The sequence below is a fragment of the Alteraurantiacibacter buctensis genome (assembly GCF_009827655.1).
Lineage (GTDB): Bacteria > Pseudomonadota > Alphaproteobacteria > Sphingomonadales > Sphingomonadaceae > Alteraurantiacibacter > Alteraurantiacibacter buctensis.
The window spans coordinates 168,298-398,983 of sequence record NZ_WTYV01000001.1 but is presented as its reverse complement, the minus strand read 5'-3'; the positions used below and the strand labels follow the sequence as shown (position 1 = coordinate 398,983).

Below are 230,686 nucleotides of genomic sequence, written 5' to 3'. Positions count from 1 at the left end.
CGACCATCGGTGAAGCACACGGCGGCCGGGCCGTCCCACGGCTCCATCAGCGCGGCATGATATTCGTAGAAGGCCCGCCGCTTGGGGTCCATTTGCGGATGACCGGCCCAGGCTTCCGGGATCAGCATCATCATCGCATGGGCCAGCGAGTAGCCGCCCAGCAGCAGCAGCTCCAGCGCGTTGTCGAGGCTGGCGGTATCACTCTGCCCGTGCGGCACAATCGGCCACAGCTTGTCGAGGTCCGCGCCCAGCAGCTCGCTTTCCATGGTGCGGCGGCGGGCGTTCATCCAGTTGGTGTTGCCGCGCACAGTGTTGATCTCGCCGTTATGGGCGATGAAGCGGAACGGGTGCGCCAGCTTCCAGCTGGGGAAGGTGTTGGTGGAGAAGCGCTGGTGGACAAGGCCCAGCGCGCTCACGCAATCGGGATCGCGCAGGTCATCGTAGAAGGCCCCCACCTGGGTTGCCAGCAGCAGGCCCTTGTAGACGATGGTGCGGCTGGAAAAGCTGGGCATGTAGAGCTGGGTCAGCCCCGGCAGGTCATGCTTTTCAGCCAGCGCCTTCAGCGGGTTCTGGGTCTGCTTGCGGATCACGATCAGCTTGCGCTCGAACGCGTCCTGGTCCTCGCAGTTGGCCCCGCGGGCGATGAAGGCCTGGCGGATCACCGGCATCGATTCCAGCACGGTCTTGCCCAGGCCTTCGGTGGTGACGGGCACATCGCGCCAGCCGATCAGCCGCTGGCCTTCCTTGGCCACGAACTTTTCGAACTGGGTGGTGATGAAATCGCGCGCGGCTTCATCCTGCGGCATGAAGCACATGGCCACGGCATAGTCGCCCGGCTGCGGCAGGTCATGGCCCTGCGCCACGGCCCACTTGCGGAACAGCTGGTCGGGCAACTGAATCAGGATGCCCGCGCCATCGCCCAGCAGCGGATCGGCGCCCACCGCGCCACGATGGTCGAGATTGTGCAGAATCTCCAGCGCCTGGGTCACGATGGCGTGCGATTTCGCGCCTTTGATGTGGGCGACAAGGCCCACGCCACAGGCGTCATGTTCGTTGCGCGGATCGTAAAGCCCCTGGGCGGCTGGCAGTTCTGTCAACTCGAGTGTTCCTGTCTCTCGCCGATAAGTTGACGCGCTCCGTTGCCCCGACGGAATCCGGGCAGCGAAACGCGACTCACCCTTGAGGGTGCTTATCGAAAATGTCGCGAGGGTCCCCCATGGCGACAGGAACGTGTTTTGGCAAGGATGCTGGCGCGGCAAAATGCCGCACCGCCGCATAAGTTCCTCGGATCACCCGAAAACCGGTTGTCCCACTGGACTTTTTACCGTGGTTCAGGCGGCCCCGCTCATGCGCTGGAGGCTCAGCAGGGCTTCGCGCAGCGCCCGTTCGTTCTCCTCGGCGCTGGCGCGCGAGGAGGTGGCGGCGTCCTCGCGCCCGGCACCGGGGAAGACCACGGCCGGCTCGATCGCGCCCTCCTCGGGCTGCGGCTCGTCCTCGATGCGGACGAACGACTGCGCGGGGCGCTGCTGGAACGGGTTGGCGAAGGGGGCGGGAGCCGGTGCCGGAACAACGATTTCCTCGGCCTCGTCTTCCACCTGGATCGGCGGGGCTACTGCCGCAGCCGGACCAACCAGCGGCAGCGAGAAGCTGGCGGTGAGGTGGGCGATGTCCTCGTCCTCTTCATCCTCGCCCAGGTCGATATGGGCAAGGTTCGCCAGCGACGCGGGCTGCGGGGCAACCGGGGCCGGCGCAACCGGCTGGAACACCTGGCGCGCGGCGGGCAGTGTGGCGGCTGCCGGGCTGGGCGGAACCAGCGGGGTCACCACGGCGGGTTCATCCATCGCTTCCGGTTCGTCAGCAGGCTGCGGGGCGGGCGCGGCAGCGGTGCCGGCAGAGCCGAAATAGGCAGCCATTGCCTGCGCGGCCTCGGCCGCCTCGGCCGCGTCGAAATCCTCGGCCAGCATGGCAGGCGCCGGAGCCGGGACGGGAGCCAGCTTCGCGGCGGCCGCAGCAGCTGCGGCGGCGGCAGCGCGTTGCTCGCGGCGGCGGGCGATCGACGAGCCGAGCCGCTGGGCCAGTTGCACCAGCGCCAGGTCTTCCGGCTCGGCCTGTTCCCACCCGGTGGCCGGTTGGGCAGGGGCGTTCGGAACCGCAGCGTGCGGGGCTTGCTCGGCAAAATCGTCCATGTCTGCGTCCTCGATTTCTGCGGCGGTTTCGGCGGGGGGCTCGGCAGGGCTGAAGGCGGGTTGGGCAAAGGGCCGCGCCAGCGAGGGCGGCGAGAAATGCAGGTCGGCTTCGGGTTCGGGGGTGGCGTCGACCTCCTCCGGCATCGGCTCCTGGGTTTCGGCCGGGGCCGCGGGGTCAAGCACGAACTGCTGGCGCGGCTGGATCGGCGCGCCAACGGTCTGGCCGAAGGTGTCGAGCTTGAAGTGCCGGCGGTCGGCCATCGAGAACACGTCATTCTGCGCGGACTCGGCCAGAGTGGTGAAGCCGGGTGCGGGCAGGTCCCCAGGCTCGTCGGTGACCGCCTCGGCCGTTTCGTCCGCCAGGTCGAAGGCGTCGGCCTCGGCCAGCTCCAGCGCCTCTGCCTCATCAAGGTCGAGTGCGCTCAGCGGCAGGTGCTTGCCCGGCAGGGGAGCCAGTTCGAACACCTCGCTGGGAGCTTCCTCGTCAACGATGGCCAGCGCCCGGCGACCGCGCGGGGCATTGCCGTCAAAGCCTTCCTCGCCCAGCTCGTCGTGGGCGGAGATCGGCCGGCGGGCGGCAGCCTGGCCGCGATCCTTTCGCGGCGCGGGAGCGCGGTGGGCCTGGGCCACCTTGCGCGCCAGCAGCAGGCCGAAAAGGCCGCCGCCAGCGGTGCAGGCAAGGGCGATCAGGGCGCGGGCGGTAAAGCCAAGGGGCGGCGCGGTCTGCGGGACGACGGACGAAAGGCCGGTCAGTTCCACCAGGCGTTCGATCACCGGCACCGGCACCACCAGGCTGCCGATGCCCAGCAGCGCGGCAAACCACAGCGCCACGATGAACGGGAAGGCAGGGTGCGCGCTGAGCGGCGTTCTGGCCGCCTTGCCGGGACCTGCGGGGCCCGAAATCCTGTCCTGTGCGAGACTTGCCACTGTGTCTTGCCGTCCTGTTGTTGTCCGTGTCGCGCTCTTGGCCGTCAGGCAGCGCGGTGCTGTCTGCGGCCCGAGGGGCCTAACAGGCTTTGGTAAACAGCTTCATAACGCTGGACATTGCGGGCCCAGTCGTGCGCCTGTTCCACGTGCGTGCGGGCGGCCCGGCGCATGCTGTCCCAGCCGGCGCGGGCGTCGATCAGGCCGGCCAGCGCGGTGGCGCAGGCGGCGGGATCGTCGGGAGCAAACAGGGTGCCGGTTTCCCCGTGCGTCATCAGTTCGCGGTGCCCGCCCACGTCGCTCGCGGCGACCAGCTTGCCCTGCGCCATCGCCTCAAGGGGTTTCAGCGGCGTGACCAGATCGGTCAGGCGGCTGTGCTTGCGCGGATAGGCCATGATGTCGGCGAGGGCATAATAGCGCTCTACCTGGTCATGCGGCACGCGGCCGACGAAGCGGATCGCGTGGGCGGCAGGGCAGGCCTGGGCCTGCGCCTGCAGCGCCTCCGCCACCGGCCCGCCGCCCACCAGCAGCAGCCGTGCCTGCGGCTGAAGGTCCAGCAGCAGCGGCATGGCGGCGATCAGGTCATCCAGCCCTTCATAGTCATAGAAGCTGCCGATGAAGCCAATGACGGGGCCGTCTCCCAGCTCCAGCTCTGCCCGCAGGGTGGGATCGGGCGCGGCGGGCGTGCCGAACAGCGCCAGGTCCACCCCGTTGGGCATCAGGGTTATGCGATCGGCGGTATAGCCGCGCGCCACCAGGTCATCCTTCAGGCCCTGGCAGATGGTCACCACGTGGCCGGCGCTGCGCACCACCTCGTCCTCCAGCGCGCGGGTGAGGTTGTATTTCAGGGAGCCTTCGCGCCCCGTGCCGTTGCCCACGGCGGCATCTTCCCAGAAAGCGCGGATTTCGTAGACCACCGGCAGGCCCAGCCGTTTGCCTGCCTGCACTGCGGCCAGCCCGTCCAGCGCGGGGGAATGGGCGTGGAGCACGTCCGGCTGCCACTCGCGCGCCACGTCTACGATCCGGTCGGCCAGCAACGCCACCTCGCGCCACTCGCGGACCAGCGGCGGGCCGCCGGCAGTGCCACGCGTGCGATGGAAGGTGAGGCCCTCGGCCTGCTCCACATCCGGCCCTTGCGCCGTGTGGCGCAACCCGGTGACCCCGCGCACCTGCCAGCCCAGCGCACCTTGCGCCTTCAGGATCGCCCGGGTGCGGAAGGTATAGCCCGAGTGCATCGGCAGCGAGTGGTCGAGGACGTGGAGGATGCGCATGTCGCTGCAAGATATGGCCGACACATGTTTAACGCCGCGTCAACGCCTGCTGCGCTAGGCCCGCACGCGTGATCGATCTTGCCACCCTTGCCCTGACCCACGGCCTCATGGCGCTGGCGGCGCTGATCCTTGTCATGCGCGATGACCTGGACGACGAGGATGCGGCCGGGCGACCCGGCCCGCGCTGGCAGCCCCGGGCACCGGGCGACGGACCGCAGGACTAGGGGGTCATGCTCGACCTCGCCCTCCTCGGCTTCATCGCCCTGATGCTGGTGCTGGGCCTCAAACGCCCGTTCCTGTGGGTGCTGACCTATATCTACATCGACCTGGTGATGCCGCAGAAGATCGGCTGGGGCATCATCACCAGCCCAAGCCTGAAGCTGTCGCTGATCGCCTTCGTAGCCGCCTTTGCTGGCTGGCTGCTGCTGGACAGCAAGAAGGGGTCGCGCTTCACCGCGCGCCAGGGCATGATCGTGGTGCTGCTGCTGTGGTGCCTGATGACCACCTTCGGCGCGCAGTTCCAGGAAGAGGCATGGTTGAAGTGGGACTGGGTGTGGAAGGCGCTGGTCTTCGCCGCCTTCCTGCCGCTGACCCTGCGCACCCGCCTGCGGATCGAGGCCGCCGTGCTGTTCATCGTGCTGGCGGTGGGCACCATCGCCATCAATGGCGGCCTGAAAACCGTGGGCGGCGGTGGCGGCTATGGCACGCTGCGGCTGCTCGTGAACGAGAATTCGGGGATCTACGAAGGCTCGATCATCTCCACCGTGGCCATCGCCATCATCCCGCTGGCCCTGTGGCTGGCGCGGCACGGCACGATCTTCAAGCCCGACTGGCGGGTGTGGACCTTTACCGCCGGCCTGATTTTCGCCTGCCTGCTTATCCCGGTGGGCACATCGGCGCGCACGGGGCTGGTCTGCGCCGCGGTGCTGGGGGTGATCATGATGCGCTCGGTCCGCTACCGCTTCGTCTATGCCGGTGCGGCCAGCCTGGCGCTGCTGGCGGCGATCCCCTTCCTGCCGGCCAGCTTTACCGAGCGGATGGGCACGATTACCGAGCACGAAGGCGACCAGTCCGCCTCTACCCGCGTGGCGGTGTGGAAGTGGACCATCGATTTCGCGAAGGAACACCCGCTGGGCGGGGGCTTCGATGCCTATCGCTCCAACAGCTTCACCTACCAGACACGGGCCGTCACCGGCACCGGGGCCAGCCAAACCGTGGAATACCAGACGGTGACCGAAAGCGGCCGCGCCTATCACTCCAGCTATTTCGAGCTGCTGGGCGAGCAGGGCTATTTCGGCCTCGGCCTGTGGCTGGTGCTGAACCTGCTGGGCCTGTGGCACATGGAGCGGCTGCGCTGGCGCTTTGGCAAGCGCTCCGGGAGAGACGGACGCAAGAGCTGGCAGTGGGGGCTGGCAACGGCCCTGCAGCAGGGGCACGTGGTCTACCTGGTGGGGGCGGCCTTCGTGGGCATTGCCTACCAGCCGTTCCTGTTCATGCTGATCGGCCTGCAGTGTGCGCTGTGGTCCTACGTGAAACGCACCGAGGCACCGCAGAACCGCGCCTGTTCGCGGCCCAGGGGGGCCGGGCAAGCCCTGCCGCAACCGGCCGAATAGGCACCGCTCGACACACCCTGCCATCCGGGCATATGCTGCCCCGCATGGATGCACCCGCTACCCTGGGGATCGTGGAGATCCTGGGCATCGCCACCAGCGTCAGCCTGCTATCCGGCTGGCGGTTCTACCTGGTGGTGCTGGCCACGGGCATTGCCATGCGCAGCGGCTATGTGCCCCTGCCCGAACATCTGGAAAGCCTGGCAATCCTGGCCAACCCCTGGGTGATGGGCATTGCCGCCGTGGGCACACTGGCCGAGTTCTTCGCCGACAAGATCATGTGGCTGGATAGCGCATGGGACACGGTGCACACGTTGGTGCGGCCCATCGGCGGCGCGCTGCTGACGCTGGCAGTCGTCGACCCGTCAGACCCGGCCACGCAGGTGATCGCCTTCCTGCTGGGCGGCGGCGGGGCGCTGCTGGCGCATGGCGGCAAGGCCAGCGCGCGGGCCGTGGTCAACACCAGCCCGGAACCGTTCAGCAACGTGGCCCTGTCCGGCGTGGAGGATATTGCCACCGTGGGCCTGCTGTGGCTGGCCTATGAATACCCGGTGGCGGCGGTGGCCGTGGCGCTGGCGCTGCTGGCGCTGTGCGTGGCCCTGCTGCTGCTGGCGCGGCGCTTACTCAAGCGGCTGTTCTTCCGCACTGGCGAACAGACGCAGCACCCGCTGCCTCCGCCACCGTTGCCCTGAACGCTCAGCGCGCGTTGGCGCGCAGCCAGTCTTCCACCACGGGGGCGATGTTCTCCCGCCAGCGGCTGCCGTTGAAGATGCCATAGTGGCCCACTTCGGGTGCCATGAAGTACTGCTTCTTCGCTTCAGGCAGGTCCGCCGCCAGGTCCAGTGCCGCCTTCGTCTGGCCCAGGCCGGAGATATCGTCGCGCTCGCCCTCGATCGCCAGCAGCGCGGTGTCGCGGATGGCGCCGGGGTCGATCGCCTTGCCGCGATGGACAAACAGGCCGCGCGGCAGGCTGTGCTGCTGGAACACGTGCTCGATCGTCTGCAAATAGAACTCGGCGGTCATGTCGCAGACGCTCAGGTACTCGTCATAGAACCGGCGCGTTGCCTCCGCACTCTCGTGGTCGCCCACGGTCAGGTGCTGGAACATCTGGTAGTGGCTTTGCATGTGGCTGTCGATGTTCATGCTGATGAACCCCGCCAGTTGCAGGAAGCCGGGATAGACCTTGCGGCCCGCGCCGGCATAGGTCAGCGGCACGGTGGCGATCACGTTGTTGCGGAACCAGCTCAGCGGGCGCTGCATGGCCACGTCGTTCACGCTGGTGGGGCTGGCGCGGGTGTCCACCGGGCCGCCCATCATGGTAAGGGTGGCGGGACGGAACGGGTCCTTGTCCGCCGCCATCACTGCGGTAGCGGCAAAGGCAGGCACGGAAGGCTGGCACACGGCCAGCACGTGGGTGCCTTCCCCGATGAAGTGCAGGTATTCGATCAGGTAGTCGATGTAATCGTCCAGGTCGAAGGTGCCGGCAGACAGCGGCACCAGCTTGGCATCGGCCCAGTCGGTAATCCACACCTCCTGGTTCTGCACCAGCCGCTCCACGGTGCCGCGCAGCAGGGTGGCGTAGTGGCCGCTCATCGGCGCGACCAGCAGCAGCTTTGGCGCATCCTTGGGCAGGCCCTTGCGCTTGAAGTGGCGCAGGCTGCCGAAAGGCTTTTCCAGCACCACGCTCTCGGTAACGGGCCAGCTCTTGCCGTCCACCTTTACCTCGGCAATGCCGAACTCGGGCTTGCCGCGCTCCTCGTAGATATGGGCGAACACCTTCAGCGCGCTCGCCATCGCCGGGCCCATGCCGAAATAGCCGATCGGCAGCGCCGGATTGCTGAGGATTTGAGCGCCCACGGCGGCCCAGTTGCTGGCCGCATTCATGAAGCTGCGGTGCATCTCGTAGGCGGAATAGAGCATGGGCTGTCCTTAGATCCCGGCGCGACCGACCCGTTTTCTAGCCGCAGCGTGGCATCCCATCTAGGCGATGTTGCGCCGCAGCAAAAGGTTAATGCACCGATTTGTCTTATCGATGATGCAAATTAATTGACCGCCCGCGCTTCAATCCCCCCGGCATATGGGCTAGGCGCGTGCGCCATATGGCCCGCCGTCCCGTGAAAGAAACCGTAGAGCCCGCCGATAACCTGGGGCCGCTGGCGATGATCTTCAGCGCCGCGGCGCGCTATCCGGTGCTGATCGCGCTGGCAGGCACGGCGCTGGCGGTGACGGCTTCGGCCACCCTGGCCATCCCCGCCTACTTCCGCGGCGTGATCGACAGCGGCTTTGCCGCCGGGGCCGATCCGGCACAAATCAACGTGTGGTTCCGCCGCCTGGGCCTGGTCGCCCTGGTGCTGGCGCTGGGCACGGCCTGCCGGTTCTATTTCGTCTCGATCCTGGGCGAGCGGGTGGTGGCCGATATCCGGCTGGCGGTGCAGACCAACCTGATGCGCCTGTCGCCCGGCTTCTTCGAGGAAAACAGCCCCAGCGAGATTTCCAGCCGGATGACGGCGGACACCGCGCAGATCGAGAACGTGGTGGGCACCACCATGTCCGTCGCGCTGAGGAACGCGATCACCGCCGTGGGGGGCCTCGCCTACATGGTCTACCTCGCCCCAACTCTCGCCATGCTGATGGTGGTGGCAATCCCGCTGGTGATTGCCCCTATCGCCATCTTCGGCCGCCGGGTCAGGAAGGCCAGCCGCGACAGCCAGGACCGTATCGCCACGGTCGGCAGCCGGGTGACCGAGGTGCTGGGGGCGATGAAGATCGTCCAGGCCTTCAACCAGGAGAAGCGCGAGGAGCAGCGCTTTGCCGCCAGCGTGGAGGACACCTTCCAGGCCGCGCGCACCCGCATCATGATCCGCGCGATCCTGACCGCCACGGCCATTGCCCTGATCTTCGGCGCGCTGACCTTCATCATGTGGCGCGGGGCCATGCTGGTGGCGCAGGGCACGCTGACCGGCGGCACGATTGCCGCCTTCGTCTTTACCGGCCTGATCGCGGCGGGCTCGTTCGGCTCGCTGACCGAGGTTTATGGCGAGCTGCTGCGCGGTGCCGGTGCGGCCAGCCGCCTCAGCGAACTGCTGGCCCAGCAGCCCACCGTTGCGCCCCCGGCGCGGCCCGTGGCCCTGCCGATCCCGCCGCGTGGTGCCCTGGCCTTCCAGAACGTCAGCTTCAGCTATCCCACCCGCCCCACCGATACCGCGATCAAGGACTTCACCCTGACGGTGGAGCCGGGCGAGACCGTGGCCATCGTGGGGCCCAGCGGCGCAGGCAAGAGTACGATCTTCCAGCTGGCCGAGCGGTTCTATGACCCGCAATCGGGCACGGTGAAGCTGGACGGGGTGCCGCTGACCCAGGCCGATCCGGCCGAGGTCCGCCGCCGCATGGCGCTGGTACCGCAGGAAGGCGTGCTGTTTGCCGCCAACGCGCGTGACAACCTGCGCTATGGCGCGTGGGACGCCGATGACGAGGCGATCTGGGAAGCGGCCCGCGCCGCCAATGCCGAGAAGTTTCTGCGCGACCTGCCCGAGGGCCTCGATACGTACCTGGGCGAGGGCGGTGCGCGCCTGTCCGGCGGCCAGCGCCAGCGCGTCGCCATTGCCCGCGCTGTGCTGCGCGATGCCCCGATCCTGCTGCTGGACGAGGCAACCAGCGCGCTCGATGCCGAGAGCGAGCGGCTGGTGCAGCAGGCGCTGGAACGGCTGATGATGGGCCGCACCACACTGGTCATCGCCCACCGCCTGGCCACCGTGCGCGCGGCCAACCGCATCGTGGTGATGGATGAAGGGCGCATTGTGGAACAGGGCGATCATGCCGCGCTGGTGGCCAGGGGCGGGCTCTATGCGCGCCTCGCCGCCCTCCAGTTCGACGATGGCAAACTGGCCGTTTGACCCGGTTGAGGCTGTCGCCAAGGCCCGCTATTCGACGAAGTAACAAGTGTAACCGACCAGCGGCTTCGCTCTGCCGGGCGAAGCGCTATGGCGGAATGTACGCATTTTCCGCGCGCCGGGCATTTTCCCGGTGGGCGCACACGCAAGGGACCCGAATGATCCGCCACCTGCTTGCTACTAGCATTTCCGCCATCGCCCTCGCCGCCGCTGCGGCCCCCGCCTTTGCCCAGGACACCGCCCAACCGGCCCCGCCCAGCTTCGGCACCTGGGGAGTGGACACCACCCAGCTTGATCCTTCGGTCGATCCGGGGGCTGACTTCAATGCCTATGTCAACGGCCGCTGGATCGCGCGGACCGAGATCCCGGCGGACCGCACCCGCTTCGGCAGCTTCGACATCCTGCGTGAGGATGCCACGCACGACGTGGAAGCGCTGGTGGCCGAACTCGCCGCCGCCAACCCCGCGCCCGGCACCACCGAGCGGCGGGTGATCGATACCTATAACGCCTTCCTCGACCAGCAGGCGATCGATGCCGCGGGTCTGGCCCCGGCCTATCCCTACCTGACGCGCATCTATTCCGCGCCGGACCTGGCCTCGCTCGTCTCGCTGTTCGGCGAGCCGGGCTTCCCGGGCCTCGTCAACGCCGGGGTGACTATCGACGATGTCGATCCCAACAGGCACGCCATCGCCGTGGGCTTCACCGGCATGGGCCTACCCGACCGTAAGTATTACCTGGAAGACAGCCCGCGCAATCTGGAGATCCGCGCCGCCTACATGGATTACCTGGCGTTCATGCTGGGCAAGGCCGGATACGAGGACCCCGCCGCCGCGGCACAGATCGTCTACGATTTCGAGCACCAGGTGGCCGCGCTGGAGTGGGACCAGCAGGTCATGCGCATTCCGGAGCTGACCTACAACGAGCTGACGGGTGCCGAACTGCGCGCCTTCGCGCCCGATTTCCCGGTCGATGCCCTGCTCGCGTCCAGCGGCTTTGCCGGGCGTGACCGGTTCCTTGCCGCGCAGATCCTGCCCACAGCCGAGGAAGTTGGCGAACTGGGCCTGACGCCGGAACAGATGGCGCTGATGGGCGGCGGCCTGCCGGCGATGATGCAGCTCGTCTCGCAGACCCCGCTTGCCAACCTCAAGGCGTGGATGGCGGTGCGCTTCCTGGCGGCCAATTCCGCCGTGCTGCCGCAGGAGATCGACGATGCGCAGTTCGCTTTCTTCGGCACCAAGCTGAACGGGCAGACCGCCCAGCGCGACCGCTGGAAGCGCGCCATCAGCGAGGTGGAGGGCATCCTAGGCGAGCAACTGGGCGCGCTCTACGTGTCGCGCTATTTCCCGCCGGACAGCAAGGCGCAGATGGATGAACTGGTCACCAACCTGCGCCGCGCGATGCGCCAGGATATCACCGAGAACGGCTGGATGACCCCCGCCACGCAGGCCGAGGCGCTGGCCAAGATCGACAGCTTCGATACCCAGATCGGCTATCCGGGCGAGTTCGAGACCTATGCCGGCCTCGCCATCACCCCCGGCCAGCCGCTGGCCAACCGCGTTGCCGCCGCCGCATGGGCCAAGGCTGATTGGCTGGCCCGGCTGGACCAGCCGGTCGACCGGCAGGAATGGCAGATGCTGCCGCAGACGGTGAACGCCTATTACATGCCGCCGTTCAACCAGATCGTGTTCCCCGCCGCGATCCTGCAGCCGCCCTTCTTCAACCCCGATGCCGATCCGGCGGTCAACTATGGCGCTATCGGCGCGGTGATCGGGCACGAGATCGGCCACGGCTTCGATGACAGCGGCTCGCGCTATGACGGCACGGGCGCGCTGCGCAACTGGTGGCAGCCGCAGGACGAGGCCGGCTTCCGCGAGCAGACCGGCCGCCTGGTCAACCTGCTGGGCCAGTATTGTATCGAGGATGGTGAGGTGTGCCTGACAAGCCGCGGCGTGGGCGAAACGCTGGGCGACGTGGTGGGCCTGCAGATGGCCTGGCACGCCTACCAGCTCTCGCTGAACGGCCAGCCGGCCCCGGTGATCGACGGGTTGACGGGCGACCAGCGCTTCTTCCTGGGCTTTGCCCAGATCTGGCGCGGCAAGTGGCGGCCCGAAGCCAGGCGCGCGCAAATGGTGGGCGGCAGCCCGCACCCGCCGGAAGACTTCCGCCTGAACAATGCCGTGCGCCATATCGATGCCTGGTACACCGCGTTCAACATCACGCCGGACGATCCGCTGTACCTGCCGCCCGAGCAGCGCGTGCAGATCTGGTAATTGTGCAGTGCTGGCGGCGGGCGCGCTTGACTTGCGCCCGTCGCATGCTGCACCTGCACAATCATGGATAGCACGCTTACCGCGATCATCCTCGGCATCGTCGAGGGCCTGACCGAGTTCCTGCCGGTCTCCTCCACGGGGCACCTGATCCTTGCCACCGAGCTGCTGGGCTATGACGCGGATGCCTGGGCAGTGTTCAATATCGCCATCCAGCCGGGCGCGATCCTGGCCGTGGTGGTGCTCTACTGGCGCACTTTCTGGGATGCCTTCATCGGCCTGTTCCGGTGGGATCCGCAGGCGGTTGCCTTCACCCGCAACCTGCTGGTGGCCTTCTTCCCCGCCGTGCTGCTGGGCCTGGCCTTCGGCGACCAGATCGAGGCGCTGCTGGAAAGCGCCGAGGTGGTCGCCTGGGCGCTGCTGCTGGGAGGCATTGCCATCCTGCTGGTGGAGCGGCACGCCAACCCTTCCGAAAGCGGCGGCGTGGCGGCCATGTCTCTGCGCCAGTCTGCCGGCGTGGGGCTGGTGCAATGCCTGGCGATGATACCCGGCGTCAGCCGTTCGGGGGCAACCATCCTGGGCGCAATGGCCCTGGGGGTAGACCGCAAGACGGCAGCGGAATTCAGCTTCTTCCTGGCGCTCCCCACGCTGACCGGGGCCACCGTGCTTCAGCTCTACAGGCACCAGGACCAGCTCGACGGCGGCATGATGGGGCTGATCGGGATCGGCTTCGTGGTCTCGTTCGTGGTGGCGCTGGCGGTGATCAAGGCCTTCGTCGCCTATGTCAGCCGCCACGGCTTCGCGCCCTTCGGCTGGTACCGGATCGTCATCGGGGCTGCCGCAATCGCCTGGCTGGCGCTGCGCTAAGGCTACCGAATCAACGCTTTTCCGCCCCTTTCAGGCGAATTTGGGCAGGATAATCACGTTTGGGCCACATTGGTGTCAGCCCTTATCCAGCCTGCCCTGACAAATAGAAATGTATGAATTCCAATGGTTTTTTCGCTTTTTGCGAAAGTGCGCAGGGGGTGCCCGTTGGGGCATTGTGGCAAAATCTTGGCGAAAAGTGCACTTTCTGTTTTGCACTGCCGCAAGATGCGCTAAATGGACCCGCGAAGGGGCGCTTCGCCCATTCATCGACAGGCGGCAACAGCCGCCTTCGGTTCTCTTGAAGGGGAATTATCATGAAGAAGATCATCGCTGTCGCCGTTCTGGCCCTGGGCCTGGCTGCTTGCTCGTCGGAAGAAGCTCCCGCCGAAGATTCGGCCATGGAATCGGCCGCTCCGGTTGATTCGGCTGCTTCGGCTGTGGACTCGGCCGCTTCGGCTGTGGACTCGGCTGCTTCGGCCACCGACTCGGCCGCTTCGGCTGTGGAATCGGCTGCCGCTTCGGAGTAATCCGCAGCCGGCCGGAACCCCAGGGTTCCGAACCGAACAAAGAAGGGTCGGTCCTCATGGGACCGGCCCTTTCTTTTTGCCCGTGATCGGGGCTGCCGAAGTTAGGGCGCAGCGCTATCGGCGGCCGCGGGGGCCAATTCCGTGCCGGGCGCTCCTGCGGCATCGTCCAGCGCCTCGGGCGGCAGGCGCTGCGAATCGAGCATCTCCGCCGCCTGGTCCAGCGCCTCCGCCTCGTCCACGCTAACACCGCCCGGGCCCGCCTCCGTCCCGCTGCCGCAGGCGGCCAGCAGGCCGGGGGCCAGAAGCAGCAGCGGGCGCAGGGTCATTCCCCTTCTGCCTCCGGGGCTGCGGGGGCGGGAGTGGCAGGCGCCGCAGCGGCGGGTGCCGCCGCACTGTCGGCCGCGCTGTACACCGCGCTTTCCGCCGCTTCCACCTGCGCCGAAGGATCGGCCACCGGCGGCGGGGTGTTGGCCATTGCTTCGTCAGCCGGCATCTCCACCGTGTCCGCCACGGCATCTTCCGAGGCATCGGTGGACGAGCCGCAGGCAGCCAGCGCAAACGGCGCAGCCAGGGCCAGGGCCAGGGTCATCTTGGTCTTCATCGCACAACTCTCCGCATGAACAGGGGTTGGCGGGGAAACTAGCCCAGCGGGCCAGCGATTTAAATGGGGCGATTAAAACGGGGCAAAGCAGCGCCGGGCGGTTCCTCCGGGCCGGCCCTTGTGGCAGGCAGCGCGCGATGCGATCCCCCTTCGACCAGACCCTGCAGGCCCCGCCAGAGGCGCACGAGGCGCTGCGCTGCCTGTTCGGCTTCCCCGGTTTTCGCGGGGTGCAGGAACAGGTGGTGGCGCGCGTGCTGGCGGGTGGCAGCACGCTGGCGATCATGCCCACGGGTGCGGGCAAGTCGCTCACCTACCAGCTTCCCGCCACGCTGCTGCCGGGCACCTGCGTGGTCATTTCTCCGCTGATCGCGCTGATGCACGACCAGCTTCGCAGCGCCGCCGCCAACGGCATCGCCGCCGCCACGCTGACCAGCGTCGACGCAGACTGGCGCGAGACGATCAACCGCTTTCGCGCCGGCGAACTTGACCTGCTCTATGTCGCGCCCGAACGCGCCAGCCAGCCGCAGTTTCGCGAACTGCTGGAGGCAGGCCGCGTGGCCCTGTTCGCGGTGGACGAGGCACACTGCGTGTCCGAATGGGGGCACGACTTCCGGCCTGACTATCGCCTGCTGCGCCCGCTGATGGATGCTTTTGCGGCTGTGCCCCGGCTGGCCCTGACCGCCACGGCCGATCATCGCACGCGGGCGGACATCGTGCAGCAGCTTGGCATTCCGGCCGAGGGGATGATCGTGGCCGGGTTCGACCGGCCCAACATCCGCTATGCCGCGCGCCATCGCGACAGCGCGGTGCGCCAGATCGCCGCACTGATGGCCGAGCAACCGGGTCCGGGTATCGTCTATGCCCCCACGCGCAAGAAGGTGGAGGACCTGGCGCAGAAGCTGGCCCAGACCACGGGGCGCAAGGTGCTGCCCTATCACGCCGGGCTGGACCCGGCGGTGCGGGCGGACAACCAGGCACGCTTTGTTGCCAGCGAGGACATGGTGATCGTGGCCACGATCGCTTTTGGCATGGGCATCGACAAGCCGGACGTGCGCTTCGTGGCCCATGCGGGCGTGCCCAAGTCGATCGAGGCCTATTACCAGGAAACCGGCCGCGCGGGCCGCGACGGTGACCCTGCAACGGCGCTGATGCTGTGGGCGGCGGAGGATTTCGCCCGCGCCCGCCACCGCCTGGGCGAGGTCGATCCCGCTCGGCGCGAGGGCGAGCGGCAGCGGATCGAGGCGATGGCCGCGCTGATCGAAAGCGGCACCTGCCGCCGCGCGATCCTGCTAAGGCATTTTGGCGAAGACCCGCCGGCCACCTGCGGCAACTGCGACAACTGCCTCGACGCGCCTGCGCTGACCGATGCGACGGAACTGGCCCGCAAGCTGCTGAGCGCCGTCTATCGCACCGGCCAGTCGTTCGGCTTCGGCCACGTGGAAAAGGTGCTGACCGGCGTGGCGGATGACCGGGTGGTGCAGCGCGGGCATGACCGGTTGAGCGTGTTCGCCATCGTGCCGGGCGCTGAAGCGCCCCTGCTCAAGCCGCTTGCCCGCCTGTTGCAGGCGCGCGGCAGCCTGGTGCCCACCGAGCACGGCGGCCTGGCGCTGGGCGGCGATGCGCGGGAAATCCTGCAAGGCAGCATTCCGGTGATGCTGGCCCTGCCTCCCCGCAGCGAGCGCAAGGCGCGCCGGTCACGCGGGGAGGGTGGCGCGGCGGTCAATCCGGTAGCCGATCCGCTGTTCGATGCCCTGCGTGCCTTGCGGCGCGAACTGGCGCAGGATGCGGGCGTGCCGCCCTATGTGGTGTTCCACGATGCCGTGCTGCGCGACATGGCCGCGCGCCGCCCCGCAAGCCTGGCCGAACTGGGCGCCCTGCCCGGGGTGGGGGCCAGGAAACTGGAAGCTTACGGAGGGGCATTCCTGGCGGTGATTCGCCAGCATTAGCCGCGTGTTTACAGCAGCTTGCCGATTCCGCTTGCGGAGCCGCCCTCTTATCGTAAATTTGATATCATATTTATATCAGACAGGAGGGTTTCCCATGGTCGGATTTGCAGCGGATATGACCATCAGCAAGGAACGGCCGGCGGCCACCTACAACGGCTACCTGCTGTTGCTGGCGGCCCTGGTGCTGGCCGGCTGGGTTATTTCGCGTTTCATTTCGTTTGCCGCCAGCGGCCCCTCGCTGCTGGGGGTGATCTCGCTGCCGGTATCGGCCCTCCTGCTCCTGCTGATCGCCTTCGGCTTCTTCATGATCCAGCCCAACCAGGGGCGGGTGATAACCCTGTTCGGCGAATACTGCGGGACCGAGCGGCAGGCGGGCCTGCGCTGGGTGTGGCCGTGGATGGGCAAGACCCGCGTGTCGCTGCGGGCCAACAACATCCATTCCGAACGGGTCAAGATCAACGACCTGCGCGGCAACCCGGTGGAGATTGCCTGCAACGTGGTGTGGCGCGTGGCCGATACCGCGCAGGCGGTGTTCGACGTGGACGACTATCGCAGCTTCGTGAACATCCAGATCGAAGCCGCGCTGCGCACCGTGGGGGCGCGCCATCCCTATGACGACATGAGCGAGGAGGACGAAACCACGCTGCGCGGCAGCGCCGACGTGATCAACGCCGAACTTCAGGCCGAGCTGAACGACCGCCTGAAGGTGGCCGGCATCGTGGTCGACGAGGCAGGCCTGACCCACCTGGCCTATGCGCCGGAGATCGCCGGGGCCATGTTGCGCCGCCAGCAGGCCGAGGCGGTGATCGCTGCCCGCCGCAAGCTGGTGGAAGGCGCGGTGACCATGGTGGAGATGGCGCTCAACCAGCTTTCCGCCAAGGACGTGGTGCACCTGGATGACGAACGCCGCGCGGCGATGGTCAGCAACCTGATGGTGGTGCTGTGCGGCGAGCGGGATACCCAGCCGGTGGTCAACGCAGGCTCGCTGTACCAGTAAGCCTGCACGATGCCCGCCAGCCCCAAGAAAAGCTTCCCCCTGCGGCTTGATCCGGCGCTTTATGCGGCCCTGGAACGGGTCGCAGCGGCGGACTTCCGCTCGGTCAATGCCGAGGTGGAGGTGCTGCTGCGCGAGGCGATGGCCCGGCGCGGCATCAAGGTGGGGCAAAGCGAGGCGCCCCGGCGCGGGCGGCCCAGGAAGGATGCGGAATGATGCCCGATGAGGACAAGCCCTTTGTCTGCCACCGCCGCGGGTGGGCGTTCAACATCCGGCCCCGCAGCCTCTATGGCTGGTGGCTGATGGCGCTGTGGGTTGCTCCGCTGCTTGCCGGAGCGGCCTTGCATGGCTGGCTGGTGCAGCGCTGGCCCGATCAGGCCGTTGCCCTGTCGATCACCCTGTCGCTTGTCCTGCTGGCGATCGGCTGGCTGATCGCCATGGTGCGCTGGATGCTGGCGCGATCGGTTATCCTTGATAAGGATTGATCGCAGAGAAGCGAACCGGGGGAGAGGCATGAAGTTCGGCATTTTCGATCACGTGGACGATTCCGGCCTGCCGCCGGCGGAGCACATGGCAGCACGGCTGGAAATGGTGGAGGCGTTCGAGGCGGCAGGCTTCCACGCCTATCACGTGGCCGAGCATCACGGCACCCCGCTGGGCCATGCGCCCAGCCCGGCGGTCTACCTGGCGGCGGTGAGCCAGCGGACCACGCGCCTCAGGTTCGGCCCGCTGGTGTTCCTGCTGCCGCTGTACCACCCGCTGCGCCTGATCGAGGAAGTGGGGATGCTGGATGCGCTGTCGGGCGGACGGCTGGAACTGGGCTATGGTCGCGGTGTCTCGCCGGTCGAAATGGGCTTCTATGGCGTGGACAGGGACGAACAGGCCGAGCGCATGATCGAGACCTTCGACGTGTTGATGCAGGGCATGACCAGTGACCGGCTGACCCACCAGGGCCGCTTCTTCCGCTTCGACGATGTGCCCATGCTGCAACGCCCGGTGCAGCAGCCGCACCCGCCGCTGTGGTACGGCACCAATACGCCAGGATCGGCCGCCAGGTGCGCCCAGCAGCGGCTGAACATGCTGACGCTGCTGTCGGGAGAAGTGCCGCGCACCATGATGCAGGACTATCGCGATGCCTATCGCGCCAGCGGCGGCGAGGAGGCCGAGATGCCGTTCATCGGCGTGGGCAGGCATATCGTGGTGGCCGACAGCGACGAGGAAGCACTGGCCATCGCCCGCCCGGCCTTTGCCCGCTGGCGGGCCAGCTTCGTGCAACTGTGGGAAGCGCGCGGAGCGATGAACCCTTTCGTCGCGGCCACACCGCAAGACTGGGATGCCCTGGAAGCCCGGGGAGCGGCCTGTGCCGGCTCGCCCGATACGGTGCGCGCCTTCATCGCGCGCGAGGCGGAAACGGTCTCGTTCAACTACTACACGGCGCAACTGGCCTTTGGTGACATGACCGTGGCGCAGGTGCGCCGATCGGCCGAGCTGTTCGGGGCCGAGGTGATGCCCGCCTTTGCCGCTCAGGGCTGACGGAGGTGGCGGGCTCCTACCCCGGCAACGGCGTGCGCCGCAGCGGCACGTTCCTGGGCCTGCTGTGCGCGGCGGGGCTGGTGGGCGTGGCCTCGCTGGCCCTCGCGCCGCTGGAGCTGGCCTTGCCCGACGGGATCGAAGCCCCGCGCGCCGCGCTGCTGCTGCAACCCGCGCTGCTGGTGGTGCTGCTCGCCGTGCTGGGCTGGGTGGCCGCGCCGCGCACCGGGCTGGATGCACCCGTGCTGGGCGCGCTGGCTGACGGGGGAGACTGGCGGCGGCCGCTGAAAGCCGCGCTGGCCCCGGCGCTGCTGGCGGGTGCGCTGTCGGCGGCGGTCATGCTGGTCTATGCCCTGCTGGCCGATGCCGACCTGCAGGGGGTGGACCGGGCCTTCGACGTGCCGCTCGTTTCCCGCGTGCTATATGGCGGGCTGACCGAGGAAGTGCTGCTGCGCTGGGGCGTGATGGGCGGCCTTGCCTGGCTGCTGCTGCGTTTCGGCCGGCCACTGGGCCTTATGGGTGAGCGGGCCCTGTGGGTGGCCAACGCCTGGGCCGCTCTGCTGTTCGGCCTGGGCCACCTGCCCACGCTCTATGGCCTGCTGCCGGATCCTTCGACCTGGCTGGTCATGCTGGTGGTGGGGGCCAACGCGCTGATCGGCATGGTCTTCGGCTGGCTGTTCATCCGGCGGGGTCTGGAAGCGGCGATGATCGCCCATGCCCTCGCCCACGTGATCGCGCTGAGCCTGGCACCGCTGCTTTAGCTCCGGTTTAACCCGGCCGGGCTATGCTGGCGGCATGACCAGAACCCTGATGCTCGCCCTTTCCGCGCTTGCCGCCCTGCCGCTGGCTGCTGTCGCCGTGGCCCAAGGCTCGCCGTCGTCCTTCACCGTGGTGGAAACCGGCCAGTCCTTTGCCAGCCTGCAGGCGGCGGTGGATACCATCGGTGATGCCGACGGCACCATCGCCATCGCGCCTGGCACCTATCGCCAGTGCGCGGTGCAGAGTGCGGGGCGCGTGGCCTACCTCGCCACCCAGCCGGGCCAGGTGGTGTTCGATGCCGTCACCTGCGAGGGCAAGGCCGCGCTGGTGTTGCGCGGGCGCGGGGCGGAAGTGTCGGGCGTGGTGTTCCAGAACATGCGCGTGGCCGATTACAACGGTGCCGGTATCCGGCTGGAGCGGGGCGACCTGACCGTGGCGCAAAGCTGGTTCCGCGACAGCCAGCAGGGAATCCTGACTGCGGGTGACCCTTCGGCCATGCTGGTGGTCGACCACTCCACCTTCACGCGCCTTGGCACCTGCGACGGGGCGGGCGGCTGCGCGCATTCGATCTACGCGGGTGACCTGGGGCTGGTGCGGGTGAGCAACAGCCGGTTCGAGCAGGGGCGCGGCGGCCATTACCTGAAGGCACGCAGCCGCCAGGTGCAGATCGCCAGCAACAGCTTTGATGACGCGCAGGGCCGCGCCACCAACTACATGATCGACCTGCCGGCCGGGGCCAGCGGGCAGATCACCAACAACTGGTTCGTCCAGGGGCGCGACAAGGAGAACTACTCCGCCTTCATCGCCGTGGCCGCCGAAAGCCGCGACTATGCCAGCGCCGGTCTGGTGGTGGCGGGGAACACCGCACGGTTTGCGCCGGGAGTGGACCGCAACAGCGTGTTCGTGGCCGACTGGTCGGGCGAAGTGCAGCAGATCGCCGACAACCGGCTGGGTGCGGGGCTGGAGCGGTACGAGATCAGGTAGGGTCTGACTTCCCGTTGCCCGTCATCCTGAACTTGTTTCAGGATCCATTTCGCCGTTCACACGGCAGGTCGATTCGGCAGGGGAAGTCCTCGCGGTTAGCGCCCCGACGCACCCTCCAGATTGCCTGCATGATGGACCCTGAAACAAGTTCAGGGTGACGATCTCTGAAGGCTGGGCGTCACAGCAAATGCCCCGACCGGTCGCGCTTGGTCGCCAGATAGCGCTCGTTGTGCGGGTTGGCCGGCAACTGGTGCGCCACGCGTTCGGTCACCAGCACACCTGCACCCTCCAGCGCCGCCACCTTGGCCGGGTTGTTGGTCAGCAGGCGAATCGCGGTGATGCCCAGCAGGTCCAGCATCCGCGCCGCCGTGGGGAAGTCGCGCGCTTCCACTGGCAGGCCCAGCCTTGCGTTGGCGTCCACCGTATCGAACCCGGCATCCTGCAGGCGATAGGCGCGCAGCTTGTTGATGAGGCCAATGCCCCTGCCTTCCTGCCGCAGGTAGAGCAGCACGCCCCAGCCACCATTGCGGGCTTCCTCGGCCATCCGCTCCAGCGCGCCATCAAGCTGTGGGCCGCAATCGCATTTCAGGCTGCCGAAGATATCGCCGGTCAGGCATTCGGAATGCAGCCGCACCAGCGGCGGGCGGTCGAAATCGGGGTTGCCGATCACCAGTGCCACGTGCTCGCGCATGTCATCGGGTTTGCGGAAGGCGATGATCTCGGCCTCCTCGCTGCACGAAATGGGCAGGCGCGCGCGGGTGGCGATGGCGAGAGACTGCGGATCGGCCCAGGCGGCAAGATCACTGGCCTTCAGCCGCAGGGGTTCGCCAGCACCTTCGGGGCCGAACAGGAACGCGGGCAGGATGCCGGCAATCCGCGCCAGTTCCATCGCCGCTTCGGCCTCGGGCAGGCAGGCAATGGCTTCCACCGCGAACGGGCCTTTCAGCGGATGCACCAGGTCCAGCGCCGGGTCGGCAATCGGGCGGGCGTCGGCCAGCGTCAGCGGATCGGCCGCGCGGATCAGCACCGGCCTGTGCCCGTCTGCCGCCTCGGCCCGGTTGCTCAGCTTCAGGGTGGCGGCACGCGCTGCACTGATCAGCGCACGGGTGCTGGTGGCACCTGTGTCGGCGGCGGTTTCCACCGGCACCAGTACGGGCGCTTCGCCCACCCTGATCGGCCAGCCATGGCGCAGGGCATCGACCGCCTGGGCCACCCGGCGGCTGGCTGACGGGTCGGGAGCGTTCCCGCTCAGCTGGCGAACTCCGTGATCAGCGGCACGTGGTCGCTCGGCTGTTCCCAGCGGCGGGTTTCCTCCACGAAGCGGTGGCTGAGGGTTTCCTTCGCAAGATCGGGGCTGGCCCACATGTGATCGAGCCGCCGGCCGCGGTCCTTCTCCTGCCAGTAGGTGCGATAGGACCACCAGGTCCAGTTGCGTTCCGGCGCGGGGATGTGCTTGCGGCCCAGGTCCACCCAGCCGTGCGCGTCGGCGAACTTGCCCAGCGTTTCGACTTCGATCGGGGTGTGGCTGACCACTTTCAGCAGCGCCTTGTGGTCGTAAACGTCCTCCGGCAGCGGGGCGATGTTGAAGTCGCCCACGATCAGCGTGGGGCGGTCCAGCTTGTCGGCCCAGTGGGTCATCCGCTCGAGAAAATCGAGCTTCTGGCCGAACTTGAAGTTTACTTCACGGTCCGGCTCGTCGCCCCCGGCGGGGATATAGACGTTCTCGATGATGGTGCCTGCCAGCGCGCCGGCCTGCGGACCCAGCAATTCCACCCCCACGTGGCGCGCCTCGCCGTTATCCTGCCAGTCATAGCGGGAGATCTCGCGGAAGGGCACGCGGCTGACGGTGGCCACGCCGTGGTAGCCCTTCTGCCCGTGGATCGCCTGGTGGACATAGCCAAGATCGGCCAGCGCCTTGGCCGGGAACTGCTGTTCCTGGCACTTGATCTCCTGCAGGCACAGCACATCGGGCGCCTGCTCGGCGAGAAACCGCTCGACCAGCCCCATGCGCAGGCGAACCGAATTGATGTTCCAGGTGGCGACAGAGATCATGGCGCCGTGCTTAGGTGGAACCCGCGAGACGCGCAACGCCCGGACAGCAGATAGAAAAACCCCCGTCCCGGGGGCATTGGGGACGGGGGTTCGTTCTAGCGTTCGTCACGCTTGCAGCCGGGCCTTGGTGCGGAGCGGGCAACAGGGGGGAAACCCGAAATCCGCAGCGCGTCTGCAAGACCATTTATAGGGATTGCTGGCTGTCGCTTGAATGAATGACCGGTCTCAATTTGTCGCAATTTTACAACCGGTGGACCGCCAGCCGATGGTCAGGGCCGACGGGACGTTGGCCGCGGATCGCGGAACGTAAACGTGCTGTCGGGCACGGCCACGCCATAGCGGTGGTTGCGCAGGCGCACCGTGGTGCGGTTGTTCTGCGCGTCCAGCGCCACCCAGCTGTTCAGTTCCATGCCGCCGGGCGCGCCGGCCTTCTCGACGAAAATCAGGGTGATCTGGGGGATTTCCGGCCGGTCGGGATCATCCACCCGGATAGATATGACGCCCGGCGTATTGGTGGGCACCACCCGGCCATAACGCGAGATGTCCCGATTGGGATCGAGCAGCGCACCCAGCGGCGAGTTGCGGATCGGCCAGCGCTCGACCTGCTGCACTTCGTAATCGATCACGCTCAGCGTGCTGCCGTTGGAGACGACCAGCATATTGGCATCGCTGTACTGGAAGCGGATGCGGCCCGGATTGCGCAGCGCCAGGGTGCCGGCCATCGTCTGGCCGTTGCGGTCGGTCTGCGTGAAATCGGCGCGCAGCGTGGTGATAGCGCGCAGCGCGCTGGCCGCGCGGTTGAGCTGCGCGTTGCTGGCCGTGCTCTGCGCCTGGGCCGGTGCGGCGGGGGCCAGCAGGGCAGGCGCAGCCACGCCGGTGGTCACAAGCAAACCCGCCAGCGCGGCGGCGCGCAGGCGGGCTCGGAAAGGGGCGATGGTCTTGGTCAAGTCAGTCATGCTCCGGCCATTAGCGGGGGAGCATTGAACTGTCACTGAATGCGGGAGTTCCCCCGCCGTTCATGTGACGGGTCAGCTTACTTGATCTTGCCTTCCTTGTACTCGACGTGCTTCTTCACGACCGGATCGTACTTGCGGAAGCTCATCTTCTCGGTCGTGTTGCGCGGGTTCTTCTTGGTCACGTAGAAGTGGCCCGACTCGGTCGAGTTGAGGCGGATCTTGATGGTTGCGGGCTTCGCCATGTCACAATTCCCAAAGGTCTGCTTGAGGGCACGCTAGGCCCGAAAAACGACGGGCGACGCTAGGCGCCGCCCCTTGGGCGCGGCCAATGGGAGAGAATCGGGGAAAAGTCAAGCGAGCCGGGCGGGGCCTACCAGTCCACCTTGCCGCGGTTGGCCTTCACTGTGCTGCGGACCTTCTTGGCTGCCAGCCGCTGGACCTTGCCGGGCCGGTTGACCGTGGTCTTCTTGCGCGCCTTGGGTTCCTTCAGCGCGGCCTCGATCATCTCCGCCAGGCGTTCGCGGGCATCGGCGCGGTTGGCTTCCTGGGTGCGGAAACGCCGCGCATCCAGCACGATGTCGCCCGCGTTACTGAGGCGGCTGCCCGCCAGCGCCTTCAGCCGTTGGAACACCGCCGGGGTCAGCCCCAGGGCATAGATGTTGACGCGCAGCTGCACGGCGGTCGCCACCTTGTTGACGTTCTGCCCGCCGGGGCCGCTGGCGGTGACGAAGCTTTCCTCGGCCAGGCTGAGTGCGCGCTGGACGACAGCGTGCATCAGAACCCCAGGTGCAGGAAATCCGCCGGCATGGGCGCCTCGGCCTCGATCGGCGGCTTGCCTTCGCGCGGCACGGTGATGGCGGCGGCGTGCAGCATGGTGCGGGCGAACCCCGCCTTCTCGCCATAGACCGGATCGCCCAGCAGGGGAACGCCGATGCCACTGGCACAGTGGACGCGGATCTGGTGGGTACGGCCGGTTTCCGGCGTGAAGCGCACCAGCGTCCGGCCGTTCACCTCGGCCACCACCTGCCAGTGGGTCACCGATGGCTTGCCCTTCTTCGCCGGGATCATCCGCCAGCCCTTTTCGGCGCTGCTGATCTTGGTCAGCGCCAGTTCCACCGTGCCTTCGGTCTGCGCCGGAACGCCCGCCAGGATGCCAAGGTAGGTCTTGCCGACCAGCTTGTCCTCGAACGCCTTGTTATAGCGCTTCAACGCCTTCGGGTTGCGCGCCAGCAGCAGGCAGCCGCTAGTGTCGGTGTCCAGCCGGTGGACCGGCACCGGCTGCATCTGGAAGCCCAGCTTCAGCTCGTCCAGCCGGTCTTCCAGGCTGGGGCCGCCCTTGCGCGGCCGCTCGATCGGCAGGCCGCCGGGCTTGTCGATGACAAGCGCCTCGGCATCCTCGTAAAGGATCGGGATACGGCTCATGCTAATGCGGCCTTGATGCGGGAAAGCGCTTCGGTGAGCTGCGCTTCGCTGGTGGCGAAGGAAATGCGGAAGCCGTCACGCCCGCCAAAGGCGCTGGCCGATACCACCGCCACGCCATGTTCCAGCAGGTGCAGCGCCAGCTTGTTATCGTCGCCACCAAAACGGCCCATCAAGGGCGTGGCATCAACGAAGACATAGAAGGCGCCATCGGGCACCGGGGTGGAAAGGCCGGGAATGGCGTTGATTCCCGCCACCACAAGATCGCGCCGCCGGCGGAAACTCTCGCGCCAGTCGGCAAGGAAGTCCTGCGGCCCTTCCAGCGCGGCCACGGCAGCGGCCTGCGAAACAGCGGCCGGATTGCCGGTGGAATTGCTCTGCAGCACCTCCATCGCCTGGATCAGCCATTTGGGCCCGGAGGCAAGGCCAATGCGGAACCCGGTCATCGCGTGGCTCTTCGACACGCCCGAAACGGTCAGGATGCGATTGGCCAGGTCCGGGCACAGGTTGGCCAGCGTGGCGTGCGGGCCATCGGTGAAGTTCAGCGGGGCATAGATGTCATCCGACAGCACCAGCACCTGCGGGTGGCGGCGCAGCACGTCGGCAATCCGCAGCAGCATGTCCGCCGGATAGACCGCGCCGGTGGGGTTGCCGGGGCTGTTGAGCATCAGCCACTGGGTGCGCGGGCCGATCAGCGCCTCCACATCGGCGGCATCGAAGCGGAAGTTGTCCTTCGCATGGGTGCGCAGCGGGACCACGCGCCCCCCGGCAAAGCGGACCATCTGCGGATAGCTGACCCACCAGGGCGAAGGGACGATCACCTCGTCCCCCTCGCTCACTGTCGCCATCAGCGCCTCGAAGATCGCCTGCTTGCCACCCACGGTCACGATCACGTGGTCGGTATCGGTGGCAATCCCCAGGTCACGCTGGAAGTGCAGCACGGCGGCCTTCTTCAGCGCCATGGTGCCGGTAACGGGGGTGTACTTGGTGGCCCCGGCATCCATTGCCGCCTTGGCTGCCTCGATCACGTGCGGCGGGGTGGCAAAGTCCGGCTCACCCACCGACAGCGAGATGATATCGCGCCCCGCCTCCCGCAGCGCGGTAGCGCGGTCGGTCATCGCGTTGGTGGGCGATCCCTCGATCCGCTGGAGCATGGTGGAAAGACAGGTCATGCGAGGTGGGCCTTCATCAATCCGCGCACCGAGTTGCCGAGCAGGAAGCCGTCCGCCAGATCATCCAGCGTCAGGTCTGCCTCCACCGCGCGGCCTTCGTCCAGCAGCTTGCGGCGCAGCACGCCCGGCAGCAGGCCCAGCGCCAGCGGCGGGGTGAGGAGCTTGCCGTCCCGCTCCACGAACAGGTTTGCATGGCTCGCCTCGGTCACCAGGCCGTCATCGCGCACGAAGATTGCCTCGGCACCGCCGGCTTCCTGCGCGGCGCGGCGGGCATCGTCATAGAAGGCGCGGTCGGTGCTCTTGTGGCGCAGCCGCCAATCACCCGGCACCACCGGCAAGGGCATGACCTTGCACAGCACGGGTTCCGCCAGAACACCACCCGCCAGAGGTTGCGCCTGCAAGGTCACCTCGCCACCGCGCGCCAGCAGCAGGCGCAGCTTGGCCGGTTCATCCAGTTCGAAGCACAGCGCCTGGATACGGTTGCGCACGTCATGCCGGTCAAAGGCATAGCCCAGTTTGAGCGCGCTCGCCTTCAGCCGTTCCAGGTGCAGCTCCAGCAGGGGGATGCCATCGGCGGGATCGAAGCGCATCGATTCGATCAGGTCCGCGCCCGATGCCTCGCGGCGCAGGAACCCGCCCTTGACCAGCGCCTCGCGCCATTCCGACATGCCCTGGCTATCGGCCACGATGGCCCCGCCAACGCCCGCCTGCACCTTGTGCCGGTTGTTCTCGCCCGGGGTCAGCCGCACGGTGCGGATGGCCACGTTGAAGGCGGCATCGGCCGAGCCGTCAGGGGCGGTGCCGATCCGGCCGATCGCCCCGCAATATGGCCCGCGTGGATCGCGCTCCACCTGGTTGATCAGCTCCATAGCCCGGATCTTGGGCGCGCCGGTGATCGACCCGCAGGGGAACAGCGCGCGCAGCATGTCGAGCGCGCCCTTGCCCTCCTGCAGGGTGGCACGGACCGTGGATACCATGGTGTGCACGGTGGGATAGGTTTCCACGGTAAAGGCATGGTCCACCCGCACGCTGCCCGCCTCGGCCACGCGGGACAGGTCATTGCGCATAAGGTCCACGATCATCAGGTTCTCGGCCTTGTCCTTGACCGAGGCGGACAGTTCGGCGGACAGCGCGGAGTCTTCTGCAGGCGTGGCCCCGCGCGGGCGGGTGCCCTTCATCGGCTTCACCTTGGCCTCGCGCCCCTTCAGGGTGAAGAACAGCTCCGGGCTGAAGCTGAGCAGCCAGTGCGACCCGTCGAAGATCACCCCGCCATAGCCGGCCGCGGCAGCGGGCCGCACCTTGCGGTAGATTGCCAACGGTTCGCCCGTGGCGCTGCCTGCCAGCATCATGGTGAAGTTGGCCTGATAGATATCGCCCGCCCGGATCGCTTCCTGCAGCGTATCGAACCCTGCCAGATAGCCGCCTGGTGTGAGGGCCGGGTCCATCGGGCCGATGCTCGCGCTCCCGTCCCCGCCGCGTTCCAGCAGCCATTGTGGCACATCCGCGGCGGGAATGGTGGTTAAGGAATCGAACAGCCCGAACCACAGCAGCGGCCCGGCAGAGCCGCTGCGCGCGGCAGCCAGCGGCTGCAGGCGCGGCTCCAGCGCCAGGCCGGCCTCATAGGCCAGGTAGCCCGCCAGCGTGCCGCCGATGGCGAGGCGCGCGGCCTCTGCCTCGTCCAGCACGCGGGCCACGTCTTCCGGGCGGTGCGCGGCGAAGATCTGCCGGGGATGTTCGAACAGTTGTGCCGCACTTGCCCCTTCGGCGCGCGCGTCATCCAGCAGGACAAAAGGTTGGGACATGGGTTCCGGACCGGCCATCCGCTTCGCTCTAGCCGGAAATTGGGCCATGTCTATCGCTTGACCGCTGGCGATGCGCTGCGCCAAGCTTGGCACAGACGATTCAGAGGGACAGGGTGGCAATGGGCGAAATCTTCATCGGCAAGAATGCGGCAGGCGAAGCCCAGGTGCTCAACCTGAGCCGGGCCAACCGCCACGGGCTGATCGCGGGCGCCACCGGCACCGGCAAGACGGTGACCCTGCAGGGCCTTGCCGAAAGCTTCAGTGCCGAAGGCGTGCCGGTATTCCTGGCCGACGTGAAGGGTGACCTGTCGGGCATCAGCATGGCCGGATCGCCCCAGTTCAAGCACGCCGACAAGCTGGAAAGCCGCGCTGCGGAACTGGGCATGACGGACTATGCCTACTCCGACAATCCGGCCGTGTTCTGGGACCTGTACGGCCAGCAGGGCCACCCCATCCGCACCACCATTTCCGAAATGGGCCCGCTGTTGCTGGCCCGCCTGCTGGACCTGAACGAGACCCAGGAAGGCGTGCTGAACATCGTGTTTCGCTATGCCGACGAGCAGGGGATGCTGCTGCTGGACCTGGAAGACCTCCAGTCCATGCTGGCCTTTGCCGCCGAGAATGCGGGCGAGCTGACGGCGAAATACGGCAACGTCACCAAGGCCAGCGTGGGCGCCATCCAGCGCCAGGTGCTGACGCTGGACAGCCAGGGCGCCGCGCAGTTCTTTGGCGAGCCGGCGCTGGAGATCAACGACTTCATCAAGTGCGACGACAAGGGCCGGGGGATCATCAACATCCTGGCCGCCGACAGGCTGATGCAGAGCCCCAAGCTCTATTCCACCTTCCTGCTGTGGCTGCTGGCCGAACTGTTCGAGGCGCTGCCCGAGGTGGGTGACCCGGAAAAGCCCAAGCTGGTGTTTTTCTTCGACGAGGCGCACCTGCTGTTCGACGATGCGCCCAAGGCCTTGCAAGACACCATCGAGCGGGTGGTGCGGCTGATCCGCAGCAAGGGCGTGGGCGTCTATTTCATCACCCAGAACCCGATCGACATCCCTGACGAGGTGGCGGGCCAGCTTGGCAACCGCGTGCAGCACGCCCTGCGCGCCTTCACCCCGCGTGACCAGAGGGCGATCAAGGCGGCGGCCGAAACCTTCCGTATCAACCCCGAGCTGGACGTGGAAACGGTGATCACCGAACTGCGCACGGGTGAGGCGCTGGTTTCCACCCTGATGGAGGATGGCGCGCCCGGCGTGGTGCAGCGCACCCTGGTCAAGCCGCCGCGCAGCCGGCTGGGTCCGGTCGAGCCGAAGGAGCGGGCGATCATCCAGTCGATCAGCCCGTGGGATGGCAAGTACGATACCCCCGTCGACCGCGAGAGCGCGTCCGAAGTTCTGGCCAGGAAGGCCGCCGATGCTGCCGCCACCGCTGCCGAAGTGGCGGAGAAAGGCACCGAAGAGGTGCAGAAGCGCGCCCGCACCACCCCTTCGATCTGGGCCAAGGCAGGCAAGGCGGCGGCCACCGCTGCCGCGGGATCGCTCACTTCGATCGCCGTCGCCAGTGTCACCGGTCGCCGCTCCAGCGCCAACCCGCTGCAGACCGGGATGAGCGCTTTCGTGCGGAACCTGATCGGGGGATTGATGCGTTAGGGTGCCCGGGTTTGCAATCGGGGGGTCTGTTTCCTAGCTTGTAGGCCAACGGGACGACAGGCAGGACAATTCGGCATGGCAGAGGCTGACACCGCAGACATCGAGGCGGGCACCATCAGGTTGCAGGTGGCAGCCGCGCGGCAGGAGGAATCCGGCCGCGGCGTGGCGCGCATTCCACGCAAGGCCTTCCAGGCGCTGGGCATTACCGAGGGCGATCCGGTGGAGATCCGCGGCAAGCGCGTCTCCAGCGCCATTGCGCTCCCCGCCTACGAGGAGGACGAGGCGCTGGAGCTGATCCGGCTGGACGGCCTGCAGCGCGCCAATGCCGGCACCGCCAGCGGCGAGCACGTGGTGGTCAGGAAGGCCAATCCCAAGCCAGCCGCGCGCGTGGTCTTTGCCCCCGCCAAGCCGGAAATGCGCCTGCAGGGCCCCACCGAGGCACTGAAGCGGGTGTTTTTCGGCCATGCTCTGACGGCGGGTGACCTGGTGGCCACCCACGGCCAGCAGCCGGTACAGAACATGCCGCCCGAAGTGCGCCGCATGTTCAACGCCCCCGCCTATGCGCTGACGCAGATCCGCCTGCAGGTGGTGTCCACCGTGCCCAAGGGCCTGGTGCAGATCACCGAGGATACGCTGATCGAGCTGCGCGCCGAGTTCGAGGAGCCGCGCGACGGGCGCGGCATGGTCAACTATGACGACGTGGGCGGGATGGACGATACCATCCGCGCCTTGCGCGAGATGGTCGAACTGCCGCTGCGCTATCCCGAGCTGTTTACCCGCCTGGGTGTCGATCCGCCCAAGGGCGTGCTGCTGCACGGCCCGCCCGGCACCGGCAAGACCCGGCTGGCCCAGGCGGTCGCCAACGAGAGCGAGGCCGAGTTTTTCACCATCAACGGCCCCGAGATCATGGGCAGCGCCTATGGCGAGAGCGAGAAGCGGCTGCGCGAGGTGTTCGAGGAAGCCGAGCGCAATTCGCCCGCCATCGTCTTCATTGACGAGATCGATTCCATCGCGCCCAAGCGGCAGAACGTGCAGGGCGAGGCGGAAAAGCGGCTGGTGGCGCAACTGCTGACGCTGATGGATGGCCTGTCCAAGTCTTCCATCGTGGTCATCGCCGCCACCAACCGGCCCGATGCGATCGACGAGGCGCTCCGCCGCCCCGGCCGGTTCGACCGCGAGATCGTGGTCGGCGTGCCCGACGAGACGGGCCGCCGCGAAATCCTGGGCATCCACACCCGCGGCATGCCGCTGGGCGAAGGCGTGGACCTGGGCGAGCTGGCGCGCAGCACCCATGGCTTCGTGGGCGCCGACCTGGCCGCGCTGGCCCGCGAGGCGGCGATCGAGGCAGTGCGCCGGATCATGCCGCAGATCGACTTCGAAGCGCGCGAGATCCCGGCGCACGTGCTCGAACAGCTCAGCGTGGAGAAGGACGATTTCCGCGAGGCGCTGAAGCGCGTCCAGCCCAGCGCCATGCGCGAGGTGATGGTGCAGACCCCCAACATCGGCTGGGCCGACGTGGGCGGTGTGGACGAGGCGCAGGAGAAGCTGAAGGAAGGCGTGGAGCTGCCGCTGAAGAACCCCAAGGCGTTCGAGCGGCTGGGCATCCGCCCCGCCAAGGGCTTCCTGCTCTATGGCCCGCCGGGCACCGGCAAGACCCTGCTGGCCAAGGCCGTTGCCAAGGAAGCCGAGGCCAACTTCATCTCGATGAAGAGCAGCGACCTGCTGTCCAAGTGGTACGGCGAAAGCGAACAGCAGATTGCCCGCATGTTCGCCCGTGCCCGTGCCGTAGCCCCGTGCGTGATCTTCATCGACGAGATCGATTCGCTGGTGCCGGCGCGGGGCAGCGGCGGGGGCGAACCACAGGTGACGGCGCGCGTGGTCAACACCATCCTGGCCGAGATGGACGGGATGGAGGAACTGAACTCCATCGTCGTCATCGGCGCGACCAACCGGCCCACGCTGGTCGATCCCGCGCTGTTGCGGCCAGGCCGGTTCGACGAGCTGGTCTATGTCGGCCCGCCCGATGCCAAGGGGCGCGAGCATATCCTGAAGATCCACACGGCGAACATGCCGCTGGCGGATGACGTAAACCTGGGCGCGCTGGCCGGCAAGACTGAGCGTTATACCGGGGCGGACCTGGAGGACATCGTCCGCCGCGCCGGCCTCAACGCCATCCGCCGTGCGAATGGCGATCCGGAGAACGTCACCGCTGCCGACTTCGAGGAAGCGCTGGCCGACAGCCGCCCGACCGTGACCGAGGCGATGGAAGCTGAATATATGCGGATGAAGGGCGAGCTGAAAAGGAAGGCCCTGGAAGTGCGTCCGATCGGCTTCCTGACCGACGACATGGTGGAATCGACCCGCAAGTCGAAGCACTAGGGCCCAGCTTGCCCTAGGCCTGTCCCGTCGTGCGCGTGGCGCGCGGCGGGAACTGCGCGGCGAAGGTGGTGCCGTCCAGCCGCAGGTGGCGGGCGATCTCTTCCGTGCGCGTCCACAGGTCATCGTAGTCGATCACCAGCACCCGGTCGCTGGGGCAGCTTTCCCAGCGGGTCATCTGCCGCACCGCCGCGCGCGCCGCGCGATGCTCGCCGCGATTGTGACCGCCTCGCCCTTCACGAACAATACGCGGGAGTCCGCCTGGTCCAGCCGGCGCGCGGGCGGGGCGGGCCAGTGCTTCAGGCCATCTTTGTCATGCCGCTCGTTGGTCGGGACGTAGCGCGAAACGTGCTCGATCAGCATGGTCGTGGCCACCCCGCCAGGAGAGATGATCCATACCGCGCAATGCTCGAAACGGGGTGCGCGGGCGAGCAGGCGACGATGCGCCATGAGATAGCCCGTGCGGCGGCGGATGCCGGTGCCCCTGATGCCGAACAAAGCCGCTCCCCCTTGCTGCTTCGCTTAGGCCAGCCCGCTATCCGGCTCCTCTGTCTGGCCGGGCGGCAGCGGTGCGGGACTCAGCGGCGCGTGGCTCAGCGGCATGTGGCGGTGCAGCCAGGCCAGCATCGCCTCGCGCATGTCGCAGCGCAGGGTGAAGCCATCAGCCGGGCTGGCTGCGGTCATCACCAGTCGCAGCTCGACCGTGTCGATCGTCGAATTGGTCACCTGCAACCGCGCCTCGCGGCCATCCCACAGGGGATGCGCCCTGACGTGGTCGATAAAGGCGGCACGGATCGCTGCCACGTCCGCATCGGGCCTGACATAGAGCAGTACCGTGCCGGTCGCTTCCGATCCATAGCGCGTGGCCGAGGTGAACGTGACATCGAGGAAGCGCGCGGAAGGAACGATCATGCGCCGCTGGTCCCATATGCGCACCACGACATAGGACGCGCGGATATCTTCCACCCGGCCCGTCTCGCCGTCGATGGTGACGATGTCGCCGATGCGGATCGGCTCGGTCAGGGCCATCTGGAGGCCCGCAATCAGCGACTTGAGCGCCGGTTGCGCAGCTGCACCCACGGCCAGCGTGGCGAGGCCCGCCGAGGCCATCAGCGTGACCCCGATCTGGCGCACGCCGGGGATCGACAGCAGCATCAGCCCCACGGTGACGAAGACGATGATGAAGGTCGCCAGGCGGCTGAAGATGGTCAGCCGGGTGCGCTTGCGGCGCATCCGCAGGTCGTCCTCGGATATCCCTTCGGCCGGCAGGCAGCCTGCTTCCAGGAAGCCGCGCACGATGGCCAGGGCTATCCAGCCGAGCAGCGCGGGCATGACGAAGCCGGTGACCTTCTGCCACACATCGGCGACCAGCGGCGTTTCGCGCGCCACCAGCACGATGGCCAGCGCCGCCAGCGCCCAGCGCGCGGGCCGCTTCAGGTGGGCCAGCAGCAGGTCGTCGGCCTGGCCCTCGCTGGCCCGCGCCAGGCGTTCCATGATGGCGAAGAGCACCCGGTGGGCGATCACGGCGATAACCACGGCAATCGCTGCGTAGAGTGCGGCCGAGGCTACGGCCTCAAGCTGGCCCTGGCCGCCGAAGAGGTTGGGACGCAGGGTCATCAGTGCGCCGCGTCCCAGGTGGTGCCAGTGCCGATTTCGACGCCCAGCGGCACCGTCAGCCGGACTGCCGGCAGGGCGGCCTCGGCCATCGTGCGGGCGATCACCGGGGCCGCAGCTTCAGCGTCGTCGGCGGGCAGTTCGAACACCAGTTCGTCATGCACCTGCAGCAGCATCCTGACATGCGCCAGGCCCGCCTCGGCCAGTGCCGGACCCATGCGGACCATCGCCCGCTTGATGATATCGGCGCTGGTGCCCTGGATCGGCGCGTTGATCGCCGCGCGCTCGCTGCCCTGGCGTTCCGCCTGCTGGCTGCTGCGGATGCGCGGGAACCACGTCTTGCGGCCGAACAGCGTCTCCGAATAGCCACGCTCGCGCACTCCCTCCAGCGTGGAATGGATGTAGTTGCGGATGCCGGGGAAGCGGTCGAAATAGGTGTCGATGATGGCCTGCGCCTCGTCCGCCTCGATCCCTAGCCGGCCGGCCAGGCCCCAGCGGCTGATGCCGTAGAGGATGGCGAAGTTGACCGTCTTGGCCCGCGCGCGGGTATCGCGGTCCACCGTGCCGAACATCTCCAGCGCGGTGCGGGCGTGGATGTCCTCGCCGGCGGCAAAGGCGTCGCGCAGTTGCGGGACATCGGCCATGTGGGCGGCCAGCCGCAGCTCGATCTGCGAATAGTCGGCAGCCAGCAGCACGTTGCCCTCGTCCGCGACGAAGGCCTTGCGGATCTCGCGCCCGATCTCGGTGCGGATCGGGATGTTCTGCAGGTTGGGATCGGTGGAACTCAGCCGCCCCGTCTGCGCGCCGACCAGCGAATAGCTGGTGTGGACACGCCCCGTCTCCGGGTTGATCGCATCCTGCAGGGCATCGGTATAGGTGCTTTTAAGCTTGGTGAGCTGGCGCCATTCCAGCACCTTGTTGGCAATGGGGGCGCCCTGCGCGGCGAGGCCCTCCAGGATCGCCTGGTCGGTCGAATACTGGCCGCTCTTGCCCTTGCGCCCGCCCTTGTAGCCCAGCTTGTCGAACAGCACGTCGCCCAGTTGTTTGGGGCTGCCGATGGTGAACGGCTCTCCGGCGATCTGGTGGATTTCCGCTTCGATCCCGGCGGTGGTCTTGGCGAACTGCTCGGACAGGCGGGCCAGCGCGGCGCGGTCCACCTTGATGCCGTGGCGCTCCATTGCGGCGACCACCGGCACCAGCGGCCGGTCCACCCGCTGGTAGACCCGCGTGCCGCCTTCCAGCGCCAGGCGGGGTTTCAGGATCTGGTGCAGCCTCCAGGTAACCTCGGCATCCTCGGCGGCATAGGCGGTGGCGCGGTCCAGTGGCACTTCGCCGAAGGGGATGGCCTTCTTGCCGGTGCCGCAGATGTCCTTGAAGGCCAGCGTGGTGTGGCCCAGGTGGCGGGTGGACAGCTCGTCCATGCCGTGCCCGCCGCCGATGCCGTCCTCGCCGCGGCCTGCATCCAGGTCGAAGCTGATGATCATGGTATCGTCAATGGGGGCAACGGCGATCCCGCCGCAACGCGCCAGGATGGTCAGGTCATACTTGATGTTCTGCCCCACCTTCAGCACTGCATCGCTTTCCAGCAGGGGTTTCAGCGCGGCCAGCGCCTGGGCCATCGGCACCTGCTGCGGTTTTTCGGCAAACATGTCGCTGCCGCCGTGGGCTAGGGGAATGTAGCAGGCATCACCGGGCCCCAGCGCCAGGCTGATCCCGGCAAGCTGGGCGCGCATGGCATCAAGGCTGCTGGTCTCGGTATCGATGGCCACCAGGCGCGCGGCAAAGGCGCGGTCGATCCAGTGCTGCAGCCGCTCCATCGTCTGCACGCATTCGTACAGCGAGCGGTCGATCACAGGCCATTCGGGCAGGGGCTGGCGGTTGCCCTCGGCACTGGCGGCGGCCCCGGCGGTTTGCGGCTTGGCGGGGTTGAGCTGGGTGGGCCGGTCGGGGCTGCCGCGCCCGTCACCCAGCCGCTTCAGCAGGCTGGTGAAGCCGTGCCTTTCCAGGAAAGCGGCCAGCGGTTCGGGCGGAACCCCGTCCAGCCGGAACTCGTCGAGCGGCTGGGGCAGCGGGGCATCGTCCTTCAGGGTCACCAGGACTTTGCTGATCTCGGCATCGGCGCGGTGTTCGATCAGCCGCTCGCGCAGCTTGGACGGCTTCATGTCGTGCGCGGCATCCAGCGCGGCGGTGAGGCTGCCGTAATCCTGGATCAGCTTGGTGGCGGTCTTGGGCCCCACGCCGAAGATGCCGGGCACGTTGTCCACGCTGTCACCCATCAGGGCCAGTACGTCGCCCACCAGCTCCGGTCCCACGCCGAACTTCTCGATCACCTCGGGAATGCCGATGCGCTGGTTCTTCATCGTGTCGAGCATGTCGATGCAGCCGCCTTCATGCCCGTCATCGGGCTCGGCGCACTGGCCGACGAGTTGCATCAGGTCCTTGTCGCTGGACACGATGGTGACATCCCACCCGCGCCGGGTGGCGGCCCTGGCATAGCTGGCGATCAGGTCATCCGCTTCCAGCCCCTGCTCCTCGATGCAGGGCAGGCTGAAGGCGCGGGTGGCATCGCGGATCAGCGGGAACTGCGGCACCAGGTCCTCCGGCGGAGGCGGGCGGTTGGCCTTGTACTTGTCGTAGATGTCGTTGCGGAACGACTGGCTGCTGGCGTCCAGGATCACCGCCAGGTGGGTGGGGCCATCGGCCTTGTCCAGGTCCTCCGCCAGCTTCCACAACATGGTGGTGTAGCCATAGACCGCACCCACCGGCGTGCCTTGCGGATCGGTCAGCGGGGGCAGCCGGTGATAGGCGCGGAAAATATATGAGGAACCATCCACCAGGTAGAGGTGTTGTTTAGGATGCACGCTGTCGCTCATGCCACGGTGCTAGCAGCCTATCGCGTGCCGGTCATGGGCCTTGCAGTGCCAAAAGCGACCAATTCCGCCTCAATTATGCCACATTTGGGCTTGAATTGACCCAATTATGGCGATATTAAGGCAAATAGGATGGCCCGGTGGCTGTCTCTGGAGTTCTGGCAAGCCGGTGCTCCACCCTGCTGTGTAAGGACAACAACCATGCGCAAGATCATTCTCGCCGCCGCTTCCGTCGCACTGGCCGTCGGCCTGTCGGCCTGCTCGGAATCGACCGAAGACGCTGCTGAAGCCACTGCCGACAACGCGATGGCCGATGCCGAAGCCAACGTCGACGCCGCCGGCGATGCCGTTGAAGGCGCCGTGGCCGGTGCCGAATCGGCTGCCGACGAAGCTGGCGATGCGGTGGCAGCCGGAGCGGCCGGCGTGGAAGCCGAAGTGCAGGACGAAAGCGTCAGCGAAGCCGCTGTCGACTAATCCTCGCCTCGCGAACAACGAAAAGAGGGGCGCGGCCTGCCGGTCGCGCCCCTTTCTCTTTGCCGGAATGCCGGGTTAGCGCGAGCCGCCCGCTGCCGAATAGCCGGCATTGGCATAGACCCGGCCGCTGCCCGGCTGGCTGCTGCCGGTGTATCCGTCATAGATGGCGCGCGCGATGCTGGCGATGCGCGCCTCACGGTTGGCGCGGGTGCCCTGACCGGTCACATAGATCGCCACAGCGATCGAGCGGCCATCCGGCGCGGTGATGATGCCGATATCGCTGGACGTGTTGTTGAGCGAACCGGTCTTATGCGCCACCAGCGCGCCGGCGGGCAGCAGCGCGGGAATCCGACGGGTGCCGGTGCGGCAGTTCTCCATCGCGCGAACGATCACGGCGCGGCTCTCCGGCCGGAGCCAGCGGCCCTGATAGATGCCGGCCACCAGTTCCACCATCGCTTCGGGGGTGGAGCTGTCACGCAAGTCGATCTGCGTGGCGGGGTTCACCCGGCCATCCTCGCGCACCAGGGTGGCGATGTCGCGGGTGAGGTTGAATTCCTCGATCCCCGCGCGGCGCGCCCAGGCATTGACTGCTGAAACGCCGCCTACCGCCGCCAGCAGGGCATCGGTTGCCGGGTTCGAACTGCGGGTGATGGCGAGATCGATCAGTTCGGACGCAGGCAGGTAGCGGCCCGAGGAAATCGGGAACTCGCTGGTCAGGCTGACGCGGCCCTGCTCGACCATTTCCATGTAGGTGGCGACCACAGCGATCTTGCTGGTGCTGGCCATCGGGAAGGCCTGGTCACCCAGGATCGACACGCGCTCGCCCGTGGAAAGGTCCACCGCAGCCACGCCAATGCGGCCCTGGCTGCCTTCGGCCAGCAGGGCCACCTGCTGTTCCAGCGGCGTGCGATAGCTGGCCGCCATCGGCTGTGCCGGCACCGGCAGCAGCGTAACCGGCTGCACCGTGGCGGCCTGCTGGATCACCGGCTGCTGCACCGTTGACTGCGCCACGCGCGCGGCGATGGCTGCCTGTGCGGGTACCGTGGTGCCGAAAGCGGCATCGAAGGCCGCCTCGAACCCCTGCTCTTCAGCCTGCGCGGCAACCGGCATGGCAACAAGCAGCGCGGCGGCGATCAGGCGGGGGAAGGGACGCTTCATCATGGGGGCAAGCTACTCAAGGTATGGTTGTGGAAAACTTAACGAAGCGACGAAGCGCGGCAAACCTTGCGCGACGAAGGGACTCTTTGCAGCGGCAAGCCGTGGAACAATCGCGATATAAGGGCATTTGCGGAGCTATTGCGCCGCTGCCGGCTTGCGCAACCGCCAGGCAAACTGGTCGCTAGACCCGCGAATCCCCTCGTCAAACACGTTGGCGGTGCGCGGGTCGGTGGGGCGGGAATAGAGGTCGCTCTCCTGCTCCAGCACGAAACCGGCGGCGGTCAGCCTGTTCAGCGCCAGGTCCGGATCCATCCGGTGCAGCGAATCGGCGGTGGCCGCGCCGCTGCCCTCTTCCGCCAGGTGGTCAATCACGATCAGCGACCCGCCCGGCTTCAGCGCATCGTACAGCGCTGCGATGGCCTGGTCGGCCGTGCCTTCCGGCATCGGGCCGATGAACAGGTCGTGGAGATTCATCACCGTGATGATGGTGTCTAGCTTTTCGGGGAACGGCGGGGCGGCAATCGGGCCGCGCAGGGGAAACACCCGCGTGGGCTTGCCGTCATTGTCCGAATAGGGGCGCACCGCCTCGTCCTGCTCGGTGGCGTATTCGGGGCGGAACTGGATGAACTCGTCGGGCTGGAAGGCATAGACCTTGCCCTCTGCCCCCACGGCGGTGGCAAGCAGGCGGGTGACGTAGCCGCCGCCCATGATGTAGTCACCCACCACATCCCCGGCATCGATCTCGGCAAAGGCCAGCAACTCGCCTGGCTTGCGCGTGGCATCGCGCTCACGATCGGCGGCGGGGCGGGCGATGTCGTTGATCGCGGCAGAATAGCTGGCAGGATCGTAGCGTGCGGGCTGTTCCGCTGCCGGTGTGTCAGCGCCTGAACATCCGGCCAGCAGTGCGGCAACGACGGCGGCGAATACTGTCTTGCGGACCATGCGTTCCTCCCCCTCTTTTGATGAGTCTCCCCGAAGGAAAGGCTACCGCAATCCACGCGCGTTGCAACGGCAAGGGCGCGCTTGCTCGTTTACGCGATGGCAAGGCCCCGCCCCTAACGTGGCAGCATGGTTGGAGTGGTTCAGCGGGCGCTCGCGGCGCTGGTGCTGGCTGTCCTGCTTGGTCTGACGCTGTCAGCGCCGGCCCGGGCGGCGCAGCCGGTGAGCCGCTGTGTGCTGGCCAGCGACCAGGCCCTGACGCTGGACCAGGCGCGCGGCACCCCCGGCTGGAACTGCCAGCCGCGTGCGCGCGACTTCGCCCACGAGCACCTGTGGGTGCGGCTTGGCCTGCCGCCGGGCCGGGCCAGCGAGCCGCAGGTACTGACCAGCGATGCCCTGGCATTTTCCGCGATCGACGTGGTGGTCAGCCTGGCCGACGGACGCGAGCGGCGCGCCCACTATACCGCCGACGAGGTGGCGCGGCATTGGACGCTGGGCACCAATTTTGCCCTGCCGCTGCTGGCCAAGGGTGAGCAGGCAACCGCCGTGTGGCTGCGCGTGACCGGCGCGATCGATCGCAACAACACCCTGATGGCAACCGTGGTGCCCGAACGGGTGGACGACGCGGCGCGCGAACAGGGCCTGGTGCTGTTCGCCCTGTTCTGCGGCATGCTGCTGATCGTGGCCGTCTATGCCCTGGCGCTGTCGGTGGCGCTGAAAAGCCCGTTCTCGCTGTGGCACGGGGCGATGGTGGCTTTCCTGCTGCTCTACACGCTGTCGTCCAGTTCGCTGCTGCACATGGCGCTGCCCGGGCTGGGCATGTGGGGGCGCAGCGCCACCAGCTATCTGTCGCTCAGCTTCTCGATGGCGATGATGGGGCCGCTGCTGGTGACCTTCCTCGAACACACTGCCCTGCCGCGCTGGGCCGTGCGCCAGGCCTATGGCGCCAGCATCATCGCCGGTATGGCGGGCGTGCTGTTCGTGGCCGTGGGTCCGCTGTTCCCGTTTGTCAGTCGCCCGCTCTATCACGTGGCCTTCATTCCGGCGGTGCCGTGCTTCGCCATGCTGTGCGTGATGGCCTGGCGGCGCGGCAGCCGCGCGATCCGGGTGGTGGCGCTGGCCTGGATCCCGCCCGTGGCGGTTGGGCTGGACCGGGTGATGCGTGGCCTGAACCTCTACGTTGCCCCGGCCGAGTGGGACTATGCCTTCTACTTGGCCATGGCGCTGCAATCGGTAGTGATGGCCGCCGGCATCACATGGCGCATCGGTATCCTGCGGCAGGAGCGCGACCTGGCCCGTGCCAAGGAACGGGCCCAGGAACTGCTGGCCCAGACCGACATGCTGACCGGCCTGCCCAACCGCCGCGCTTTCGACCAGCGAACCTGGCGACGGGGGGAATACCTGGCAATTCTGGATGCCGACCACTTCAAGCGGATCAACGACCGGCAGGGCCACCGCACGGGCGACGAGGTGCTGGTCGCCATCGGGGCCGAGCTGGCCCGCTGCACGACCGAAGCGGGCATGACGCTGACCGCGTTCCGCCTGGGGGGCGAGGAATTCGCCGTGGCCGTCACCGCCCGCTCGGCCAGCCTGGCGGCCCTGCAGGTCAACGTGCTGCGCCATCGCCTGTCGTCTGCCGTGGCCGTCGCCGTGCCGCACCTGCGCTATCCATTGACGGTAAGCGCAGGGCTGGCGGTGGTTGGCGATGGCGGCATGACCGATGCCTATCACGCGGCGGACCTGGCGCTGTACAAGGCCAAGAACGCCGGGCGCGACCGGTTGTGCTATGAACTGGACCAGACCGGTACCGCGCTGATCTTCCCGCGGCCCAAGGCGGCCTAGGCCTTTTTCGTGCGGCCACGCTGGCGGGCCAGCAGATAGACCAGCGAGCCCGCCAGCAGCACGCCCAGCGTGGGCAGCAGGGCCTCCACCGGGGCCTGCGCCTCCATCCACAGCTCGAATGCCACGGCCGCTGCGATCACCGCGCCCCAGGCCCAGGCGCGCCAGCCGGTGATGGTGAAGTGCCTGCGCCGCCACAGCACCGGCAGGGCCAGCACGGCGGCCAGCAGCACCAGCGCCTCCAGCGCCACCATGAAGGTCGCCAGCGTGGCAAAGGTGCCGGATAGGGCCAGCACCAGGACCAGCGCGGCATAGGCCAGGATCGCGTTGGCGGGTGTCAGGAAGCGCGGGTGCACGCGGCCCAGCCCGGCGGGCAGAAGCCCGCGCTCGGCCATGCCGAACAGCACGCGCGGCATCGACACGAAATAGCTGAGCTGGTTGGTCCCGGTGGAGAAGATCGCCGCCACGCTGATTGCCGCCAGCCCGAATGTGCCCAGCACGGCCTGCCCCGCGCTGGCCAGAGGGCGATCGGCATTCACGTCTGGCGGATCGATGGCAGCATAGGCCCAGACCACGAAGGCATAGAACAACGCGATCACCGCCAGGTTGAGCAGGATGGCGCGGAACACTGTGCGCCGCGCATCGGCCACCTCGCCCGCTGCCACAGTCACCAGGTGCCCGCCCGAATAGGCATAAGCCAGCAGCAGCGCGATTGCCTCCACGTCGCTGAAAACCGGCAGGCGCACCGTCTGCGGCACGCCGTTGGTCAGCAGGCCCGCAACGCAGACCAGCAGGATCGGCCCCAGCTTGAACAGGGTTCCCACCCACAGTCCGCCCACCGAAGCGCGGGTGCCAACCATGCTCAATGCGGTGAAGCAGCCGATCAGGCCCGCCACGGTAAGGCTGCGGACCAGCGGCTGGTCGAACACCGGGAACAGCGCGGCGAGGTAAGCCACCAGCACCAGGAAGTTGGCCGCCCTTGCCGCCAGGTTCTGCCCCAGCAGCCCCCAGCCGGCCAGGAACCCGGCCAGCGGGCCAAAGGCGCGCTCCACGTAAAGCTGCGGGCCGCCGGACTGGTCGAACCCGGTGGAAAGCTTGCCCAGCACCAGCATCGGAGGCAGCACCAGCACGGCAAAGGCCAGCACTACCAGCGGGGCAATGGTGCCCACGCCCGCCAGGATCAGTGCGGGCAGGGCAAAGATGCCCGATCCGATCACCCCGTTGAGGTTGATCAGCACGGCCCCGGCAAGGCCGATGGCGCGCGGTGGTGACGGTTGTTCGGCCATGCTGCGCCCCCCTTCGACAGGGCAGGCTACACCAACGGCGGCCAAAGCAAAGGGGCCGGAAGGATTGCTCCCTCCGGCCCCTGCTGTTGGTCTGGCTTGGCCGCCGCGGGCAAAGCCCGCGTCGTCAGTCGAAGCTTCGCTCCGCTGGCCGGACCGGCGCGAGCACTGGCTGGCAGAACCAGCCGGGCCGCTATCCGGTCAGAAACCCATGCCGCCCATGCCACCCATGTCCGGCATGGCCGGGGCGGGCTTGTCTTCGGGCATTTCGCTGATCGCCGCTTCGGTGGTGATCAGCAGGCCGGCGACCGAAGCTGCATCCTGCAGCGCGGTGCGCACCACCTTGGTCGGGTCGATCACGCCGGCCGCGACCAGGTTTTCATAGGTATCGGTAGCAGCGTTGAAGCCCTGGGTCTCATCGCCTTCACGCAGCAGGTTGCCCGACACCACGGCGCCATCGTGGCCCGCGTTGGTGGCGATCTGCTTCACCGGGGCGGTGATCGCCCGGCGCACGATGTCGATGCCCTTGGTCTGGTCGTCGTTGGCGCCCTTCAGGCCTTCCAGGGCCTTGGTGGCATAGAGCAGCGCGGTGCCGCCGCCGGGGACGATGCCTTCTTCCACCGCAGCGCGGGTGGCGTGCAGCGCATCGTCAACGCGGTCCTTGCGCTCCTTCACCTCGACTTCCGATGCGCCGCCGACCTTGATCACGGCCACGCCGCCAGCCAGCTTGGCCAGACGTTCCTGCAGCTTCTCGCGGTCGTAGTCCGAAGTGGTCACTTCGATCTGCGCCCGGATCTGCTCCACGCGGGCCTTGATGTCGTCGGCATTGCCGGCGCCATCGACGATGGTGGTGTTGTCCTTGTCGATGGTGACGCGCTTGGCCTGGCCCAGCATGTTCAGCGTCACGTTTTCCAGCTTGATGCCCAGGTCTTCGCTGATCATCTCGCCGGCCGAGAGGATGGCGATATCCTGCAGCATGGCCTTGCGGCGGTCACCGAAGCCCGGTGCCTTCACGGCGGCGATCTTCAGGCCACCGCGCAGCTTGTTGACCACCAGGGTGGCCAGCGCCTCGCCCTCGATATCCTCGGCGATGATGAGGAGCGGACGGCCGCTCTGCACCACGGCTTCCAGGATCGGCAGCATCGCCTGCAGCGACGACAGCTTCTTCTCGTGGATCAGGATGTAGGGGTTGTCGAGCTCGACGGTCATCTTCTCGGCATTGGTCACGAAGTAAGGCGACAGGTAGCCGCGATCGAACTGCATGCCTTCCACGACATCCAGCTCGAATTCGAGGCCCTTGGCCTCTTCCACGGTGATCACGCCTTCCTTGCCGACCTTCTCCATCGCTTCCGCGATCTTGTTGCCGACTTCGGTGTCGCCGTTAGCCGAGATAATGCCGACCTGGGCGATTTCGCTGGAGCCGGAAACCGGCTTCGAGCGGGCGACGAGATCCTCGACCACCTTGGTCACGGCGAGGTCGATGCCGCGCTTCAGGTCCATCGGATTCATGCCGGCGGCAACAGCGGTCATGCCTTCGCGCACGATCGCCTGGGCCAGCACGGTGGCGGTGGTGGTGCCGTCACCGGCCTGGTCGTTGGTCTTCGACGCCACTTCGCGCAGCATCTGCGCGCCCATGTTCTCGAACTTGTCCTTCAGTTCGATTTCCTTGGCGACGGAGACGCCGTCCTTGGTGATGCGCGGAGCGCCGAAGCTCTTGTCGATCACCACGTTGCGGCCCTTGGGGCCCAGGGTCACCTTCACGGCGTTGGCGAGGGTGTCCACGCCCTTGAGGATGCGCTCGCGCGCGTCACGGCCGAACTTTACGTCCTTGGCAGCCATTGTCTTGTTCCTTCTTGCGAATATTCTGGTTGGAAAAGCGGTTCAGGCATGGTGGGCAATCAGCCCAGCACGCCCATGATGTCGCTTTCCTTCATGATGATCAGGTCTTCGCCGTTCACCTTCACCTCGGTGCCGGACCACTTGCCGAACAGCACGCGGTCACCCACCTTCACGTCGAGCGGCGTGACGGTGCCGTTCTCGGCGCGGGCGCCGTTGCCCACGGCCACGATCTCGCCCTCGGAGGGCTTTTCCTTGGCGCTGTCGGGGATGATGATGCCGCCGGCGGTCTTTTCCTCGGCTTCGATGCGACGGACCAGCACGCGGTCGTGCAGCGGACGGAATGCCATGATATGGACCTCTTCCTGTTTGCTATCTAAAGATTCTGGCACTCCCCCCATGAGAGTGCCAACGGGCGGCCATATGGGTGGACGGCTCGGGGCCGTCAAGGATTCTCCGCTACAAAAAATCGCGCGCGGTCAGCGCGGGACCAGCCCCAGCCGTTCCCGGCGGTGCCAGCGGCTGAGCAGCAGCGCCGAGGCAAAGACCAGGCCCACGGCCAGGCCGATCCACACGCCCAGGCCCTTCAGCGCGGTGAAAAAGCCCAGCCCCACGGCCAGACCGAAACCCGGCACCCAGTAGGCGAACAGGGCAAACCACATCGGCACGCGGGTATCCTGCAGGCCGCGCAGCGCGCCTGCGCCCACTACCTGCATGCCATCGAACAACTGGAAGGCTGCGCCGACCATCAGGTAGGTCGAGGCCATGGCGACCAGTCCGGCGTTGGCCGGGTCCCAGGGGTCGATGTAAAGGGCCAGCAGGTGTTGCGGGGCCAGCAGCATGGCTAGCGCCGTCAGCAGCATGAAGGCCGTTCCCATCACGATCCCCGCCCAGCCTGCCCGTGCCAGGCCCACCGGCTCGCGGGCACCGAAGTAATAGCCCACCCGGATTGCGGTGGCCTGGGCAACCCCTTGGGGCACCTGGAAGGCGAAGCTGGCAATGTTGAGCGCCAGCGTATGCGCCGCAAGTTCGTCCGCCCCGATCCGGCCCATCAGGAACGCTGCCGCACCAAAAACGCTCGCTTCGGCCAGGATGGTGGCGGAGATCGGCAGGCCGATGCGCAAAAGCTGCCACAGCCGCTGCCAGTCCGGTCGCCAGAAGCGACCGAACACCCGGTAGCGGGCCAGCCGCGGATCAAGCCGGATCGCCACGATATAGGCTGCCAGGACAAACAAGGCGGAGATGATCGTGGCAAGGGCCGCCCCTTCAAGCCCCATGGCGGGCGCACCCCAGTTGCCGAACACAAGCATGTAATTGCCCGTGGCGTTCACCAGCACCGATAGCCCGGTGATGATGGTGGCAAGGACCGGCCGCCCCAGGGCAGAAACGAAATTGCGGAGCACGCTGGCCATGACCATCGGCACCACGCACCAAAGCAGGACCATGTTGTAGCGCTGGGCAAGCTCGATCAGCGCCGGGTCCTGCCCGGTCAGCCGCATGAGGGCAGGCCCCTGCGACAGCAAGCCCATCACCACCAGGCCGCTGATGACGGCCAGCCACAGCGCCATGCGGACCGATCGGCGCACCGCCCGCAAGGCCGGGGCGCGTGCGCCCAGTTCTGCCGCGATGACAGGGGCCACCGCGCCGCCAAGCCCGTGCAGCGACCACACCAGCGTGCCCAGGATCGAGATGACCAGCGAGCTTGCCGCCAGTTCGGCCGTGCCCAGGCGGGCGATGAAGATCACGTCCACCGCATAGGTCAGCATCTGCAGAACGTTGGCCAGCGCCAGCGGCCCTGCGATCTGCAGGGTCTGGGCGCATTCGGCTTTCCAGCCGAGCGGACGAGGGTGGGCCACGGGGTGCATACAGGTCTGCCTGCCGTCTCGGGCAGCCGGTCCGGTTAGCCCCAAGTGCCAGGTGGCGAAAGGGCGAAGGTGCCATCACGCCGCTTGCCCGGAGAGTGCGGCTCCCGTGCCACAAGGTGCGTGCCGCGTTGCACCATACGCCAAAAGCCTACTCGCCAAGGGTGCGGGCGGGCGCTAACAGCGCAGGGAATCGTCACCATGACTTTGTCCGGGCCACGGGCAAGGCCAGCTTAGGGAACCGCCAGTCCATGCGTAGCCGTTACAGTGTCGTTGCCGTCTCCGCCCTCGCTCTTGCCCTTGCCGCCTGCGGCCCGTCGGAAGAACCGGCCCCTGAAGCTTCGGCTGCGCCCTCGGCGGCTGCTGCCCCTTCGGCTGCGGCCAGCGCCACGCCGGCGCCCTCGGCTTCGGCTTCGGCCAGCCCGGCTGCTGCGGCCAGCGCCACGCCTTCGCCCAGCGCCTCGCCCACGCAGGTTGCCGCTGCCGCACCCGCCGCGCCGGTAACCGCCCCGGCCTCGTTCGCCCAGTGCGGCGTGTGCCACTCGATCCAGCCGGGCCAGAACGGCATCGGCCCCTCGCTGGCGGGCGTGGCCGGCCGCCGCGCCGGCAGCGTTGCCGGGTTCAGCTATACCAACGGCATGAAGGACCTGGGCGTGAGCTGGACCGACGCCAACCTCGACCGCTACCTGACCAACCCGCAGGCGATGGTGCCGGGCACCACGATGGCGATCGGACCGCTGAGCGCCGGTGACCGCCGGGCGATCATCGCCTACCTCAAGACGCTGTAAGCGCGCGGCCCCCATAGGGGCATACGAAAAAGGCGGCGCCTCCACCCGGAGACGCCGCCTTTTTCGTGGCCAGCGGAGGCGGACCGTGGCGGCCCGCCCCCGACAGGACTTACTTCAGCTCGACAGTACCGCCGGCAGCTTCGATCTTGGCCTTGATTTCCTCGGCCTCGGTCTTGTTCACGCCTTCCTTGATCGCCTTCGGAGCCGATTCGACCAGCGCCTTGGCTTCGGTCAGGCCCAGCGAGGTGATGGCGCGGACTTCCTTGATGACGGCGATCTTGTTGCCGCCGTCGCCGGTCAGGATGACGTCGAATTCGGTCTTCTCTTCGACGGCTTCGGCAGCGGCAGCAGCCGGAGCAGCCACGGCCACGGCAGCAGCGGCGGAAACGCCCCATGCTTCTTCCAGGGCCTTGGCGAGGTCAGCGGCTTCCAGGACGGTCAGCTTCGACAGTTCTTCAACGAGCTTGGCGATATCAGCCATGATAATTCACTCCATTCAAAATGTTGCACACCCCGCAAGGGCGCGGGGCAGAATCGGATAAACAGTCTTACGCGGCTTCCTTGGCGTAGGCGCCAAAGACGCGGGCCAGCTTGCCTGCCGGAGCCACGACCACCTGGGCGATCTTGGTTGCCGGGGCCTGCACCAGACCGATGAGCTTGGCGCGCATCTCGTCCAGCGACGGCATGGTGGCGAGCGACCGGACACCGGCCTCATCAAGCACCACGGAACCCAGCGAACCGCCCACGATCTCGAGCTTGTCGTTGGTCTTGGCGAACTCGACGATCACCTTGGCCGCAGCCACGGGATCCACCGAAGTGCCCAGAGCCACCGGCCCGGTGAGCATATCGCCGATACCGGCATAGTCGGTGTCGGCGATGGCCAGCTTGGCAAGACTGTTCTTGGAAACCTTGAACGAGGCTCCGGCCTCCCGCATCTTCACGCGCAGGGCGGTGGACTGCTCCACCGACATGCCCAGGTTGCGGGTGACAACCACCACGCCAACCTCGTTGAAGGTTGCGGCAAGCTGGGCGACCGCGTCGGCTTTCTGCGAACGATCCATGCTTACTCCTTCTTGCTTCCGCATGGACAAGCCATGCGTTGGCACAAATGTCCGCCACGGCGAAGAGGGACGGACGGCTACGTTTGTCCATGCTGCCTGGGCAACACGGGCGAGTCCGTTTGAGGGGGAAGGAGGTGCGCGCCATGAATGGAGCGCCAGCGGGCAGCAGGCTGCCCGGAAAATCTCTGTCCCCGTCTAGGCTGGGAATTAAGCCGGGAACCGGCACCAACTGTCTCGGACGGATGACCACCGAAATGGTCGGGGCGGGCAATTAGCCCAAACGGGCGCAGAGTCAAGCGCGGGCAGCGGCCGCTCAGTCTGCCCAGACCACCATTGCGTGGCGATGGAAGAAGCCGTGCACCTCCACCAGTTCACCCGGGGAGAGGTCGCGCGGGTTGTCGAACGGGTGGTAGAACAGCTCCCAGTGCGGGGTGCGGTCCGGGCCGGGCGCGTTCTCGTAGACCAGCCCGTCACCAAAATCGATCCGCAGCCATTGCAGCACGCCGGTTACCCGGCCGCCGCGTGCCGCCAGACGGACCGAGGCGCGGCCGGTCTGTGCGATGGGCTCCCCGGCGCGATAGGCGAAGGAAAACAGGTCGGCCGGCTCGCTGCACAGAACGAGATCGGGGTCCCAGGCCTTGACCCGGCGCATCGGCTCGAGATGGCCATTGAGGGCAGAGAGGTCGAAGCCTTCCACTTCGCCCAGGGGCCCCGGCTCGTGCGGGTCGCAGGCCAGGACCACCACCGCCTGGCCGGCCGGGGGCACGAACAGGGCATCGGGGCGGCAGAGATGGGTGCGCGCGTGTTCCAGGCTTGGCTGCATGCTCTCGCCCACCACGTCGGACGCGAAAATCTCGGACACCACCAGGTCGGCCCCGCCAGCCAGGTCGCGGTCACGGTCCAGCCTGTTCGAATGGCAATCGTGGACGGTGATCCGGTCAGCAAGGCCGTTGGCGGCGATGATCGCCCGCGCCGTGGCGGCCATCGTCGGCGTGAACTCGCAGGTCACCACCCGCTCGGCCCCGGCGCGCGCGGCGATCATCGAAAGCAGGCCGGACCCGGTGCCGATATCGAGCACCACCCGGCCCGGGGCGACCTTTTCGATGGCCTGGCGATAGAGCGCGTTGCGACGGCTGTCCTGCAACATGCCCAGGTGAAAATCGTCCATGCCGTGCGACAGGATCAGGCGACCCAGTTCGCGGTGCAACTTGCTGCCGGGGTTGGCCGCCAGGCCATCCATCACCCAGGCACGCGCGGCTTCCCCCTTGCCCCGCGCAGCCAGGCCATGGCCCACGGTCAGGAACTGCTCGGGCGAATCGAAGAATGGCGACCCCTGGCCGGCAACAGTCATGGAACCTGTGTCCTTTGCTTGCAGGAATGCGGCCTTGTGTCGTTATCGGAAGAGCGCGTGCCGCTCCAACGGAATTCACCGGGGCTGCATTCCGGCACCTGGTGCGGGGTGGCGTGGTCGGGAAAGGCAGTATGGGCGGCGCTGCCGGACAGCGCCGCCCACCACCGGTAACCTGTATCGCAGTATCAGTCGGCAGCCGGAGCATAGCCCAGCAGGTCACCCGGCTGGCAATCCAGTTCGCGGCAGATTGCCTCCAGGGTGGAAAAGCGGATCGCCTTGGCCTTGCCGGTCTTCAGGATCGACAGGTTGGCGAGGGTGAGGCCGATCCGTTCGGAAAGCTCTGTCAGCGTCATGCGGCGGGCGTGGAGCAGGTCGTCCAGCTTGACCACGATGGCGGTTCCTTCTGTTTCGCTGTCGGCGCCCATCACACGGTCCCTTCCAGCTCGGCGCGCATCTCGGCCCCCTTGCGGAACACGCGGGCCAGGATGAACAGGATGAGGGCGAGGATGAAGCCCGAGAGCGAGATGCTGAATTCCAGGTCGAACTCGGCAGCGCCGTCTGTCGCCTCGATCCAGGTGCCGATCGCTCCGGCGATGATGGTCAGCACCTGACCGATTACGATCAGCCAGGCCATCCGCGTCAGCCGGCGGGCGTTATCGGCCACAAAGGGGTCGCCCTCGCCCACGGTGTCGATGATCTGGCGCAGGCGGACCACGAACTGGGTTGCCATGCCCAGCGCCGCCAGCACCAGCGCCATCGCAAGCGCGGCTGCCCACAGGGCGGCAGGCTGCAAGTGGTCGATGCCCGAGACGGTGGCATTGTCCGGCAGGTAACCGAGCGCGGCGATGACCACGGCGGCAATGGCCACGCCCAGCGCCACCTGGGCAATGAGCAGCATGACCTGCACCACCCATGTCGCCACGCGGGCCACGGTCAGCAGGGGATCGTTGAGAGCGGTCTTCATGGCTGGTCTCCCCGAGGCGCCGTTCAGGCCAGGTAAGCGCTGATCGGCGCGGTTTGCCGGGCGGGAACGCGCATGGCTTCGGCGAAAGTGGCGGTGGTGATGAGCAGGGCGGTCATCAGGGCGATGGTGTTGGAAAAGATGCGGGTCATGGTCGGGTCCTTGGTTCGTTTATCGAAGCACGATGCTTCCGATATCGATATTCAATAATCTGATTCGCGCTTATCGTCAATCAATATTATCGAAAAACAATGTGCGCCATATCGTTTCGCGAAAATCCCCGAGTTTTCAGGTGCGTCCAGCAGGCACAGAGCGCGGCCAAGTGCAGCCTGGAACCGGTGCAGCGCGTTTGACTCGCGCGCACCCCCCGCCTATATGCCGCCCCAGCCGATCGCTTCGAGCAAGGCGCACCTTATCGCGGGGGTGTGCCACAGGAAGGAAGCCCGGCTCCCGTGAGATGACGAATCAAGGCTGCCGGTCGGGTGCTTGCACCGCGACACGTGCGGCCTTTTCTCGCGTCTCCCGGCCCCTCCGCCGATCCGGTTTTTCCCGCCGGCGCGAGTCCTTCGTGTCGGCCCAATGCAAGAGGCACGGTCCTTCATATGGCGAGCAAGGCGAAAGCCCCCGAACACACGGGCACCAAGAGCAAGCGCATCCGCAAGATCTTCGGCGACATCCACGAAGTGGTGCAGATGCCGAACCTGATCGAGGTGCAGCGCGAAAGCTATGAGCAGTTCCTGCGGTCCGACAAGGCCACCGGCTATGTCTCGGGCCTGGAAAAGACCCTGCGTTCGGTGTTCCCGATCCGCGACTTCGCCGGCACCAGCGAGCTGGACTTCGTCCATTACGAGCTGGAAGACCCCAAGTACGACGTAACCGAATGCCGCCAGCGCGGCATCACCTATGCTGCCCCGATGAAGGTGACCCTGCGCCTGATCGTGTTCGAGGTGGACAACGAAACCGAGACCCGCAGCGTCCTCGATATCAAGGAGCAGGACGTCTACATGGGCGATATGCCCCTGATGACGGAGAACGGCACCTTCTTCATCAACGGCACCGAGCGCGTGATCGTGTCGCAGATGCACCGTTCGCCGGGTGTGCTGTTCGACCATGACCGCGGCAAGACCCACTCCAGCGGCAAGTTCCTTTTCGCCGCCCGCGTGATCCCGTACCGCGGCTCGTGGCTGGACTTCGAGTTCGACGCCAAGGACATCGTGAACGTGCGTATCGACCGCAAGCGCAAGCTGCCGGTCACCTCGCTGCTCTATGCCCTGGGCCTGGATGGCGAGCAGATCCTCAACTACTTCTACGAAACCGTCACCTGGAAGCGCGGCAAGGGCGGCTGGGAAATCCCCTTCGTGGCCGAGCAGTGGCGCAACGCCAAGCCGGGCTTCGCCCTGGTTGATGCCAAGACCGGCGAGGAAGTGTTCCCCGCCGGCCAGAAGGTTTCGCCCCGCGCCGCCAACAAGGCCGCCAAGGACGGGCTGGAGCGCCTGCTGATCCCGACCGAGGAAATCTTCGGCCGCTATTCGGCGCGTGACCTGATCGACGAGAAGACCGGCCGCATCTACATCGAGGCGGGCGACGAAGTTTCCCCTGAGAACCTCGACAAGATCGATGCCGCCGGGATCGACCAGATCGACCTGCTGGACATCGACCACGTCAACACCGGCCCGTGGATCCGCAACACGCTGGAAGTCGACAAGGCCGAGAACCGCGACGAGGGCCTGGAGGCGATCTACAAGGTCATGCGTCCGGGTGAGCCGCCGACGAAGGAAACCGCCGAGGCGCTGTTCGAAGGCCTGTTCTTCGATGCCGAGCGCTATGACCTGTCGGCCGTGGGCCGCGTGAAGCTGAACATGCGCCTGGGTCTTGACGCCGAGGACACCGTGACGACACTGCGCAAGGAAGACATCCTGGCCGTGGTCAAGGAACTGGTGAACCTGAAGGACGGTAAGGGCGAGGTCGATGATATCGACAACCTCGGCAACCGCCGCGTCCGTTCGGTGGGCGAACTGCTGGAAAACCAGTACCGCGTGGGCCTGCTGCGCATGGAACGCGCCGTGAAGGAGCGCATGTCGTCGGTCGACGTGTCCACCGTGATGCCGAACGACCTGATCAACGCCAAGCCGGCTGTGGCCGCGGTGCGCGAGTTCTTCGGCTCCAGCCAGCTCTCGCAGTTCATGGACCAGACCAACCCGCTGTCGGAAGTGACGCACAAGCGCCGCGTTTCGGCCCTGGGTCCGGGTGGTCTCACCCGCGAGCGCGCCGGCTTCGAAGTGCGCGACGTTCACCCCACGCACTATGGCCGCATCTGCCCGATCGAAACGCCGGAAGGCCCGAACATCGGCCTGATCAACTCGCTGAGCACCTTCGCGCGCGTCAACAAGTACGGCTTCATCGAAACCCCGTACCGCAAGGTGATCGACGGCAAGGTGACCGGCGAGGTGCAATACCTCTCCGCCATGGAAGAGCAGAAGCACACCGTGGCCCAGGCCTCGGCCGAAACCACGGCTGACGGCACCTTCGTGGAAGACCTGATCTCGGCCCGCCAGAACGGCGAATTCGTGATGGCACCCAACCAGCAGGTCACCCTGATGGACGTGTCGCCCAAGCAGCTCGTCTCGGTTGCCGCCTCGCTGATTCCGTTCCTGGAAAACGACGACGCCAACCGCGCGCTGATGGGCTCGAACATGCAGCGCCAGGCGGTGCCGCTGGTCAAGGCCGAGGCCCCGTGGGTGGGCACCGGCATGGAAGAGACCGTGGCGCGCGATTCGGGCGCGGCGATCTCGGCCCTGCGCTCGGGCGTGGTGGACCAGGTGGACGCGGCCCGCATCGTGGTGCGCGCATCGGGCGATGTCGATGCCGGCAACCCCGGCGTGGACATCTACACGCTGCAGAAGTTCCAGCGCTCCAACCAGAACACCTGCGTCAACCAGCGTCCGCTGGTGAAGGTGGGCGACGTGGTGGAGAAGGGCGACATCATCGCCGATGGCCCCTCCACCGACCTGGGCGAACTGGCGCTGGGCCGCAACAGCCTGGTCGCGTTCATGCCGTGGAACGGCTACAACTACGAGGACTCGATCCTCATCTCCGAACGCATCGTGAAGGATGACGTGTTCACCTCGATCCACATCGAGGAGTTCGAGGTGATGGCCCGCGATACCAAGCTGGGGCCGGAAGACATCACCCGCGACATCCCCAACGTGGGCGAGGAAGCGCTGCGCAACCTCGACGAGGCGGGCATCGTCTACATCGGCGCGGAAGTGCATCCGGGCGACATCCTGGTGGGCAAGATCACCCCCAAGGGCGAAAGCCCGATGACGCCGGAAGAAAAGCTGCTGCGCGCCATCTTCGGTGAAAAGGCCAGCGACGTGCGCGACACCTCGCTCCGTCTGCCGCCGGGCGTGGCCGGCACGATCGTGGAAGTGCGCGTGTTCAACCGCCACGGCATCGAAATCGACGACCGTACCCGCGCCATCCAGAACGAGGAGATCGAACGCCTCAAGAAGGACAGCGAGGACGAGCGCAACATCCTCAACCGCGCCACCTACAACCGGGTGCGCGACATGCTGCTGGGCCAGACCGCTTCGGCCGCGCCCAAGGGCATCAAGAAGGGTGAAGTGATCACCGAAGCCATGCTGGACGAGGTGGACCGCCACGAGTGGTTCAAGTTCGCCGTGGCCGACGACCACATGCAGGGCCAGCTGGAAGCCGTGAAGGCCCAGTACGATGATGCCGTGAAGGCCATCAAGGACAAGTTCGAGGACCGCAAGGAGAAGCTCGAACGCGGTGACGAACTGGCCCCCGGCGTGCTCAAGATGGTCAAGGTGTTCGTGGCGGTGAAGCGCAAGCTGCAGCCGGGCGACAAGATGGCCGGCCGCCACGGCAACAAGGGTGTGATTTCGCGCATCCTGCCGGTGGAGGACATGCCTTTCCTGGAAGATGGCACCCCGGTTGACCTGGTGCTGAACCCGCTTGGTGTGCCTTCGCGCATGAACGTGGGCCAGATCTTCGAAACCCACCTGGGCTTTGCCGCCCGTGCGCTGGGCCACCAGGTTGGCGAGCTGCTGAACGAATGGCGGGCCGCCAACCCCAATCCGGAGGCCGCCGCGCCCCCGGCTGCGGTGGTGGAGAAGCTGAAGGATATCTACGGCGAGCAGTACCACGGGGACATCGACAGCCGCACGACCGAGGAAGTGGTCGAACTGGCGCACAACCTGCGCTTCGGCGTGCCGATGGGTACCCCGGTGTTCGACGGCGCGCGCGAAAGCGACGTGTCCGACATGCTGGTCAAGGCCGGTATCGACAGCTCCGGCCAGTCGACGCTGTACGATGGCCGCACCGGTGAAGCCTTCGACCGCAAGGTCACCGTGGGCATCATCTACATGCTGAAGCTGCACCACCTGGTGGACGACAAGATCCACGCCCGTTCGATTGGGCCGTACTCGCTCGTTACCCAGCAGCCGCTGGGCGGCAAGGCCCAGTTCGGTGGCCAGCGGTTCGGCGAAATGGAAGTGTGGGCCCTGCAGGCCTACGGCGCTGCCTATACCCTGCAGGAAATGCTGACGGTGAAGTCCGACGACGTGGTCGGCCGCACCAAGGTCTACGAAGCGATCGTCAAGGGTGACGACACCTTCGAGGCGGGCATTCCCGAGAGCTTCAACGTGCTGGTCAAGGAAATGCGCTCGCTGGGTCTCAACGTCGAACTGTCGTCGCTGACCGATGACAGCGAGGACGACGACGGCCTGTCGATCGCGGCGGAATAATGGCGGGCGGGGCTTCGGCCCCTCCCCAACCGCCCCAGGAATTCACCCGTAAGGGAACAAAGACATGAACGAACTGAGCAAATTCACCAACCAGATTGCGAAGCCGGAAACCTTCGACCAGATCCAGATCGGCATTGCCTCGCCCGAGCGCATCCGCAGCTGGTCGTTCGGCGAGATCAAGAAGCCCGAAACGATCAACTACCGCACCTTCAAGCCGGAGCGTGACGGCCTGTTCTGCGCCCGCATCTTCGGTCCGGTGAAGGACTACGAGTGCCTGTGCGGCAAGTACAAGCGCATGAAGTACAAGGGCGTCGTCTGCGAGAAGTGCGGCGTCGAGGTCACCGTGACCAAGGTGCGCCGCGAGCGCATGGGCCACATCGAGCTGGCCGCGCCCGTCGCGCACATCTGGTTCCTGAAGAGCCTGCCTTCGCGCATCGGCCTGCTGCTGGACATGCAGCTCAAGAACCTTGAGCGCATCCTGTACTTCGAAGCCTATGTGGTGATCGAGCCGGGCCTGACCCCGCTGGAGAAGTACCAGCTCCTCACCGAGGACGAGCTGCTCGACTACCAGGACGAATATGGCGAGGACGCCTTCAGCGCCGGCATCGGCGCCGAAGCGGTCAAGACCATGCTGATGGACCTCGACCTCGTGCAGGAGCGCGAGGACCTGATGGAGGAACTGGCCACCACCAAGTCCGCCCTCAAGCCCAAGAAGATCATCAAGCGCCTGAAGGTCGTTGAAAGCTTCATCGATTCGGGCAACAAGCCGGAATGGATGATCCTGGACGTGGTGCCGGTCATCCCGCCCGAACTGCGCCCGCTGGTGCCGCTGGACGGCGGCCGCTTCGCCACCTCGGACCTGAACGACCTCTACCGCCGCGTGATCAACCGTAACAACCGCCTCAAGCGGCTGATGGAACTGCGCGCGCCGGACATCATCGTGCGCAACGAAAAGCGCATGCTGCAGGAAGCCGTTGACGCGCTGTTCGACAACGGCCGCCGCGGCCGCGTGATCACCGGTGCCAACAAGCGTCCGCTGAAGTCGCTGTCCGACATGCTCAAGGGCAAGCAGGGCCGCTTCCGCCAGAACCTGCTCGGCAAGCGCGTCGACTATTCGGGCCGTTCGGTGATCGTGACCGGTCCGGAACTCAAGCTGCACCAGTGCGGCCTGCCGAAGAAGATGGCGCTCGAGCTGTTCAAGCCGTTCATCTACGCCCGCCTCGATGCCAAGGGTCTGTCGATGACCCTGAAGCAGGCCAAGAAGTGGGTCGAGAAGGAACGCAAGGAAGTCTGGGACATCCTGGACGAGGTGATCCGCGAGCACCCCGTGCTGCTCAACCGCGCGCCCACGCTGCACCGCCTGGGCATCCAGGCGTTCGAGCCCGTGCTGATCGAAGGCAAGGCGATCCAGCTGCACCCGCTGGTCTGCTCGGCCTTCAACGCCGACTTCGACGGTGACCAGATGGCCGTCCACGTGCCGCTCTCGCTGGAAGCCCAGCTCGAAGCGCGCGTGCTGATGATGTCGACCAACAACATCCTCAGCCCCGCCAACGGCAAGCCGATCATCGTGCCTTCGCAGGACATGGTGCTGGGCCTGTACTACCTGTCGATGGACCGTTCGGGCGAGCCGGGCGAGGGCAAGATCCTGGCCAACATCGACGAGGTGCACCAGGCGCTGTTCGTGGGGGCGGTGACGCTGCACTCCAAGATCACCACCCGCGTTCCGCAGACGGACGAGCAGGGCAACACCTACATGAAGCGGGTGGACACCACGCCCGGCCGCATGCTGATCGGCGAGTGCCTGCCCAAGAGCCACAAGGTGCCGTTCGAAACGATCAACCGCCTGCTCACCAAGAAGGACATCGGCGACGTGATCGACGAGGTCTATCGCCACACCGGCCAGAAGGACACCGTGCTGTTTGCCGACGCCATCATGGCGCTGGGCTTCCGTCACGCGTTCAAGGCCGGCATCTCCTTCGGCAAGGATGACATGATCATCCCGGAAGAGAAGGATGGCCTGATCGCCGAGACCAAGGCGCTGGTTGCCGATTACGAGCAGCAGTACCAGGACGGCTTCATCACCCAGCAGGAAAAGTACAACAAGGTGATCGACGCCTGGAGCCGTTGCGGCGACCAGGTGGCCAACGCCATGATGGACAAGATCCGCGCCACCCCGATCGACGAGCACGGCCGCCAGAAGCCGATCAACTCGATCTACATGATGAGCCACTCCGGCGCCCGTGGTAGCCCGGCCCAGATGAAGCAGCTGGCCGGTATGCGCGGCCTGATGGCCAAGCCTTCGGGCGAGATCATCGAAACGCCGATCATCTCGAACTTCAAGGAAGGCCTGACCGTTCTTGAATACTTCAACTCCACCCACGGCGCCCGCAAGGGCCTGGCGGACACGGCGCTGAAGACGGCGAACTCGGGTTACCTGACCCGTCGCCTGGTCGACGTGTCGCAGGACTGCGTTATCGTGCAGGAGGATTGCGGTACCCAGAACGCGCTGGACATGCGCGCCATCATCCAGGGCGGCAGCGTGATCGCCTCGCTGGGCGAGCGTATCCTGGGCCGTACCCTGGCCGAGGATATCGTCAACGCCGCCACCGGCGAAGTGATCGCCCCGGCCGGCACGCTGGTTGACGAACCGCTGGTCAAGGCCATCGAGGATGCCGAAACCCAGGTTGCCAAGATCCGTTCGCCGCTGGTCTGCGAAGCGGAGCAGGGCGTCTGTGCCACTTGCTATGGCCGCGACCTGGCCCGTGGTACCCCGGTGAACATTGGTGAGGCTGTGGGCGTTATCGCCGCGCAGTCGATCGGTGAGCCGGGCACCCAGCTGACCATGCGTACCTTCCACATCGGCGGTGCCGCGCAGATCAACGAAACCAGCCACCTGGAAGCGATTTCGGATGGCAAGGTGGTCTATCGCGACATGCCGACCATCACCGACAAGCGCGGCCGCCGGCTGTCGCTGGCCCGTTCGGGCGAGCTGGTTGTGGTTGACGCGGAAGGGCGCGAGCGCGCCATCCACCGCGTGCCCTACGGCACCATGATCATGCACGAGGACGGTGCCAAGGTTAAGGAAGGCGATCGCCTGGCTGAATGGGATCCGTTCACCCTGCCGATCATCACCGAACAGGCCGGCATCGTGCGCTACCAGGACCTGGTCGAAGGCAAGACGCTGGAAGAGCGGGTGGACGATGCCACCGGCATCGCCCAGCGCGTGGTGATCGAATACCGCGCCGCCGGCCGTTCAAAGAAGGAAGACCTGCGTCCGCGCCTGACCCTGCTGGGTGAGGAAGGCGGCAAGGGCGATACCGAAGCGGCCCGCTACATGCTGGCGCCCGGCACCACCCTCTCGGTCGAGGACGGACAGGAAGTGGCCGCCGGCGACATCCTGGCCCGCGCCAGCCGCGAAGCCGCCAAGACGCGCGACATCACCGGCGGTCTGCCGCGGGTGGCCGAGCTGTTCGAGGCGCGCCTGCCGAAGGACAATTCGGTGATCGCCAAGATCAGCGGCCGGGTGGAATTCGTCCGCGACTACAAGGCCAAGCGCAAGATCGCGATCATCCCGGAAGAGGGGGATCCCGTGGAATACCTGGTCCCCAAGACCAAGGTGATCGACGTGCAGGAAGGCGACTTTGTGAAGAAGGGTGATACCCTGATTTCAGGCTCGCCCAACCCGCATGACATCCTCGAGGTGCTGGGCGTCGAGGCACTGGCCGAATACCTGTGCACCGAGATCCAGGAGGTCTATCGCCTGCAGGGCGTGAAGATCAACGACAAGCACATCGAGGTGATCGTTCGCCAGATGCTGCAGAAGGTCGAGATCACTGACGGCGGCGATACCACGCTGCTGCCGGGCGAGCAGGTCGACCGCGCGGAAATGGACGAATACAACAGCAAGCTGGCCAAGGGCCAGCAGCCGGCGGTGGGCACACCCGTGCTGCTTGGCATCACCAAGGCAAGCCTGCAGACCCGTTCGTTCATCTCGGCCGCTTCGTTCCAGGAAACCACCCGCGTGCTGACGCAGGCGGCGGTCGAAGGGAAGAAGGACACGCTGATCGGCCTGAAGGAAAACGTCATCGTGGGCCGCCTCATCCCCGCCGGTACCGGCGCGGGTATGAACCGCATCCGCGTGACCGCCTCCAGCCGCGACGCCGCCCTGCGCGCTTCGTACCGCAAGCTGCAGGAGCACCTGATCGCGCCGGAAACGGCAGCCGAAGAGCACGCGGCCGAGCTGGCCCAGGGCCCGGAAGCAGCGGTCGGTGACGATCCGCTGGCCATGGTGGAAGGTGAAACCCACGGCCTTGACGCCGATGCGGGCGATTACCTGAACCCCGAAGCCGCCGATCACGACGGTTCGGTTGAGGGCGAAGAGCAGGCGTAAGCCATCTCTCGCACCCGCAAGGTGACAGCATTGACCCCGCCGGAAGCGATTCCGGCGGGGTTTCTGCTGGAGGTGCGGGCGCCATGGAACCGGAAGGCGTGGCTGGGCGTAACCAGGGTATGCGCGCCTTCCCTTGCCTTCTGCTCCTGCTGCTGGCGGCCTGTTCGCAAAGCGCCCCGGCGCCGCCCGCCGATGCGCCTGGCTCCGATGCGCCGCCTGCCGACGCGCCTACCGCCGACCAACGGCCTTCTGCTGCCCCGCTGGCGGCGATTGCCACGCTTGCGGGCGAATGGCGGGTGGCGGGGATCGACGGTCGGCCGCTCGATCAGCCTGTCGGCCTGACCCTCAGCGCCACCGGACAGGAAATCTGGTGGGATCCGCGCTGCGCCGGGCTGACTCGCAGCTACTCCATCGATGGCCTGCGCATTTCTACCGGGCCGGCGCTCGACGCTTCGCCGCCGACACCGCCGGGCGCGCCGCCTGCACCGGTCTGCGCGATTGGCTTGCCGCCGCACATCGTCAATGTCTTTCGGGCGCTGGATGAGGCTGACACCGTGGGCCGTACGCTGGAAAACGGCGTGGCCATCAGTGGTCCGCGCCATAGCGTGCTAATGTTCCGGCAATAGGCCAGCGCTTTTTCTACCAATAGGTATAGAATGGCTGCATCGACATGACTGCGGCCCGTTCTACATGAGGGGGGCAACATCCAGACGGAGCACCACTCATGGCTTCCACCGACATCCTGTTCCAGCCCTTCACCTCGCCCAAGCTGACCCTCAAGAACCGCATCGTGATGGCGCCGATGACGCGCAACATGGCCCCGGGCGGCGTGCCGGGCGCGGCCAACGCGGCCTATTACGCTCGCCGCGCCGCGGGCGAGGTGGGGCTGATCCTGTCCGAAGGTACGGTGGTTGACCGCCCCGCCAGCCGCAACCTGCCCAACATCCCGTTCTTCCACGGTCAGGCCGCGCTGGCCGGCTGGGGCGGGGTGATCGAGGCGGTCCACGCCACCGGCGGCAAGATGGGCCCGCAGATCTGGCACACCGGCGGCACCACGGCCGACCCGTCGTTCGAACGCCCCGCGCTCGACACCCCAAGCGGGCTCAACAAGCCCGACGAGGTCGTGGGTGAGCCGATGAGCGAGGAGGCGATTGCCGATTCCGTCGCCGCATTCGCCAAGTCGGCCCTCGCTGCGCGCGACCTGGGCTTCGACACGCTGGAGCTGCACGGCGCGCACGGCTACCTGATCGACCAGTTCTTCTGGCCCGCCACCAACCAGCGCACCGACCGCTGGGGTGGGGCCACCATTGGCGAGCGGAGCCGCTTTGCTGCCGAGGTGGTGGCCGCCGTGCGCGAAGCCGTGGGGCCGGACTTTCCCATCCTGCTGCGCCTCAGCCAGTGGAAGCAGCAGGACTATGCCGCGCGTCTCGCCACCACGCCGGCCGAGATGGAAGCCTGGTTGCAGCCGCTGGCGGATGCCGGGGTGGACATCTTCCACGCGTCCCAGCGCCGCTTCTGGGAGCCGGAATTTCCCGAAGTGGACGGTGAGCAGGGCCTGAACTTCGCCGGCTGGGCCAAGAAGATCACCGGCCTGCCTTCCATCAGCGTGGGTTCCGTCGGCCTGTCGAGCGACTTCTTCAGCGCCTTCGGCGGCCAGTCCTCCGCCGTATCCGGGCTTGAGCCCTTGATCGAGCGGATGGAGCGCGGCGAGTTCGACCTGATTGCCGTGGGCCGTGTGCTATTGTCCGATCCCCAGTGGGCCGCCAAGGTGAAGGCGGGCCGGATTGGCGAGCTGGAGGAGTTCAACCCTTCGGCGATGGCCGAACTGGTCTAGGCCTTACGCCTTTCTGCGAGTTGTTCGCATTTGCATTTACATGCGCCCGCCTCTGCGCTTAAATGCGAATGATTCGCAAGAAGGTGCCCATGACCAATCCAGCCAGCCCGTCCAATCGTCCTTCTGGCCGCCCCTGCCACCCCCTGCCACAAACGGCCCGCCAGGCGGTGATCGATGCCCTGCGCGAATCGCCGCGCCGCAGCGCACTGGGCTTCACCGGCCAGGCCACTCTCGCCGCATTTCGCCTGCTGGCGGTGTCCGGCAGGGCGGGGCGCGATCCGATGGTGGAACTTGCCCGCCACTTCGGATGCCTGGAGACGACCCGTGCTTTCCTGGCGTTTGCCGACCGCGCAGGGACATGCTGGCCGGAGCGGGTGCTGGTGCTGCGCCCCTGCTGCATCGGCCTCAGCCCGGACGAGCAGACGCTGGTGGGCATGGCCGAACTGGCGCTCGCGGGGGACCGCGAAGGCTTCGGCGATCTGCTGTGCGGCTTCATCCGCGCCGACCGGCACGATGGACTTTACACCCATGCCGCACACATGGCGGCGCTGTTGCACCAGTCTGCCGCCGCCCGGGGTCTGTAGGTGGCGGCAGGGGACTGGCAGCGGGGGCCGCTTGCGCTATAGCGCTGGCCCATGGCCACCGTCACCCGCTTCGCCCCGTCGCCCACCGGCAACCTGCACGTGGGCAACATCCGCACAGCGCTGCACAACTGGATGCTGGCGAAGAAGGCGGGCGGGCGCTTCCTGCTGCGGATCGACGATACCGATGCCGAGCGCAGCCGCGAGGAATACGTGGACGGCATCCGTGCCGATCTCGCCTGGCTGGGACTCAACCCCGACGGGGAGGAGCGCCAATCCGTTCGGCTGGCGATCTACCAGGAGGCGTTCGATCGGCTGGAAGCGGCGGGCCGCGTCTATCCGTGCTGGGAGACGGCGCAGGAACTGGATCTGAAGCGCAAGGTGGCGCTGGGCCGCGGCCTGCCGCCGATCTATGACCGTGCCGCGCTGGCCCTTACCGAAGCGGAAAAGGGCGCGAAACTTGCCGCAGGCGAACAGCCGCACTGGCGTTTCCTGCTTGACCGCGAGGAACCGATCGCCTGGGTGGATGGCGTGCGCGGGCCGCAGAAGTTCGACCCCGCCACGATGAGCGACCCCGTGGTCCGGCGCGCCGATGGCTCGTGGCTCTATATGCTCCCCAGCGTGATCGATGACGTGGCCATGGGCGTGACCCAGGTGCTGCGCGGCGAGGACCACGTGTCCAACACCGCCACGCAGATCCAGATGTTCACCGCGCTGGGCGCCACCCCACCGGCTTTCGCGCACGAGGCGCTGCTGGTGGGCAGCGAAGGGAAGCTGTCGAAGCGCCTGGGATCGCTGGGCTGCGCGGCCTTCCGCGAACAGGGCATCGAGCCCGAAGCGCTGGTGGCGCTGCTGGCGCGGTTGGGCACTTCGCAGCCGGTGGAGCCCGTGGCGGATCGCGATGCGCTGGTGGCAGGCTTCGACCTCGGCACGTTCGGCCGGGCTCCGGCGCGCTTCGACGACGAGGAACTGGCGCGGCTGAACAGCGCGATCATTCACCAGTTGCCGTTTGCCCGCGTGGCGGAAAGCCTGCCGGCAGGCATGGACGAGGCCGCCTGGCTGGCCCTGCGGCCCAACCTGTCCGTGCTCACTGACGCGGCGGACTGGTGGCAGGTGGTTACCGGGCCGGTGTCCGTGCCGTCGCTGGAGGCCGATGATCGGGCTTATCTGGCACAGGCGGCGGCTGCGATTGCCGAGGCGGGGACAGACTGGTCTGCGCTCACCACCCGCCTCAAGGCAAGCACCGGGCGCAAGGGCAAGCCCTTGTTCATGCCGCTGCGGCTGGCGCTGACGGGGCGCGAGCATGGCCCCGAAATGGCGGCCCTCTTGCCGCTCATCGGTGCGGACGAAGCCCGCGCGCGCCTGCAGCGCGCCGCCGGCTGAGCCTTCCCCCCGCGCGGCAGCGGTTCGTCGCCGCGTGCCGTCTGTTCGTCGATGGCGATAAAAACCCCCTTGCTTGTGCGGCGCAGCATGGCCATAGGCAAGCGCGATATGTAATTACATAACATAGTCGCACCCGCACCATCTGTATAACGGACCCGCCATGCACTGCTTCTCGCGCTCGCTGCTTGCTGCCACCGCCCTGCTGCCCTCCATGGTGCAGGCCCAAAGCGGCGCGAGCCCGGCCACCAGCGCCGACGACCTGCACGATGCTGATGATTACATCGTGGTCACCGCCGCCGGCATCGAGCGGCTGGATGTGGTGGCCGGCACCTCGGTACTCGATGGCGAGGAACTGCTGCGCAACCAGGCGGGCCAGATCGGCGAGGTGCTGGCCGACCTGCCGGGCGTCACCTCCAGCGGCTTTGCCCCCGGCGTCTCGCGCCCCGTGCTGCGCGGCTTCGGCGGCGAGCGGGTGCGCGTGCTGACCGACGGGGTGGGGGCAATCGATGCCTCCAGCACCAGCGACGACCATGCCGTGTCCATCGACCCGCTGATCGCCAGCCGCATCGAGGTGCTGCGCGGCCCGGCCGTGCTGCTTTACGGCAGCCAGGCCATCGGCGGCGCGGTGAACGTGATCACCAAGCGCATCCCGCCCTCCGTTCCCGACGAGGCGGTGCACGTGGACGCGCTGGCTGCGGTGGATTCGGCCAGCAACCTGGCGGAGGGGGGCCTGTCGGTCGACGTGCCGCTGTCCGGCAACGTGGCTTTCCACATCGACGGTTCGTACCGCAACACCGATGACCTGCGCATCCCTGGTTTCGCCGCCAGCCCGGCCCTGCGGGCACAACTGCTGGCTGCCGCCGAGGAAGAAGCCGAGGAAGGCCATGACGAGGAAGCGGAAGAACTGATCGAGGGCGCCAACGTGTCCGGTCGCCTGCCCAATTCGTGGACCGAGACCAAGACCTTCGGCGCTGGCATCGCCGCCTTCTCCGGCGGCAATAGCTTCGGCATGTCGTTCGACTACTACGATACTGCCTACGGCATCCCCGGCCTGCCCGGCGTGGGACACGTGCATGAGGCCGAGCACGAGGATGGCGAGGAGCACGAGGAGGAAGAGGGCGGCCACGGCGACGAGGCTGTATCCATCGGCATGAAGCGTTATCGCGTGGACCTGCGCGTCGTGGTGGACCTGGGTGACGGCTTCTTCGACGAGGTGCAGGTGCGCGGCGGCGTGTCCGACTATACCCACACTGAGTTCGAGGGTGACGAGACCGGCACCGTGTTCGACGTGGAAGGGTATGAAGGGCGGCTGGAACTGGTCCAGTCGCTAAGGGGCAACTGGCGGGGTTCGCTGGGTGCCCAGGCCAGCCACACCAATTTCTCTGCTCTTGGAGACGAGGCCTTAGTGCCCAGCAACAGCACCGACAACGTGGCGGTGTTCGCGCTGCAGGAGATCGACCTCGCTCCCATCGAGATCGAGTTCGGCGGCCGTTACGAGCACGTGGCGGTGGATGCCACCCGCTCGGTGGGGGTGAAGCGGACTTTCGATACCGTGTCGGGCGCGGTCGGCGCGTCCTATGGCCTGGTACAGACCAGCAGCGACGACCTGCGGCTGGGCTTCAACCTCAGCCATGCCGAGCGCGCCCCCACTGCGCAGGAACTGTTTGCCGATGGGCCGCATATCGCCACCCAGCAGTACGAGGTGGGCAGCGCCACCCTGGGCACCGAACGATCGTGGGGTGCGGAAGGGTACCTGCGCGGCAACCTGGGTGACTTTACCCTGACCGCCAGCGTCTACCGCAACTGGTTCAGCGGCTTCATCTACCTGGCCGAAACCGCGGCCGAGGAAGACGGCCTGCCCGTGTTCCAGTTCCGCCAGCAGGATGCCGACCAGTTCGGCCTTGAAGGCGAGATCAGCGTGCCGCTGGTGGACAGCGATGCGTTCCGCCTGACCGCCGATGTGCGCGGCGACTATGTGCGGGCAACGCTCGCCAACGGCGATCCCGTGCCGCGCATCCCCCCGCTCAGCCTGGCCGCCGCGCTGGAAGCCAGCATGGGCCACTTCGATGCCCGGGCAGAAGTGCAATGGGCCAGTGCGCAGAACCGCGTGGCGCAGTTCGAGACGCCGACCGATGACTATACGATGGTCAACCTGTCACTCGGCTGGCACCCGCTCGAAGGGTCGGACAACGTGACCCTGCTGCTGCAGGCCGACAACGTGTTCGATGTGGAGGCGCGCAACCACGCCAGCTTCACCAAGGAATTCGTGCCCATGGCCGGGCGCAATGTGAAGCTGACCGCGCGTGCCAGCTTCTAGAGTAACCTCTAGAGCCTGGGCAGGGTGACCCCGCGCTGGCCCATGTATTTGCCGGCGCGGTCGGCATAGGTCACCTCGGGCCGTTCGTTCCCCTGCAGGAACAGGAACTGGCACGCGCCTTCATTGGCGTAGATCTTGGCCGGCAGCGGCGTGGTGTTGGAAAACTCCAGCGTCACGTGGCCTTCCCAGCCCGGTTCCAGCGGGGTTACGTTGACGATGATCCCGCAGCGGGCATAGGTGCTCTTGCCCAGGCAGATCACCAGCACGTCATCAGGAATGCGGAAGTATTCCACCGTGCGCGCCAGCGCGAAGGAGTTTGGCGGGATGATGCAAACGTCGGTCTCGCGATCGACCAGGCTGGCACCATCGAAATTCTTGGGATCGACCACCGCCGAATTGACGTTGGTGAAGATCTTGAACTCCGGTGCGACCCGCGCGTCATAGCCATAGCTCGACAGGCCATAGGAAATGCACCCGTCGCGCCGCTGGGCTTCCACGAAGGGTTCGATCATCCCCTTGTTCAGTGCCTGCTCGCGAATCCACTTGTCGGAAAGAATTGCCATGGCTGCAGGGGATTCCCGATTGGCGGCGGCGCGGCAAGCGCGCTGGCGGTTTATCCCCTACTCCGCCACCCATTCGTAGCGATAGGCGTCCCCGTCGCGCAGCACCTTGCCGGCGCTGGTCTTGCGGAAGTGGGCGGGAAAGCACAGCAGGTCTTCCTCGGCCGCCTTTCGCATCACCCGCTGGCGGGTCTGACTGGCCATCACCGGATCGGCATCGAAGGCGAACGGCAGGTCGGGGCGGATCATCTGCACCGGGTGGTGGATCACGTCGCCCCAGAAGATCGCTTCCGGCCCTTCCGCCCGCCCGTGGATGGTGCAGCAGCCGGGAGAGTGGCCGAAGGCCGGTTCCAGCCACACGCCATTGCCGATTTCGCGATGGGCCACGTGGTCCTCGTCCACGATGATTCCCTGGCCCGCCTCCATCACCGGCACGATCGAATCGAGGAAGCTGGCGTGGTGCACTTCCTCGCCCGCCGGCTCGCTTTGAAAGTAGGCATAGTCGCGCCGGCCGAAGTGATACTTTGCGTTGGGGAAGGTGGGCACCCAGCGGCCATTGTCCAGCATGGTGTTCCAGCCGATGTGGTCGAAGTGCAGGTGGGTGCACATCACCAGGTCGATATCGCCCCGCTCGAACCCGGCCCGCCTGAGGTTGCCGAGATAGTCGGTGTTGAGCTGGTGCACCGGCGGCACCAGCCGGTCCTTGTGATTGCCGTCGCAGGTGTCGATCAGGATAGTCTGCCCGTCCACCTCGATAATGAAGGAATGGACCGAGAAGGTCATCTGCGCGGTGTCCGGGTCCAGCGTGATCTCGTCGTCGCCCGGATCGTACCAGCGCCGCAGCCGCTCCAGGTCCAGCGCGGTCACGCCGGGCAGGTTCATGCTCATCGGCGTGGGCGAGTCCATCTCGTGGACCTTGTGGATCCTCATCCGCCCCAGCGTGATCGGCTGCATCTGTCTCTCTCCCGATTATAACGGCAGAGACTATCGGCCCTCAGGCGTTGAGGCAATTGATAGCCTGATGGACACGCGCCTCGATCTCCGCACGGGGCAGGCCGGGGGGAATCGGTTCGCCGAAATGGATGGTGATCGTGCCGCGCTGCTTCCATCGGCGATGGTACAGCGGCCCGCTGTTGACCGCCACCGGCACCACCGGCAAGCCAAGCAGCTTGTAGAGCGCGGCAAAACCCGCCTGCAGTTCCGGCCGGGTGCCGTGGGGTACGCGGGTGCCTTCGGGGAAGATCACGATCGGCCGCCCCGCCGCCAGCACCGGGCGGACGGCCTTCATCATCTGGCGCAGCGCTGCCGCCCCCTGGTCTCGCGCCACGTGGATATTGCCATAGACTGCGCTGGCATGGCCCCACAGCGGCAGGTCCGCCAGTTCCTGCTTGGCGAAAGTGGACGGGAAATCGAACAGCCAGGGCATGGCGATCGCCTCGAAGAAGCTCTCGTGCTTGATGGCATAGAAGGCCTGGGCAGCGGGCCGCGTGCCGGTGATGCGGATGTCGATCCCCAGGATATGACGCACGCACCAGGTGTGCCAGGCCGACCACATGTCACAGAACCAGCGCATCGCGCGCGGCGCGACATAGGCCGAGATCACCGCCCCCAGCACCCAGAACACGGTGCCGCCGTAGAAGGCGATGTAGAACAGCAGGCTGCGGATCACGGACATGGGGAAAGGGTACTCTCGTCAGACCAGGCTCAGCAGCCAGGCCGCCAGCAGCTTGTGGTATTCGCGCACCAGCGTGATGAAGCTGGGCTGGGTGGGCACGGCATCGCGCAGCACCGTGACAGTGGCGGGCAGGCGGCTGGCCAGCTCCACGGCGGTGCGCCGCATGTGCCAGTCGCTCGTCACCAGCCGCAGGGAGGTGAAGCGGTTCTGCGCCATCCAGTCGGCCGTTTCGCGGGCATTGCCGCGGGTGTCGAGGGCGGAGAAGCCCAGCGTGATGCAGCAGTCCATAAGCTGCCGCTCCACCCCGTATTCCGCCATGAATTCCGCCGGGCGCACCTCGATGTCCACGCCGGTCACCAGCATCCGCTCGGCCCGGCCGGCGCGCAGCAGCGCCAGGCCGTGGGGAATGCGCCCTTCGGCACCAGTGGGGACCACGATGGCATCGGTATGCTCGTCCCCCGCCGGCTGCGGCAGGGCCACGGCAAACCACACGAAGCCCAGCGCCCAGGCAATCACCAGCAGCGAGAGGAGGCGGTTGATCATCCTGCCCGCCCCTACAGGATGCGCTTCAGCGCCGCCAGCACGGTCAGTCGCGCGGTCAGGGTGGCCAGCAGTACGCCCACCACGGGCACGGCCACGATCAGCAGCCAGTCGGTCACACCCAGCCCGCCACCGGCAACCAGGCCCGAGCCGAGCGCGGAAAACTGCCGGCCCAGCAGCATGATCGCGGCCAGCCCCGCCAGCAGGCCGGCCAGCCCGCCCGAAACGGCATCGAGTGCGATCGAGCGCTGGAACATGCCGGCGATCTGCCCGTCGGTGCCGCCCAAGTGGTGGATCACCTCGATCGTATCGCGGTTCGCGCCCAGCGCGCTTCTTGCCGCCAGCCACACCGCCGCCGCACTGGTGGCAGCCAGCAGCAGCACCAGCCCCAACGCCAGCAGGCGGAGCGAGGCGATGGTATCGAACACCGGCCCCAGCCAGCCGGCCTGGGCGTCGACCCGCGCCGACGGGGCAACCGGGGCCAGCGCCGCGCGCAGCGAGGCAAGGCGCTGCGTGGTCACCTCGCCACGCAGGCGCACGTCGATCAGGGCCGGGGTGGGGATCGCGCCCGATGCGCCCGCGCCTTCGCCCAGCCAGGGCTCCAGCAGGGCGGCCAGTTCGGCATCGCCGACGCGGCGCACGCTAGCCACGTCATCGCGATTGCCCAGCACGGCCAGGGCGCTTTCCGCCTGCCGGTCGCGTGCGGCGGGGATCGCTTCCACCACCTGCACCGTAACCCCGCCGGCAATCTCGGCCCGGGCATTGGCCGCCAGGTTGGCCAGAGCCAGACCGGCGGCGACCGCGATCACGGTGAGGGCGATCATGATGGCGATCACCCACGGCATGGGGCCGCCCATCCGCGCCTGCGGCAGGATGCGCGCGGCGGCGGCCCCCAGGGTGCGGGACCTGTTCATTGGGCGGGCACCACGGTGCGACGCGGGGGATAGCGCAGCGCGCCGGTGGGATCGGCCAGGCGCCCCTTGTCCAGCCGCATGATCAGCGATTCGGGCACTTTCCTCAGCAGGTGCACGTCGTGCGTGGCCACCACCACCGTGGTGCCCAGCCGGTTGAGCGATTCGAACAGGCGCAGCAGCCGCAGGGCCATGTCCGGGTCGACGTTGCCGGTCGGCTCGTCCGCTACCAGGATTTCGGGCCGGGCGATCACCGCGCGGGCAATGGCCACGCGTTGCTGCTCCCCGCCGGAGAGGGTTTCCGGCCGTGCCTCGGCCCGGTGGTCCAGCCCCACCCATTCCAGCATGTCGTGCACGTGGGTGCGGATTTCCTCCTCACCCACCAGTCCGGCGATGCGCAGCGGCAGGGCCACGTTGTCGAAGGCGGACAGGTGCGGCACCAGGCGGAAATCCTGGAACACGGTGCCGATGCGGCGGCGGAATTCCGGCAGGCGCGCGCGCGGCGTGGTGATCACGTCGTTGCCGAACATGCTGATGATGCCCCGGCTGGGCCGCTGCGCCAGATAGAGCAGCTTGAGCAGGCTGGTTTTCCCCGCGCCGCTGGCCCCGGTCAGGAAATAGAAGCTGCCGGGATAAAGCGTGAATGACACGTCGCTCAGCACCTCGCGGTCCGAGCCATAGCGCAGGCCCACGTTGTCGAACCGGACGATGCCGTCCGCCGCTGCGCTGGCGTCGCTGCTCATGCCGCGGCGTCGGCGTCTTGATGCGGGCAGGGAGCGGTGATCATGCGCGGGGCTATAGCCGTTGTTCGATGTGGAAAAAAGCCACGGACCGACGCATCGCGCTTGCTCCACAGCTTGTTGCATGGCGGCGCGCCGCGTAGGGTCGGCCACAAGAACATGATAATCCAGTGCCCTGCCTGCGCCACGCGATATGCAGTGCCCGATAGCGCCATCGGAGCCGAAGGCCGCACCGTGCGCTGCGCCAAGTGCCGCCATTCGTGGTTCCAGGACGGGCCGACGCTGGCAGAGGAAGCGCCGGTTGTGGCAGAACCGGTGCCCGCGCCGGTTGCCGCGCCCCCGCCCCCGCCGCCGCCGCCCCCTCCTCCTCCTCCTCCGCCGCCGCCTGCACCGGTAGCCGACGCTCAGGCAGAGCCGGACCTGCCGGCCATGCCGCCGCGCGCGAGCCTGCGGGTGCCGCCGCCACAGGACGATGACGGACCTTCAGCCTTCGACGCCGGCCCGCCGTTCCGCCCGCGGCGCAACTGGCTGAAGGTGTGGACCTATGCCGCGGTGATCTTTGCCCTGTTCGCCAGCGGCATCGTCTTCGCCGTATCCTATTGGGGCCTGCCCGACTGGGTGCCCGTCTCGCGCCCCGATTTCGCCGTGGCCGAGCCGGACCTGCAGCTCGATTTCCCGATCGACCAGCAGGCCAAGCGGCAGATCGCCGGGATCGAGATCTTCGAGGTGAACGGCACGATCACCAATATCGGCAGCACGGCGCACACCGTGCCGCCGATCCTGGTGGTGCTGCGCGATGCGCGCGGGCGCAACGTGTGGAGCAAGGAAATCATGCCCGCAAAGGCCAGCCTGGGCCCGGGCGAAAGCCTCAACGTCAACCAGGTCTTCACAGACCAGGTGCCGCGCGCCGCCCGGATGGCCGAGTTCGGCTGGAAGCAACAGTAATCCATGGCATCAGCGCGCTTGCAGGGCAGGGGCGTTGTTGCTAGTGGCCCGCTCCTACCTGCCGGGGGCTGCACTGTCCGCCCTTTGCGATGTGCGGTCGTGGCGGAACTGGTAGACGCGCAACGTTGAGGTCGTTGTGGGCGAAAGCCCGTGGAAGTTCGAGTCTTCTCGACCGCACCAGACAGTCAGCCTAGGGAACCCACATTCGCCCTCGGGCGACCTGCGCCCGGGAAATGGCGCAGTACTGCGGGGTTTCGCGGGCGTTCGGAATCACGGTGAAGCCAGAGACGCTTTCCGAAGCCAACATTCGGGCCAGAAGAATGCCGGATTCTCTGTCCGCGAGAACCCGGCTTCACCTCGATTTGCCGGATTGTTTGGTCGCCTAGGCGGCGATGCCGAACTGGCGCTCCTGGTCGGCCCAGGCAATGGGCAGGTCACAAAGCAGCAGGGCGCGGCGGGTCAGCCCGATGGGCTGGGAGCCATCGAAGATGGCATCGACGATGCGCGGGCTGAGCCATGACAGGCGAAGCAGTCGTGTGAGTTGGGTGCGACAGCGACCCTCGCGCTTGGCCAGTTGGGCCAGGCATATTGCGGGCGAGGCGAGGACAAGCCGCTGGGCAGTCATGGCCTCGGCGATCAGGCCTAGCAGGTCACCTGATGCGTGGTTAGCATTTGCATCACTGTCGATCCGAAGTCGGACTTCGCGGAAAGGTCGGCGTGCAGGTAGGGGGATGCTCCAGTTGAGCAGGCCGCTGGCTGCACTGGCCAGCGCCTCGGCGTTGAGCACAACATCGATCCGTTCAGATTGAACCTCAAGGGAAACGACGAGACTTCTGAGCGCAGCTTCGCGCATGGATTGAAGCGCGAGCTGACTGGCGAGCAATCGACCAGTGGCAAACAAGGTTCGCAAGTGCCCTGCTTCCTCGAAGGCAGTGAGATGACGCAGGGCGTGCTCATCTTCGAGCAGTGCGGTGAGATGCACAATCAGGTGCCGTTCAAACTGACCGCGTTGGAACCGGATGCCCGGGGCGTCGCCAGGTCGGGCAAGATCTTTGCGGGTCTCGTAATAGGCATAGCGCTTGGTCTTGCTCGAGCCGTAGGTCGGCACCATTGGTCGACCCTGCGGATCGGTAACGAGGCCGCGCAGCATGGCCTGCTGTGGTTCGTTGTTATGTCGCTTCCTCGGCGGCGCCTTGGCAGCAAGCTGCGCCTGAACTGCATCCCACAGGCCCTGGTCAACGATGGCCTCGTGTTCACCATCATAGACCTTGCCCTTGTGGACGATCTTGCCGCGATAGACCGGGTTCTTGAGCAGGTGGAAAAGGCTGCCTCGGGCGAATGGGATGCCTCCGCGATGTGGGCCGCTGACCCGCTGCTGGATCTTGGTGACCATGCCCTTGGCGCGCAGGATCTCGATCAGCGCGGGAACATTCCGAACTTCAAGGTAGTGTTGCATGATTGTGCGCACCCGCTCGGCCTCCTCGGGCACGGGCAACAGCTTGCGCTCGATTACCTGGTAGCCGAGCGGAACTGGCCCGCCCATCCACAGGCCCTTCCTCTTGGACGCCGCGATCTTGTCGCGGATGCGTTCGCCGGTGACCTCGCGCTCGAACTGGGCGAACGAGAGCAGCACGTTGAGGGTGAGGCGTCCCATACTGGTTGTGGTGTTGAATGCTTGCGTCACCGACACGAAGCTGGCCTGTTTCGCATCAAGCCGCTCGACGATCTTGGCAAAGTCTGCGAGGCTGCGGGTCAGCCGGTCGACCTTGTAGACCACGATGACATCGACCAGTCCGGCATCGATGCCAGCAAGCAGGGCCTTGAGGCCAGGGCGTTCTATATTGCCGCCCGAGTACCCGCCATCGTCGTACCGATCGGGCACCAGTGTCCAGCCCTCGTGGCGTTGGCTGAGGATGTAAGCCTCGCAGGCCTCGCGCTGGGCGTCGAGGCTGTTGAACTCTTGCTCCAGACCATCCTCGGTCGACTTGCGAGTGTAGACCGCGCAGCGCAGCGTCCTCATGGCTTCTTACCTCGCTTGGTCAGGCCGAAGAATAGCGGGCCGTTCCAGTGGTTGCCAGTGATTGCCTTGGCGATGGCTGTAAGCGACTTCCAGTGCTTGCCATCGAACTCGAAGCCATCTTCCAGCACGACCACGGTGTGGCCAACCCCGTGCCAATCGCGGACCAGGCGGGTGCCGGGGGTAAGTTTGCGCGGCAGGGGCCTGCCAGGCCCACCTCTTTCTCCTTGGGTAACCACTTGGCGCAGCAAGGTCCGGGTGGAGCGGTTCACCCCTCCTAGCCGCTGCTCCTGCATCTTGTAGCCAAGACCCAATCGTAGCAGTTCGGACGATAAGTTGGGTGCGGGTGCGTCATAGCGCCGCGTCCACTCCGCCTTCAGCTCGCCCAGCGGCATCGCTGCCAGCCGTTCGAGGGTGATGTAGCTCCGCTCGGTCATTCTGCCGCTGCCGCGCGGTAGACCCGCTCTTCGCCGGTTATCTTTTCGCTCGTCACCACGTGACCCTTCTTTTTCAAGCCAGTCAAAGCCGCACGTGTCGTATGCGGCAGCCAACCTGTCGCAGTCACCATCTGGGCAATCGTTGCGCCCTCGGGCCGCATCAGCAACTGGAGGACCTGGTTGGCCTTGCTGGAGGTCTTGATTGCGTTTGCGACAGCCGGTTCGGCAATCGCGTGCATCTCGGCAGCTTGCTTTGGCTCGCGCGCCATACGCCGCACGCGCTTCGCCGGCTTCGAGGTATCAATTAAATCGGTCATGGGTGGTCTCCGGTGCGGAGCGGCGACCTTCGCCGCTCCCACCACGCAAGGCCCCGCCGATCGCGTCGGTCAGGGCGGCGGCCATCTGGCGGGGCCGGCAGTCAGTGACAGCACCAATGCTTGGGGCGACAGGGAAGTCCAATGGAATGTGGCCTGCCCGGACAACTTAGGCGCAGGCCTTCCCCCCCCTGGCTGTAAGGGAACGGCCTTGAGATCGGGCTAGGGATATTCAGGCGCTACGGGTGGCGAAAGACGCGCCTTGAAATCGGCGAGGTAGGCGGCCGCAAGCGTCGAATACGGCATATCGGGAGCCGCTAACCCCCGCATCTCCGACAGAATGTTTCCCTGAAGCAATTTTAAACTGCGGATGGCGTCGCTGACGACGGGTTCATCAACGAGCCCGGCTTGTTCAAGCGTGTTTGCGATATCGCCGAGGTTGATGGCTAGAATCTCCAGAAAGCGCATTCGCTGAATCAGTCGGGCACGATCTTGAACCAGCCGCATGCGATTGAGACCGTAAACCTGTATCGATACAGCGCCGCGGACACTTAGGTTGGAGTGCTCAGCCTCCGCCGCAATCGCTGCTGGAGTTCCGACTGCTGCCAGCTCGATAGGATTGGATGGCGAATCATCCACGCGCTTCGGCAGAATAAGGCCCCCGGCGGCATCGTTGCCAAGCCAGTAGGTCAGATGTGCAGACGGATCGTCTCGCGTCGGATCGAGAAGAAGTGCATGCTCGGCCGCCAATTCCGCATTCTCACTATCAGCGCGCACGCCCGCAACCGGAAAGCTATCTTTCTTACCCGATTGGGTCGCTTTGTAGAGGACGTTTAGGTCGCCGATGCCATCAGGCGCGCGCTGCTTTCGACGGCGATTGCAGTCGAGACAGCTTGGCAACAGATTGGACCACTCCATGCCTAGCCACCAATAGCCTGGATGGTCGGGGGCTCCCTCGACGGCACCCTTCGGCCTGTAGTGCTCAACATCAACCGGCGCTTGCGAGGCATAGAAGGTTTCGCAGTAAGCACATTTGCCGTGAAATAGCTCTTCCAAGCGTCGTTTGACTTCGTCGGCCTTGTACGCCTTGAACGGGAACGCCGACCGCTTGGTGTCAAGCGCTAATTCCTCTGTCATGTGCGCTCGTGCCGCATCCAATTCCGTTCGCTTCGGATTACCCGACAGGACGCTCAAGGCGGAAGGGGCCGGCTTCGTGCCGCGGTTTACCGCTCGCATTTAGAAGCCCTCGAGAGCATTGATGATGCGGTCGCGCGCTGCCCCATGCAGACGCACAAGTTGCGCCGCCGACGCGCCGCGCCGTCGCTGCAAATATTCCGCCACGGCCGCTTGCACCAATCGTTGCACCTCGGAGGACCCCAAGGGGAGTGAATCCATCACTTCGCGCTCGAGCAGGTTTAACGCGCGATCTTCATCTCCCGTCAGTTGCCCCCCTGCCGCGCGCTTTGCGAGCAAATTTCCCAGCTCAGCGAGCTTACGCTCTGCGTCGGGAGAGTCCGTGCTAAACATCGCAAAGAAGTCCGAAGTGAGCAGCTGCTCTACGGTCAAATTCTCCACATTCGGAAGTTCGGCGAGCGTTTCAACCACTACAGGAACCTGATCCGGCCCCACCGCCTCGCGGCGTGCGCGGCTGAGCACGAGCACTTCACGGTCGTGCATTCCCCGAAGACATAAGGGATCGTGCGTGGTCGCTATGATCGTTGCTTGCGGGAAGACCCGGCGAAACGCCGTCATGATCTGCATTTTCCAGCGGGGATGGAGATGAGCTTCGATCTCGTCGATCAAAATGATGGCATCGGCGCTGCCAAACCCGCGCTCACGCACATCTTTGTCGCGCAGCAAGCCCTGGAAAATGTCGCAAACCATAGCGAGAACTGACCGGAAGCCCGAAGAAACCACTGCTAACGGGGTGCGAACCTCCTCGGCGTCATCGCCCGACCCAACTTTTGTGACGACCAGGCACCGCGAATTGGCGCGGTCGGGAAGGATAACGTTAAACTCACCCTCGATCGTGAAAAGACGCCGCAGCGCACGCGCGACCATCGCGAATTCGGCGTCGCCAAGGCTGAGCAACCACGCTTCCGGATTGGGCAAGATCATCGTCGATTTGAACAGCGTGCCGACTTTGCCGAACTTGCGCGTCGGCGCGGTGTCGGACGCATATTGGCGAAATGCGCCGTAAGCGAAGACTGGTGGCAGTGCTCTATTATCCGAACCTTCAAACTGGTCCCCGATCGACAAGGTAAATGGCGCTTCGTCGTGGAGATCGAGAGTGACCGTGGCGTGCTGAGGGCCGGGTGCGCCAAGGCGGCCCATCATGTCAGGGCTCAGCACAAAGCTGCTTGGCGCTTTGCCCAGTCGTTGTCGGATGGTCGTGTCGCACAGCGCCAATGCCAGAGCCTCGAGGATCGAGCTTTTGCCTGCGGCATTTTCACCGAGGATAAGCAGAGCCGAAGCCTCGCTTTCAAGACCGGCGGCGGCATCCGGCGCAATTGGCTTGGGAATGAGCAGCTCGAGCGACTCAAGCGCCTTGAAGTTTTTAAGCCTTACGGCCGCCAGCCTCGATTTAACGCGCGTGCGGCGAACGGCCGGTCGAGCCGGCTTCGAAATCGGGTGGCTTATGTCGGCGAGAGACGCATCAAATGCGGCCTTCCCGATCTGTGTCGCAAGAATTCGGTCCCATGCGGCCGATAGCCGAGTGCGCTCTAAAGGTAGCTCGATTTCGAGCCGCTGCGCGATCCGCGCAGTCAATCGGCGTAGCAGGAGAAACCAGGCTCCGCCGTATTGCAGTGCGCCGAAGTCGAAAGCCTCTGACACCCCACTCGTACGCTTGTCATCGCGCAGAACGTACAGATAGTCTTCGAAAGCCTGAGCTCGAGATACTTTGAGCTCATCCCGGTCGAGACGAAAGACTGCGATCGTCTCGGCGCCAGCACGAGATTGCGGTTGTATGCCACCTCTGAGGTCGAACCCGAGATGTGTCGTGAAGGATCGCGTCGCGCAAGGATCCAGCAGCCAGCCAATATCTTTATGTGGCCAGCGCCACACACCGTAGTTCTCATTCGCGAAGTGCTCTAGCTCTTGGAATTCGGGAAGGGCGCCCCGCCGACCGTTTCGAACCGGAAATTGCCGGCCCGCGTTTACCGCGCAAGTTTCACAAGCCGCATAGGTGTTATTCCAATCGGTGCGGAGCCAAGTGTAATAGAGATGAGCGAACTCGGATTTTTCAAAAGGCTCTGCTTCTTCGGACGGTCGGAAATGATGGATATTCACCGGGCGCTTCGCTTCGCAGAACGCACACTTCCCGCTGAACAGCTGCTCAAGAGCCCGCAGCGTGTCCTCTCCAAAGCCTAACTCGCTGTCGAGACTCAGCTGCGACCTGCGATCTGAGGACTGACCAAACAGGTCGAGCAGCTTGTGCCGCTCTGATCGCGCTGCTTCGCCGCGAAATGACTGGGGCGGCGGAACCTTGGATCGATCGAAATACTGCATTGTCCTCCCCAGACTTTCTCTTGCCAAGCAAGTTCCGAATATTGTGCTTGGCCCCCGATGATCCCGCCTTAGATTGGGAGCCGGGAGGGCACGATGAAGAAGCAGGTTGGAAAACTCAACGCCGTACCGTCGAAGCGGCTCTTTCTGTCCATCATTGCAGACTATGATTTGAATAAATCCATCTGCGAATTGATCGACAATGCCTTCGACATGTGGACGCGTAACGGACGCACCGTGCCCATCACGGTCGAGGTTGCCCTAGATCGCGAAGAGAACCGCATCGTCGTCTCGGACAATGCCGGAGGGGTGGCACGAGACGACCTGACGTTCATCGTAGGTCCCGGCCAGTCGGGTTCGGATTCCACGGACGATACGATTGGCATATTCGGGGTAGGAACCAAGCGTGCAGTCGTTGCGCTCGCCAAGGATATCCGCATTATTACGCGGATTCCCAAGTCGGATACGTATCAGGTCGAATTCGACGATGGCTGGCTTGATGACGAAGACTGGGAGCTTCCGCTGTTCCAGGTTGCAGAAGCTTCGGAAGGAACCACACGGGTCGAACTTGCCAGGCTGCGCGTAGCTATCGACGTTGAGGCTGAGAGATTGCTGCGCAGTCATCTTAGCGCAACCTATGCCAAGTTCCTCGTGATGCCCAACGTCGTACTCAGTTTGAATGGCGAGCCGATTGAACCGCGCTTTTTCGATCAGTGGTCCTACCCTCCTGACTACGGACCTCGCCGCTATTCCGGCAACCTCCGCACGCCGCTGGGACGGGAAGTTGCCCTCGAGGTCCTGGCGGGTCTCAGCAACGAGTCGAGCCCAGCTTCAGGCGAGTACGGGGTCTATTTCTACTGCAACGACCGTCTCGTCGCGCCCGCGATGAAAAGTATCGACGTTGGATTTGCTAAGGGACTCGCCGGCCTACCCCACCCGAAAATTTCGCTTACCAAGGTCATCGTCTCGATAAAGGGCGATGCCGGCGAGATGCCGTGGAACAGTAGTAAATCCGAGATCAGCACCAACCATCACACCTTTCTTGCCCTGCACAAATGGCTGGTGAATGTGGTGAGCGACTACGCTCGCATTTCTAGGATCTGGATGGGGTCTTGGCCGGAAAAGGTATTTGCTCACCAGCAGGGCACCATCACCGAACTCCCGATCAGCGAAGCCATCGAGGCAAATCGCTCATTTCTGCCCGATGCGCCTGCCTCCAGGCTAAGGCTTCCGGAGCGTGTCGCCAAGACCAACCAGAAGATCGCGAAGCGCAAGCCGTGGGTCGTCGGCTTGTACGAAGGCGTCGTGGCTGCCGTCGGCGTTGCCAAGCAACCGCTCGACCATGCGAATTGGCTGGCCCTGAACTTGTTGGAAGTCACGCTGACCGGTACTTTCAAGGCGTGGCTGGTCAACGAATGCGAGGAGAGTTTCTCCAATGCGCAGCTCCGGACGATGCTTCGTGATCCGGTTCCCAGCGCTAAGTTGCAGAAGATCATCCCCTTATCTTCCGAGCGTTGGGCTGAGATAGCGGCGCTTCGTCGTCACATAGATCGGCTGACTTACGGCGCGACGGCTCCGGTAGTGCGTGATGAGGAGTTGGCTTCCGCAGAGCGGCTGATTAAGGGTGTCCTCAAGACGCTGTTCAAGGTTGAGACCGACGCCTGATTTTTGCCGAACAACCCTGTATCGGCGAGGGCTGTCCATAGCGCGGTTGATGCCGAGCCTCAGCTTACTGCTTTCCCGCCACCAGAAGCCGATGGTCCGCTCGTGGGCCAATAACTACCCCTCATATTGGCGATGGGGTTTGACGGGTGAAACTTCAGCTGGTGGGCCGCTTCTAGATAGTCCGCGCTCGGCAAGTGGAAAGCCACAATCCCTTAGTCGGCGGTGCTCGCGAGATCAGGACAGCAACTCATATACCAGGTCGTCGATTTCGGCGGCGTCCGGGTTTTCGACCAATCTTTCGCGGATCCGCCGACGAGACGTAGCGAAGTGCAAGTCGGGATCGACCTCGACCTGCCCGGCCAGTTGCTCCGCGAGAGCACCTAATTCCGCTAGCCGGGCTAATGTGCGATTCGCCGGATCGAACTCGGGGATGGGCAACTTCCAAACATGCTTGTGAATGTCACGCTCGTCTTTGCCGTAGGACATGAGCGGCCGCACAAACTCCGTCGTGACCGGGCTATTAAGCAGCGCGCAAAGATAGTCGGCCTCTTCCTCCGATCGCGCCGCGCACCAGTAAAGCTTGTTATTTAGAACTCCGCGGGGGTCGCGGAGCTTGGCGGCCGCGACGTGCATGCCCGAAGAATTGTAGATAACGCGGAGCCGTGGTGTCGGAAATTGCGCCGCCATTTTGCCGACCCAATCCAATTGTTCGATTAGGGTAAGGCCTTCGCTTTTTCGATTATCGTTCCAAAGGCCCTCCGCCCGACGCCACCAATCGGCGAGACCAGGATAGAGCGCGATTTGTTCTTCGGTTCGGAGAAGTCGGCCGTCGACGGCCGGCACAAGGGCTAGTAGCGGATCGGCGACACGATAGGGAAGGAGGCTCTCGCCGGAATACATCGGTCGGAGGAAGGCATCTTCGACCACGCCCTCGATCGACGGCAGCTCTTTCCAGGGCTTCTTTTCGTTTACGCTCCGCGACGAAATGATCGGCGTTCGGCCGGCTACTGCGCCCAGCGGGCCAGCCGCCCGTCGCTCTACGAAAAAACATACGCGCGGCGAGAAGATCGCACCTTGGCGGAACCGCGACTGATATGGCGAGTTCGCGCCCGTCGCGATCGTTACCGTGCCCGGGCGCCGCTCAAGGTGCGGCTCGACTTGGGAAATCGAAGTCTGCCCTCGAGGAATCCGGCCGGAGAAGATCGTCGCATCAAGCGGCATTTCGATCGGTTCGACTTCGGCTCGATGCCCAAAGACGACGCTCGAGCCCCGGGGGAAGAAGTGCGGCCGAATTCTCCGCAAATCCCAGGACGGCCTGAAGGCGATCGAAATGCTGCTAGTGCGTGACGCATAGTGCCCAGTTCGAAAGCCGGCGTAGTGTTCCCGATCGACGACGGCGTTCGGCATGACGAAGCCGAATTGGCCGCTTGGGGCGAGGTAAAGCTCGACCGCGCGCGCGACAAATAGCGCCGAAAGGTCTTGATGCGTCGCGACCTCCGCACCGGCCCAAAGCCCACGCTGTTCGCTCATCTCGCGGAATGTCTGTTGCATCCTCTCGGGCATGTGACGGAAGGCGAGCCAGGGCGGGTTACCGACCAGGGCCGTAACGCGGTTCGCCGCTCGAGCGAGCCATACCGGCCGCGCCAGGTTACGAACGTAGTAACTCCAAATGTGATTTCGGCCGGCATCTTGAAGATCGCACATTGTCCTAAATGTCGCACGCACTACGTCTTGGGCTTGCTCAGGCACGCCGAGCCGCTGAAACAACGGATTGAGCGACGGGACCCTTGACCCAGAATCCCGCCTGGCCGCCATATCAGCCATTGCTTCGACCAGGTCGTCGAACATTTCCGCGTCGTTGAGAAGTATGTCGGGGAAGCGTAACTCAGAAGTGAATAGCTCCGCCTGATCTTCGACGGGAACAACCAGGCTTTCCGCATTCCAAAGGTTCGACGCTTGGTCGTCCCATTGAACGGAGTCGCCCAGGTACACTGGAATGAAGAGCGCGCCGCGTCCGTTTGCAGTGAGGCGATCCCGGCCGATTGCCAGGAGATAAGTGACGCGCGCCAGGGTGACGGCGACCGGGTGCAAATCCATGCCTTGAACGTGCCGCGACACGGCGCGAAGTGTTTCCGCAAGTGTGCGGCCCGCTGCCTCCGATGCCACAACGAAGCGACGCACCGCATGGAAGAGGAACGTCCCCGATCCGCATGCCGGATCGAGCAGGCGCATTTCGAGCGCGTCGGGTGCGACCGCGTCGACGACTAGCTCCGCCAGCCAGTCAGGTGTGTAATATTCACCCAAGCGCTTGCGCGTGTCAGTGCCAATCACGCTTTCATAGAGTACCTTTAGTACGTCCTGGTCGACGGAGGCCCAATCGAAGCGAGCGAGCCGTCGGGCCAAGGCCCGCACAAATCGCGGGCCGTCTTCGACTTCGACGACCCAATCGAAAAAATCTTGTTCTACAACTCCGTAGATGCCGCTCTCTTCGAATACATTGCCTGCAAGCAACGCGGCCGGGTCGATGCTTTCGGGGTCAATGCCAAGCAGCGAATGTGCGATGATTTCTGCCGAGTTCACCAAAAGTGTGTGCTCGACGAAAAGGTCGTCGGTGTCTTCGAATTGGGTGCCCAGCGTCGAAGTGAGCAGGCGTGACCAGAGACCGCGTTTCATGCGGATCGACGGATTGTCCCGGTTCGCGGCATAAAGCGACGCAATGGTCGCCCGATCAAGGTCGTGCGAGCTGCTTCTGGCGCCCAGCCTGGCCGCAATTTCGCGCGGTGACGGAGTGATATCGCGGGCGGTCGCGAGCACACCTTCGAGCCACACGATGAGCGCGTCAGCTTGATCTACCGACTTGACGGTGATCGTCGTAACCTCATGAAGTTCGCCCTCGCGGAGATCGTAACAAACCCACTCAGCGCCATCACTCAAGATGCCCACGAAGCGCCGGCCGAACGCTTCGGCACGTGCCTCGACATAGCCGCCGAGCTGCTGGCGCGCTTCTTCCTTCACCCCGCCTCGCCGAAGGTCGCGCTTCACTTCGATTAGGGCAGAGCCAACTTCGACGTCGATACGCCGGCGATCGCCAACCTGCGCTTCGAGCAAAACGTTCTCGAGGTCGCCGTCGTGCAGTTGGAGCGGGGTGGAAAGAAGGAGCGACCGAATGTCGGCCTGAATTTCGGCCTCGGTGCGCGGGGAATCCCGGGCGATCAGTCGTTTTATGATTTCGATCACGAGTCCTCCTCCCTGCGCCTCTGCATAGAGCGATGAAGGCGCATTTGTCACCAGGGCGAAGACACCGTTATGTACCCTTTGTCTGGCACCACGCGGACGGCAAGATGTGGGCCGATAGCGGTCTTTCTGCTCGGCGCCTGTCCAGCTCGAAAAGCGGACAGTCTGTTATTGAGCCAAAAATTCATCAGCCAGAGTGTTCACCAGACTGAATCTTGGTGAGGAGTCCGTGCCGAGCCTTGCAACGATAGCTACTCGTTCGCATAACGTTCCGTCCGAAAGGTTTGCAAGGGAGGCAAAATTGAAGCGTCTTGTTTTTTGTTTCGACGGCACTTGGAACAAGTTGCTTCCCGATGTGGCGACCAACGTCGTGCTAACCGCCGCGAGCATTAGCAGGGTTGACCGCGAAGGTGTCCCCCAGGTAATCCACTATGACGAGGGTGTCGGCACTGGTGACCTCGACGAGCTCCGCGGCGGCATGTTCGGCCACGGGCTCATGGATAATGTGCGCGAGGCATACCGCTTCCTGGTGTTCAATTATGATCCCGGAGACGAGATCTACGTCTTCGGCTTCTCTCGCGGCGCGTTCAGCGCTCGCACGTTCATCGGCTTCATACGCCATGTGGGCCCTTTGCACCGCCTTCACGCAGGTCGGATCGACGAGGCGATCAAACTCTATCGGGATCGCCTCGAGGGTAAGGATGGCTCCGCAGATGCTATGCGGCGTTTTAGGGCGATGTATTCCGACAAGGTCTGCATCGGTCAATCCGACGAGGATTGGCGCTGTGCCAACAAACCCGGGTATCAGGCGGGCGCATCGCCGGTGATGACGATCAAGTTTCTAGGTGCCTGGGACACGGTCGGCGCGATGGGGATTCCTGAAGTTATTCCTGGAAGCGACTGGTTCAACCGCGAATACGACTATCACGATCCGTCGCTCGACGCCTTCGTCGACTCCGCGCGGCACGCCGTCGCCATTGACGAGCAGCGAGAGTTCTTTCCGGTGATCTTGTTCGACGATGTCGAACAGCTTAATTCTGACCGTGGTTTCACTAGTGATGATCCTCAGGCCCCTTACCAAGAGCGTTGGTTCCCCGGAACGCATGGCGCGGTAGGTGGCGGCGGAGATATCCGCGGCCTGTCGGACGATGCGCTGGCGTGGGTGCTCGCTGGTGCAAAGCGCGCCGGCCTTAATCTTGATACCGCAGCCGGGACGCGCATCCACGGTTTTCGCCCTGATCCCTTCGCTCCCTTGGTGAATGAGGCCGATCCAGATTGGAGCTTCACTCAATTACTGAAAGAGGACCGGGGAGGGCCCGAGCATATGTGGCAGCTTTCGCATAGCGCGATCCGCCGATGGCGCACTCCTGCGGAAAGGCTTGGAGGGGAGCTGTATCGTCCCGCGACCCTCGACAACGTGAGGGATGAGCTGGACGCACTGGGTCCTTGGGTTTTCGATCCGCCGACTGATTTGATCGCTACGGAAAAGGTGCGAGTTGGCGACACGCTGAGTGCCTACGCCAAGAAGCACTATGGCGATGCCGAACTGTGGTCGGAAATCTACTACGCCAATCTCGATACCATTGCGGATGCGGACGAGATCTTCCCCGGACAAGAGGTCCGAATTCCTCGACTTAGTATTTCTAGCTGAGTCGCTTGCGGTCGCTAAACGGCGGTCGATCGGGCCGATAGTAGACTGACTGCTTTCGGTGTATTATAATTAGCAAAATTTATCTAAGACGTAAATATTTTGGTGTTGCGAATAGAAATATCCATAAGTCAGGGATTAGACGCGGCGCAACCGGGGAAGTGTTAGATAAATCGAAGGGAGCTGGCCGAATTCCATGGCACAATTCGATTTTTTCGAAGAAGCAGCGGTAGAGGTCTTCTCTCTTCCAGCCCTGAACTATGGGCCGGTCAAAATGGCCATCGGCCAAATCCGAGCGCAACTTAGACCCGTCGCGGAAGTCGCACTCGTCCCTGATGGCCAAATCAGGATTTCGCCACGCACATTTGCGCCCGTCTACAAGCACCCGGAGGGCGAACGTTACGCTATCGTGCGTCGACGAAATCTCACGCGGCCCGATGACATCGACGGACTGCTTCTGCGCGATAGCTCAGGAAAGCTCAGCTGGCTGAGCCACCGGCTGATTGACGAACTTGAAAGCGCAGGAAATGCGGATGGATGGGACGCTGCGCTTGCTGCCTACGCCGCTGCCGCCTGGGACGGCATGTTCCGCTTCCGCACCGAGTCCCCCAATGATGACGGCTCGGTCGATTCCGGCAATGAAGGCCTGCGGCCGCCGCAAATCGGCGCGCTGCACGCGATCGGGGCGCACTGGAGCTTGTACAGCCAGCCCGCGACGATCGTTATGCCGACCGGCACCGGTAAGACCGAAACCATGTTGTCCGTGCTGGCCGCCTTTGTGCGGAAGCCTCTGTTGGTCGTGGTCCCGTCGGACGCACTGCGCGCGCAGACTGTCAGAAAATTCCTCACGCTTGGATTGCTGCGGAAGCTTGGCGTGCTGGCGCAGGACGCAGGAAATCCGATTGTTGGCATTGTCACCAAGGTTCCAAAATCGATATCCGATCTCGAGATATTTGAGCGATGTAACGTGATCGTTGGCACCATGAGTTCATTGGCAGGCCCGGGCGCTGAAAGGCTCGGGCCCGAGATCGCGCAGCGGGTAGGTGCGCTCATTGTCGATGAAGCGCATCACATCGGCGCCGATACGTGGTCGGCGTTCAGAGATGCCTTTGCCGGTAAGCCGGTCCTGCAGTTCACGGCAACCCCGTTCCGCCGGGACACCAAATTGGTCGACGGGCAGGTCATCTATAATTACCCGCTCAAGCGCGCGCAGCAGGATGGCTATTTTAAGCCCATCACCTTCGAGCCCGTTTACGAACCCAACCCCGAACAGGCCGATTTGGCCATCGCCGAGACGGCCCTTGCTCAGCTGCGTGAAGATCTCGACAATAAGCTCAACCATCTAATGATGGCACGCTGTTCGACGATCGAACGCGCGAGTGCCGTTTTCGAGGTATATCGCAAACTCGCACCCGACCTAAACCCGCTCTTGGTTCACTCGCGGCAGTCGGACATCGCCAAGCGTATCGAGAGTTTGCGAGCCGGCACAAACCGGATCGCGGTGTGCGTCAATATGCTCGGCGAAGGGTTCGACCTGCCCGAGCTCAAAGTTGCAGCCATTCACGACCTCCACAAGAGTCTCGCCGTGTTGCTCCAGTTCACGGGGCGCTTCACGCGCAGCAGTGGCGAGAGGATAGGGGATGCGAGCGTCATCGCCAACATCGCCGAGCCAAACGTATCGATCGCGCTGGAGCGGCTTTACAGCGAAGATGCCGACTGGAACGAGCTTTTAAGTGAAATGAGCTCGGCGGCAGCAAAGGCTCATGCCCGCCTCGTCGCGTTTCTCGATGAAGCGCAGCGTATCGATAAGGGACCGGATGATGATGACGCCGCAATCTCGCACCAGCTGCTGCGACCTGGACTCAGCACCCTAACATATGAGGCTAAGGCTTTCGCGCCCAAGCGGTTCATCGACGGCCTACCCAAGGGTTATGTTCCCTATCGTGTATGGCTGCACTCGTCGTCGAACACGCTGTTTTTCGTGACGCGTAACGAGCCCTACATCAAATGGACTCGATCTAAATCGGTGCGAGATTTGGAATGGGCGATTTTCGTGCTCCACTATGATCACGCGAACGGTCTGCTCTACCTCTCGACCAGCGACAAGACTTCGATCTTCGAAGGCTTGGCGCAAGCGGTCGGCGCGACGAAACTCATCCACGGCGACACGATCTTTCGCTGTCTCGGGCGGATCAGTCGCTTGCAATTCCAGAATGTCGGGGTGAAGAAGCACGGAAGACGCAACCTATCTTACGCGATGTATACCGGCGCTGACGTAGCCGCAGCGCTTGGCCTCACCGAGAAGGGCAGTTCGGTAAAGGCCAACTTGAGCGGAATGGGCTGGGAGGGGGGGCGTCAGGTTCTGATCGGATGCTCACTAAAAGGCCGGATCTGGTCGCGGGATTATGTACCCATTCCGCAGCTCAACGACTGGTGCGAACACGTCGGCGCGAAGCTTGTGGATCGAAGCATCGACACGTCGAAGCTCATCGATAACGTGCTGATCCCAAGCGAAATAGTCACGCTTCCGCCCGCAGAAATACTGGCGATTGACTGGCCGTTCGAAATTCTTAGGCAAACCGAAGAGCGTGTGGTTTTCACCGGCGTTACAGCCGAGCACAGTATGACAACAACGGAGCTTACACTTCTCAACGTCGATAGGGCGGCGAACGCGATTGACTTCGCAATCGATGAGGCACTTGCAGGCAGGCTCGGTGAATTTCGTTTTACCGTCGATGCCGCACGGGGATTTCGCGTCGCGCAGACCAGCGGCGGGCTCAAGATCGGCGTGACGATCGGTAAGCTCTCCTGCCCGCTGGAGGAATATTTTTCGAGCTACCCTCCGATCTTTCGGCTCGTCGATTTGACCGATCTCGACGGAAATCTCCATATCGCACCGCAATCGCCGCAGGATTTGGTGATCTCGGAGGACCGCTTCGAGGCGTGGGATTGGAGCGGCGTGGACCGAACCAAGGAATCTTATTGGAAAGGCGGCGCGGGTCGCCAGGATTCGGTGCAATGGCACGTAGCTAAGCAATATGTTGAGGCTGGGTTCGATATTGTCTTCGATGACGACGATGCCGGCGAGGCGGCCGATTTGGTTTGCATGAAGCTGGAAGACGAGATCATTCGAGTCGCATTCGTGCATTGCAAGTATTCCGGTGGCCAGAATGCCGGCGAGCGCGTCAAGGATGTTGTCGAAGTAAGCAGCCAGGCCATTCGCTGCGCTAAATGGAACGCGAAACTCCCGCAGCTGAGCCAGCATCTGAAGTTGCGTAACGAACGGCTGAAGGGCGGGAGATCAAGCCGGTTCATTGCGGGCACGCCGGCCGATCTCAACAAGCTCGTCAAACTCAACCGGTTCAAGCCGATGCAAAGCGAGATATTGATCGTACAACCCGGCCTTTCGCAGTCGAAACGCACTAAGGAACAATCCACCGTGCTCGCGGCAGCACTGACTTATCTGAAAGAAACGATCGGCGTCGACGTCACGATCATTTGCGACGCCTAACAGCAGCCTGTAAGCGGCAAGATCCAGGATCGCCTGCCGATCTTCTGAATGGCCGGTTTGAAGGCGCTATGCGGAAGGTCGGGAGTTGGGCCGGTAGCTGACTGGCAGCTTCAGGTCATTGGATATAGCGAAGCGGACACTCAGTAGTCCAAGCGCCATCAGTGCAAAGCTCTCATGCAGTCGCTCACAGTCTATTGCCTCTCAAAGGCGGACGGAGCTGTTCATTTGGCCATGTGGTTTTTCGGAGAATCCTTCTGGACGTCTGGAAGTAGCATCGGCTCGAGCATATCGAGATGGGCACGCAATTTGGCGATGGTCTTGCCGACATCCTGTTCAAGCTTTATGACCGCTTCCGCGTCGGATGGCTCGGTCTCGCGGTACAGGGATCCTTCCCGCATACGAATGTCGCGTAGGACCCTTTGGGATAGCTCCGCCCATTGTCTGCGGTTTTCACGTTCTTCGTCGGTCAGCGGCAAGTCAGGATCTTCAGGGCCGAGCTCAATCGCTTCACGCTTGTACATCAGCACGGCCGCCACTGAGAGAAGATAGGCCCAATGATCGCGGAGGCTACCGAGCACTTCAACGGCGTTTCGGGGTGTGTCCGGCCGGTTCCACACGCTCGGATCGTCGACAAGCTGCTGGATGATGCGTGTGGCGAGCCCGGTGCGGCGATCGACGCCGAGCGGCTCGGGGAGCGAACTCCGCTGATTCCACAAGGCCATAATCAGCGAATCATGTTCGGCCAGGGCACTCTTGCGCGCTTCGGCCGTCGCCGCTTCGTCGACGGTAGCGCGCACCTCAGCGAGGCGGAAGGCCATCCAGCGTGTCAGCACATCGGCGCCATGCCCCAATCCGAGCGCCGCTTCGATCTCACGCCCAACGGCCGAGACCGCGCGTGCTCGCTTCGATTTTGCCATCGTGCCGGTAGAGGATGATCCGGTCATATTCGCGCTCGCGCTTTTTGTCTTTTTTGAGGGCATAGCTCGCTTCGCCAATCCGTCGGTTGAAATTAATTTTGGTGATGAGATCGAGTCCGTACGTCTCGAGAATTTGCGCAATCGCCGACCGACGAAACAACAGCTCTTCACCCTGGGCAAAATGCCGGGAAGCGCGCTCATCGGGCTGTTTCGGGTCGCTCCAGGCAACTCGTTGAACAGTGACAACACCGTTCGAATCGCACCAGACCGGCAGCCCGGATGGATCGCGCACTAACCCAAGCAAGGCGATGATCCGTGGATGGGGCAATTGCCCCGAGGCGGACACCTCGCCGCGCAAGGGGTCATGGATATCGAGTTCGGTATCACCGTGGTGGTCGGCGAGGAGCGACTTCAATACAAAGTGTCCCGACGCGATCTCAAGACTGTCATCGTCATTTACCGCTAGTCGATAGTCGTGACTACTATCGCTGGCCTCAAGAGCCAGCCGCAGCGAAGTCGCCATTACGCGCGACACTAATGCGCTTTCGACACGGGTCGATCCCGAGGCTTCGCCGTAGTGCAGCCAACGATGCCCACTGACGACCAACCAGTCCGGGCGATCCAGCCCGAGCGAACCGCGAAACGCGTCGGCGTCTGGCGTGTTCAGCCAACCGTCCAGCGGCGGTGCCTGCCAGGCAATGGCTTCGAGCGGCTTTGGTCCGCGGAGATCGCCGAGCCAGGCGGGCGCTAGCGTTGGCCCCTGACGTGAAAGCCAATGGTCAAAATTGTCCCACGCGTCCTCTTCGGCATCGGCCGTCAGCGGCCACGTCGCCAAGGCTTCGCCCCCTGCGAGATAGAGCGCGTGCCATTCCAGATGCGTACGATAGCGCTCGATTGCAGGAAGGGAACCGTGGCTGTTCGAACTATCCCGACCCCGCCGATTGAAACGGTGATTGCCGCGCAGCTTATCATAGCTCCAGATGTCGCCGGTAATGCCGAGGTTATCTACGATCCAGAGTTCGGCCCATTCCAAAAAGGCACCGGGATCGGGCTCGGCAAAACATCGCATAAGCGGTGAATACCAGTACGGTAACGAATCCAGGCTGTCGAACCGAAATCTGCGTCCTTCCTCGCCAAGCGGACGATGGCTGTCGAACCCCTTGTGCCAGCTTTGCTTTGTCGATTGTTGGGTGACAAGCTTGCTACTGTTGATCGCCGCGATGCGCGCGCAATCGGCTTTGCTGAAGCTGTTCGGATTGGCATGGGCCAGCCCCTGCAGGGCCTGTTTTGCCGACGCGCGCACCAACAAATGCGGAAATGCGGCGCTTTCAGCCTGTTCGAATAACCAGTCCCGACACCCTTGAATGCGGTTGGGGGTCTCCCAAGCGATACGCGCGAGCGCCATCATGAACCAGAGCTTTGCCGCCCAGACGTAGAACGGCGCTTCGGGGTGGCTAAAGGCAGGTTCTGCTCGATGGTCATACCGTTGACGCACCTGCTCGAGCATATCGCCGTTCCCGAGGCGCGCGAGAATGCGCAGGCCATAGCCGGCCCGCCACCGCGGTGCCTGCGCAATATGACCGAGTTCGGCATAGAGATAGCGTGCGACCGATGACGCGGTATCGCCAATGCTATCGAAGCCCGGCAAACTACGGTCCGCGACGTCGAGCCGCAGATGCAGCGCGCTCGTATGCCGATCTACAATTCCTTGGGCCTGCTCATGGGTGAGATAACCGCTCAGCAAGCTGATCAATCGAAAGATGCCCAGGGAATTCAGCGATGTGATATGCTGCTCGATTGCCGAGAGCAGCCGGCTGACGATCACGGACGAGTCCGCTTCGGTCCGCTTGAGCAACGCCGCAAGGTCAGGCGCACGATAGCCGATATACCATAGGAATTCGGGCAATCGCGCTTCGATCACCGATAGCAACCGATCTCTTGCCCATTGCTTTGCAGCGGGTTTGTCGTGCCAGCGGTCAAGCTGCTCCCGCAGGAAATTAGCAATGTCGTAGACGGCGTCGTCCTCTTCCGGCACCGACATCAGCAAGTCGAGGAACTCGCCGATACGGTGTGAGGGGACATTGGCCAGTAACCGGTTCGCGACCGTGCTACGCGATGCATATGGGCTGTCTTCAGCGGCGATAATGGCGTCGATCCGTGCCCTAAACGACGCGATGCCATCGATACCGGCAATCGACAGAAGTGCCGGATCGATCGGCTTCGGTGCAGCCGCTGGGCTGGCTGGCGAATCGTAGCGTGAATAGTCCGGCCGATGCTGCGGAAGTGTCGCCTCGAAATTCGCAGCGGCGATAAGATCGCGCACGGCCGAACCAGGCTCGGCCAGCAGCACGGCCGCAGCGAGCTGTTTCCCACGGTCGCCACAAGGTTCGCGCAACAGATGGCCCGCGACGACCTCGGCAAGCAGGTGGTCATTGGCTGTTCCGGCATGCTCGAGCAGCAGCGTCGCAAGGCGCCCGCCATCCTCGCCGAGGATCGGTAGAAAGGCCGCCAGACTTCTATCGTCGAGCGTCCTGTCGGCCGCGAATTGCATGAGCGTCCTATCGAGCATCGCCGACCCGCTTGTCAGATCGAGTTCGGCAAAGCGTGCTACCGCCGCAAGCGCAATATTCGGTGCAAGTGCGGCCAGCGAAACCGCCACGTCGTTCCAGGGGAATTGGTCAGCGTTACCGAGACGGATCGCAGCGTCCTGATGGACGGCGGCGAGGTGTAGCGCCAGACGCTCGGCGTCGGCATCGAGCATCGCCGGTCGTGCGCGCTTTGCCAGCGCCGCAGTCACAGACAGGGCGTGCAACGTGTCATAGTCGACATCGCCGGCCACGCTCATCGCAGCGTCGAAACAATAGCGGGCAGCTGACGCATCAAGCGGAAGCACCAACTTGGCTAGCTCGACGAGATAGTCGATTTTCTCGTCGGCAGAGATTTTGATGCCGCGTACATGATCGCAGGTCTCGACCGCCAGTTCGATGATCCCAGGCCGAAAGCCCGGTACGATCGAGGCATGTTGGAGAAAGTCGAGCGTACCGAACCGCATCAGCGAGCCGACTTCGCCCAAAGCGCCCCGGATCGCCGCGAACAGTGCGCCTGCGTCGATGTCGGCGATCAGACCTACTGGGAGCAACGCACGGATCGCGGTATCATCGCGCGTACGCCATTCATCCTCCCGCGCATAATAGCGACGAGCGGAGCCTAGCTTCTTCAGTGCCTCAACCAAGGCTGGGAGTGCATCACCCGGTGTGATGGTACCGACAAGCGCCATGGCGCGCGTGGCGTGTAGCTGCAGGATCGGCTCGTAGAGTTCCTTCGCCTTACGCAGATCCGACTCGCGATCGCGCGAAGGCCGCTGCTGGGGTGCTTTCTTACCACGAGTCTTCTTGGGCGGTGGCGGCGGCGGCGGTGGTTCGACCACAAATTTGTCGAACGTGACAGGCTCGCCCTTCAGCACATTTGCCAATGCAAAGACCCGCGCCGCGACATCGCTGCTCCTGGGGCCATAGCTCGCCAGCGCGCTGGGCGTTCTAGCGCTTGTGGCCATCGCGGGTGCAAGTGTCACTGCAAGGCGCGCGGGATCGCCACCCTGCAACGCGACCAGATCGCACGCGTCGAGACCAAAGCGCAGTGCTTCGCTCGTCGAATTGTCCGGCATATGGTCGGTGCCGACATTGCGTTCGCCAAACCCGCCACCGGCCGCCATGATCTCAAGCCGGCGCAACATCGGCTCGGCCGCGAAATCTCCGCCGCACAAACCGACGGCCAGCTCGACCATCGGGCGGCCTGGATGCCGGCGCGGTAACGCATCACGCATTCGCGTCAGCAAAGCGAGATCGCCGCGACGTGCCAGGCGCATCACCAGGCAACGTAGTACTTCCAGCCTGAACCGGGCCGGTCGCGGGCGCCGGATCAGTGCCAGAACTTCGCCCGCGCCGTCAGCATGCAGTCGTCCTGTCAGAAATGCGGCGACGTCGTCCGCTTCGAGTTTCCAGTCTCGCTCGAAATCTTCTCTGGAGATATCGCGCTTGCGACGCCGCGTATCGGCATCAGGATCATCCTCGTCCGCCGCAGCGGCGTCATCCTCATCTTCAAAGGCTTTCCGGACATCCTGGCGCCCGTCCTGCCAGGCCAGAAAGCTTCGGAAATGGGACTTCATACCGATGCGATCGCCGGCAACGCCATCAATCCCGGCAAGCTGGAGGAGCAAGGCGCCATGCCCTGGACGCTTGTCGCGGTTTCGCAGCAACAGCGTGAAGATCGCGTCTCGAGAGAAATTCGCGGCAAGTTCGATGTGCTTGAACAACATATCTTGCACCGCATCGTCGGTCTTGAGCGCTTGTGCACCTTCGAGCAGCAGCGCGGCGGCATCGATGACATTGCCGGTTTCGCGGCAGACATGCATTGCCGCCCGCAATCTTCGGCGATGGACTTCTCCGCGTTCGGCCGGATCGGCAATCGGGTAGTCGGCTACCGGCTCCCGAACTAGAGAAATGACGTCTTCACGCCGCCCGGCGAGCAAAGCCAGATTGGCGACATGGCTCGCCGCATAGGGATCGGCCATGCGCCATGCCATCAAATGGTCGGCGGCGCTCCCCTCAATGGCGGGCATCGCCGACGCGCCGGCTTCACGAAGGAAATGCTCGAAATCCTCGTCGGCGAAGCTCACCAGCTCGCCTTCGAGAACCAGGCCCGGCGCAAGGTCAGCGATAAGGTCACGGATATGTGCTGGTTCAGCGCCAAGTACGCCTGCAAGCTGGGCGATCGGCACTGGCCTTGGTAGCACGATCAATGCCGCGCAGAAGCGGGTCAGCTCGGCAGTACTGCCAGACTTGGTCCGCGCTTCCTCGAAGCGTGTTGTGAAGATCAGCTCGAGATTCTTGCCGTTGGGCTTGAGATAGTCGAGCGCGGCATCCGCTACTTCACCGGCAAATTCTATGGCGTAACGCTGCACCCTCGGATTGCCGCCCGAATGGAAATGGAACTCCTCGTGCCATTCCTTGTCCTGCGGCCCTAGCCTGGCTTCCGCAAAACGGATGGACTCTTCCATTTCGAACGGTCCCAAGGGGACCGGAACAACATCATCTGGAAGGTCGAGATCGGCGAGGCGACCGGTACGCGCGCTGAACATCAACCGGACATTTGCCGGTATCCCGCCGAGCCGCGCGAGATCATGTACAAAAGCGCGCTCGGGTGGGGCGCAGTGCGATGCCGCTGTAACGGCGTTGTCCGCGGCATCGACGGCAATGACCAGCAATGCATCAGGATGGCGCGAAGCCAAGGCGGCGGCCGTCGCCTCCAGCTTCCGCGCAAAGCGGCGCGGATGATCGACCCCCGTTTCAAAGAATAGTGGCGGCAACAGCAGCCGTGCGGCAGTGTCATTAGCTAGCTGCAAAAATGCATCTTCGGCGCGATGCCGGTAGCCATTGGAATTGAGATACGTGCCACCGCCATAACAATCATAGACGACCAGTTCAGAGCCCGTTGGCAAGCGTTGAGCAAGATCTTGTAGGACCGTCGTCTTGCCTTCGCCGCCCGCACCCGCAAGGCAGACCTTTTGCGTGCCTTGGGCGAACAGCGTTTCAATTGCTCCTGCGGCGGCACGCGGCACCAACTCGGACACACGGGCAATCTCGGTCGGACAGGGATAGAAGACGCGTTTGTCGGCATGACCGAAGATACCGAACACGCTTTCCGCGGTAATTGTCTCCTGGCTGCCTTCGGGTCGCATCCGCTTGCGGATAAACTCGCGCAATACGGCAAACTCGGCCCGCACATCGCCATCGGTGAGGCTAGAGAGCGTCTGAATTGCCCGCTCCTCATGCGCGAACCGCGACTGGTCGCCGCAATCGCCAAAGTCCAGGGCGGGAGCGAAAGCGGCAAATTCGGCAGGTGTCAGGCCACTCGCCTTTTGCAGCTTGGTTCGCATTGCGTCGCCGGGTGCTGCAGCCAGCGCATCGAGCACTTCCTGCGCAAGTGGCTGGTTGCTGGCGAGCTTCACAACGATGTTGTCCGCAGCATCAAGCTCGGGCCGCTGTTTGCGCATCCCCTTCCAGGCGCTGGCAAGGCGGGCGATCAGCGCGTTGGTCTTCGCCTTATTATTCGCATAAGCGAGCCGCGCTACCGTCCACGGTGTACCGGGATCGCTTCCGGAATATTTGAACTGAACGAGGTCAACGCCTTCGATCGTGTCGACGTCCTGACCGTAGTAGAAAGCGGCATCTACTCCATCCCACAAGGCGTCATCCATGCCTTCAGCATCGTCGGCTGTGACGCCCTCGACTGTGAGTTCAACGAGATCGCTGCCTGGTGCGATAAGTTCGAGCGCGCGGCGTGCGGCCCAGAGCTCGTGATAATCGTCACCGGCGTTGCTACCACGCTTGCCACTATAGTCAGTTCGCGACACGCCCCCGTTCTGCCCTTCGTCAATGTCAAAGTTACAGCGACTAGCTTCAGCTAATTCGGGCGGCAAGTCACCCGCTTATTGTCCATCCAACATTCAGCGAAATGTTTTGAAGAGTGTGTTTGACTAAGGCGCCGCGCGCGAAGACATTCAATGCAAGCTGCGAAGCCTACGCGCACGCGGATTCCATGATTCAAGAGGAAGCAGATGGCTGTCGCGAGCAATTTAAGACGCACTCGCACACCGGCGATCCGCAAGGGCGGCTCGAGCAGTCTCCCTTTTAAGGTCGCGATCGTTGGATGGATCGATCTGCTCGGTTATGCCAATATGATTGCGGACGTCGATTACAATCCAATCGCGGATCAAGCGATAAGGCCGATCAATCGGCTCCGCACCTTCCACCGTCTCGTTGCCGAGCACAGCACTCGTAATTTTCGAACGCTCGTGCTCAATGACGGCGCTGTCGCCTATCGTGATCTTTCGCTGCGCGGCTCGGCGAGCACCGTCGATTTCTTTTGCCGGGCCTGGGACCTCTACAGTGCTGTGCAATCGTCCGAAATCCGGAATGGATTTGCCGGCGCGCGTATGGTCGTTGCGCCGGGCCTAAGGGCCAAGGGTAGCCGCCGCGCGATTGACTATACATCAGGACATCTCGACTCGATATTGCGGCGAATGGCAGACGGCACCATCTCAGCCGATCAGGCCGTTCGCGAAGCGGCGGCGATCGAAAAACACTTCGATGTCCTGCCCCAGCTTCAAGCCAACTTCGCCTTCTCAAAGGCATATATCGCTGAGCAGAGCGGTGGAAAATTCGGGCTTGAGGGTCCAGCCTTCTACATCGACAACCTGATCTTCGATGGTGCCAAGCCGGACTGGATCTATGCCGACGAACCCATCGATTGGAAAATGCCGAAGTACAAGCTGGAGGCCACCTTCCATTCGGTTCGCGGGGCCCAGCGACCAAAGGGTTCTCTTGCCGAAATCCCAGGGTTTCGCGACGGGATCGATATCGCTAGACAAATCGCGCCGGGAAATGTCGTTCGCGATGCTATCCGCAGACGCCCACCGGATTAAGACGTGCACCGGTTGACACTTGGGAAGCAGGCACAACAGACGGAGCATACCATTTCCGAAGCAAGTGACCTCGTACGACTAAGTGAAGCCTTATGGCGTGACGACAGCTTTCAGGTTGGGAGCATTGGCCCTCGGACGGGTGAAGTTGAAGGCGCGAAGAAGACGTAGCCCGGCGTGGGTGGCGGTGGACTAACTAGAATTGAAACCGGTCGAGCGTCTCCCTCACCGTCTTGTAAGGCTGGAGTACCTCGGCTGCCGATCACAACTCGCTGAGACCCGCAGCCATGAGATATTCGAAGACCGGATCGTAAAAACTGCCTGGCCTCGTTCTATCCTCATGATCGCCGCGGGGGACATAGACAATTAGACCCTGTCGTGCCCTGGTCATGAGCACTCGGTAGGAGTTGGCTAAATAGGCTTGCCGTGATGGGTCACTTATCTGTTCCCATCGCGAACCGCGGAACTGATGCGTTTCCCAGCCTGCACCACGACGAAAATTGGCATCCCAACACAGGCATGCCCAGTCGAGCTCGAGGCCCTGAACGTCAAACTCAGTTGCTGCATCTTCAAGTGCATCGGACGAGCGTACGTCGTCGAGGGGGGCCAAGAACCATTTCGCTGGCTCGATCTTGGCTTTCACGAAGATCCCGTGAGGTTTGAGGCGAGCCGCGTTGGAAGAGGCCAGTAATCCGGCCCGTTCTGTGCCTCTCCGCATCGAACGCAGCCACTGGCGCGCGGCTGCCAAGTCTCGTGTCACCAGCAACGGAAAATGGGTCAATTCAGCTTGGACCTGGCGCGCCTTTTCAACATCTCCGGCGATCACATGCCCTACGAAGTCGGAGAGCTTCTCAGCTCGGAACGACCGGATTGAGGTGGAAAGATGAAGGCCCTCACTCTGCGTGATATTCGCAATCGCATTCCCATGCTGAAGTGTCGGTGAGACGTGCACATCCCAATGTGGAAAGCTGCGTTCGATGGCGCGCAGCCATTCGTCGATCCCGGCCTCACCGGTGTTGATCTCTTGTCCTCCGCCAACCAGGCAAATGATCGCACACCAGTCAGGATGGCGATCCATCACGCTGAGCAAGAACTCCGGCTCAGACATGGAAAAGCCGCGCTGCCCGCGCTTCTGCTGCATAAACTTCGAGGTCTGCTCGACATCCCAAGCGCGCTGGGCTTCGTCGAAGATAGCGACCTTCTCGACCGGCGGCTGGTCGCTTGCCAATGCTTCGTCACGAAAGTGATGGATGTTCTGGATGAATGCCGATGCACGCCGGTGCTCTTGAACCTTCGATGGTCGTTCCCCGGCGTCTTTGGCGCGAGCCACAGCATCGAGAGCAAGAGCCTCCCGCAAGACTTCGACCAGGGGCCCGTTGCCCGATAAAAAGACGGCGTGCTCTTCGCTGTGCGCGCGCTGGCGAGCAGTTGCCAGGTTGAGGCCAGCGAGGGTCTTTCCTGAGCCGGGTACACCGGTAATGAAGCAGATGATCTTGCGGCGGTCCTGTTTTGCTCCTTCGATCACCTGCGAAACGTAGTCAGATGTGCGAGTGAGATTTTCGGCGCCGGCTTCCGACCGCGATATCTCTTCGACGTCATGCCCACCGTAAAGCGCTTGCGCAGCCTCGACGATCGTCGGTGTTGGCCGATAGCGGCCAGCAAACCAGTGCGCGACGTCGATTGAGGGCCGATCTTCAGCAATGACGAGCTGCGCGATGAAGTTCGCAAGCTGACTAGGGCCCAATCCAACCGGGCGGGCGAGGCCGTCCACATCCCAGTCAATCACGGGCGTTGGGCATTCGCCGACTTCGCTAGCAACGAGGATCGGGACAATGGGAAGGTGGTGGCTGGTTTCGTGAAAGTGCTTCAGGTCGAGCCCATAGCCATAAACCTGGTCGAGACTGGATCGATCAAGCCGCCTCGCGCCGATCTTATACTCGACCACAAATACGATGCCGCCCGTGACGATGATCAGGTCGGCGCGGCGTCCCATGCGCGGGATCAGAAATTCGATGAAGAAATGGGCATCGGGGAGGTCTTGGGCCAGCTCCCGCAAATGCTCGATTTGATATTCCCATGCGGCTCGCTGGGTGGGTTCGACCTCGAAAGGAAGTTTGCGGGCAAGCTGGCCGTAAAGTTCATTGTCGCTCGATGCGGCAACCTCGGTTGCCGCGATGGCTAGATAGGCCCGGTCCATACATAGAGGCTGCCCGTATTGGCCGAATGACGCAAGTCGTGCGCCAACATTTGCGGGCAAGGGGCCGCGTCGTCTTCTTAGGCACGAAGCTGCTACTGGACTTGGCGTAAAAATCGCCGCTTCATAGGGACGTGTTAGTAAGCGATGACGAACGAGACTGTTTGCCGGGCGAGCTCTTCGCGATGGCAGCGCGGCGTCTCGAGCACGGCACCCTGTGTGCAGACCAAGGTGGAGCGTCCGATGCCACGGCGAAACGTATGTCCGATCTGAGCGGCCAACTCCACGATGTCGGACAAGACCTCAAGGTGATCGCAATAGCGATTGCTACTCTGGCCGAAGCAAGGTCTCAAGAATGACTCGCCAGGCTGGTCTTTCCAAATCGCGCATCACGCTGTTCGAGCAGTGCCCCAAGCGGCTGTGGCTGTCGGTCCACCGGCCCGAGCTCGCCGACGAGCAGCCCGATATGCAGCGCGGCTTCGCCGAGGGGCACAGGGTGGGCGAGTTAGCCTGCAGCTTGGTCCCCGGAGGAGTCATGGTCAGCGCGGAAGGCGGGATGGGGCGGGCGGTCGAGCAGACCTCTTCGCTGCTAGCCCAAGGCCACGACCGACCGATCTTCGAGGCGACCTTTGCCCACGATGGCGTGCTGGTGCGGGTGGACATCCTCGAGCCCGTGGAGGGCGGTTGGCACATGGCCGAAGTCAAGAATACCACCGGCGTGAAGGACTATCACATCGGTGATCTCGCCACCCAGCTGTGGGTCATGCGCAATGCTGGCGTCGAGGTTCGCTCATCAGCGATCCGTCACGTCGATCGCGACTTCACACTCGAGCGCGAGGGCGACTATGCGGGCCTGTTCACCGACACTCGGGTCGATGAACGGGTCGCGACTATCATGGAAACGCGGGCCGAAGTGGTCGCCGAGGCGCGCGCGGTGCTGGCCAGTGACGAACCGCCAATTGAGCGCGGCGATCACTGCATTAGTCCGTTTACCTGTTCTTTCATCGGCTGGTGCAGTCGGAATGAACCGGAGGCGCCCGAGTGGCCGGTCGACATCTTGCCTGACGCGGCCGGCAAGAAGGTTGCCGCCAAACTCAAGACCGGCGGTATCGCCGACCTCACTCAGGTGCCGGCGGACGAGATGCCGAGCCCCAAGCTTAGCCGGATCCATCATGCTACGGTAACGGGCGAAGTGTGGCACGAGGCGGAGGCCATCCGCGCGGCGACGGCCGGCTGGGCCTGGCCTCGGACCTATCTCGACTTTGAGACCATTGCCCCCTCCATACCACGCTGGCTGGGAACGCGGCCGTTCCAGCAAGTGCCGTTCCAGTTCTCGGCGCATATCGAAAACGCCGACGGAACCATGACTCACAGCGAGTTTCTTTCGCTGGACGGCGGCGATCCGCGCCGTGCGTGCGCCGAAGCCTTGGCGCGGCTCCCACAGGAAGGCGCAGTCATCGCCTGGAACATGGCGTTCGAGCGCAGCTGCATCCTCGGGCTGGCGCGTCATTGTCCAGACCTTGCCCGAGTGCTGGAGAGCCTCGCTGATCGGCTGGTCGATCTGCTGCCGCTGGCGCGCCGACACTATTACCACCGCGACATGCGCGGCAGTTGGTCGATCAAAGCGGTGCTGCCGACGTTGGCCGACATTGGCTATGCCGATCTGGTCGAGGTGAAGTCTGGGACCGATGCACAGGCGGGCTACCTCGAGGCGACCGATCCTGCCACGAGCCGCGAGCGCCGCGGGGCAATCCGCGACGCGCTGCTCGACTATTGCCGGCGCGACACTGAGGCGATGGTCTTGGTGCTGACCGCGCTTACCCGAGAGCGCGGGTGATCCGCGGCGCGACGATGTTAACGAACGCGTTGGCCGCCCGCGCCAACCACTGACGCTGGTCCTCCTCGCGTGCCGCATCCCAAGGAGCGGGTGAAGGGGTGAGAACCGAGATGTGCCGCTCGTCACCGGATGTGGTCCACTCGGGCGCCGGCAGTCCGGCTGCCGCAAACTCCGCGTCAATGGCCTCACGCTGCGCCAGCAATTCTTCATAGAGCGCGAGACCCTCGCCATCGCGGTAACGCAGGAACGCTCCAACATTGCCGGTCGTGCCCGAACGGTAAAGGGTCAAGCCGACGGGGCCGGGCATGGGTAGTCGCATCCAGTTCAAGCCCCCGTGACGCGCCGGCATCTGGGCCGGATCGTCAAACGCTGTGTCGTCAACGAAACGGGTGACAAAGGCGCGCCAGGTGGCGTGGTTGGCGGCGACCTCGGGCCGCGCGCGCGTGATGGGATCTGGCTCCTCGACCACCGGATCGACCATCACTCCCGGGACTTCGCTACGGATGACATAGCGCTCGATGGTCTGGGTGCGGGCCAGCAGCCGGGGTTGAAGGATGCGCCGCGCGGTTCCGGTTAGCGGATCGTCGAATCGGTACTCGACGATTTCGACCAGCCCGAGGTCGAAGGCGAGACCTGCTTGCGCGCCGAGATATTCACCGATCCTGCGGGTGCCCTCGGTTATGCCGTCGCCAGCGATGATCAGTAGGAACCGACCGGCTTCGAGATCGCGGGACACTCGATCGACGAAATCGGCTTCCGCCAGGGGACTCCCCGCAGCTGCTGCCAATTCATAGAGCACGTTGCCGCGGCGACCGAGGCGACTAGAGATGACCCGCTGCAGATCCTCGTAACCGTAACGAGCAAGCTCGCGGGCGTAATCGAGGATTTGGCCGACGACTTCGCGCCGGGCCTGTGGGTTACGCCACAATTTGCATTCGACGATGATCAGTCGTCCGTACTCGCTGACCAGCAGAACGTCGACAAAGCCTGCGCCGGGCAAGTTCACCTCGATCGCTACAGGAATAATACGCCCAATCTCAGGCTCGAGTTCGTGAAGGGGCAGGATCTGCGGATGGGCAAACACGATGTCGCGCAGGGGGTGCTCAGCGGCAGCAATGCCCTGCGGCACGCGGTGAACAACCGTCGGGCCAGTTTCGTCGTCAACGAGGACAAGGGTCATACGCAATTGCTTTCGGGAAACGCAGAAACGGCAGGGGGCCGCAGTCCACTGGCGAGTTAAGACCTGGCTTATACTGGGCCGATCTTGCTAAGCGGTAACGAGCGCTTCACGAAATTGCGCGAGACTTTGATCATGCGGATAGCCTTTCTTGCCCTGGCACTGATTGCAGCCCCTAGCAGCGTCGCAGCGGAGACGATCGTTGGGACCGGCTCAGCCGTCGACGGAGACAGTTTAGCGGTCGATGGGGCCCAAGTTAGGCTGCATGGCATAGATGCCCCGGAGCTCGATCAGCCTTGTCGCTTGAATGGCGAAACCTGGGCCTGCGGACAGGAATCCAAAGCGCAACTTGAAGCCCTGCTTGCAGTGGGCCCGGTGACCTGCATGGGAGTAGAGCGCGACACCTACGGCCGACTTTTGGCGACCTGCCGGGTGGGCCAATTTGACCTTAACCGGACAATGGTGAGCGAAGGGTGGGCGACCGCCTATCGCAGTTTCAGCAATGCCTATGTGGCGGATGAAACTCGGGCGCGTGCCGAGCGCCACGGCATCTGGCGCTCGGAGTTCGATCTGCCGCAGAACTACCGGATGGCGGGCAACGAGACCCCGGCGCCCCCGTCTCGACCGACTGCATCGAGGACCAGGAGGCCCGCCGAGACTGCATTTGCTGGCGGATGCGTAATCAAGGGCAACCGCAACCGGCGAGGCGAGTGGATCTACCATTTGCCAGGCATGCCCTATTACAACCAAACCAGGGCAGAAGAGATGTTTTGCTCTGAGGCAGACGCCCAAGCGGCGGGATATCGCCGAGCAATCGTTCGATAGCCCAACACGTTACTTTTCTAAGTTACACCGCGCATAGGTCAGGTCATCCGCGGACGCTGAGATTGGTCAATACACTTGCCTGGATGATCGAGGAGGGAGTGACGTGAGAGAGTCTGATTTCAGGGCGTGGATGCAGGCGCAAGGGCATTCTCTCTCTACCCAGAATACCCAAGTTACCGATGCCAAGCGCCTTGAAACTCACTTTGGAGATCTCGACGAAGCATTTGACGCAGATGGCTTTGACTCCATCAAAGCTGAGTTAAGCTACTCAAAGTCCGATGAGCGCGCCAACCGACCAAATCCTGCGCCGTTTCCTATCAATGGAAACCTGTATGCTAACCTGTCTCATTACCGCTCGACTTTGTCTTATTACGCGAATTTTCGTGCCGATAGCGACAGAGCGGGCACAACGTTTGACAGCGACGACGCAGACAAACGCGTATTATTGCTCGACGATACGGGTACGCCGCACTGGCCGGTAAGACAGGTCAACCAGCAAACCGGAAACAAAGCATTCCGCATCCGCGGTGCCTCCAACAAGACGGAAGATGCTGAGGAGACGACCGACATTGTCGAGGTCGCAAGAGCGCTAATACTTGAAGGAAAGTCAGTACGCGTTCTGCGCTCGAACAATGGACGGCGTCCATATCTCGCGTACGGCAAGCAGAAATTGACTTCTTACGAGGTCGCGGCCGAGATCGCCGCAGCATTGGGGATTCCCCGAACGGGCTCAGCAAATGAGCTGTTGGCCGTCAGATCGGCTCAACCGTCAACTAGCGAGGAAAAGGCACCCGAGGCGGCCATGATCAAACCAACCAACCTCATCCTCTATGGCCCGCCGGGCACCGGCAAAACTTACGCGTCGGCGGCGGAGGCCGTGCGGCTATGCGGCGAGACCGCAGGGGCAAGCCGCGCCGAACTGATGGCAAGCTACGCAGAGCTCGTCGAGGTGGGACGGATCGCTTTCGTGACCTTCCACCAGAATTTCAGCTACGAGGATTTCGTGGAAGGGCTTCGCCCTGTTCCTATCGAGAACGACGAGGGTAACGCGGCAGGATTTGAGCTTCGGCCCGAGCCTGGCATATTTCAACAGATTGCGTCCCGAGCGAGGTTCGCGCCACTCACCTCTGGCGATGCGCCATTCGCTATATCCGACCGCGGCATTTTTAAGATGTCTTTGGGCGATGCGAGCGATCCCGACTCGGCATGGGTTTTCGAGGAATCCCTGGTCAATGGTTACGCGCTCTTCGGATTCACGGACATTGATTGGAGCGACCCGAGATTCGAGGACCGGGGCCAGATCTTGCGTGAAGCGTTATCCAAGCATCCCGAAAAGAACTTTACCCTGCAAACCGGGCCGATCCAGTCCACGGACGTGTTCCGCAACGACCTCGACATCGGCGATCTGATCATTGTTTCGAAAGGGCTATCCCGATTCCGCGCCATCGGGCTCGTGGAAGGGGAGTACGAATACGCTCCACGCGCCAGTGGCCGTTATTCTCATCGCCGGAAGGTCCGCTGGCTTTGGAGCGACCCGGACGGACGCATGGCCAGCGACATCACGCCAGTCCAGTTTGCCCGAAAAACAATCTACCCCCTGAGGAAAAATGACGTGGACCTCGGCGCGATCTCGGCGCTGATCGGTCAGGGGGGCGGTGATGTAACTCCAACGGCGCCCCTTCCTCATGTCCTGATCATTGACGAGATTAACCGCGCCAATGTCTCCAAGGTGTTTGGCGAACTCATCACCCTGATCGAACCGGACAAGCGGCTGGGCATGCCCAATTCGCTCACCCTCACACTTCCCTATTCGAAGAAGACCTTCGGCGTCCCCGCCAATCTCCACATAATTGGCACGATGAACACCGCCGATCGCTCAATCGCGCTCCTTGACACGGCGCTGCGGCGGCGATTCACTTTTCGGGAAGTAGCCCCTGAATCGCGACTGCTGCCCGAACAGGTTGATGGCGTACCCCTTCGTCGCCTGCTGGACAGGATCAATGACCGGATCGAATATCTGATCGATCGCGATCATCGCATTGGTCATGCCTTCTTTATGGCTTGCGGATCGCGGGACGAAATCGACCGGGTGATGAGCGACAACGTAATACCGCTACTTCAAGAGTATTTCTTCGAGGACTGGAGCCGCATTCATGCGGTTGTAGGGGACGGATTTATCGGACGGCGAGACCTCGCGCCACCACCGGGGATCGAGGCAGATTCGAGGCCGAGTTGGTTCATCCGTCCGCGTTTTGCCGCCGATGCCTATGACAGGCTGATTGCCGGATCCGAGGCGATACCCACACCCGACGATGAGTACGGCGATGCCGCCGGAGGTGACGAGACGTGACGCATCTTTCGGTGAGCGAATGGGGCCGTGTGGCAGTTGGCCCCGGTGGATTCTCGCGCACCGAGGCCAATGCGCTGATTGCCGCGGCTCGCGCGCATCCGCTTGGCGGCGAGGAGGGAACTGGCATCCTGTCCGACCACTACGGCTTCCTGCGCGTTAAACAGTTTGTTGGCGTGATCGCCGCCGCGGGATGCAGCTTGGAAATCCTGCCTAAGGTCGATCCTCTCGCTTCCGATGAGTCGGCCCCTACCGTCAGAAATCGGCTCATGCGAATGCTCGAAATCGCGCTCGACCTGAAAATCGGCGTGGGTGCCGAAACCAGCATGGCGCGACAGAGCGAGACCCTTCTTGACATCCTGATCCGTAACTTCGCCGATCGATTGCTTACAGAGACCCGTCGCGGCCTACCGCGCGCCTATCGGCAGAGGGAGAAAGACTTGCCCTCGCTTCGGGGACGATTGGATGTGGTTCGCCAGTTCACCACTCATGCCGTCCGACCGGACCGGCTTGCCTGCCGCTATGACGTGCTGTCGTCAGACATCGCGCTGATGCAGATCATGAAGGCCGCTGTCGTCCTGCTGAGAAAGCTCGCCAGAAGCACCGAAACGCAACGCCGGCTCGACGAATTGCGGTTTGTCCTGGCTGACGTTGCCGATGTCGCGACGAGCGGATTGCCGTGGGAGCGAGTCCACATCGACAGAACCAACCGGCGATGGGAAGCACTCTACCGACTGGCTCGGTTATTGTTGAAACGCGAATGGCAGGCGACCCATCATGACGCCCGCCTGGAAAACGGCCTGACGCTGCTATTCCCAATGAACGATCTATTCGAAGCCTACGTTGCAGCTCTCGCGGCACGCGTACTTCGCGGCACCGGGCTCTCGGTCCATTCGCAAGGTGGCAGGCTGTTCTGCCTGACCGAGGAAGATGGCGGCCGGCCACGCTTTCAAACGCGGCCCGATCTGCTCATCAAGCGTGGGAGCGAGACATTGAAGGTGATCGACACCAAATGGAAATGCCTGAGCGCCCGCCGGATCGACGATGAAAAGCAGGGCATCAGTCAGGCGGATGTTTATCAGATGATGGCCTATGGCCGCCTCTACGACTGCCGCGATCTTCTTCTGCTCTACCCATATCACGCGGGACTTGCGGGCCAGACTTTCCCGCGCGCGTTCTCCATCAACAACTCCAAGGATTGGCTGAGTGTCGCGACCCTTGATGTAACGCAAACCGAGGCAGAAGTGGTCTCGGCGCTCTCGGCGCTGCTGGCGGAGCCGAGTTCCTGGAAGAATGCGGCCTAAGGAAGGCTACCCCAAGGAGCCGGGCTGCGCTTTACATAAAATGAGTTGCCGTACCGCGCAGAGCGGAGCCGCGCGGCGCCGACAGCATCTAGCCGTCTAGCGCCTCGCTCGCCTCGTCTTGGTGGGGCCGCAACAACAGCTTGGCCACGACCGCGGCCGTCGAGTTGTCATACGAGCCCGCCGCCAACTGCGCCAGATGCCGGCGCGCCCACTGGGGGCCGAACAGCAGCCAGTCGTTCTGCTCGAAGATCGCCTGCAACCGCGCTGCGTTATGCCGCGTGACATGGCCATGGACCAACCCGAGCCTGATCTGCGCATCTGCCGAGCATAGTCCGCGCTCGAGGCATTGGAGGCGGAGCCGTTCAAGTACCGTTTCGCGCAACACCTGGTCGTGAAACAGCTTGTATCGATGAGCATATTTGGAGCCCGGCAAAAAGTGCGCCGCGTGGACCCCACCCGAATCGAAATAGCTTTTGCACTCGAGTACCAAGAGCTCGTTCTTCTGGGTGCTCCAGGCCAGCAAATCGACTTCCCAGCGCGGCGATGAATGTCGGCCAATGGTAAGCTTCTCGTCGCGAGTGAGCTCGACTTTGACGCCCGTGCGCACCCAATAGCCCTGGGCCCAGAAGATATCTGCCGCCAGTTGTTCAAACGCGTCCATTGCCTGCTCTTGCATCCGATGAGTTACACCGTTGACGCTTGGATAAGGCAGTGAAGTCAAGCGCAATGTCACTCATCGTCTGTAGATTGATTGTCTGCAGCATCGAACATGGGCCGGGTGGATGTACGCCAGCGCCTTGCCCGGAACCTGCGCCGTTTGCGCGAGGCTAAAGGCTGGAGTCAGGAGAAGTTTGCCTTTGAGGCTAATGTCCACCGGACTTACGTCTCGGACATTGAACGTGGGGCGCGCAACCCAACCATCACCGTCGTTGAAAAGCTTGCCGCTCCGCTCGGGGTCACAGCATCAGATCTGCTGGCGAATTAGGGTCCGGAGCCAGAAGTAGAATTGCCAGCAGTGCCGGGAGGTGATCCATCAGCCTCTAGCGAATGGGCAGGGCGGATCGCGGATTTTATCTGATTTTCGAAGGAGCAATGGGCGCAGAGCGTACCATTGCTTACACACGATGTGGGCGGAATGCCGCGGGTCGACGATCGTTGGGTGCCCTCCAGGATTGTCCAGGCGTCAAAGAGCGAGGGTCGCGGGAGTGATTATCCTGAACGCGTCTAGGCACGCTTCTCAAACACACATCTGGCTGCCGCCACCAAATTCACACGATCATAATGCGTGTTAAGATTTCCGACTGCCACTCAAAAGTGCAGGCGGGTCGAATGGACGAGTTTCGTCCGTGCGACTCTCTTAGGGGGTGCAGTCAAATCGCTTGCCACGCACCCCTGTGTTGATTTCGATTGGTCGATCGTTTGCTTAGATAACGAAATTAGCTCTGCTCATGTGGTGAGGGCGGCCTCGCTTATGCTCCAATGCGGAATTAGTAGCTGTTAAACGTGACTATGCGGCGAATGGCGCCGTTCATTCGGCGGTGCTGTCGGGCTGCTGCATTTCGTGGCCCGCCGCGCTGCCCTGTACCGTGTTTTGCACGCCTTCGAGCGGACGGTCGACCTCGCCCATGGCAGTGAACAGGGTAGAAGTGGTCATGGCCCCGCTGGCTTCCAGCCGCAAGGTGACTGTGTCCAGACTGCGGTTCTGCCAATACCAGCCGTGGATGCCGGTGAACGGGGCGGTGTAGGTGCCCTGCACGGCCTGGGCTTCGGACACACCGTAGCTTTCGGTCATCTCGGTGCCGCCCTCGAACGGGTGGGCGTGCATGTCATAATGCAGCGGCGCGCTGCCCTGCCAGCGGAAGGCCATCTTGCCCCCCTGCGGGATGGTGTACTTGAACTCGATCCCCTCGAACGGGGGCAGCTCGTACTCCCACACGTCGGTTGCGCCGGGCTGGGCGGCGGGGGCGGCATCGGCCAGTTCCAGCACCGTCTCGCGCTCCATCCGGGCGGCCCCACGTTCCTGCTCGGGGCTGACCGGATCGGCGATCTCGACCAGGCCCAGCGCATTACCCACGCCGGTGGGATCCCAGCCAGTCTCGGCAGGCAGCACGAACAGCACCGCGCCGGCGGCAACGGCAACCAGGGCAATGCCGCCGATCAGCAGGGGCTTCTTCGAACGGGGAGCAGTATCGGTCATGCGGCAAGGTATCCCTGTATCTGGATGGTGGTGAGCCACAGGCCCACCGCAATCAGCAGCACGTTGGCTGCAAAGGCATAGCGGGTGAAGCTGGGCCGGTCACGCCACAGCGAGAAGAGGTAGACCACCAGGGACAGCACAATCACCTGCCCCAGTTCCACGCCCACATTGAAAGCGATAAGGTTGGCCAGCAGGCCATCGCGCGACATTTCCAGGTCCTGCACCTTGGTGGCCAGGCCCAGGCCGTGGAACAGGCCGAACACCAGCACGACCAGCTTGGTGTTGATCGCCAGGCCCAGCTTCTGGAAGCCGCCGATGTTCTCGACGCCCTTGTACACCACCGACAGGCCGATGATCGCATCGATGATGTAGGCGTTGACGCCGAAGCCCAGCAGGACGCCGGCCAGCAGCGTGGTCGAATGGCCCAGGGTGAACAGCGAGACGTAGAGCACCACGTCCTTCAGCCGCCGCAGGAAGAACACCACCCCCACCAGGAAGGCGATGTGATCGTACCCCGTCACCATGTGCTTGGCGCCGAGATAAAGGAACGGAATGATCGCAGGCCCCTCGATCGAGGAGACGAAAGCCTTGTCGCTTTGCGCGACGTCGTGGGCGAGTACCGCCACCGGCACCAGCAGGATGATGATCGCAAGCGCAAGCAGGCGGGATTGATCGTTCTTAAGGGTCATAAGCGAATTCCCTGCTGATGATCTACAGGCACATCGGTGAAGGAAGCATAGAGCCTAGAAACAGAGCACCGGCAAACTTACCGGTTCGGTGTCATGTCCACCGGCTCCGCCCCGGCGGCAGGCGCTTCCGGCGGGAACGCCTGGTGACAAGCGGAGCAGACCGAATAGAGTGTGCCGCCGGCCTCGAATACGGCATCGGGATTCTTGCTCTTTGCGGCTTCCTCGGCGCGGGTGGCCGCCTGAGCCAGCCCCTCGGTGAAATCCGTCCAGCCCTCTGCACGAACTTCAGCATAGGCGGGGCTGCCGAGCGTATTGGCCAATTCGCGCAGCTTGACCGCGGATGCGGCCACGGCCTGCCATTCAGCATCGGTTTCCGGCTGCCAATCGCGGTTGACGGGCTTGCCGTCGATCAGTTCGCTCGACGAGCCTACCGCACCCCAATAGATGTCTGCAGTGGGCTGCACCTCGTTGGCCATCATCTGCTGAACGGTGCCATAGGGCAGATCGGCGGGTTCGTCGGCGCAGGATGCGAGCAGCAGGACGGCGGCACACGAGCCCGCGACGGTGATCAAAGGACGTGTCATCTTGCCATTAATCCTTTCATTGACTTTCTGGCCCCAAAGCGAAAATCCGTTTGTGAAATTGCAGCGATCAAGCAGCCCTGATCTTGCTGTGGCTGGATCAATCGACCGACGGCCACATCACGATGGCTGCTGCCAATCCGACCAGAGATACTGCACTTAACGCGACAAAGGTGAAACCAATGCCCGCTGCTGCTCCGATCTGCCCAGAGAGTGGATAGGCTACCAGCCAACAGACGTGGCTTAGCGCGAACTGTGCTGCAAACAGGGCTGGGCGTTCGTCGCTGTCGCTAGATCTTCTTAGCAATCTGCCCCCCGGAGTGATGGTCGCGGCGTAGGCCGCTCCCAACACCAGCCAGCCGACCAGCACAATCGGCCAGTGATAATCATCGGCCAGCGCAAGCCAGGTCGCTCCGAGAAGAACAAGACTGAGTGTCAGCACTGCCGCTGCCACCAACATGACTGTGCGGTCTGACAGTCTGCCCAGGATACGCGGCAGTAATAGTGCGCTGACCATCGAGCCACCACCGAAAGCGGCCAGCGTGATAGCCACCTGCGAGCGCGCCAGCCCCAGCACCTCGGTCACCAGCACCGGAGTGTTGACGATCACCATAGCGCTGGCCGCCGCGGCCGAAAGCGTCACTGCGAGCAGGCCGCGCAGTCGTGGGGTAGCTAGGTAAAGACGCGCGCCGTGCGTGGTGTTGGCCCATACCGAGCGGCGCGGCGGCGGTGCCGTGCCCCTTGGCAGAGTAACCGAGACGACCAGCAGCGCTGAACAGGCAAATCCGATCGCAGTGCCGGAAAACAGCCAGTGGAAGTTCATCACCGTCAGCAGGGCCGCCGCCAGCAAAGGGCTGGTCAGGCTTTCCATGTCGTAGGCCAGCCGCGAGAGCGACAGTGCCTTCGTGTAGTCCTCCTCGTCAGGCAGAATGTCCGGGATGGTGGCCTGGAATGTGGGGGTGAACCCAGCCGAGGCCGATTGCAGCAGGAAGATCAGAACATACACCTGCCAGACCTGGTCCACGAACGGCAGGGCCAAGGCCACACCAGCACGGATGAGGTCCATTGCTACAAGGAAAGCGCGGCGCGGCAGGCGCGCGGCATAGGCACCCACTACTGGAGCCACGCCGATATAGGCGATCATCTTGATTGCCATTGCCGTGCCCAGCACTGCGCCGCCTTTGGCACCGGCAATATCAACGGCCAGCAAGCCCAGGGCGACCGTGGCCAGGCCGGTGCCCACAAGGGCGACGACCTGGGCCAGGAAAAGGTGGCGATAGGTGCGATTGGCGAGGACCGCGATCATGGCCTCAATGCTCCGTGTCCGGTCATACGACGCGCCTGATCTCGGTATAGCCACCCTCCGTTTCGAGGGTGATCGTCACCGTGTCGCCAGACCGATTGCGCCAGAACCAGCCGTGCTTGCCATCGAACGCGGCGACCAGTTCGCCTTCCTCGCCGGTCGAGTTCCGCCCGCTTCCATAGCCATGATAGAAGCCGGCCGGGGCATTGACCGGATCGCCGTGGGTGTCGAAATTGGCGGTCCCGCCAGCCACGCTCCAGCGGTATTGCAGGCGGCCACCCTCTGCCATCGTAACCTTGATTTCGGCCCCTTCGTTGGGCGCGAGCGTCAGGCTCATCGTATCCTTGCGGATTTCTGCTGCCGCCTGCGTCGGTCCTTGCGCCGTTACCGGAGCGGCGGCATCGGCGCCGACAGGCGCGGCTGCGTCTGCGGCCGCTTCGGCGGCAAGCTGCTGCTTGACCTCGCCCATGTCGGCAAAGCCGAGCGCGCGGCCAAGGCCGGTGGGGTCGATGGCATATTCGGCGGGCAGGACCACCGTTGCCAGGATCGCCCCGGCAGCCACAACGGCAAAGCCCGTGGCGCCCACCAGCTGGCGCGTAGTCGGCAGGTCTTCAAGCCTGGGACGTTGAGAATTGTACATGCGAATTACTCCGAAAAGTTGGGGGGTCAGTTCTGTGCCAGGCCCGCAAGCTGGTAACCCACCAGCACGAAGCCTGCGGTCATCAGCAGGGTGTTGGCGGCAAAGGCGTGGCGCATGAAGCTGTCTGTCCGTCGCCAGAAGCCCATCAGAATCAGGATGGCTCCCAGCGCCAGCAACTGGCCGATTTCCACGCCCACATTGAAGGCGATCAGGTTGGGGATCAGCCCGTCCTGCGCGATCTCGAACTCGATGATCTTGGTAGCCAGGCCAAAGCCGTGGAAGAAGCCGAACACCAGCGTCGCCACCTTGGTATTGGGCTGTACGCCGAACCAGCGCTGGAATGCGCCCAGATTGTCGAGCGCCTTGTAGACCACCGACAGGCCGATGATGGCATCGATCACATAGGCGTTGGCGGTAATTCCAGTCAGCACGCCGAACAGCAGCGTGGTGGAATGGCCGATGGCGAACAGGGTAACATAAATCCCCACGTCGCGCATCCGGTAGAGAAAGAAGATCACCCCGAACAGGAACAGCAGGTGATCGTACCCGGTCACCATGTGCTTCGCGCCAAGGTAGATGAACGGCATGATCAGCACGCCGCTGCTTTCCTGGATGTAGCCCTTGTCACCCTCGGCCACGTTGTGCGCCAACGCTTCGGTGGCCGAACACAGCAGCATGATGGCAACTACCGCCAGCACGGCCAAGAGCCGCCAAGGTGGTGCGGGGGGAAATGATAGGTTAAGTGTCTGCATTGCCTTGCATTCCATAAATTGAGTTGCCACCCCCGCGCCGCCCGCAAGCGGCGCGGGGAGGGGCCGACGGTAATCAGGCCCCGGCTTCGACAGGTTCGCCGTGTCTGGCTTCAGGCTGTCCCTGCTTGCCGCCCTGCACCGCGCGATAGAGCGCGGGCAGGACCAGCAGGGTCAGCACGGTGGCGGAAATGATGCCGCCGATGACCACGGTGGCCAGCGGGCGCTGCACTTCGGAGCCTAGCCCCACGTTCAGTGCCATCGGCACGAAGCCCAGGCTGGCGACCAGCGCGGTCATCAGCACCGGGCGCAGGCGGGCCATCGCCCCCTCGCGGATCGCGTCCTCCAGCGATTTTCCTTCATCCAGCAGTTGCCGGATGAAAGTCAGCATCACCACGCCGTTGAGCACCGCCACGCCCGACAGCGCGATGAAGCCAACGCCGGCCGAGATCGAGAACGGGATGCCCCGCAGCATCAGCGCCGCCACGCCCCCAGTCAGCGCCAGCGGCACGCCGGAGAACACCACCAGCGCATCCTTCGCCGAGCGGAACAGCGCCATCAGCAGCCCCAAGATCAGCAGCAGCGCCAGCGGCACCACCACCTGCAACCTGGTGCTGGCTGACTGGAGCTGTTCGAAAGTGCCACCGTATTCGATCCAGTAGCCTTCCGGCAGCTCAACCTCGTTCTCGATGCGCGATTGCAGGTCACCGATGAACGAGCCGAGATCGCGCCCGCGCACGTTGACCGTCACGACCGCGCGGCGCTTGCCGTCCTCGCGGCTGATCTGGTTGGGGCCTTGTACGGTCTCGATTGTCGCCACCTCGGACAGTGGCACCGCCCCGCCGCCGGACAGCGGGATTGGCAGCCGGTGCAGAACCTGCCGGTCCTGCCGCAGTTCTTCCGACAGGCGCACGACGATATCGAACCGCCGGTCGCCCTCGAAGATCTGCCCGGCCTCGGCCCCGCCCAGCGCGGTGGAGACTACAGCCTGCACGTCGTCCACGTTGAGGCCGTATTGCATCAGCCGCAGCCGGTCGGGCACCACCTGGATGAACGGCAGGCCGGTCACCTGCTCGATCTGGGCATCCTGCGCTCCGTCGGTAGACGAAACCACGCCCTCTATCTCTGCAGCCACCGCAGCCAGCTGGTCGAGATCATCGCCATAGACCTTGATCGCCACATCCGATCGCACACCGGCGATCAGCTCGTTGAAGCGCATCTGGATGGGTTGCAGGAACTCATAACGCGAACCGGGAACCTGCTGCACCGCTGCGTTCAGTTCGGCGACCAATTGCTCCTTAGTCTTACGCGGATCGGGCCATTCCGACCGCGGTTTCATGATGATGAAGGTATCGGCCACCGATGGTGGCATGGGATCGGTCGCCACGTCGGCGGTACCGATCTTGGCGAACACTTCCTCCACCTCGGGGAAGGCCTTGATCCGGTCTTCCAGAGCCGATTGCATCGCCACCGCCTGCGACAGGCTGGTTCCGGGAATGCGCAGCGCGTGCAGCGCAATGTCGCCTTCATCAAGGTTGGGAATGAATTCCGAACCCATCCGGCTGGCCGCCACCCCGCTGAGAGCCACCAGCAGGGCCGCGCCCGCCAGAACCGCCTTGCGGCGGCGCATGGCAAAGTCGAGCAGTGGCAGATAGCGTGCCTTGGCAACGCGCATGACGCGCGTTTCCTTCTCCTCCACCTTGCCTGTGACGAAGGTAGCCACGGCAGCCGGCACGAAGGTAAGCGAGAGCACCAGCGCCGCAGTCAGTGCGATGACCACGGTGATCGCCATCGGGTGGAAGGTTTTGCCCTCCACACCTTCCAGCGCGAAGATCGGCAGATAGACGATGGTGATGATGAGGATGCCGAACAGACTGGGCCGGATCACCTCGGTCGAAGCCTTGGCGGCGAGGCTGAAGCGTTCATCACGGTTCAGCAACCGGCCCAGCGCGTGCTGCGCCTCGCCGAAGCGCCTGAGGCAGTTCTCCACGATGATCACCGCACCATCGACGATCAGCCCGAAATCGAGCGCGCCAAGGCTCATCAGGTTGCCCGACACGTTGTTCTCGACCATGCCGGTGATCATCAGCAGGAACGACAGTGGAATCACCGCCGCGGTGATGAGCGCCGCACGGATGTTGCCGAGCAGCACGAACAGCACCACGATCACCAGGAGCGCGCCTTCGGCGAGGTTCTTTTCCACCGTGGAGACGGTGGCCTCGACCAGTTCGGACCGGTCATAGACCGTATTGGCCACCACTCCCCCGGGCAGCGACCGGTTTACTTCCTCCAGCCGTTCGGCCACCGCCACGCTGACGTCGCGGGCGTTCTCGCCCACCAGCATGTAGATTGTGCCGAGCACGACTTCCTGCCCGTCCTTGGTCGCCGCGCCGTTGCGGATTTCCGAACCGATGGAAACATCGGCCACGTCAGCGATGCGGATTGGCGAACCGGCGCGGGTGGCAACGATGATTGCGGACAGGTCACGTTCGTCCGCCGCCTGCCCCGGCACGCGGATCAGGTATTGCGAGCCCGAGCGTTCGACATAGCCGGCACCAACGTTGCCATTGTTGGCTTCCAGCGCCGCGATCAGATCCTGCACGGTCAGGCCGAAGCCGGCCAGCCGGTCGGGCACCGGGGCGACGACATACTCCTTGCGGTAGCCGCCAATGGAGTTGACTTCCGTCACCCCCGGCACGGTGCGCAATTGCGGGCGCACCACCCAGTCGTGCAGGGTCCGCAGATCCTGCGGGGTATAGGGCGTTCCATCCGCCTTCACCGCCCCTTGCTGCGCCTCCACCGTATACATGAAGATTTCACCCAGACCCGTGGCGATCGGGCCAAGTTCCGGCTCGACCGCTTCGGGCAGCGCCGAGCGGGCCGATTGCAGCCGTTCGTTGACCAGCTGGCGGGCGAAATAGATGTCGGTCCCGTCCTCGAACACCACGGTCACCTGGCTCAGACCATAGCGCGAGACCGAGCGGGTATACGACAGGCCGGGCAGGCCGGCGATGGCGGTTTCAATCGGGTAGGTAATCCGCTGCTCGGCCTCGAGCGGGGAATAGCCGGGGGCAGACGAGTTGATCTGCACCTGGACATTGGTGATGTCCGGCACGGCATCGATCTTGAGCCGGCCGAAACTGTAGATGCCCACTGCCGCCAGGATGAACACGGCGGCAAGGACGGCGAAGCGCTGCCTGATCGACAGCTCGATGATCTTCTCAAGCATGGCGTCAGGTCCTTAGTGGTCGTGGCTCGCGCCCGACTTTTCGATGTCGGCCTTAATGACGAAGCTGTTTTCGGCGGCGTAGACCGTGCCCGGCCTGATGCCGCTGATGACTTCGGTCCACTCGGGTCCTGCCTCACCCAGTTCCAGCATCCGCACCTCGTAGGTCTCCCCAACCTTGGCGAAGACCACGCGGAAATCGCGGAACTGCTGGATGGCATCGGTCCGCACCGCCAGCGGCACCCGGCGCGAGGCCACGGTGACCTGGCCGCGCACCGCCATGCCGGGACGCCAGAAGCCATCACGGTTGGGGAGAGCGGCACGAGCGGTAACCGCCTGGCTGGTCACTTCGGCCAGCGGCAGGAAATCACGGATTTGTGATCCCTGCGCCCGCTCGCCTTCCAGACCGCGAATGTTGATCGCCTGCCCAGGTCGCACCCGCTCGATGTCGCGCGGGAAGATGGGGAAGGTGGCGACGGTCCGCGAGGGGTCCGCAATCACGAACAGCGGGTCGCTGTCGGCAATGTCTCCTACGTTGGTGTTGCGCGCGCTGATGACGCCGGAGATCGGGGCGTAGATCGGATAGACCTGCAACGAGTTGCTGCTCTCCACCTCCGCCAGCAATTGCCCGCGCGCCACACGCTGGCCCAGGTTTGCGCGAACCGAGACCACAGTGCCGGGGAAGCGGGCCCCCACGTCGGCGCTGCCGGCAGGGTCCAGTTCCACCCGGCCGATGATCTCGATGGTTTCACCGATTTCCTGTGGTCCGACGGTTTCGGTGCGGATCCCGGCCGCCTCCGCGGCGGCATCGGTAATCGTGGTGCGGCCTTCGTAGGATTCGAATTCCCAGCGGTGCCGATTGTCACCTGCGCGCGCAACCACGACCACGTCGAAGCTGTGCGGTTCGACCAGCACGGCCTGGCCGCGCAGGTAATCCTCCTGCGGACGGAAGGCGAAGGTCGTCTCTTCCCCGTCCAGCCGGGTGATCATGACCTGTGCCGTCACATCAGCCGGGTCAATCGGCTCGTTGTCGCGATAGGCGTAAAGTCGGTATTCGGGCGGAACCCCGTCCTCGAACACGGTAACTTCGATGGAGAAGTCACCATCGCGCAGCAGGCGGCCATTGTGCGGTCCGCGTTCGTAATCGCCAGCCGCGGGCGCCTCCCCTTCGGCTGCGGTTTCTTCGGTAGCTGATTGGCCACAGGCGGCGAGAGGAGCGGCGAGCAGCGCCGCAAGGATGATGTGCGACTTGCGCATGTCAGTTACCCCCAACAAGACGGGTGAATTGTCCGGTCAGCCTGTCGAGGTTGACCTTTTCCCGGTGATATTCAGTGAATGCAGCGACCATCCGGACCCGCGCGTTGTGCAGCGCGGTCTGGGCGGTCGATACGTCGAGAAAGGTGAAGCCGCCCCGGTTGTACCCTGCGCGCACTTCGCGCAGCGTCTGTTCGGCGCCGGGGATGACCAGCTCGCGAATGGCCTCCGCCTCGTGCCGGGCTTCTTCTACCCGCTCGGCCACAATGGCGATGTCGCGCCGTCGGATATAGCGCTCCACTGCCAGATCTGCCTCGACCTGCCGCTGTTCGGCGGCAGCCTGGTCAACCCGCGCGCGGTTGAGCGCCCGGTTGCCCAGGGGAAGCGAGAAACCAGCGATCACCGCCACGTCGCCGTTGCCGAACAGGCGTGGTCCGGCGTGAACCGTGGGGTCGGTGCGATTGTTCGCTTCAGCCAGGCGGAAGTTGGCCCCGGCACGATCCTGCCGTGCTTCGAACAAGGCAAGTTCCGCCGCGGTCAGATCCTCGGTTACCGGAGCAAGGTCGGCAAGGTCGAGAAAGCCTGTCGTGACGATGCTGATGGCGGCAGGGTCCCCACCGGTCATCAGGGTCAGCCGCGAAATGGTTGCTTCGGCCTCGTGTTCGGCCAATTCCAGATCGACCCGCGCCTCTGCCAGCTCGGTGCGGGCGCGCGTGCCGGCGAACAGCGGATCACGGGCTTCGTCCACCCGCCGCTGCACCTCGGTAACGAGCACCTCGGCGATCTCCACCCGGCTGCGCGCCAGCTCCAGCGCCAGCTGGGCTGCCTGTGCCTCGACGTATAGCTGTTGCACATCGCGCACCAGGTCGAGCCTTCTGATCAGCGCCTCTGCCTCGGCAATGCCCATCTCGCTTGTGGCCAGGCCGACGCGTGCCTCGCGCTTGCCGCCGCGCTCGATACGCAAGTTATAGGTGCCATCGATCTGCCACTGGCCAAGGCCGGGCGTGCCAAAGTTCTCGATTGTGCCGTCGATCGTGGGTGAAGGTCCCGTTTCGGCCGCAGCGCGGGCCGCTTCCAGTCCTTCTAGGCGCGCTGCCGATGCTTCACCCAGCGGTGAAGCGGCAACAGATCGCCGGATTGCATCTTCCAATGTCATTGGCTCGGCGCGGGCCGCGCCTGCCAACAGGATTGCTGCCGCTGTCAAAGCGGCACGCGCGTACGCGTTCATGAGCAAAACTCCTGATATTCCTGATAAAACTCACAACTCCAGACGGAGTCAGGGCAGGAATTCAGGCGGCAGGTGGCTCGGTGAGGGGTGCAGTTTCGCGGCCAGTGAACCGTGTTACATCAGCTATGCCAGGGCGCGTATTTGCCCTGTGCAGATCAGCCAACTGGCAACCCAATTCGGGTAAGCCGAAAGCAATATGAGTGTGAGAGTGGTGCGACAGATCCGACGATGTGTTCCATCCTGAGTGATGCGAAACCAGTGCCAGGTTCGCGTCGTCCTTAGCACCCTCTTGAACGTCTTCCTGCAAGCTTAGATGCTCGTGGGCATGGACCGCGTCCATATGCGGCAAGGCCCCTAGGCTCCCACCATGAGAGCCAAGCAAAATGCCAAGCAGCAGTATCATCAAGAGGTGACGCACTTCTCCAGATTATCTGCGTGCGAGACAAAACGCAACATTATGGGCTGCAGGAACTGGCGCATTTTCTCGAGTCGCAAAAAAATACGCATTTAACTATCATTTCAATGGCTAACGGAGAGATGTAAGAACCTGTGCTGCAAACTTTGCCTCGAACTCGTCCTAGTGTGTCGCGCCCTTGGCTTAATATGAGTAGCTGGTTTCTGGCCGATAGCGCTTAGGCAAACCGTGTTCCTCTTCTAACAGGTTCTGATCTAGGTGCCAGATCTCGAGACAGTGCGCCTTCGCGTCCGACTTGCTGGCCTTGCGGTGGCGTTTCGCACAATAGCTGACATCTTGGTAGCTCTCGGCGAGCACGGTGAAGGTGCCCTAATGACCTTCGGCGTCAATGTTTACATCGATGCCATCATCGGCCTTTCAGGGGTGTACCAAGGGTTCGAGAGCGTGGCCGGGTGCCAGAGGCTGGCGATGGCGATCGACGCCAAAGCCGTGGCGCGGGTGTTCGGCCTGTTCCTCGTGCTGGGGCTGGCCACCAAGGTGCAGGATTTGGAAATGTCGCGCGATGGCCGGCTGGCCAACCTCTTCCCTTCAACGGGGGGTGGAACTAGGCCAGGTGATCGTGCTGTCGCCGGGGTCTACCTCTTCTGGCTGTGGCGTGACCGGCCCCACCTTACCCGCTATGCCTTTGCAGCCAAACGTGCTGCTGATCCTGGTGGGCCTGTGGCTCGCAACCTTCCAGATACAGGGATACCTCGGCAGTTGATCGACCAGCTGCCGCGTCTGCATTTTCAGGCAGTTCTCGCTACCTTTGCGCGTCATGCCGTGGAACGGACCGTTACAAACAGCCTGGCAGCGGATGCCGGCGAGGGCATCAGATGGTCAGCATTACGCCAGTAGATAAGTAAACAGTATTGCGCGAGCCAGGGGAGTTTGGTGCCACATCGTAGAGACGGCCCTTAGCCAGCAAGACCAGGTTGGTTTCCCACCGCGCCACGTTGGGCACCAGCCAATATCGCAGGCGGCCGTCAAGCTGATGACCGGCGAACCGCCCCGCCGCGCCCGAGGGGTCGCGCACACCGCTTGTCGAGAAGCTGTCACGGCGGTCGGCCAGCCACATCGGGCGGTAGGTGACAAATGCGTCCCACGACCGCGCCGGGGCAATCTCGGCGCGCAAACCCAGCGTGGCGATATTGGCCCGCCCGACCGCGTTAAACAGCCCGGCCGGGGCCAGATCGGCCCGCCGCATACCGAACAGGGTGTCAAAGCGGCCAAACTTGCCGCCCGGCGTGTCGCCGCTGGCCATGTCGAACTCCAGCGCCAGCCGCAGTTTCGCCAGATCGGTAAAGGAATAGCCGGCTTCGGCGTGGACGAACCAGGCCTCGACCGGCAGGCTTGCGGCTTCGGCAGCGGTCGACGTGCGGATCGATCCCGTCTGATAGATGATCTCAACCTCGAAATCCGTCTGCCCGGCTCGGGCATCGCGGATCATCCGCGCGCTGAACGTGTCGAGGTGACGGTTGCGATTGGGCCTGCCCGGCGCATCGTTTTCGGCGAGGCCGAAATATCCTGCTTCCACGGTGGCTCCGGCCAGGGTGTTGCGACGCGACAGCAGCAGCCCCCACAATTGCAAGTCCAAGCTTTCCCGGTCCCACTTTGTTTCCAGGTCCAGCAGCGAGGGCAGGTCATCGGGCAGGCGCACCTGCGGCAGGACATAGATCGCCGTGGCCGAAACCTGATCAGCCAGGGTGGCTTCCACTTTCAGGCCAGAATAGCCGTTGGTGGTGTTGCGATAGTCGTCCGCCGCCACAAGCCGCCGCGAGCCGAGGTTCAACGTCATGCGGCCGGCCTGGATTGCCGCACTGCCGCTCAGGTCCGCGCCGACATAGGCCTGCACCAGCTCGAAGGTGTTGACTTCCCCCGTGCCCAACGTGGTGCCCGGCTTGGCCAGCCAGGCGCGGCTGTCATAAAGTTCGGCGGCAATGCGGAACGGGCCGGGACGGTATTCTGCAAACAGCGTCGTGCGCAGGTCCAGCTGTTCCTCGCTCAGCCGGAAACCGGCGCGGGGCTGGCCATCGAGCACCTCGTAGCGCAGCCGGGCAGAGGCACGCAGTGTGAAATCATCCGGGTTGCCGACGGAGGCCTGGAAGGGCGCAGGCTGAGGCGAGGGTATGGGTGGAGGCGCGGAGCTTTGCTGTGCCAGGGCGGGACCGGCGACAAGGCCCAACAGCCACCAACAGACATGAAGGACACGCTTTAGCAACGCCATGCTAAAATCCTTTGAAAGCAGGGGATGCCTGGCGTTGACGCCTCGTGCGGTTACCCATTCACATAAACCGAATTGTGGACGCAAGGCCGCATTGCTTCCGGCTGTCGATGGAGAGTTCCTCTGGCAGTGTTTAAGAGCCCAATTTGCTGCGCTCGCCGCTGCCAGTACCAGCAGATCGCCTTGCTCGCGGCCTGATCCAGTCAGTTGAACAGGATCCAGCCGAATAGTCCCGCCGCACCCAGAATGCCGGGCGCGACCAGCGCACCTTTCAGGCGCCACGCAAGGATGGCTGCCACCACAAAGATCGCCGCGGCGGGAAGCGGTTCGTCAATGCGTCCCCACGCCGCAAACCCCAGCTGTAGCAAGGTAGCGCTGATAATCCCCACCACGGCTGCGGCTACACCATCCAGCAGGCGATGCAGACGCGGGTTTTCGACTACTGCTTCCAACCGCTCAAAGAAAAGCATCGAGAAGGCGAAAGCGGGAAGGAACATGCCCGCCGTGATCGCCAGCGCCCCCAGCGACCCTGCCGCGATATAGCCGGCAAAGGTGGCGAAGATCACCAGTGGAGCCGGCAGGATATTGGCAAAGGCCACGCCATCGAGGAACTGTCCGTCGCTCAGCCAGCCACGTCCGACAGTGTCGGTTCGAACATAGGGGATTGCCGTGTAAGCGCCGCCAAATGTCAACAATCCGCCTTTGAGGCCTGCCACGAACAGCGCCGGCAACGCGGCTTGGGGCACGCCTTGGGCTTGCGTCACAAACGGGGCCGTCACGTCGTCCGGCAGCAAGGCCCAGGCGGCCAGTACGGCAACGCCAGCCAGCGCGACCGAAGCCCACAATCTGTTTGGGGAGGCATAGGCCAGGGCCGCTGCTACCAACGGCACCCAGAAGGGCACGCCAGCCAATGTCGCGATCAGACCGATCCCCGCCAGCGCCCAGAGGAAGCGATCGGCCAGGATGTGCCCACCGATGCGGTGGATGGCGCGGGCAATGATCGCAAGAACCGCAACCTGCACTCCTAGAAGGACGCCTTCCACACCGCTTACGCCGGCAACCACCGTGGTGTAGATCCATCCGCAGATCATCATCAGCAGCAGGCCAGGCAACATGAAGCCAAGGCCCGCGAGCAAACCCCCGATGCGCCCGCGCGCCACCATGCCTAGATGCACGCACAACTCATGCGCTTCAGGCCCCGGCAGCACCTGCATCACCGCGAGGAGGCGGTTGAACCGCTCGCGGCTGATCCAGCACTCCTCTTCGATCAGCGCCTGGCGCACCATGGCAATCTGGGCGACCGGCCCTCCGAAAGCGAGAAAACCGAAGCGCAGGAACTTCGTAAACAGCGCGAGCAGTGAAAGCTGCGGCGGTGCGGGAAGGACTTGATCAGGCATGCGTGCTCCTTATCGCCGAAGCGATGTGACAAGGAGCGGAACTTGGGCACGGGCCGCGCCTGACCGGGCGTCCGCGTGTGCCCGGTGGGTGGCGGCTACCACGTCCCCGCAGTATGGGAAAGAGACCACATACCGCATCGCTTGATTAGGCACTTCGTGAGGCCTAGCCTTCCAGAACACGGGGTATAGCAACCTCCCGTCAGGCTTCAGAGTGCCCAAGCGTTGCCCCATTGCCCTGCCTTTCGAGGAGGGCGTGCTGCGGGGATGATATGCCCGGTAGGCATCAGTTTCTCGCCAGCCATGTTTTGAGGAACCGCAATGAAGCCCGTCACTCGCCGCCAGGCCATCGGCACTGCTGCCTTCTCGGCGACCACACTGGCGCTGGCAGGAACCGCAAATCCTGCTGCCGCGCAGGCCCCCGCCGCCGCTGCCTTCGCTGGTAACCACGCACCGAAGCCGCTGCGCTTCGACCCGGCCAGGCTTACCGGACTGTCTGAAAGACTCATCACTTCGCACTGGCAGAACAACTATCAAGGCTCCGTGCGCGGCCTCAACACGATTGAGACCCGGCTTGCCGCCGCGATGGCCGATCCCGATTTCCCGCCTGTGGCCTATGCCGGCCTCAAGCGCGAAGAACTGCACCGCACGGGATCGGTCGTCCTTCACGAACTTTATTTCGACGGGTTGGGTGGAGACGGCAGTCCAGGCGGATCAGTGCTGGAGGCCATCAATGTGTGGTTTGGAAGTTTCGACAGCTGGGCGGCAGAGTTTCGCCGCACCGCCATGTCGCTGGCCGGCGGCTCAGGCTGGTGCGTACTGACATACAACCGCCACACCGCATCGCTGCACAACTACTGGGCGTGGGACCATATGCACGGAGCGGTGAGCGGCGCTCCTCTTCTCGCGCTCGACATGTACGAACACAGTTTCCACATGGACTACGGTACTGCGGCAGATCGCTACATCGATGCGTTCATGGCCAATCTGGACTGGGAAGTGATTGAGGGAAGGTATCGGGTAGCAAAAATCTAAGTTCGCCTGGACCCAGTCCGTCACTTACATCCGGCCCGCTCTCGTCTGGCTACTCGGGCGAGATGACACATAGCTTATATGTCCGCTTTAGAGCACATAGGAGGCTGCGTGGATCGTATCGTCGTGGATCAGAACGGGCCGAGGCTTCCGTCTTGTCTGTCCGCCTGCGGCAGATCTCCAGCGGCCACCATAGCCTCAAATTCAGATTTCTCGCTGCCGGAAATTTTAAGATGTAATCGCCTGCCTGCATATGGAAGCTCACGACCTTGCGGATTGGCGTGCGGCGGACGCCGCGACCGAAAGCCGCCGTTTCCGCTGGCACGCCGTAACGGCTCACATCGATCTAGGCAGGGCTGCCGAGACCTACGCCATATAGGCCCGCTTCCCGCTGTTCAGCGCTTGTCGGTGTCGCTCCAGCTAACTTCAAGTGACGTCGCGCGGCAGGTTCTCCCATATCTTGATCAACCGCTTGTTGCGCTCCTTACCTGTAACCTCACTTTGGATTGCCGACTTTTGACCTTGTTTGAGGCGGGACTTGTATTCCGGCGTCTTCCAGCGTTCGCGCAGTATAGGCGCACAGTGACTGCATCCCATGATGATTTCTGCCTCTTCCAGGTCAGCTTGCTTGCTTGCCGCCATAAGTTTTGGATCAGCGTTTTGAAGCCGAAAAAAGATCTGAGACACCTTCGCCATCGCCTCGTCCGCCCCAATCCGAGCTTCTTCGGCCGCATCAACTTTGGTCATCACGCCGTGCTTTTCGAGCATCTCCAGCAAGATTTTGAGGTCTTGGGGCCGTCCCCCTTTGATCGTCTTGTTCACTGTCTGGAGGACCACAAGGGCAAGCTTGGTCATCTTTTGCCCGCTCACCTCGACCTCCTCGTTGAGGATGCGGCTGATCATTTGGTTATGCGGCTCAACCTTCTTATGCTTCCTTCCGGCAAATCCAGATTGGCCGGGCACGAACTGGGTGGCGCGGGGCGGCTTAGCATAGCCGATCTCATAGTCGTCACCCGTGGGGTTCTTACGCTTAGGCATCGTCTTGGCCCTCCTCCATCTGGCGTTCGGCAGCAAAATCGTCGAAGGTGCGGCCACGCTCAGCATCTACGGCCGCCAGCCCTGTCCAGTCCTGCCAGCGCCGGATCGCAACATCGACATACTGTGGGTCAAGTTCCATGCCGTGGCAGATACGGCCTGTGCGTTCGGCCGCGATAAGCGCGGTCCCCGATCCCAAGAAACAGTCGATGATCCGGTCACCGTGCTCCGTGCAGTCGAGTATGGCATCGGCGATCATTTCGACCGATTTTGGGGTAGGGTGCTTTGCTAGCATGTCACCTTCGCGCCCGCTGCGGCTTGAGGCGGCGCTAGGGTAGGCCCAGACGTTGGAACGGTTGCGGCCATTGATGCCGAGCTTGATGTTGTTGTGATGGTTGGCGCCCGGCGCCCGGAAAACCAAAACAAGCTCATGCTGAGAGCGGTAGAAGCTACCCATCCCTGCACGATCCTTTGTCCAGCAGCACATTTGCACCATGGCACCGAAAACAGGTTCACAAGCGCGCAGCAGGATATGGAGACTGCGCCAGTCGATGAAGATATAGACCAGCGCGCCCTTGGACACCGAGCACAGCAGATTGTGCGCGAAGGCTGAAAAAAACGCTTCAAGCTCGTGCGGAGACTTATCGCCTGCCCCCTCGACAAAATCGGCGTGCTTGCCCTTCTTCGACACGAAGCCATCAACCTTGCAGCCAAATGGCGGGTCAGTAATCGCCATGGCGGCCTTGTGCCCTGCCATGAGCTGCGCGACGTCTTCCATGCTTGTTGCGCTACCGCACATGATCCGATGCCGTCCGAGGAGCCAGATCATGCCCGGGCGCGAAACTGCCCTTGGTTGCACTGGCGGGACGACATCCGCGTCACTTCCCATTGCGGCAATCTTATTCGGGATTCCGAGAATGCGGTCCAGCTCACCATTGTCGAACCCGATCGAGAGGTGATCGAAGTTTTCGATTCCAACTTCGAATTCGCGGATCCACGCACTGAGATCAATGGGATCTAAACTCCCTTTGCTGAGCAATTGGTCGATGGCGATCGTGTACTTCTTCGCCTCAACCTCGCTCATGCCTGCGTGGCGGGTGACTGTAACCCATTCCTTTCCCAGCCGTCGCGCCGCTTCGACAAAAAGATGCCCAACAAGAATCTCGCCATTTTCGTTCACTACTATCGGCAAGGGTGCGCCAGCAGGTAGTCTGCCCATCACTGCCATGGCAATTTCAAAGTCGCGTTTCGAAAAGCGCTTCGGATCGCCCGGCCGAACCCGAAGGCATGAGACGGCTGCGCCTTCGAGGCGAGTATGGTTGTGCCCGGAGAAGCACTCCTCCGGCTGATTCGGTTTAAGTTTCATAGAGTTGTCCTCGTTCTATGCTAATGAGGACTGACTCAGTGGACCCGAAAAAATCGGCATATCAATGGGAAATTTCAGCGCTTGCGATTTTTCCGTGGCCGTCCCCGAGCGAGCAGTGGTTTGTCACCATAAGCCAGCGTCGGCCTTGGCGCCGAAACGCCAATATACCGTGCGTTCGCCAGAAACGGGGCAGACTTGTGCCATTCTGCGGCTTCATCAAGCTCGGTGCGCAGAGCGCGAAAACGACGTTCGAGTGTCGCGGCACTCAACTCGCGCAGGAGTACTAAAGTCTTGGATTTCCCGTCAGGCCCGATCTCATACCCATAGATCTTCAATCCAGGGCGAGTTGCCTCGGTCATATTCATGCCCAGTGCGAGCCGAGGACTGACAAAGCCTAGCACCTGTTGGCGGTCGTCAAACTCGTGCCCTCCGTTGCGAGACCGGCGCAAGGCCCCTTCTGCGTGTATCATCGTCTGAATCCTTTCCGGATTTCCTGAGTCGCGGGGGCTAGGCATCGAGCTAAGCATTGGGCATCCTGTCTGACAATCCCCCCTCCCCTGCGGCTCGACCGCAGGGAGTTCGGGCTTCAGAATCCAGAAACGAGGTGCCGACGCCCGCCTCGCCGGCACCTCTTCAAATAATCGGTCGGCCTATGGCTGCCGACCTTGGTGGGCTCCAGCGGGTTCGCCGCCATTCCCACCGCCGCGCTCGATCCGCCTCACTGTGCGGCGTCTCCTGCGGTCCCCGCGCTTAATGGGTCCGGGTCCCCGTCAGGCAGCCTTTTGTAGTTCGGCGATTTTCTGGAATTCGCCGAGCAGGTCAGCATGATGCATTGCCAAGTGCCGCACCACACGGGCGTTATCTAGCAAGCTGGCAATATATGCGGTGGCCAAAACCAGATCGAGATGATCAGCACCATAGCTTTGCTCAATGGCCTTGAAGTCGCGCTCAAGCCGCGCGGACTCTTCGGTCATCAAGTCGACCTGCTCAGAAGTTAGGCCCAATTTTGACGGTTGCTTCGGCTCGATTAGCTGATCATCGGGCGTCGCCGCGACAATCGATTCCACGTAGCCCGTAGAATACCGGTTCATCGCAACCATCATCTCGGCCGCTGCGATTTGCCGCATAGGCTTCAGCTTCCGCAGCTGGGCAAAGGCGTTCAACGGAACGTGCTTGTCACGTAGGAGTTCGGCCACCTCATCACAGATACCCACCAGCAATTTGCGCTTCTTGCGGATACTCTGGATGTTGACGTTAAGTGCTCTCGCGAGCCGCTCCTCGGGAACTCCTCGCTTCACTGCCTGCAGGATCATCCGGTGCTCTTGAATAATGGCAATCCGGCTTACCCGCCTGTTGTAGGTGTATGCCTCGTCTTCGGTAGCGATGAGGCAAACAACCTCTGTTTCGCCATTCGCAGTGAGTATCTCGAGCCGCAAATGGCCGTCGAGGAGACGGAACTTTTCGCTGTCTTCCGGATCACGCACCACCACTGGGGGTTCGATGATGCCAACCTCACGGATGGACGCCTCGATTTGGAGGTATTTGACCGATTTCCTAACTTCCGGCTTAATTTGTCGCAGCGGAAAAATATCGCTGATAGCAATCCGCAGGGTGCTTCCTTCGAATGCTTGAGCAAGGTGCTGCGGATGGCCGGGTCTCATAGTCGGACCTCAGTTCCGCCGCGTAACCTGTCGGCGAGGTTTTGGGGCATTGTGGCAAGGTCTTCATCTTCGAGCACCGCGATGAACGTTTCATCGCTGCCCAAGCGTCGCAATGCTTCGACAATCAAAAGGAGCCGATTCTTGGTAGCCTGGGCGCGTCGGATCAGTGAACGTTTCCGCTCAGCATCGTCCTGATAAGCCCTCACCAGAGCTTCGGCAGAAATGCGAACTCGCTTTTGCCCTTCCGGTATCGCAAGTCCTTTTCCGCGTCGCCGTCGGCTATCGACGATCTTGCGCGCCATGAGCAATTTCTTGCCTTTGAGAAGGCCGCGCTCATAGGCACTCGATAAGGCTGCCTGAACGTCATGATCCTCAGTTTCGGCAATTTCGACAGCAACACACAAGGGGATGTGGCCGCTTTCGACCGATCGAAGCAGGCGAAGCTCGCCCTGTTTGATAAGCTGCGATACGCCGTGAACATACTTTTGCGTCAGGCCGGTTTTGCGGGCGATCTCGGCTTGCGAATAGCCACGCTCTTCCATCCCGCGAATATCCTGAAGCAAATCTATGGTCTGGTGCTGACGGCGGGCACAATTCTCCACCAGACTTGCGACCAGGCAGTCTTCTTCATCCGCGCGGACAACGAGTGCCGGTACTTCAGTTTGCCCCAGCGCAATGTAGGCTTCGAGCCTTCCCTGGCCACAGACAAGATCATAGCTGGGGCCGCCAGGTTCGGCGCGCCTGGTAACCGTGATTGGCTTTTTCAGGCCGATCTTTGCGATGTTATCGACGATTTCCTTGAAGTTTCGCTGGTTGCGAACGCGTGGGTTCAACACCTTGATTTTGTCGATCGGGATCATTTCGACGCGCTGAGCTGGAAGAGCGGGCATCACGCAGCCTCCCGGAAATTGGCCCGAACAGCCATGTGATAGTACGGTTCAAGGCTGTCGAAACGGTACGCATCAAGTGAAAGGCCGTTGCATTCTGCCAGCCGAAGGATGGCCTCGCGCATGTCGATCCGGGGCAGCAGGTAATAGTCTCTGGGCTGCGTGTTTGAACTGTCCATCCTAATCGCAAGGGTGAGGTCCGGCCTCAGTTTAGTATCGAGCCTGATCTTCCAGCGTTTCGATCCACCTGAGGTCTGAAAGCACCGCACGATCACCAGCGACGTAGTGAATTCCCGATTGATGGTGAGCAGGTCTGTTGCTGGATCGCGGCTGACCCTACCTCCTGCCCGCTCGATTCCCGAGATCACCGATTGAACGATTCCAGGGTGCATTGCGCGCAGGGCCCGGTTGGTTTCGAGGTAGCGATAATCATGGTCTGGGGTAAAGCCGACCAGAGTGTACGCGCGAAGGAGGCTACCGAACCGAGTTCGGAATGAACTGCTCGAGGGGCAATTATCGGCCTCGTCGATGATTAATCCCGAAAGACAGCCATTGCGTTCCAGGATTTGCGCAAGGAGCAACAGCATGTCTTCATTGCTCAACCGCTCACTTCGTTGCCGAATGATGGTTTGGGCAGATTCGAACAGTTCCACCGAGATGATGCCGCTGAATACACCGACCGCGCGGATCCACTCCTCCGGGGCGTTGCGGACATGCTCTCCCTTCAGTTTGCATGATGTCTTTGCCCAGACGTTGTTGCCGATGTATTTCTCGTTGATCAGCAACTGGTGAACTGAACCGCGCGACCAGGGCCGACCTAGATCAGTTTCTAGCCCCCGAGCATTTAGCGAATCCGCAATCTCCCGCTCGCTCCTCCCTTGTTCCACAAACATTCGATAAACGTTGCGCACGACCTCGATTTCTTCCGGGGGACCTGGGATGAGGATTACCCTGTCTGTGGTAATGCTCTTGTGCTCAAGCCGGGCAAGTTGGCCTTTCTCACGACCTGCCTGATCGACCAGCATGCGGCGCAGGCCGAAGCCCGCAGTTCCACCTTGACGATAGCCAAGGCGGATCAGGTTTGCCTGACCGGCGAAAACCTTGACCGAAAGCTCGCGGCTGTATTCGCCGGCCATGGCTCGTTTGACAGTTTTGATGATTGAAGAGCCGATGCTACCATCATTCTCGAACTGTTCGATGCAGTAATGCACCTGAACGCCAGCCCTTCGACACCGCAGTTCGTAGGACGCAGCTTCATCCGGATCCTGAAACCGACCCCAGCGGCTTACGTCGTATACCAACAAGGCGGTAAAATCGGCCTGCCCTGATTCTACATCATCAAGAAGCTGCTGGAGTGCCAGACGACCACCAATGGTAAGCCCGCTCTTCCCTTGATCAGCGTAGGTCCGAACGATTTCGTAATTTCGCTGCTCGGCATACCGGCGGATGGCAGCGGCCTGATTGTCGGTGGAATACTTCTGATGCTCGGTAGACATGCGGACGTATTCAGCGGCCCGCTGCCGGGGCGGTTCGCTGGGTAATTCAGGCTCATTTGTATCCAGCCACTTGATAACCATCGCCGCCCCGCCAGGTGCTTGCTGCGAAAGAGACCTTTTACAACATGAAAGGGCGAAGCATGGTTCGTATAAGCGGAACTCAAGTTCCGGAATCACTGGTTCTGCAGTCGGATTCCGAACTCGCGCTGCATATTGGGCAAGCCCTCTGTGCTGAACTTGGAGCGACTCGCCGAGCTGCGAAGACGCTGATGAGGTGGACCCACGTCAGCGATCGGACCGCACGAAAATGGTTACATGGAGACGCGAGCCCGAGTGGCCTTCATCTCTTGGCGCTGGCGGCTAATTCCCAATCGGTCATGACCTTGGTCTTGGAGCAAACGGGTCATAGCGACATCGCTCTAGTGCTTGAGCTGAGAGCCATTGAACGAGACCTAGAACGTGCACTCGCGCGAGTTCGCGCAACCCTCCAGCAGGGGGCGGTCTCAAATCGACCAGCAGGCTAATAAGCCCTTACCCGGCATTGCCTGCCCGGCAAAATGGGCACCCTAAACATCGGTTTGTCGAACGCTAAACCCTGCCGAAAATTCCCTACGCTGAGCTTAGGGAAATTGCCTTCTAAGTCCCGGGTTTCCCCGGTCTTTGTGGCTCGCTTGGGCCGAAAATTCCCTAAAACCTAGAATCTTTAGGGAATTTCCCTTGAGATCAATACCCTTCACACTGCGTCGCGCACCAATCACCCAGCCAGTCCTGTAGATCCGCCCCCTCCCGGGCGCACCTTGCGGCTGGTCTGGCCGGTGCCTGGGTTGCGAACCCTTGCGCGCCGCCGGTGACGAGGCAAGCCTAGCCCGCCAGCCGCGCCGCCATCAGTGGGTCGCCTGCTCGTTCCAGCCGATCACCTTGTGGCGCTGGCTGCCCAGCTTCTCGATGCCCAGCTCGATCACGTCGCCTTCCTTGAGGAAGACTGGCGGCTTCCTGCCCATGCCCACGCCCGGCGGGGTGCCGGTGGTGATGATATCGCCCGGCAGCAGCACCATGAACTGGCTGACGTAGCTGACCAGCGTGGCGCAATCGAAGATCATCGTGCCGGTGTGCCCGCTCTGCATCCGCTGGCCGTTGACATCCAGCCACATGGCAAGGTTCTGCGGGTCGCCCACCTCGTCCGCTGTCACCAGCCATGGGCCGACGGGGCCGAAGGTGTCGCAGCCCTTGCCCTTGTCCCACGTGCCCAACCGTTCGAGCTGGAACGCGCGTTCGGACAGGTCGTCGCACACGGCGTAGCCGGCGATGTGGTCGGGCGCATCTTCCGGCGTGACGTAGCTGGCCCGCTCGCCGATCACCACGGCAAGTTCCACCTCCCAGTCCATCTTGGTGGAATTGCGCGGGCGGCGCACGTCGTCGTTCGGGCCTTGCAGGCAGGATACCGCCTTGGTGAACACGATCGGTTCCGCCGGCACCGCCATGCCCGCTTCCGCCGCGTGGTCGGAATAGTTGAGGCCGATGGCGACGAACTGGCGCGTGCCGGTGACGGGCAGGCCCAGCCGCACGGGGCCTTCCACCAGCGGCAGGCTGGCCGGGTCCAGCGCGGCCAGCCTGGCCAGTTCCGGGCGGGACAGGCGATCGGGGGTCAGGTCCGGGATAACCGCCGAAAGATCGCGCAGGTGGCCGGCGTCATCGACCAGGCCTGGCCTTTCGTGTCCGGGCGGTCCAAATCGCGCCAGCTTCATCCGTTTCTCCTATTCCCGGCAACCCCACAGGCGGTTTGCCAGCCACCCGGTCTGGCAGGCAGATCGGCAGCGAACAAGCGGTCCGATCTTCTGAAGGCAGACAGGCCGGGGTGTTCCCGGCCTGTCGTCGCTCCATCAGGCCACGCAGATGGTCGCAAACCGCTCCGCCTGCATCGGGAAGATGTGCACATCGGGCGGGAAGTAGGAATACCGGATGCGCGCCTTGACCTCCACCTTGTGCACGCCCGGCTCCAGGCCGCCGGGCTTGTCGACCAGGATTTCGCCCCACTCGGTCAGGCCCCAGCGTGCCTCGGTCTCCTCGCGCATTTCCTCAAGGGTGTAGACCTCGTCGCGGATGCCGAAGCGGTTTGCCTCGAAGGGGAAGAGCTCGCCGTCAACGGTCACGTCAAAGCCGTCGAAATGCGACAGGCGGGTGCCGTGATAGTTGGGGACGCGGATGCGCACGGCGAAGCCCTCGCGGGCACCGACGGGTCCGAAATTGCGAAAGCCGGTGCTCTGGATCAGTTGATGCTCAAGCATGACGGGTACTCCGGAAACAGGGGGAATGGATGAAGGGGAGGCGCGTGCTTACCAGGGCTGCGCGTCGTACTCGGCTTCCAGCTTGCGCAGCAGCGCGTGCTGTCGGCGCACCTGGTCGATCGAGCGCCACGGCGCGCGCCAGCCTTCGTATTCGCTGGACAGCCAGCCGGTATAGCCGGCCCGCTTCAGGGCCGAGATTACCGGCCGCCAGGGAATGTTCTGGTCTTCCAGGTTCTCGTCGATGTCGTGGAACTTGGCCTGGATGAAGACCACGTACCGGGCGATGTCGAGGAATTCCTCCGGATTGACGGCAATGCCGTTGAGGAACTCCATGTGCTTGCGCGCTTCCTCGTTGATCTGGTGCGATCCCCAGTGGGTCAGCGGCTTGTTCTGGAAGATGCCGGTATCGACCATCAGGCCGAAGTTCTTGGTGCCGGTGCGTTCGATGAAGTTGATGTAGCCATCCACCACCACGTGCTTGATCGGAGTGGGAGCATGGATTTCCGGGCAGATGATCACTCCCAGCTTCTCGGCCGTGTCCAGGTTGCGCTCGACATAGGCCTCCCACTGGGTTTCCGGGATCAGGTCATGCGAGGTCACGCCGAACTTTGGGCGCAGGAACTTGAAGCCCAGTTGATGCGCCAGGCGCAGGTCCCGCTCCAGCTCGGCCGCGCCTTCTTCCACCGTCAGGTTGCGCTGGAGGGTGATGCGCATGTCCACCCAGGAACACATGTTGGTGGGTTCCAGCTTGTACTTGTCGACCAGCCCGAACCACCGGTCGAGGAAAGCGGAGCTGGGATTGGGATAGCCTTCCACCTGCCCTTCGCCCAAGATCTCGATGCCGGTGGCACCGGTATCGGCGATATGATCGAATGCGTCTTCCAGCGTCATCACCGACCCGTAATCGTCGGTGTAGCTGTAAGCGGATACGCCGTATTTGAATGAGCCAGCCATGGCTTGCCTCTCCCGTCAGAACCTGCACGACTGTTGCCAGCCGTGCCGTGATGGACCCTATCTAAACGATGATTAGATAACTGGCAAGCGAATGCCGGAAAGCGCCCCGGCCCGGCCGTGCCCTTTCCGGCTTCCTTGCTGGTAGCGCTTCAGAAACTGAAGCGCAGCGCCGTGGTCCAGGTGATCCCGTCATAGGCGCCGCCGTCGTTGGCGCGATCGCGCATGTGGCCGTAGGCGAGGCCCGTCTGCAGCTTCAGCTTGTTGCCGTAGATGTAGTAATTGAGGCCGCCGTAGACCTCGGTGTAGCGGTCACCCCGCCCGCCGGTCACCGCGTTGTCATAGCGGCCCAGGCGCAGGCCGTTGTTGCGGGCGCTGTCGAGCCAGGTGAACCGTGCCACGGCTTGCAGATTGTCGGTCACGTCGACCCACGGGGTGACGGTGGAGCCCCACGCATTGCTCTGGCCCAGGTAGCCGTTACCGTGAACCAGGTCGGCCGACAGGCCCCAGTCTTCCTGTTCCAGCACCCCGACCAGGGCCACCACGTCACCGAATGACCGGGTGGAGGTGTTGTTCACGTCGGCTTCGTTGTGAACATAGTCTATCCGCAGCAGCGCCTTTTCCATGCCCAGGTCTTCGCCGAAATCGCGCCCCAGGCTGGCCAGCACGAAGGCGCCGCCGTCGAAGTGGCCGAAATCGGAATCGCGCCGGCCAGAACTGAACACGCCGCCGGTGTATGACCATGCCCCGCTGCGCCCGCTGAGGCTGGCGCCGCTCATGTATTCCTCGGTGAACCAGAAGTTGTTGGCCACGTTGCTGCGCTCGATGGTCAGCAGTTCGTTGGATGAGGTGGCCCCGTCCAGCGTGAACTTGGCCGAATGCTTGCCCACGGTCAGGCGCGCGGCATCGCTGAACTTCCAGGCGACATAGGCATCGGTCAGCCGGTCATACAGCGGGCCGCCTTCCAGGTTCAGCTCGGTCTCCACCTGCACGTCCAGGTTGTGCAGCAGGCGGGCGCGGGCACCCAGGCGGGCGCGGCGCACCGTCAGGTCGCTGTCGTTACCCTGATCGGCATCGACCACGTAATTGTCGAGGTGCAGGCGGCCGATGATCCGCAACTCGTTGAGGCCGTCGGACTCCTCGTTGCGATAAAGCCGCGCGGTGCTCCAGATCTCGTCGAAGGCAGCAGTCGCGCTGGGGGCGGGTGTGGGCGCAGGAGCAGGCGCGGGAGCCGGAACCTCGGCAGGGGCCGTCTGCGCTGCAGCAGCGACCGGCGGCAGGGCCAGGCAAGCGGCGGCGGCAAGGGCGGGGTGGAAGCGGAGGTTCGGCATCAAATGTGTCCTTGGCGTGTCAACCTGCGCGGCCCTTAATGACATCGGTGTTACACCTGTGTGACAACCAGGGGATCAAAAATTGACATCGTGTCACAAGCTGGTCGTGTCCTGCGTTGCCTTGCCGGGGGCCGGTGGAAACCAATCGCCTCGCCAAGCGATGGTATTGGCGCAACATCAGGGAGACAGGCAATGCCGGCACGGGCATATTGGCAAGGTCAGATAAGGCTGGCGCTGGTTTCGATCCCGGTGGAAATCTATTCCGCCGAAAAGAGCGGCGCAGCCATCAGGTTCCGGCAGATCCACGAACCCAGCGGCAAACCGGTCAACTACGAGAAAGTGGTGCAGGGCATCGGCCCGATCGACCGTGACGATATCGTCAAGGGCTACGAGGTATCGAAGAACAACTTCGTCCTGCTGCAGGACCGCGAGATCGAGGCGGTGAAGATCGAAAGCCGCAAGACGCTGGAACTGGTGCAGTTCGTGGGAAGTGATGAGATCGATCCGCTGTATTTCGAAAAGCCTTACTATGTCGTGCCCGCCGATGACCTGGCTGAAGAGGCCTACATCGTGCTGCGCGAGGCCCTGCGGCAGGCGAAGAAGGTAGCGCTGGGCCAGCTTTCGGTCCGCGGACGCGAAGTGCTGGTAGCGTTGAAGCCGTGCGGCAAGGGTCTGCTGCTGGAAACGCTGCGCTATGCCGACGAGGTGAAGAAGGGGCACAGCTTCTTCAACGATATCCCCGCCACCAGGCCCAGCAAGGACCTGCTGGGCCTGGCCACCACCCTGATCGACCAGAAGAGCGCGCCCTTCGATGCATCGGCCTTCCAGGACCGCTATGTCGACGCGCTGAAGAAGCTGGTCGACAAGAAGAGCAAGGCCAGGGGCAAGACCATCCTGGAGGATGTGGAGGAACCGGCCACCCGCAGCGGCTCCAACGTGATCGACCTCATGGCGGCGCTAAAGAAATCGGTCGGCGGCGAAGACCAGGCTCCTGCGAAAAAGCAGGCCGCGAAGAAGCCGGCGGCGAAGAAGGCTCCGGCACGGAAACGCGCCTGATGGAGCTGAACGATCCCGTCCTGCTGCACTGGCTCGATTGGGACGTGCTGACCCGGTTGGGCGCGGCGGCCATCATCGGCCTTCTGCTGGGGCTGGACCGCGAGATTCGCGGCCATGCTGCCGGCCTGCGCACCCACGGGCTGGTGTGCTTCGCTTCCGCCGCGCTCGCGGTATCGATGCTGGCGCTCTATCACCAACTTGGCGGGCCGGATGCCCGGCTGGATGCACTGCGCATGTTCGAGGCAACCGGCAGCTTCATCGGCATCGTGGGCGCGGGCCTGATCGTGTTCAGCAAGGGGCGGGTGAAGAACCTGACCACCGCAGCCCACCTGTGGTTGACGGCGGTTATAGGGCTCGCCTGCGGGGCGGGCCAGTGGCCGCTGGTGCTGATCGGTGCGGTCATCTCGCTGGTAATGCTGACGCTGGTGGGGCTGCTGGAGAAGCGCTACTTTCCCGAAGACCGCGAGGATAGCGCGCCATGACGCGCAAGGCCGATCCGCTCGCCGCCTATAACGCCAAGCGCGATTTCAGGAAAACGGCCGAGCCTGCGGGCAAGCGCGCGCACAGCGAGGGCGGCAACCGCTTCATCGTGCAGAAGCACGCCGCCACCCGCCTGCACTGGGATTTCCGGCTGGAGGCCGATGGCGTGCTGAAAAGCTGGGCCGTGACCAAAGGGCCAAGTCCCGATCCGGCAATCAAGCGGCTGGCCGTGCGGACCGAGGACCATCCGCTGGCCTATGCCGAGTTCGAGGGGGTAATCCCCAAGGGCGAATATGGCGGCGGCAGCGTGATGCTGTGGGACCGTGGCACCTGGGCGCCGGTAGAAGGCAAGAGCTGGCACGACATCGACAAGGGCCACCTGCACTTCACGCTCGACGGGGAGCGGATGAAGGGCGAATGGATCCTGATCCGCCTGAAGCCGCGCGGCAACGAAAAGCGCGAGAACTGGCTGCTGCGCAAGGTGGATGATGAGCACGCCCGGCCCGGTGATCCGCTGGTGGAAAAGGCGCTATCCAGCGTGCTGACCGGGCGCTCGATGGCGGAAATCGCCGCTGACGAGCAGGGCAGCTTCTCGCTGGCGGGCAGGAAGGGCGCGGATTTTGCCGCGCAGATGCAGAAGGCGGCCAGCCACAACAAGGGAGCGGTGAAGGGAAGGCCTGCCAAGCCAGGCAAGCCCGCCCCGCTGCCGAAGTTCCGCGCACCCCAGCTCGCCACGCTGGTCGACGCCGTGCCCGACGGCAACGGCTGGATGCACGAGATCAAGTTCGACGGCTATCGCGCGCTGGTCGCCTGCAAGGGCGACAAGGTGCGCGTCTATACCCGCAACGGCCTGGACTGGAGCGACAAGTTCGTGCCGCTGGTGCGCCACCTGGCGGCGCTGGACCTGCCGCCGTGCCTGATTGACGGCGAGATCGTGGCCTATGATGCCAGGGGCAACCCCGATTTCTCCAGCCTGCAAAACGTGCTGAAGCGCGGCCACGGCAGCCAGGAGGAAAGCGACCGGCTGGCCTTCCACGCCTTCGATCTGCTGGAGCTGGCGGGCGAGGACCTGACGCCGCTGAGCAATATCGAGCGCAAGGAACGGCTGGAGGCCCTGCTGGCCGATGCCGAGCCGCCGATCCATGTGGCCGACCACGTTATCGGCGCGGGCGAAAAGCTGTTCGCCGCGATGTGCAAGGCGGGGCAGGAAGGGATCATCTCCAAGGCGATCGACGCGCCCTATCGCGGCAAGCGCACCAGGAACTGGGTGAAGGTGAAGTGCGTGCTGCGGCAGGAATTTGTGATCATCGGCTGGAAGAAGTCGACCACCCGCATACGCCCCTTTGCCAGTCTGCTGCTGGCGCAGAAGGAAGGGCGCCAGATGGTCTACAAGGGCAATGTGGGCACCGGCTTCGATGGCGATACGCTGGACCGGCTGGCCGGCGAGATGGAGCCGCTGGCCACCGATAAGCCTGCTGCCGAAGTGGACCGAGTCGCCAGTCGCGGGGTCACCTGGCTGAAGCCCGAACTGGTGGCCGAAGTGGCCTTTGCCGAATTCACCGCCGAAGGCAGCGTGCGCCACGCCAGCTTCGTGGGCCTGCGCGCCGACAAGAAGGTAAAGGATGTAAAGCCAGAAAAAGCCCAGCCTGCCCCGGTGGAGGAACCGCCGGTTGAGATCACCAGCCGCGAGCGGGTGATCTTTCCCGAAAGCGGGCAGACCAAGGGCGACCTGGCCGATTACTATCAGGCCGTGGCCCCGCTGATGCTGCCGTGGGCGGCCCGCCGGCCGATCAGCCTGGTGCGTTGCCCGCAGGGGCGGGCCAGCAAGTGCTTTTTCCAGAAGCATGACAGCGGCTCGTTCGGCCCGCACGTGTCCCATGTGCCGATCACCGAAAAGGACGGCGGGGCCGAGGATTACCTCTACGTCACCGATGCTGCCGGCCTGATCGCCTGCGTGCAGATGGGCACCATCGAATTCCACGGCTGGGGATCGCGCAGCGATGCGGTGGAAGCACCCGACCGGCTGATCTTCGACCTCGATCCCGATGAAGGACTGGATTTCGATGACGTGAAGAAAGCCGCGCGCGACATCCACGACCAGCTGGCCGACTTGGGCCTCACCAGCTTTGCCATGCTGTCGGGCGGCAAGGGCGTGCACGTGGTGGTACCGCTGACGCCGGGCCATTCGTGGGACGAGCACAAGGACTTTGCCCGCCGCTTTGCCGAGGCGCTGGCCATCGCCCAGCCCGACCGGTTCGTGGCCACGATGAGCAAGGCCAAGCGCAAGGGCAAGATCTTCATCGACTGGCTGAGGAACCAGCGCGGCTCCACCGCCGTGCTCCCTTACAGCGCCCGCGCGCGCGCCGGTGCGCCGGTGGCCGTGCCGATTGCCTGGGACGAACTGGCGGAGGTGGAGAACGCCCACCCGTTCAGCATCGACGATGCGGACAAGCTGCTGGCCCGGGCCCGCACCCCCGCCCTGATCGGCTGGGGCCATGCCGAGCAGGCCCTGCCGCAGGTGTGAGCTGCTAGCGCGGCCAGGCTGCGCTGGGCGGCGGCCCCATGAACAGCGCGCCCGAGCGGTTGAGCGCCGCACAGCCCTGCGCCGGGATGGCATCGGCGCGCGGATCATAGGTGCCTTCCAGCAGCGCGATCAGGTAGGCGGCCAGGCGGGGCACGTAATCGGTCTGGCCGGGTGCCACGGTGATCGCGGCCAGGCGCTGGAGTAACGGCAGGGCGGGGCGGGCCGCTTCGCCGATGAAGGTCAACGCATCGAGCGCCTGGACCCGTACCGGCAGCGGCTGGGGATCGTCGGCCAGGGCGATCAGCACGGGCACGGCGGCTTCGGCTTCACCAAGGCCGACCAGCGCCTCGGCGGCAACCACGCGCACCTGCGGCACGGCATCGTTCGACAGCACATCCAGCAGGGCCGCGCGTGCGGGGGCCGCTTGCGCCCCCAGCATCAACAGGCCGCGCGCGGCCCAGAAGCGGATCGCGGGGACCGGGCTGGCCAGCAGCCGCTGGAAGCGAGAGAGGTTGCGGGGCGAGCGGCTGGCAGCCCGGCTCGCCAGCGTCATCAGCTTGCGCAAGGGATAGACCGCGCGGTCGCGGCTTTCGAAATAGCCCTCGCCCGTCGCGCCTTCGGGCAGGAAGCCGTTGTCGTTGATGGCCAGCATGTGCCGGTCGAGCGCGCGGGACAGGCGAGCGGCAACCCCGGCGGCGGCAGGGGTGCCGATCAGGTTGTTCACCTCGTCGGGATCGGCTGCCAGGTCGTACAGTTCCTCGAACGGCTTTGCCTGGAAGAAGGCATCCTGCTGCGCCGTCAGTTGCCCCGCCAGGTGCAGCGCGTTCCATTCGCGATAGGCGGCCTGCATCGCCCATTCGAAGGCCACGTGCTGCCCGTTTGGCCGGTGCGGCATGTAGTTGCGGATATAGCGCCAGCGCCCATCGGTAACGGTGCGCACCAGGTCATACCGCTCGTCCATCCGGTCGCGGAAACCGAAGGCATAGGTGACAGGCTGGCCGATCCGCTGGCCCAGCAGCGGTTTGCCGGTCATCTGCGGCGGCTGCGGCACTCCGGCGATGGACAGCAGGCTGGCGGGCACGTCCAGCAGGGTAACCGGCGCCTGGGAGACGCTGTCGGGCATACCCGGGGCCAGGTGCTGCCATCTGGGCGGCACGTGGACCACCAGCGGCACGCGCAGGCCTTCCTCATAGCAATAGCGCTTGGAGCGGGGCAGCACGCCGCCGTTGTCGCCATAGTAGATGACGATGGTATCGTCGGCCAGGCCATCGGCCTCCAGCTGCGCAAGCCAGTTGCCGATCTCGGCGTCCATTGCTTCCATCGCGTTGTAGTACCTGGCGATATCGGCCCGGATCACGGGGGTATCGGGCAGGAAGGCGGGCACGCGCACGTCCTGCGGCGTGACTGATCCCTCGCGTGCGCTGCACATGGAATTCTCGTGCGTGGTGCCGGTGTTCAGCACGCACAGGAACGGCTGGCCCGGCGGGGTCATGCGCCAGTGGCCTTCCACCCCCTGCACGTCCCAGATCGCCTGCGGATCGACATCGCAGTTGTAATCGGTCTTGGGGTTGTTGATGCAGAAATAGCCGGCGGCGCGCAGCAATTCGGGATAGGTCTGGAACCCTTCGGGCAGGCGGGCCTGCGCGCGCATGTGCTGGGCGGGCGAGCAGGAGCGCGGGTCGATTCCGGTCAGCAGGCCAAAGCGCGAAGGGGCGCAAACCGGCGCCACGGAATAGGCATTGCGGAACAGTACCCCGCGCGCGGCCAGCGCATCGATATGGGGGGTGCGGGCCAGCCGGTCGCCATAGGCGCCGATGTAGGGGTTGTTGTCCTCGCTGACGAGGCACAGGATATTGGGCCGTTCGCTCCCGGATTGTCCGCGCGCGGCGGTGGCGGCCAGGCCCGCCAGGCCGAGGGTGCCGCCCAGCAGGGCGCGGCGGGACAATCCGGTCATCGCGCTTCTCCCAACGCTGTTTGCAACTGTGCGATCTCGTCGTCGGACGGGTGCCACGGCGAACCGACCAGCCCGCCGGGGCCCACAATGGCGCGGATCATCGCCGCCGTGTCCGGCTGCTGCGAGGCCGCTTCGAGGTCCGCGGCCAGCGGGTCGTCCACCGGTCCGTTATCTCCGCGCACGTGGCGCAGCCAGGCAGCAAGCCCGCGCATGATTGCGGTCGAGGATAGCCCCTGCGCCTGCCGCTCGGCCAGCACGGCCAGCCAGCGCTGCGGCAGCTTCTGGCTGCCATCCATGGCTATCTGCGCCAGCCGGTGCTGGAGGGCCGGATTCTCGAAGCGGGCGATCAGCGCCTCCGCATAGGCGGGCAGGTCCTGCCCTGGGGCCGTGCGGATGGTGGGGGCCGCTTCGTCCAGCATCAGGCGCTGGACCAGAGTCCGCAGGTCCGGATCGGCAATCGCCTGGTGGACGTAGGTGTGGCCCTTCGCCAGTCCGCAATAGGCCAGCAGCGAATGGGCGCCGTTGAGCATCCGCAGCTTGGCGGTCTCATATGGTGCAACATCGGCCACGATCTGCGCGCCGTGCTCCTCCCAGCGCGGGCGGGGGCCGGCAAAGCGGTCCTCGATCACCCACTGGCTGAAGCTTTCGGTGAAGATCGCACCCTCGTCGCGCACGTCTCCCAGCAGGGCCTGCGCCTCGTCGAGGTTGGCAGCAGTCATCGCCGGGACGATGCGGTCCACCATAGTCTCCGGACAGGTGCATTCGTGGGCAAACCAGCCTGTCGCCTGCGGCTGGTGCGCCGCCAGCCATTCGCCCAGCAGCTTTTCCAGCACGCGGCCATTGTGCGCCAGGTTGTCGCAGGACAGTAGCGTCAGGCCGAGGAGCCCGCTGGCGTGCCGCCGGGCCAGCGCCTCGCCCAGCAGGGGGTAGAAACCCTGTGCGGCGAGGCTCTGGTCAAGCGAACCGTCCGGCCGCCGGCAATAGCCCTTCTCGGTCACGGTGAAGCTGGCGATATGGCAATCCGGGCTGGCGATCAGGTCCACGATCCGCTGCCGGTCAGCATCGGCCAGCAGCACCTCGCGGATCGCGCCCATCACGCGGGTGCATTCCCCATCTGCGCTGCGCTCGGTCAGCGAATAGAGGCCATCCTGCGGATTGAGCTGCTCACCTACGGCGGGCGAGCGCATCGAGACGCCGGTGATCAGCCAGCCATTTTCACCTGCATTGAGAGCCTTGTCGGTGTACCAGGCCAAGTGCGCGCGGGCGAAGGCGCCCAGGCCGAAATGCACGATGCCTTGGGCCTGGCTTGCGCGGTCATAGTGCGGCGCATCCAAACCCTCGGGCAGGGCGGAGAGGCTCGCTTCGCTCAGCCGGGTCACAGCCTGTAGGCCGCCTTTGCCAGGTTATAGGCGAGGTCCACCGCCAGCTCTGCCGCCTCGTCCAGCTCCAGCCGGTGTTCCACCACCAGTTCCGCCAGAAAGCCGCAGTCGATCCGGCGCGCAAGGTCATGCCGCGCGGGGATGGAGAGGAAAGCGCGGGTATCGTCGTTGAAGCCCACGGTGTTGTAGAAACCGGCCGTCTCGGTCACCATGCGGCGATAGCGGCGCATGCCTTCGGGGCTGTCGTGGAACCACCAGGCCGGGCCCAGCTTCATCGCCGGATAGTGGCCCGCCAGCGGGGCCAACTCGCGGGCATAGGCCGTCTCGTCCAGCGTGAAGACGATCAGCGACAGGCGCGGATCGTTGCCGAAGGCACCCAGCAGCGGTTGCAGCGCGGTGACGTAATCGGTCGCCATCGGGATATCCGCCCCCTTGTCGCGCCCGAAGCGGTCGAACAGCGGCTGGTTGTGGTTGCGGAAGGAGCCGGGGTGAAGCTGCATCACCAGCCCGTCATCCAGGCTCATCCGCGCCATCTCGGTCAGCATCTGGGCGCGGAACAGCTCGGCATCGGCGGCGCTGGCGGGGCCGGACGAGACGCGGGCGAACAGGGCCTCCGCTTCGGCAGGCGCAAGGTCGGCGGTGCGCGCGGTGGGGTGGCCGTGATCGCTCGACGTGGCCCCAGCGGCGATGAAATCGGCCCGCCGCTGGCGATGGGCGGCAATGTAGCCCGCCCAGGTGCGGCAGTCCTGCCCAGTCAGTGCGGACAGCTTGTCGAGGTTGTCATGAAACCCCTCGAACTCGGGATCGACCACCGGATCGGGGCGATAGGCGGTCAGCACGCGACCCTGCCAGCCGCTGGCGGCAATGGCGTGGTGGTGTTCCAGGCTGTCGAGCGGGCTTTCGGTTGTGGTGATCACCTCGATGTTGAACCGCTCGAACAGCGCGCGCGGGCGGAAGGCCTCGGTGGCCAGCGCATCGGTGATCGTGTCGTAGTAAAGGTCGGACGTTTCGGCAGAGAGCCGCCGGTCCAGCCCGAACACCTCCACGAACACCCAGTTCAGCCAGATGGCGGAAGGCGTGCCGCGGAACAGGTGGAAGTTGCTCGCCAGGATGCGCCAGGCCTCGCGCGGATCGGCCGCCTTGTTGCGGATACCCAGCTCCTCCAGCCGCACGCCCTGCGAATAGAGCATGCGGAACAGGTAGTGGTCGGGCTTCAGCAGCAGTTCGGTGGCATTGCCAAAGTTGGCATTGCCGGCAAACCAGCGCGGATCGGTGTGACCGTGCGGGCTGATGATCGGCAGCTTCTCGACCAGGGCAAACAGGTCGCGGGTCACGGCGCGGGTGGCGGGATCGGCCGGAAACAGGCGATCCGGGTTGAGGGCAAGCGGCATTGCAGGCATGGGATCAGCCGATCAGCTGGCTGAAGCGGTCACGCTTGGCCTGCATGGCGCGGCGCGCCTCGGCAATCACGCGTTCCTCGGTGGCGAACAGCAGGCTTTCGAGCACCTGGCTGAGGTGCGTGCGCATGGCGGCGCGGGCCGTAGCGGGTTCGCGCGACATCAGGCCATCCAGGATGGCGCGGTGTTCGTCCACCACCGGCTTGATGTTGGCGGTGCGGGCCTTTTCGTGGAGCAGGGCGGCCTCGGGTGAGGTCTGGCGCAATTCCCACAGACGCTCGACCGCTTCCACCAGGGCGTTGTTGCGGGTGGCTGCGGCAATGGCCATGTGGAATTCCCGGTCGGCATCCACGGTCCATTCCGGCGACTGGTTCTCCTCGGCGATCTGATTGACCAGTTCTTCCAGCCGGACCAGTTCCTCGTCGGTAATCTGCGAGGCGGCGAGCGCAGCGCACTCGCCTTCGATCAGCAGGCGCGCCTCGGTCAGCTCGATGGCGGAGATGTTGAAGCCGGCCAGGTCCTTGTCACCTCCCGGCAGGGCCTTGACATAGGCGCCCGAGCCGATGCGGACATCGATAAGGCCCTGCACTTCCAGCGCGATGATCGCCTCGCGCACCACGGGGCGGCTGACGTTGTAGATCACTGACAGTTCGCGCTCCGCCGGCAGCTTGGCCCCGACAGGATACTTGCCGCTGGCCAGGTCCTGCATCAGCATCCCGGCAATGTCCTTGTAGAGCCGGAGGTGACCGCCGCTTTCGCTGTTCATTACCAAGACCTTCCTGCAACCTGCCTTACCACCTTGACAGACCAATCTGGGGTGGTCAAGAGAACGCTACCACATCCGCTCTCACTCAATCGGAATAATGCATGAAAATCACGTCTGCCAAGGTCATCGTCACATGTCCGGGCCGCAATTTCGTGACGCTGAAGATCGAGACCGACCAAGGCGTCTACGGCATCGGGGATGCCACGCTGAACGGGCGCGAAAAGGCGGTGGTCGCCTATCTGGAAGATCACGTGATCCCCTGCCTGATCGGGCGCGATCCGGGGCGGATCGAGGATACCTGGCAATATCTCTATCGCGGGGCCTATTGGCGGCGCGGTCCGGTGACCATGCGCGCCATCGCGGCGGTGGACGTGGCGCTGTGGGACATCAAGGCCAAGATGGCCGGAATGCCGCTGTACCAGTTGCTGGGCGGGCGCAGCCGCGACAAGGTGATGGTCTATGGCCATGCCAACGGGGCCGACATCGCCAGCACGGTGGAGGCCGTGGGCCGCTATATCGACATGGGCTACCAGGCGATCCGCGCGCAGACCGGCATTCCCGGCGTGGAAAAGGCCTACGGCGTGGGCCGGGGGGACATGTACTACGAACCTGCCGACGCGGCGCTCCCCACCGAGACCGGCTGGAACACCGCCAAGGCACTGGATTACATCCCCAAGCTGTTCGCCAAGCTGCGCGACACCTATGGGTACGAGCACCACCTGCTGCATGACGGGCACCACCGTTATACCCCGCTGGAAGCGGCGCAGATGGGCAAAGCGCTGGAGCCGTTCCGCCTGTTCTGGTTCGAGGACTGCACCCCGGCGGAAAACCAGGAAGCCTTCAAGCTGGTGCGCCAGCACACCACCACGCCGCTGGCCGTGGGCGAAATCTTCAACACCATCTGGGACTGCAAGGACCTGATCCAGAACCAGTTGATCGACTATATCCGCGCCACCATCGTGGGCGCGGGCGGGGTGACGCACCTGAAGCGCATTGCCGATCTTGCCAGCCTCTACCAGGTGCGCACCGGCTGCCACGGGGCGACCGACCTCTCGCCGGTGACGATGGGCACGGCGCTGCACTTCGATACCTGGGTGCCCAACTTCGGCGTGCAGGAATACATGCGCCACACGCCCGAGACGGACGAGGTGTTCCCGCACGATTACAGCTTCGCCAAGGGCTACATGACCTGCGGCGAGAACCCCGGCCACGGCGTTGATATCGACGAGGCGCTGGCCGCGAAGTATCCCTACAGCCCCGCGCAGCTTCCCGTGGCGCGGCTGGAAGACGGGACCATGTGGAACTGGTGAGCACGCCCCGGGTGATCCTCGCCGGCGAGGCGATGCTGGAGCTGTCTGCCCGCGCAGGCGGCTTGTGGCAGATTGGCTATGGCGGAGATACGCTCAACACCGCGGTCCACCTCGCCCGGCTGGGCTGCACCGTGGCCTATGCCAGCGCGCTGGGCAGCGATGCCTTCAGCGCCAATCTGCGCCAGCAATGGCAGGCCGAGGGGCTGGACTGCTCGCTGCTGTTGACCGACCCTGCGCGCAGCACGGGGCTCTATTCCATCTCGCTGGACGCTGCAGGGGAGCGGACTTTCTCCTATTGGCGCAGCGACAGCGCGGCGCGGCAGATGTTCGCGCTGCCCGACAGCGCCAGGCTGGCCGAGGCGCTTGGTGAGGCACAGGTGCTGGCCTTTTCGCTGATCTCGCTGGCGATACTGCCGATGGCGGGGCGCCACCTGCTGCTGGATGCCGCGCGCAAGGTGCGGGCGGCCGGGGGACAGGTGGTGTTCGACGGCAACTTCCGCCCGCGCCTGTGGGATTCGCAGGCGGAGGCAGCGCACCTGCGCGATATTGCCATTGCCGTGGCCAGCATCGGCTTGCCCACGCTGGAGGACGAGGTGGCGCTGGGTCTGCCGGATGACGCGCAGGCCGTGGCCGCACACTGGCAGCGGCTGGGCTGCGCGGAAACCGTGGTAAAGCTGGGCGCAAAAGGCTGCCTGTTGCCCGACGGCACTTTGGTCCCCCCGCCACAGGTGCTGCAACCGGTCGATACCAGCGGGGCGGGGGATGCCTTCAACGCGGGTTACCTCGCCGCGCGCCTTGCCGGGGCATCACCGCATGACGCGGCCCTGCGCGGGCACGCCCTGGCCGGCTGGTGCGTGATGCGCCCCGGCGCTATCCCGCCGCGCGACGGGCAAGCGCCCTACGCCTGAGCCTGAACCCTATGCTTTAGCGGGGCGCCCGCGCAGCAGGCTCCACAGCACCACGGCCCCCACCAGGTCCAGCGCGGCCAGCGCGATGAACAGCGGGTTGTAGCCATAGGCATCGGCGCTCTGGCCGATCAGGAAGGTGAACCCCAGGCCACCGATCCAGGCCACCGTACCCGCCATGCCGCTGGCCGTGCCCACGGCGCGGGCATCGAACACGTCCGAACACAGCGTCAACAGCGCGCCGTTGAGCATCTGGTGGGCAAAACCGCCCAGGCAGAACAGGGCAATCGCCACTTCCGGCGATCCGGCCAGGCCGATGAATGCGAGGCCCCCCATGCACAGCGCGCCCACGGTCATGGTGATCTTGCGCGAGGCGATCAGGCCGGCCCCGCGCCGCATCAGCCAGCCGGGCAGGATCCCCGCCGCCAGCGATCCCAGATCGGCGGCGACGAACGGCAGCCAGGCCATCAGGGCAATGCCCGCCAGGTCCACATTCCACACCGCCACCAGATATAGCGGGATGAAGAAGTTGAACGTCTGCCAGGCCGGTTCGGCCAGGAAGCGGGGAATGGCGATGGCCCAGAAACCGCGTGATTTCAGCACCTCGCTGCGCGTGGCGGGTTTGGCCACGCCTTCCTCCACGTCGCGTCCGCCCTCGATGTGGGCGCGTTCTTCCGGCGTCAGGCGCTTGTGGTCGGCCGGATCGCGATAGCCGATCCACCACATCCCGGCCCACACCAGGCTGAGCGCGCCGGTGACCACGAAGGCCGATTGCCAGCCCCAGGTGACGATGCAGAAGATCACGATCGGCGGGGCCAGGATCGATCCGAAGCTGGTGCCGATCTGGAAGGCGCTGGTGGCCAAGGGCCGCTCGCGCGGGGGGAACCACTGGGCCACGGTCTTCGTGCCGGCGGGGATGGCGGCTGCCTCGGTTGCGCCAAGCAGGCCGCGGAAGAAGGCGAGGCCCTGCCAGCCGGTGGCAAAGCCGTGCGCCATGTTGGCCAGCGCCCAGCCGACGGCGAACAGGAAGAACCCAAGCCGGTTGCCCAGCGCGTCCAGCACCGATCCGGCCACCGACTGCATCACCGTGTAGCTGGCCTGGAAGGCCATCACGATATAGCTGTATTCCTCGGTCGTGAGGCTCATCTCCTCCTTCAGCGTGGGCGCCGCCACCGACAGGGTGGAACGGGCGAGGTAGTTGAGCACCGTCCCCAGCGTGACCAGGGCGATGATCCACCAGCGCAGGCGACCGATCCGTTGCAGCATGAGCGCGCGCCTTACCTGAGGGCCGAGATTTCGACGGCGGAGACGATCGCCTCGCCAGTCACGGGGCGGAAGTGCAGGTCCAGCACGCCGCCGGTCACCGTCGCTTCCACGGTTTCCACCTGCTCGGTCAGCACCGCCCCGGCGCGGGCGCGGACGTCATAGGCAGAAAGGACCGGCGTGCCGTTGGCCAGCACGTCGAACACCCGCTCGCCCACGGCCTTGTCCGGCTCCACGAAAGTCAGCGCCACGCGGTAGCGGCCATCGGCCAGCGGCAGGCGGTAATGGAAATCGCCCCGGCGGTACGTGGCAGCAATGTCGCGGCGGCTTGTGCCGGCAATGCTGGCAGGCACGGGCGGTCGGCCACGCGGGGTCTGGTCCATATTCCCGGCGCTGCCGCCGACGAAAAAGTTGTCGGAGCCGAAGCGCACCTCGGCATTCGCCGCCAGGATAGCGCCGCTGTCGATGCGGAAGCTGCCCACCTGCGATGCGGCGAGTTGCCAGGTCACCCGGTCTTCAACCGGCCCGCTGGCGAAGTCCGCGCTGGCGACCACCACGTTCTCGCCTTCGCGCAGGGCCACATTGGGCCACACGCAAACGCTGTGCGGGCAATCGGCAAGCGTGCCGATCACCTGCCCGTTCACCGTCAGCGTGGTGCGGCTCGCGTTGGAATAAACCCGTACGTCGGTCACCTGATAGGCACGGTCGACATAGCGGCGGCCGTTGATGTGAACGGTGGGATTGTCCGACCAGTTGGCGCGGTAGAAGTAGTAGGCGTCCTTGCGGATCGACCGGTCATAGCTGACCAGCCCCTTGGTATTGATGTCCTGCGCATCGCCCTCGCGCCGCACCGTGGTACCGAAATCGAAGCTGTTCCACAGCCAGGTGCCCCACAGGTAGGTGCGCGGTTCAAGCTGCTTCCAGCTCTCTTCGTGGAACCAGCTGGCATATTCCTCGGGCTGGGTGCGGCCGCCCATGTCGATCGGACCGCCCAGCGGGTTGTCGGTGTGCAGGGTATCTGCCGCGCCCGCGCCGTATTCGCTGATCGACAGCGGCTGGCCGGGGCGCTTGGCGCGCAGGCCGTCAAGGTGCGGCCCCAGGTCCTGCGGGCGACCGTAATACCAGCCGTAGTACAGGTTGGCGCCCACGGCATCCACCGTCTCCGCAACTTCGGGCACGTCGACCATGCCGCGGTTCTCGCAGCAGTGCGCCAGTACCACCGGGCGCGAAGCATCGGTGGAACGGACCAGGCCGGCCAGCTCCTCCAGCAGAGGAATCGGATCGGCCACTACTTCTGGCGGGCGGCCCAGGAAGTCCGGGCGGCCGGGGCCGAAATCCACCTCGTTGGCAATGCCCCAGACGGCGACCGAAGCATGGTTGCGGTTCTGCGCGATCATGTCGGCCACCTGCTGGCGGGCATTGGCCACGATGCCTGCCGGCGTCTCGGTCTGGTCGCGCTGGTTGGTCCAGGCGGTGACCAGGCCGATCTCGTCCCACAGCACCAGGCCGTAACGGTCGGCCAGGTCGTGCACCGGCTGGCCGTGCTGGTAGTGGGTGAGGCGGATGCTATTGGCCCCCATCTCGCGGATGATGCGGATGGATTCTTCCACCTGTGCCGGGGTCATCGCCCAGTCGGTCTGCTCGTTGTCCTGGTGGAAGCCTACGCCCACCAGGCGATAGGGCGCGCCGTTCAGGATAAAGCCGCGCTCCGGGTCCAGCGCCATGGTGCGGATGCCGAAGGACTGGTCCACGCTGTCGAGCAGTTCGCCCGCAGCGCTCCGCAGCTCGAAGCGCAGGGTGTGCAGGTAAGGGTCGGCCACGCCGCTCCACAGGCGCGGATTGCTGACGGTGAGGCTGGCAGGCACCTCGGCCAGTTCGCCAGCGGCAAGGGTGCGCTCGGCGCGGGTGCTCGCGATCTGGGTGCCCTGTGCATCGAGCAGCGTGGCGGTCACCACCACGCCTTGCGGCCGGCTGCTGTCGTTGCGGGCGCGCATGGTCAGCGCGATGTCGGCGCTGGCGGCATCGGCGCGCAGCGTGGTGGCATAGACGCCGGGGCCACCGGCATCCAGCAGGTCGAAATGCACCGGCTTGGTCAACACCAGGCTGACCGGGCGATAGAGGCCGCCGCGCACGAAGAAATCGCCCGTCATCGGCAGCACGTCAGCCGTCTGCGCCCCTTCCGTCAGCGGGGCGGTGTTGTCCACCTTCACATAGAGCGCGTTGGTGCCGCCGAAAGTGACCGCGTCGGTCACGTCGATGCGGAAGCGGGCGAAGGGGTTGCGATTGGTGCCTACCAGGCGGCCGTTCAGCCACACCTCGGCCGTGCGGCTGGCGGCGTCGAATTCCAGGAAGGCGCGGCCCTGGCCATCGCGCGTCGGGGCGGCGAAGCTGTTGTAGTACCAGCCCACGCCCTGCACCTTGTTGACCGTTTCGGCGGTGTTGGTGTGGCTGGCGGGATCGGACAGGTAATAGCCCACCCGGTTCCATGTATGGGGGACGCTGACCACTTCCCAGTCCTCGTCATGCGGGCGCTCGGCGGCAGCGGCATCCGTGCCGGCCAGGTTGAACTGCCAGCCTTCGGCCAGGGGAACGCGCTGGCGGGGGCTGGCGCTATCCTGCGCGGCGAGATGGGCGGGCAAAACGGCCACCAGTGCGCATCCCGCCAGAGCCAGGGCAGTCCTTGTCAGTCCGGTCATTGGTCCGATTCTCCCAGATCTTCCATTCAGTGGCCTAAACGCAGCAAGCCGGACAAAATGCCAAGCATGCCGGGTCGCCACATTTTCGATGCCTGGATTTCGCTTGGCAGATAATTGGCCTTACCACAAGGCCAGACCGGGGGCAAAGTTAGGGGTAAAGGGCGAAGGATGGCCCCGTGAGCCACGGTTGCACTGTGGCGCTGATGCATCATGTCATCACCTGAAAGGCCAAGCTGGTTGACGACTGGCAATATTTCTGCAAGTCCAGAATAATTCAATTGGTCATACCGAAAATTCAGGGAGATGAAAATGCGGTCGATTTCATGGCTGCTGGCGACTGCCGCCGGCATGGCTTTCGCGAGTCCTGTGCTGGCCCAGCAGGTGGTGGCTCCGGATAATGCGCAGGCAGCAGACGATACGGGCGGCAGCGACACCATCGTGGTCAGTGGCTCGCGCATCGATCGCGCCGGCTTCATCGCGCCCAGCCCCACCACGGTGATCGGCGAACAGGCGATCGAAGACCGGGCAACGGTTAACATTGCCGACATCATCAACGAAGTGCCCAGCTTCCGCCGCACCAATGCGCCGGAGGCCGGCGGCATCGGCAACCAGGCGATCAACTCGCCCGACCTGCGCGGCCTTGGTGCCACCCGCACGCTGGTGCTGCTCGACCGGATGCGCCTGCCCTCGGTCAACTTCCCCGGTGCCACCGTGGCCGGTGCGACCGACCTCAACCTCATTCCCTCGGCGCTGATCAGCCGGATCGACGTGGTCACCGGCGGCGCTTCGGCCGCCTATGGCTCGGGCGCGATCGCGGGCGTGCTCAACCTGCAGATGAACACCCGGCTGGAAGGCCTCAAGGGCAACGTCCAGTACGGCGAGACCAAGTATGGCGATGCCGAGGACAGCTTCGCCTCGCTGGCCGGCGGCCTCAGCTTTGCCGATGGCCGCGGCCATATCGTGGTGGGCGGCGAGTATGGCAACAACGAGGGAACCGGCCTGGTCAACGACCTGCGGGCATGGGGCCGGGCCAACGTTGCCTCGGTGTCCTTCGGCGCCAATCGTGCGGCCAACCTGCCGGCCAACCTGATTACCGATAACGTCCTGTGGGGCACGCTGACACCGGGCGGCCTGATTGCCAACTCGGCCGCCAACCCGGCGGCGCTGCGCAACCTGCAGTTCGTGGCCGGATCCGGCGGCGCCGTGACCACCGCGCCGTTCGATGTGGGCCTGTACCAGGGCCAGATCGGCACCCGCATGGTCGGCGGCACCAACGCGGCCGACTATCAGGTGCTGCGCGCAGCCACAGAGCGCTACAGTGCGGCAGCCAATGCCACCTTCGAGATTACCGACGGGATGGAACTGTGGGCCCGCGGCCTCTATGCGCAGCTCAATTCGGAAAACATCAGCGCCCAGATTCGCGCCGCACAGCCGGGCGGCACCGCCAACTTCCTGTCGATCAGCCGCAACAACCCCTATCTGCAGGCAGCGCTGACCCCGGCGCAACTGGCGCTGATCCCGGCGAACGGCTCGCTGACCATCGGCTACCTGGGCAACGATTTTGGCCCGCCGATCATCGACACCGACAGCGAGACCTACAGCCTGGCCGGCGGCCTGCGCGGTGATGGCCCCGGCACCTGGCAGTGGGATCTGGGCGTGCAGTACGGTCGCAACAAGACCATCCAGGACCAGTCGAACACCGCGATCACGGCCAACTTCCTCAACGCCATCAACGCGATCACCCTGAACGGCCAGACTGTCTGTGCCAGCCAGGCGGCGCGCGATGCGGGGTGCCAGCCGATCAACATCCTGGGCCGCGCATCCTATTCGGATGCGGCCTACAACTATGCCTTCGGCACCGCGCACTCGGAAGCAGTTTCCACACTGCTGGAAGCCAGTGCCAATGCCAGCGGCGAACTGGGCAACCTGTGGGCGGGGCCAGTCTCGGCAGGTTTCGGCTTCGAATACCGCGAGGAAACCTTCGTCACCGCCGTGGACCCGATCAGCCAGGCCGGTGCCTTCAACGCCCGCGCCCCGCGTGATTTCCCCAAGGCCGGCGTCTCGGTGACCGAAGCCTATGTGGAAACGATCATTCCGCTGCTGAGCGAGGACTGGTTCACCGGTTCGCTGGAGTTTAACGGTGCTGCCCGCGCCACGGACTACAGCACCTCGGGTGACGTGGCGACGTGGAAGGCGGGTCTCGTCTGGCGGCCGATTTCGGCCATCATGGTGCGCGGAACGATGTCGCGCGACATCCGCGCGCCCAGCCTGACCGAGCTCTATACCGCGGCCGTCACCGTGGTGCCGCGCCCAACCTTCGCCGATACGCGCGCTGCCTTTGCCGGCCAGACGTCTTACCAATATGACAGCGTGACCGGCGGCAACCCCGGCCTCAAGCCGGAGATCGGCCGCACGGACAGCTTCGGCGTGGTCTTCACGCCCGGCTTCCTGCCCGGGTTCAACGTCTCGGCGGACTACTTCGACATCAAGGTCAAGCAGGCCATCGGCGCCACGGGCGCTGCCACTTCGCTGACCAACTGCATCGGCAGCGGCACGGTGGATGTGACCAGCCCCTATTGCGGCCTGATCACCTTTGCCAACAACGATCCGCTGGCAGGCCGCGTGCTCTCGGTGCTGTCGCAGAACGCGAACTTCGCCCAGTTCCAGACGCGCGGCATCGACTTCGCGCTGAACTATGTGGTGCCGGTGACCGACTTCCTGACCGGTGAGGAGGCGCGCATCACGCTGAGCTCGCAGGCCACGCACGTGATGGAGTACCGCTCCACCTTCGACGTTTCGCGCACGTTCCCCAACGGCGTGAACCGCGCCGGGCAGAGCGGCACGATCTTCGGCGGCACGGCGGGCATCCCCAGCTGGGTCGCCAACACCACGCTAGCCTATCGCGGCAGCCGCCTGTCGGCCAACGTGCAGTACCGCTTCATCAGCAAGGGCCGCTTCAACAACCAGTTCGTGGGGCCGGATGATCCCAGCTACAGCCCCACGCTGTTCAACTCGATCAGCGACAACATCGTGCCCGCCCGTGGTTACGTGAACGTGGGCGCCGCCTACAACCTGGGCACCGACGAGCGGAAGATCGAGGTCTATGGCACGGTCAACAACCTGCTGAATCAGGCCCCGCCGCTGCCGGCATCGGGTGGTGGCAACGCGTGGTACGACCTGCTGGGCCAGACCTGGCGCCTGGGTGTGCGCTTCGAAATGTGATCGGGGCTTCTCTCCCATACCCGATCATGGGCGGCAGGTGGGCGACCGGGACACAACGGTCCGCACCTGCCGCCTGCCCTCGATAACCGTGATGCACCCTTGCGGAGATTGCCGATGACCCGTCTTGCCGTCCTTACCGCTGCTGCCCTGCTGCTGGCCGTCGCGCCCGCCGCAGTGGCGCAGGACACGCCTGCCACCGCCGAAGCGCCCGCCATGCGCAGCCGCATGATGACCGCGCTGAGCGGCTGGGAGGTGGAGCAGTACCTGGCCCGCAATGACGTGCTGTTCGTGCCGGTGGGCCCGGTGGAACAGAACGGCGGGATGCCGACCGATGTCGAATACGTGATCCCGCTGGCCTACGCCATGGAGCTGGCCGAAAAGGGCGACGGGCTGGTTGCGCCGTACCTGGCCTATTTCTATCCCGGCGGCACCACCACCAGCCGCGGCACCACCTATGTCTCGACTTCGGACAGCCTCCCTTACCTGAAGGCGCTGGTCCGCTCGTGGGTGCGCCAAGGCTTCCGCCGGATCGTGTTCCTCACCTCGCACGGCCCCTCGCAGCAGACCATGCTGCCGCTGGTGCGCGAGACGTTCGACGAGCTGCACGTTCCGGTGCTTTGGATGGGCACCGACATGGTGCGCGCCTGGGCACCGGGCGAATCGCGTCCGGGTTTCGGTGACGGCCCGCCCAACGCGCGCGAGCTGGTCAGCTTCGGTTCCTACCAGATCGTCGGCCGGCTGAACGATATCCCCGTCAACGTAACCCAGCCGCGCCACGAAGTGCTGCGCGATCCCAGCCAGCTTTCGCGCTTCGTGCCGCCGTTCAGCGGCACCCCGGCGGGCAGCTTCTATTCCGATCCGGTGCTGCACGGCGGCTTCGTGGAGCCGATCAGCGAGGAACAGCGCGCCCGGTGGGGCCGCGAGGGCGCGGACTATATCCGCAGCCAGGTGGCATCGTTCGATGTAAACGGCATGCTGGCCGAACTGCGCCGGCGTGACGAGTTCACCCGCGTGCTGGAAGAACGCTACGGCGACCTGCTGCCGGGCGAACGCCGCTAGTCGCGCAGCATCCCCAGCGGCACGGCATCGGCCATTGCGCGGTTGCCGGCATCGTTGGGGTGCACGTGATCGCCCGGATCGAAGGCGGGGTTGATCCGCAGCGGATCGGCGGGATCGCGGGTGGCGGCATCGAAATCGATCACCGCATCGAACCGCCCGCTGGTGCGGATCCAGGTGTTGACCGCCTGGCGCATGGCCTCGCCCTCCTCGCTCCAGAACGGCAGGCCGCCCGTGGGCAGCACCGTGCCGCCGGCAATCTTCAGCCCGTGCAGGCGGGCGCGGGTGACGAGCTGGTCCAGCCCGGCGATGATCGCTTCCGCCGTGGCGCGCTGGCTGGCGGGCATGCTGGGCATGATCGTCATGTTGATGTCGTTGATCGATTCCAGCACCACCACCCAGCGCGCACCGGGGCGGCTCAGCACGTCCTCGGTAAAGCGGGCCAGCGCCGCCTCGCCCGCGCCGGGGCGCAGCACGCGGTTGCCGGAGATGCCGGTGTTGATGACGGACCAGCCTGCGAGTGCCGGATCGGCCTGTAGTCGCTCGGCCAGCAGTTCCGGCCACGCGTGGTTGGCCCCCGGCGTGGTGGCATAGCCTTCGGTGATCGAATCCCCGAAGGCAATGATCGCGCCGCCCTGCGGGTGGGCGGGAACGGTGATCCCGCGTAGCCAGAAATAAGCCGAGCCGCGCTCTGCGCCGGGGAGCGCTGTGTCGGCCGTGCGGTTGCCCTGGGCCACGAAGTGCGATTCCAGCCCGATGCCGTCCACCGTTTCGGTGGGGGTTTCCCCGGGCAGGTAGACCGAGATGGCCAGCTTGGTCAGCGGCCCCACGGCCAGGTCCACATGGTCGCTGACCAGCCGCGTGCCGGGTTGCAGCACCACCTGCTCCGCGCCGCCGAACGTTACCACCCGGTCTGTGCCCGGCAGGGTGGAGCCATCATCCCCTGCCAGTGCCACGCGGACCGCGCCGAAATGCACCGGCGCCGCGCCGTGACGGTTGGCAAATTCCAGCCGCACCTGCGCGCCTGCCACGCTGGTGCGGGCGACCATGCGCAGCGTCTGGTCGTGCAGCACGGCGGGATAAGGCAGGCGCGGATTGGGCGGCGGGGGCTGGTCTGCCGGCGGCGGGGGAGGCGGCGGGGGCGGGGCGCGGCCTTCACCGAAGGGCGATAGCGGCGGCGGTTGCAGCGGCAGGGCGGTGCCCCAGGTCTCCTGCCAACCCTGCGCCAGCCCCGGCAGCGGGGCGATGGCGAAAATGGCAGCGAAAATGGCGGTCAGCAGGCGCATGAACATGTCTTCTCCCTGCGGCCAGCCTAACGTCGTCATGCGAACCACGCAAACGATTGCTCGCGTCGGTCGTTGCGCTATGCTGGCGGTAACCGGAGAGGATACCGCCATGATTTGCCGCCTGTTCGCCATGGCCCTGCTGGGCCTTGCTGCCGCCCCGCTGGCCGCGCAGGATAACCCTGCCGCCCCGCCCGTGCCGATGGGGCGGGACTATCCGGCGGTCAACGGCACCTCGATCCAGTGCCCGCTGCCCCAGCCGCGCGATGCGGAAGCGCTGGCCAACCAGTTCGAGCACCGCCCCCGCGACCTTGACGATATGTCGCTCATGGCGGCCAGCTTCTTCGGTGGGGACAACCCGGCGGCGAATGCCTTCCGCGCCCGCCAGGCGGCGCAGTTCGCCACCGACTGGCCCTTCCGCTGCCGCTATCGCGATGCCAACGCCGACCTGGCTGCAAGCGGGGTGCGCCCGCGCGTGGTGTTCATGGGCGATTCGATAACCGAGGGCTGGGTGGAGGCAGACCCGGCCTTCTTCGCCGACAACGGCTTTGTCGGGCGCGGGATCAGCGGGCAGAGCAGCCCGCAGATGCTGGCCCGCTTCTGGCAGGACGTGATCGCTCTCAACCCGCAGGCGGTGCACATCATGACCGGAACCAACGATATCGGCGGGGCCACCGGCCCGATTACCGAGGAGGAGTACCTCGGCACGGTCAACGCCATGATCGACCTGGCGCAAGCCAACGATATCAGGGTGGTGCTGGCCGCCATGCCGCCGATGTCGCGCCTGCTGCCGCGGCCCGATTTCGACACCCGGCCCGTGGTGCCGCACCTGAACGCGCGGCTGGCCGAGCTGGCGGCGCGCGAGGGGGTGACCTTTGTCGACTATTTCACCCCGCTGGCCGCGCCGGACAATGCCTTCAACCCTGCCTATGCCAATGACGGGGTGCATCCCACGCGCGCCGGCTATGCCGTGATGGAGCCGCTGGCGCGCGTCGCCATAGCGACAGCGCTGGCGGACTAGTCCGAAACGGTGCTGCCGCGCACCACCAGTTGCGGTTGCAGCATCACCGATTCCACTTCCTCGCCCGCGATCTTGCGGAACAGGATGTCGACCAGGGCCTCGGCCCCGGCCTCCAGGTCCTGCCGCACGGAGCTGAGCGCGGGCACGGTGCGCCGGGCCAGGTCCAGGTCATCGAAGCCGATTATCTTCACATCCTGCGGCACCGCGCGCCGCCGGTCCAGCAGGGCCTGAAGGGCGGTGATGGCGATGGTATCGGACGTGGCGAAAATGCCGTCCAGCTTGTCCGCCAGGTCAAGGAAGCCGGCGATGTCCTCCAGCGCCTGTTCGGGCGTGAAGTGGACCGGCAGCGTGGCCCCCACGGCCCCCTCCACCCCGCGCAGGGCGTCGCGGAAGCCGTTCAGCCGCTGCTCCACCTCCGGCACGGAAGGGTCGCCGAAGAAGGCCAGCTTGCGGCAGCCCAGCGACAGCAGGTGTTCGGTGGCCAGCTTGCCGCCCAGCCGGTTGTCGCTGCCCACCGAGCAATAGATCTGGTCGGGCAGGGCCGCGCCCCACACCACCAGCGGGTTGTAGAACCGGGCGACCGAGTTGATCACGTCGCTCTGGTTCGACTGGCCAATGATGATCATGCCATCCACCCGGCCGGTATCGACCTGGCGGGAAAGCCATTCGGGATCGTGTGGTACCACCTTGCTCAGCAGCAGGTCATAGCCGCGATCGGCAATCCGGTCGGCGATATAGCCCAGCAGGGTCATGAAAAACGGGTCGGAGATGTGCTGGCTCTTCTCATGCCCCAGCGGCACGATCACCCCCACGGTGCCGGTGCGCCCGGTGCGCAAGGATCGGGCCATGTTGCTGGGGCGGAAGTCCAGCTCGCTGGCCAGCGCGCGGATGCGCTCGCGCGTGGTGGCGGAGATGTTGCCGGTGCCCGCCAGCGCGCGGCTGACCGTGGCGGCTGAGACGCCGGCAATGCGCGCCAGGTCCTGGATGTTGTTGGGCCTGGCCGCCCGTGCCCCCGTCTTGGCCCCAGACTTGCCGCCAGCACTTTTGGGCACGAACAGGCCTCCCCCGATTGGTCCGCGCGCACCGGAACCAAATTGGCCGCCCCGGTCAAGTGCAAAGGTGCTGCAAAGGGCGGTTGATTTCGTCCGACGGCGACCGTATGACCTTCAGCAATCGATTGCAGCGCGAAAACGCGTATCAGGCAATCACGGGAGAGATCATGCGCAAGACGGGCCTTCGCCGCACCCTTACCACCCTGGCTCTGGCTGCCACCGCGCTGGCTGCCCTGCCGGTTGCCGCGCAGGTGCAGGCCGGCCAGCTGACCGCCGGGGCCGCGCGGGTGGACATCACCCCCGCCGCCGGGGAACTGCCGCCCGGATCGCAAGGGATCCTCGATTCGCTCTATGCCCGCGCCATCGTGCTGGGCAACGGGCAGACCCGCGCCGCGCTGCTGACCGTCGATGCCGGGGGCCTGCCCACCGCGCTGTGGGAGGAACTGCGCACCCGCGCCGAAGCCGAACTGGGCATCCCGCGCGACCAGTTCCTGCTGACCGCCACCCACACCCACAGCGCCCCGTTCCAGCGCGCGCCGGGCTATGCCGACCAATTGTTCGCCGCAGTGCGCCAGGCCGCCGCAGCGATGCAGCCCGCGCGCATGGCTTTCGGCACCGGGCAATCGTGGATCAACGTCAACCGCAACATCATCGATCCGCAGACCCGCCGCTGGTGGGAAGGGCCGAATTACGAAGGCCCGTCGGACAAGACGGTGGGCGTGCTGCGGCTGGAAAGCCTCGAAGGTGCGCCGATCGCGGTCTATTACAACTATGCCGTGCATCCGGTGATTACCGGCAACCTGGACATGATCAGCGGCGATATTCCCGGCGCGGCCTCGGCCTACCTGGAAGCGTCGATGGGCGGCGATGCCGTTGCCGTGTGGTCCAGCGGCGCATCGGGGGACCAGAACCCGATCTTCTTCAACCAGACCTATGACCTGCGGGCGATCCGCGTGGCCGACTATGCCGCCCGGGGCGAGGATATCTCCAACGCCATGCCGCCGGGCGGGCAGGGGCTGGATCGCAACAACCCGCGCGTGCAACTCCTGCTGGACCAGCAGAAGCAGGTGAACGCGGCTCTTGGCCTGATGCTGGCGGAGGAAGTGCTGCACGTGATGCGCGCCAATCTCCAACGCCCCGAGCAAGAGGTGGTGATCGACGGCGCGCTGCAAACCGCCACCTGCCCCGGCCGCCGCCGGCTGGATACGGGACGCGCGGGCTATGCCGGCACCTATGAGGATGCCGATCCGATCCCGCTGCAACTGTCGATGCTGCGGCTGGGCGATGTCTACATCGGCGGGGTGGATGCCGAAGTGTTCAACCCCATCGCCACCCGCTTCAAGGCGGCATCGCCCCACGCCAACACGATGTTCGCTTCGCTGACCAACGGCACGGCCCGCTCGGGCTATATCCCGCATGATGCGGCCTATGGGCAGTACACCTTCGAGGTGATCTCCTCCCGCCTCAAGCCGGGTTGCGCGGAAACCGCGATTGTTGACGGGCTGACGGACCTGCTCGAGGCCGTGGAATGATCCTGCGTCCGCTGGCGGGCGCGGCCCTGCTGCTGGCGGCGGCCTGCGCGCCCGCGGTAGCGCAGGAAGATCCGCGCATATCGCCCGATGGCACGGTGCGGCTGGACGGGGTGAGCATTCCGCTGTCCGGCCTGATGAGCCAGGAAGGGCGCGATTACGTGCGCCACCTGATCGTGGACAAGCCCTTCGGCACCCCGGTGCCCGACCTGGCGCAGGAGCGTGCCCGGCAGGACGGGATCATGTTCGCCTTCCTTGAACCGATGCGCCGCCGCTATGCGGTGGACATTGCCGAGGGCCGTATCGGCGGCGTGGTGGTGGACGTGGTGACGCCCGCCGCCGGCATCGCGCCGGAAAATGCCCACCGCGTGCTGGTCAACGTTCACGGCGGCGGCTTCACCACCGGCGCGCGCTCCGCCTCGCTGGTGGAATCGGTGCCGCTGGCCGCGCTGATGGGGATCAAGGTGGTCTCGATCGATTACCGCATGGGGCCGGAGCACCAGTTTCCCGCTGCCAGCCAGGATGTGGCGGCGGTCTATGCCGAACTGCTGAAGACCTATCAGCCGCAGCACATCGGGCTGTTCGGCTGTTCTGCCGGTGGCCTGCTTGCGGCCCAGTCGATCGCCTGGTTCCAGGCGCATGACCTGCCGCGCCCGGCTGCGGTGGGGGTGTTCTGCGCCTCGCTCAGCGGCTATTTCGGTGGCGATGCCACGGCCACCAGCGGTCCCTTGCTGGGCATGCTGCCGCCGCCCGCCGATGCGCCCCGGCGCGGGCCGCCGCCCGCCAGTGGCCCTACTTATATGGGTGAGGCGCGGGCAGACGATCCGCTGGCCTATCCGCTCGCCTCGCCAGAGGTTGTGGCGCAGTTTCCGCCAACGTTGCTCATCAGCGGCACGCGCAGCTTCGAGTTTTCCGTGGCGCTCAATTCGCACAACGCGTTGACCCGCGCGGGCGTGCCTTCGCAATTCCACGGATGGGACGGGATGTTCCACGGGTTCATCTACAATTCCGAGCTGCCCGAAGCGCGCGAGGCCTACGCCATCATGGTCGATTTCTTCCAGACCCACCTTGCGGAGTGATGTGAATGAGCAGTTCTGCCAAATCTTCCGCACAATCCGGCAGCCCGCTGCTGCTGAAGGTGCTGGTCTTCGCCATGTTCGCGATGTTCGCGATGACCACCGATTCGGTGGGCACGGTGATCCCGGAAGTGATCAGCGAGTTCGACCTGGGCCTCACCGCCGCCGGATCGTTCCAGTATGCCACGATGTCGGGCATCGCCATCTCGGCCATCGCGCTGGGCTTCCTGGCTGACCGGCTGGGCCGCAAGGTCACGATCCTGATCGGCCTGGTCGCCTTCGGCCTTGGCTCGGCGCTGTTTGCCGCCGGGCACGATTTCCTGTTCTTCACTGCGCTGCTGTTCCTGTCGGGCCTTGGCATCGGGGTGTTCAAGGCAGGCGCGCTGGCGCTGATTGGTGACCTGTCGCGCTCTACCACCGATCACGTGCGCACGATGAACCTGATCGAAGGGTTCTTCGGTGTGGGCGCGATCATCGGGCCGGCGGTGGTGGCCTACCTGCTGCAGGTGGGGGCAAGCTGGAAATGGGTCTATCTGGTGGCCGCGATCCTGTGCGGCGTTTTGATTCTGGGCGTGGCGCTGGCGCGTTTCCCGCAGCCGGTGAAAACCAGCGCCGAGCCAACCCGCGCATCCGATGCCGTGCGCCTGATGGGCGATCCCGCGTCGCTGTTCTTCGGCACGGCGCTGATGCTCTACGTGGCGGCAGAGGCGGCAATCTATGTCTGGGCGCCCACGTACCTGGCCGATTACACCGGATCATGGGTGGCGCTGGCGGGCTATGCCGTATCGATCTTCTTCGTCCTGCGCGCGGCGGGCCGCTTCCTGGGGGTGTGGCTGCTGGGCCGCTATAGCTGGGGCGCGGTGGTGGCGCTGTGCAGCGCGGCGATGGCGGCGTTGTTCTGGGTGGCCGTGCTGGGCGGGCGCGAAGTGGCGATCTTTGCCCTGCCGGCCACGGGCCTGTTCATGTCGGTCCTCTATCCCACGATCAATTCCACCGGCATTTCCAGCTTCGACAAGGGCCGCCACGGGGCGATAGCGGGCCTGCTGCTGTTCTTCACCTGCGTCAGCGCGGTGCTGGCCCCGCTGGCCATGGGGGCGATGGGCGATGCGCTGGGAGACAGCCGCTATGCCATCGTGCTGGGCGCGGTCTTCGCCAGCCTGCTGGTGGTGCTGGCATTGTGGAACCTGGCCCGCCAGCCCTTCGCCACCCGCCTGGCCGAGCGCAATGCCGCCGACTATGCCGCCATCGGGCCGGAGGCGACGGACTGAGCCATGCTTCTTGTGGGAATTTACGTGTCGCAATCGATTGCGCCAGCACTGGCAGCTTGTTACGAAAGCCGCGCATGACCGCTTCCGCCAGCCCCGCCGATTTCACACCTGCCGGCGCGGCCCCCGCCCGCTGGTTCGTGGCCGCGTCCGACGCCTTCACTGTGGCCGGCCACGAGGCCCCGCCGATCGGCGCGGCCGACGTGGTCCGCATCGCGCCGGACCTCGACGTGTGGGATGCCTGGCCGGTCCAGCACCCCGATGGCCATCCGGTGGACCTGGGCGGCCATACCCTGTGGATGGCGCTGGCCGCGCCGCACTTTCCCGACCCTGACCAGCGCCACGGCCATGCCCGCATCCACCTGTTGCAGCGGCGCGATGGTGTCTGGGCCGACCTTGGCCCCGCCATGCCTGACGGTTTCTCGCCCGGCAGCCGCGAATGGTCCGGCTCCGCCGTGCTCGACCTGGCGAGCGGGGAGCTGACGCTCTATTTCACCGCTACCGGCCTGCGCGGCGAGGCACCGCTCACCTTCCTGCAACGCCTGTTCCGCGCCCGTGCCACGCTGCAAGTCGACGGCGGAACACCGCGCCTGACCCGGTGGCGCGACCTCTCCGAAGTGGCCCCGCGCGATGCCGCGCACTACATGGCCAGCGATGCCGGATCAGGCAGTATCGGCACTATCAAGGCCTACCGCGATCCGGCCTATTTCCGCGATCCGGCTGACGGGCGCAGCCACCTGCTGTTTGCGGCCTCCGCCGCCGGGTCCGCCTCGCAGTATAACGGGGTGATCGGCCTTGCCACGGCCACCGATGACGGGCTGGACCACTGGCAGGTGCAGCCCCCGCTGGTGACGGCGGACGGCTTCAACAACGAGCTGGAGCGGCCGCACGCCATCGTCCACGGCGGGCTCTACTACCTGTTCTGGTCGACCCAGCGGCACGTGTTCGATCCGGCCGGCGCACAGGGCCCCAACGGGCTTTATGGCATGGTGGCGGAAAGCATGGCCGGCCCGTGGCAGCCGCTCAACGGCAGCGGGCTGGTGCTTGCCAACCCGGCCACCGCGCCGCTGCAGGCCTATAGCTGGCTGGTCATGCCGGACCTGGCCGTGACCAGCTTCATCGACGACTGGGGGCCGGTGGAGCCGGCGCGCGAGCGGCGCTTCGGGGCCACCTTCGCGCCCATGCTGCACCTGGCGCTGGAGGGCAGCACCGCGCGCCTCGCCTGAGCTGCGGGGGAAAAATTGCGGCATTGAAGCCACGCTGAAACCGCTTGTGCAATCGATTGTGCAATTTTCATTGACACATGCGCATGCGTGTTCAATCAGCGAGAAATTGGAAACGATTGCCGAGTGAAGCAATCGATTGAGCTAGGGGAGTGGAGAGATGGGCTTTCGGCAGCAGATGACGGCGGCTATCGCCATTGCGGCGGTGCTGGCAGGCGGCGCGGCGCAGGCGCAGGACGCTGAATCGCAGGAAACCGGCGCGGCCACCGCAGAGGCGGGTGACGAAATCCTGGTTACGGCGTCCAAGACCGGCACGCAGGAACTGCAGGAAGTGCCGCTGGCAATCCAGGTGTTCAGCGGGGAAGACCTGAAGGAACGCAACATCACCACCATCGGTGACCTGGTCTCCAGCGTCCCCGGTGCCTTCGAGGGCTTCCGCCAGTCGAACGGCTCGCGCTTCTACAACCTGCGCGGCAACGTGACGCAGAACGGCGATTCGCCGATCGGCTACTACCTCGACGATACGCCTTTCATCGTCACCAACTTCGGCATCGCGCCGCCGGTGCGCTTCCTCGACATGGAGCGGATCGAGGTGCTGCGCGGCCCGCACGGCACGCTCTATGGCCAGGGCTCTTCGGGCGGCGTGTTCATCTTCCACACCCGCGATCCTGACCTGAACAGCGTGGAATACGCCTTCGAGGCGGAAGCCACCCGCACCACCGGTGCAACGGCCCCCAACTACAACGTGGCCGGTGCCCTCTCTGTGCCGATCATCGAGGACAAGCTGGCCATCCGCATCAGCGGCGGCGTGTCGGAAGATGCGGGCTATGCCGATGTCTACTATGGTGCCTTCGACGGCATCCCGGACGAGCGCGGCGTGAACAACGCCAAGAACGACGACATCCGCGTGGTGGCGCTGATCCGCCCGGTCGAGAACCTGGACATCCGCGCGCAATACTGGAAGTTCCGCCCGCGGCAGAACTTCACCGGCTTCACCGCCTCGGTCGATCCGGTGTACTTCCAGAACACTGCCGGGCAGGATGGCTTCTCCAACGGCAGCTTCGAGTTGATGAGCCTCACCGCCACGCTGGACCTCGATGATTTCACCATCACCAGCGCCACCAGCAACCTGGAAGGCGTGTTCGGCATCAACATCCCGATTGCCCCGGCCGGCTTCTTCTCCAGCCAGTTCCTGCCCAAGATGTTTGCCCAGGAACTGCGCGTGAACTCCAACGGCGAAGGGCCGTTCAACTGGGTGATCGGCGGTTCGTACCAGGATGGCAGCGGCCCGCAGGTCAACGCCCTGCAGATCCCGCCGTTCGTCAACATCAACGCCGACAACGACACGCTGACCGAGAACTGGGCGGTGTTCGGCGAGGTGAGCTACGAGCTGCTGGACGGCAAGCTGATCCCGCTGGCGGGCATCCGCACCTATCATGACGACCGCGCGTTCCGCGACGGCGGCGGCACGGTGCCGACCAAGGCGAGCGTGGAGACCTGGCGCCTCAACCTGACCTATATTCCCACCGACAACCTGACCATGTTCGTCACCGCCGCCACCGGCTTCCGCCCGGGCATCGTGCAGTCGCGCGTGCAGGTGGAATCGCTGCGGCTGGCCGGTGTTACCGTGGGCGTGGCGCTGGAGCCGGAACGGTCGAAGAACTACGAGTTCGGCCTGAAGTGGCGCACGCCCGACGATAACCTGAACGTGGGCCTCAACCTCTACAACCTGAAGTACACCAACCTGCAGACTTCGGTCACCGGCGGCATCCAGGGCGTGAACGGCTTTGCCAACTTCGGCGATGCCACCACCCGCGGCATCGACCTGGAAGTCCACTGGCGCACCCCGGTTGACGGGCTGAACCTGAACTTCGTCGGCAATATCAACGACAGCGAGTACGACAGCGTCAACCCGGTGATCGGCGGGGCTCAGCCGCTGCTGGCGCCGGGTGACCGGCTGCTCAACACGCTGGCGAACAACTATCGCTTCGACGTGAACTACAACACCGACATCGCCGAGGGCTTCGAAGGCTTCTCCAACGTATCCTTCAGCCACAGCGGCGACCGCCTGCAGGCCAACGGCTTCACCGCGCGGCCCTATAACCTGGTGGGCTTCACCGCGGGCTTCCGCCACGACAACTGGGAGTTCGCCTTCATCGGCAACAACCTGTTCGACGAGCGCGGGCCCACCTTTGTCGGGACCAACGGTCCTCTCTCCGGCTCCGGCCCCACGCCCCGCACGCTGGGTTTCCGGTTCCGGGTGACCTCCTACTAAGCTCGGGCCACAGGAGGACCGGCCGGCAGCTCCCTCTCCCTCCCCCCTCGGGGAGCTGCCGGCACCGCCATTGTTTCGCAAAGTTTTTGGTCGCTTCCCGCAGCGAACTTGCGCACAATTGGCGCGGGAAGGCGATTGCCGGGATTGAGGACAAGACGATGCAGCTGAGCAGGCGTGAACTGGGCCGGGCAGGGATGCTGGCCCTGGTGGGTGCGGCGCTGGTGCGCCCCGCCAACGTGCTGGCGCAGCCGGCGGCCCCGGCCCTTTCGGTGGCCGAACGGCTGGCCCCGATCGCCCCCGAACTGCGCCCCGCCGCACGCCGCATGATCGAGAACGGCTTTCCGGCGATCACGGCGGAATCGCTGCCCGAAATCCAGCGCATGTTCCCCCAGCCCATGCCCACACTGCAACCGGGCATTCCGGTGCGCGCGGTGGACATCCCCCCTGCCGGCAGCCTGCCGGGGGTGAAGGTCTATGTCATCAATTCCGAGCCCACGCTGCGCCGTCCGGCCATCCTCCACACCCACGGCGGCGGCCACCTGGTGGGCAGCGCAACGGGCGAACTGGCAGGCCTGCAGAACACCGCGCGTGACCTCGACTGCACCATCGTGACGGTGGAATACTCGCTGTCTCCCGCCGTGCGCTGGACCACCTCGACCGAGGAGAACTACCACGCGCTGAAGTGGCTGCACGGCAATGCCGAGGCGCTGGGGGTCGATCCTGCCCGCATCGCGGTTATGGGTGAGAGCGCCGGCGGCGGCCATGCCGCCACGCTGGCGATCAAGGCGCGCGACCGGGGCGAGGTGCCGGTGCTGTTCCAGTGCCTGGTCTATCCGATGATCGATGACCGCACCGGCAGCACGGTGACCCTGCCGCCCCACATCGCCACGGTGGGCTGGAGCGCGGCGGAAAACCGGCTGGGCTGGGAAAGTTACCTGGGCATGGCACCGGGCAGCGCCGGGGTATCCTCCACCGCCGCCCCTGCGCGGCTGGAAAACGTGGCCGGCCTGCCGCCCGCCTGGATCGGGGTCGGCTCGGTCGATCTCTTCGCGCCCGAGGACATCGACTATGCCCGCCGCCTGGCGCTGGCCAACGTGCCGGTGGAGCTGCTGGTGGTGCCGGGGGGCTTCCACGGGTTCGACGGGGCGGCGGCGGACACCGCCTTGGCGCGCAATTTCACCCAGTCCAAGCTGAACGCGCTGCGCCGCGCCTTCGCGCAAGGCTGACCGGCGTGGCGGGAAACAGGCTCGCCGGGATCGAGCTGGGCGGCACCAAGTGCGTGCTGGTGCTGGGTGATGGCGTGACCATTGTGGAGCGGGTGCAACTGCCCACCACCACGCCTGCGGAGACGCTGGCCGGGGCGGTGGCCGTGCTGCGCGGCTGGCATGATGCCGCGCCGCTCGCCGCAATCGGCATCGCCAGCTTCGGGCCGATCCGCGTCGATCCGCAGGCCGCCGATTACGGGCAGATCCTGGCCACGCCCAAGCCCGGCTGGGCCGGGGCTGACGTGCTGGGTGCGGTGCGCGCCGCGCTGCCGTGCCCCGTGCTGGTCGATACCGACGTCAACGGCGCGGCGCTGGCCGAACAGGCCCATGGCGCGGGCCGGGGTTGCGGCACGCTGGTTTACCTCACGATCGGCACCGGCCTTGGCGGCGGGGTGCTGGTGGAAGGCCAGCCGGTCCATGGCCGGATGCACCCGGAAATTGGCCACCTGCGCCTGCGCCGCGCGGCGGGGGATACCTTCGCGGGTTCGTGCCCGTTTCACGGTGATTGCATCGAGGGGCTGATTGCCGGCCCGGCGCTGCATGCCCGCCTGCCACGCCCGCCGGGCGACCTGCCTGCCGATGACCCGGCGTGGGAGCCGGTGGCGCATGACCTGGCGCAGCTTGTCGCCAGCCTGATGCTGTCGCTCTCGCCGCAGAAGATCGTGATCGGAGGCGGGGTGACGGGTCGCCAGCCGCACCTGCTGCCCCGCGCCCGCGCGCTGGTGCCGGGCCTGCTGGCTGGTTACCTGGGGCCGCTGGACGAAGCCGCGATGGCGGACCTGGTTGTCCCCCCGCTGCTGGGTGACGATGCCGGACCAACCGGCGCGCTGGTGCTGGCGGCGCGCGCCCTGGCGGGAGAGAACGCATGAGCATCAGGCACGGATTTGCGATTGCCACGGCCCTTGGCGGCACCGCGCTGGCGGCGCTGGCAGCCATTCCCGGCGCGGCGCAGGGAGACACCGTCCCCACGGCGGCAAGCTGCACTGCCCTGGCGCAGGCGGCCCTGCCCAACGTGGAGATCGGCACGGCGGAACTGGTCCCCGCCGGTCCCTTCACTCGCCCGGCCGGTGGTCCGCCGCAGGCTGGCGAGCCGCCCGTGCTGCCGGCCCACTGCCTGGTGCGCGGCACGATTGACCGGCGGATCGGCTTCGGCGGCCGCGAATTCGGCATCGGCTTCGAGCTGCGCCTGCCGCTGGAGTGGAACGGGCGCTTCCTGTTCCAGGGCGGGGGCGGGCTGGACGGCGTGCTCAACCCGTCGATCGGCGCCGTGGCCAACAGCGGCGGACCGCCTGCTCTGGCGCGCGGCTTTGCCGTGGTCGGCACCGACAGCGGGCATACCGGTTCGATCGTGGACGCCAGCTTCGGCTTGGACCAGCAGGCGCGCACCGATTACGCCTATAACGCGCTGGACGAGGTGACGCAGGAGGCCAAACGGCTGATCCGGCATTTCTATGGCGCGGGGCCGGCGTATTCCTATTTCGTCGGCTGTTCCAACGGCGGGCGGCAGGGGCTGGTGGCCTCGCAGCACCTGCCGCTGGAGTTCGACGGCATCGTGGCGGGTGATCCGGCGCAGGGCTTTTCGCGGCTGGGGCTGGGCGAGGCATGGAACATGCGCACGCTGGCCCGCGCCGCTCCGCGCGATGCCGACGGGCGGCCGATCTATGCCCGCGCCTTCTCGCAAGGGGACCTGGACCTGGTGAAAGGCGCCGTGCTGAACCAGTGCGACGCGCTGGATGGCCTGGCCGATGGCTTTATCAACGATTGGCGATCATGCAGCTTCCACCCGCGCACCCTGGTGTGCGAGCGCGGCAAGACCGAAAGCTGCCTGTCCCCCGTGCAGGCCGAGGTGCTGCACGAGCTGATGACCGGCCCGATGACGGCGGATGGCCGCCACGTCTACGGCCCGTTCACCTATGACACCGGCATCGCCAGCTCTGCCTGGCGCGGGATGCGGCTGGGCACGAGTGAAACCGGCCAGCCCAATTCGGCAGATTCGTTCCTGGGCCTGAACATGCTGCGCTACCTGCAACTGACCCCGCCCGATCCGGCGTGGGATCCGCTGGCGGCGGATTGGACGGTGGACCAGATGCTGGCCCGCATCCGCTACCAGGGCGGCATCGGCGATGGCGACAACCCGCTGCTGTCCACCTATGCCCTGCGCGGCAAGATGATCGTCTACAACGGCCTGTCCGACCAGGGCATGTCCACCCCGGAGATCATCCGCTGGCACGAGGCGATGGTCGCAGCGACCGGGCAGGCGGGGGCCGATGCGGTGCGCTTCTTTGCCGTACCGGGCATGCTTCACTGCGGCGGGGGCGAGGCGACCGACCGATTCGAGATGCTGGACGCCATTGTCGACTGGGTGGAGCACGGCCGGGCGCCCGACCGGATCGAGGCGACCAGCAGCACCATTCCCGGCGTGTCCCGGCCCCTGTGCCCGCACCCGCTGGTGGCGCGCTACAAGGGCGGGGACCGCAACGCGGCCAGCAGCTTCGCCTGCGAGGCGTGAGGAGCGGGCTTACTGGGCCAATTGCGCCCGGTAAGCCGCCGCTGCCGCATCCATCTCGGACACCGGGTTGGCCGGGCCGGAATTGCGGCCGGGGATGAACTCGTTGAGCACGTTGCGCTTCTGGATATACCAGCGGCCATCCAGCCGGACGAACTCGTCCTGGTAGAGGCCGTAGGTCCCGTCCTTCATCGTGTCATCCGGGCCGTTGTTGGCCATTTCCTGCCACAGGGTAGAGGCCCAGGCGCGGTCACCCTCCACCCGGATCGAGCTGTTGAGCAGCACGTGGCGCAGCTTGGCCGGCTGGCCATCCGCCGTGTGGTAGAAACGGCCGATGCCCTGGCTGAAATCCATCACCACGGCGCGGATCGCCTCTCGCCCACGGGTGGTGCCGCGGGCAAAGGTGAGCTCGCCATCGGGGGCGAAGGTGGCCACGTAGGCGTCCCAGTCGAAGTAATCGATGGCGAACATGTAGCGCGCCATCAGGTCCTCGATCTCCGCGCGGTCATCGGCATAGCCGCGGCTGTAGGTTGGGGCGTTGTCCTGCGCCATGGCGGGCAGGGCGGTCACGCCCATGCCCGCAGCAACCAGCACCAGCGCGGCTGTCTTCCAGTTCCTCATGTGATCCTCTCCCTCGTTGGTATGGCTCACCCGCCCCAATCCTGGTTGGCGCGGGCAATCAGGTACTGGTGGATGTCCGCCACCTGCTGTTCGGACAGCGTATCGGCAAAGCTGGCCATGCCGTTGCGGGCGCGGGTGCCGCGCAGCAGGATGTCGGCAAACTCGGCATGGGTGGCGGGCGACATGTGGCGCAGATCCTTGACCCCGCCGCGCGCCGCGCTGCCGTGGCACATCGCGCAGTTGGCGCCATAGAGCGTCTCGCCTGCCGCCACCTGCTCCGGCGTGCCGGTGAGGGCCGGGGGCGGGCTGAGCTGGGGCAGGGCGAAGCTTTCCGCCGGCATCGGCGGAAGCTGGGCCGTGCCGCCCAGGCGGAACACCAGCAGGCGCGGACGGCTGAGCTGCAGGTTGCTGAAGGCGGCCCGCTCCACGTGGGCCATGCCCCCGCCCCAGCCGGCGTTGACGGCGATGTATTGCACCCCGTCCACCATGTAGGTGATGGGCGCTGCCATCGGCACGTTCTGCGCCGGCATCTCCCACACCTTCTCGCCGGTATCGGCGCGATAAGCGGCAAAGGTGGTGTTGATAGTGCCCTGGAACACCAGGTTGCCGGCGGTGGCCAGCACCCCGCCGCTGCCGCGCTGGGCATAGGGCACGCGCCAGCGCTCGGTCTGGGTCACCGGATCCCACGCGGCCAGCCAGCCCTTGGAATTGGCATCGGCATGTTCGGCAATCTGGCGGCGGATATCGTCATGCCCGGTATAGGCCGCACCCGTGCCGCCGACCGCCGGATCGTAAGTCTCCGCCGTGGCATAGGCGGCATAGGTCTCGGTCACCGGCACATAGACCAGGCCCGTCTGCGGGCTGTAGGCCATGGCGTTCCAGTTGTGCGCCCCGCCGGGGCCGGGGCTGACCATCACCGGCACGTTGCCATAGCGCGCCGCCGGGTTCTCGATCGGGCGGCCGGTGGCCATGTCGATGCCGGTGGCCCAGCTTATCGGCAGCATTTCCTCGGCGCTCAGCAGTTCGCCGGTGGCGCGATCAAGCACGTAGAAGAAGCCGTTCTTGGGGGCCTGCATCAGCACCTGGCGCATCCGCCCGTTGATCGGCAGGTCGGCCAGGATCATCTGCTGCACGGCGGTGTAGTCCCAGTCCTCGCCCGGCGTGGTCTGGTAGTGCCAGCGATATTCGCCGGTGGTGGCATCCAGCGCCACGATGGAGGAGAGGTACAGGTTGTCACCCCCGCCGGGGCTGCGCCAACGGCGCATCCACGGGCTGCCGTTGCCGGTGCCGACATAGATCAGGTTCAGCTCCGGATCGAAGGCGAAGCCGTCCCACGCGGTGCCGCCGCCGCCGCTCAGCCACCATTCGCCGGTCCAGGTGGCGGCCGCGCGTTCCATGGCCTCGTTCTCGAACCCGTCGGCCGGGTTGCCGGGCACGGTGTACCAGCGCCAGGCCTGCTCGCCGGTCTGGGCATCATAGGCGGTGACATAGCCGCGCACCCCGCGCTCGGCCCCGCCGTTGCCGATCAGCACCAGCGCGCGGCCTTCCCGCGTCACATAGACGCGCGGCGCGCCGGTGACGGTGTAGGGCCTGGAGTTGTCGACCGTGAGGGTGGACCACAGCGGCTGCCCCGTATCCTTGTTCAGCGCGATCAGCCGCCCGTCCAGCGTGGCGACGAAGATCCGGTCCTGCCAGGCGGCCAGCCCGCGGGTCACGATGTCGCAGCAGGCCAGGCGGCCAAAGCGCAGGGGCACCTGCGGATCGAAGCGCCACAACTGCCGCCCGGTCACCGCGTCATAGGCGGTGGTGATGTTCCACGGCTCGGTGTTGTAGAGTGTGCGGCCGATCACCAGCGGGGTGGCTTCCTGCCCGCGATCGGTCTGCAGGTCGATATACCAGGCCAGGCCAAGCTGGTTGACGTTGCCGGCGTTGATCTGGTCCAGGGGGCTGAAGTGCTGCTCGTCCCAGGTGCGGCCGTTGCTGAGCCACTGGCCCGGCTCCACCGCAGCGCTGGTCAAGCCTCCGGTCCCTTGCGCGGCCACGCCGGACAGGGCGCTCACCGCCAGGAAGGCCGCTACGGCCACGTGCCACTTGCGCATCGTTACTATTCCCCCTGAAGGACGCGGGCGGCGAACTGCGCGTTCAGCCAGCCCTCGTTGGTACTGTTGTGGTTGAGCGTGCCGGGATCGCGCCCGGCTTCGGCGGCGAGCGCGGTAATGCGTCCGCCGCCGAGATGGAAGGTGTCAGGCTCGCGGCCTGCGATGGGATCGGCGAAAGCCTTCTCGATCGGCACGATGGTCCAGCCGGCGGCCTGCAGCCCGGCGGCAAGGTCGGCGATGAACAGGGCGTTGAGGTCGGTCTCGTGCAGCAGGATCACCTGCGCCGGGCTGCGCCCCAGCACGTCGCGCGCCACGGCATCGCTGTGTTCGGCGGCGGAGACCAGCGTCTCCACGTAGAAGTCGCGCAAGGCATCCATGTCCAGCGCCTTGCCGTCCCGCTGGGCCTGGTTCGCCAGATTGTCGATGTGCCAGTCCCAGTTGTCCACCGTGACATAGGCGTTGAGCAGCCCGCGCCGGGCCAGCCCTGCGCGCACGGCATCGCGCCGGCGATCGCGCCCTTCGTGCAGGTAGGGATAGCGGAACCACGGGCGCAGCCCCGGCATCCCGTCCAGCCAGCCCTGCGCCTGGTCCACATCGGCCAGGTATTCATCGGCCGTCATCTCGTTCAGCGAGGTGTGGCCGAACGAATGGTTGGCGATCACGTGGCCGGCGGCCACGTAGGCACGGATGCGCCATTCGCCGCCCTGCCCGGCATCCTCGCCCAGGTTGCCCGGGGTGACGAAGAAGCCGGCCTGCGCCACGCCACCTTCGGCCAGGCCCGCGATCAGGCGGATCGCCCGCTCGTCAGGCGTGAAGAAGGCCCCGGCCTGGCGGGGCACGTCATCGAAGCTGAAGGCAATGGTCTTGTCCTGTGCCGCGGCCGGGCCAGCCAACCCGGGAAGGGCGGCCAGCACCAGCAGAACCAGACCGGCGACAAGTCGGATCATGCCGCCCCGATGGCGCTCGCATCCGCCCAGAAACCGTGGACCTGGCCCACGGCGCGGAACGGCAGCTTCACTCGCGCGCGGGGCGCGGCGTTGTCGCTGGCCAGGATATCGGCAATGTCGAACAGGATCAGGTCGCTGCGGCCGTTCTCGGCCTGGCTGTTACCGATGCCGATCAGGTAGCCGTCACCCTCTGCCGCCGTGGGCGTGCGGGGGACGAAGCACAGTTCGGACAGGCCGAAGCCGGGCACGGTGGCAACCCTGGTGTTGCCGGTGGCATGGTCGATCACCGCCCAGCCATCCTGCGCCCCCATGGTGTTGAGGAAGCCCCAGCGATACTTCAGCGTGTGGAACCGGTCGTCCTGCCGCGCCAGCATGCCGGTGAGGTGGGGGTAGATCGTTTCCGCCTGGTAGGTGGAGACATTGCGCTGCCCCATGTCCACGGTGAAGCGGCGGATATAGCCGGTGCCCTTCACCGGATCCCACGGCTCGTGCTTGCTGGGGAAGAACGGGAACTGGTTGCCCTCGCCCCCGTCCATGTCGACGGTGATCTTCGTGCCTTCGTTCCAGCCCGCCATCACGTGGGTGCAGAACAGGTTGGGGCCGGTCAGCCACTTCAGGTCACTGCCATCGCCGCCGCGGCGCATCACGCCCAGGTAGCAGGGCAGCGTGCTGTCATAGCGGAAGTGGACGCCGCCGGCCGCGATCTGCTCGGCATCGGCGGCCAGGTTGGTGAGGTAGAGGACGATGTAGTCCTCGGTGGCACAGAAATCGTGCATCATCCCGGCATAGGGCGCTTCTACCATCACCTGCCAGGTGATGTTGCCGGCGGCGTCGGTCTCGAACACCTCGATGTCCTTGCTCAGGAACCCGGTGGCTTCATAGCCGAAGGCGATCAGCCCGCCGGTCTTGGGGTCGATCTTGGGATGGGCCGTATGGGTCTTGCCCATCATCCGCCCGCCATAGGTGTATTCCGGATCGGTGGTTTCCAGCGTCAGCGGGTCCATCGCCACGGGCGGGCTGTCCTCCTTGAAGGCCAGCAGCTTGCCGTGGTGGACGAACAGCTGCGTGTTGGCCGTGCCCCGGTTGTAGCCATCCACCGTGGGGTGGTCGGTCGAAGGATTGCGGTACATGCCGAACAGGCTGCGGCGGGCATTGTGCTGCGCCAGCCACCGGGCATTGCGGGCATAGCGGGTCTTGTAGTCGACGTGCCCGTCCTTGATGCGGAACATCGACACGTGGCCTTCGCCGTCGAAGGGAATGTCGTTCTTGTACTGCTCGGGCTTGGGATACTGCGGATCGGGGCCCACGCGGTAGAAGGCACCGTTGAGGTCCTTCGGCCAGTCACCCTCGACCTCGCAGTCGAACAGGTCCATCTCGGTGCGGTTGGTGCCGCTGCCGCCAAAGGCGCGCGGGTCCGAGGGGAAATCCACCTGTGGCGCGCCCTCTGCCGGGCGGGTGGCGGAAATCTCCTGCGCCAGCACCGGCGCTGCGGCCAGCCCGCCCACCAGAGCCGCGCCGCCAAAGGCCGATGCGCCCATGAATCCGCGCCGGTCCAGCCGCGGGCCTGCCTTGCTATCAGTCATCCGAAATCCCTCTCCCGAAAGCGTTTTCACTTCCGCCTGCCAGCTTTGGTTTGGACCACGCCGTTTGACAAGCGCAAAACGGTAACGCCCGTTATCGTGGCCAGCGCAGAGTGTGGGGCAAAGTCCCGCCATCGGGGCCCCAAGCAAAGGCTGCGCGCTGTCCACAGGGGGCGGTGTTGAATTGGCCGCGCGCGGCGCTTAGGTCGCTTGCCCAACAGTTCATCTCAAGACGGGCGATTCCATGACCACCCACACCACCCGCATGCTCATCATCGGTTCCGGCCCGGCGGGCCTGTCTGCCGCCATCTATGGCGCGCGTGCGGGGATGCAGCCGATCGTGGTGCAGGGCCTGCAGCCGGGTGGCCAGCTGACCATCACCACCGACGTGGAGAATTACCCCGGCTTTGCCGACGTGATCCAGGGCCCCTGGCTGATGGAGCAGATGACCAAGCAGGCCGAACATGTCGGCACCCGCATGATGTGGGACACCATCACCGAGATCGACCTCGCCAACGGCTCGCCCTTCACCGCCAAGGGCGATTCGGGCGACGAATACGTGGGTGACGTGCTGGTGATCGCCACCGGCGCGCAGGCCAAGTGGCTGGGGGTTCCGGGCGAGCAAGAACTGGGCGGCAAGGGCGTATCGGCCTGCGCCACGTGTGACGGGTTCTTCTATCGCGGCAAGAAGGTGGCGGTGATCGGCGGCGGGAACACTGCGGTGGAGGAAGCGCTGTACCTCACCAACCATTCCCCCGAAGTGACCGTGATCCACCGCCGCGACAGCTTCCGCGCGGAGAAGATCCTGCAGGACCGGCTGTTCGCCAATGAGCGCATCAAGGTGCTGTGGAACAAGGAAGTGGTCCGCTTCGTGGCCCGCGACAGCGGCCCGCTGGGCCACCTGGAACTGCGCGACACGGTGACGGGCGAGCTCTCCACGCTGGAGACCGACGGGGCCTTCGTCGCCATCGGCCATGCGCCTGCGACCGAGCTGTTCAAGGGCAAGCTGGAAACCGATGCCAGCGGTTACCTGGTGGTCGAACCGGGCACGCCCAAGACCGCCATCCCCGGCGTGTTCGCCTGCGGTGACGTGATGGACCACACCTATCGCCAGGCAGTCACCGCCGCCGGCACCGGCTGCATGGCGGCGTTGGATGCCGAGCGCTTCCTGGCGGCCAGGGACCACGCGGCGCGCGCCGGGCAGGAGAGCGTGGCGGTTTACTGAGGCCTGGGGCCTTCGCGCCACGCGGCAAAACCGATCACCGCAGGCCGGACAATCCGATATTGTCACCCTGCGGCGTCGCAGCTAGGCAAACGCTTTCAGGGGAGCCGGACGCAGGGTTTGCGAGTCCGTGACCTTGCAGGAGTCGCTTTCCACCCATGCAGCCCAACACCGTACTGATCGCGGGAGGCGGCATTGCCGGCCTCACCCTGGCCCTGACCCTGCACCAGATCGGCGTGCCGTGCACCGTGTTCGAAAGCGTGCGCCAGCTCCAGCCGCTGGGGGTGGGCATCAACATCCAGCCAAACGCCGTGCGCGAGCTGGAGGACCTGGGCATCAGCGAAGCCGAGATGGACCAGGTGGGCATCCCCGCGCGCGAATGGGCGTTGGTGGGCCTGAACGGGCGCGACATCTATTCGGAAGCGCGCGGCAAGCTGGCGGGCTATCACTGGCACCAGTATGCGGTGCACCGCGGCAAGTTCCACCTGATGCTGTACCGCAAGGTGCTGGAGCGGCTGGGGCCCAATGCCGTGCGGCTGGGCCAGCAGGTCACCGGCTACCGCAAGGAAGCGGACGGCAGCGTCACCGCGCTCATCACCACGCGCGACGGGCAGCAGATCGAGGAACGCGGCCGCCTGCTGTTCGGCGCGGAGGGCATCCATTCGCCGGTGCGCGCGCAGATGCACCCCGGCCAGCCGCCGATCCACTGGGGCGGCACGATCATGTGGCGCGGCACGGCGCGCGGCGTGCCGATCCGCAGCGGAAGCTCGTTCGTGGGGCTGGGCACCAGCCGCCACCGCATCGTGTTCTACCCCATCTCGCACCCCGACCCCAGCGGCCTGGCCGACATCAACTGGATCGCCGAGCAGACCTATGAGGCGGGGCATGACTGGACCAAGAGCGGCTGGTTCCGCCCGGTGGAGATCAGCGAGTTTGCTGACCAGTTCAGCGGCTTCGTTTACGACTGGCTGGACGTGCCCGACCTGCTGGCCCGGTCCGAAGTCGCCTATGAAAACCCGATGATCGACCGCGATCCGCTGCCCACCTGGGTCGATGGCCCGGTGGCGCTGCTGGGCGATGCGGCGCACCCGATGTATCCCACCGGCTCCAACGGGGCCTCGCAAGCGATCGTCGATGCCCGCGTGATCGGGCGCAAGCTGCTGGACCACGGCGTGAACCAGGCCGCGCTGGCCGCCTATGACGCGCAATCGTGCGAATCGGTGGGCGGCGTGGCGCTGCGCAACCGCGGGGCGGGGCCGTTCGGCCTGCTGAACCTGGTGGAGGAGCGTTGCGGCGGCCAGTTCGACGATATCGACGTGGTGGTGCCGCCGGAAGAGCGCAGCGCCTTCATGCTCAATTACCAGAAGGCCGCCGGCTTTGCCCGCGACGCGCTGAATGCCGCGCCGCGGACCATCCCCGAAGGGGCGCGGGTGGAAACCGTCTCCGCATGACCATCGCGCTGGAGCACGCCACCGACCTGACGGTGGAGCTGAACCCGCCGCATGAAATGGGCAGCTGCCCCGCCGGCACCCGCCGGATCATCCCCATCGTGGGCGGCACGGCGGTGGGCCCGCTGCTCAATGGCGAGATCCTGAACGTGGGGGCCGACTGGCAGACGGTGACGCGCGACCACGTGGCGGAACTGGATGCCCGCTATGCCATCCGCACCAACGATGGCGCGGTGATTGAGGTGATCAGCCGCGGCGTCCGCCATGCCACGCTGGAGGTGCACGAGCGGATCAAGGCGGGTGAAGAGGTCGATCCGGCGGAATACTACATGCGCACGGCGATCCGGCTGGATTGCGGCCACCCGGACTATGCCTGGGTCAACCGCGCGCTGTTCCTGGCCCGGGGCGGCAAGGTGGGCAACCAGGTGCGGCTGAGCGTTTACCGGGTGTTGTGACGTTTCTCCCTCTCCCTTGAGGGGAGTGGGCTTTGAAGAAAACACTTTCCTACAGCACCCGATTTAGTGCAGCCCGATTCGCGTCCGCAGTATCCGGCCGGTGCAGCGGATGGGCCGTCTCCTGATCTTCGGATGCAGGAGAAATGACCGGCGCGGGCGTCCCGGCATGTAGCCGAACGTTCGCACCAGGCATGGCCGCCACGCGAGTGCTGGCTCCCGTCGCATCTGAAGCTGGGGGTTGGCCGCGGGCCGGCGGCAACAAATCTCGACGCGAATGCAAGTAACCTCTTACCCAAAGCGTCGTCGAGTCCGGGCACAGAATGCGGCAACTCCGCGCCGGTCATTTGCTCTTCCCGCCCACCCCGGCAGCCCATTGGCTGGCCGGGCCACGGGCGCATCCAGCCCTACTTGTGATCGCCGCGCCCGAAGTCCGGGCGGGCATCGTCCTGGCCCAGCGCCACGATGCTGCGGCGGATCGCGCGGGTGCGGCTGAAGGTGTCGAACATTGTCTGCCCGTCACCCGCCCGGATTGCCTCGCGCATCAGCGCAAGGTCGGTCAGGAAGGTGTCGAGCATTTCCAGCACCGCGTCCTTGTTGTTCAGGAACACGTCGCGCCACATGGTCGGGTCGCTGGCGGCGATGCGGGTGAAATCGCGGAAGCCGCCGGCGGAATACTTGATCACCTCGCTGCGGGTCACCGTCTCCATGTCGCTGGCGGTGCCCACGATGGTATAGGCGATCAGGTGGGGGATGTGGCTGGTGACGGCCAGCACCTTGTCGTGATGGTCGGCATCCATCGTCTCGACCATGGCCCCAAGGCTTTCCCAGAAATCGACCAGCCGCGCCACCTGCGCGCGGTCGGCATCGGCAGGCGGGGTGACGATGCACCAGCGCTGGTGGAACAGCATGGAAAAGCCCGCGTCCGGCCCGGAATGCTCGGTGCCCGCCACCGGATGGGCGGGGATCACGGTGAAGCCGGGCAGGGCATCCACCAGCATGTCGGTGATGGTGCGCTTGGAACTGCCCACGTCGCTGACGACGCATTCGGGCGAAAGGTCGGCGGCGATGGCGGCAGCGGCGGCGGGCATGGCCCCCACCGGCACGCACAGGATCACCAGGTCCGCCCCGCGCACAGCCTCGCCCGCGTCCTCGCACACCGTATCGGTCAGCCCGCGCTCGCGCGCGCGGCGGCGCACGGCGGGGTCGATGTCCCAGCCGGTGGTCTTCGTGTCCGGCAGGTCCTCGCGCACGGCAAGGCCGATCGAGCCGCCGATCAGGCCCAGCCCGATGATGGCGACGTGGCGATAGCTCATCGCGTGCCTTCCGTCAGGTTGCGCAGCACCTGCGCAATCGCATCCATCTGCTCGCGCGTGCCGATGGTGATGCGCAGCGCCTGCGGCAGGCCCTGGCCCGGCAGGTGGCGCACGGCATAGCCGGCCTCGCCGATGGCGTTCAGCGCCGTTTCTGCGCTCAGCGCGCCCTCGAACAACACCAGCACGAAGTTGGCCTCGCTCGGCACGGCGCGCAGCCCGTGGTTGCCCAGCGATTCGATCACCTCCACGAAGCGTGCCCGCTCGCTGAAGTTGTGCGCCCGGCTGGCGCGCACGAAGGCCTGGTCGGCCAGCGCCGCCTCGGCCGCAGCCTGCGCCGTGGTGGTCAGGTTGAACGGCCCGCGGATGCGGTTCAGCGCATCGACCAGGTGCGGCGCGCCGGTGCCCCAGCCGATCCGCTCGCCCGCCAGGCCATAGATCTTGGAGAAGGTGTGGGTGACCAGCACGTTGGCGTGGTTGGCCGCCAGGGCCAGCGCGCCATCGTCATCATCGGGTGCGACATATTCGGCATAGGCCCGGTCCACCACCAGCAGCACGTCTGCCGGCAGCCCTGCGTGCAGGCGGGCGAGTTCGGCGCGCGGCAGGAAGGTGCCGGTGGGATTGTTGGGGTTGGCCAGGAAGACCACGCGGGTGCGCTGCGTCACGCAGGCCAGCAGGGCATCCACGTCGGTGCCGAAGTCCCTGTCGGGCGCGACCACCGGGGTGGCCCCGCAGCGGCGGGCGGCAATATCGTAGACCGAGAAGCCGAAGCGGACATAGGCCACCTCGTCCCCCGGCCCGGCAAAGGCCTGCGCGGCCAGGTTCAGCAGCTCATCAGAGCCGGTGCCGCAGACGATGCGCGCCGGATCGATCCCGTGCAGTTCCCCCAGCGCGGTACGCAGGGCCACCGAATCCGGATCGGGATAGGTCGCCGAGTCCGACACCCGCGCGCGCGCTGCCATGGCGGCGGGGCTGGTGCCCAGCGGGTTCTCGTTGGCGGACAGCTTGACCAGCGGCTTGCCGTCGGCGCTTTTCGACTTGCCGGGGACATAGGCATGGATCGCCGCGATCCAGTCCTTCATCCGGGGCTTCACCTGCGGGGCGGGGCAATCTTTCGTGGTGTCAGTCACGGGCAAGGCCCTTAGCGCCTGCCACGCACAATTGACAGCCCGCACGGCAGGCCCCAAGTCCCAGCGCGTTCTATGGCCACCGCACTGCCCCTCGATCTCAACCGGCTGACCCTTGCCCATCCCCTGCCGCTCGACAGCGGCAAGGTGCTGGAGGGGGTGGAGCTGGCCTACGAGACATACGGCACGCTGGCGGCGGACAGGGGCAACGCGATCCTGATCTTCCACGCGCTGACGGGGGACCAGTTCGTGGCCCGGCAGCATCCGGTCACCGGCAAGCCCGGCTGGTGGGAACGGATGGTCGGCCCCGGCCTGCCGATCGATACGGATCGCCATTTCATCATCTGCGCCAACATCATCGGCGGCTGCATGGGCAGCACCGGCCCTGCCAGCCCCGGCCCCGATGGCCAGCCCTGGGGCATGCGTTTCCCCGTGATCACCGTGCGTGACATGGTGCGCGCGCAGGTGGCCCTGCTGGACCAGCTGGGCATCGGCACCCTGCACGCGGTGGTGGGCGGATCGATGGGCGGGATGCTGGCCCTGTCGCTCGCCGCCAACTGGCCGGGGCGGGCGAGCCGCGTGCTGGCGATTGCCACCACCGCGCGGCATAGCGCGCAGAACATCGCCTTTCACGAGGTGGGGCGCCAGGCGATCATGGCCGATCCGGACTGGGCGGGCGGCGACTATTACGGCGGCAGCGGGAAAGGCCCCGAAAAGGGCCTCAGCGTCGCCCGGATGGCCGCGCACATCACCTACCTGTCCGAAGCGGGCCTCACCGAGAAGTTCGGCCGCCGCCTGCAGGATCGTGAGGCAAAGAGCTTCGGCTTCGATGCCGATTTCCAGGTGGAAAGCTACCTGCGCTACCAGGGCATCAGCTTCACCAACCGCTTCGATGCCAACTCCTACCTCTACATCACTCGGGCGATGGACTATTTCGACCTGGCCGAGGAGCATGGCGGCCGCCTGGCCGATGCCTTCCAGCATGTGGGCGATACCCGCTTCTGCGTGATCAGCTTCGATACCGACTGGCTCTATCCCACGGCGGAAAGCCGCGCCGTGGTCCATGCCCTGAACGCCGTGGCCGCGCCGGTCAGCTTCGTGGAACTCAGCGCCCCCTTCGGGCACGACAGCTTCCTGCTGGATTGCCCGGCGCTGGACCGGGTGGTGAAGGGGTTCGTGGGATGAGCTTGCGCCCCGACCTTGCCAAGATCGCCAGCCTGGTGCCCACCGGCATGCGCGTGCTCGATATCGGCTGCGGCGAGGGCGAGCTGATGGGCGTGCTGCGTGACGAGCGCGGCGTGGACGTGCGCGGGATGGAGCTGGACCCGGAGCTGGTGGAACGCTGCGTATCGCGCGGCCTTTCCGTGGTGCAGGGCGATGCCGACCGCGACCTGGCCGACTATCCCGACGCTGCCTATGACGTGGCGATCCTGAGCCAGACGCTGCAAACCGCCCAGCGGCCCGACTACATGCTGGACCAGTTGCTGCGGATCGGCCGCACCGCCTTCGTCAGCTTTCCCAACTTCGCCTACTGGAAGATGCGCCTCTCCCTGCTGGTCCACGGGCGCATGCCGGTGACGCGGCACCTGCCGGTAAGCTGGTACGAGACCGAGAACATCCATCACCTGACCGTGGCCGACTTCCGCGACCTGCTGGCCGCCAAGGGCGTGACGGTGGAGGGAAGCTGGTTCTTCGCCGACGGGCGCGAGATCGGCAGCTTCCGGGCCAACTGGCGGGCGGAACATGCGGTGTTCCGGTTGAGCCGGTAAGTGCCTTACCGCAGCGGATGGGGCCCGCGGCTTGGCTGCTTCGGAGTCGGCCTGCTGCTGCTGCTTGCACCCGTTGCCCTGTATCTGGCCTGGGTGATTACGCCGCCGCTTCCGTTGCGCCCGTTCGATGCCAGCGACTGGCGCGCTGTCAGCCGCTCGGATGACTATTCGCGGCAGGAAATGGTCGGGGCGCTGATCTGGGACGATACGCTTGAGGGGCGCACCCGGCCTCAGGTTCTGGCTCTGCTCGGTCCCGACTGCGAATGCGCCTGTTTCAGCGACTGGGATCTGGTCTATTGGCTGGGGCCGGAGCGTAACTGGTTGAGCCTCGATTCCGAATGGCTGGTGATCAACTTCGATGCTGCCGGCCGGTTTCAGGATTACGCGCTGGTTACCGACTGATCGAGTGCGGGCGCCGTTTTGCGAGGCGCAACCGCCGCATCCTAACCGCTTCCCAAGCCGCACAAATCATGGGATGACCCGGGCCTGACCCGCCACAAAAGGCGGGCTGCGGGGTGGGAGAGACCATGCAGGCAATACCAGCCTCCGGGGAGGCCGGAAATATCGCGGGACAGTCTTCGAAACGCTACCAGGTGCTGCTGGTCACCCTGCTGTGCCTCAACTTCGGCATCCTGTTCTTCGATCGCAACGCGCTCAACTTCCTGATGCCCTATATCCAGCCGGACCTGGGGCTCAGCTACACCCAGGTGGGGATGCTGGGATCGGCCCTGTCGCTGACCTGGGCGATTGCGGCGATCTTCGTGGGCTGGCTGTCCGACAAGCTGCGGAAACGCAAGATCATCATCGTGATCTCCACCGTGCTGTTTGCGCTGTGCTCGGTCACCTCGGGCCTCGCAACCGGGTTCCTGATGCTGCTGGCGGCGCGGCTGGTGATGGGTTTGAGCGAGGGCGGGGTGATGCCGCTGAGCCACGCGATGGTGGCGGCAGAGGTTGATCCCAAGCACCGCGCGCTGGCGATGGGGGTGACGCAGAACCTGGGCTCCAGCCTGCTCGGTTCGTCGCTTGCGCCGCTGGTGCTGGTGCCGATTGCGCTCGCCTGGGGCTGGCGCGATGCCTTTTTCGTGGCCGCCGTGCCGGGGCTGATTTCGGCCTTGCTGGTGTGGCTGTTCGTGATCGAGCGCGAAGTACCCGCGCCCCCTCCCCGGCAGCAGGGTGACCGGGCACCGATCATGGAGGTGGTGACCGAGCGCAACGTGATCGTCTGCGGCTTCATGTCGGTAGTGCTGGTGGCCTACCTGGTGGTCACCTGGGCCTTCATGCCGCTGGTGCTGGTGCAGTTGCGCGGATTTGCCGATGGCACGGCGGCCTGGCTGATGGCGGCACTGGGCGTGTCCAGCGCCGTATGCAGCTTCATCATCCCGTGGCTGGCGGACCGGTTCGGCCGCCGCCCGGTGATGGCGGGGTTCACCTTCGGCGGGGTGATCCTGCCGCTGGCCGCGCTGTGGTTCGAAGGCTCGGCGGCAGTCCTCGCGGTGATCTTCTTCGTCGGCTGGATGTTCAACGGCACCTTCCCGATGTTCATGGCCACGGTGCCGGTGGAAAGCGTCAGCCCGGCCCGCGCGGCCACCGCGATGGGCCTTATCATGGGCCTGGGCGAGATCCTGGGCGGGGTGATCGCCCCCAGCCTGGCGGGCGGCCTGTCCGACATTTACGGCCTGCAGGCGGTCTGCTGGCTGCTGGTGGTGCTGGCCGTGCTGGGCGGCACGGCGGCGCTGGCCTTGCGTGAAACCGCCCCCCGCATCCTTGCCCGCCAATCAGGAGCCATTGCATGAAACGTCCCCAACCCGCCGACGAACTGGCGATCATGGAACTGTTCGCCCGCTATTACCGCGCGCTCGATACCGGCGATACCGAGGGTTACCTCGACCTCTACACGGCCGATGGCGAGGTGGTGGAGGAGAGCGAGGCGCGCGGCATCGAGGTGTGCAAGGGGCGCGAGGAGATCCGCAAGCTGGTGCTGAAGTTCCACGACCGGGCGGACTTTCCCGGCCACCAGCACCGCTATTCCAACCTGATCTTCAACGATCTTGGTGGCGGCAAGTGGGAGGTGCTGTCCTACGCCATGTCCACCCACTTCCACCTGGGCGAGCCGCCGGTGGTAACCTGGTGCGGCCATGTGCGCGATGTGGTGGCGCAGGAAGACGGGGTGTGGAAGTTCGCCAGCAAGGAAATCATGCCCTGGGCGGGCAAGGTGCTCGACGGGTTCCGGAAGCGCTGAGCCTCAGTCGCGCTGGCTGGCGCGGCGGTCCTGGCCGGAGCGGCGGCTGGCGTTCCGCCGGTCAGCGAAAGGCAGCTTGTCCACCTGATGCTGGCGGCGGTCACCCTGCCGCCGGTCGCCACCCTTGGGGCCTTCGCCTCGTCCGGTCATCGCACGCATTCCCAAGCGGCCTGCGGCCATCCGGCGCAAATTATCGGATGCTGCGGTAAATATCCGCTTAACCGTGATTTTTCCTGCGTCAGGGAGAGACCCGCAGCACGCTGTCATCGCGCGCCAGGCACCACAGCGACAGGCCGGCCGACTGCGCGCGGGCCACCGCCATGGAGGTGGGCAGCGACACGGTGACCAGCGTGGTCGCCCCGGCACGGACTGCCTTCTCGACAATCTCGTAGGAACAGCGCGCGGTGGAGAGGATGAAGCCGCCGGCTAGCGGCAGGCCCCTTGCGGCCATGGCTCCCACCAGCTTGTCCATCGCGTTGTGGCGGCCCACGTCCTCGCGCGCCAGCACCACGCGCCCGCCGCTATCGGCCCATGCTGCGGCATGGGCGGCCCCGGTGGCGCGGGTGAGGGGCTGGTGATCGCGGAGCTGGCCCAGGGCCGAGAAGATCGCCTCCGGCGCTATGGCTGCGTGGGCGGCCACAGGCGGCAGCGGGCGGGCAACGGCCTCCAGGTTCTCGATCCCGCACAGCCCGCACGAACTTTCCGCCACCCGGGTGCGCACCCGGTCGGTCAACTTGTCGATGCCGAGGCCGGTGAGGGTGGCGCGCACGATCCAGCCGTTTTCGACCTCGGCCAGGGCCAGGTCGGTCACTTCGGCAGGGGTGGCGGCCAGGCCTTCGTTGAGGGCAAAGCCCAGCGCGAAATCCGCAAGGTCCGCCGGGGTGGCCATCATCACCGCATAGGCGAGGCCGTTGAATTCCAGCGCCACCGGCACTTCCGGCACCCAGTCGCGGGTGGCGTGGGTGGTGGTGCCGTCGCGGTTGTGCTGGGTGAGCAATGTCATGCCTTCCCTTTAGTCGTCATTGCGAGCGAAGCGGAAGCAAAGCTGGCGTGAGCCGACCAATCCAGTGCCACATCGAGCCGCCCTGGATTGCTTCGTCGCTTCGCTTCTCGCAATGACGAACGCAGGAAACTACGCCGCCGCCGCTTCGGCCTTCAGCTTCAGGATCGCCGCCTTGGCGATGGGCGACAGGTCACCCAGGTCGTCGGCATAGATCGCCGCCTTCATGCGCGGGTCCCAGAACTTCCAGATGTGCAGCGCGGTTTCCGCCACCGCCTTCTCCTCGCCCTGTGCGGCGAAGTTGGCGGCGATCTGGTTGGCCATGCGGGAGAGCTTGTTGACGTCCATTATCGCGTTCCCTTTGGCATTACTCGGCAGGCTCCATGGTCTCGATGCGGCGGGCCATGGCGGTCAGGTCCGCATATTCGGTCTGCCATTCGCTGGGGCCGTTGCTGGGGGTCACCTGCACTGCGGTCACCTTGTATTCGGGGCAGTTGGTGGCCCAGTCCGAATTGTCGGTGGTGACCACGTTGGCCTGGGTGCTGGGGTGGTGGAACGTGGTGTAGACCACGCCCGGGGCCACCTTCTCGGTCACCAGCACGCGCAGGGTCGTTTCGCCCGAGCGGCTGGCGAGGCGGGCGAAGTCACCCGTCTTCAGGCCGCGGTTCTCGGCATCGGTCGGGTGCATTTCCAGAATGTCCTCGTCATGCCACACCTGGTTGCCGGTGCGCCGGGTTTGCGCGCCCACGTTGTACTGGCTGAGGATGCGCCCGGTGGTCAGCAGCAGCGGGAAGCGCGGGCCGGTGCGTTCATCGGTCGGCACGTATTCGGTGACCATGAACTTGCCCTTGCCGCGCACGAAACCGTCCACGTGCATGATCGGGCTGCCCTGCGGCGCCTTTTCGTTGACCGGCCACTGCAGCGGTTCGCCGCTGACCACGCGTTCCCAGGTCACGCCGGAGAACGTGGGGGTGAGGCGGGCGATTTCGGCCAGAATTTCGCTCGGGTGGCCATAGTTCCAATCGCAGCCGATGGCATTGGCCAGCATCTGGGTGATCTGCCAGTCGGCATAGCCGTTAGCCGGTTCCATCACCTGCTGCACCGGCTGGATGCGCCGTTCGGCGTTGGTGAAGGTGCCGTCCTTTTCCAGGAAGGTGGAGCCGGGCAGGAAGACGTGCGCGTAGTTGGCCGTTTCGTTGAGGAACAGGTCATGCACGATCACGCAGTCCATCGCCGCAAGGCCGGCGGCCACGTGGTGCGTGTCCGGATCGCTTTGCAGGATGTCCTCGCCCTGGATGTAGATGGCGCGGAACGAGCCATCGAGCGCGGCATCGAGCATGTTGGGGATGCGCAGGCCGGGTTCGGCGTCCAGCGTCACGCCCCAGTCGGCCTCGAACAGCGCGCGGGCATCGGCGTTGGAGATGTGGCGATAGCCCGACAGTTCGTGCGGGAAGCTGCCCATGTCGCAGGCGCCCTGCACGTTGTTCTGGCCGCGCAGCGGGTTCACGCCCACGCCGCGCCGGCCGATGTTGCCGGTGCACATAGCGAGGTTGGCAATCGCCATCACCGTGCTGGAGCCTTGCGAGTGCTCGGTCACGCCCAGGCCGTAATAGATCGCGCCGTTGCCGCCGGTGGCATAGAGGCGTGCGGCCTCGCGCACGGTCTGTGCGGGCACCTTGGTGACGGGCTCCAGGAATTCCGGGCTGTGCTTGGCATCGGACACGAAGCGGGCCCAGTCCTGGTATTCGTCCCAGTCGCAGCGTTCGCGGATGAAGGCTTCGTCGGCCAGCCCTTCGGTCACGATCACGTGGGCCAGGCTGGTGAGCACGGCCACGTTGGTGCCCGGCTGCAGCGGCAGGTGGTGGTCGGCCTGGATGTGCGCGCTCTTCACCAGGTCGATCTTGCGCGGGTCGATCACGATCATCTTCGCGCCCTGGCGCAGGCGCTGCTTCATGCGGCTGCCGAACACCGGGTGGGCATCGGTGGGGTTGGCCCCGATCACGATGAACACGTCAACGTCCTCAACGCTGTCGAAGTCCTGCGTGCCGGCGCTGGTGCCGAAGGCGTTGCTGAGGCCGAAGCCGGTGGGGCTGTGGCACACGCGGGCGCAGGTATCGACGTTGTTGGCCCCGAAGCCGGCGCGAATCAGCTTCTGCACCAGGAAGGTTTCCTCATTGGTGCAGCGGCTGGAGGTGATGCCGCCCAGCGCGCGGGGGCCGCTTTCGGCCTTGATCGCCTGGATCTTGGCTGCGGCAAAGCCGATCGCCTCGTCCCAGCTCACTTCGCGCCACGGCTGGTCGATCTTTTCGCGGATCATCGGCTTCAGGATGCGGTCGGCGTGGTTGGCATAGCCCCAGGCGAAGCGGCCCTTGACGCAGGAGTGGCCGTGGTTGGCCTTGCCGTCCTTGTTGGGGATCATGCGGACAAGCTGCTCGCCGCGCATTTCGGCGCGGAAGGTGCAGCCCACGCCGCAATAGGCGCAGGTGGTGAGGACGGAGCGTTCGGGCTTGCCGATCTCGATCACCGACTTTTCGTTCAGCGCGGCGGTGGGGCAGGCCTGCACGCAGGCGCCGCACGATACGCATTCGGAGCCGAGGAAGTTGTCTTCCTTCTGGCCGGCGGAAATCACGCTGGCAAAGCCGCGACCGTCCACGGTGAGGGCGAAAGTGCCCTGAACCTCGTCGCACGCGCGCACGCAGCGGCTGCACACGATACACTTCGAGCTGTCGAAGGCGAAATACGGATTGCTCTCGTCCTTCGCCTTGCCCAGGTGGTTGGCCCCTTCATAGCCATAGCGTACGTCGCGCAGGCCCACGTTGGCGGCCTGGTCCTGCAGCTCGCAATCGTTGTTGGCGCTGCAGGTGAGGCAATCGAGCGGGTGGTCGGAGATGTACAGTTCCATCACCCCGCGCCGCAGCTTGTCCAGCTTGGGGGTCTGGGTCTTCACCTTCATGCCCGGCATCACCGGGGTGGTGCAACTGGCGGGGGTGCCGCGCATCCCTTCCACTTCCACCAGGCACAGGCGGCACGAGCCGAACGCCTTGACGTTATCGGTGGCGCACAGCTTGGGGATCTCGCCACCGGCCTCCGCCGCCGCGCGCATCACGCTGGTGCCGGCGGGCACGGTAACGTCGCGCCCGTCGATGGTGAGCGTGACCATGTCGCTCGACCGGCTGGCAGGCGTGCCGAAATCCTTTTGCGGTTCGTATCCCATTACATGTGCTCCAGTGCGGCAAGATCGGCCGGACTATTGATGTTGGCAGGGGCCAGGGTGGTGGCGACGGGCCGTGATCCGATGGCCCGCGCGAAACCTTGCATCGAATGGCGTCCTTCGCTTGTCAGGATCGCCATTGCCGCCTCGGCGGCATCACTCTTCCAATGCCCGATGACGGGCTGGGTTTCCACGTGGGCGCTGGCGGGCGACAGCTCGGCCAGCAGGCCCGCAGACACGCCACCGCAATCCACCCCGCAGGTGAGCACGCTGGCATAGCCGTTGCCCTGGCCGTGGCGCAGCGCGGCGGCCACGCCCGCCAGCGGGCCCATGCCGGGGCGCGGCCAGTCGGCGATCGCGGGAGCCAGGTCGCTGTCCGACCGGCCCACGATCACCACCGTGTCGCACAGCGCCTTCAGAGAGGCGACGGCGCGTTCCAGCAGAGTGCGGCCATCCAGCACGGCCAGCGCCTTGTCGCTGCCGAACCGGGTGGACATGCCGCCTGCCAGGACCGCGCCCAGGATCATCTTACTCGGCGGCCTCCAGCACGGCGCGCGCTTCGGGCGCGAAGTCTTCCGGCCAGTGCTTCAGCGCGCTCATCACCGGATAGGGGGTGAAGCCGCCAAGGGCGCAGAGCGAACCGAACTTCATCGTCTCGCACAGGTCGGTCAGCAGGGCCACTTCCTCGGCCACGGAGCGGCCCTGGTCCTTGACCGTGTTCTGCATCTGCGGGGCCAGTTCGATCACGTCACGCTTGCGGCCACCAGCGCGGATGCGGTCGATCAGCTCCACGCCCCGCGTGCTGCCGATGCGGCAGGGGGTGCACTTGCCGCAGCTTTCCGCCGCGCAGAATTCCATCGCGAAGCGGGCCATGCTGCCCATGTCGGCCGTGTCGTCGAACACGGTGATGCCGCCGTGGCCGATCAGCGCATCGGCAGCGGTATAGGCTTCATAGTCGAACACGATGTCGAACTGGTCGGGGTGGAGATAGGCCCCCAGCGGGCCGCCCACCTGCACCGCCTTGACCGGGCGGCCCGATGCGGTGCCGCCGCCGATCACGTTGACCAGCTCGCCCAGCGTCACGCCGAAAGCGACCTCGTAAAGCCCGCCGTGCTTGATGTTGCCGGCCAGCTGGATCGGCATGGTGCCCTTGCTGCGGCCCATGCCCTGCTGGGCGTAGGCGGCCGAGCCACCTTCCGCCAGGATGTGCGGCACGGCGGCGAGGCTCAGCACGTTGTTGACCACGGTGGGCTTGCCGAACAGGCCTTCCAGCGCGGGCAGCGGCGGCTTGGCGCGCACTTCGCCGCGCTTGCCTTCCAGACTGTTGAGCAAGGACGTTTCCTCGCCGCAGACATAGGCGCCCGCACCCATGCGCACTTCGCACACGAAGGGGGCGATGATGTCGGCGCACTGGACCAGCGCTTCGTTCAGCTTGCGGATCGCATCGGGATATTCGCTGCGCACATAGATATAGCCGCGCGTGGCCCCCACCGCCTCGCCTGCGATGGCCATGCCCTCGATCAGCTGGAAGGGGTCGCCCTCCATCACCATGCGATCGGCAAAGGTGGCGCTGTCGCCTTCGTCGGCGTTGCAGACGATGTACTTCTGGTCGGCCACGGCGCCGGCCACGGTCTTCCACTTGATGCCGGTGGGGAAACCCGCGCCGCCACGGCCGCGCAGGCCGCTTTCCAGTACCTCGGCGATGATCTGTTCCGGCCCGATCTGGCGGGCGCGCATCAGGCCCTGCCAGCCGCCGGTGGCGTGATAGTCTGCCAGGCTGGTGGGCCGCGTCTTGCCCGCGCGGGCGAAAGTGAAGCGGGTCTGCCCGGCGATGAAGGGGTGCTGCTCGATCACGCCGATGGCCTTGTCGGACGAGCCGTTCAGAATGGCATCGACGTCACCAAGCGTGGCGGGACCAAAGCCCTTCCCGTCGATCTCCACCAGCGGTTCCAGCCACTGCATGCCCCATGAGGAGGTGCGGTGAACCTCGTGGCCCTTCGCGGCGAAAGCCTCGGCCAGTTCGTCGGCACCAAGCGCGCGGGCCAGGGCGTCGTCGGAAATCTTGATCAGCATCATGCGTTCTCGATGATCTTGGCGAGGGCCGGGGCATCCAGCCGCGAATGCAGCCGGTCACCCACCCGGGCGTTGGGGCCGGTGGCGCACAGGCCCAGGCAATAGACGGTGTGCAGCTTCACCCGGTCACCCGCAGCGGCCATGGCCGACGGCATCAGGCTTTCCACCCCGCGCGCCTTGCAGGCTTCCGCGCGGCACACCTGCACCACGGGGCGGCCTTCCGCCGTGGGGGTGTAATCATGATAGAAGCTGACCACGCCGTGCACTTCGGCGCGACTGAGGTTGAGCGCGGCGGCGATCTGCGCCTCCGCCTCCGGGCTGACGCAGCCGAATTCGGCTTGCACATCGTGCAGGATCGGCAGCAGCGGGCCTTCGCGCCCGGCGTGTTCGGCGATGATCGCGGCGAGAACAGAGTTCGACATGCCATCGGGATGCGCCCGCGCGCACAAGCGGTCAAATCGATTGTTATGGGGTGTGATAGAACTCTTCTATCAGACTTGCCGCCTCAAGCTGCTGCGCCACGGCCAGGCCGGCGCGCGCCATCTGCCCCAGCGGATCGCGGTTCAGCACCATCAGCCCCAGGCGGCGGGTGGCAGCGGCGGGCTTGATCGGGACGAAGTGGCACCAGCCCAGCCCCGCCAGCATCCCGGCATAGGCATCGGGCACGATCGAGACGAACTTGCCCGAGCGGACGAGAGCAAACATCGAGACATAGTTGTCGGCAATCACCCGCGGGGTCACCGCCAGGTCGTGCTGGGCAAACAGCCGGTCAAGGATGCGGCGGTTCTGCATCCCCTGGTGCAGCAGGCACAGCGGCAGGGCGGCCAGTTCCTGCCAGGTCACCGCCTTGTGCTTGTCCAGCAGGGTGCCGCTGCGGGCGATGGCCACGAACTGTTCGGCATGGAGCGGCGCGGTGAGCATGTTGGCGGCGGGTTCATGGTCCAGGTAGGTGAGGCCGGCATCGAACTCGTTCACCGCCAGCCCCTGCTCGATCTCGCGCGAGGTGCCGCTGGTGACCGCCAGCGTCAGGCCGGGATAGGCGGCCAGCAGCGCCTCGCCAAACGGCCCCACCAGAGGCTGCGCGGCGGGGATGGTGTAGAGGCGGAATTCGCCGGTGAGCGCCTGGGTGGAGGAACCGGCCGCCTGGGTGAGGCCGCGCACCGCGCCCAGCGCCTGTTCGGCCCAGGGCAGGATCGCCTCGCCCTCTCCCGTCAGGCCGATAAAGCGCCGGTCGCGTTCCACCAGACGCTTGCCCAGTTCGTGCTCCAGCGCGGCAAGGCCGGCGGACAGCGTGGGCTGGCTCACCCCGCACTGGCTGGCGGCGGCGGCGAAATGGCGTGTCTTGGCCAAGGCCACGAAATAGCGCAGGTGCTGAAGCTGCATCGGACCCCTCCTTGAAAGGAATCCTCTATCAAACTCCGGCCTTAGGCGGAAAGCCTTTCGGCGTGCCAGGCCACGTGATCGGCCATGAAGGTGGAGATGAAGTAGTACGAATGGTCATAGCCCGGCTGCATGCGGATGGTCGCTTCCATCCCGGCGCGGTCCACGGCTTCGGCCAGCAGGTGGGTTTTCAGCTGCCCTTCCAGGAAGTTGTCGGCCAGCCCCTGGTCCACCAGCAGATCGGGCAGGCGCGCGCCGTCGTCGATCAGGGCGCAGGCATCGTATTCGCGCCAGGCGGCACGGTCGGGTCCAAGGTAGCCCGCCAACGCCTTCTCACCCCAAGGGCAATTGAGCGGGCTGACGATTGGCGAGAACGCGCTGACCGAGCGGTAGCGCGCCGGGTTCCTGAGCGCGATGGTCAGCGCGCCGTGCCCGCCCATCGAGTGGCCGGTGATGCCCAGCAGGTCCATGTCGGCCATGGCGAAATTGTCCGCCAGCACCTGCGGCATTTCGTCCTCGATATAGGACCGCATGTGGAAGTTGGCAGACCACGGTGCCTGCGTGGCGTTGACGTAGAAGCCGGCCCCCTTGCCGAAATCATAGCCTTCGTCATCCGGCACGTCATCGCCGCGCGGGCTTGTGTCGGGGGCCACGAAGATCACCTTGTGCGCGGCGCAGGGGCTGCGGAATTCGCCCTTCTCGGTCACGTTGGCGTGGGTGCAGGTCAGGCCCGAGAGATACAGCAGAACCGGTAGCTTCTCGCCCGGTACATGGTCAGGCACGAAGACGCTGAAGGTCATCAGCGTGCCGGTGGCGCTGGACTGGTGCGTATAGACACCCTGCGTGCCACCATGGCTGCGGGTTTCGCTGACGGTTTCGATGGTCATTGCGCACTCTCTTCGCGCTTCATGGCGCACAGCTTGTTGCCATCGGGATCGCGCAGGTAGGCCAGGTACACCCGGCCATAGGCGCGCGGCCGCCAGCCGGGCGGGTCTTCGCAGGTGGTCCCGCCATGGGCCAGGCCTGCGGCGTGCCAGGCGTCGATTTGCTCCGGGCTGTCGAGCATGAAGCCCACGGTGGAGCCGTTGCCGTGGGTGGCTGCCTGCCCGTCCAGCGGGCGGGTGACCAGCAGCATGGAACCGCGATGGCGGTAGAACAGCCGCCCCTTGTCATCCAGCTCGCCCGGCGTGCCGCCCCAGGCAGCGAATAGCGCGTCATAGAAGGCCTGGCTGCGGGCAATGTCGTTGGCCCCAAGGGTCATGTGGCTGAACATGGCGGATCAGCCCCTCACATCCACTTGAGCGCGCACAGCTTGTGGCCGGTGGGATCGCGCAGGTAGGCGAGATACAGCGTCGCCTCGCCAAACGGGCGCGGCCCCGGCGGGTCTTCACAGGTGGTGCCGCCCGCAGCCACCCCGGCATCGTGCCAGGCGTGGATCTGTTCGGGCGTGTCGACCGCAAAGCCGATGGTGTTGCCGTTGGCCACGCAGGCCGGTTCACCGTTGATCGGCTTCGTCACGATGAAGAAGTTGTCGCGGAAGATATAGGTTATCCGGCCCTTGTCCTCGTCCAGCAGGCCTTCCGGCCCGCCGATCGCGCCGAACACGGCATCGTAGAACCGCTTGGAGGCCGCCAGGTCATTGGTGCCGACCATGTTGTGGCTGTACATCTTACTCTCCCGATCCGATCCAGAACGCGCACAGCTTGTTGCCCACCGGATCGCGCAGGTAGGCACCGTACATCGGCATGTCGCCATAGGGGCGCGGGCCGGGCGCACCTTCGCAGGTGCCGCCCTTGGCCAGCCCCGCCGCGTGCCAGGCGTCAACCTGTTCCGGGCTGGCTGCCGTGAAGCCCACCGTGCCGCCGTTGGCGTGGCAGGCGGGCTCGCCATCGGCGGGCGGCCCCACCATAAACAGCCCGCCACCCGGCGCGCCGTACATGGCGTGAATGCCCTCCTTGTGCTGCCCGCTCACCCCAAGCGCGGCAAAGGTCGCGTCATAGAACGCGATCGATGCCGCCGGGTCGGTGCTGCCGACCCGCACATGGGTGAACAGGCTCACGATGCTTACCGGTCACCCACGTTGGCGGTGAACACGCAGATCTTGTGGCCGTCCGGATCTCGCAGGTAGGCGCCGTACATGTTGCCCGGGCTCTGCGCGCGGAAGCCGGGTGCGCCCAGGTCCTCGCCGCCGTTGGCCAGGCCAGCGGCGTGCCAGGCATCGACCTGGTCATAGCTGGCGGCCTTGAAGCCGATGGTGATGCCGTTCATGCAGGTGGCCGCTTCGCCATTGGCGGGCTTGGCCACGATGAAGCTGCCGTTTTCGCTGGGATAGACGGTGCCGTGCGGCAGCGGGTGGCCGGCATAGCCCAGCGCGCCCATGGTGGCGTCATAGAACTTGCGGCTGGCATCGATGTCGTTGGTGCCGACGAACATGTGGTTGAACATGGGAAAGCTCTCCTCTTTCGGTGTGTAGGAACCGGGCCACGCGGGGCGGTGCCGGAACGGATTGTCAGGGGATCAGAAGACCACGACCGACCGGATCGACTTGCCCTGGTGCATCAGGTCGAAGGCGGTGTTGATCTCCTCCAGCCCCATCACGTGGGTGATCATCGGGTCGATCTCGATCTTGCCCGTCATGTACATGTCGACGATCTTGGGCACATCGGTGCGGCCCTTGGCCCCGCCGAAGGCCGTGCCGCGCCAGTTGCGGCCCGTTACCAGCTGGAACGGGCGGGTGGCGATTTCCTTGCCCGCTTCGGCCACGCCGATGATGATGCTGGTGCCCCAGCCGCGGTGGCAGGCTTCCAGCGCGGTGCGCATCACGTCGGTGTTGCCGGTGGCATCGAAGGTATAGTCTGCCCCGCCATCGGTCATCTCGACCACCTTGGCCACCACGTCCTCGCGGCTCATGCCCCGGCTGTTGAGGAATTCGGTCATGCCGAAGCGCTTGCCCCATTCCTCGCGGTCGGGGTTGATGTCCACGCCGATGATCTTGTTGGCGCCGGCCAGCCGCGCGCCCTGGATCACGTTGAGGCCGATCCCGCCCAGGCCGAAGACCACCACGTTGTCACCCACCTGCACCTTGGCGGTGTTGACCACCGCGCCCACGCCCGTGGTCACGCCGCAGCCGATGTAGCAGGCGGACTGGAACGGCGCGTCCTCGCGGATCTTGGCCACGGCGATTTCCGGCAGCACGGTGAAGTTGCTGAACGTGGAGCAGCCCATGTAGTGGAAGATCGGCTGGCCCTTGTAGGAGAAGCGCGTGGTGCCGTCCGGCATCAGCCCCTTGCCCTGCGTGGCGCGGATCGCGGTGCACAGGTTGGTCTTGCCGGACAGGCAGCTCTTACACTGGCGGCATTCGGGCGTGTAGAGCGGGATCACATGGTCGCCCGGCTTCACCGAGGTCACGCCCGCGCCGACCTCGCGCACGATCCCGGCCCCTTCGTGACCCAGCACGCTGGGGAAGATCCCCTCGCTGTCAAACCCGTCCAGCGTGTAGGCGTCGGTGTGGCACACGCCGGTGGCCATGATTTCCACCAGCACTTCGCCGGCCTTGGGGCCTTCCAGGTCAAGTTCCACGATCTCCAGCGGCTTCCTGGCCTCGAAGGCTACGGCTGCACGGGTCTTCATCGGTATCGGTCTTTCGGTTGAGTGGTGAAACGGATCAGGCGCTCTTGCCGGGGGCCAGGCCGACGACCTCGTCGCCGTCGCGCTCGGGCAGCATCAGGAACAGCACCAGCGAGACGACCGAGCCCATCGCCATGATGATCGACACGGTCAGCAGTTCGTCGTTACCCAGCGCGGTGAACAGCGCGCCGGCCAGCAGCGGGCTGCCCGCTGCGCCCAGGCGGCCGATGCCCAGCACGAAGCCGGTGCCGGTGCCGCGGGCATAGGCCGGGAAGCCGCGGGCGAAGGCGGCATAGTAGCCGCTGATCGCCGCGTTGGTGAAGAAGCCCGTGACCATCGTGGCCACCTGCCATGCGCCCAGCGTATCGCGGCCCATGCCGAACCAGGCCACGCCGATGGCACCGATCAGCAGCATGAAAGCGGTCGGCCAGCGGATGCCCAGGCGGGCCATGATGAAGCCGAACAGCGCGCTGCCCAGGAACCCGCCGACGTTGGCATAGGTGAGCACGGTGGCGGCATCCTGCGGCGGATAGCCGGGAGGATAGTCCGACACGATCTGCACCGCGAACTTCAGGATGTAGTAGAAGGTAATGGTGTGGAACGCATAGCCGAAGGCCAGCAGCAGGGTGACCGGGCGCAGCTTGGGGTTCGACAGGATGTCGGTCACCTTGGGCTTGCTGTCGCTGGTGTCCAGCACCGGCAGGGTATCCACCGGCGGCTTGCCGAAGGCGCGCAGCGTCTTGTTGACGCCATCCAGGTTGCCCTTGCTGGCGTGGTAGGCGGCGGTTTCCGGCACCACCAGCCACAGGATCGGGATCAGCGCGGCGGTCACGATGGCGCCGAAATCGAACACCCCGCGCCAGCCGTATTCCACCAGCAGCCATTCCGAAGCGGCGATGCCGCCGATGATCGCGCCCAGCGGATAGCCGGCCACATAGACCGCGATTGCCGCGCGGCGGCTGGCCGTGCTGCTGCTTTCCGCCGTCACCGCGTTGGTGGCGGCCAGCATGCCGCCGATGCCGATGCCGGTGAGGAAGCGGTAGGCGACCATCGGGGTGACCGAGTTGGCGTGCCCCGCGGCCCACATGCCCGCGGCCATCAGCACCAGGCACACCAGCATGGTGTTCTTGCGCCCGAACTTGTCGGCCACGCCGCCCAGGATCACGCTGCCGAAGCCCATGCCGACCAGTTCGGCCGAAAGGACCACGCCCAGCGCCGCGCGCTCGATGCCCCATTCGGCGGAAATGCCGGGCGCCGCGAAGGCGCTGGCCAGCACGTCGAACCCGTCCAGCGCATTCAGCAGCACCATCAGGACGACCACCGCCCACTGGCGCGTGCCCATCGGCGTATCGTTGATCACTGTGATGGGGCTGCTTGCATCCCTGCCCGGTCCGGCCATCGGTTGGTTTCCTCTTCCCTTGATGAGCGCTTCATTCGTGGATTCGCGTGAGCAATTCCACCAGTTTTTTGACTTCGTCCGAAGTGAACCGCGCCTGCAGCCAGGCTTCATGGCTGGCGATGCACGATTTCGCTTCCGCCAGAGCGGCTTGTCCTTCGGCGGTGAGGTAGAGCGCCTGCTTGCGCCCGTCGCTGTTCGACCGGCGGCGCTGGACATAGCCGCGCTGTTCCAGCCGGTTGACGATGGTCATCGTGGTGGCCCGGTCCATCCGCAGGCGCTGGCCCAGTTCGATCTGCGCCACGCCGGGCTCGTCCCCCACCACCCACAGCAGGCTGACCTGCTTCTGCGTCAGCCCCAGGTCCACGAAGGTTTCGGTGAAATGGCGATAGACCGCACCGTGGGCCAGCCGGATGTGGAAGCCCACGATCCCGTCCAGCGCGCCCACGCCATCGGCCGCCGCTTCCGCAGCCGCTCGATCCGCAGGCAGGGCACGCGTGGCCAAAGTGTCGATCCCGTCCTCTCTCTCGGTTGCACATTTGTTAGTAAAGCATACAATTCAACGCAAGCAATGGCTCGCGTTTGGAGAGGACGAGACCCCGATGGTGCATTTTCCCGATTCGCCGGCTTTTACCGGCTTCAACACCCCCAGCCGGATCGAGGCGGACATTACCGACCTGGCGCACCAGGGCGAGATTCCGCGCGAGCTGAACGGGGCCTTCTTCCGCGTGCAGCCCGATCCGCAGTTCCCGCCGATGCTGGGGGACGACATTGCCTTCAACGGCGATGGCATGATTACCCGGTTCCATTTCCATGACGGGCAGTGCGATTTCCGCCAGCGCTGGGCCAAGACCGACAAGTGGAAGGCGGAGCGGGAAGCGGGGCGCGGGCTGTTCGGCCGCTATCGCAATCCCCTGACCGACGATCCCAGCACCAAGGGCATGATCCGCAGCACGGCCAATACCAATGCCTGGATCTATGCCGGCAAGCTGTGGGCGATGAAGGAGGACAGCCCGGCCCTGATCATGGACCCGGTGACGATGGAGACCGAGGCGTTCGAGACCTGGGAAGGGGCCATGCGCAGCGAAACCTTCACCGCCCACCCCAAGATCGACCCGGCCACCGGCAACATGGTGGCCATCGGCTATGCCGCCAGCGGCCTGTGCACCGATGACGTGGCGCTGATGGAGGTGAACCCCGAAGGCAAGCTGGTGCAGGAGACCTGGTTCAAGGTCCCCTATTACTGCATGATGCACGACTTCGCGATCACGCCCGATTACCTGGTGCTGCACATCGTCCCCAGCCTTTCGAGCTGGGAATACCTGGAGCAGAAGCGCGAGCACTTTGCCTTCGATACCACCAAGCCGGTGTACCTGGGCATCATCCCGCGCCGGGCGGACCTGAAGCAGGAGGATATCCGCTGGTTCAAGCGCGACAACTGCTTTGCCAGCCACGTGGTCAACGCCTGGCAGGAAGGCACCAAGGTGCACTTCGTGATCCCCGAAGCGCGCAACAACATGTTCCCCTTCTTCCCGGACATCCACGGCGCCCCGTTCGATGGCCCGGCGGCCATGAGCAAGCTGACCCGCTGGACCGTGGACATGGCCAGCAATGGCGAGGAGTTCGACGAGATCGTGCCCTTGACGCAGACGGCCAGCGAATTCCCGCGCATCGACGATCGCTTCACCGGCGTGAAGGCCCGCTATACCTGGGGGCTGGAAATGGACATGCGCCGCCCCAACGAACTGAAGGGCGGCAGCGCCGGCGGCTTCCTGATGAACTGCCTGTTCCTGAAGGACCTGGAGAGCGGGGCCGAGCAGCACTGGTGGTGCGGGCCGGTATCCAGCTTGCAGGAACCCTGCTTCGTGCCGCGCGACCGGAATGCGCCCGAAGGCGATGGCTGGATCCTGATGCTGTGCAACCGGCTGGAAGACCGCCGCACCGACCTGCTGGTGTTCGACGCGCTCGATATCGAGAAGGGGCCGGTGGCCACCATCAACGTGCCCGTCCGCCTGCGCTTCGGCCTGCACGGCAACTTTGCCCGGGCCGAGGACATCGGGCTGGACAAGGTGGCGGAGCACGCCTGATCCGGCACCCGCCACACGCTTGTCGCAAATTGTAATGGCTATTGTAATTCGGCCGGGGGAGCGGCAGAAACTTCATTATGAAAACGATTACCCGATCATCCGCTGACCCTCGCCTGACTGCCTGCTCGCGCCGCCAGGCCCTGGGCCTGCTGGGGCTGGGTGCGGTGGCGGGTACGGGAGCGGTGCCGGGGCTGGCGCTGGCCGCCACGCCTGCGGCACCGGTCCAGGCCTATTTCCGTGACGGGCTGCTGCGCGACACATCGGGCCGCCTGCCGGCCTGGCGCGCGCCGCGCGGGCACCGGGGGGCAGGGCAGGTGGCTACCCTTTCGGAAGAGGCGCGGATCAGGGCTGGAATCGTGTTCTAGCCAGGCAAAATGACGGGCCAGGCGCACAAATCCGCCGGCCTTATGGGAGAGACAACAGTGGTAGAGATTTTTCCCGGCACGCTGACCGACGGGTTCTTCGCCCCGCAGCGGTTCGAGGGCGAGGTGGCCGATTGCGAGATCACCGGCACCATCCCTTCGGACATGGACGGCATGTTCGTGCGCGTGGGGGGCGAATTCTTCTATCCGCCCAAGTTCCCCAACGATGCCCCGCTGCATTCGGATGGCTATATCTCGGCCTTCCGCTTCAGGAACGGCCGCGTGTCGTACAAGGGCCGCTTCATCCATACGCCGCGCTTCGATTCCAACCTGGAGGCAGGGCGTAACCAGTTCGGCCTCTACCGCAACCCGTTCACGCATGATGAATCGGTGCAGGGGATGAACGCCACCGTGTCCAACACTGCGCCCACGGTGCACGCGGGCAAGCTGTTTTCCGTGAAGGAGGACGCGCTGCCGCTGGAGATCGATCCCGTCACGCTGGAGACCATCGGCTTCCATGATTTCAATGGCGGCTGGAAAGGACAGACCTTCACCGCCCACCCCAAGTTCGACCCGCTGACCGGCGATATGTACGCCTTCGGCTATGAAGCCACGGGCCTGGCCAGCGACGATATCTATTTCTACCGCGTGGACAAGCACGGCACCGTGGCCCACGAAATCCGCATCAAGCAGCAGCCCTACATCAGTCTGATCCACGACTTCGCGGTGACGCAGGAGCACGTGATCTTCCCCTTCGCCTGCTACTACACCGACATGGAGCAGCTGCGCGCGGGCAAGATCCACTGGATGTGGGACAAGACCCTGCCCAGCATGATCGGCATCATGCGCCGCGATGGCGATGGCAGCGACCTGCGCTGGTTCCGCGGCCCCGAACGCTGCATGATGCACGTGTTCAACGCGCAGACCGATGGCAACACCGTCACGCTGCTGGCACCGTTCTACAACGGCAACTTCTTCCCCTTCTTCCCCAACGTGGACGGCAGTCCGTGGGACCCCAGCAAGGCGCAAGGCTTCGTGCGCAAGTACACCTTCGACCTGTCCTCCAGCCACGATGGCTGGACCGAGGAGACGCTGTTCCCCGCCCCCATCGTGGACCTGGGCAAGGTGGACCACCGCTTCACCACCCTGCCGCACCGCTATGCCTATTCCACCATGGCCGACCAAAGCCGCCCGTTCGACACGGCACGGGCCGGAGAAGTGGGGCGCAAGCCGGTCAACACCTATGCCCGGTTCGACCTGGCGGAAGGCAGGATGGACACCTTCTTTGCCGGTGACGTGCATTCCTTGCAGGAAGTCAGCTTCGTGCCCCGGCGCGGCTCCACCGAGGAGGGTGACGGCTACCTGATCGGCACCGCCAGCAACCTGGCGGACCTGCGCACCGAACTGGTGATCGTGGACGCGCAGCGGCTGGAGGAAATGGGCCGGGTCTACCTGCCCTTCCGCGCCGCCACCCAGGTCCACGGCTACTGGTGGGATGCCGAACAGCTCAATCTCAACGAACGGGAGGGTAACGCATGATCGACCGGAGAGACGCCTTGCGCGTCATGGCCGCAACCGGCGGGGCGGCGCTCGCCGCGCGCTCTGCCGTGGCCGAAGCGCAGAACGTGCCCGACCCTGCCACCCTGCCCGAACCGAAGGACTTCGGCGGCCTGCGCACCCGCTATGCCTTTTCGGTCAGCGTGTTCTTCAAGGAGCGGATCATGGTCGATTCGCCCTACTCCCGCGCTTTCGTGCCGGCCATCGGCGGCGAGATCTGGGGGCCGCGCCTGTCGGGCATCGTGGTGCCTTATGGCGGGGCGGACTTCGGCGGCGGCGGCGGTCCGCTGGATGCCCACTACATGTTCCGCGCCGATGACGGCACGCCGATCTACATCAACAATCGCGGCTACATGAAGCGGATCGGCGCGCGTGCGAGCGTTGAGCGGACCATGCGTCCGCGCAATGCCGATGGCACCTTCGACCAGAACTTCACCGCCCCAGCGGACAGCGTGGTGCCACTGCGGATGCGCACCTCGCCCTATTTCGAGGCGCCCAGCGACAGCGCCCACGCGTGGATGAATTCGACCGTGTTCATCGGTCACGGCCTGCGCCGCATGGACCCGGACCGCACGGTCTTTACCTATTACGAGGTGCTGTGATGGTGGACCGCAATCTGACCCAGGCAATCGACCACGGTGACGAATTCATCGCCGACGTGGGCTTCGAGCCGGCCTTCACCCTGACGCTGCAGCACGACGTGGCCGAGCGGATCGCTGGCCCCAGCGGCACGCGGCTGTTCCGCAAGATCAACGGCGGGACCATTGCCGGCCGGATCGAGGGCACCGTCTATGGCAACGGCGGCGGCGATTTCTCGCTGCTGCGGCCCGATGGCGTGGCCGAGATCAACACCCACGCCCTGTTGCAGACGGCCGCGGGTGAATGGTTCTACCTCTTCAACATGGGCTATGCCCGGCCCGACGGTTATCACCGGATCACCGCCTGGGTGGATACCGACGTGCGCGGCAACCTGGAATGGACCGCGGGGCTGTTCTTCATCGGCACCGGCGAGACGGCCGCCGATGGCCGGAGCACCACGATCCGCTACTACGAAGTCACCTGATTTTTGGCTAGCAACCGACCGGGCTGGATGGCCCGGCGGCACGGGAGGAGAGGATCATGCGGAAAACTGTTCTGGCGCTGGCAGGGGCCGCGCTGGCCATGCTGGCGGGCGCTCCTGCGGCAGCGACGGGGGAAGAGATGGATTGCGACAAGGCCTGCCTGGAAGGGATCGCCGCGCAATACCGCACGGCCTACCTGGCGCATGATCGCACGCGGGCACCCTTTGCCGATCACGTCCGTTATACCGAGAACAACATCGAGATGCCGTTTCCCGATGGCACCTGGGACACGGTGACCGAGGACGTGGGCCCGGCGCTGATCCTGTCCGATCCGGTAACGGCGCAGGTGGCGATCTTTACCCCCATCCGCCAGCGGCTGATCGAAGGCCACCTGGCCGTGCGGCTGAAGGTTGAAGGCCGCCGGATCACCGAAGTGGAGCATATCATCTCCACCGCGCGCAACCTGTCCAGCCCGCCCACGCCGATTGCGCCCCATACCGAATACCAGCTTGATCCGCTGATGGACCAGGTGGTGCCGCAGCGCGATCGGGTGGGTCGCGGGGCGCTGGCCGCCCATGCCCACGGCTATTTCGACACCCTGCAGCGCAACAACGGCGAAATCCGCGGCACCTGCTTCAAGCCCGAAGCCATCCGGCGCGAGAACGGGATGCTGTTTTCCGACATCAAGGGCGGGTTCGAGAGCGGCCGCTACCTGTTCAACAACCGCGTGCGGCGCGACATCATCCTGGTGGACGAGGAGCGGCAGGTGGCCCTGGCCCGTGGTTTCATCGATCACAAGGGCGTGCTGGATACCTACACCCTTACCGATGGCAGCCCGGCCCGCTCGATCTTCCAGGAGCCGCAGAGCTGGGGCCTGCTGGAAGCCTTCAAGGTGAATGACGGATGCATTTCCTCCGTCGTCGCCACCTTCTACCAGGCGCCCTACTACACCCAGTCGCCGTGGAGCCCGCGCCCGTGAACCGTCTCGTCCTGACCCTGGCCCCCCTGCTGCTGGCCGGCTGCCAGGCGGCGGACGGGGCGGAGGCGCAGGGCGGGGCAGGGCCGGAATATACCCAGGCCGAGATCGACAGCGGCGCAGCCCCCGGGCCCGCCGTGGTCGCCATGCGGCGTGAACTGCTCAACCCGGCGATCAACGCCTTCACCCTGCGCAACACGCACCTGCTGTTCCCCTATCGGCTGGTCGATGCCCCGGAGGTCGAGCGTGCGCTGCCTGACGGGCCGGACCTGGCCATGCCGCAGGCAACCCTCAACGGGCAGAGAGTGGACTATGCCGCCTGGGCGGACGGCACCTTCACCAATGCCCTGCTGGTGCTGCAGGACGGGCATGTGGTGTTCGAGGACTATCGCAACCGGATGACGGCCGACACGCCGCACCTGGGCTTTTCGATGACCAAGACGGTTACCGCCATGCTGCTGGGCCAGGCCCTGGCCGAAGGCGAGATCGACAGCCTGGACGATTCCGTTGCCAAATATGTGCCGGCGCTGGCCGACGGGGCCTATGGCCAGGCCACCATCCGCCAGGTGATGCAGATGCGCAGCGGTGCCGACATCGAGGAGCGCTACGACTTCGGCGAGAACCCCAGCCTGGCGGCGCAGATCCACGAGAGCGCCATCGTGCAGAACCAGCGCTGCTTTGCGGACTTCGCGGTAGGCATCGGCCAGCGGGCCGAGCCGGGCAGCACGTTCAACTATGCCACGCTGGATACCGCCGTGCTGGGCTGGGTGCTGGAAGAAGCCACGGGCAAGAAGTTGGAAGCGTTGCTGGAAAGCCGCATCTGGCAGCCGCTTGGCGCTGAACACGCCGGCCACTTCATGGCCGATGGTCCGGTGGGAACCGGCCGCGCGCTCAACGGCATGGGCTTCAACGCCACCCTGCGCGACTGGGCACGGCTGGGGCAGCTCATGCTGGACGATGGCATGGTGGGGGATACCCGCGTGCTGCCCGAAGGCTGGGTGCGGCAGATGACCACGATGGTCCCCACCGGCCAGACCGGCGGAGATGGCTTCCCGGGCTATGGCCTGCAGACCTGGCAGGTGGATGGCGAGCCGGGGGCCTACAGCGCGGTTGGCCTGGCGGGCCAGTATATCTATGTCCATCCCGCCACGCGCACCGTGGTGGTCAAGCTGAGCTATCACCCGCCGGTGGAGCCGGCCTGGCTGACCCCGGGCGAAGTGGCCTATTTTGCCGCCATTGCCAAAGCCGGAGCCGCCCGATGATCAAGCCAGAACTGGAATTCGTCTACGAAGCGGGGGGTGACCTCGATCCCCCGCGCGAGATCGGGCCGGTGGTGGACGGCACGCGGCGGATCATCCCGATCCAGAGCGGCGGCTATGTCAAAGGCCCGCTGATCAGCGGCAAGCTGATGGGCAATTCGGCTGACTGGCAGTTGACCCGCCCCGACGGGGTGACCGTGGCCGATGCGATCTATGCCATCGAGACCGACGACGGGGTGCTGATCCAGATCCGCAACAAGGGCCTGCGCCACGGCCCGCCGGAAGTGATGGACCGCCTGCGCCGGGGCGAGGAAGTGGACCCGGCGGAATACTATTTCCGCACCGTGCCCGAATTCATCGCCCCCATCGGCAAGTACGACTGGCTGAACAAGTCGATCTTCGTCTGCTCCGGCGCGCGCTATGCCAGCGGCATCAAGCTGTGGGTGTGGCGCGTTACGTGAAGGCGTTTGCCCGCATCGCCGCGCTGGCGCTGCTGGCTGCGCCGCTTCCTGCCGTGGCGCAAGACCCGTCCGCCATGCGGGGCTGGGTCGATGCTGCGCTGAATGCCTCGGCGCAAGACCTTGGGGCGATCTACCGCGACCTGCACCAGCATCCCGAGGTGGCCTTCCAGGAAACACGCAGCGCGGGTGTGCTGGCGGCGCGGATGCGTGACCTGGGCTTTACCGTTACCGAAGGGGTGGGCGGCACCGGCGTTGTCGCCGTGCTGGAGAACGGCCCCGGCCCCACGATCCTGGTCCGCACCGACATGGATGCCCTGCCGCTGGAGGAGAAGACCGGCCTCCCCTATGCCAGTGCCACACCCGGCGTGATGCATGCCTGCGGGCACGATTTGCACATGACCTGGTGGCTGGGCGCGGCCACGGCCTTGGCGGGCAACCGCGCCGCCTGGCACGGCACGCTGGTGTTCATCGGCCAGCCGGCGGAAGAAGGCCTGCGCGGTGCGATCGCCATGCTTCAGGACGGGCTCTACACCCGCTTCCCGAGGCCTGACCTGGCCATCGCCTCCCACTCCAGCAACGCCCCCGCCGGGGCGGTGACGGTGAAGGACGGCACGGTGGCGAGCGCCTCCGACGCGTGGGAGATCGTGTTCCACGGGCGCGGCGGGCACGGCTCCATGCCCAGCCAGACGATCGACCCGGTGGTGATCGCCGCCCGATTCGTGACCGATGTGCAGAGCATTGTGGCGCGCGAGCGGCCGGAGAATGCCTTCGGCGTAATCACCGTGGGCAGTTTCCAGGCGGGCACCGCGGCCAACATCATCCCGGACAGCGCTACCCTGCGCCTGACCCTGCGCGCCTTCGATCCCGATGTGCGCCGCCTGCTGAACGACGGGATGCAGCGCGTCGCCCGCGCCAGCGCGGCGGCCGCCGGTGCGCCCGAGCCGACGATGAACCACTTCAGCGCCGGTGCCCCATTGGTGAACGACAGCGCCGCCGTGGCCCGGGCGATGGCGGTGCTGGGCCCCGCGCTGGGGGATCAGGTGACCTACGTCCCCGCCTATCTGCCCGGCGTTCCGCCGAGCGAGGACTTCGCCTTCCTGGTTGCGCCTGAGCAGACAGTGCCGGGGCTGTTCCTGAACGTGGGCACCTACGATCCCGCCGTGCTGGCCGATCTGGCGGCGCGCGGCGAGGCCGTGCCCGCCAACCACGCGCCGCAGTTTGCGCCAGCAGCAGACCTGGCCATTGTGCCGGGTGCGCGGGCGCTGGTACTGGCGGTATTGTCTGCCGCGGGAACCTGACGCCCGCCCGGCAATTGGCTGAGTATCACGAAAGGATTGACCATGCCCGCAACCCTGCGCCTTGCCCTCACCGCCGCTGCCTCCAGTCTTGCGCTGGCCGCCTGCGCCACCACCGGTGCCGATGGGGAACGCAGCGTCGCCACCGCCACGCTGGCCAAGGCCGATGGCACCCCTGTTGGCGCAGCCGTGGCGATGCAGCGGCCCGACGGGCGGATCGAACTGGTGGTCACCGTGCGCGGCCTGTCCCCCGGCAAGCACGGCGTCCACGTGCACACCACCGGCGCTTGCCAGCCCACTTTCGCCGCCGCTGGTGGCCACTGGAACCCCGGCGGGGCCACCCACGGGCTTGAAGGCGCAGCCGGCCAGCACGCGGGCGACATGCCCAATATCGACGTGGGCGCGAACGGCACCGGCATGCTGACCTATGCGCTGGACCCTGCGGCCACGCTGGCGGGCATGTTCGATGCCGATGGCTCGGCCTTCGTGGTCCACGCGGGCGAGGATGACCAGCGCACCGATCCCGCCGGCAACAGCGGCGACCGGGAAGCCTGCGGCGTGTTTGTGGCGCGCTGACGCGCGTTCGGTCTAGCTGATCCTGATATCCAGCAGGCTGGGCCCGGTCTGGGCGAAGCTCCAGTTCAGGGCTTCGTCCAGTTCCTCCACGCTGGAAACGCGCCGCGCGGGCACGCCCTGCCCTTCCGCCAGCGGCACGAAATCCAGGCCCGTCAGGTCGCAGCCGGGCACGTGGTTCATCCCGAACTCGCTGCTAAATCCGGTCAGCGCGGCATAGGCGGCGTTGTTGAGGATGCAGAAGCTGACGTTGGCCTTTTCCTGGAAGGCGCTGAACAGCCCCTGCACGGTATACATCGCGCTGCCATCGCCGATGATGGCGATCACCTTGTCGCCTTGTGCCATCGCCACGCCCACCGAGGCCGGCAGCGAATAGCCCAGGCCCCCGCTGGCGCAGGTGTAGAAGCCGCCCGGGCGGGTGATCGGCAGGGTCATGTGTTCCGGCCCGCGTGCGGTGGGGCTTTCCTCCACGATGATCGCCCGATCGGGCCGCAGCGCGGCGATGCGCTTCAGCACATAGGCGGCCTTCATCTCGGGCGCGGGGTCGATCCACTGGTGGGTTGTGCCGGTGAACGGCCGCGGCTGCACCATGTCGGCCAGCACCGCCAGCGCGTGCGCCGGATCGCCCAGCACGCCCCCGCCACCCGGCAGGTTGCTGAGGTGGCGCGGATTGTCCGACAGGGCCATCAGTTTCGCATGGGCGGGCCAGTGCGGACCGCTGCCTTCCACGTGATAGGTGAACACCGGCGCGCCCACCACCAGGATGGCATCGTGGCTGTCCAGCGAATCGCGGATCTGGTCGCGCCAGGCGTTAAGGAAGCCGCAGAACTGCGGATGGTTCTCGGGGAAAGTCTCGCGCGCGGCATAGGGCGCGGCATAGACGGAAAGGCCCGCCTTCTCCGCCAGGGCAATGGCCGCGTCCCAGCCCCCGGCATCGGCCACGGCAGTGCCGATTACCAGCGCGGGCTTGCTGGCCCCGTCCAGCAGGGCGGCAACCTGCGCCAGCCCGTCGGGGTGGGCCAGCGTGGTCAGCGTCACTTGCGGCAGGGGGGGCATCTCGCACTCGCGCTCCCAGTCGTCCACCGGGATGGAGACGAACACCGGCCCCATCGGCGGGGTCAGCGCCACCACGAAAGCGCGGGCCAGCGCCAGCGGCACGTCCGCCGCGCGCGCGGGTTCGATGGAGAACTTCACGAAGGGGCGGGGAAACTCGCTTGGCCGCTCGGCCCCCAGGAAGGGGTCGAATGGCAGGATGCTTCGCGCCTGCTGGCCCGCCGTCACCACGATCGGGGTGTTGTTCTTGAACGCGGTGAACAGGTTACCCAGCGAGTGCCCGGTGCCCGCGCTGGAGTGCAGGTTGACCAGTGCGGGCTTGCCGCTGGCCCGGGCATAGCCATCGGCCATGCCCATCACCACCGCCTCGTTCAGGCCCATCACGTAAGGAAAGGGCATCCCCTTCAGCATCGGCAGCTCGGTGCTGCCGGGGTTACCGAACAGCCGGTCAACCCCGAAGTGGGCGAACACGGCGAAGGCGGCGTCACGTACTGTCGTCATGGTCGTCAGATGTCCTCTCCGCCCAGGCGGGCGCGGTCGATGATCGTGGCTTCGTCCCGGCGATAGCGCACCAGCACCACCAGCAGCAGTAGCACGATGAACGGGGCCACCACGTTCACCGACATGATCGCCCCGGCAATGTCGCCGCCGTTCTTGTCGGCCACGATCCCCACCAGGTATGGGCCGATGCCCAGCCCCAGCAGGGTCTGGATGATCATGTAGGTGGAGAACGTGATGCCCCGCATGCGCGGCAGCACCAGTCCCAGCATCAGCGCATAGGCCGGCGGCAGCCACAGCGTCAGGATGATGGAATAGAGGCTGAAGCGCAGGTAGAAATCGATCACCGTCTCGGCACTGTAGGCCCACAGGCCGCAGAACGGGCTGACCGTCAGGCTGCCCAGCATCAGCCACACCATGCCCTTGCCGCCCATCCGCTTGGTCAGCCAGTCGCTCAGCGGCCCCGCAATCAGCGGCCCGGCCACGCCCAGCGCGGCCGACAGCAGGCCGAACTGCAGCCCCGTTTCCGCCGGGGACAGGCCGAACTTGGTGATCAGCATGGTGGGCGTGAAGCCCATCACGCCATAGTTGATCGCGGTCTGCAGCCCGCCCACCAGCATCAGCAGGATCAGGCTGGGTGACAGGATCACGTGATAAGCCGGCCGGTCGGTCAGCTTGAAGCTCTGGAACAGGTTGAGCACCACGAAGGCGCCAAAGGCGATCACGCCCCACTGCATCCAGTGGGCATCCAGTTGCAGGCCCCACAGCTCCAGCGGCGGGCGCGGGCTGAACCCCTGCGCCCAGCGCACCAGGCCATAGGCCACACCCAGGATCACCAGCAGGCCGGCCAGGTTGGTCAGCCACTGGTCGCGCCCGGCATCGCGCCGCCACAGGTAGTACCAGTTGGTGCAGGGCACCACGCTGCCCAGCAGGTCGGCACTGGCGCGGAACGGGGCGGGATCGGGCGGGGTGACGATCCCGTCCATCCCGCCGCGCACCGGCTCCCTCAGCTTCCAGATCAGGTAGGCCAGCGGGAAGCCGGGCAGGGCGGCGATGAAGAAAGCCGCCTGCCAGCCCGAAAAGCCCAGCGGGCCGCTGCCATCGGGGAAGGCCAGGTTCCATTCGTGGGCCACTATGCCGCCCAGCGCCATCGACAGGCCCAGCCCCAGCGCCAGCCCCACGGCCAGGCCCGCCATGCCCAGGCCCCGGCGGCTCTTGGGCAGGGCATCGAAGATGATCGAATTGGCGGCGGGCTGCGTGGCCCCTTCACCGATGCCCACGCCAAGGCGGCTGATGGCCAGCAAGGCAAAACCGCTGGCAAAGGCGGAAAGGCCGGCAAAGAACGACCAGAAGGTAAGGCAGATCGCCAGCAATCGCGTGCGGATCCAGCCATCCACCAGCCGCCCCAGCGGCAGCGAGAACAGGGCATAGAACAGCGCGAAGACCGTGCCGTAGAGCAGCCCGATCTCGGCATTGCCGATGTTCAGGTCGGTGCGGATGTCGTTGGCCAGGATGGACAGGATCTGCCGGTCCAGCAGGCTCATGCACTGCGCGGCGGAAACCAGCGTCAGCGCATACCAGCCATAACGGCTGATTTTCTGCCCTTCGGCCTGGTTGCTCTCGTCTGCCATGCTGCGATCCTCTCTCCCAGGTCGGCACGCCCGCTTTGTGTCAGGCGGGTCGTGCCTCCAGCACCCAATGGTTGTCGGGCAGGGGCACCATGGCTGTCAAAGCCAAACTGCCGTGGGCCAGCAGCGCGGCAAAGCCGGCCTGCGTCCGTTCGGCTCCGTTCCACAGCATCATGGTCATGTCGCCCTGCATGGCGATGGCATGGTCGGGGTTGGCCGTAACTTGCTCGGGCATCACCTTCTCGATGATCAGCACTGTGCCGCCGGATCGCCACGCGGCATCGCCAAGCTGGACGACGATGCGGCGGGCGTGCTCGTCGTTCCAGTCGTGCAGGATGTATTTCAGCACATAGGCGTCGGCCACCTCGGGGAAGGGCTCGAAGAAGCTGGCGGTGACGAAACGGGCGCGCTCGGCGATGCCCTCCGCCGCGAACAGCCTTTCGGCCCCGGCGCGGGCGTGCTCCAGGTCCAGCACGGTGCCGGTGGCATTGGGCGCGGCCTTGAGGATTTGCGCCAGCACCGCGCCATAGCCGCCGCCCACGTCCATGATCGTGGCGAAGCGCGAAAAGTCATAAGCCGCTGCCGCCTGCCCGGCGATGCGGCGCGAGTTGTCGGCCATCGACTGGTTGAAGATCGCCGCGGCGGCGGGATCGCGGTCCAGCTCGGCGAAGCCTTCCGGCCCCCACTTCACGCCCTCCGGCGGGTGCCCCTCGCGCACCACAGTGTGCAGGTTGGCCAACGCGGGCGACAGCCGGGTGCCCACGTGCAGCGCCATGCCTTTCAGCGATTGCGGATGGTCGGCGCGCAGCCGCAGGCCGGTTTCACTCAAGGCAAACTGGCCGCCGCCGTGATCGATGGTCAGGCCGATCGATGCCAGCGCGCGCAGGAAGCGGTGCAGAGCCACGGGATCGGCCCCGATGGCGCCGGCCACCTCGCCCGCCGCAACCGCGCTGCCGTCACCCGGCATGGCATCGACCACGCCCAGGCGAACGGCGGCCACCGCCACGTGGGGCTTCCAGTAGCCCTGCAGCAGTGCCCGCAACTCACCCTGATGCGCGTACTGGGGGTCAGCGACATCGCTCACAGCTTGAACCAGCGCTCCGCGTTGGTCTGGAAGAACTTCTTTTTCTGCGCGTCACTGATGGCCATGTTGTCCATCCAGCGCACTTCGTCCGGCAGGTACTGGTAGGGATAGTCCATCGCGTACATCACGCGGTCCTCGCCCATCACCTCGATCAGCAGCTTCACCGCCGGTTCGAAGGCCATGCCACTGTTGGTCGCCAGCACGTTGTTGCGCAGGTAATGGAACAGGTCATGCTGCAAGGGCTTGAGGCGGGCATAGCGCTGGCTGCGCACCCCGGCCTGGTGCATGTAGTTGTGGCGATAGATCCAGAACGGGATCGCCTCGCACCCGTGGCCCAGCATCATCTGCAGGTTGGGGTAGCGGTCGAACACGCCGGTGGTAAGCATGCGCAGGCCGTGGAACGCGGTTTCCACGCCGAAGCCGAACACAGCACCGTCCAGCCCTGCTTCCACCATCGTGCCGATCATGCCATCGGGCGGGCCCTGCGGGTGGATGTACAGCGGCAGGTCAAGGTCCGCACAGGCGCGCAGGATCGGGTCGAACTGCGCCTCGTCCAGGTAGTGGCCGTGGGTATGGCTGTTCACCTGCACGCCGTGGAAGCCCAGTTCCTCCTTGCCGCGCTTCAGCTCCTGCGCCGACCATTCGGGGTCCATCGGGGCAATGGCGATCATGCCGTGGAACCGGTCAGGGTACTTCTCGCAGGCATCCTTCAGGATGTTGTTGGCGTTGTAGGCGATGCGGCGGGCTTCCTCGACATCGTGCATCGACTGGGTGCCGGGGCTGGTCAGGGCCAGCACCGCCTTGTCGATGCCCGCATCGTCCATCGCGCCGATGCGCAGCGGCCCCAGGTCCAGCAGCCGTTCGCGGATGAAGGTGGTGCGCTCGCTGGCGCTGGTGCCATAGAAGCCCCACAGGCTCTTCGTCCCTTCGTCGCAGCGGCCTTCCTTCACCAGCCGCATGATCGCATCAAGCTGCTCGTGCGTGGCAAAGGCTTCCTCGGTGGCAATGCGCAGATAGCCGCGATCACCGCCGGTTTTCAGGTCATGGGTCATTGTTCGATTATCCTTCGTGAACCGCTTTCAGAACCATGCAGGCACGCACCCCTTCGGGGCCGTCTTCGCTGCCGTGGCCGGACCATTTGACGCCGCCGAAGGGCGCATCCGCCCCGCCGATCATGTGGCTGTTGATGCCCACCATGCCCGCTTCCAGCCGCGCGGCCAGGCGGCGCTGGCGCTGGGGATCCCCGGCCCAGGCATAGGCGGCCAGGCCATAGGGCAGGCGGTTGGCCTCGGCGATCATCGCGTCCTCGTCCTTGAACGGGTTGATGATGGCGACGGGGCCGAACGGCTCCTCGTGCATGATGTCGGCATCCAGCGGCACTTCGCTGATCACCGATGGGGCATAGAAATAGCCCTGGTTGCCGATCTTCTGGCCACCCGCGCCCAGCCTGGCACCCTTGGCTACGGCATCGCCGATCAGGCGGTCCATCGCTTCCGGGCGGCGCGGGTTGGCCATCGGGCCCATCGTGGTGCCTGCATCGAGGCCGTCGCCGACCACAACCTTGCCCGCACCGGCAATGAAGCCGTCACGGAACTTCTCGAACACGTTTTCCTCCACGATGAAGCGGGTGGGGGAAACGCAGACCTGCCCGGCATTGCGGTACTTGCCGGCCACGCAGGTCTCCAGCGCCTTGTCCACGTCGGCATCGCCGAACACCAGCACCGGACCGTGGCCACCCAGTTCCATGGTGGTGCGGATCATGTTGTCCGTTGCCAGCCTGGCCAGGTGCTTGCCGACCACGGTGGAGCCGGTGAAGGACAGCTTGCGGATAACGGGCGAGCCGAGCAGGTGGCGGCTCACCTCGTCCGGCACGCCGAACACGGCCTGGGCCACCTGCGGCGGCAGCCCGGCATCCAGCAGGCACTGCAGCACGCCCAGCGCGGAGGCCGGGGTTTCCTCGGCGCTCTTGAGGATCACCGAGCAGCCTGCCGCCACCGGCGCGCCCAGCTTGCGGCCCGGGTTGCCCAGCGGGAAGTTCCACGGCGCGAAGGCGGCCACGGGGCCCACCGGCTCCCAGCGCACGGTGCTGCGCTGGCCTTCGGGGCGCACCAGTTCACGGCCATAGAGGCGGCTGCATTCGCCGGCGTAGAACTGGAACAGGCCCACGTTCATCATCAGTTCGATGCGCGCTTCGTGGAACGGCTTGCCCTGTTCCATCGTGGCGATCCGGGCCAGGTCATCGGCCCGCTCCAGCATCAGCCGCGCCGCACCGTTGAGCACGTGGGCGCGTTCCTGCGGGGTGCTCTTGCGCCACAGGGCAAAGCCTTCCGCCGCGATCTCCAGCGCGCGGTCGAGGTCGGCCGGCTCGGCCAGCGGCAGCTCGCCCAGCGTCTCGCCGGTGGCCGGGTTGACCACGGGGAAGGTACGGCGGCCGCCGCCGGACACCTTCTCGCCGCCGATGATCATGTGCAGGGTGGGGTATTGGGTCATCTTTAGTCTCCGTCATCCCGGCGAAAGCTGGGATCGATTGCCGGCAAGGCCGAGTATCAACGAGAACGGTCCCGGTTTCCGCCAGGACGAGGCTGTTCGGCCGGGATCAGCCCCGGGCTTTCCGCGCCGCCCGCTCCGCATCGCGCCTGGCATCGTCCGCAAAGCGCTCGGCCACCATCTCCTCGCCGGTGATCGGGTGCTTCATGTGGAACGGCAGCAGCTTGTGCGTGGGCCACAGGAAGAAATCGTCATACAGCTCGTCCGGGCCCGCCGGATCCTCGGGATAGAGCGTGGTGATGAAGGGCACGTACTCGCTTTCGGTATAGGCCCAGCCCTTGTCGAAATCGGCATGCCAGTGGGGGAAGTAGTTCAGCAGCTTGATGCGCCACTTGCCGTCATCGCCCTTGGTATAGACGTTTTCGTACAGGCCGCCTTCCCACCACTGGCGGGTGTTCAGCCCCAGCTCCGGATAGGTGTAGTCCTTGTGCCGGCCGGCCTGCATGGTGCTGCGGCCACGCAGGCGCGCGGTCTTGCCGTCAGAGTCGATGTCGATGATCGTCTGGATCTGCGGATGGTCCAGCAGGAAGCCGTCCACCGGCCCGTTGTTGTTGTGGGTGAAACGCTTGCGGAAGCGTTCGATGTACAGGCGCTTCACGCCCGCCTTGCCCTTGAACACGCCACCGAAGAAGCGGACCTCGCAATCGTCGGCAAACAGGTCCACCACCTGGTCGTACATGCATTTGTCGATCAGGTAGCCGTAGAGGTACTGGAGCTTCTTCACATCCAGCTCGTCCTCGCGCACGGTCAGGCGGTGGTCCATCTCGGCCAGCTTGGCTTCGAGCGCGGCAATGCGATCTTCGGGGCGGCCCTCGGGGCTTTCTTCCGACATGATACGAGTCTCTCCCAATTCGTATGTGTTGCATACGATTGATGGGGTCGGTGGATCAAGTCAACGGCAAGGTTTTTGGCAGCGTCAAATGCCCAGCGCCTCCAGCCGCTCCACCTCGCGGCCATAGGGCTTCACGGCGCGCCACATGAACACGGTGGCCAGCGGCATGAACACGCCCGCCACGATCAGCAGCGCCTGCCACAGCTTTGCCGGATCGCCCACCACCACGTCGCTCACCGTGCCGATCACGAAGCTGCCCATGGCCCCGAAGAAGGTGTACATGAACAGGTACAAGGCGGTCACCTGCCCGCGCATCGCGTGGGGGGCAATGCGCTGGATGGCGCTGTTCTGCGCTGGCGCGCCGGCCAGGCCGAACAGGCTGGTCATCGCCATGCAGCCCACCGCCAGCTCGCCCGTGGGCATCAGCGGGGCGGCAATGGCGAACACGGTGGTGCAGGTGAAGATGACCGCCGTGGCGCGGATGTTGCCATCCTTGTAGCGGCGGTTCATCGCGCTGACGAACAGCCCGCCCAGCAGCAGGCCCGCCAGGCTGGCAGCCATCAGGATGGGAGCCATGAAGGCGCCGATCTCGGCCTCGTTCCAGCCGTGGGTGCGGGCCAGGAAGGGCACGCGCCAGGCGGGCAGGCCCTGGCTTTCGATCGCCGACATGGCCAGCGCGCCGAACAGCGGCCAGTAGACGGCACCGCGCGCGTTGATCCCCTTCAGCGCGTCGAGCCCGGTGAAGGCCAGCAGCCTTCGCCCCAGGGTCGCATCGGGCGGAACCGGCGGCGGGGCATTGGCGGGCACCCGGCGCGGCGGCTCCTTCACCGTCAGGAACAACAGCGCCGCCAGCAGGCCTGGCAGGCCCACAATGATCAGGATCCACTGCCAGTTGAAGATCGTCAGCCCCAGCAGGCCGGTCCGCGGCGGCAGGCTGTCGGTGAAGGTCAGCATGGCCCCGCCGCCCCAGGTGCCCGCGGCATTGGCGGCGATATAGGCAAGCTGCATCAGCGCGAAGACCAGCGGCAGGCGGAAGGGGCGGAAATAGTCCGCCATCAGCGAATAGGACCCCGGCCCGTTAGCCGCCCCGCCCGCGCCCACGAACAGCCGCGTGCCGATCAGTTGGCCGATGGACTGCGCCAGCCCGCCCAGCGCGGTGATCGTGCCCAGCACCGCCACGCTGGCGGACAGGACATATTTGCGCGGATAAATATCGACCAGGCGCGAGAGGGGTATGCCCACGAAGACGAAGGCGATGATCCCCGCCGGCCCCATCACGAAGCCCAGCGCGCTGTCGGACAGGCCGAAACTGGCCTTGATCCGCTCGGCCAGCATGGCCAGCACCGATGCGTCGAAGAAGTTGAGGAAGGTGGCGACGATGACCACGGCAAGGGCGTAGAACCCGGCGCGCTCCGATGGCCAGGGCATGGCCGGGGGCGCGGAATCCGTTTCGGCAGGTTCGGCTGCAATCGGGGCCACGGCCATGGGCGTTCTCTCCTCTCGCGCATTCTCACTGAATGCTGCCAGCTTGCCCTCGGCTCCATGCCGCCCCTAAGGAATGATGCACATCAAACAGCTGTCGCAAAGTGTCGCGCCAGCCCTACGGGAGAGAGAGCCTGATGAAGTACCCCCCCACCTACGCCCAGGACCGCGCCGAGATCGAGGACCTGATGGCCCGCTACCTGATGGCGATGGACTACAACGACTTCGACACCTACGCCGAAACCTTCACCGAGGACGGCACGCTGGACTATGCCACCGGGGTTATCACCGGGCGCGAGAACATCCGCGCGGAGAGCAAGGCCTTCAAGGAGCGGGTCGGCTCGATGTGGCGCGACGTGGACGGCAACCCGGCGCTGCTGCGCCACGTGCTGTGCCACTCGGTGATCCGGGTGGATGGCGATGATGCCTGGCACACCGGCTTCTGGTTCGAGATGGATAATGGCGGGCCCAAGAACGACAAGGACCGCAAGACCATCCTGATGGGTACCTATGGCATTTACGAGGACCAGTTGAAGCGTGTGGATGGGGAGTGGAAGTTCTTCTACCGCAACATCCGCAACGAATTCCTGCCCGGGCGCGAAAGCGTGAAGGAAAACCCGGTGTGGAACGTGGACAAGGGCGTGCTGCCGTTCCGCGGCTGACAGGTCCCGATGCGCTAGGCCCGGATGTGACAGGCCCTGTCGGGACAGGCGGTGTTAAGCAGCCCTGCGGCAGGGGATGGGGCATGATCCGTGCCCTCTCCCTTGCCGCGCTGTTGCTGGCCGCCCCGCTGGCAGCACAGGAATCCCCGCCAGCCGAGGCACCGGCCCAGCCGCAGCTGTCGCTGGAACAGCGCATGCTGTTGCGCTGCTCGGCGGCTTTTGCGCTCACCGCCAACCGGCAGGGATCGGGCGAGGCCTGGGCCCTGGCCTATCCCCCGCTGGCCGAGCGCGGCAGCGAGTTCTTCGCCGTCGCCACCGCGCGCCTGGCGGACGAGACGGGGATCGACGTGCCGGCTTTCGCGCCGCTGTTGCGGGCCGAGGCGGAGGGCCTGCTGGCCGGCGGTGCGCTGCAACAGATCATGCCGGTGTGCATGACGCTGCTGCCGCCCGCACAGGAAGGCTAAACCGCGCAAAAACTTGTGCGTCCACGGGTGGACCGCATGGCCGGCTTGGGGCAATAGGGCCCTTCGCCATGTGGAAGCTCTACCAGTTCACCCTCTGCCCGTTTTCCCGCAAGGTCCGTCTCGCCCTGGCCGAGAAGGGCGTGGCGCACGACCTGGTGACGGCTCTGCCCTGGGCCCCGGACGAGGCGTTTGACGCGCTCAACCACTTCGGCCGCACCCCCGTGCTGCACGATGCCGAGCGCAAGCTGACGCTGGTCGACAGCCAGGCAATCTGCGAGTTCCTGGAAGAGACCGAGGACCGCACCCCGCTGGTGCTGGGTACAGCCGTGCAGCGGGCGGAGATCCGCAAGCTGGTGGCCCTGTTCGACCAGGGCTTCTTTGCCGATGTCACCCATCCGCTGCTGCACGAGAAGATGAAGAAGCGCATCGTGCTGCGCCAGGCGCCCGATTCCGGCCAGTTGCGCCAGGCGATGAAGCTGGCGCACGAGCACCTCGAATATATCGACTGGCTGGTGGGCACCCGCCGCTGGCTGGCCGGCGCGCAACTGAGCCTGGCGGACTTTGCCGCCGCCGCGCAGATTTCCGTGGCCGACTACCTGGGCGGGATCGACTGGGCCGGGCACGAGGAAGCGCAAGGCTGGTACCGCGTGATGAAAAGCCGCCCCAGCTTCCGCCCGCTGCTGGCCGAGAAGATGGACGGCATCCCGCCGCCACGCCACTATGCGGATGTGAATAGCTGATTGTTGCGAAGGCGCGTCCGCGCCTTCGTCCTCGGTGCTGTTCCCTTCGCTTCGATGCGGGGCACCTGCGGGCGGCCAGTCGGCCTTGCGGTTCGCTGGTCGCGAACCGATATTGCGTCGGCCCGCTACCCTCGAAGGAGTCCCCATGCCAGAAAAGATGAACCTCTCCGAAGCCGAATGGCGCGAGAAGCTGTCGCCCGAGCAGTACACCATCCTGCGCCAGAAGGGCACCGAGCGGGCCTTCACCGGCAAGTACGAGAAGAACAAGCAGGCGGGCCTGTACAAGTGCGCGGGCTGCGGCCTGCCGCTGTTTGCCAGCGACACCAAGTATGACAGCGGCAGCGGCTGGCCCAGCTTCACCGCGCCCGCTGCTGGGGATGCGGTGGACGAGCACCGCGATATCAGCCACGGCATGATCCGCACCGAAGTGACCTGCGCCCGCTGCGCTGGCCACCTTGGCCATGTTTTCCCCGATGGCCCTGGGCCCGATGGCCTGCGCTATTGCATCAATTCGGCCAGCCTCGATTTCGTGCCGAAGGGCTCCGCTGGCGACGAAACGAAGGATAACTAGGCCCCCTTCATCCGCAGGGCGTTCATTCCCTGTTAGATATGTCCTATGCATGGAACCGGCGACATGGCGGGAGCGCTCCCGTTAGCATGGGGAACTGAAGCCTGATGGCAACGAGACGGGGCGAACGCTCCGCAGCAGCGCGGCGGGGCAGCAGCTCCAACGGATCTGGCGGGGGCCGGTCAGGCGGAAGCGGCGGCGGCTCGCGCCGTGGCGGTCGCTGGCAGAGCGGCTGGCGGCTGTGGCTGAAGCGCCTGATCTGGACCGGCGCCTTCGGCGTGCTGCTGGGCGCGATTGCGCTGGGCACGGCGGTGTTCTTCGCCGCGCGCGAGATGCCCAGCTATGCCGCGCTGATGGAAACGCAGACCGCGCAGTCGATCATCGTGCGCGCGCGCGACGGCAGCGAGATCCAGGCGCTGGGTCCGTCATACGGCGAATGGCTGCCGTCCGAGGAAATCCCCCAGGTGATGAAGGACGCGATGGTCAGCGTTGAGGACCACCGCTTCTATGGCCACCCCGGCGTCGATCCGCTGGGCCTGATGCGCGCGGTGTGGAACGCGCTGAACGAGGACCGCCAGGTCTCCGCCACCAGCACGATCAGCCAGCAATTGGCGCGCAACCTGTTCCTCAATTCTAACCGCACGCTCTATCGCAAGCTGAACGAGATCGTGCTGGCGATGGCGCTGGAATGGAACTTCTCGAAGGAGCAGATCCTAGAGCTGTACCTCAACAAGGTCTATTTCGGCGGCGGGGCCTATGGCATCGATTCCGCCAGCCGCAAGTTCTTCAGCCATTCCGCGCGTGAGCTGAGCCTTGAGGAAGCGGCGATCATCGCGGGGCTGGTGAAGGCGCCCAGCCGCTATTCCCCCACCGCCGATATCGACGCTGCCGTGGGCCGCGCCAACGTGGTGGTGCAGCAGATGGTGAAATACGGCGACCTCGATCCGGCCGCTGCGCAGCAGGTGAACGCCGAGGCCGTGCGCCTGCAACCCGAAAGCGGGCAGAACGCCACCCGCTATTTCACCGACTGGGTGCTGCCCCAGCTTGACGTGATCCTGGAGGGCGAAAGCTTCGAGCCGATCGAGGTGTGGACCACGCTCGATCCCGGGATGCAGGCCGCCGCCGCCAGCGCGATCCGCGCCAATGCCCCCGGGGGGGCGCAAGGTGCGCTGGTCAGCATGGATCGCGACGGGGCGATACTGGCCCTGGTCGGCGGTACCGATTACGTCCAGTCGAGCTACAACCGCGCCACCGTGGCCCTGCGCCAGCCGGGTTCGGCGTGGAAGCTGTTCGTCTACCTCGCCGCGCTGGAGGCAGGCTATACCCCCGGCTCCACCGTGATCGACGAGCCGGTGACGATCGACGGGTGGAGCCCGCGCAATTCCAACGGCCGCTTCACCGGCAAGATCGACGTGCGCACGGCCTTTGCCTATTCGGTCAACACCGTGGCCGCGCAACTGGGCAACGAGGTGGGCTTTTCCAACGTGGCCGGCATGGCCCGCCGCTTCGGCGTGACGACCGAGATCAACACCCAGCCGGCCATGGTGCTGGGCAGTTCCGAGGTCCACCTGCTCGACATGACCCGCGCCTTCGCCAGCGTGGCGGCGCGCGGGCGCTCGGTCGAGCCCTATGGCATCATCCGCGTGACCGGGGCCAACGGGCGCGAGCTTTATCGCCGGCCCGAGCCGCGCTCATACCTGCTGGTGCCGGATTACGTGGCGGCCGGAATCACCGACCTGTTGCAGACTGCGGTCAACACCGGCACCGGCCGCGCGGCGCAGATCGGCCGCCCGGTGGCGGGCAAGACCGGCACCACCACCAGCAACAAGGACGGCTGGTTCATCGGCTTTTCCAGCGGCATCACCACCGGCGTGTGGATGGGGCGGGACGATAACCGCGCCGTGGCCGGCCTGCAGGGCGGGGCCGCGCCCGCTCGCGCCTTTGCCGCCTACATGCGCTATGCCGTGCGCGAGCGCCCGCCGGAGGATTTCGACACCGAGCTGAAGCTGCCCGAGTGGCAACTGGAGCCGGATGACGAGTACTATTACGGCGACAGCGGCGGCTACTACTACATCGACGAACAGGGCAACCTGGTCGATCCGGCGGCCGGCAAGCCCGGTGCGGGCGATGACGGAACCGGCGGCTACGACTATGGCCAGGGCAATCCGCCCGCCCGGCTGGAAGACCCGCCGCCCGCCGCGAACGACGATTTCCTCGAAGAGGCGACCGGCGGCACCCTGCCGCAGGGGCGCAACGGCAGCACCGTCAGCGTCAGGCGCGGCAGCGATCCGGCAGGGGCCAAGCCCTAGAACGAAGCGGCAGGTCGGCGCGCAAACAGAAAGGCCGCCGCTCCGGTTGGGAACGGCGGCCTTTCTGTTGGCCTATGCCGGGCCGGTCAGTTCGCGGGGCGCAGGCGCACCGGCATCGACACTTCCGGCTGGCCGCGCTGGCGCACGCGCAGGACGATGGCCCCGCGCCCGGCTTGCTGAACGGCGCGGATCTGGGCCTCCAGTTCCTGCGGCGTGGAGACCGGCTGGCCATTGGCGCTGGAGATGACCACGCCGCGCGCCAGGCCCTTGGTGGCGGCATCGGCGCTGGGGTCGACTGCGGTGATAACCACGCCGGTCATGTCCGCATTGCCGCCAAGCTGGCGGGCGATCTGCGGTGTGATGGCAATCACCTGCACGCCCAGCGCCTGTTCCGCGAGGCCGCTGCTGGCCCCCGGCTTCAGCGGGTCGTCTTCCTGGCTGCCATCCTGGCCGAACTGCTGCTGGTTGCGCAGCTCCTCGTTGCTGGGGCGGCGGCCCACGGTGACGGTGGTGCGGCGAGTCTGGCCGTCGCGGATGTATTCCACCGGCACGCGCGTGCCCGGTTCGATGTTGGCGACGATGTAGGACAGGCTGCGATCGCGCGTCACGGCCAGGTTGTTTACACTGGTGACCACGTCGCCCGCCTGCAGGCCGGCAGCCTCGGCCGCTTCGCCCGGCTGCACGCCCTGGATAAACTCGCCACTGTTGCGCGGGATGCCCAGCGCCTCGGCAAAGTCCTCGTCGATCGGCTGGATCTGCACGCCCAGGTAGCCGCGGGCGATCGTCTCGCCGCGCATCAGGGCCTGCACCACGGGGGCGGCGTCCTCGGCCGGGATGGCCAGGCCAATGCCCACGTTGCCGCCCGAGGGCGAAAGGATGGCGTTGTTGATGCCGATCACGTTGCCCGCCATGTCGAACAGCGGGCCGCCGCTGTTGCCCTGGTTGATGCTGGCATCGGTCTGCAGGTAGCGGTCGAACGCGCTGCGGCTGCCGGTGGAGCGGTGCACGGCGGAGATGATGCCGCTGGTCACCGTGCCATCCAGGCCGAAGGGGTTGCCGATGGCGATCACCCAGTCACCCACGCGGGCGTTGCTGCTGTCACCAAAGCGCACGAAGGGGAAGGGCTGGGCGCGGTTGATCTTGAGCACGGCGATGTCGCTCTGCTCGTCCTGGCCGACCACGGTCGCCTCGTACTCGGTGCCGTCGGCCAGGGTCACGGTGACCGATTCCAGCCGGGCGTTGGAATCCGGCGGATTGATCACGTGATTGTTGGTGACCACGTAGCCGTCGGCAGAGATCAGGAAGCCCGAGCCGAGCGACTGGGCCTGGCGCGTCTGCGCACCGCCGCCGCCACGGTTGCCGAACATGTCGGCAAAGGGCGTGCCGGCAAACGGGTTCTGCTGGGCCACCGTCACCTGCTGGCGGGTGGAAATGTTGACCACCGCCGGCATCAGCGCCTCGGTCAGGTCGGCAAAGCTGGCGGGCGCACCCGGCACGGGAGCCGCATTGCTGATCCGCAGGTTCTCGTTCTGCGCCACCTGCGCCCCGGCCGGATAGCCGGTCATCAGGGTGATGGCCGCCCCGCCGAGCAGCAGGGCCGTGGTGATCGAATAGGAGTATCGCACTGCCTTCACGTCCTTGTTCATCCTTCAGGTTTGGCCTGCCGCGCTGTTCCCGCGCGGTGGCCGATTCCGGTCAGTCCCCGTCGCTTTCCAGCCTAGCACGCCTTAACGGCCATTGAACGACAATTGTAGTCAATGGCCGATACGCCCCTTACTGGCCGCCGTTGCGGAACTGGCGCAGGTAATCGTTGTCGGGCGACAGGATGATGCTGCTGGCCCGTTCGCCCGGGGCAAAAGTGGTGCGGTATGACTGCATGGCGCGGTAGAAATCGTAGAACGCCGGATCCTTGTTGAACGCCTCGGCATAGAGGTTGGCGGCCTGGGCCTGGGCGTTCGCCTCGATGATCCGCGCGTCGCGGTTGCCGGCCGCGCGGATCGTGGCGGCGGTGGCGCGGCGGTTCGATTCCATGCGGGTGAAGGCGGCCTGCAGCGTGCCTTCCGGCAGGTCGGCGCGCTTGATCCGCACGTCCAGCACCTGCGCGCCATAGCGGCGGGCCTGGCGGTCGAAGTTGGCGGTGATCTGCGTCATCACCGCGCCGCGCTCGGGCGTCAGCAGGCTGGCGAAGGTCCGCCGGCCCAGTTCCTGGCGCAGGGTGGAATTCATGATCTGCAACAGCGCGGTCTGCAACTGCTCGGGCGTGCCGGCGCTGCGCACCATCAGCACGGGATCGATGATACGATAGCGGGCATAGGCATCCACCTGCAGGCGCTGCTGGTCATTGGCCAGCACCTCGCGCCGCTCCAGGTCCAGCGCCAGCACCCGCCGGTCGACCTGGCGGACGCTCTCGATGATCGGGATGCGGAAGCTGATGCCCGCGCCGGTGCTGCCGAAAGGCTGGGCGGGATCGAAGCGGTTGATCACCCGCACCGGCTCACCCGTGCGGATCACCACCGCCTGGTGGGTTTCGGGCACGGTGACGATCGTGCTGGCAAGCACCACCAGCGCCACGATGGCCGCGATGATCGAGGACTTGTGCGTCTCCCACATGTCACTGCCCTCCCGTGCGGGTGGCGGAAGATGTCGGTTCGGCCGATGTGGTGACCCCCTGCGGCGTGCTGCGGCGCAGTTCGGGCAGCGGCAGGTAGGGCGTCACGCCGCCGGCTTCCACCACGGTCTTGTCGGTATTGGCGAGCACCTGTTCCATCGTTTCGTAATACATCCGTCGCCGGGTCACTTCGGGAGCCATGCGGTACTGTTCGTACAGCGTGTTGAAGGCTGCCGCCTCGCCCTGGGCCTGGGCCAGCAACTGCTGTTCATAGCGGCGGGCATCGTTGCGGTTGCGCTCGGCATCCTGGCGCGCGGCCAGCACGTCGTTGAAGGCCTCGATCACCTGTGCGGGCGCGTCGGCCTTCATCACGTCGATGCCCTGCACGGTGATGCCGGAGCGGAAGGCATCCAGCCGGTCCTGCATGGCCTCGCGCACCTGGCCCTCGATCCGGCCCACGCCGGCACCGGCCAGCACTTCGTCCAGTTCCTGTTCGGCCACCGCGCTGCGCATGGTTGCCTCGGCAATCTCGCGCAGGGTGCCTTCAGGGTCGACCAGCTGGAAACGGTACTGCACCAGGTCCGAGATGTTCCAGCGCACCTGGTAGGTCAGGTTGACCAGGTTCTGGTCCGCCGTCAGGATCAGGTTCTCTTCCTCCCCGCCGGGGATCTGGAAGCGGCGAATCTCGGTCACGTTCTCGACCGAGACCGACTGGATCGGCCAGGGCAAGCTGAGCTGCGCGCCGGTCTGCAGCGTCTTGGCGTACTTGCCGCCGAACCAGGTGACCACGCCCTGCTCGCCCGCCTGGATGAAGTGCACCGAGGTGACGCCCACCCACAGCGCGCCGACAGCGACCAGCGCAACCGGGAACCAGCTCTTCCCGCCGGGCCGTTCGGGCAGGCGGAACTGCGGGGGGCGCCCGCCGCCACCGCCACCCGGGCGGCGTCGGTCCCCGCTACGGTTGCGGAAGATATCGTCGATGCTGGCGGAACGGCGCGGCCGGTCACCCGGGGCATTGCCGCCATCGCCTGCGCCGCCGCCGGGCAGCCACGGATTGCGCGGGCCGCGCGGCGGTTCGCCGCCACTGCCGGGCTCGCTCCCGCCCGGGGCGTCGCCACCGGCTGCGGGGCCATCCTTGCCCGGTTCGTCACCACCATCGCCGCCGCCGCTGCCGCCGGTGGAACCCCAGGGATTGCGCTTGCCCGCCATGGCCAGCGCGATGCGATTGCGAATACCGTCCAAACTCTCCATGCGCATCTGTATAGGGGGCCAAACCGCAAAAAACAGGGGCGGGCCGGTTTTTTCGCTGCTAGCAGGGCGCCATGAGCAGTGTTGCAAGCGTTGAGGCGGCCATTCCGGCCGAGTTGTCGGGTCTGGTGCGGTCGGTCCGCGTGGCTGACGGGGTGGCGACGATCGTGGCCGATGCATCGGGCCTGGGGCGCAGCGCCGCCACCCAGTTGCAGAAGGAACTGGAGCAGGCGGTGGCCAAGGTGCCCGGCATTGCCGAGGTGCGCGTGGCGCTGATGGTCGACAAGCCGAAGCGCCGGATCGTTGCCGTGGGCAGCGGCAAGGGCGGCGTGGGCAAGAGCACGCTGACCGCCAACCTGGCCGTGGCCCTCGCCCGCATGGGCCGGAAAGTGGGCGTGGTCGATGCCGACATCTACGGCCCCAGCCAGGTGATGCTGCTGGATCCGGCGCGCGGCCGCCCCCGTGCCGAAGGCAACACCCTGATCCCGGTGGAAAGCGAATTCGGCGTCAAGCTGCTGTCGATGGCGCAACTGGTGGAACCCGGCAAGGCGATCGCCTGGCGCGGGCCGATGGTAGGCCAGGCGCTGACCCAGATGATGGAGGCCGACTGGGGCGAGGCCGACACCCTGCTGGTGGACCTGCCGCCGGGCACGGGCGACGTGCAACTGACCATGCTGCAGAAGTTCAAGCCGGCTGGCGCGGTGATCGTCACCACCCCGCAGGACCTGGCGCTGATCGATGCCACCCGCGCGATCGACCTGTTCGCCCAGTCGAACATTCCGGTGGTGGGCATTGTCGAGAACATGGCCGGCTATGTCTGCCCGCATTGTGGGGAAAGCAGCGACCCGTTCGGTGCCGGCGGGGGCGAGGGCGCGGCGGTGAGCCTGGGCTACCCCTTCCTGGGCCGCGTGCCGCTGGCGATGGGCATCCGCGTGGCCAGCGATACCGGCCAGCCGCCTGCCGCCAACGACGGAGCCGACGGCGCGGCCTTCACTGCCATTGCCGCCCGGCTGGCCGAGTGGCTGGACAAGCAGCCTGCATGAAGCCGGCGCAATGAAACTCACCCGGCGGCAACTGCTGGTGGGCGCAGCGGCGGGCGGCGGCCTGCTGGTGGCGTTCTCCCTGCTGCCGCGCGATTATGACAACCCGATCGTGCCAGGGCCTGGCGAATATGCCTTCGATGCCTGGCTGAAGATCGCGCAGGATGGCGTGGTCACCGTGGCCGTGCCGCAGCTCGAGATGGGGCAGGGGGTCACCACCCTGCTGCCGCAGATCGTGGCGATGGAGCTGGGGGCGGACTGGCGGCAGGTGGCGGTGGAGCCCGCGCCGGTCAGCGGGGCCTATGCCAACCTGCCGCTGGCGGCCCGCTGGGCCCCGCTGTGGCGCCCCGCCATCACCGACCTGGCCGACGAGCCGGACGACTATTTCCTGAAAAGCTGGGCCGAGGGCGAGCGCTTCAGCGTTACCGCCGATGGCCTGTCGCAGGCGGCCTATGAGCTGCCCTGCCGCCGCGCCGCCGCCAGCGCCCGCGCCCTGCTGGCCATGGCCGCCGCCGCGCGCTGGGGCGTGAGCTGGGAGGAATGCGAGGTGGCCGGCGGGTTCGTGCGCCACGGCGACAACCGGCTGACCTTCGGCGAGCTGGTGGCCGAGGCGGCTGCGCTCGATCCGCCCGATCCGGCCCCGCTGCGGCCCGTGCCACCGCGCGATCCGGCCATGCCCCTGCCCACGCCCGTGCGGACGGCGGCCGAGGCAGAGGATGAGGAGCCGGACGGCCCCGTCACCGCCTTTCCCCGGCTCGACCTGCCCAGCAAGGTGGACGGCACCTTCACCTTTGCGGGAGACGTGCGGCTGCCCGACATGGTCTTTGCCGCGATCCGCCACGGCCCGCGTGACCAGGCCGAACTGGTCGGCTTCGATGCGCAGCGGGCTGCCCGGGTCGATGGCCTGGTGGGGATCGTGCGCGGCAAGCGCTGGCTGGCCGCCGCCGCCACCAACTGGTGGGCCGCCGAACAGGCGCTGACCGCCATGGCCCCGCGCTTTGCGGCGGAACGCATGGTCCGCTCCGACCGGATCGAGGCCGCGCTGGACGAAGGGGTGCGCCGGGGCGAAGGCGTGCTGGTGGGCGAGACGGGCGATGGCAACACCGGCTATGCGCCTGATATCGCGCACCGCTATTCGCTGGCCGCCGCAGTTCACGCCACGCTGGAGACGGCTACCGTCACCGCGCGGCTGGAGGACGGGCGGCTGGAGCTGTGGATGGCCACCCAGGCCCCGGAAATGGCCCGCCGCGCAGCCGCCCGTGCCATCGGCCTCTCGCTGGCCGACGTGGTGCTCTATCCCATGCCGGCCGGCGGCAGTTTCGACCGGCGGCTGGAGCATGACCAGGCGATCGAGGCGGCCCTGATCGCCCGCGAACTGGAAAAGCCGGTGCAGCTCGTCTGGTCGCGGGCGGAGGAGCAACTGGCCCTGCAGCCGCGCCCGCCCGCACTGGGGCTGGTCAGCGCGCAACTGACTGCGGACGGGCGCATCGCCGCCATGCGCACCCGCGTGGCCACGCCGCCTGCGGCGCAGGAATTCGGCCGCCGCCTGTTTGCCAACATGACCGGCTGGGCCGCGATCGACGCGGTGGCGGGCGAGGCCGATCCGCTGGCGCTGGAAGGCTACCTGGGTGTCTACGGCATCGAGCACCAGGCGCTCTATCACGTGCCGGTGGAGCTGCCGCTGCCGTCGGGCCGGATGCGCGGCAACGCCCACGGCCTAACCTGCTTCCTGCGCGAAAGCTTCGTGGACGAGGTGGCGGCGAAGGGCGGGCACGAGCCGCTGGGCTTCCGCGTGGCCATGCTGGGGCACGATCCGCGGCTGGTCGCCTGCCTGCAGCGCGCCGCCGGGCTGGCCGCGTGGGACGGCGGGGCGCGCGGGACGGGCCAAGGAATCGCCTGCCACGTGATGCGGCTGGGCGAGGGCGAGGATGCCCCCGGCGGACGCATTGCCGTGGTCGCCACGGCCAGCGTGGGCGAGGGCGGTCTGAAGATCAGCAAGCTGGCCGCCGCGCTCGATATCGGGCGCGTGGTCAACCGTGACCTGGCCCGGCAACAGGTGGAAGGCGGGCTGCTGTTCGGCCTCGGCCTCGCGGTCGGCAGCGCCACGGGTTATGACGAGGGACGCCCCACGCTGGCGCGCCTAAGCGATCTGCAGATCCCCGCCTTGGCGGATTGCCCCGAAATCTCGGTGGCTTTCATCGCCAGCGACGAGCCCAGCTTTGCCGCCGACGAACTGGCCGTCGCGGCGGTGGGCCCGGCGATTGCCAATGCGCTCTATTCCGCTGCCGGAATGCGGATCCGCCACATGCCTTTTGGCCTGGCGCTGGCTCCGCCACCACCCCTCAATCCCGTATTGTCCGTGCCCGGCGCATCGCCCAGTCCCGCGCCCAGCGGGGCTGCTGACGCGACCTCGCCCGACAGTCCGCAACCCGAGGTATCCCTGTGACCTGGCAGGCCCAAGCGCTTCCCGCCGACCACCCCCCCGTCAAATCCGGCAAGATCGGCGTCCTGCTGGTCAACCTGGGCACCCCCACCGCGCCCACGCCCAAGGCGGTGAAGGCCTACCTGGCGGAGTTCCTGGCCGACCGGCGCGTGGTCGAAATCCCCCGGCTGCTGTGGTGGCCGATCCTGCACGGCATCATCCTCAACGTGCGCCCGAAGAAGAGTGCCCATGCCTACAGCCAGGTGTGGACACCCGACGGCTCGCCGCTGTCGGCGATCACCATGCGCCAGGCGCAGGGGCTGGCGGACCGGTTTGGTGAAAGCGTGATGGTCGACTGGGCCATGCGCTATGGCCAGCCGTCGATCCCCGCGCAGTTGCAGCGGCTGATGGATGCGGGATGCGAGCGGATCGTGCTGGCACCGCTCTATCCGCAATACTGCGGCGCGACCACGGCCACCGTGTTCGACAAGGCGGCTGATGCCCTGCGCGCCATGCGCTGGCAGCCGGCGCTGCGCGTGCTGCCCGCCTATCACGACGATCCGCTGCACATCGGCGCACTGGCGCAGGACATCGGCCGCCAGCTCGACGCGCTGGACTTCGTGCCCGAAGTCCTGCTGCTCAGCTTCCATGGCATGCCGGAGCGCACCCTGCACAAGGGCGATCCCTATCACTGCCAGTGCCTGAAGACCGCGCGCCTGCTGACGGCTGCGCTGAACTGCCCGGACATCCGCATCCGGCCCACGTTCCAGAGCCGCTTCGGCAGCGCCAAGTGGCTGGAACCCGCCACCGATGCCGTGCTGGCCGAGGAAGCCGCAAAGGGGACCAAGCGCCTCGCCATCGCCGCGCCCGGCTTCTCTGCCGATTGCCTGGAAACGCTGGAGGAACTGGCAATTCGCGGCCGCGAGCAGTTCATCGAGGAAGGGGGCGAGCAGTTTGCCGCCCTGTCCTGCCTCAATGATGGCCCGATCGGGATGGACATGCTGGAGGCGCTGGTGCAGCGCGAGATGGCTGGATGGATCTGACGCCTTTCCTGATCCTGTTCGCCATCGTCTTTGCGATCAACCTGATGCCGGCTTTCGGGCCGCCTACCTGGTCGGTGATCGTGCTCTATGGCCTGAATTCCGATCTGCCGCTGGGCTGGATGGTGCTGACTGCGGCGCTCGCCTCGTCCGCCGGGCGCTACCTGCTGGCGCACGGGTTCCGGCTGTTCGCCGGCAAGCTGTCGCAGAAGACCCGCGCCAACCTGGCCGCCGCGCGCGCCGCCTTCGAGGAAAAGAAGCACCACAATCTGCTGGCGCTGGCCTTCTTCGTGTTCTCGCCCCTGCCATCGGCGCAGCAATTCGGCGCGGTGGGGCTGGCCGGGGTGCGCATCCTGCCGTTTACCCTGGCCTTCTTCGTGGGGCGCTTGGCATCCTATACCTTCTACGGCGGCGGGGCGGAGCTGGTGGACCGCCAGACCAACCTGGGTGAAGTGTTCCGCGAAAGCATGAGCAGCCCGCTGTTCATTGCCCTGCAGGTGGTGATGCTGGCCCTGCTGGTGGTGCTGGCCCGGGTCAACTGGGCGAAAGTGCTGCGCCGCAAGGCCTAGAAATCGATCGCGATCCCGTTTTTCTCCCAGTCGCCATAGCGGGTGGGGCTCAGTTCCTCCTCGTCCTTTGCCGTGGCAGGCGCGGGCGGGGGATCGTTGGTCCAGTGGGCGGGCTTCTGGAAACCCTCGGGTTGCTGGGTGGCGCGCTTGGTCATGGTGGCGAATATGGGCGCACTGGCGCGGGCGCGCAATGCCGCCTAAGGCCCGGGCATGGCGCAACGTCCCGCATTCCTTTCGTCCGATCCCGCCGGCCTGCCGGCCCGCCGCGCTGCGCTGAGGCTGATGGACGCGGTGCTGCGCCGGGGCGAGACGCTGGACGTGGCCGAACACGCCGCCCTGCAGGGCATCCGCAACCCGGCCGACAAGGCGCTGGCCAGGGCCATCGTGGGCGAGGCGCTGCGCTGGCTGGTCGATCTCGACGCGCTGATCGATTCGGCCACGCGGATGCCGCTGGCCCCCGATGCCAAGGCGCGCGCCGTGCTGCGGCTGATGCTGGCCCAGTGGCTGCGGCTGGACACGCCGCCGCACGCCGTGGTGGCGACGGGGCTGGAACTGCTCGACGGCGGCCCCCGGCGGCTGGCCCACGGGGTGTTCTCGACGCTCAACAAGCAGGCGGTCACGCTTCCGCAAGTGCCCACGCTGCCCGATCGGGTGCAGGCCCGCTGGGGCGCGCTGGTGGCTGAAGTCGCCCCCGGCCTCGCTAGTCCCCCGCCGCTGGACCTGACGCTGAAGGACCCGGCGGCCACCGCCGAATGGGCCGGGCGCCTCGGCGGAACCAGCCTGATGCCCGGCCACGTGCGGCTGGCGCGCGGCACCCGGGTGGAGGACCTGGCCGGGTATGCCGAAGGGGCCTGGTGGGTGCAGGACCTGGCCGCCAGCCTGCCCGCGCGGCTGCTGGGACCGGGAGAAGGCCGCAGCGTGCTCGACCTGTGCTGCGCGCCCGGCGGCAAGACGCTGCAACTGGCGGCTGCCGGCTGGCAGGTGACGGGCCTCGACAGCAGCGCCAAGCGCCTGCAGCGGGTGGAGCAGAACCTTGCCCGCACCGGCCTTGCCGCCGATCTGGTGCAGGCCGATGCGCGAACATGGGGGACGGCGGAGCGGTTCGATGCCGTGCTGCTGGATGCGCCGTGCACCGCCACCGGCACCTGCCGCCGCCATCCCGACGTGCTGCACCGCATCGGCCAGGGCCATATCACCGACATGGCAGCCTTGCAGGCCGACCTGCTGGTCCATGCGCAAAGCCTGCTTAGGCCCGGCGGCATGCTGGTCTATGCTACCTGCTCGCTGGAGCCGCAGGAAGGTGAGGCGCAGGCGGCAACGGTGCCTCTCACGCCCGCACCCGTGACGGAGCAGGACCTGCCCGCCGGGATTGCCCCCACCCCTGAAGGCTGGGTCCGCACCCACCCCGGGATGCTGGCACAGCACGGCGGGCTGGACGGGTTCTTCATCGCCCGCTGGCACCTATCCGCCTGATCGCCCGCGCAATTAACCTCGTGCTAACCATGCGTGGTAGGGCCTTGGCGACCATGTGTGCGCTAACACCTCAACCATGGCGCTGTCTGTCCGCACTTCCGCAATGGCCGGTGGCCCGCCTCCGGGCGGCGGGGACTGGGGCGATTCGCCTTATGGCAGCCTGATTTCACTGGGGCCGAAGACCTTCAAGAAGAAGCCCGTGCTGGTGCTGGCCGCCGAGGAGCTGGCCGAGGCCCACCTGGCGATGGCCATGGGCGGGGCCGAGATCATGGAGATGCAGCCCGATCCGGTGGCTGCGCCGCGTCCGCGCCAGCCGTCGATCATGCTGGGCCTGGTGCCGATGGGGGTGGACGAGGCGGACGAGAGCCGCGCCGCGTGGGTGCCGCCCGCCGCGATCGTCGACGAGGACGATGCCGACTGGCAGCCGCTGCCCGAATTCGACGAGCCGGAGCCCGAGGAGGCCGAGGTGCAGACCTGGGTGCCCGAGGACGAGCCCGAGGAGTGGCCCGAAGGGCTGGACGAGCCGCAGGCATGGGAAGAACCTGCGGACGATCTTGCCGCGCCCACGCCGGAAGAGACTTTCGCGCTCATGCCCGAACCGCAGTTGCCGAGCATCGAGGACCAGTTGGCCCAGATGCGCGAACGCCTGGCGAAACGCGCGGCGGCTTCCGCAGCCGCACCCGCTATCGCTGCGCCTGCGCCCGCAGTCGTGCCGCCAACCGCACCGGTCGAACGGCCACCATCGACCATCGAGCGGCTGGAAATTGACGATTGGTCCGGCGGTGCCTCGCTCAAGGGCTTCATCCCGCCGCAGGAAGAGGACCTCGCGCCCGCTCCCCCGCCGGCCGCAGGGGCACAGCTCGAGCCCGCAGCCCGGGCCCCCGCTCCTGCCCCTGAACCGGTAGCAATTCCGGCACCTGCACCTGCGGTCGCGGCAGTGCCGCCGCCGGTCGAGGAACCCTATGAGCCGGACCTGGCCGCCGTGCTGCCGGAGGGTGACGGGACGACAGTCGATAGGGCGACGGGCGATCGGGCGACAGACAATCAGGCCGCGCTCGATGCGTGGGACGACCACGTTGCTCCCGTTGCGCCTCCGCGCCGCCATGCCGGCATCCGCGCGCGGTTGAGCGACGAGTGGCAGGGCATGGAGGACGAACCCGCCCCCAGCCTGCTCGCCCGGCTCTGGGGCTGGCTGCGCGCCCGCTTCTGATCGGCGGTCAGGCGGTCACCCGCCGCACGAACCCGGCAATCATCCGCTCCGTCTCGCGATGCTCGCTGCCCACCGACAGCGCCGGCGTCAGGTGGTTGTGGCCCGACAGGTAATGCATTTCGGGCAGGCGGCCCTTGGCCTGCTGCCACTGTGTGACGACCTGCGCGGCCTGCTGCTGGAAATCGTCCGGGTCGAATTCCGCCACCGAGAATTGCAGCGGCACCGGCGTGGCCAGCAGGCCGGGAAGGCAGTTGGCCGGACCCCAGCCGCGCCGGTCCTCGCCGTAATAGGCCTCGGCCATGGCATTGGGCACGCAGGTGGTGGTGTCGAAGATGCCGCTCATCAGGCAGGCCCCGGCAATCCCTGCCGCATGGTCGCGCCGGTGGGCCAGATAGCCCGCCACATGGACCGCGCCCGCCGACTGGCCGGCAATCACGATCTTCGCCGGATCGCCGCCATGTGCGGCCACATTGGCGCGGATCCACTCCACCGCCAGCGCCAGGTCGTCCAGCCCGGCGGGGAAGCGGTGTTCGGGGGCCAGGCGATAGGTGATCGTCACCCCCACCATGCCGTGGCGGGCGGCAAAATCGCCCATGTTGGAATAAAAGGGGCTGCCCTCGTTGTGCTTGTCGCCCCCCACGAAGCCGCCGCCGTGGACGAAGACGAAGACCGGCGCGCCGGACAGGCCATCGCGGGTGAACAGGTCCAGCCGGT

General features: G+C 65.6%; 194 protein-coding genes and 1 tRNA gene (2 of these 195 running past the window's edge). 84 read left to right on the top strand and 111 right to left on the bottom strand.

Translation table 11 applies throughout. The features are described from left to right. The 3 genes from gltB to GRI99_RS01740 form a co-directional block, all read right to left on the bottom strand. Window positions 1–1,097: the 5' end (the start) of a glutamate synthase large subunit gene (gltB, locus tag GRI99_RS01750; RefSeq protein ID WP_202392888.1), read on the bottom strand. The gene continues 3,559 nt to the left of window position 1, outside the view; 1,097 of the gene's 4,656 nt are visible here — the first part of the coding sequence; the start codon lies at window positions 1,095–1,097; the stop codon falls past the left edge of the window. 234 nt (window positions 1,098–1,331) lie between these two features. Further along, entirely contained in the window at window positions 1,332–3,113 is a 1,782-nt protein-coding gene (locus tag GRI99_RS01745) for a hypothetical protein (protein ID WP_160770281.1), read from the bottom strand. A 44-nt stretch (window positions 3,114–3,157) separates the two neighbouring features. After that, window positions 3,158–4,381: a TIGR04063 family PEP-CTERM/XrtA system glycosyltransferase gene (locus tag GRI99_RS01740; RefSeq protein ID WP_160770280.1), complete on the bottom strand. Its 1,224-nt coding sequence runs from the start codon at window positions 4,379–4,381 to the stop codon at window positions 3,158–3,160. Window positions 4,382–4,449: 68 nt separating this feature from the next. Here GRI99_RS01740 and GRI99_RS18435 point away from each other — a divergent pair, with 68 nt between their 5' ends. From GRI99_RS18435 to GRI99_RS01730, 3 genes are all read left to right on the top strand, one after another. Next, window positions 4,450–4,605 carry a hypothetical protein gene (locus GRI99_RS18435; RefSeq protein WP_202392949.1) on the top strand — a complete coding sequence of 52 codons (156 nt, stop codon included), beginning with the start codon at window positions 4,450–4,452 and terminating at the stop codon, window positions 4,603–4,605. A 6-nt stretch (window positions 4,606–4,611) separates the two neighbouring features. Further along, window positions 4,612–5,994, top strand: coding sequence for a putative O-glycosylation ligase, exosortase A system-associated (locus tag GRI99_RS01735; protein ID WP_160770279.1), 1,383 nt, complete (start codon window positions 4,612–4,614; stop codon window positions 5,992–5,994). A gap of 62 nt (window positions 5,995–6,056) precedes the next feature. Continuing rightward, window positions 6,057–6,683 carry a DUF4126 domain-containing protein gene (locus GRI99_RS01730; protein WP_160770821.1) on the top strand — a complete coding sequence of 209 codons (627 nt, stop codon included), beginning with the start codon at window positions 6,057–6,059 and terminating at the stop codon, window positions 6,681–6,683. A gap of 4 nt (window positions 6,684–6,687) precedes the next feature. Here GRI99_RS01730 and GRI99_RS01725 read toward each other — a convergent pair whose 3' ends face one another. Then, window positions 6,688–7,911, bottom strand: a complete 1,224-nt coding sequence (locus GRI99_RS01725) for a polyhydroxyalkanoate depolymerase (protein ID WP_160770278.1) — start codon at window positions 7,909–7,911, stop codon at window positions 6,688–6,690. Window positions 7,912–8,090: 179 nt separating this feature from the next. Here GRI99_RS01725 and GRI99_RS01720 point away from each other — a divergent pair, with 179 nt between their 5' ends. The 4 genes from GRI99_RS01720 (at window position 8,091) to GRI99_RS01705 (ending at window position 13,542) form a co-directional block, all read left to right on the top strand. After that, on the top strand, window positions 8,091–9,884 hold the full coding sequence (locus GRI99_RS01720) for an ABC transporter transmembrane domain-containing protein (protein WP_160770277.1): 1,794 nt from the start codon (window positions 8,091–8,093) through the stop codon (window positions 9,882–9,884). Window positions 9,885–10,039: 155 nt separating this feature from the next. Continuing rightward, window positions 10,040–12,151 carry a M13 family metallopeptidase gene (locus tag GRI99_RS01715; RefSeq protein ID WP_160770276.1) on the top strand — a complete coding sequence of 704 codons (2,112 nt, stop codon included), beginning with the start codon at window positions 10,040–10,042 and terminating at the stop codon, window positions 12,149–12,151. 63 nt (window positions 12,152–12,214) lie between these two features. Beyond that, window positions 12,215–13,015, top strand: coding sequence for an undecaprenyl-diphosphate phosphatase (locus GRI99_RS01710; RefSeq protein WP_160770275.1), 801 nt, complete (start codon window positions 12,215–12,217; stop codon window positions 13,013–13,015). Window positions 13,016–13,329: 314 nt separating this feature from the next. Then, on the top strand, window positions 13,330–13,542 hold the full coding sequence (locus GRI99_RS01705) for a lipoprotein (protein ID WP_160770274.1): 213 nt from the start codon (window positions 13,330–13,332) through the stop codon (window positions 13,540–13,542). Between the two features lie 101 nt (window positions 13,543–13,643). Here GRI99_RS01705 and GRI99_RS01700 read toward each other — a convergent pair whose 3' ends face one another. After that, the gene (locus GRI99_RS01700) at window positions 13,644–13,868 is read right to left on the bottom strand and encodes a hypothetical protein (RefSeq protein WP_160770273.1); all 225 of its coding nucleotides are present in this window, start codon (window positions 13,866–13,868) and stop codon (window positions 13,644–13,646) included. Next, window positions 13,865–14,143, bottom strand: a complete 279-nt coding sequence (locus tag GRI99_RS01695; protein ID WP_160770272.1) for a hypothetical protein — start codon at window positions 14,141–14,143, stop codon at window positions 13,865–13,867. The genes GRI99_RS01700 and GRI99_RS01695 overlap by 4 nt, the downstream gene beginning before the upstream one ends. Before the next feature lie 137 nt (window positions 14,144–14,280). Between GRI99_RS01695 and recQ the strand changes: the two genes are divergently transcribed. The 7 genes from recQ (at window position 14,281) to GRI99_RS01660 (ending at window position 20,356) form a co-directional block, all read left to right on the top strand. Continuing rightward, window positions 14,281–16,089: a DNA helicase RecQ gene (gene recQ, locus GRI99_RS01690; protein WP_160770271.1), complete on the top strand. Its 1,809-nt coding sequence runs from the start codon at window positions 14,281–14,283 to the stop codon at window positions 16,087–16,089. A gap of 94 nt (window positions 16,090–16,183) precedes the next feature. Then, the gene (locus GRI99_RS01685) at window positions 16,184–17,086 is read left to right on the top strand and encodes an SPFH domain-containing protein (protein WP_237438064.1); all 903 of its coding nucleotides are present in this window, start codon (window positions 16,184–16,186) and stop codon (window positions 17,084–17,086) included. Window positions 17,087–17,095: 9 nt separating this feature from the next. Then, entirely contained in the window at window positions 17,096–17,299 is a 204-nt protein-coding gene (locus GRI99_RS01680; protein ID WP_160770270.1) for a type II toxin-antitoxin system antitoxin, read from the top strand. Next, window positions 17,296–17,568: a hypothetical protein gene (locus GRI99_RS01675; RefSeq protein ID WP_160770269.1), complete on the top strand. Its 273-nt coding sequence runs from the start codon at window positions 17,296–17,298 to the stop codon at window positions 17,566–17,568. The genes GRI99_RS01680 and GRI99_RS01675 overlap by 4 nt, the downstream gene beginning before the upstream one ends. Window positions 17,569–17,596: 28 nt before the next feature. Then, window positions 17,597–18,616, top strand: coding sequence for an LLM class flavin-dependent oxidoreductase (locus GRI99_RS01670; RefSeq protein WP_160770268.1), 1,020 nt, complete (start codon window positions 17,597–17,599; stop codon window positions 18,614–18,616). 5 nt (window positions 18,617–18,621) lie between these two features. Further along, the gene (locus GRI99_RS18945; protein WP_160770267.1) at window positions 18,622–19,374 is read left to right on the top strand and encodes a CPBP family glutamic-type intramembrane protease; all 753 of its coding nucleotides are present in this window, start codon (window positions 18,622–18,624) and stop codon (window positions 19,372–19,374) included. Between the two features lie 34 nt (window positions 19,375–19,408). Further along, on the top strand, window positions 19,409–20,356 hold the full coding sequence (locus tag GRI99_RS01660; RefSeq protein ID WP_160770266.1) for a right-handed parallel beta-helix repeat-containing protein: 948 nt from the start codon (window positions 19,409–19,411) through the stop codon (window positions 20,354–20,356). A 178-nt stretch (window positions 20,357–20,534) separates the two neighbouring features. Here the strand turns inward: GRI99_RS01660 and ribA are convergent, their stop codons facing one another. The 8 genes from ribA to pabB all read right to left on the bottom strand — a co-directional run bounded on the left by ribA (window position 20,535) and on the right by pabB (window position 27,757). Then, entirely contained in the window at window positions 20,535–21,569 is a 1,035-nt protein-coding gene (gene ribA, locus GRI99_RS01655) for a GTP cyclohydrolase II (protein ID WP_337192828.1), read from the bottom strand. 35 nt (window positions 21,570–21,604) lie between these two features. After that, a complete protein-coding gene (locus tag GRI99_RS01650) occupies window positions 21,605–22,408 on the bottom strand; it encodes an exodeoxyribonuclease III (protein WP_160770265.1) in 804 nt (267 codons plus the stop codon). A 269-nt stretch (window positions 22,409–22,677) separates the two neighbouring features. Continuing rightward, window positions 22,678–23,364 (bottom strand): LolA family protein, encoded by a 687-nt coding sequence (locus GRI99_RS01645; protein WP_160770264.1) that lies wholly within the window; start codon window positions 23,362–23,364, stop codon window positions 22,678–22,680. A gap of 77 nt (window positions 23,365–23,441) precedes the next feature. After that, window positions 23,442–23,606, bottom strand: a complete 165-nt coding sequence (gene rpmG, locus GRI99_RS01640; RefSeq protein ID WP_160770263.1) for a 50S ribosomal protein L33 — start codon at window positions 23,604–23,606, stop codon at window positions 23,442–23,444. Between the two features lie 128 nt (window positions 23,607–23,734). Then, on the bottom strand, window positions 23,735–24,139 hold the full coding sequence (gene arfB, locus GRI99_RS01635) for an alternative ribosome rescue aminoacyl-tRNA hydrolase ArfB (RefSeq protein WP_160770262.1): 405 nt from the start codon (window positions 24,137–24,139) through the stop codon (window positions 23,735–23,737). Beyond that, a complete protein-coding gene (locus tag GRI99_RS01630; RefSeq protein ID WP_160770261.1) occupies window positions 24,139–24,786 on the bottom strand; it encodes an RluA family pseudouridine synthase in 648 nt (215 codons plus the stop codon). Before GRI99_RS01630 ends, arfB begins: the two co-directional genes overlap by 1 nt. Beyond that, window positions 24,783–25,955, bottom strand: a complete 1,173-nt coding sequence (locus GRI99_RS01625) for a pyridoxal phosphate-dependent aminotransferase (protein WP_237438063.1) — start codon at window positions 25,953–25,955, stop codon at window positions 24,783–24,785. Before GRI99_RS01625 ends, GRI99_RS01630 begins: the two co-directional genes overlap by 4 nt. Next, entirely contained in the window at window positions 25,952–27,757 is a 1,806-nt protein-coding gene (pabB, locus tag GRI99_RS01620; protein WP_160770260.1) for an aminodeoxychorismate synthase component I, read from the bottom strand. The genes GRI99_RS01625 and pabB overlap by 4 nt, the downstream gene beginning before the upstream one ends. Window positions 27,758–27,876: 119 nt before the next feature. Here pabB and GRI99_RS01615 point away from each other — a divergent pair, with 119 nt between their 5' ends. Then, the gene (locus tag GRI99_RS01615) at window positions 27,877–29,403 is read left to right on the top strand and encodes a helicase HerA-like domain-containing protein (protein ID WP_160770259.1); all 1,527 of its coding nucleotides are present in this window, start codon (window positions 27,877–27,879) and stop codon (window positions 29,401–29,403) included. Between the two features lie 75 nt (window positions 29,404–29,478). Further along, a complete protein-coding gene (locus tag GRI99_RS01610; RefSeq protein ID WP_160770258.1) occupies window positions 29,479–31,782 on the top strand; it encodes a CDC48 family AAA ATPase in 2,304 nt (767 codons plus the stop codon). Between the two features lie 13 nt (window positions 31,783–31,795). On the opposite strand, the gene GRI99_RS01605 is transcribed toward GRI99_RS01610, so the two are convergent. Genes GRI99_RS01605 through polA form a run of 4 tightly spaced genes read right to left on the bottom strand, consistent with a single transcriptional unit; the run spans window position 31,796 to window position 36,254 of the window. Continuing rightward, complete coding sequence (locus tag GRI99_RS01605) at window positions 31,796–31,957, bottom strand: hypothetical protein (RefSeq protein ID WP_160770257.1); 162 nt, start codon at window positions 31,955–31,957, stop codon at window positions 31,796–31,798. Continuing rightward, complete coding sequence (locus tag GRI99_RS01600) at window positions 31,954–32,277, bottom strand: hypothetical protein (RefSeq protein WP_160770256.1); 324 nt, start codon at window positions 32,275–32,277, stop codon at window positions 31,954–31,956. Before GRI99_RS01600 ends, GRI99_RS01605 begins: the two co-directional genes overlap by 4 nt. Before the next feature lie 24 nt (window positions 32,278–32,301). Next, complete coding sequence (locus GRI99_RS01595; RefSeq protein WP_160770255.1) at window positions 32,302–33,396, bottom strand: mechanosensitive ion channel family protein; 1,095 nt, start codon at window positions 33,394–33,396, stop codon at window positions 32,302–32,304. Next, window positions 33,396–36,254 (bottom strand): DNA polymerase I, encoded by a 2,859-nt coding sequence (gene polA / locus GRI99_RS01590; RefSeq protein WP_160770817.1) that lies wholly within the window; start codon window positions 36,252–36,254, stop codon window positions 33,396–33,398. The genes GRI99_RS01595 and polA overlap by 1 nt, the downstream gene beginning before the upstream one ends. Window positions 36,255–36,464: 210 nt before the next feature. Here polA and GRI99_RS01585 point away from each other — a divergent pair, with 210 nt between their 5' ends. Continuing rightward, window positions 36,465–36,737: a hypothetical protein gene (locus GRI99_RS01585; RefSeq protein WP_160770254.1), complete on the top strand. Its 273-nt coding sequence runs from the start codon at window positions 36,465–36,467 to the stop codon at window positions 36,735–36,737. A gap of 75 nt (window positions 36,738–36,812) precedes the next feature. Here the strand turns inward: GRI99_RS01585 and GRI99_RS01580 are convergent, their stop codons facing one another. Continuing rightward, complete coding sequence (locus GRI99_RS01580) at window positions 36,813–37,895, bottom strand: serine hydrolase (RefSeq protein WP_237438062.1); 1,083 nt, start codon at window positions 37,893–37,895, stop codon at window positions 36,813–36,815. 135 nt (window positions 37,896–38,030) lie between these two features. Next, window positions 38,031–38,837 (bottom strand): class I SAM-dependent methyltransferase, encoded by an 807-nt coding sequence (locus GRI99_RS01575; protein ID WP_160770253.1) that lies wholly within the window; start codon window positions 38,835–38,837, stop codon window positions 38,031–38,033. 126 nt (window positions 38,838–38,963) lie between these two features. Between GRI99_RS01575 and GRI99_RS01570 the strand changes: the two genes are divergently transcribed. Beyond that, window positions 38,964–40,676 carry a GGDEF domain-containing protein gene (locus tag GRI99_RS01570; RefSeq protein ID WP_160770252.1) on the top strand — a complete coding sequence of 571 codons (1,713 nt, stop codon included), beginning with the start codon at window positions 38,964–38,966 and terminating at the stop codon, window positions 40,674–40,676. Here the strand turns inward: GRI99_RS01570 and GRI99_RS01565 are convergent. From GRI99_RS01565 to GRI99_RS01550, 4 genes are all read right to left on the bottom strand, one after another. Next, window positions 40,673–41,959, bottom strand: a complete 1,287-nt coding sequence (locus GRI99_RS01565; protein ID WP_160770251.1) for an APC family permease — start codon at window positions 41,957–41,959, stop codon at window positions 40,673–40,675. The two genes, GRI99_RS01570 and GRI99_RS01565, sit on opposite strands and share 4 nt — an antisense overlap. 198 nt (window positions 41,960–42,157) lie before the next feature. Then, window positions 42,158–43,795: a chaperonin GroEL gene (gene groL / locus GRI99_RS01560; protein ID WP_160770250.1), complete on the bottom strand. Its 1,638-nt coding sequence runs from the start codon at window positions 43,793–43,795 to the stop codon at window positions 42,158–42,160. 59 nt (window positions 43,796–43,854) lie between these two features. Then, window positions 43,855–44,142, bottom strand: a complete 288-nt coding sequence (groES, locus tag GRI99_RS01555; RefSeq protein ID WP_160770249.1) for a co-chaperone GroES — start codon at window positions 44,140–44,142, stop codon at window positions 43,855–43,857. Window positions 44,143–44,271: 129 nt separating this feature from the next. Further along, entirely contained in the window at window positions 44,272–45,657 is a 1,386-nt protein-coding gene (locus GRI99_RS01550) for an MATE family efflux transporter (RefSeq protein WP_160770248.1), read from the bottom strand. A gap of 248 nt (window positions 45,658–45,905) precedes the next feature. Here GRI99_RS01550 and GRI99_RS01545 point away from each other — a divergent pair, with 248 nt between their 5' ends. Then, window positions 45,906–46,442, top strand: a complete 537-nt coding sequence (locus GRI99_RS01545; RefSeq protein WP_160770247.1) for a c-type cytochrome — start codon at window positions 45,906–45,908, stop codon at window positions 46,440–46,442. Between the two features lie 109 nt (window positions 46,443–46,551). On the opposite strand, the gene rplL is transcribed toward GRI99_RS01545, so the two are convergent. The 6 genes from rplL to GRI99_RS18820 all read right to left on the bottom strand — a co-directional run bounded on the left by rplL (window position 46,552) and on the right by GRI99_RS18820 (window position 49,967). Continuing rightward, entirely contained in the window at window positions 46,552–46,923 is a 372-nt protein-coding gene (gene rplL, locus GRI99_RS01540; RefSeq protein WP_160770246.1) for a 50S ribosomal protein L7/L12, read from the bottom strand. A gap of 67 nt (window positions 46,924–46,990) precedes the next feature. Further along, complete coding sequence (gene rplJ / locus GRI99_RS01535; protein ID WP_160770245.1) at window positions 46,991–47,503, bottom strand: 50S ribosomal protein L10; 513 nt, start codon at window positions 47,501–47,503, stop codon at window positions 46,991–46,993. A gap of 313 nt (window positions 47,504–47,816) precedes the next feature. Beyond that, window positions 47,817–48,854, bottom strand: a complete 1,038-nt coding sequence (locus GRI99_RS01530) for a 50S ribosomal protein L11 methyltransferase (RefSeq protein ID WP_160770244.1) — start codon at window positions 48,852–48,854, stop codon at window positions 47,817–47,819. Window positions 48,855–49,039: 185 nt separating this feature from the next. Next, window positions 49,040–49,279: a helix-turn-helix domain-containing protein gene (locus tag GRI99_RS01525; RefSeq protein ID WP_160770243.1), complete on the bottom strand. Its 240-nt coding sequence runs from the start codon at window positions 49,277–49,279 to the stop codon at window positions 49,040–49,042. Further along, entirely contained in the window at window positions 49,279–49,818 is a 540-nt protein-coding gene (locus GRI99_RS01520) for a DUF2975 domain-containing protein (protein WP_160770242.1), read from the bottom strand. Before GRI99_RS01520 ends, GRI99_RS01525 begins: the two co-directional genes overlap by 1 nt. Window positions 49,819–49,841: 23 nt before the next feature. Continuing rightward, window positions 49,842–49,967, bottom strand: coding sequence for a hypothetical protein (locus tag GRI99_RS18820; protein ID WP_272917371.1), 126 nt, complete (start codon window positions 49,965–49,967; stop codon window positions 49,842–49,844). Window positions 49,968–50,417: 450 nt separating this feature from the next. Between GRI99_RS18820 and rpoB the strand changes: the two genes are divergently transcribed. The 7 genes from rpoB (at window position 50,418) to GRI99_RS01485 (ending at window position 65,089) form a co-directional block, all read left to right on the top strand. Then, a complete protein-coding gene (gene rpoB, locus GRI99_RS01515; RefSeq protein ID WP_160770241.1) occupies window positions 50,418–54,584 on the top strand; it encodes a DNA-directed RNA polymerase subunit beta in 4,167 nt (1,388 codons plus the stop codon). Window positions 54,585–54,648: 64 nt separating this feature from the next. Next, window positions 54,649–58,974 (top strand): DNA-directed RNA polymerase subunit beta', encoded by a 4,326-nt coding sequence (rpoC, locus tag GRI99_RS01510; RefSeq protein WP_160770240.1) that lies wholly within the window; start codon window positions 54,649–54,651, stop codon window positions 58,972–58,974. 83 nt (window positions 58,975–59,057) lie between these two features. After that, window positions 59,058–59,600, top strand: a complete 543-nt coding sequence (locus GRI99_RS01505) for a hypothetical protein (protein WP_160770239.1) — start codon at window positions 59,058–59,060, stop codon at window positions 59,598–59,600. Between the two features lie 98 nt (window positions 59,601–59,698). After that, the gene (locus GRI99_RS01500) at window positions 59,699–60,808 is read left to right on the top strand and encodes an NADH:flavin oxidoreductase (RefSeq protein WP_160770238.1); all 1,110 of its coding nucleotides are present in this window, start codon (window positions 59,699–59,701) and stop codon (window positions 60,806–60,808) included. A gap of 68 nt (window positions 60,809–60,876) precedes the next feature. Beyond that, a complete protein-coding gene (locus GRI99_RS01495) occupies window positions 60,877–61,392 on the top strand; it encodes a hypothetical protein (protein WP_160770237.1) in 516 nt (171 codons plus the stop codon). A 51-nt stretch (window positions 61,393–61,443) separates the two neighbouring features. After that, a complete protein-coding gene (gltX, locus tag GRI99_RS01490) occupies window positions 61,444–62,772 on the top strand; it encodes a glutamate--tRNA ligase (protein WP_160770236.1) in 1,329 nt (442 codons plus the stop codon). A 160-nt stretch (window positions 62,773–62,932) separates the two neighbouring features. Then, on the top strand, window positions 62,933–65,089 hold the full coding sequence (locus tag GRI99_RS01485) for a TonB-dependent receptor (protein ID WP_160770235.1): 2,157 nt from the start codon (window positions 62,933–62,935) through the stop codon (window positions 65,087–65,089). Between the two features lie 8 nt (window positions 65,090–65,097). Here GRI99_RS01485 and dcd read toward each other — a convergent pair whose 3' ends face one another. Genes dcd through ftsE form a run of 6 tightly spaced genes read right to left on the bottom strand, consistent with a single transcriptional unit; the run spans window position 65,098 to window position 69,518 of the window. Next, the gene (dcd, locus tag GRI99_RS01480) at window positions 65,098–65,652 is read right to left on the bottom strand and encodes a dCTP deaminase (RefSeq protein ID WP_160770234.1); all 555 of its coding nucleotides are present in this window, start codon (window positions 65,650–65,652) and stop codon (window positions 65,098–65,100) included. A 57-nt stretch (window positions 65,653–65,709) separates the two neighbouring features. Further along, window positions 65,710–66,603: an MBL fold metallo-hydrolase gene (locus GRI99_RS01475; RefSeq protein ID WP_160770233.1), complete on the bottom strand. Its 894-nt coding sequence runs from the start codon at window positions 66,601–66,603 to the stop codon at window positions 65,710–65,712. A 40-nt stretch (window positions 66,604–66,643) separates the two neighbouring features. After that, a complete protein-coding gene (locus tag GRI99_RS01470) occupies window positions 66,644–67,324 on the bottom strand; it encodes a lysophospholipid acyltransferase family protein (RefSeq protein WP_160770232.1) in 681 nt (226 codons plus the stop codon). Window positions 67,325–67,342: 18 nt separating this feature from the next. Further along, a complete protein-coding gene (locus GRI99_RS01465; RefSeq protein ID WP_160770231.1) occupies window positions 67,343–67,867 on the bottom strand; it encodes a YdcF family protein in 525 nt (174 codons plus the stop codon). A gap of 11 nt (window positions 67,868–67,878) precedes the next feature. Continuing rightward, entirely contained in the window at window positions 67,879–68,778 is a 900-nt protein-coding gene (locus GRI99_RS01460) for a cell division protein FtsX (RefSeq protein ID WP_160770230.1), read from the bottom strand. Continuing rightward, entirely contained in the window at window positions 68,775–69,518 is a 744-nt protein-coding gene (gene ftsE / locus GRI99_RS01455) for a cell division ATP-binding protein FtsE (protein WP_160770229.1), read from the bottom strand. The genes GRI99_RS01460 and ftsE overlap by 4 nt, the downstream gene beginning before the upstream one ends. Window positions 69,519–69,674: 156 nt before the next feature. Between ftsE and GRI99_RS01450 the strand changes: the two genes are divergently transcribed. Beyond that, the gene (locus tag GRI99_RS01450; RefSeq protein WP_160770228.1) at window positions 69,675–70,460 is read left to right on the top strand and encodes a zinc-ribbon domain-containing protein; all 786 of its coding nucleotides are present in this window, start codon (window positions 69,675–69,677) and stop codon (window positions 70,458–70,460) included. 93 nt (window positions 70,461–70,553) lie between these two features. Beyond that, window positions 70,554–70,640 (top strand) — tRNA-Leu (locus GRI99_RS01445). Between the two features lie 202 nt (window positions 70,641–70,842). On the opposite strand, the gene GRI99_RS01440 is transcribed toward GRI99_RS01445, so the two are convergent. From GRI99_RS01440 to GRI99_RS18430, 5 genes are all read right to left on the bottom strand, one after another. Next, the gene (locus GRI99_RS01440; protein WP_160770227.1) at window positions 70,843–72,480 is read right to left on the bottom strand and encodes a recombinase family protein; all 1,638 of its coding nucleotides are present in this window, start codon (window positions 72,478–72,480) and stop codon (window positions 70,843–70,845) included. After that, a complete protein-coding gene (locus GRI99_RS01435) occupies window positions 72,477–72,914 on the bottom strand; it encodes a DUF2924 domain-containing protein (protein WP_160770226.1) in 438 nt (145 codons plus the stop codon). The genes GRI99_RS01440 and GRI99_RS01435 overlap by 4 nt, the downstream gene beginning before the upstream one ends. Next, window positions 72,911–73,231, bottom strand: coding sequence for a DUF3489 domain-containing protein (locus GRI99_RS01430; RefSeq protein WP_160770225.1), 321 nt, complete (start codon window positions 73,229–73,231; stop codon window positions 72,911–72,913). Before GRI99_RS01430 ends, GRI99_RS01435 begins: the two co-directional genes overlap by 4 nt. 219 nt (window positions 73,232–73,450) lie before the next feature. After that, entirely contained in the window at window positions 73,451–74,464 is a 1,014-nt protein-coding gene (locus GRI99_RS01425) for an HNH endonuclease family protein (RefSeq protein WP_237438061.1), read from the bottom strand. After that, window positions 74,465–76,738 (bottom strand): AAA family ATPase, encoded by a 2,274-nt coding sequence (locus GRI99_RS18430; RefSeq protein ID WP_202392886.1) that lies wholly within the window; start codon window positions 76,736–76,738, stop codon window positions 74,465–74,467. It lies immediately after the preceding gene. 93 nt (window positions 76,739–76,831) lie between these two features. Between GRI99_RS18430 and GRI99_RS01415 the strand changes: the two genes are divergently transcribed. Continuing rightward, window positions 76,832–78,400, top strand: coding sequence for an ATP-binding protein (locus GRI99_RS01415; protein WP_160770223.1), 1,569 nt, complete (start codon window positions 76,832–76,834; stop codon window positions 78,398–78,400). 234 nt (window positions 78,401–78,634) lie between these two features. Here GRI99_RS01415 and GRI99_RS01410 read toward each other — a convergent pair whose 3' ends face one another. Further along, window positions 78,635–81,637, bottom strand: coding sequence for an N-6 DNA methylase (locus GRI99_RS01410; protein WP_202392885.1), 3,003 nt, complete (start codon window positions 81,635–81,637; stop codon window positions 78,635–78,637). A 298-nt stretch (window positions 81,638–81,935) separates the two neighbouring features. On the opposite strand from GRI99_RS01410, the gene GRI99_RS01405 reads away from it, so the two are divergent. Both GRI99_RS01405 and GRI99_RS01400 read left to right on the top strand, forming a co-directional pair. After that, window positions 81,936–83,285, top strand: coding sequence for a phospholipase effector Tle1 domain-containing protein (locus tag GRI99_RS01405; protein ID WP_160770222.1), 1,350 nt, complete (start codon window positions 81,936–81,938; stop codon window positions 83,283–83,285). 193 nt (window positions 83,286–83,478) lie between these two features. Continuing rightward, window positions 83,479–86,793 carry a DEAD/DEAH box helicase gene (locus GRI99_RS01400; RefSeq protein ID WP_160770221.1) on the top strand — a complete coding sequence of 1,105 codons (3,315 nt, stop codon included), beginning with the start codon at window positions 83,479–83,481 and terminating at the stop codon, window positions 86,791–86,793. Window positions 86,794–87,014: 221 nt separating this feature from the next. On the opposite strand, the gene GRI99_RS01395 is transcribed toward GRI99_RS01400, so the two are convergent. Then, entirely contained in the window at window positions 87,015–87,737 is a 723-nt protein-coding gene (locus GRI99_RS01395; RefSeq protein ID WP_160770220.1) for a hypothetical protein, read from the bottom strand. Further along, window positions 87,664–94,122, bottom strand: coding sequence for a hypothetical protein (locus GRI99_RS01390; protein ID WP_160770219.1), 6,459 nt, complete (start codon window positions 94,120–94,122; stop codon window positions 87,664–87,666). Before GRI99_RS01390 ends, GRI99_RS01395 begins: the two co-directional genes overlap by 74 nt. Window positions 94,123–94,326: 204 nt before the next feature. Here GRI99_RS01390 and GRI99_RS01385 point away from each other — a divergent pair, with 204 nt between their 5' ends. Then, window positions 94,327–95,193, top strand: a complete 867-nt coding sequence (locus tag GRI99_RS01385; RefSeq protein WP_160770218.1) for a hypothetical protein — start codon at window positions 94,327–94,329, stop codon at window positions 95,191–95,193. A gap of 259 nt (window positions 95,194–95,452) precedes the next feature. Here the strand turns inward: GRI99_RS01385 and GRI99_RS01380 are convergent, their stop codons facing one another. Further along, the gene (locus GRI99_RS01380) at window positions 95,453–97,387 is read right to left on the bottom strand and encodes a DUF2075 domain-containing protein (protein ID WP_237438060.1); all 1,935 of its coding nucleotides are present in this window, start codon (window positions 97,385–97,387) and stop codon (window positions 95,453–95,455) included. A gap of 352 nt (window positions 97,388–97,739) precedes the next feature. Between GRI99_RS01380 and GRI99_RS01375 the strand changes: the two genes are divergently transcribed. Next, a complete protein-coding gene (locus GRI99_RS01375) occupies window positions 97,740–99,221 on the top strand; it encodes a DUF2779 domain-containing protein (RefSeq protein WP_160770217.1) in 1,482 nt (493 codons plus the stop codon). On the opposite strand, the gene GRI99_RS01370 is transcribed toward GRI99_RS01375, so the two are convergent. Continuing rightward, window positions 99,202–100,401 carry a PDDEXK family nuclease gene (locus GRI99_RS01370; RefSeq protein WP_160770216.1) on the bottom strand — a complete coding sequence of 400 codons (1,200 nt, stop codon included), beginning with the start codon at window positions 100,399–100,401 and terminating at the stop codon, window positions 99,202–99,204. The two genes, GRI99_RS01375 and GRI99_RS01370, sit on opposite strands and share 20 nt — an antisense overlap. Before the next feature lie 84 nt (window positions 100,402–100,485). Here GRI99_RS01370 and GRI99_RS01365 point away from each other — a divergent pair, with 84 nt between their 5' ends. From GRI99_RS01365 to GRI99_RS01355, 3 genes are all read left to right on the top strand, one after another. Continuing rightward, window positions 100,486–101,223, top strand: coding sequence for a thermonuclease family protein (locus GRI99_RS01365; RefSeq protein WP_160770215.1), 738 nt, complete (start codon window positions 100,486–100,488; stop codon window positions 101,221–101,223). A gap of 103 nt (window positions 101,224–101,326) precedes the next feature. Next, window positions 101,327–103,573: a DUF8426 domain-containing protein gene (locus GRI99_RS18940; protein ID WP_160770214.1), complete on the top strand. Its 2,247-nt coding sequence runs from the start codon at window positions 101,327–101,329 to the stop codon at window positions 103,571–103,573. Beyond that, a complete protein-coding gene (locus tag GRI99_RS01355) occupies window positions 103,570–104,874 on the top strand; it encodes a 5-methylcytosine restriction system specificity protein McrC (protein ID WP_160770213.1) in 1,305 nt (434 codons plus the stop codon). The genes GRI99_RS18940 and GRI99_RS01355 overlap by 4 nt, the downstream gene beginning before the upstream one ends. Before the next feature lie 88 nt (window positions 104,875–104,962). Here GRI99_RS01355 and GRI99_RS01350 read toward each other — a convergent pair whose 3' ends face one another. Beyond that, window positions 104,963–105,550, bottom strand: coding sequence for a hypothetical protein (locus tag GRI99_RS01350; protein ID WP_160770212.1), 588 nt, complete (start codon window positions 105,548–105,550; stop codon window positions 104,963–104,965). Between the two features lie 93 nt (window positions 105,551–105,643). Between GRI99_RS01350 and GRI99_RS01345 the strand changes: the two genes are divergently transcribed. Beyond that, entirely contained in the window at window positions 105,644–105,859 is a 216-nt protein-coding gene (locus tag GRI99_RS01345) for a helix-turn-helix domain-containing protein (RefSeq protein ID WP_202392884.1), read from the top strand. Window positions 105,860–106,402: 543 nt separating this feature from the next. On the opposite strand, the gene GRI99_RS01340 is transcribed toward GRI99_RS01345, so the two are convergent. From GRI99_RS01340 to GRI99_RS01300, 9 genes are all read right to left on the bottom strand, one after another. Then, a complete protein-coding gene (locus GRI99_RS01340) occupies window positions 106,403–107,071 on the bottom strand; it encodes a hypothetical protein (RefSeq protein WP_202392883.1) in 669 nt (222 codons plus the stop codon). Further along, entirely contained in the window at window positions 107,068–107,760 is a 693-nt protein-coding gene (locus tag GRI99_RS01335; protein ID WP_160770211.1) for a HupE/UreJ family protein, read from the bottom strand. Before GRI99_RS01335 ends, GRI99_RS01340 begins: the two co-directional genes overlap by 4 nt. Before the next feature lie 77 nt (window positions 107,761–107,837). Beyond that, complete coding sequence (locus GRI99_RS01330; protein ID WP_160770210.1) at window positions 107,838–108,332, bottom strand: cytochrome c; 495 nt, start codon at window positions 108,330–108,332, stop codon at window positions 107,838–107,840. Between the two features lie 109 nt (window positions 108,333–108,441). After that, window positions 108,442–109,647, bottom strand: a complete 1,206-nt coding sequence (locus GRI99_RS01325) for an MFS transporter (protein WP_160770209.1) — start codon at window positions 109,645–109,647, stop codon at window positions 108,442–108,444. Window positions 109,648–109,669: 22 nt separating this feature from the next. Then, window positions 109,670–110,284: a transmembrane anchor protein gene (locus GRI99_RS01320; RefSeq protein ID WP_160770208.1), complete on the bottom strand. Its 615-nt coding sequence runs from the start codon at window positions 110,282–110,284 to the stop codon at window positions 109,670–109,672. 26 nt (window positions 110,285–110,310) lie between these two features. After that, window positions 110,311–110,961 (bottom strand): HupE/UreJ family protein, encoded by a 651-nt coding sequence (locus GRI99_RS01315; RefSeq protein WP_237438122.1) that lies wholly within the window; start codon window positions 110,959–110,961, stop codon window positions 110,311–110,313. Between the two features lie 148 nt (window positions 110,962–111,109). Beyond that, on the bottom strand, window positions 111,110–114,262 hold the full coding sequence (locus GRI99_RS01310) for an efflux RND transporter permease subunit (protein WP_160770206.1): 3,153 nt from the start codon (window positions 114,260–114,262) through the stop codon (window positions 111,110–111,112). A gap of 12 nt (window positions 114,263–114,274) precedes the next feature. Further along, complete coding sequence (locus GRI99_RS01305) at window positions 114,275–115,516, bottom strand: efflux RND transporter periplasmic adaptor subunit (RefSeq protein WP_160770205.1); 1,242 nt, start codon at window positions 115,514–115,516, stop codon at window positions 114,275–114,277. A 1-nt stretch (window position 115,517) separates the two neighbouring features. Then, window positions 115,518–116,741, bottom strand: coding sequence for a TolC family protein (locus GRI99_RS01300; RefSeq protein WP_160770204.1), 1,224 nt, complete (start codon window positions 116,739–116,741; stop codon window positions 115,518–115,520). A gap of 787 nt (window positions 116,742–117,528) precedes the next feature. Here GRI99_RS01300 and GRI99_RS01295 point away from each other — a divergent pair. Beyond that, window positions 117,529–118,053 (top strand): HupE/UreJ family protein, encoded by a 525-nt coding sequence (locus tag GRI99_RS01295; protein ID WP_160770203.1) that lies wholly within the window; start codon window positions 117,529–117,531, stop codon window positions 118,051–118,053. Here the strand turns inward: GRI99_RS01295 and GRI99_RS01290 are convergent. Then, the gene (locus GRI99_RS01290) at window positions 118,028–119,380 is read right to left on the bottom strand and encodes an alginate export family protein (RefSeq protein ID WP_237438059.1); all 1,353 of its coding nucleotides are present in this window, start codon (window positions 119,378–119,380) and stop codon (window positions 118,028–118,030) included. The genes GRI99_RS01295 and GRI99_RS01290 overlap by 26 nt on opposite strands. A 242-nt stretch (window positions 119,381–119,622) precedes the next feature. Further along, window positions 119,623–120,816: a chromate efflux transporter gene (gene chrA, locus GRI99_RS01285; protein WP_160770202.1), complete on the bottom strand. Its 1,194-nt coding sequence runs from the start codon at window positions 120,814–120,816 to the stop codon at window positions 119,623–119,625. 318 nt (window positions 120,817–121,134) lie between these two features. Between chrA and GRI99_RS01280 the strand changes: the two genes are divergently transcribed. After that, window positions 121,135–121,848 carry a superoxide dismutase gene (locus GRI99_RS01280; protein ID WP_160770201.1) on the top strand — a complete coding sequence of 238 codons (714 nt, stop codon included), beginning with the start codon at window positions 121,135–121,137 and terminating at the stop codon, window positions 121,846–121,848. A gap of 423 nt (window positions 121,849–122,271) precedes the next feature. Here the strand turns inward: GRI99_RS01280 and GRI99_RS01275 are convergent, their stop codons facing one another. The 10 genes from GRI99_RS01275 to GRI99_RS01230 form a co-directional block, all read right to left on the bottom strand. After that, on the bottom strand, window positions 122,272–122,883 hold the full coding sequence (locus GRI99_RS01275) for a DUF5681 domain-containing protein (protein ID WP_160770200.1): 612 nt from the start codon (window positions 122,881–122,883) through the stop codon (window positions 122,272–122,274). Beyond that, window positions 122,876–124,246, bottom strand: a complete 1,371-nt coding sequence (locus tag GRI99_RS01270) for a DNA modification methylase (protein WP_160770199.1) — start codon at window positions 124,244–124,246, stop codon at window positions 122,876–122,878. The genes GRI99_RS01275 and GRI99_RS01270 overlap by 8 nt, the downstream gene beginning before the upstream one ends. 74 nt (window positions 124,247–124,320) lie before the next feature. Next, window positions 124,321–124,716, bottom strand: coding sequence for a hypothetical protein (locus GRI99_RS01265; RefSeq protein WP_160770198.1), 396 nt, complete (start codon window positions 124,714–124,716; stop codon window positions 124,321–124,323). A 300-nt stretch (window positions 124,717–125,016) separates the two neighbouring features. Continuing rightward, window positions 125,017–125,907 (bottom strand): plasmid partitioning protein RepB C-terminal domain-containing protein, encoded by an 891-nt coding sequence (locus tag GRI99_RS01260; RefSeq protein WP_160770197.1) that lies wholly within the window; start codon window positions 125,905–125,907, stop codon window positions 125,017–125,019. Next, complete coding sequence (locus GRI99_RS01255) at window positions 125,904–126,797, bottom strand: plasmid partitioning protein RepB C-terminal domain-containing protein (protein ID WP_160770196.1); 894 nt, start codon at window positions 126,795–126,797, stop codon at window positions 125,904–125,906. The genes GRI99_RS01260 and GRI99_RS01255 overlap by 4 nt, the downstream gene beginning before the upstream one ends. Beyond that, window positions 126,797–128,371 (bottom strand): recombinase family protein, encoded by a 1,575-nt coding sequence (locus GRI99_RS01250; RefSeq protein ID WP_160770195.1) that lies wholly within the window; start codon window positions 128,369–128,371, stop codon window positions 126,797–126,799. Before GRI99_RS01250 ends, GRI99_RS01255 begins: the two co-directional genes overlap by 1 nt. An 803-nt stretch (window positions 128,372–129,174) precedes the next feature. Next, a complete protein-coding gene (locus tag GRI99_RS01245) occupies window positions 129,175–130,035 on the bottom strand; it encodes a fumarylacetoacetate hydrolase family protein (RefSeq protein WP_160770194.1) in 861 nt (286 codons plus the stop codon). A gap of 135 nt (window positions 130,036–130,170) precedes the next feature. Continuing rightward, window positions 130,171–130,575, bottom strand: coding sequence for a C-glycoside deglycosidase beta subunit domain-containing protein (locus tag GRI99_RS01240; RefSeq protein WP_160770193.1), 405 nt, complete (start codon window positions 130,573–130,575; stop codon window positions 130,171–130,173). 48 nt (window positions 130,576–130,623) lie between these two features. After that, window positions 130,624–131,529 carry a sugar phosphate isomerase/epimerase family protein gene (locus tag GRI99_RS01235; protein ID WP_160770192.1) on the bottom strand — a complete coding sequence of 302 codons (906 nt, stop codon included), beginning with the start codon at window positions 131,527–131,529 and terminating at the stop codon, window positions 130,624–130,626. 149 nt (window positions 131,530–131,678) lie between these two features. Continuing rightward, window positions 131,679–132,857, bottom strand: a complete 1,179-nt coding sequence (locus GRI99_RS01230) for a porin (protein WP_160770191.1) — start codon at window positions 132,855–132,857, stop codon at window positions 131,679–131,681. 192 nt (window positions 132,858–133,049) lie between these two features. Between GRI99_RS01230 and ku the strand changes: the two genes are divergently transcribed. The 3 genes from ku to ligD are packed head-to-tail and all read left to right on the top strand — an operon-like array spanning window position 133,050 to window position 136,917. Next, entirely contained in the window at window positions 133,050–133,913 is an 864-nt protein-coding gene (ku, locus tag GRI99_RS01225) for a non-homologous end joining protein Ku (RefSeq protein ID WP_160770190.1), read from the top strand. Beyond that, complete coding sequence (locus tag GRI99_RS01220) at window positions 133,913–134,395, top strand: MgtC/SapB family protein (protein WP_160770189.1); 483 nt, start codon at window positions 133,913–133,915, stop codon at window positions 134,393–134,395. The genes ku and GRI99_RS01220 overlap by 1 nt, the downstream gene beginning before the upstream one ends. Further along, the gene (ligD, locus tag GRI99_RS01215) at window positions 134,392–136,917 is read left to right on the top strand and encodes a DNA ligase D (protein WP_160770188.1); all 2,526 of its coding nucleotides are present in this window, start codon (window positions 134,392–134,394) and stop codon (window positions 136,915–136,917) included. The genes GRI99_RS01220 and ligD overlap by 4 nt, the downstream gene beginning before the upstream one ends. Window positions 136,918–136,921: 4 nt before the next feature. On the opposite strand, the gene GRI99_RS01210 is transcribed toward ligD, so the two are convergent. From GRI99_RS01210 to GRI99_RS01195, 4 genes are read right to left on the bottom strand one after another with little or no spacing between them, the layout of a single operon-like run. Next, window positions 136,922–138,871, bottom strand: coding sequence for a sulfatase-like hydrolase/transferase (locus tag GRI99_RS01210; RefSeq protein ID WP_160770187.1), 1,950 nt, complete (start codon window positions 138,869–138,871; stop codon window positions 136,922–136,924). Beyond that, entirely contained in the window at window positions 138,868–140,250 is a 1,383-nt protein-coding gene (locus GRI99_RS01205) for a mannitol dehydrogenase family protein (RefSeq protein WP_337192827.1), read from the bottom strand. Before GRI99_RS01205 ends, GRI99_RS01210 begins: the two co-directional genes overlap by 4 nt. Further along, window positions 140,247–141,650 carry a glucuronate isomerase gene (gene uxaC, locus GRI99_RS01200; protein ID WP_160770186.1) on the bottom strand — a complete coding sequence of 468 codons (1,404 nt, stop codon included), beginning with the start codon at window positions 141,648–141,650 and terminating at the stop codon, window positions 140,247–140,249. The genes GRI99_RS01205 and uxaC overlap by 4 nt, the downstream gene beginning before the upstream one ends. Window positions 141,651–141,654: 4 nt before the next feature. Beyond that, on the bottom strand, window positions 141,655–142,413 hold the full coding sequence (locus tag GRI99_RS01195) for a FadR/GntR family transcriptional regulator (RefSeq protein WP_160770185.1): 759 nt from the start codon (window positions 142,411–142,413) through the stop codon (window positions 141,655–141,657). Window positions 142,414–142,514: 101 nt separating this feature from the next. On the opposite strand from GRI99_RS01195, the gene manD reads away from it, so the two are divergent. Both manD and GRI99_RS01185 read left to right on the top strand, forming a co-directional pair. Continuing rightward, entirely contained in the window at window positions 142,515–143,723 is a 1,209-nt protein-coding gene (manD, locus tag GRI99_RS01190) for a D-mannonate dehydratase ManD (protein ID WP_160770184.1), read from the top strand. Continuing rightward, window positions 143,717–144,631, top strand: coding sequence for a sugar kinase (locus GRI99_RS01185; protein WP_439098420.1), 915 nt, complete (start codon window positions 143,717–143,719; stop codon window positions 144,629–144,631). The genes manD and GRI99_RS01185 overlap by 7 nt, the downstream gene beginning before the upstream one ends. Before the next feature lie 9 nt (window positions 144,632–144,640). Here GRI99_RS01185 and GRI99_RS01180 read toward each other — a convergent pair whose 3' ends face one another. The 3 genes from GRI99_RS01180 to GRI99_RS01170 all read right to left on the bottom strand — a co-directional run bounded on the left by GRI99_RS01180 (window position 144,641) and on the right by GRI99_RS01170 (window position 148,937). After that, complete coding sequence (locus GRI99_RS01180; RefSeq protein ID WP_160770183.1) at window positions 144,641–145,894, bottom strand: MFS transporter; 1,254 nt, start codon at window positions 145,892–145,894, stop codon at window positions 144,641–144,643. An 11-nt stretch (window positions 145,895–145,905) separates the two neighbouring features. Then, window positions 145,906–148,539: a glycoside hydrolase family 2 TIM barrel-domain containing protein gene (locus GRI99_RS01175; RefSeq protein WP_337192826.1), complete on the bottom strand. Its 2,634-nt coding sequence runs from the start codon at window positions 148,537–148,539 to the stop codon at window positions 145,906–145,908. 74 nt (window positions 148,540–148,613) lie between these two features. Then, complete coding sequence (locus GRI99_RS01170) at window positions 148,614–148,937, bottom strand: hypothetical protein (protein WP_160770181.1); 324 nt, start codon at window positions 148,935–148,937, stop codon at window positions 148,614–148,616. Here GRI99_RS01170 and GRI99_RS01165 point away from each other — a divergent pair. Continuing rightward, entirely contained in the window at window positions 148,936–151,809 is a 2,874-nt protein-coding gene (locus GRI99_RS01165) for a TonB-dependent receptor plug domain-containing protein (RefSeq protein WP_160770180.1), read from the top strand. The genes GRI99_RS01170 and GRI99_RS01165 overlap by 2 nt on opposite strands. Window positions 151,810–151,923: 114 nt before the next feature. Beyond that, on the top strand, window positions 151,924–152,868 hold the full coding sequence (locus GRI99_RS01160; RefSeq protein ID WP_160770179.1) for a creatininase family protein: 945 nt from the start codon (window positions 151,924–151,926) through the stop codon (window positions 152,866–152,868). On the opposite strand, the gene GRI99_RS01155 is transcribed toward GRI99_RS01160, so the two are convergent. After that, window positions 152,865–154,157: an SGNH/GDSL hydrolase family protein gene (locus GRI99_RS01155; RefSeq protein ID WP_202392882.1), complete on the bottom strand. Its 1,293-nt coding sequence runs from the start codon at window positions 154,155–154,157 to the stop codon at window positions 152,865–152,867. The genes GRI99_RS01160 and GRI99_RS01155 overlap by 4 nt on opposite strands. A 103-nt stretch (window positions 154,158–154,260) precedes the next feature. On the opposite strand from GRI99_RS01155, the gene GRI99_RS01150 reads away from it, so the two are divergent. Beyond that, window positions 154,261–155,169, top strand: coding sequence for a GDSL-type esterase/lipase family protein (locus GRI99_RS01150; protein WP_160770178.1), 909 nt, complete (start codon window positions 154,261–154,263; stop codon window positions 155,167–155,169). Here GRI99_RS01150 and GRI99_RS01145 read toward each other — a convergent pair. Then, window positions 155,166–156,221, bottom strand: coding sequence for a substrate-binding domain-containing protein (locus GRI99_RS01145; RefSeq protein ID WP_160770177.1), 1,056 nt, complete (start codon window positions 156,219–156,221; stop codon window positions 155,166–155,168). The two genes, GRI99_RS01150 and GRI99_RS01145, sit on opposite strands and share 4 nt — an antisense overlap. Before the next feature lie 167 nt (window positions 156,222–156,388). Between GRI99_RS01145 and GRI99_RS01140 the strand changes: the two genes are divergently transcribed. The 8 genes from GRI99_RS01140 (at window position 156,389) to GRI99_RS01105 (ending at window position 167,363) form a co-directional block, all read left to right on the top strand. Beyond that, complete coding sequence (locus GRI99_RS01140; RefSeq protein WP_160770176.1) at window positions 156,389–157,753, top strand: neutral/alkaline non-lysosomal ceramidase N-terminal domain-containing protein; 1,365 nt, start codon at window positions 156,389–156,391, stop codon at window positions 157,751–157,753. Further along, window positions 157,750–158,829, top strand: a complete 1,080-nt coding sequence (locus tag GRI99_RS01135; protein ID WP_160770175.1) for an alpha/beta hydrolase — start codon at window positions 157,750–157,752, stop codon at window positions 158,827–158,829. The genes GRI99_RS01140 and GRI99_RS01135 overlap by 4 nt, the downstream gene beginning before the upstream one ends. Before the next feature lie 5 nt (window positions 158,830–158,834). Further along, window positions 158,835–160,094 (top strand): MFS transporter, encoded by a 1,260-nt coding sequence (locus GRI99_RS01130; RefSeq protein ID WP_160770174.1) that lies wholly within the window; start codon window positions 158,835–158,837, stop codon window positions 160,092–160,094. A 74-nt stretch (window positions 160,095–160,168) separates the two neighbouring features. Continuing rightward, window positions 160,169–161,317, top strand: coding sequence for a glycoside hydrolase family 68 protein (locus GRI99_RS01125; RefSeq protein WP_160770173.1), 1,149 nt, complete (start codon window positions 160,169–160,171; stop codon window positions 161,315–161,317). Between the two features lie 157 nt (window positions 161,318–161,474). After that, window positions 161,475–163,589: a TonB-dependent receptor gene (locus GRI99_RS01120; protein WP_160770172.1), complete on the top strand. Its 2,115-nt coding sequence runs from the start codon at window positions 161,475–161,477 to the stop codon at window positions 163,587–163,589. Between the two features lie 158 nt (window positions 163,590–163,747). Next, the gene (locus GRI99_RS01115) at window positions 163,748–164,815 is read left to right on the top strand and encodes an alpha/beta hydrolase (RefSeq protein WP_237438058.1); all 1,068 of its coding nucleotides are present in this window, start codon (window positions 163,748–163,750) and stop codon (window positions 164,813–164,815) included. After that, window positions 164,812–165,723: an ROK family protein gene (locus tag GRI99_RS01110; protein ID WP_202392918.1), complete on the top strand. Its 912-nt coding sequence runs from the start codon at window positions 164,812–164,814 to the stop codon at window positions 165,721–165,723. Before GRI99_RS01115 ends, GRI99_RS01110 begins: the two co-directional genes overlap by 4 nt. After that, window positions 165,720–167,363, top strand: coding sequence for a tannase/feruloyl esterase family alpha/beta hydrolase (locus tag GRI99_RS01105; protein WP_160770170.1), 1,644 nt, complete (start codon window positions 165,720–165,722; stop codon window positions 167,361–167,363). Before GRI99_RS01110 ends, GRI99_RS01105 begins: the two co-directional genes overlap by 4 nt. A 9-nt stretch (window positions 167,364–167,372) precedes the next feature. Here GRI99_RS01105 and GRI99_RS01100 read toward each other — a convergent pair whose 3' ends face one another. From GRI99_RS01100 to GRI99_RS01085, 4 genes are read right to left on the bottom strand one after another with little or no spacing between them, the layout of a single operon-like run. Then, window positions 167,373–167,981 carry a nuclear transport factor 2 family protein gene (locus GRI99_RS01100; RefSeq protein ID WP_160770169.1) on the bottom strand — a complete coding sequence of 203 codons (609 nt, stop codon included), beginning with the start codon at window positions 167,979–167,981 and terminating at the stop codon, window positions 167,373–167,375. A 26-nt stretch (window positions 167,982–168,007) separates the two neighbouring features. Further along, window positions 168,008–170,080, bottom strand: a complete 2,073-nt coding sequence (locus tag GRI99_RS01095; RefSeq protein WP_160770168.1) for a PQQ-dependent dehydrogenase, methanol/ethanol family — start codon at window positions 170,078–170,080, stop codon at window positions 168,008–168,010. Between the two features lie 5 nt (window positions 170,081–170,085). After that, window positions 170,086–171,027: a polysaccharide deacetylase family protein gene (locus GRI99_RS01090; RefSeq protein WP_160770167.1), complete on the bottom strand. Its 942-nt coding sequence runs from the start codon at window positions 171,025–171,027 to the stop codon at window positions 170,086–170,088. After that, window positions 171,024–172,610, bottom strand: a complete 1,587-nt coding sequence (locus GRI99_RS01085) for a carotenoid oxygenase family protein (protein ID WP_160770166.1) — start codon at window positions 172,608–172,610, stop codon at window positions 171,024–171,026. Before GRI99_RS01085 ends, GRI99_RS01090 begins: the two co-directional genes overlap by 4 nt. Before the next feature lie 241 nt (window positions 172,611–172,851). On the opposite strand from GRI99_RS01085, the gene trxB reads away from it, so the two are divergent. The 3 genes from trxB to GRI99_RS01070 all read left to right on the top strand — a co-directional run bounded on the left by trxB (window position 172,852) and on the right by GRI99_RS01070 (window position 175,732). Beyond that, on the top strand, window positions 172,852–173,832 hold the full coding sequence (gene trxB / locus GRI99_RS01080) for a thioredoxin-disulfide reductase (protein ID WP_160770165.1): 981 nt from the start codon (window positions 172,852–172,854) through the stop codon (window positions 173,830–173,832). A 155-nt stretch (window positions 173,833–173,987) separates the two neighbouring features. After that, window positions 173,988–175,280, top strand: a complete 1,293-nt coding sequence (locus GRI99_RS01075; protein ID WP_160770164.1) for a flavin-dependent oxidoreductase — start codon at window positions 173,988–173,990, stop codon at window positions 175,278–175,280. Continuing rightward, the gene (locus GRI99_RS01070) at window positions 175,277–175,732 is read left to right on the top strand and encodes a DUF3237 domain-containing protein (RefSeq protein ID WP_160770163.1); all 456 of its coding nucleotides are present in this window, start codon (window positions 175,277–175,279) and stop codon (window positions 175,730–175,732) included. The genes GRI99_RS01075 and GRI99_RS01070 overlap by 4 nt, the downstream gene beginning before the upstream one ends. Before the next feature lie 404 nt (window positions 175,733–176,136). Here the strand turns inward: GRI99_RS01070 and GRI99_RS01065 are convergent, their stop codons facing one another. After that, the gene (locus GRI99_RS01065) at window positions 176,137–177,045 is read right to left on the bottom strand and encodes a prephenate/arogenate dehydrogenase family protein (RefSeq protein ID WP_160770162.1); all 909 of its coding nucleotides are present in this window, start codon (window positions 177,043–177,045) and stop codon (window positions 176,137–176,139) included. Beyond that, a complete protein-coding gene (gene hisC / locus GRI99_RS01060) occupies window positions 177,042–178,124 on the bottom strand; it encodes a histidinol-phosphate transaminase (protein ID WP_160770806.1) in 1,083 nt (360 codons plus the stop codon). The genes GRI99_RS01065 and hisC overlap by 4 nt, the downstream gene beginning before the upstream one ends. Window positions 178,125–178,244: 120 nt before the next feature. On the opposite strand from hisC, the gene metX reads away from it, so the two are divergent. The 5 genes from metX (at window position 178,245) to GRI99_RS01035 (ending at window position 182,177) form a co-directional block, all read left to right on the top strand. Next, window positions 178,245–179,354, top strand: a complete 1,110-nt coding sequence (gene metX, locus GRI99_RS01055; protein ID WP_160770161.1) for a homoserine O-acetyltransferase MetX — start codon at window positions 178,245–178,247, stop codon at window positions 179,352–179,354. Continuing rightward, on the top strand, window positions 179,351–179,938 hold the full coding sequence (metW, locus tag GRI99_RS01050) for a methionine biosynthesis protein MetW (protein ID WP_160770160.1): 588 nt from the start codon (window positions 179,351–179,353) through the stop codon (window positions 179,936–179,938). Before metX ends, metW begins: the two co-directional genes overlap by 4 nt. Further along, on the top strand, window positions 179,939–180,340 hold the full coding sequence (locus GRI99_RS01045; protein ID WP_160770159.1) for a hypothetical protein: 402 nt from the start codon (window positions 179,939–179,941) through the stop codon (window positions 180,338–180,340). A 191-nt stretch (window positions 180,341–180,531) separates the two neighbouring features. Further along, window positions 180,532–181,731 carry an MFS transporter gene (locus GRI99_RS01040; protein WP_337192825.1) on the top strand — a complete coding sequence of 400 codons (1,200 nt, stop codon included), beginning with the start codon at window positions 180,532–180,534 and terminating at the stop codon, window positions 181,729–181,731. Further along, window positions 181,728–182,177, top strand: a complete 450-nt coding sequence (locus GRI99_RS01035) for a nuclear transport factor 2 family protein (protein WP_160770157.1) — start codon at window positions 181,728–181,730, stop codon at window positions 182,175–182,177. The genes GRI99_RS01040 and GRI99_RS01035 overlap by 4 nt, the downstream gene beginning before the upstream one ends. Before the next feature lie 3 nt (window positions 182,178–182,180). Here GRI99_RS01035 and GRI99_RS01030 read toward each other — a convergent pair whose 3' ends face one another. From GRI99_RS01030 to GRI99_RS00955, 16 genes are all read right to left on the bottom strand, one after another. Beyond that, complete coding sequence (locus GRI99_RS01030; RefSeq protein WP_160770156.1) at window positions 182,181–182,327, bottom strand: hypothetical protein; 147 nt, start codon at window positions 182,325–182,327, stop codon at window positions 182,181–182,183. A gap of 88 nt (window positions 182,328–182,415) precedes the next feature. Further along, window positions 182,416–183,180 carry a formate dehydrogenase accessory sulfurtransferase FdhD gene (gene fdhD / locus GRI99_RS01025; RefSeq protein WP_160770155.1) on the bottom strand — a complete coding sequence of 255 codons (765 nt, stop codon included), beginning with the start codon at window positions 183,178–183,180 and terminating at the stop codon, window positions 182,416–182,418. A 129-nt stretch (window positions 183,181–183,309) separates the two neighbouring features. Then, entirely contained in the window at window positions 183,310–183,525 is a 216-nt protein-coding gene (locus GRI99_RS01020; RefSeq protein ID WP_237438057.1) for a formate dehydrogenase subunit delta, read from the bottom strand. 19 nt (window positions 183,526–183,544) lie between these two features. After that, complete coding sequence (gene fdhF / locus GRI99_RS01015; RefSeq protein ID WP_160770154.1) at window positions 183,545–186,391, bottom strand: formate dehydrogenase subunit alpha; 2,847 nt, start codon at window positions 186,389–186,391, stop codon at window positions 183,545–183,547. Further along, window positions 186,391–186,915: a molybdenum cofactor guanylyltransferase gene (mobA, locus tag GRI99_RS01010; RefSeq protein ID WP_160770153.1), complete on the bottom strand. Its 525-nt coding sequence runs from the start codon at window positions 186,913–186,915 to the stop codon at window positions 186,391–186,393. Before mobA ends, fdhF begins: the two co-directional genes overlap by 1 nt. 1 nt (window position 186,916) lies before the next feature. Further along, the gene (locus GRI99_RS01005) at window positions 186,917–188,464 is read right to left on the bottom strand and encodes an NADH-ubiquinone oxidoreductase-F iron-sulfur binding region domain-containing protein (protein WP_160770152.1); all 1,548 of its coding nucleotides are present in this window, start codon (window positions 188,462–188,464) and stop codon (window positions 186,917–186,919) included. Further along, window positions 188,461–188,883, bottom strand: a complete 423-nt coding sequence (locus tag GRI99_RS01000; protein ID WP_160770151.1) for an NAD(P)H-dependent oxidoreductase subunit E — start codon at window positions 188,881–188,883, stop codon at window positions 188,461–188,463. Before GRI99_RS01000 ends, GRI99_RS01005 begins: the two co-directional genes overlap by 4 nt. 43 nt (window positions 188,884–188,926) lie before the next feature. Further along, window positions 188,927–189,844 carry a LysR family transcriptional regulator gene (locus GRI99_RS00995; RefSeq protein ID WP_160770150.1) on the bottom strand — a complete coding sequence of 306 codons (918 nt, stop codon included), beginning with the start codon at window positions 189,842–189,844 and terminating at the stop codon, window positions 188,927–188,929. A gap of 41 nt (window positions 189,845–189,885) precedes the next feature. Beyond that, window positions 189,886–190,728, bottom strand: coding sequence for an S-formylglutathione hydrolase (gene fghA, locus GRI99_RS00990; RefSeq protein ID WP_160770149.1), 843 nt, complete (start codon window positions 190,726–190,728; stop codon window positions 189,886–189,888). Continuing rightward, window positions 190,725–191,114 (bottom strand): VOC family protein, encoded by a 390-nt coding sequence (locus GRI99_RS00985; protein WP_160770148.1) that lies wholly within the window; start codon window positions 191,112–191,114, stop codon window positions 190,725–190,727. The genes fghA and GRI99_RS00985 overlap by 4 nt, the downstream gene beginning before the upstream one ends. 14 nt (window positions 191,115–191,128) lie before the next feature. Beyond that, window positions 191,129–191,509, bottom strand: a complete 381-nt coding sequence (locus tag GRI99_RS00980) for a VOC family protein (protein ID WP_160770147.1) — start codon at window positions 191,507–191,509, stop codon at window positions 191,129–191,131. A 1-nt stretch (window position 191,510) separates the two neighbouring features. Next, complete coding sequence (locus tag GRI99_RS00975) at window positions 191,511–191,894, bottom strand: VOC family protein (protein WP_160770804.1); 384 nt, start codon at window positions 191,892–191,894, stop codon at window positions 191,511–191,513. Between the two features lie 11 nt (window positions 191,895–191,905). Beyond that, window positions 191,906–192,286, bottom strand: coding sequence for a VOC family protein (locus tag GRI99_RS00970; RefSeq protein WP_160770146.1), 381 nt, complete (start codon window positions 192,284–192,286; stop codon window positions 191,906–191,908). Window positions 192,287–192,358: 72 nt separating this feature from the next. Continuing rightward, window positions 192,359–193,471, bottom strand: a complete 1,113-nt coding sequence (locus GRI99_RS00965; RefSeq protein WP_160770145.1) for an S-(hydroxymethyl)glutathione dehydrogenase/class III alcohol dehydrogenase — start codon at window positions 193,469–193,471, stop codon at window positions 192,359–192,361. A 34-nt stretch (window positions 193,472–193,505) separates the two neighbouring features. After that, the gene (locus GRI99_RS00960; RefSeq protein ID WP_337192824.1) at window positions 193,506–194,828 is read right to left on the bottom strand and encodes an MFS transporter; all 1,323 of its coding nucleotides are present in this window, start codon (window positions 194,826–194,828) and stop codon (window positions 193,506–193,508) included. A 70-nt stretch (window positions 194,829–194,898) separates the two neighbouring features. Continuing rightward, a complete protein-coding gene (locus GRI99_RS00955) occupies window positions 194,899–195,369 on the bottom strand; it encodes a Saro_0803 family transcriptional regulator (RefSeq protein WP_160770144.1) in 471 nt (156 codons plus the stop codon). 97 nt (window positions 195,370–195,466) lie between these two features. Here GRI99_RS00955 and GRI99_RS00950 point away from each other — a divergent pair, with 97 nt between their 5' ends. From GRI99_RS00950 to GRI99_RS00905, 10 genes are all read left to right on the top strand, one after another. Beyond that, the gene (locus GRI99_RS00950) at window positions 195,467–196,951 is read left to right on the top strand and encodes a lignostilbene-alpha,beta-dioxygenase (protein ID WP_160770143.1); all 1,485 of its coding nucleotides are present in this window, start codon (window positions 195,467–195,469) and stop codon (window positions 196,949–196,951) included. 77 nt (window positions 196,952–197,028) lie between these two features. After that, window positions 197,029–197,316 (top strand): hypothetical protein, encoded by a 288-nt coding sequence (locus GRI99_RS00945; RefSeq protein ID WP_160770142.1) that lies wholly within the window; start codon window positions 197,029–197,031, stop codon window positions 197,314–197,316. Between the two features lie 57 nt (window positions 197,317–197,373). Then, window positions 197,374–198,852: a carotenoid oxygenase family protein gene (locus GRI99_RS00940; RefSeq protein ID WP_337192823.1), complete on the top strand. Its 1,479-nt coding sequence runs from the start codon at window positions 197,374–197,376 to the stop codon at window positions 198,850–198,852. Beyond that, complete coding sequence (locus GRI99_RS00935; RefSeq protein WP_160770140.1) at window positions 198,849–199,472, top strand: DUF3237 domain-containing protein; 624 nt, start codon at window positions 198,849–198,851, stop codon at window positions 199,470–199,472. Before GRI99_RS00940 ends, GRI99_RS00935 begins: the two co-directional genes overlap by 4 nt. After that, a complete protein-coding gene (locus GRI99_RS00930; protein WP_160770139.1) occupies window positions 199,472–199,933 on the top strand; it encodes a DUF3237 family protein in 462 nt (153 codons plus the stop codon). The genes GRI99_RS00935 and GRI99_RS00930 overlap by 1 nt, the downstream gene beginning before the upstream one ends. 56 nt (window positions 199,934–199,989) lie before the next feature. Continuing rightward, window positions 199,990–200,910, top strand: a complete 921-nt coding sequence (locus tag GRI99_RS00925) for a DUF8021 domain-containing protein (protein WP_237438056.1) — start codon at window positions 199,990–199,992, stop codon at window positions 200,908–200,910. Further along, window positions 200,907–202,169, top strand: a complete 1,263-nt coding sequence (locus tag GRI99_RS00920; protein ID WP_160770138.1) for a serine hydrolase — start codon at window positions 200,907–200,909, stop codon at window positions 202,167–202,169. The genes GRI99_RS00925 and GRI99_RS00920 overlap by 4 nt, the downstream gene beginning before the upstream one ends. Beyond that, window positions 202,166–202,627, top strand: coding sequence for a DUF3237 domain-containing protein (locus GRI99_RS00915; protein WP_160770137.1), 462 nt, complete (start codon window positions 202,166–202,168; stop codon window positions 202,625–202,627). The genes GRI99_RS00920 and GRI99_RS00915 overlap by 4 nt, the downstream gene beginning before the upstream one ends. Beyond that, a complete protein-coding gene (locus GRI99_RS00910; RefSeq protein WP_337192822.1) occupies window positions 202,624–203,925 on the top strand; it encodes an amidohydrolase in 1,302 nt (433 codons plus the stop codon). The genes GRI99_RS00915 and GRI99_RS00910 overlap by 4 nt, the downstream gene beginning before the upstream one ends. Window positions 203,926–203,967: 42 nt before the next feature. After that, window positions 203,968–204,498: a superoxide dismutase family protein gene (locus tag GRI99_RS00905; protein ID WP_160770136.1), complete on the top strand. Its 531-nt coding sequence runs from the start codon at window positions 203,968–203,970 to the stop codon at window positions 204,496–204,498. A gap of 12 nt (window positions 204,499–204,510) precedes the next feature. Here the strand turns inward: GRI99_RS00905 and mdlC are convergent, their stop codons facing one another. The 7 genes from mdlC to GRI99_RS00870 form a co-directional block, all read right to left on the bottom strand. Then, entirely contained in the window at window positions 204,511–206,049 is a 1,539-nt protein-coding gene (gene mdlC / locus GRI99_RS00900) for a benzoylformate decarboxylase (RefSeq protein WP_160770135.1), read from the bottom strand. A gap of 5 nt (window positions 206,050–206,054) precedes the next feature. Continuing rightward, on the bottom strand, window positions 206,055–207,677 hold the full coding sequence (locus GRI99_RS00895; RefSeq protein WP_160770134.1) for an MFS transporter: 1,623 nt from the start codon (window positions 207,675–207,677) through the stop codon (window positions 206,055–206,057). Window positions 207,678–207,717: 40 nt separating this feature from the next. Continuing rightward, entirely contained in the window at window positions 207,718–208,758 is a 1,041-nt protein-coding gene (locus GRI99_RS00890) for a methyltransferase (RefSeq protein WP_160770133.1), read from the bottom strand. Next, window positions 208,755–209,810 (bottom strand): amidohydrolase family protein, encoded by a 1,056-nt coding sequence (locus GRI99_RS00885; RefSeq protein WP_160770132.1) that lies wholly within the window; start codon window positions 209,808–209,810, stop codon window positions 208,755–208,757. Before GRI99_RS00885 ends, GRI99_RS00890 begins: the two co-directional genes overlap by 4 nt. A 7-nt stretch (window positions 209,811–209,817) precedes the next feature. Continuing rightward, window positions 209,818–211,248 carry an NAD-dependent succinate-semialdehyde dehydrogenase gene (locus GRI99_RS00880; RefSeq protein WP_160770131.1) on the bottom strand — a complete coding sequence of 477 codons (1,431 nt, stop codon included), beginning with the start codon at window positions 211,246–211,248 and terminating at the stop codon, window positions 209,818–209,820. Between the two features lie 106 nt (window positions 211,249–211,354). Further along, window positions 211,355–212,137, bottom strand: a complete 783-nt coding sequence (locus GRI99_RS00875; RefSeq protein WP_160770130.1) for a nuclear transport factor 2 family protein — start codon at window positions 212,135–212,137, stop codon at window positions 211,355–211,357. Window positions 212,138–212,221: 84 nt separating this feature from the next. Beyond that, window positions 212,222–213,622 carry an MFS transporter gene (locus tag GRI99_RS00870; protein WP_160770129.1) on the bottom strand — a complete coding sequence of 467 codons (1,401 nt, stop codon included), beginning with the start codon at window positions 213,620–213,622 and terminating at the stop codon, window positions 212,222–212,224. A 134-nt stretch (window positions 213,623–213,756) separates the two neighbouring features. Here GRI99_RS00870 and GRI99_RS00865 point away from each other — a divergent pair, with 134 nt between their 5' ends. From GRI99_RS00865 to GRI99_RS00845, 5 genes are all read left to right on the top strand, one after another. Next, complete coding sequence (locus GRI99_RS00865; protein ID WP_160770128.1) at window positions 213,757–214,281, top strand: nuclear transport factor 2 family protein; 525 nt, start codon at window positions 213,757–213,759, stop codon at window positions 214,279–214,281. 83 nt (window positions 214,282–214,364) lie between these two features. Then, on the top strand, window positions 214,365–214,745 hold the full coding sequence (locus GRI99_RS00860) for a hypothetical protein (protein ID WP_160770127.1): 381 nt from the start codon (window positions 214,365–214,367) through the stop codon (window positions 214,743–214,745). A gap of 68 nt (window positions 214,746–214,813) precedes the next feature. Further along, a complete protein-coding gene (locus GRI99_RS00855; protein WP_160770126.1) occupies window positions 214,814–215,485 on the top strand; it encodes a glutathione S-transferase family protein in 672 nt (223 codons plus the stop codon). A 145-nt stretch (window positions 215,486–215,630) separates the two neighbouring features. After that, window positions 215,631–216,056, top strand: a complete 426-nt coding sequence (msrB, locus tag GRI99_RS00850) for a peptide-methionine (R)-S-oxide reductase MsrB (RefSeq protein WP_160770125.1) — start codon at window positions 215,631–215,633, stop codon at window positions 216,054–216,056. Between the two features lie 104 nt (window positions 216,057–216,160). Beyond that, window positions 216,161–218,362 carry a transglycosylase domain-containing protein gene (locus tag GRI99_RS00845; RefSeq protein ID WP_160770124.1) on the top strand — a complete coding sequence of 734 codons (2,202 nt, stop codon included), beginning with the start codon at window positions 216,161–216,163 and terminating at the stop codon, window positions 218,360–218,362. Window positions 218,363–218,448: 86 nt separating this feature from the next. Here GRI99_RS00845 and GRI99_RS00840 read toward each other — a convergent pair whose 3' ends face one another. The 3 genes from GRI99_RS00840 to hflK form a co-directional block, all read right to left on the bottom strand. Further along, window positions 218,449–220,008, bottom strand: a complete 1,560-nt coding sequence (locus GRI99_RS00840) for a Do family serine endopeptidase (RefSeq protein ID WP_202392881.1) — start codon at window positions 220,006–220,008, stop codon at window positions 218,449–218,451. Window positions 220,009–220,135: 127 nt separating this feature from the next. Then, window positions 220,136–220,972, bottom strand: coding sequence for a protease modulator HflC (gene hflC / locus GRI99_RS00835; RefSeq protein WP_160770123.1), 837 nt, complete (start codon window positions 220,970–220,972; stop codon window positions 220,136–220,138). A gap of 1 nt (window position 220,973) precedes the next feature. Then, the gene (gene hflK, locus GRI99_RS00830; RefSeq protein ID WP_237438055.1) at window positions 220,974–222,221 is read right to left on the bottom strand and encodes a protease modulator HflK; all 1,248 of its coding nucleotides are present in this window, start codon (window positions 222,219–222,221) and stop codon (window positions 220,974–220,976) included. Between the two features lie 71 nt (window positions 222,222–222,292). Between hflK and GRI99_RS00825 the strand changes: the two genes are divergently transcribed. The 4 genes from GRI99_RS00825 to GRI99_RS00810 are packed head-to-tail and all read left to right on the top strand — an operon-like array spanning window position 222,293 to window position 227,289. Further along, window positions 222,293–223,261 carry an Mrp/NBP35 family ATP-binding protein gene (locus GRI99_RS00825; protein ID WP_160770122.1) on the top strand — a complete coding sequence of 323 codons (969 nt, stop codon included), beginning with the start codon at window positions 222,293–222,295 and terminating at the stop codon, window positions 223,259–223,261. A gap of 10 nt (window positions 223,262–223,271) precedes the next feature. Continuing rightward, complete coding sequence (locus tag GRI99_RS00820; protein WP_160770121.1) at window positions 223,272–225,704, top strand: molybdopterin cofactor-binding domain-containing protein; 2,433 nt, start codon at window positions 223,272–223,274, stop codon at window positions 225,702–225,704. Continuing rightward, on the top strand, window positions 225,701–226,723 hold the full coding sequence (gene hemH / locus GRI99_RS00815) for a ferrochelatase (protein ID WP_160770120.1): 1,023 nt from the start codon (window positions 225,701–225,703) through the stop codon (window positions 226,721–226,723). Before GRI99_RS00820 ends, hemH begins: the two co-directional genes overlap by 4 nt. Then, on the top strand, window positions 226,714–227,289 hold the full coding sequence (locus GRI99_RS00810; protein WP_237438054.1) for a hypothetical protein: 576 nt from the start codon (window positions 226,714–226,716) through the stop codon (window positions 227,287–227,289). The genes hemH and GRI99_RS00810 overlap by 10 nt, the downstream gene beginning before the upstream one ends. Here GRI99_RS00810 and GRI99_RS00805 read toward each other — a convergent pair. Further along, complete coding sequence (locus GRI99_RS00805; RefSeq protein ID WP_160770119.1) at window positions 227,286–227,444, bottom strand: DUF1674 domain-containing protein; 159 nt, start codon at window positions 227,442–227,444, stop codon at window positions 227,286–227,288. The two genes, GRI99_RS00810 and GRI99_RS00805, sit on opposite strands and share 4 nt — an antisense overlap. A gap of 55 nt (window positions 227,445–227,499) precedes the next feature. Between GRI99_RS00805 and GRI99_RS00800 the strand changes: the two genes are divergently transcribed. Together GRI99_RS00800 and GRI99_RS00795 are read left to right on the top strand one after the other, a co-directional pair. Continuing rightward, window positions 227,500–228,762, top strand: a complete 1,263-nt coding sequence (locus GRI99_RS00800) for an RsmB/NOP family class I SAM-dependent RNA methyltransferase (RefSeq protein WP_160770118.1) — start codon at window positions 227,500–227,502, stop codon at window positions 228,760–228,762. A gap of 76 nt (window positions 228,763–228,838) precedes the next feature. After that, window positions 228,839–229,972, top strand: a complete 1,134-nt coding sequence (locus GRI99_RS00795) for a hypothetical protein (RefSeq protein ID WP_160770117.1) — start codon at window positions 228,839–228,841, stop codon at window positions 229,970–229,972. 7 nt (window positions 229,973–229,979) lie between these two features. On the opposite strand, the gene GRI99_RS00790 is transcribed toward GRI99_RS00795, so the two are convergent. Further along, a protein-coding gene (locus GRI99_RS00790) for an alpha/beta hydrolase (RefSeq protein ID WP_160770116.1) crosses the window boundary here: on the bottom strand, window positions 229,980–230,686 show its 3' portion. The gene runs 157 nt beyond the window's last position; only the last 707 of its 864 coding nucleotides appear in the window; its start codon lies off the right edge, out of view; it ends in the stop codon at window positions 229,980–229,982.

Coding starts and splice junctions, on each gene's coding strand:
- GRI99_RS01740 (WP_160770280.1), bottom strand. CDS start 4,381: ATGCGCATCCTCCACGTCCTCGACCACTCGCTGCCGATGCACTCGGGC.
- GRI99_RS01735 (WP_160770279.1), top strand. CDS start 4,612: ATGCTCGACCTCGCCCTCCTCGGCTTCATCGCCCTGATGCTGGTGCTG.
- GRI99_RS01725 (WP_160770278.1), bottom strand. CDS start 7,911: ATGCTCTATTCCGCCTACGAGATGCACCGCAGCTTCATGAATGCGGCC.
- GRI99_RS01720 (WP_160770277.1), top strand. CDS start 8,091: ATGGCCCGCCGTCCCGTGAAAGAAACCGTAGAGCCCGCCGATAACCTG.
- GRI99_RS01715 (WP_160770276.1), top strand. CDS start 10,040: ATGATCCGCCACCTGCTTGCTACTAGCATTTCCGCCATCGCCCTCGCC.
- GRI99_RS01710 (WP_160770275.1), top strand. CDS start 12,215: ATGGATAGCACGCTTACCGCGATCATCCTCGGCATCGTCGAGGGCCTG.
- GRI99_RS01705 (WP_160770274.1), top strand. CDS start 13,330: ATGAAGAAGATCATCGCTGTCGCCGTTCTGGCCCTGGGCCTGGCTGCT.
- GRI99_RS01700 (WP_160770273.1), bottom strand. CDS start 13,868: ATGACCCTGCGCCCGCTGCTGCTTCTGGCCCCCGGCCTGCTGGCCGCC.
- GRI99_RS01695 (WP_160770272.1), bottom strand. CDS start 14,143: ATGAAGACCAAGATGACCCTGGCCCTGGCCCTGGCTGCGCCGTTTGCG.
- recQ (WP_160770271.1), top strand. CDS start 14,281: ATGCGATCCCCCTTCGACCAGACCCTGCAGGCCCCGCCAGAGGCGCAC.
- GRI99_RS01685 (WP_237438064.1), top strand. CDS start 16,184: ATGGTCGGATTTGCAGCGGATATGACCATCAGCAAGGAACGGCCGGCG.
- GRI99_RS01680 (WP_160770270.1), top strand. CDS start 17,096: ATGCCCGCCAGCCCCAAGAAAAGCTTCCCCCTGCGGCTTGATCCGGCG.
- GRI99_RS01675 (WP_160770269.1), top strand. CDS start 17,296: ATGATGCCCGATGAGGACAAGCCCTTTGTCTGCCACCGCCGCGGGTGG.
- GRI99_RS01670 (WP_160770268.1), top strand. CDS start 17,597: ATGAAGTTCGGCATTTTCGATCACGTGGACGATTCCGGCCTGCCGCCG.
- GRI99_RS01660 (WP_160770266.1), top strand. CDS start 19,409: ATGACCAGAACCCTGATGCTCGCCCTTTCCGCGCTTGCCGCCCTGCCG.
- GRI99_RS01650 (WP_160770265.1), bottom strand. CDS start 22,408: ATGATCTCTGTCGCCACCTGGAACATCAATTCGGTTCGCCTGCGCATG.
- GRI99_RS01645 (WP_160770264.1), bottom strand. CDS start 23,364: ATGACTGACTTGACCAAGACCATCGCCCCTTTCCGAGCCCGCCTGCGC.
- rpmG (WP_160770263.1), bottom strand. CDS start 23,606: ATGGCGAAGCCCGCAACCATCAAGATCCGCCTCAACTCGACCGAGTCG.
- arfB (WP_160770262.1), bottom strand. CDS start 24,139: ATGCACGCTGTCGTCCAGCGCGCACTCAGCCTGGCCGAGGAAAGCTTC.
- GRI99_RS01630 (WP_160770261.1), bottom strand. CDS start 24,786: ATGAGCCGTATCCCGATCCTTTACGAGGATGCCGAGGCGCTTGTCATC.
- GRI99_RS01625 (WP_237438063.1), bottom strand. CDS start 25,955: ATGACCTGTCTTTCCACCATGCTCCAGCGGATCGAGGGATCGCCCACC.
- pabB (WP_160770260.1), bottom strand. CDS start 27,757: ATGTCCCAACCTTTTGTCCTGCTGGATGACGCGCGCGCCGAAGGGGCA.
- GRI99_RS01615 (WP_160770259.1), top strand. CDS start 27,877: ATGGGCGAAATCTTCATCGGCAAGAATGCGGCAGGCGAAGCCCAGGTG.
- GRI99_RS01610 (WP_160770258.1), top strand. CDS start 29,479: ATGGCAGAGGCTGACACCGCAGACATCGAGGCGGGCACCATCAGGTTG.
- GRI99_RS01605 (WP_160770257.1), bottom strand. CDS start 31,957: ATGACCCGCTGGGAAAGCTGCCCCAGCGACCGGGTGCTGGTGATCGAC.
- GRI99_RS01595 (WP_160770255.1), bottom strand. CDS start 33,396: ATGACCCTGCGTCCCAACCTCTTCGGCGGCCAGGGCCAGCTTGAGGCC.
- GRI99_RS01585 (WP_160770254.1), top strand. CDS start 36,465: ATGCGCAAGATCATTCTCGCCGCCGCTTCCGTCGCACTGGCCGTCGGC.
- GRI99_RS01580 (WP_237438062.1), bottom strand. CDS start 37,895: ATGAAGCGTCCCTTCCCCCGCCTGATCGCCGCCGCGCTGCTTGTTGCC.
- GRI99_RS01575 (WP_160770253.1), bottom strand. CDS start 38,837: ATGGTCCGCAAGACAGTATTCGCCGCCGTCGTTGCCGCACTGCTGGCC.
- GRI99_RS01570 (WP_160770252.1), top strand. CDS start 38,964: ATGGTTGGAGTGGTTCAGCGGGCGCTCGCGGCGCTGGTGCTGGCTGTC.
- GRI99_RS01565 (WP_160770251.1), bottom strand. CDS start 41,959: ATGGCCGAACAACCGTCACCACCGCGCGCCATCGGCCTTGCCGGGGCC.
- groL (WP_160770250.1), bottom strand. CDS start 43,795: ATGGCTGCCAAGGACGTAAAGTTCGGCCGTGACGCGCGCGAGCGCATC.
- groES (WP_160770249.1), bottom strand. CDS start 44,142: ATGGCATTCCGTCCGCTGCACGACCGCGTGCTGGTCCGTCGCATCGAA.
- GRI99_RS01550 (WP_160770248.1), bottom strand. CDS start 45,657: ATGCACCCCGTGGCCCACCCTCGTCCGCTCGGCTGGAAAGCCGAATGC.
- GRI99_RS01545 (WP_160770247.1), top strand. CDS start 45,906: ATGCGTAGCCGTTACAGTGTCGTTGCCGTCTCCGCCCTCGCTCTTGCC.
- rplL (WP_160770246.1), bottom strand. CDS start 46,923: ATGGCTGATATCGCCAAGCTCGTTGAAGAACTGTCGAAGCTGACCGTC.
- rplJ (WP_160770245.1), bottom strand. CDS start 47,503: ATGGATCGTTCGCAGAAAGCCGACGCGGTCGCCCAGCTTGCCGCAACC.
- GRI99_RS01530 (WP_160770244.1), bottom strand. CDS start 48,854: ATGACTGTTGCCGGCCAGGGGTCGCCATTCTTCGATTCGCCCGAGCAG.
- GRI99_RS01525 (WP_160770243.1), bottom strand. CDS start 49,279: ATGGGCGCCGACAGCGAAACAGAAGGAACCGCCATCGTGGTCAAGCTG.
- GRI99_RS01520 (WP_160770242.1), bottom strand. CDS start 49,818: ATGAAGACCGCTCTCAACGATCCCCTGCTGACCGTGGCCCGCGTGGCG.
- GRI99_RS18820 (WP_272917371.1), bottom strand. CDS start 49,967: ATGACCCGCATCTTTTCCAACACCATCGCCCTGATGACCGCCCTGCTC.
- rpoB (WP_160770241.1), top strand. CDS start 50,418: ATGGCGAGCAAGGCGAAAGCCCCCGAACACACGGGCACCAAGAGCAAG.
- rpoC (WP_160770240.1), top strand. CDS start 54,649: ATGAACGAACTGAGCAAATTCACCAACCAGATTGCGAAGCCGGAAACC.
- GRI99_RS01505 (WP_160770239.1), top strand. CDS start 59,058: ATGGAACCGGAAGGCGTGGCTGGGCGTAACCAGGGTATGCGCGCCTTC.
- GRI99_RS01500 (WP_160770238.1), top strand. CDS start 59,699: ATGGCTTCCACCGACATCCTGTTCCAGCCCTTCACCTCGCCCAAGCTG.
- GRI99_RS01495 (WP_160770237.1), top strand. CDS start 60,877: ATGATTCGCAAGAAGGTGCCCATGACCAATCCAGCCAGCCCGTCCAAT.
- gltX (WP_160770236.1), top strand. CDS start 61,444: ATGGCCACCGTCACCCGCTTCGCCCCGTCGCCCACCGGCAACCTGCAC.
- GRI99_RS01485 (WP_160770235.1), top strand. CDS start 62,933: ATGCACTGCTTCTCGCGCTCGCTGCTTGCTGCCACCGCCCTGCTGCCC.
- dcd (WP_160770234.1), bottom strand. CDS start 65,652: ATGGCAATTCTTTCCGACAAGTGGATTCGCGAGCAGGCACTGAACAAG.
- GRI99_RS01475 (WP_160770233.1), bottom strand. CDS start 66,603: ATGCAGCCGATCACGCTGGGGCGGATGAGGATCCACAAGGTCCACGAG.
- GRI99_RS01470 (WP_160770232.1), bottom strand. CDS start 67,324: ATGTCCGTGATCCGCAGCCTGCTGTTCTACATCGCCTTCTACGGCGGC.
- GRI99_RS01465 (WP_160770231.1), bottom strand. CDS start 67,867: ATGATCAACCGCCTCCTCTCGCTGCTGGTGATTGCCTGGGCGCTGGGC.
- GRI99_RS01460 (WP_160770230.1), bottom strand. CDS start 68,778: ATGAACAGGTCCCGCACCCTGGGGGCCGCCGCCGCGCGCATCCTGCCG.
- ftsE (WP_160770229.1), bottom strand. CDS start 69,518: ATGAGCAGCGACGCCAGCGCAGCGGCGGACGGCATCGTCCGGTTCGAC.
- GRI99_RS01450 (WP_160770228.1), top strand. CDS start 69,675: ATGATAATCCAGTGCCCTGCCTGCGCCACGCGATATGCAGTGCCCGAT.
- GRI99_RS01440 (WP_160770227.1), bottom strand. CDS start 72,480: ATGAGGACGCTGCGCTGCGCGGTCTACACTCGCAAGTCGACCGAGGAT.
- GRI99_RS01435 (WP_160770226.1), bottom strand. CDS start 72,914: ATGACCGAGCGGAGCTACATCACCCTCGAACGGCTGGCAGCGATGCCG.
- GRI99_RS01430 (WP_160770225.1), bottom strand. CDS start 73,231: ATGACCGATTTAATTGATACCTCGAAGCCGGCGAAGCGCGTGCGGCGT.
- GRI99_RS01425 (WP_237438061.1), bottom strand. CDS start 74,464: ATGCGAGCGGTAAACCGCGGCACGAAGCCGGCCCCTTCCGCCTTGAGC.
- GRI99_RS18430 (WP_202392886.1), bottom strand. CDS start 76,738: ATGCAGTATTTCGATCGATCCAAGGTTCCGCCGCCCCAGTCATTTCGC.
- GRI99_RS01415 (WP_160770223.1), top strand. CDS start 76,832: ATGAAGAAGCAGGTTGGAAAACTCAACGCCGTACCGTCGAAGCGGCTC.
- GRI99_RS01400 (WP_160770221.1), top strand. CDS start 83,479: ATGGCACAATTCGATTTTTTCGAAGAAGCAGCGGTAGAGGTCTTCTCT.
- GRI99_RS01395 (WP_160770220.1), bottom strand. CDS start 87,737: ATGACCGGATCATCCTCTACCGGCACGATGGCAAAATCGAAGCGAGCA.
- GRI99_RS01385 (WP_160770218.1), top strand. CDS start 94,327: ATGGCTGTCGCGAGCAATTTAAGACGCACTCGCACACCGGCGATCCGC.
- GRI99_RS01380 (WP_237438060.1), bottom strand. CDS start 97,387: ATGGACCGGGCCTATCTAGCCATCGCGGCAACCGAGGTTGCCGCATCG.
- GRI99_RS01375 (WP_160770217.1), top strand. CDS start 97,740: ATGACTCGCCAGGCTGGTCTTTCCAAATCGCGCATCACGCTGTTCGAG.
- GRI99_RS01370 (WP_160770216.1), bottom strand. CDS start 100,401: ATGACCCTTGTCCTCGTTGACGACGAAACTGGCCCGACGGTTGTTCAC.
- GRI99_RS01350 (WP_160770212.1), bottom strand. CDS start 105,550: ATGCAAGAGCAGGCAATGGACGCGTTTGAACAACTGGCGGCAGATATC.
- GRI99_RS01345 (WP_202392884.1), top strand. CDS start 105,644: ATGGGCCGGGTGGATGTACGCCAGCGCCTTGCCCGGAACCTGCGCCGT.
- GRI99_RS01340 (WP_202392883.1), bottom strand. CDS start 107,071: ATGACCGATACTGCTCCCCGTTCGAAGAAGCCCCTGCTGATCGGCGGC.
- GRI99_RS01335 (WP_160770211.1), bottom strand. CDS start 107,760: ATGACCCTTAAGAACGATCAATCCCGCCTGCTTGCGCTTGCGATCATC.
- GRI99_RS01325 (WP_160770209.1), bottom strand. CDS start 109,647: ATGATCGCGGTCCTCGCCAATCGCACCTATCGCCACCTTTTCCTGGCC.
- GRI99_RS01320 (WP_160770208.1), bottom strand. CDS start 110,284: ATGTACAATTCTCAACGTCCCAGGCTTGAAGACCTGCCGACTACGCGC.
- GRI99_RS01315 (WP_237438122.1), bottom strand. CDS start 110,961: ATGCTGCTGTGTTCGGCCACCGAAGCGTTGGCGCACAACGTGGCCGAG.
- GRI99_RS01310 (WP_160770206.1), bottom strand. CDS start 114,262: ATGCTTGAGAAGATCATCGAGCTGTCGATCAGGCAGCGCTTCGCCGTC.
- GRI99_RS01305 (WP_160770205.1), bottom strand. CDS start 115,516: ATGCGCAAGTCGCACATCATCCTTGCGGCGCTGCTCGCCGCTCCTCTC.
- GRI99_RS01300 (WP_160770204.1), bottom strand. CDS start 116,741: ATGAACGCGTACGCGCGTGCCGCTTTGACAGCGGCAGCAATCCTGTTG.
- GRI99_RS01295 (WP_160770203.1), top strand. CDS start 117,529: ATGACCTTCGGCGTCAATGTTTACATCGATGCCATCATCGGCCTTTCA.
- chrA (WP_160770202.1), bottom strand. CDS start 120,816: ATGCCTGATCAAGTCCTTCCCGCACCGCCGCAGCTTTCACTGCTCGCG.
- GRI99_RS01280 (WP_160770201.1), top strand. CDS start 121,135: ATGAAGCCCGTCACTCGCCGCCAGGCCATCGGCACTGCTGCCTTCTCG.
- GRI99_RS01275 (WP_160770200.1), bottom strand. CDS start 122,883: ATGCCTAAGCGTAAGAACCCCACGGGTGACGACTATGAGATCGGCTAT.
- GRI99_RS01270 (WP_160770199.1), bottom strand. CDS start 124,246: ATGAAACTTAAACCGAATCAGCCGGAGGAGTGCTTCTCCGGGCACAAC.
- GRI99_RS01265 (WP_160770198.1), bottom strand. CDS start 124,716: ATGATACACGCAGAAGGGGCCTTGCGCCGGTCTCGCAACGGAGGGCAC.
- GRI99_RS01260 (WP_160770197.1), bottom strand. CDS start 125,907: ATGAGACCCGGCCATCCGCAGCACCTTGCTCAAGCATTCGAAGGAAGC.
- GRI99_RS01255 (WP_160770196.1), bottom strand. CDS start 126,797: ATGCCCGCTCTTCCAGCTCAGCGCGTCGAAATGATCCCGATCGACAAA.
- GRI99_RS01250 (WP_160770195.1), bottom strand. CDS start 128,371: ATGGTTATCAAGTGGCTGGATACAAATGAGCCTGAATTACCCAGCGAA.
- GRI99_RS01245 (WP_160770194.1), bottom strand. CDS start 130,035: ATGAAGCTGGCGCGATTTGGACCGCCCGGACACGAAAGGCCAGGCCTG.
- GRI99_RS01240 (WP_160770193.1), bottom strand. CDS start 130,575: ATGCTTGAGCATCAACTGATCCAGAGCACCGGCTTTCGCAATTTCGGA.
- GRI99_RS01235 (WP_160770192.1), bottom strand. CDS start 131,529: ATGGCTGGCTCATTCAAATACGGCGTATCCGCTTACAGCTACACCGAC.
- GRI99_RS01230 (WP_160770191.1), bottom strand. CDS start 132,857: ATGCCGAACCTCCGCTTCCACCCCGCCCTTGCCGCCGCCGCTTGCCTG.
- ku (WP_160770190.1), top strand. CDS start 133,050: ATGCCGGCACGGGCATATTGGCAAGGTCAGATAAGGCTGGCGCTGGTT.
- GRI99_RS01220 (WP_160770189.1), top strand. CDS start 133,913: ATGGAGCTGAACGATCCCGTCCTGCTGCACTGGCTCGATTGGGACGTG.
- ligD (WP_160770188.1), top strand. CDS start 134,392: ATGACGCGCAAGGCCGATCCGCTCGCCGCCTATAACGCCAAGCGCGAT.
- GRI99_RS01210 (WP_160770187.1), bottom strand. CDS start 138,871: ATGACCGGATTGTCCCGCCGCGCCCTGCTGGGCGGCACCCTCGGCCTG.
- uxaC (WP_160770186.1), bottom strand. CDS start 141,650: ATGCCTGCAATGCCGCTTGCCCTCAACCCGGATCGCCTGTTTCCGGCC.
- GRI99_RS01195 (WP_160770185.1), bottom strand. CDS start 142,413: ATGAACAGCGAAAGCGGCGGTCACCTCCGGCTCTACAAGGACATTGCC.
- manD (WP_160770184.1), top strand. CDS start 142,515: ATGAAAATCACGTCTGCCAAGGTCATCGTCACATGTCCGGGCCGCAAT.
- GRI99_RS01180 (WP_160770183.1), bottom strand. CDS start 145,894: ATGCTGCAACGGATCGGTCGCCTGCGCTGGTGGATCATCGCCCTGGTC.
- GRI99_RS01165 (WP_160770180.1), top strand. CDS start 148,936: ATGGCTTTCGCGAGTCCTGTGCTGGCCCAGCAGGTGGTGGCTCCGGAT.
- GRI99_RS01170 (WP_160770181.1), bottom strand. CDS start 148,937: ATGCCGGCGGCAGTCGCCAGCAGCCATGAAATCGACCGCATTTTCATC.
- GRI99_RS01160 (WP_160770179.1), top strand. CDS start 151,924: ATGACCCGTCTTGCCGTCCTTACCGCTGCTGCCCTGCTGCTGGCCGTC.
- GRI99_RS01155 (WP_202392882.1), bottom strand. CDS start 154,157: ATGTTCATGCGCCTGCTGACCGCCATTTTCGCTGCCATTTTCGCCATC.
- GRI99_RS01150 (WP_160770178.1), top strand. CDS start 154,261: ATGATTTGCCGCCTGTTCGCCATGGCCCTGCTGGGCCTTGCTGCCGCC.
- GRI99_RS01140 (WP_160770176.1), top strand. CDS start 156,389: ATGCGCAAGACGGGCCTTCGCCGCACCCTTACCACCCTGGCTCTGGCT.
- GRI99_RS01135 (WP_160770175.1), top strand. CDS start 157,750: ATGATCCTGCGTCCGCTGGCGGGCGCGGCCCTGCTGCTGGCGGCGGCC.
- GRI99_RS01130 (WP_160770174.1), top strand. CDS start 158,835: ATGAGCAGTTCTGCCAAATCTTCCGCACAATCCGGCAGCCCGCTGCTG.
- GRI99_RS01125 (WP_160770173.1), top strand. CDS start 160,169: ATGACCGCTTCCGCCAGCCCCGCCGATTTCACACCTGCCGGCGCGGCC.
- GRI99_RS01120 (WP_160770172.1), top strand. CDS start 161,475: ATGGGCTTTCGGCAGCAGATGACGGCGGCTATCGCCATTGCGGCGGTG.
- GRI99_RS01115 (WP_237438058.1), top strand. CDS start 163,748: ATGCAGCTGAGCAGGCGTGAACTGGGCCGGGCAGGGATGCTGGCCCTG.
- GRI99_RS01105 (WP_160770170.1), top strand. CDS start 165,720: ATGAGCATCAGGCACGGATTTGCGATTGCCACGGCCCTTGGCGGCACC.
- GRI99_RS01100 (WP_160770169.1), bottom strand. CDS start 167,981: ATGAGGAACTGGAAGACAGCCGCGCTGGTGCTGGTTGCTGCGGGCATG.
- GRI99_RS01095 (WP_160770168.1), bottom strand. CDS start 170,080: ATGCGCAAGTGGCACGTGGCCGTAGCGGCCTTCCTGGCGGTGAGCGCC.
- GRI99_RS01090 (WP_160770167.1), bottom strand. CDS start 171,027: ATGATCCGACTTGTCGCCGGTCTGGTTCTGCTGGTGCTGGCCGCCCTT.
- GRI99_RS01085 (WP_160770166.1), bottom strand. CDS start 172,610: ATGACTGATAGCAAGGCAGGCCCGCGGCTGGACCGGCGCGGATTCATG.
- trxB (WP_160770165.1), top strand. CDS start 172,852: ATGACCACCCACACCACCCGCATGCTCATCATCGGTTCCGGCCCGGCG.
- GRI99_RS01075 (WP_160770164.1), top strand. CDS start 173,988: ATGCAGCCCAACACCGTACTGATCGCGGGAGGCGGCATTGCCGGCCTC.
- GRI99_RS01070 (WP_160770163.1), top strand. CDS start 175,277: ATGACCATCGCGCTGGAGCACGCCACCGACCTGACGGTGGAGCTGAAC.
- GRI99_RS01065 (WP_160770162.1), bottom strand. CDS start 177,045: ATGAGCTATCGCCACGTCGCCATCATCGGGCTGGGCCTGATCGGCGGC.
- hisC (WP_160770806.1), bottom strand. CDS start 178,124: ATGAAGGACTGGATCGCGGCGATCCATGCCTATGTCCCCGGCAAGTCG.
- metX (WP_160770161.1), top strand. CDS start 178,245: ATGGCCACCGCACTGCCCCTCGATCTCAACCGGCTGACCCTTGCCCAT.
- metW (WP_160770160.1), top strand. CDS start 179,351: ATGAGCTTGCGCCCCGACCTTGCCAAGATCGCCAGCCTGGTGCCCACC.
- GRI99_RS01035 (WP_160770157.1), top strand. CDS start 181,728: ATGAAACGTCCCCAACCCGCCGACGAACTGGCGATCATGGAACTGTTC.
- GRI99_RS01030 (WP_160770156.1), bottom strand. CDS start 182,327: ATGACCGGACGAGGCGAAGGCCCCAAGGGTGGCGACCGGCGGCAGGGT.
- fdhD (WP_160770155.1), bottom strand. CDS start 183,180: ATGACATTGCTCACCCAGCACAACCGCGACGGCACCACCACCCACGCC.
- GRI99_RS01020 (WP_237438057.1), bottom strand. CDS start 183,525: ATGGACGTCAACAAGCTCTCCCGCATGGCCAACCAGATCGCCGCCAAC.
- fdhF (WP_160770154.1), bottom strand. CDS start 186,391: ATGGGATACGAACCGCAAAAGGATTTCGGCACGCCTGCCAGCCGGTCG.
- mobA (WP_160770153.1), bottom strand. CDS start 186,915: ATGATCCTGGGCGCGGTCCTGGCAGGCGGCATGTCCACCCGGTTCGGC.
- GRI99_RS01005 (WP_160770152.1), bottom strand. CDS start 188,464: ATGATGCTGATCAAGATTTCCGACGACGCCCTGGCCCGCGCGCTTGGT.
- GRI99_RS01000 (WP_160770151.1), bottom strand. CDS start 188,883: ATGTCGAACTCTGTTCTCGCCGCGATCATCGCCGAACACGCCGGGCGC.
- GRI99_RS00995 (WP_160770150.1), bottom strand. CDS start 189,844: ATGCAGCTTCAGCACCTGCGCTATTTCGTGGCCTTGGCCAAGACACGC.
- fghA (WP_160770149.1), bottom strand. CDS start 190,728: ATGACCATCGAAACCGTCAGCGAAACCCGCAGCCATGGTGGCACGCAG.
- GRI99_RS00985 (WP_160770148.1), bottom strand. CDS start 191,114: ATGTTCAGCCACATGACCCTTGGGGCCAACGACATTGCCCGCAGCCAG.
- GRI99_RS00980 (WP_160770147.1), bottom strand. CDS start 191,509: ATGTACAGCCACAACATGGTCGGCACCAATGACCTGGCGGCCTCCAAG.
- GRI99_RS00970 (WP_160770146.1), bottom strand. CDS start 192,286: ATGTTCAACCACATGTTCGTCGGCACCAACGACATCGATGCCAGCCGC.
- GRI99_RS00965 (WP_160770145.1), bottom strand. CDS start 193,471: ATGAAGACCCGTGCAGCCGTAGCCTTCGAGGCCAGGAAGCCGCTGGAG.
- GRI99_RS00950 (WP_160770143.1), top strand. CDS start 195,467: ATGGTGCATTTTCCCGATTCGCCGGCTTTTACCGGCTTCAACACCCCC.
- GRI99_RS00945 (WP_160770142.1), top strand. CDS start 197,029: ATGAAAACGATTACCCGATCATCCGCTGACCCTCGCCTGACTGCCTGC.
- GRI99_RS00935 (WP_160770140.1), top strand. CDS start 198,849: ATGATCGACCGGAGAGACGCCTTGCGCGTCATGGCCGCAACCGGCGGG.
- GRI99_RS00930 (WP_160770139.1), top strand. CDS start 199,472: ATGGTGGACCGCAATCTGACCCAGGCAATCGACCACGGTGACGAATTC.
- GRI99_RS00925 (WP_237438056.1), top strand. CDS start 199,990: ATGCGGAAAACTGTTCTGGCGCTGGCAGGGGCCGCGCTGGCCATGCTG.
- GRI99_RS00915 (WP_160770137.1), top strand. CDS start 202,166: ATGATCAAGCCAGAACTGGAATTCGTCTACGAAGCGGGGGGTGACCTC.
- GRI99_RS00905 (WP_160770136.1), top strand. CDS start 203,968: ATGCCCGCAACCCTGCGCCTTGCCCTCACCGCCGCTGCCTCCAGTCTT.
- mdlC (WP_160770135.1), bottom strand. CDS start 206,049: ATGACGACAGTACGTGACGCCGCCTTCGCCGTGTTCGCCCACTTCGGG.
- GRI99_RS00895 (WP_160770134.1), bottom strand. CDS start 207,677: ATGGCAGACGAGAGCAACCAGGCCGAAGGGCAGAAAATCAGCCGTTAT.
- GRI99_RS00885 (WP_160770132.1), bottom strand. CDS start 209,810: ATGACCCATGACCTGAAAACCGGCGGTGATCGCGGCTATCTGCGCATT.
- GRI99_RS00880 (WP_160770131.1), bottom strand. CDS start 211,248: ATGACCCAATACCCCACCCTGCACATGATCATCGGCGGCGAGAAGGTG.
- GRI99_RS00875 (WP_160770130.1), bottom strand. CDS start 212,137: ATGTCGGAAGAAAGCCCCGAGGGCCGCCCCGAAGATCGCATTGCCGCG.
- GRI99_RS00870 (WP_160770129.1), bottom strand. CDS start 213,622: ATGGCCGTGGCCCCGATTGCAGCCGAACCTGCCGAAACGGATTCCGCG.
- GRI99_RS00865 (WP_160770128.1), top strand. CDS start 213,757: ATGAAGTACCCCCCCACCTACGCCCAGGACCGCGCCGAGATCGAGGAC.
- GRI99_RS00860 (WP_160770127.1), top strand. CDS start 214,365: ATGATCCGTGCCCTCTCCCTTGCCGCGCTGTTGCTGGCCGCCCCGCTG.
- GRI99_RS00855 (WP_160770126.1), top strand. CDS start 214,814: ATGTGGAAGCTCTACCAGTTCACCCTCTGCCCGTTTTCCCGCAAGGTC.
- msrB (WP_160770125.1), top strand. CDS start 215,631: ATGCCAGAAAAGATGAACCTCTCCGAAGCCGAATGGCGCGAGAAGCTG.
- GRI99_RS00845 (WP_160770124.1), top strand. CDS start 216,161: ATGGCAACGAGACGGGGCGAACGCTCCGCAGCAGCGCGGCGGGGCAGC.
- GRI99_RS00840 (WP_202392881.1), bottom strand. CDS start 220,008: ATGAACAAGGACGTGAAGGCAGTGCGATACTCCTATTCGATCACCACG.
- hflC (WP_160770123.1), bottom strand. CDS start 220,972: ATGTGGGAGACGCACAAGTCCTCGATCATCGCGGCCATCGTGGCGCTG.
- hflK (WP_237438055.1), bottom strand. CDS start 222,221: ATGGAGAGTTTGGACGGTATTCGCAATCGCATCGCGCTGGCCATGGCG.
- GRI99_RS00825 (WP_160770122.1), top strand. CDS start 222,293: ATGAGCAGTGTTGCAAGCGTTGAGGCGGCCATTCCGGCCGAGTTGTCG.
- GRI99_RS00820 (WP_160770121.1), top strand. CDS start 223,272: ATGAAACTCACCCGGCGGCAACTGCTGGTGGGCGCAGCGGCGGGCGGC.
- GRI99_RS00810 (WP_237438054.1), top strand. CDS start 226,714: ATGGATCTGACGCCTTTCCTGATCCTGTTCGCCATCGTCTTTGCGATC.
- GRI99_RS00805 (WP_160770119.1), bottom strand. CDS start 227,444: ATGACCAAGCGCGCCACCCAGCAACCCGAGGGTTTCCAGAAGCCCGCC.
- GRI99_RS00800 (WP_160770118.1), top strand. CDS start 227,500: ATGGCGCAACGTCCCGCATTCCTTTCGTCCGATCCCGCCGGCCTGCCG.
- GRI99_RS00795 (WP_160770117.1), top strand. CDS start 228,839: ATGGCGCTGTCTGTCCGCACTTCCGCAATGGCCGGTGGCCCGCCTCCG.